Raw genomic sequence first — 228,857 nt, 5'->3', positions numbered from 1 at the left:
AACTTTGACCGTGCCGGGACGTCCGGCCAGGATGGTGTCGACCACGGCCAGGGTCACGGGCGTGTCGCCACCGAGGTCGGCCCCGTGCAGCGCATAGCCATCCATGGCGGAATTGTCGTGCGCGGGCACGCTGATGGGCGAAATGATGTCGGCCGCCAGGATGCGCTCGAACGCTTGCGGCAGCGGCAGTTCCTCGCTCTCGGCCACGGGCGCGACGGTGTCGGCCAGGATGGCTTGCGCCATCGGTACGCTCAATCCCTGCGCCTGCAGTGCGGCCAGCTCGTCCGGGGTATTGATGTTGCCGAATGCGGCATTATCGTCGAAGAGCACTTCGGCCAGTTTCAAGGGGCCGTGCCAGGTGCGCATGCGGCGTTCTCCGCTGCGCAGATACGCATCGAGCTGGGGCAGGGCGGCAGTCTTGACGAGACAGAAGACGGGATGAAGGCGGCGTACGGCCGATCCCGTCGCCGCATCGATTTCCTCGGTGACGGCGATGGCCAGGTCGGCATTGTCCTGCGTCAAACCGGCCCCCAGGCGCGTGGCCAGGTCGGGCGGCAGCAGTGGGGAATCGCACGGCACGCTGAGCAGGTACGGCGTGGTGGCGTGCTGCATGCCGCTATGCAAGCCGGCCAGCGGGCCCAGCTGACCCGGCAGCGCGTCCGGCCACACGGGCAGGCCGAAGCGGGCGTAGTCGCCGGCATCCGCGTGGACACTGAGGGCCAGCTGGCCTACTTGCGGCGCCAGACGCTGCAGCACGTGGCGCGCCAGGGGCTGGCCATGCAGGGGCAGCATGCCCTTGTCGCGTTGGCCCATGCGCGTGCCGAGGCCGCCGGCCAGGATCAGGCCGGTAATGTCGTGTTTGTTGATCATGAGAAGCGAAAATGTGGATGCATGCGCCATGGTAGCAGCGGCGGGCGTACGCTGCGCCCGATTCAGCCGCCGATGTAGGACATTTCCACTTTCTTTTTACCGTGCTCAAGCGCGCCGCCCGTCAAATCCGTCTGGCTGGTGCGCAATTGCGAATAGCGATCGCCGCGGCTGCGCCACAATTGCGCCACGGCCGAGGAAATTTCGGCATCGCTGTGGCCGCCGCGCACCAGACTGCGCAAATCGTGGCCGCTGCTGGCGAACAGACAGGTGTACAGCTTGCCCTCGGTCGAGAGGCGGGCGCGGCTGCAGTCGGCGCAGAACGCTTGCGTGACGCTGGAAATGAGGCCGATTTCACCGCCGCCATCCGCATAGCGCCAGCGCGCCGCCGTCTCGCCCGTGTAATTGGGGTCGATGGGCAGCAAGGGCATATGCGCGCCGATACGGCGCACGACTTCGGCCGAAGGGATGACTTCCTGCAAGTTCCAGCCGTTCGACGCGCCCACGTCCATGTATTCGATGAAGCGCAGGATGTAGGGCGTGCCCTTGAAGTGGCGCGCCATGGGCACGATTTCCTGCTCGTTCATGCCGGCCTTGACGACCATGTTGATCTTGATGGGGCCGAGTCCTGCCTGGTGCGCCGCATCGATGCCGTGCAGCACGTCAGCCACGGCAAAGTCGACATCGTTCATGCGCTTGAAGGTGGCGTCGTCAAGCGAGTCGAGCGAGACGGTGACCCGATTCAGGCCCGCATCCTTCAAGGTTTGCGCTTTTTTTGCCAGCAAGGAGCCGTTGGTCGTCAGGGTCAGGTCCAGCGGTTGACCCGAGGGCGTGCGCAGTTCGGCCAGCATGGCGATGAGCTTTTCGATATTCTTGCGCAGCAGCGGTTCGCCGCCCGTCAGGCGGATCTTTTCCACGCCGTGCGCCACGAACAGGCGCGCGATGCGCGTGATTTCTTCAAAGGATAGCAAATCCGTGTGCGGCAGATACACGTGGTTCTTGTCGAACACGTCCTTCGGCATGCAATACACGCAACGGAAATTGCAGCGGTCGGTAATCGAGATGCGCAGGTCGTGCAGGGGCCGGCCCAGGCTGTCGGCCACGTTGCCGCTGGGACTTTCCAGCCGAGCGGGGATCACCAAAGCCCCGTTGCGGGCCTCGGCGAGGTAGATAATCTTGTCAGCCATGAAGGTGATGCCACTTACGTAAAATCGGTCAAGGCAGATACGATAGCACGAGGCCGAAGATGGCACAGGCGAGCAGCAATTTGATGGTGCCCACTTGAAACCTGATCAGCGCCACGCCGGCCGCCAGCGCGATGGCGATGGCCAGCCAGTCCCAGTGCGGCAGCGGGTTTTCTTGCCAGAATACATGGCGGCCAAAGAACATGGCCAGGCTGGCGATGACGCCCACCACGGCCGCCGAGATGGCCGTCAACGGCGCGCTCAGGCACAAATTGCCGCGCGACGCTTCCACCAGCGGCGCGCCGGCCAGGATGAAGATGAAGGACGGCAGGAAGGTGAACCAGCTGGCGACGAGCGCGCCGCACACGCCCGCCAGCCACAGATGTTCACCTGCCACAGCATGGCTCCAGCCGCCCACAAAACCGATGAAGGCGACGATCATGATCAGGGGGCCGGGCGTCGTTTCGCCCAGCGCCAGGCCATCCATCATTTGCGCGCTGGTGATCCAGTGGTAGTGGTCGGCGGCGCCCTGCACCAGATAGGGCAACACGGCATACGCGCCGCCAAAAGTCAGCAGGGCCGCCTTGCTGAAAAACACGCCCATCTGCGCCAGCGGCCGGTCCGCCCCGCCCGCCAGTGCCAGGCCCAGCCAGGCGAGGAAGGCCAGGGCCAGGCCCAGCGCGCAGGTGGCCAGCAGGCGTGGCCAGTGGAAGTGCGCGTGGTCTGGCGTGGGCGTGTCGTCATCGATCAGGGCGGCGCCGTAGTGGGCTGCGCCACCATGCGAGGTGGCGCCGGCATGAAAGTGGGCCGGCAACCAGCGGCCGCCCGCCATGCCCAGCAGGGCGGCGGCGAGCACGATCAGCGGAAATGGCAGCTGTAGGGCGGCGATGGCGCCAAATGCACCCGCCGCGATGGCGATCAGGGCGGGACTGCGCAAGGTGCGCCGGCCCAGGCGCCAGGCGGCCGCCAGCACAATGGCGACGACGGCCGGCTTGATGCCGTACAGGATGGCGGCGATGGCGCCCACGTGGCCATACGCCATGTAGAGCCAGGACAGGATGATCAGCACCAGCAGCGAGGGCAGCAGGAACAGCAGGCCCGCCACCAGGGCGCCGCGCGTGCGGTGCATCAGCCAGCCGATATAGATGGCCAGCTGGGTCGCTTCCGGCCCCGGCAGCAGCATGCAGTAGTTCAAGGCGTGCAAGAAACGCTGCTCGGAAATCCAGCGCCGCTTTTCCACCAGTTCCGCATGCATCATGGCGATTTGCCCGGCCGGGCCGCCAAAGCTGATGCAGCCCAGCTTGAGCCAGTACCAGAAGGCGCTGCGCAGGCTGACGGGGGCGGGGCGGGGAAGGTTGGCGTTCTCGTGCATGGCGGCTGGCTGGCAAAAGTGGGGACGAAAAAAAGGGGAAGCCTGAGCTTCCCCTTTCATCATTGGCGGCTGGGCGAACCCGGCACGCTTATGGACGTTGCGTGTTGACCTGGATCAACGGCTCATCCGATTGCGGCGGCAATGGCTTGCGTTCGCGCGGCTTGCGTACCGGAGCAACTGCCTTGGCAGCGGCTTCCTGCGCCAGGCGCAGTTTTTCCGGATCGGTGGCAGCCAGGGTCAGGCCGGCCGAACCGAGCACTGCGCTCAAGTCCAGTGGCGCGGCCACTGCTGCGGCAGGTGCGGGAGCAGGAGCAACGACAGGTGCTGGCGCTGGTGCAGGAGCAGGAGCAGGAGCAGCTTCGGCAACCACCGGGGCGGCTTCGACCACGGCAGGCGCAGCTTCGACGACTGGAGCTACTTCAGCCACGGCGACGGTTTCCACGACAGCAACGGTTTCCACGACTGGCGCCGCTTCGACGATGACTTCCGCTGGCGCAGGCGCTGGTGCAGCTTCCGCTTTCTCTGCAAAGCTGTACTCGGCAGCTGGTGCTGGTTCGGCAGCGGCTGGTTCAGCTTGCGCTGCTGGCGCTTCGACAGGGGCTGCCGGCACGATCACTTCAGCAACTGGTGCAGCTTCTGCGACAGGAGCGGCTTCTTCGACCTTGGCGATGTCCACGACCTTGGCCACTTCCACCACTTCGACCACTTCCACGACTGCAGCTTCCACTGGCGCGGCAGCGACGGCGGCAGCAGCCACGACGGCGACTGGCGCGGTATCGGCAACAACAGCAGCGTCAGATTCCGGCGCCGGAGCGACCGTAAAGCTGATCACTGGCGCGTCCTGGCCTTCGTTCTCGCCGTTTGCCGATTCGATCAGCTCGCCCGTTTCGCGGTCGCGGCGGTTGCGGTTGCGGCCACCACGACGACGACGGCGGCGCGGTTCTTCGCCTTCCACGTCGTTTTCCGTCTCTTCGCCTTCAGGACCGGCATTTGCCGGTGCTTTCAGCAGGTTCGCCGGTGCGGCGTCGGATTCAGGGCCTGCCGAGGGCACGACCACGTTGATGGCGCTGGCGGTCGCGCCAACCAGGGCCAGCTCTTCAGCTTTCACTTCAGCAACAACAGCCTTGTCGGCGCGTGGTTCGCGGCCTTCGCGTGGCTGGCGTGGCGGACGCTCGGCGCGTTCCGGGCGTTCTGCGCGCTCGGGACGTTCCGCACGTTCCGGACGTTCGCCGCGTTCGCGTGGCGCCGTCGTTGCATCGCCGGCTTCGCGCGCTTCACGCGGTTCGCGTGGCGGACGCGGTGGGCGTGGCGGACGTGCTGCTTTTTCCAGTGCTTCCGCTTCTTTCGCTGCATCGTCCTGGGCTGGACGGCCCTGGCCTGGTTCGCGTTCTTCGCGGCCAGGCTTGCCGTTGCGGCCACGGCCACGCGGGCCACGGCTGTTGCGGTCGCCACGGTCGGTACCGGCCGGCTTGGCTGGTGCGACAGGGGCGGGCGCTGGCGCCACCGGTGCCGGGGCGCCGGTGAAGAAGCTGATGATCTTGGCGATCAGGCCCTGTGGTGCGGCAGGCGCGGCCACTGGAGCCGGTTTCGCTTCGACAGGCTTGCGCTCGACCAGCGGTGCCGGCTGGTCAGGGGTGATCGTCTTGACGACGGCTTCCTGGCGCGGCTTGGCTTCTTCCTTCTGGCGCTTGCTGTAAGCCATGTCGGTTTCAGCGCTTTCCGCCAGGTTGTAGCTGGCCTGGCTGTCTTCCAGACGCGGATCGTCGTGCTTGATGCGTTCCAGTTTGTAGTGCGGCGTTTCCAGATGCTTGTTCGGGATCAGGATCACGGCGATGCGGTGGCGGTTCTCGATCTTCAGTACTTCGCCGCGCTTTTCGTTCAGCAGGAAGGCGCCCACGTCGACGGGCACTTGCACGTGGATGGTGGCCGAGTTTTCCTTCATCGCCTCTTCCTGGATGATGCGCAGCACCTGCAGGGCGGACGATTCGGTATCGCGGATGTGGCCGGTGCCGGAGCAGCGCGGGCACGTCACGTGCGAGCCTTCTGACAGCGAAGGGCGCAGGCGTTGGCGCGACAGTTCCATCAGGCCGAAGCGGGAAATCTTGCCCATTTGTACACGGGCACGGTCATGGTGCAGCGCATCTTTCAGGCGCTGTTCCACTTCGCGTTGATTTTTTGCCACTTCCATGTCGATGAAGTCGATAACGATCAAGCCGCCCAGATCGCGCAGACGCAGCTGGCGGGCCACTTCTTCGGCCGCTTCGCAGTTGGTGTTGAAGGCGGTCGTTTCGATGTCCGAGCCGCGCGTGGCGCGGGCCGAGTTGACGTCGACGGAAACCAGCGCTTCGGTATGGTCGATCACGATGGCGCCGCCCGATGGCAGCGGCACGGTGCGGCTGTACGCCGTTTCAATCTGGTGTTCGATCTGGAAGCGCGAGAACAGCGGCACGTCGTCGCTGTAGCGTTTTACGCGGTGCACCATGTCGGGCATCACGTGGCTCATGAACTGGTGTGCCTGGTCGTAGATCTCGTCGGTATCGATCAGGATCTCGCCGATGTCGGGCTGGAAGTAGTCGCGGATGGCGCGGATGACCAAGGACGATTCCTGGTAGATCAGGAAAGCGCCGTTGGCCGACTTGCCGGCGCCTTCGATGGCGCGCCACAGTTGCATCAGGTAATTCAAGTCCCACTGCAGTTCATCGACGTTGCGGCCGATGCCGGCGGTGCGGGCAATGACGGACATGCCAGCAGGCAAGTCCAGTTTATCCATGGTTTCGCGCAATTCCTGGCGCTCTTCACCTTCCACGCGGCGCGATACGCCACCGCCACGCGGGTTGTTCGGCATCAATACCAGATAACGGCCGGCCAGCGACACGAAGGAGGTCAGGGCCGCGCCCTTGTTGCCGCGCTCTTCCTTTTCCACCTGGACCATGATTTCCTGGCCTTCGCGCAGCGCTTCCTTGACGGAGGCGTTACGCACGTCCACGCCTTCACGGAAGTACGTGCGGGCAACTTCCTTGAAAGGCAGGAAGCCGTGGCGGTCTTCGCCATAGCTGACGAAGCACGCTTCGAGCGATGGCTCGATGCGCGTGATCACGCCCTTGTAGATGTTGGATTTGCGCTGTTCGCGCCCGGCTGTCTCGATATCGATGTCGATCAGTTTTTGTCCGTCGACAATCGCTACGCGCAGTTCTTCTTGCTGCGTGGCATTAAACAACATGCGTTTCATTTTTATAACTCCGCGACCCGTAGGCCATCTCAAAGCCGCTTCCGGAGAAGCGGCAAAGTACAGGGATATATGCGAGAACGGGAGTGCTGGCGGGGGAAATGCCCAGGCGTGCGGAGCAACAACGCGTACGAGGTATACGTTACGGCCGCAACAGGCGCGGTGAGGTCGATCGTCATGCCGAGTGCACGGGACACCTGCAACTCATCTGAAACAGCCCGAACGAGAATGAACTACATCGGGGGCAGAGAATGCAAGTGGTCAGCAAATTCAGAGCCAAATCGTCAGCCGGCTCATTACAGGGATCGCGATGGCGAGGCTTGGCCTCAGCCTATTCATCGACAACCCTCAGTATTGTGGCCGCATACGGGGTTTGGCGAAAACGGCAAGCGTTATCAACTTCATCAACCCGCGAGCCCGACTCGATAAGTCGCGCTAACGGGTACTTATCCTTATAATCCCACACTCACTTCAGCATCTCCACGCCTTATCCGATTACAACTACGGTGCAACCTTGATTCGCGCAGGGATGGTGCATATACATTTTTTCCACCGAATTTGCAATTTGGCGAGGCCGGTGGAGACGCCCCTGTGTAAAATGTGCTTTTATTCTTACACTCGCAGCAGCCAGGGCCGCAGCAAAAACAATTATATATTCAAAATGAAGGACTTAGAGAGATTTCTGGGAAGACATAGTAAATGAAGAGTCAAAATGATGTTGTTCCCCCTTCAACACCCCCGGTTCAGCCGCAAGCCCAATTCGTAACGATCGCCGAGGAAGAAGCAGGCCAGCGCATCGACAACTACTTATTAAGAGTGTGCAAGGGAGTGCCTAAAAGCCACATCTACCGGATCTTGCGATCGGGAGAAGTGCGGGTTAATAAAGGCCGTATCGATCAGCTGTACCGTCTCGCCGCCGGCGACGTGGTGCGCATTCCACCCGTGCGCGTGGCCGAAAAGGCGCCCACGGGCGCGCCGGCCGCCGAATTCAAGATCATCTTCGAAGATGCGCAGCTGCTCGTCATCGACAAGCCGGCCGGCGTAGCCGTGCATGGCGGCTCGGGCGTCTCGTTCGGCGTGATCGAGCAATTGCGCGCCTCGCGCCCCGACGCCAAGTTCCTGGAACTGGTGCACCGCCTGGACCGCGACACGTCCGGCTTGCTGTTGCTGGCAAAAAAACGTACGGCGTTGACGAATTTGCACGAACAGATGCGCGACGGCGTCACCGACAAGCGCTATCTGGTGCTGGTGGCCGGCGACTGGAAGAATGCGCGCCAGCATATCAAGTTGCCGCTGCATAAATATACGACGGCCGAAGGCGAGCGCAGGGTGGCCGTGCAGGCCGATGGCCTGGCGTCGCACACGGTGTTTTCACTGTTGCATAAATATCACAACTTCGCCTTGCTGGAAGCGGAATTGAAGACGGGACGCACGCACCAGATCCGCGTGCACCTGTCCTCGTCCGGTTTCCCCATCGCCGGCGACGATAAATATGGCGACTTTGCCCTCAACCGTGCCCTGTTGAAAGCCGACAGCACGCGCGGCGCCCTGAAACGCATGTTCCTGCACGCGCACCAGATCACGTTTACGCATCCGGAGACGGGCAAGAGCATGACCCTGAACGCGCCGCTGGCTGCCGAATGCGAGCGTTTCTTGGTAAGCTTGGGCAAACCCTTGGCCGTTGCCGCACGATAAATATCTACCGTGCGCGCGACACTACCCATAAGGTAGTCAGTCGCCATCATTCATTCTCAAGGAGCCGGCGGCTATGCCGTCGGGAAACATGGCAAGAAAGCAATTTGATCTGATCGTCTTCGATTGGGACGGTACCTTGATAGACAGTACCTCGACCATCGTCAAGTGCATCCAGGCCTCGGCCAAAGACCTGGGCTTGCCTGTTCCCACCGAGTTGCTGGCCTCGCATGTGATTGGCCTGGGCTTGCAGGAAGCCATGCAACTGGTGATGCCCGATGTGGAACCGAAATACCATGCGCGCATGGCGGAACGCTACCGTTATCACTATCTGTCGCGCGATCATGAGCTGGCGCTGTTTCCCGGCGTACACGAAATGCTGCTGGAATTGTCGCAGCAAGCGTACTTTCTGGCCGTCGCCACAGGCAAGAGCCGCGTCGGCCTGAACCGCTCGCTGAATGCCGTCAAGCTGCTGTCGTTGTTCGATGCGACACGTTGCGCCGATGAAACGTTTTCCAAACCCCATCCGGCCATGCTGCAGGAGCTGACGCGCGAACTGGGGCAGGATATGCGCCGTACCGTGATGATCGGCGATACCAGTCATGATTTGTTGATGGCAAGAAATGCAGGCGCGGCCAGTATTGCCGTAGAGTATGGTGCGCATCCGGTGGAACAGTTGCAGGCTTGCAATCCCCTGTATTCGGCCGCCACGGTAGCCGATCTGCATCAATGGCTGAGCGAGCACGCATGATGGGCGAGCTCGTCGACGTTTTTATTTGCGCCGCCGACGCGGTGGCCGATGGCGGCAAGGGTGTGCGCTTTCCCGTCTCGGCCGGTGGCGAAGCGACCACCGGCTTCGTCGTGCGCCATGGCGGCAAGGCCTACGGTTACCTGAACCGCTGCGCCCACGTGCCCATCGAACTGGACTGGGCGGAGGGCGAGTTTTTCGAGTCCAGCGGCTTGTACCTGATGTGTTCGACGCATGGCGCCATCTATGTGCCGGAAAGCGGCTTGTGCGCTGGCGGTCCCTGCAAGGGCGGGCGTTTGCGCCCGATTGCCGTGGCCGAGCGCGATGGTCATCTGTACTGGCAACCCGATGAGTACGTCCAGCCGCTGCCGGCCTGAAGCCGGGGCAGGCCTTCTGTAATTTAAGCAAAGTGAACCATGAGCGATAACACGAATGACAAGCTGGACAGCAGTGCGCCAGCGGCCGGCCACGGCGCCCCTGCGGGGAACTGGGAGCGCGACGTGCTGGAAAAGCTGGTATTTGCCACTTTACAAGAGCAACGCGCGCACCGTCGCTGGAGCATCTTTTTCAAGATCTTTGGCCTGCTGATCGTGTTGTTCGCCCTGTGGGTGTTTTATGACTACAACACGGCCGACGACAGCGAGACCCTGGGCCGCCACACGGCCCTGATCGATATCAGCGGCGCCATCGAGTCCGAAGGCAGCGGCTCGGCCGCCGTCGTCATCCCCGCGCTGGACAAGGCGTTTTCCGACAGCGGTTCGGTGGCCGTAGTGCTGCACATTAATAGTCCGGGCGGCAGTCCCGTGCAGGCCGGCATGATCGTTGACGAGATGCAGCGCCTGCGCAAGGGCTATCCGGACAAGCCTTTATATGTGGTGGTCGATGAAATGTGCGCTTCGGGCGGCTATTACATCGCCGCCGCTGCCGACCGCATCTACGTCAACAAGGCTAGCGTGGTCGGCTCGATCGGCGTGCTGATGGATGGCTTCGGCTTCACGGGCGTGATGGAAAAGGTTGGCGTCGAGCGCCGTTTGCTGACGGCGGGCGAGAACAAGGGCTTCATGGACCCGTTCAGCCCCCTGACGGAAAAACACAAGGCATATGCGCAAGGCATGCTCAATGAAATCCACCAGCAATTCATCGACGTCGTGCGCACGGGACGGGGCAAGCGCCTGAAGGAAACGGCCGATACCTTCTCCGGCCTGTACTGGACGGGTGCGAAAGCCGTGGAAATGGGTCTGGCCGACGATTTTGGCACGGTCGACAGCGTGGCGCGCGACGTCGTCAAGGCGGAAGACATCGTCGACTACACGCAGCATGAAGGCTTGCCGGAACGGGTGCTGAAGAAGTTTGGCGCAGCCATGGGCGCGGGGGCGATGAAGGCGGCCGTGCAGCAGTCACAACCGGCGTTGCGCTGAGGACATCACTCTTGGCTGGCAGGCAAGCCAGTCGAGAATGATTTTCAATAAGGTGGTATTTTGGCTTGAAAATGGGGCTGCTTGGGCTATAGTGAAAGCGTAGTTCTTTTCAAGGAGGGGCGATATATCAATTATGTTGTCAGTACTAACTTGATTGGCAGGTCTTGGAACTACTCGCCGCATCGCAGATGTGGTTTTGAGTGAATTTACATTCCTCACTAAAGTCCCGATGGGGCTTGGGAACGGCGGCGCAATGCCGCCGTTTCCTTTTGTGCGTCGTCCGTCATGGATGTGCTGGCGTCACGGGTGCTTGCTGCGTTGTCTGGGCGGGCTGGCAAGATAGGCATGCGAGGGCGGGGCATGGCTGGTCCGATGGCGGCGCGCTCAGGCGGCGCAGCCGTTGCAGTGCGCGGGCAGGGGGGTAGCGCTTGCCTGCCGGGCCGGCGCCGTTGCTGTGCTGGTACCGTATTGTAAGTTCGTTGTCACGGGCGCGGCCACGTTTTCGCTTGCCGCATCCGCGTGCGCAAAGCCACCCAGTTCCAGCCAGCACATGAAATGGCATTGCGTCTCGGCATGCCAGTGCGTTTGGCTGGCTGGCAATGGCGACGCAACTGCGTCCTGCGGTGCAGGGGCATTGCGCCAGCGCGCCACACCGAGTCTGACCTTGTGCATGGCCGCCTGTTCTGCGGCGATGCGCTGGCGCATGTCGGTGATGCTGCCTTCTAAGGCGATGGTGTCGGTATGCTTCATACGATGTCCTTATGATGGCGTGGCGACTGCCACAATTCCTAAAGTACATTAGGCGGATTCCTAACGAAATTTCAGTCTATCAATGCGATATTCCGAGCGCTTGACATATCTCAAAGGAATTGGCCATTTATATCGAAATCTCACCTTGTACTTCGGCGTATCTGTGCGTGCGCAAGGCTGGTGCGCGGTCCGTGGCCTGGCGCAGGCGGCGCGCGGCGCCGCTTCACGCTGCCAGCCGCTTCTGGTAAAGTCACGCCCATGAGTAAATTATCCCTAGACCGCATCCTGCAATCGCAGGGTTTTGGCACCCGTAAATATTGTCGTTCCCTCATCGAAGATGGCGATGTCGTCATCGATGGCGTCACCCAGACCAATTACCGCACCACCGTCGAAACCGAAGGCCTGGTGCTGCACGTTTTTGACGAAGAGTGGGTGTACCGCGCGCACCTGTACCTGGCGCTGAACAAGCCCGCCAACTTCGAATGCTCGCGCAAGCCCAGCCATCACCCTGGCGTGCTGACCCTGCTGCCGGAACAGTTCACCTGGCGCGAAGTCCAGCCCGTCGGCCGGCTCGACCACGACACGACCGGCATGCTGCTGATGTCCGACGATGGCCCATTTATCCATGCACAATCGTCGCCGAAGCGTCATGTTCCAAAGATTTACCAGGCCACCACGCAAGAGCCCGTGACCGATGAACTGGTGGCGCAGCTACTGGCTGGCGTACAATTGCACGATGAGCCCGCCCCGCTGGCAGCCCTGGTCTGCGTCAAGCGCGGAGAATTCCAGCTGGAAATCGTGCTCGAGCAAGGCAAGTACCACCAGGTCAAGCGCATGCTGGCCGCCGCCGGCAACCATTGCAGCGCGCTGCACCGTTCCGCCATCGGCAGCCTGACCCTGGAGTCGCTGGGCATCGACGAAGGCGAGTGGTGCTACCTCACGCCAGAGCAGATCGCGCTGCTGGCGTAAATCCCTCCTGATTGCCAAAGCCGGGAATGTCCCGGCTTTTTGGCGTCTTTAGTCCCTAATTGCCTGCATCTGACGAAGTTTCCTCCACATGAAATTAGCTACCCTGAAAGATGGCACGCGCGACGGCCAGCTGGCTGTCGTCTCGCGCGACTTGAAAACGGCCCATCTGGCCGATGGTATTGCCTCGACTTTGCAAAAGGCGCTCGACGACTGGAGTTTCATCGCGCCCCAGCTGGATTTGCTGTACCAGACCATCAATAGCGGCCGCGGCCATCGCGCCTTCGAGTTCGACCCCGCCAACTGCATGGCGCCCTTGCCGCGCAGCAGCCTGCGCGTGGCCGGCGCATCCTACCTGCAGCAGATCGAGCGGGCTTGCAAGGCAGCGGGAACCGAGGCGCCCGCCAATCTGCGCGACTCTCCGCGGATGTACCAGGGCGCCAGCGACGATTTCCTCGGCGCCCACGATGACATCACCTTGGCGCACGAGCAGTGGGGCATCGATTACGAAGCCGGCATCGCCGCCATCACGGACGACGTGGCCATGGGCTCGACGCCGGACCAGGCGCACCTGAACATCAAGCTGTTGATGCTGGTCAACGACATTACCCTGCGCAACCTGGCGCCCGACGAACAAGCGGGCGGCTACGGTTTCCTGCAAGCGAAGCCGGCCATGGCCTGCTCACCCGTGGTCATCACGCCCGATGAGCTGGGCGACGCCTGGCGTGGCGGCAAGGTGCATTACGCCCTGCGCTGCAGCCTGAACGGCAAGTTGACGGGCCAGCCCCACGCGGGCGCCGACATGGCGTTTAATTATCCGCAATTGCTGGCCCATCTGTGCCAGACGCGCAACGCGCGCGCCGGCAGCGTGGTCAGCGCGGGCGGGGTCGCCAACAAGGAAGTCAAAAAGGGTTTTTCTAGTATCGTTGAGCGACGTAACCAGGAGATGATCGCCGATGGCGTCGCCAGTACGCCTTATTTGCTGTTTGGCGATGTTGTTCGTCTGGAAATGCTGGGTGACGATGGCAAGTCGCTGTTTGGCGCGATAGAACAGACGGTGAAACAGGCTGAAGCGCGCAAGTCCCGCTAAGGTTACTGGGGAGCAAAGGAAAAGCAGGGGATTCGCCCTCCTTTTCCCTTGATGGTGTTGCGCTAATTGAACCGATAATGCGTCATGCCCAGTCCGTATTGCGCCTAACCAGGCTGCAGGACTTCACCGGAGTTGATTGATGTCGGAAGACAGCGACGCAGAAAAGACCGAAGCCGCGTCACCGAAGCGCCTCGAGCAGGCGCGTGAGGAAGGCGACGTTCCGCGATCGCGTGAAGTGGCAACGTTTACGGTGTTGATGGCGTCCGGCTGCTGCCTGTGGTTTGCCGGCGACGCCATCGTGCGGCGGCTGACGGCCGTCATGGTTTCCGGGCTGACCCTGGACCGGGAGCAGATACTCAATCCCGACGCGATGATGTTGCGCATCGGCTACGACGTGGGCTCGGTCTTGCTGACTTGCCTGCCGTACGCGCTGGCCATCATGCTCGTCGCCCTGGCCTCGCCCGTGCTGGTGGGCGGCTGGCTGTTCAGTTCCAAGGCGTTCACCCCCAATTTTGGCAAGCTCAACCCGATTCGCGGCCTGGGCAATATGTTTTCGAAGAATGCGCTGGTGGAATTGCTCAAGGCCATCGCCAAGACCCTCGTCGTCGGCGTCGTCGCCTGGATGGTGATGCAGCATCAAAAGGACGCCGTGCTGGGCTTGTCGGTCGAGTCCTTGCGCTCCGGCTCGGCGCATGTGATCAGCCTGCTGATCACGGCCTTCCTGCTGATCGTCGGCGCGCTGGGCCTGATCGCCGCCATCGACGGTCCCTACCAGATGTGGCACTACGCCAACAAGATGAAGATGTCCTTACAGGAAGTCAAGCAAGAGTCGAAGGAGTCGGACGGCAATCCGCAGATCAAGGCGAAGATACGCCAGATGCAACATGAAATGTCGCGCCGCCGCATGATGGCCGACGTGCCGACGGCTGACGTGGTGGTGACCAATCCTACCCACTACGCGGTGGCGCTGAAGTATGGCGAGAATTCGCGCGGTGCGCCGCAGGTGGTGGCCAAGGGTATCGACGAGGTGGCGGCGAAGATCCGCGAACTGGCGGGCGAGCACAAGGTTGCCATCCTGGAAGCGCCGGCCCTGGCGCGCGCGCTGTACAAGCACACGGACATCGGCGACGAGATTCCCGAGGCGCTGTACGGCGCCGTGGCCGAAGTGCTGGCGTATGTGTTCCAGCTGCGCAGCTATGGCAACGGCCATGGCGATCGCCCCGACAAGCCGAAGAAACTGGACGTGCCGCCCGAGCTCGATCCGCAGAACCCCGCATCGCAGACCCCGCCCGCAGCCGGCGCGGCAGACAAGAATAAAGGAAGTACACCATGAACGGCCTGAGATTGCCAGCCTGGCTCAGCGGAATGAGCAACAACGCCAGCAAGGGCCTCGCCGCGCCGATCATCATCATCATGCTGCTGGCGATGATGGTGTTGCCGCTGCCCGCCTTCATCCTCGATATTTTCTTCAGTTTCAATATTGCGCTGTCCATCATCGTGCTGCTGACGGCGCTGTACACGGTCAAGCCACTCGACTTCATGGCGTTCCCGACCATCCTGCTGGTGTCGACCATGCTGCGCCTGTCGCTGAACGTGGCGTCCACGCGCGTGGTGCTGACGGAAGGCCATACGGGCGCCGACGCGGCCGGTAAAGTGATTGAAGCGTTCGGTCACTTCCTGATCGGCGGCAACTACACGGTCGGTATCGTGGTCTTCATTATTTTGACGATCATCAACTTTACCGTCGTGACCAAGGGTGCGGGCCGTATCGCCGAGGTGGGCGCCCGTTTCGCGCTGGACGCGATGCCCGGTAAACAGATGGCCATCGATGCCGACCTGAACGCCGGCTTGATCGGCGAAGACGAAGCGCGCCGCCGCCGCACGGAAGTGGCGCAGGAAGCGGAATTCTATGGCGCCATGGACGGCGCCAGCAAATACGTGCGCGGCGACGCCATCGCCGGCATCATGGTTACCGTCATCAACATCGTCGGCGGCTTGCTGGTGGGCTTGCTGCAGCATGACATGGGCTTTGCCGATGCGCTCAAGAACTACACCTTGCTGGCCATCGGTGATGGCCTGGTGGCGCAGATTCCTTCGCTGATCATTTCCACGGCGGCCGGTATCGTCGTCTCGCGCGTGGCCAGCGAGCAGGACATCGGCACCCAGCTGGTGGGGCAGCTGTTTGCGAAACCGCAAGTACTGTATATTACCGCCGGCATCATCGGCGGCATGGGCCTGATTCCCGGCATGCCGAACATGGTCTTCATCCTGCTGGCCTCGCTGCTGGCCGGGTCCGCCTATTTGATCAGCAAGAAACGCACGCAGGAAAAAGAGGCGGCCGAAAAGCCGGCCGAAGTGCCGCAAGCGACCGTGGCACCCGAGCAGGAAGAAGCCAGCTGGCAAGACATCATGCCCGTCGATACGCTGGGCCTGGAAGTGGGCTACCGCTTGATCCCGCTGGTCGACAAGACGCAGGGTGGGGAATTGCTCAAGCGCATCAAGGGCATCCGCAAGAAATTCGCCCAGGAAGTGGGTTTCCTGGCGCCGCCCGTGCATATCCGCGACAACCTGGAACTCAAGCCGTCCGCCTACCGCATCACCCTCAAGGGCGTGGAAGTGGGCGTGGGCGAAGCGTTCAACGGCCAGTTCCTGGCCATCAATCCGGGCATGGCCAGTGGCACCTTGCCGGGCCTGGCCACGAACGACCCCGCCTTCGGCTTGCCCGCCACCTGGATCGACGCCAGCTTGCGCGACCAGGCGCAATCGATGGGTTACACGGTGGTCGATGCGGGCACCGTGGTCGCCACGCACTTGAACCACCTGATCACTTCGCACGCTTCCGAGCTGCTGGGCCGCGCGGAAGTGCAGTCCCTGCTCGACCACCTGGGCAAGGATGCGCCGCGCCTGGTGGAAGACCTGGTGCCGAAGATGCTGTCCCTGTCGACCCTGCAAAAGGTGTTGCAGAACCTGCTGGCCGAGGGCGTGCATATCCGCGACATGCGCACCATCATCGAAACCCTGGCCGAGCATACGGTCAGCACGCAAGACCCCAACGACCTGACGGCGCTGGTGCGCGTGGCCCTGGGCCGCGCCATCGTGCAGCAATTGTTCCCCGGCGCGGCCGAACTGTCCGTGATGACGCTCGACAGCCGCCTGGAACGCCTGCTGATGCAAGCCATGGGCAATGGCGGCGATGGCGCGGGCATCGAGCCGGGCCTGGCCGACACCATCGCGCACCAGGCAGGCCTGGCTGCTCAGCAGCAGGAAGCGCTGGGCCTGACGCCGGTGCTGCTGGTGCCGGCGCCGCTGCGCGCCTTGCTGTCGCGTTTCCTGCGCCGCGCCTTGCCGCAGCTCAAAGTGCTGTCGCATGCGGAAGTGCCGGAAACCAAGACGATTCGCGTCACCAGTCTGGTGGGCGCGCAGTAGTTGGCATTGTTAGCATCGGGGTCAGACCCCCGCCAGCGTTAGCGCCGAGCTTTGCGTTAGCGTCGGTGGGGGTCTGACCCCAGCCTCCCGGCCCTTGCTTTTGGTCAAATAAACATCAATTTCCTCCCGGCAAACTGAATAACGGGTACTTTCCCGTCCTGTTCCTTCGATCGTTTCCTGCAAGCATCGCTAATAATGGAAACTGTCCGGGTGATCTGTGTCCATGTGGAAGACAGCATCCAAGCAACAGGAGTCGACGATGGTCACACAGTTCAGCCAATATTGCGCCACCCCCGCCTTGGGAGGCCGGTCATGAATGTGAAGAAATTTACGGGCGCCTCGTCGCGCGATGCGCTGCGCAAGGTGCGCGAGGCGCTGGGCCCCGATGCCGTGATCCTGTCGAACCGCCAGGCCGATGGCGTGGTGGAAATCCTCGCGCTGGCCAATGACGATGCCGCTTCGCTGGCCTCGCCGCCGGCCGCGTCCGAAATGGCCCAGCCCCGTCCCCAGTTGCAGACCCAGTTCGCCACGCCGCAGCGTCCGGCCGTCCCGGCCCAGCGCCCGGCTGCGCCACGTCCTGCCGCACCGCGCCAGGCAGCCGGCGAGCCAGTGGACATGGCCCGCATGCAGCAGATGATGGCCAGCGCGCTGGCGCACGTCAAAGAGAACGCCGCCGCCGAGATGAGCGGCATGATGAATGAAATCCGTGCCATGCGCGGCATGATGGAAACCCAGCTGGCGGAAATCTCCTGGGGTTCGACGCAGCAGCGCGAGCCGCAAAAAGCCGTCGTGCTGCGCGAAATGCTGGCGGCCGGTTTTTCCGCCAGCCTGGCGCGCTACCTGATCGACAAGCTGCCGGCCGGCCTCGATGGCGCGCAAAGCATGCGCTGGATCAAGACTGTCCTGAGCCGCAACCTGAATACGGTGGCCAATGAAGACGCCATGCTGGAGCAGGGCGGCGTGTTTGCCCTGGTCGGCCCGACCGGCGTCGGCAAGACCACCAGCACGGCCAAGCTGGCGGCCCGCTGCGTGATGCGCCACGGTCCGGAAAAGCTGGCCCTGATCACCACGGATGCCTATCGTATCGGCGCGCACGAACAGCTGCGCATCTATGGCAAGATCCTCGGCGTGATGGTGCATTCGGTGAAGGATGAAGCGGATTTGCGCATCGCCCTGAAGGAATTGAAGAACAAGCATACGGTGCTGATCGATACGGTGGGCGTGAGCCAGCGCGACCAGATGGTGACGGAACAGGTAGCCATGCTGTCGGGCGCCGGCGCCGATGTGAAACGCCTGCTGTGCCTGAATTCCACGGCGACCCAGGAAACCCTCAACGAAGTGGTGCGCGCCTATCAGGGCAGCGGCCTGGCCGGCTGCATCATGACCAAGCTCGATGAAGCGGCGTCGATCGGCAATGTGCTCGACGTGGTGATCCGCCAGAAACTGAACCTGTTTTATGTGTCGAATGGCCAGCGCGTGCCGGAAGACCTGTACCTGGCCGACCGCGGCTACCTGATCGACCGCGCCTTCAAGCTCAAGCGCGATGCGGCGGCCACGCAGTTTTCCGATGCCGAACTGCCGCTCCTGATGGCGCAGGCGGCCGCCCGCAACAATGAAGCGCGCGGGGTGCGCCTTGGCTAATTTCGATTTCGACCAGGCCGAAGGCTTGCGCCGCATGCTGGCCGGCCCGCAGCCGCGCGTCATGACATTTTTATCCGCCACGCCGCAGGACGACAAGGGCGCCATGCTGGTCAACCTGGGCGCCTCGCTGGTCTACGGCGGCAATGACGTGCTGCTGCTCGACGCCAGCGGCGGCAGCGATGGCGTGGCTGCGCGCCTGGGACTGGCGCACGGCGCCAGCCTGCGCGACGTGGCGCGCCAGCAGTGCGGCTTGAACCAGGTCATCCACCAGGTACCGCAAGGTTTTGGTGTGGCCAGCCTGGGCGCGCGCAACCACCTGATGGACAGCATGGACTATGCGGGCGAGGACGAACTGCGTCGCCTGGGCAAGACCTTCGAAGTGCTGGCGCGCCAGAGCGGCATCGTGCTGGTCGACGGCGTCGTGGCAGACGAGGGCGATTGCTTCCCCGTGCCGCTGATGGCTTCGTCCGATATCGTCGTGCAGGTCTCGACCAGCGCCACCTCGATCAAGGCGGCGTACTGCCTGATCAAGCGCCTGAGCCAGGAACTGGGACGCCGTCCCTTCGGCATTCTCGTCACGGGCGCTTCCGAATCTGAAGCAAAAGTGGTATACGATAATATGGCGCAGGCGGCAAGCCGCTATCTGGCCGTGAAGCTGACCTCGATGGGGTCGGTGCCTGCAGATGAGTATCTGCACCGCGCAGCGCGGTTGGGCCGCAGCGTGGTCGATGCCTTTCCGCTGGCGGGAGCCTCGGTGGCGTTTCGCGGACTGGCCGAGCGGCTGGCCCGTTCGGCGCCGCCGGTGCTCGGCGGCACCTTGTACCAGACGGGGAGCCTGCATCAGTTCAGCGCCTGAAACCAACCGTAGCACCAGATAAAAGACGAGAAAACAATAAGCAGCCTATGTACACGGTCAAAGGGAAATCGAACAAGGACTATTTGCTGACGGAGCACATTCCGCTGGTGAAGCGTCTGGCGCACCATATGAAGGCGAAATTGCCGCCTTCGGTCGAGGTCGATGACCTGATCCAGGCCGGCATGATCGGCCTGCTCGATGCCATTAGCCGCTATGAAGAGACGCATGGCGCGCAGTTCGAGACGTATGCCGTGCTGCGCATCCGCGGCGCCATGCTCGATGAATTGCGCACCAGCGACTGGCTGCCGCGCAGCATGCGCCAGAACATGCGCAAGATCGAGGAGGCGATGAGCACCTTGCAGCAGCGCCTGGGCCATCCGCCGACGGAGTCGGAAGTGGCGAAGCTGCTGAAAATGTCGCTGGTCGACTACCAGGAAATGCTGGGCGATGGCGGCGGCCACCAACTGCTGTACTACGAAGACTTTCATGACCCGGACGGCAATGACAGCTTCCTCGACCGCCATTGCGTGGACGAGGACAGCGACCCCTTGCGTTCCCTGCTCGATACCGATTTCCGGCAATCCGTGATCGATGCCATCGACGCGCTGCCGCCACGCGAGAAAATACTCATGGGCCTGTATTACGAAGAAGAGCTGAACCTGAAGGAGATCGGCGCGGTGATGGGCGTGTCCGAATCGCGCGTCTCGCAGCTGCATACCCAGGCCGTCGCGCGCCTGCGCGCAACCTTGAGGGAGCTGGCGTGGACTGGTCCAGCGTAATCGGGCTGGCGCTGGCGCTGGCGGGCCTGCTGGTCGGCCAGGCACTGGAAGGCGGCAAGATGGCCTCCCTGCTGCAGCCGGCCGCCTTTGCCATCGTCATCGTCGGCACCTTCGGCGCCGTGCTGCTGCAAACGCGGCTGCGCACCTTCGTGCGCGGCCTGGAAATGCTGCGCTGGGTCTTCCTGCCTCCAGCCGATACGCGTGCCGCGCTGGCGCGCGACATCGGGCAATGGAGTTTGACGGCGCGCCGCGACGGCCCGCTGGCGCTCGAGCGCCTGATGGAAAACACGGCCGACCGCTTCAATGCCAAGGGCTTGAGGATGATCGTCGACGGCATCGCGCCCGACAAGCTGCGCCAGCTGCTCGACGTGGAAATTTCCGCCTACGAAATGGCCGAGCGCCAGGCTGTCAAGGTGTGGGAATCGGCGGCCGGCTATTCGCCCACCATCGGTATTCTGGGCGCCGTGCTGGGCCTGATCCATGTGATGGAAAACCTCACCGACCCAAGTAAATTAGGCAGCGGCATCGCCGTGGCGTTTGTCTCCACCATCTACGGCGTGGGCCTGGCCAATCTGCTGTTCCTGCCGGTAGCGAACAAACTTAAGGCCATCGTCACGCGCAGGGTGCTGCAGTACGAAATCACGGCCGCCGTACTGTACGACATCGCCACGGGCGACCATACGCGCATCATCGAAGAGCGCGTTTCCAGCCTGCTGCACGAGCATTGACCATGATGCGGCGCGCGCGCAGGAAGTATGACGAGGAACCGGACAACCAGGACCGCTGGCTGATCTCGTATGCCGACTTCATTACCTTGCTGTTCGCCTTCTTTGTCGTGATGTATGCGATTTCGCAAGTCAACGAGGGTAAATACCGCGTCTTCCAGAACGCCATCGGCCAGGCCTTCAGCCTGGAAAAGGGCGCGCCGCCCATCATCATGGAAGCGCCGCAGGCGATTCCTTTGCCGAACCCCGCACTGAAACGCCGCACGGAAGCCATCCGCCGCGAGCGCGAGCATATGACGCGTCTGGCGCAAGACCTCACGTCGACCCTGGCGCCGCTGGTCAAGGAAGGCAAAGTGCGGGTCACGCAGACGAGCCGCGGCGTGAGCGTGGAAATCAATGCCAGCGTGCTGTTCGACCCGGGCGCGGCGCGCCTGACGGCCGAATCGGACCAGGCCCTGCGCGCCGTGGCCGTGCTGCTCAAGGATGACACGCACGACGTGCAGGTGGAAGGGCATACGGATGTGCAGCCGATCAGCAATTCCAATTTTGCCTCGAACTGGGAATTGTCGGCCGCGCGCGCGAGCGCCGTGGTGCGCCTGTTCATCGCCAGCGGCGTCAAGGCGTCGCGCCTGACGGCCGTGGGCCACGCCGACAACATCCCCGTGGCGCCGAACGCCACGCCGGAAGGGCGCGCGCGCAACCGCCGGGTCGCCGTGACGATTTTGTCCGGCATCCCCGAAACGGTGACGGAAGTGCCGACGGCACCGCCGGCCAACTAGGCGCGTTTCCAGGGCGGCGCCAGTGCGCCTGCGCCTTGGCGCGTGTCATTCGCTGGTCATACTGGAATGCTAGGCTGTCGCACTTCTTTTCAGCTTCCAGGTTTATCCCATGTCTTACTCCAGAATGTTGCTTCCTTCGGCTATCGCCATCCTGTTGAGCGTCGCCGCTTGCGGCGGCGATAGCGACCCGTCCAGCAGCGTGCCACCGCTCCCCACTGGCCGCTGGATCGCCGGCGACCTGCATACCCACACCACCCAATCGGCCGACGCCGATGTCAGCCAGACGCTGGACAAGGTACTGGCCAAGGCCTTCGGCAGCTACGGCCTCGACTGGATGGCGCTGTCCAACCATTTGCGCGTCTCCACGCGCGACGCACTGGGCGCGCCGCTGCCGGCGCCCATCCCGATGTCCATCGGCGCCGAGCGCTATGAAATTCCACGCGTGCAGGCCTTGCAGGCGGCCGGTACCTACGCCGACAAGCTGATCTTTTCCGGCTTCGAGTGGGACATGCCGACCCACGATCACATCGGCGTAGGCATGTTCGAGGGCGCGGACAAGCTCAGTGCCAGCACCAGGGGCATGAAGGAGTTCGAGTACCTGTTCACCACGCGCGACGCCAGCATGTTTGACGCTGCCGATGTGGCGGCATGGAAAGCCAAACATGGCGAAACCCGCTATAACAAGACGGCTGCCGATGCGCTGCAAGCCATCAACTGGCTCAAGCAGAACTATCCGGAGACCAGCTACGCCGTCATCAACCATCCGTCGCGCAACAAGGGCAGTTACAGCATCGCCGACTTGCGTGCCTTTAACGATGCCGCCCCCAACATCATGTTCGCCATCGAAGGCATGGTCGGCAACCAGATGGAACCGGACCGCGGCGGCTACACGGCAGCCTATACGGACGACAATGCGCTGCTGCGCGTGTATGGGGGCGTCGATTACGTCGTCGCCAAGCTGGGCGGGCCATGGGATGCGTTGCTGGGCGAGGGGCGCCGCATCTGGAACCTGACCGATTCGGATACCCACTTCAAGATCGTCGGCGGCAACAGCAGCGGCTATTTCCCCGGCGAGTATGCAAAGAACTATGTGTTCAACAGTGCGCAAGGCGCGCCGCTGGCGAAAGATTTGTTGGCCGGTTTGCGTTCGGGCAAGATGTTTTCCACTTACGGCGACCTGATCAACGCGCTGGACTTCAACCTGGCCAGCAAGGACGACCGCAAGGAGATGGGTGGGGAGCTGAAAGTCGGCAACGGCGATAAAGTCACCATTACCATCCGCTTCAGGAGCCCGGCCAAAAACAACTACGAAAAGCCCGTCGATAGCGGCGTGGCCGCCAACGTCAAGCCCGTGGTCGACCATGTCGATCTGATCGTCGGCGATGTGGGCGCGAAGGCGGCGGCGGGTACGCCGGCCTACAACGTTGCCGCCAATGCCAGCACGCGGGTGCTCAAGCGCTTCACCAGCGCGGACTGGAAAGCCGGGGCCGATGGCTACTACAGCGTGAGCTACGAAACGACGGCGACGAAGAACCAGTATTTCCGCCTGCGCGGCACCAATCTGGGGACCGATGTCGCCGGCCTGACGCAGGGCGGCGAGCCGCTGGCCGACCAGCGTACGGGCACGACGGACAGCACCCAGCGTTTCAATGACATCAACGACCGCAATTACCGCAGCCTGTGGTTCTATTCGAATCCCGTATTCGTCACCTTGCGTTAATACGGCGCCTGGCGCGCTGCCGGATGGGGCGGGGGATTGATTCCCGTCCCGCTTGGTACAATCGCGCCTTCTCCCTTTTTATCTCTCCATCATGAAAAGCAGTTCCCTGGGCGGTCTCGTCTACTCCACCGAAACGGGCCGCATGTGTCCCGCCTGCCGCCAGCCGCTGGCGCAATGCGCGTGCAAGGCGCAAGCCAAGGCGGCAACCGCGGGCGATGGCGTGGTGCGCGTATCGCGCCAGACCAAGGGCCGCGGCGGCAAGAGCGTCACCGTGGTCAATGGCTTGCCGCTGGACGCCATCGCGCTGGCCTTGCTGGGCAAGCAGTTGCGCACGCAGTGCGGTTCGGGCGGCACGGTCAAGGATGGTGTGATCGAAGTGCAGGGCGACCATGTCGAGACGGTGATGGCCGCGCTGCTCAAGCTGGGCCACCAGCCGAAAAAAGCCGGCGGCTGAGAGTGTGGAGGCGTGCGGCGCGCTGCCGTGCGCCTGTGGTAACGTGCGTTTCCCATCCATGCGCGGCACCTGATGATGAATAGCAAACTGACCGGTATCGCCCTTGCCGCCGCCATCGCGGCAGTGCTGGCGCTCGCGTACTGGTCCGCGCCCGACGGCGGCGCGCCGCAAGCGGGTGTCCCTGCCGCCGGCGCGCCGGCGGGACGCAGCCTGGCGTCGTATTTGACTATCGATGCCACCCCCGTCGCCGATGCCGTACCCATTCCCGTGACCCTCGCGCAGCGGCTCGAACGCCTGGGGGCCAGCGGCAAGCCGGAAGATGCGTATGCGGCCTTCAACCTGCTCGACGACTGCATCGTCTTCCAGCGCGAAAGCCGCTTGCCGGGGATGGAGTTCGAGCTGGGACGCGAGATGACGGTGGAAGAAAAAGCCGCCCAGCAGCAGCTGTGTGCGGGCCTGACGCAGCGCCAGCGCGAGGATCGCATCGGTTACCTGGCCGCCGCCGCGAAGGCGGGCGTGCCGGGCGCCGCCACCCTGTTCTTGTCGGAAGGGCCGTTCGGTGACCGCAGTGCGCTGCGCAACCGTCCCGACGATCCGCTGGTGCAGGCATGGAAGCGGCAAGCCATCGACCAGCTGACGGCGCAGGCGGACGCAGCGGAACTAACCAGCGTGTCTACCCTGATGATGGCGTATCTGCGCGATGGCGACGTGGTGCAGAAAGACGCGCCGCAAGCGTATGGCTACCTGCTGGCCCTGCGCCAGGTCTACGACGATATGCTGGCGCCCGGCGTCACCAATCCGTATCAGGATGAATACTGGCACTGGCTGCAGGCGGAACTGACGCCGGCGCAGCAAGCTGCCGCCAGCGCCAGGGCGCAAGCCATCGTGGCGAAATATCGCCAGCATGCGGGGCGTCCCGCGCACGGTTGAGCAGGCAAGGCCGCTGCGCCTTGCCGGGGATTGCTGTTAACTCAGGGGAATTTAGCCGATGACGACGCGCCGGCTGGCCGTGTTTGTCGTCGCTTGGCCGCTGGGGCCGTAGAAATTGCCGCTTTGTGCCGGAGGGCGCATGGCGTTCAGGGCGCCTTGCGTGTGCAGCATGTGCTTGTTGACGAGCAGGCTGTTCAGCCGGTTTTGTTCCTTGGCTTCGCGCGTCGTCTCGAGCAGGGCTTTCCACAGGGACGCCGCTTCCGCTTCGCCGGCGCCGACCAGCCAGTCTTCCATGCCTGCTTCGGCGGCCATGAAGCCCGCTGCCGCCAGCGCCTGGTGACGTTGCGCCGCCAGCTGGCTCAATTGTCCTACCAGTGCCGTCTTGCGCGCCGTGAGCTCCGTGATTGCATCGATGTCAGCCGCAACCAGATGCCGCTGTTCTTCTTTCATCAATGCCAGCAATGTGGTCATGAGCTGTTGCTCGTCGCGCAGGCTGGAAAACGGAGTCACTGATTGCATGAGGGAACCTATCTATTTCGTGAGTGCAGCAAGTCCTTGACCGTGTCGAGGAGACCGTCCGCCACTTTTTCTGAGTTGACCTGGAACTGGCCGTCGGCGATCGCGAGCTTGATGCGTTCGACTTTTTTCGTGTCGAACACGGCGCCGCTGCCGGCAGTTGCACTGGCCGCTAATGCCTGTCCTTGCGGCGACAGGCGTACATTGTCCGACGTCGTCGGTGTTGCCTGGGCTTTCTCGGCATTCCGGGCGCCGGAGGTGTTCGCGGGCGCCACCGGCAGGCCGGGATTGCTTTTAATGGTGTTGTCGGTAATTTTCACAGCGTGATCCTCGTCTGGTCGAAGTCAAAAAACTCCGGGATATGTGTCATTATCGGCACCTTCTGCCGAAACTTTAGTGCGCCAGACCACAATATCGCTGTCCATCCGTGTTTAAAACGCCACCTCCACCAAGCCGCCTGCGCGCGCCACGCCGCTGATCTGCTGGCCGCTCTGCGTGCGTACATGTACCGTCTGGCCATCGCCGGCGCTGCCGATGGCGCGTCCTTCTGATGCCACCTGGAAACCGTTGCCACTGGAGACGACGCGCACCAGCTGGCCTTGCATCACCACCGGCTTGCGGCGCAGGGTGTCGAGGCGCATCGGCGTGCCGGGTGGCAAGGAAATATTCGTGCTGGCGCCCACCACCTGGGCCATGTCGGTGGCGATGCCTGCCGGCAATGCGGCCAAGTCGCCCTGCATCGTCACCAGCTGGCTGGCGTCGATGGCTTGCCCTTGCGCCAGCGGCACGGCGCTGGCCACGTAGTCGCCGACGACGGCCACGTTGGCCTGCAAATAAATAGTCCAGTTGCTTGGCGCCGTGCAGCGCACGCCCACGGTGGTCTTGCCCCAGGCCCGCGCGCCTGGCGCCATGAACGCCTGCGGCGCGGGACAGGCTGCCAGGTTCAGGCGCGGATCGACGGCGCCGACGGTGACGGTGACCTTGCCCGGTAAGCCGTTGCTTTGGACTTGCAGGAATTGTTCCACGCTGTTGCGCAGCGCTTCCGGCGTCTGCCGGCCGGCGTTTTGCGCCTGGGCCAGCAGTGGCAGGGCGGCAAAAGCGAAGAAGAAAGCGAGCGGTGTTTTCATGGTGATAGGCCTCTGGAATAGTGCCATGATAGTGCGCGCCGCCCCGTTCGAAGCGCCGATTAAGGGGTAAAAGTATGGTCTGATCCGGCGATGGTCTTGCTGGTGGGCACCTTACTATGTTTCCTGTCATCACTAATCCGCCATCCTTCCGCCATCTCGGGCGCCAGTGGCAGATCTTTCCGGAGCCTGACATGATAGGGAAACTCGACGATTACATGCGCTTCAACGAGACGGCGCTGAGCCTGCGCTCGACGCGCCAGGAATTGCTCGCCTCGAATATCGCCAATGCCGACACGCCTAACTACAAGGCGCGCGATGTCGATTTTGCCGCCGCCCTGAAAGGCGCTATGGCGCGCAAGGACGGTGTGCCGCCGGCCCTGAAAGGCACGGCGCCGCAACATATGCCGGGCAAGGGCGTGGCCGCAGCCGCAGGGAGTAGCACGGGCGGCAAGGTCGAGACCCTGGCCGACGGCACGCCGCTGCTGTACCGCGCGCCGGCCCAGGGCGCCGTCGATGGCAATACGGTGGACATGGATCTCGAGCGCAACGCCTTTGCCGACAATGCCATCCGCTACGAGGCGGCCGTGACCTTCCTCAACTCGCAGATCAAGGGCATGCTGACGGCCATCCAGGGAGGACAATAATCATGTCGCTATTTAATATCTTCAATGTTTCCGGTTCAGCCATGAGCGCCCAGGCGCAGCGCCTGAACACGGTGGCCAGCAACCTGGCCAATGCCGACAGCGCCACCAGCGCCACGGGCGAAGCCTACCGCGCCAAGCAGGTGGTATTTGAAGCCGTGCCCATGGCCAACGGCGCCACGGCCGTCAAGGTGCAGAAGGTGATCGAAGACCCGTCGCCGATGAAGCTGGTCTACGACCCGAAGAATCCGCTGGCCGACGAGAAGGGCTACGTCACCATGCCCAACGTGAATACGGTCGACGAGATGGTCAACATGCTGTCGGCCTCGCGCTCGTACCAGACCAACGTGGAAACCATGAACGCGGCCAAGTCGCTGCTCCTGAAAACCCTTACCCTCGGCCAATAAGGCTGACTGATCATTATGGCAACCATCGACACGAACACCTCCGTCACCACCGACCTGATGGCGACGATGAATCCGAAGAAGACGACGGCCGCTGCAGGCAGCGTCGAAGCGGAAACGAACAAATTTCTCACCCTGCTGGTCACGCAGCTGAAAAACCAGGATCCGATGAATCCGCTGGACAATGCGCAATTGACGAGCCAGCTGGCGCAACTGTCCACGGTAACCGGCGTCAACAAGCTCAATACCACCGTGGAAAGCTTGAAAGCCAGCTACCAGCAAGCCGAATCCATGCAGGCGGCCAACATCATCGGCCACGGCGTATTAACGGCGGGCAAGGACATCAACCTGAGCAAGAGCGCCGCGCTGCTGGGCGTGGACCTGGCCACGCCAGCTGACAAGGTCAAGGTCATCATCTACAAGGATGGCAAGGAAGTCCATTCCATCGACCTGGGCGCACAGGCGGCGGGCACCTTGCCGCTGGGTTGGAACGGTTCCACCACCGATCTCGACAAGGACGGCAAGCCGGTCGTGCTGGCCGACGGAGCCTACACCTTCGCGGTGGAAGCGACGCGCGGCGGTACCAAGCTCACGGATGCGACGGCGCTGATGTTCGGTTCGGTCGCCAGCGTGTCGACGGGCGCGAATGGCGTGAAATTGAATGTCCCGGGCGTGGGCAGCATCACCATGGCCGACGTGAAACAGATTTTGTAAGCCGCTTCCCCTTAGCGTGACCCTCTACCCCTAATATCTACCAGGAGAACACAATGTCTTTCCAACAAGGCCTGAGCGGCTTGAATGGCGCCGCCAAATCGCTGGACGTCATCGGCAACAACATCGCCAACTCGTCGACGGTGGGTTTCAAGCAGTCGCAGGCCCAGTTCGCCGACATTTATGCCAACTCGCTGTATGGCGTGGGCGGCAACCAGGCGGGGATCGGCGTGTCGGTCTCGCAAATCGCCCAGCAATTTAACCAGGGTAATCTGGAATCGTCGTCGAATCCCCTCGACATCGCCATCAATGGCGGCGGCTTCTTCCGTACCAGCGTCAACGGCGCCATCCAGTATTCGCGCAATGGCCAGTTCCAGGTCGACAAGAGCGGTTTCATCGTCAACGCCCAGCTGGCGCAACTGACCGGCTATCCTGCTGACGTCAACGGCAAGATCGTTGCCGGCGCCGTCGTGCCCCTGCAGATCGACCAGTCGGACATGAAGCCCCAGGCAACGACCAAGATCGACACGCAAGTCAACCTCAATTCGAATACGGCCATGCCGACCACGGTGCCGTTCAAGTCCACTGACGACACCTCGTACCACAAACAGTTTCCCGTCGAAGTCTTCGATTCGCTGGGCAATTCCCACAACATGGCGAATTTCTATGTGAAGACGGGCACCAACACCTGGGATGTCTACTCGGCCATTGACGGCACGGAAGTGACCAGCATGAAGGTCGCGGCCGCCCTGCAGACGGACCCTGCTTCGCTGGCCGCGCGCGCCGCCTACCAGGCCGCCGCCACGGCCGTGCCGCTGGTGCCGGCCAATGTGACGACGGCCGCCGTTGCCTATGGCAATGCGGTCGGTGCCGCCGTCTCGGCTGCCGCCGCTGCGGCGGGCGCCACGCCGGCGCAACTGGCCGCCATCGCCGCCACCTACGGCAGTGCAGTGCCGAATGGCGTCAACTCGAGCCGCACGCCCGACCAGATCGACGCGGCCATCCGCGCCGTGACCGTGGTGCCAGCCGTCAAGACCGGTTCGCTGGTCTTCAACACGGTCGGCAGCCTGGACCGGGCCGCCATGCTGGCCCTGACGCCGCCGCAAACCTTGCCCGTCACCGTCAACCTGCCGATCTTCCCGGCCACGGGCGCGAATGCGACCCTGTCGGTCCAGGTCGACTTCACCAAGTCCACCCAGCTGGGCACCGCCACGGCGGAAAAGAAAACGGAAGCGGACGGCTACAAGGCGGGCCAGCTGAGCCAATTCATCGTGGGCGACGACGGCGTCATCCAGGGCCAGTACAACAATGGCAAGACGCGCAGCCTGGGCCAGGTGGTGTTGAGCAACTTTACCAACCCGAACGGCCTGGAGCCGCTGGGCAACAACGCCTGGGTGGAAAGCTCGGCCTCGGGTAAGCCGATCACGGGCGAACCGAAGACGGGCACCCTGGGCAACTTGCGCGCCTCGGCCGTGGAAGTGTCGAACGTCGACTTGACGGCGGAACTGGTCAATATGATCACGGCCCAGCGCGCCTACCAGGCGAATGCGCAGACCATCAAGACGCAGGATTCCGTCCTGCAAACACTCGTCAACCTCCGCTAATAAGTTGACCGGGGGCATATGCCCCCGATTTTATTGTTGGTTTGGGAGAAAGAAAAAATGGACCGTCTCATCTACACCGCCGGCTCGGGCGCCAAGCACATCCTGGACAAGCAGGCGACCACCGCGAATAACCTGGCGAACGCCACCAGCACGGGTTTTCGTGCCCAGCTCGACTCGTTCCGCGCCGTGCCCGTGGTGGCCGACGGCATGATGCCGACGCGCGCCTTCGTCGTCGATTCGACGGTCGGTTCCGATTTCACGCAAGGTCCCATGCAGCACACGGGCCGCGCGCTCGACGTGGCCGTGGAAAACGGGGGCTGGATCGCAGTGCAGTCGGCCGACGGTTCCGAAGCCTATACGCGCAACGGCGCCTTCAAGCTCAATGAAAACGGCATGCTGCAGACGCAATCGGGCCTGATGGTGCAGGGCGACACGGGCCCGCTGGCCATTCCGCCGGGCGTGACGGTGGCCATCGCCGGCGATGGCACGGTGGGCACGATTTCCACCGATGTGCCGCCGGGGCCGTCGACGGTGCTGGGGCGCATCAAGCTGGTCAACCCACCCGAGCAGCAACTGGTGCGTGGCGACGACGGCCTGTTTCGCCTGAAGGATGGCACGGTGGCGCAAGCCGACCAGGCCGTCAAACTGACCACGGGCGCGCTCGAGGGCAGCAATGTCAGCCCCGTCGACTCGATGGTCAGCATGATCGCCCTGGCGCGCCAGTTCGAAACGCAAATGAGCCTGTTGAAGAATGCCGAGAATAACGCGGCGAAAGCCACCCAGATCCTCGCTTTGAATTGATAGAGCCAGTCGCATAATGGTCACATAGAAATAGTCTACAGGGCTGGCAAGCGCTGTTATTGGAGAAAAAACATGATTCGTTCCCTTTGGATAGCCAAGACGGGCCTGGAAGCGCAGCAGACGCAGATGGACGTGATCGCCAATAATCTGGCCAACGTCAGCACCACTGGCTTCAAGAAGTCGCGCGCCGTGTTTGAAGACTTGCTGTATCAAAATGTGCGCCAGCCGGGTGCGCAATCGTCGCAGCAAACTCAGTTGCCGTCGGGCTTGCAGATCGGCACAGGCGTGCGCACCGTGGCTACCGAACGCATTCATACGCAGGGCAATCCCCAGTCGTCGGGCAATTCGCGCGACGTGATGGTCAACGGCACCGGTTTCTTCCAGGTGCTGCTGCCCGATGGCGCCACCGCCTACACGCGCGACGGCTCCTTCCAGACGGATGCCAACGGCCAGCTGGTGACGTCCGAAGGTTTTGTGATCCAGCCCGCCATCACCGTGCCGACCAATGCGCTGAGCCTGACCGTGGCGCGCGACGGCACCGTTTCCGTCACCCTGCCCGACACCGTTGCGCCATCGCAAATCGGCTCCCTGCAGCTGACCACTTTCGTCAATCCGGCAGGCCTGGAATCGAAGGGCGAAAACCTGTACATGGAAACGGGCGCCTCCGGCGTAGCGCAAACCAACACCCCGGGCACGAACGGCGCCGGCGTGCTGATGCAGGGCTATATCGAGACGTCGAACGTCAACGTGGCCGAGGAAATGGTCAACATGATCCAGACCCAGCGCGCCTACGAGATCAACAGCAAGGCCATCACCACATCCGATCAAATGCTGCAGAAATTGTCGCAACTTTAATTTTCATAGTCGTCATGCCATCCGCCGCCGGATGGCAGCGGAGGTTCGCCATGCAATACCCCATCATCGCCCTGTTGTCCGCAGTCCTGCTGTCCGGCTGCGCCATCACGCCCACCTCGATCGTGCAATACCCCACCACCACGCGCGCGCCGATGCCGGAACCGGTGGTCGTCAGCAACGGTTCCATCTACCAGCCGTCGACCTACCGTCCCGCCTTCGAAGACCGCCGCGCGCGCCACGTGGGCGACACCATGACGATCGCCATCACCGAGCGCACGAATGCCGTCAAGGCGGGCGCCAGTTCCGGCAACAAGTCGGGCAGCGTGGGCTTCAGTACGCCTGGCATGCTGCAGGGCCGCCTGGGCGGCACCGTGGCGGCGAATGGCGCGACAAAATTTGCCGATGGCGACAACCAGTCCGCCAGCAACACGTTTAGCGGCACGATCGGCGTGACGGTGATCGAGGTATTGCCAAACGGAAATCTCATCGTCGCCGGCGAAAAACAGATCGCCATGAACAAGGGCACGGAATTCATCCGCTTCTCGGGCATGGTCAATCCGGATACCATCGGCATCGGTAACGTCGTGCCATCGACCCAGGTGGCCGAAGCGCGCGTCGAATACCGCACCAACAGCCAGATCGACCGCGCCGAAATGGCCTCGATGGCGTCGCGCTTCTTCCTCAGCCTGTTGCCATTCTGATCATGGCAACTTTTACCTTTCCCCGCTGTGTAGCCATTGTCGGTCTGGCCATCTCTCTGCTGGCGCCCGTGGCGCAGGCCGAGCGCATCAAGGACCTAGCCAGCATCGCCGGCGTGCGCCAGAATCAGCTGATGGGCTATGGCCTCGTCGTCGGTCTCGACGGCAGCGGCGACCAGACCACGCAAACCCCCTTTACCATCCAGAGCGTGGCGGCGATGCTGCAGCAGCAGGGTATCAACTTGCCGCAAGGCACCAGCTTGCAGCTGAAAAACGTGGCCGCCGTGATGGTGACGACGGCCTTGCCCGCGTTTGCCCAGCCGGGCCAGTTGCTCGACGTGACGGTATCGTCGATGGGCAATGCGAAAAGCTTGCGCGGCGGTACCTTGCTGATGACCCCATTGAAGGGCGCCGATGGCCAGGTGTATGGCATGGCGCAGGGCAACGTACTGGTAGGCGGCGTGGGCGCGCAGGCGGCCGGCAGCTCTGTCGTCATCAATCACTTGAGCGTGGGACGCATCTCGGGCGGCGCGACGGTCGAGCGCACCGTGCCTTCGGTGCTGGGCGCCAACAACACCATCCGCCTGGAATTGAATGCCACAGATTTCGCCACCGCCAGCCGCGTGGTCGATGCCATCAACAGCCGCTACGGCGCCGGCACGGCCGCCGCGCTCGATGGCCGCGTGATCCAGGTGCAGTCGCCGAGCGGCAGCGACCAGCGCGTGTCTTTCCTGGGCCAGCTGGAAAGCATTGAGGTCAATCCGGCCCGCCTGGCGGCCAAGGTCATCATGAATGCGCGTACCGGTTCCGTCGTGATGAACCAGTCCGTGACCCTGGAAACGTGCGCCATTTCGCACGGCAACCTGTCCGTCACCATCAATGTCGAGCCGCAAGTGAGCCAGCCGGCCCCCCTGTCGGGCGGGCGTACGGTGGTCACGCAGACGGCGCAGATCGATATCAAGAAGGAACCGGGCAAGGTCATGCTGGTCAAGGGCGGCGCCTCGCTGTCCGAGGTGGTCAAGGCTCTCAACGCCATCGGCGCCTCGCCGCAAGACTTGCTGGCCATCCTGCAGGCGATGAAGGCGGCCGGTTCGCTGCGCGCCGAACTTGAAATCATTTGATGGGCACGCCATGATCAGCCAAACCGACCTCAGCAATACCGCCGCCTATGACGTCAAGGGCATGGATGGCTTGCGCCAGTCCGCCAAGGCGAAGGACCCCGCCGCCCTGAAAGAGGCAGCCACGCAATTTGAAGCCATGTTCATCAACATGATGATGAAAAGCATGCGCGAAGCCACGCCGCAGGACGGCATCATGGATAGCCAACAAAGCAAGATGTATACCTCAATGCTGGACCAGCAGACGAGCCAGAACCTGGCCAAGCGGGGCACGGGCCTAGCGGACGTGCTGATCCGCCAGCTGTCGTCGTCGAACCAGGCGCTGGCCGCCGATGGCGCCGAAGCGCCGTCGCCCCGTTCCTCGAGCATGGCGCAGGCGCTTGCCGCCTTCCGCCAGCAGCAGGGCGCCCTCACCGAGGGTACAGGCAGCGCCAGCGGCACCGGCAAGACTCTGAGCGACAAGGCCAACGCCACGCAGGCGCCGCACGTGCGCGCCTTCCAGGAAAAGCTGGGCGTGCATGCGGAAGAAGCCAGCCGCACCACCGGCATCCCGGCCAAGTTCATGCTGGGCCAGGCGGCGCTGGAAACGGGCTGGGGCAAGCGCGAAATCATCAGCCGCGACGGCAGCAGCAGCCACAACCTGTTCGGCATCAAGGCATCCAGTGACTGGAAGGGCAAGGTCGCGGAAGCCGTCACCACGGAGTATGTGAATGGCAAGGCGCAGCGCAAGGTGGAAAAATTCCGCGCCTACGACAGCTATGCGGACAGCTTCAAGGATTATGCGCAGTTGATTACCAACAACAAACGCTACGAGAAAGTGCTGGCCAGCGCGGGCGACGCCAGCACGTTCGCCCAGGGCTTGCAAAAGGCTGGCTACGCGACGGACCCGAATTACGCTGCCAAATTGACAAAAATCATCAAGCATTCGCTGGTCGGCTAACGCGCCGCCTAGCCCCTGTGCAGGCCGCGCGCTTCAAGTTTTCGCCGCGGCTGCCGTAAATACATTTGACGGTAACCAATAAGACACCATGACTTCGAATCTACTCAGCATCGGTAAGAGCGGTTTGCTTGCAGCGCAGGTGGGCCTGTCGACGACCGGGCATAACATCACCAATGCCAACGTGGACGGTTACAACCGCCAGGTGGTGCTGCAGCAGACGGCGCAGTTCAACAATGCCGGCTATGGCTTTGTTGGCAATGGTACCGAGGTATCGCAAGTCAAGCGCCAGTACGACGGTTTCATGGCGGCCCAGGTGAATGGCGCGCAGTCGGCCACCAGTTCGCTCGACGCGTATTACACGCAGATCAGCCAGATCGACAATATGCTGGCCGACCCCACGGCCGGGCTGTCGCCGGCGATGGCCGATTTCTTCAAGGGCGTGCAGGAGTTCAGCTCGAATCCCTCGTCCGTTTCGTCACGCCAGGCATTGCTGTCGAGCGCCAACTCGCTGACCGCGCGCTTCCAGGGCCTCAGCGCGCGCCTGACGGAAATCGGCGACGGCGTCAATTCGCAGATCACTTCGAACGTGAAGGTGATCAACTCTTACGCCAAGCAGATCGCGGAACTCAATACCTCGATTACCAACCTGACCGTGAATGAAAGCAATCAGCCCAACGATTTGCTGGACAAGCGCGACCAGTTGATCACGGAGCTGAACAAATACGTCAAGGCAACGGTACAGCCGGGCGCTGGCAACTCGATTACCGTCTCGATCGGCTCGGGCCAGCCGCTGGTGGTGGGTGACAAGAACTTTGAACTGGCCACCACGCCGTCGCCGACGGATCCGAACCGCCTGGACATCGGTTATGTGACGGGCTCGAGCGTCACCAAGCTGTCGGAAAGTTCCCTCAGTGGCGGTGCGCTGGGCGGCTTGCTGGAATTCCGTAGCGGCAGCCTGGACCGTATCCAGAATTCGCTGGGCAAGGTCGCCATCGCGCTGGCCTCCACCTTCAATGAACAGCACAAGCTGGGCCAGGACTTGAATGGCGACATGGGGGCCGACTTCTTCAAGTTGCCCGATCCCGTCATCGGTGCCGACTACCGCAACAACGCGACCAGCACGACCGCGCTGTCGGCCAAGGTCAGCGATCCGACCAAGCTGACGGCCAGCGACTACGCCGTCAAGTATGACGGCGCCAATTATGTGGTGACGCGCCAGAGCGACGGCGCGAAAACGACCATCAATCCGTATCCGCAAACCGTGCCGCAAACCATCGACGGCGTGGATTTCTCGATCACGGGCACGGCTGCCGAAGGCGATAACTTCATGGTCAGGCCGACCGCGCACGGTGCTTCCGACCTGGCCGTGGCGATTACCGACCGCAACAAGCTGGCCGCCGGCGCGCCGATCGCCACGGGTGCGCCCGTCAGCAACACGGGTAGTGGCAAGCTCGGCGCAGGTAGCGTGGACAAAGCGTATTTAACGCCAGGTAATGCCTTGACGAGCACTGTCACCTTGACCTACGACAAGGCGACCACTTCGCTGTCGGGTTTCCCTGCGGGCCAGGCCGTGACGGTGAAAGGCTTGAACGGCGCTACCACCACGTATCCGGCCGGCACGGCAAGTATCCCGTACACGGAAGGCGACAGCTTCAGCTTTGGCGGCATCAACGTCAACATGACTGGCGCGCCGGCGCAGGGCGATAAATTCACCATCGCGCCGAACTCGGGCGGCGTGGGCGACAACCGCAACGCGTCCTTGCTGGCGGGTTTGCAGACGAAGAACATTCTCGATGGCGGCAAGGCCACGTTTCAGGGCTCGTACGCGGAAACCGTCAGCTATGTCGGCAACAAGACGCGCGAAGTGCAAGTCAGCGGCCTGGCCAGTCTTGCGTTGTTGCAACAGACCAGCACGCAGCAGCAGGCCGTTTCCGGCGTCAATCTCGATGAAGAGGCGGCCAACCTACTGCGCTACAACCAAGCCTACCAGGCTTGCGGCAAGGTCATGCAGATCGCCAGCACCCTGTTCGACGTGGTCATCGGCCTCGGACGTTAATTATTCAAGCGGCGGCGCATAGCGCCCCGCCGCCATCAGGAAGGGCAGCATCATGCGCATCAGTACCAAAATGATCTATGACGCGGGCAGCACGCAGTTGAACAATCTGCAGGGCGCGTTGAACCGTACCCAGATGCAGCTGTCGGCGAATCGCCGCAACTTGACGCCGGCCGACGATCCGATCGCCTCGGCGCGCGCGCTGGAAGTGACGCAGTCGCAAACGATCAACACGCAATTCGTGACGAACCGCTCGAACGCCAAGAATTTCCTTTCGCAGGAAGAGCTGGCCCTGGCCAGCACCACCTCGCTGATCGCCGACGTGCAGGACCTGGTGCTGAAGGCTGGTAATCCGGCCTTGAAGGATATTGACCGCCAGAGCCTGGCCACGGAGCTGAAGGGGCGCTTGACCGACCTGTTGGGTATCGCCAACACGTCCGACAACGCGGGCGGCTATCTGTTTTCCGGCTACAAGTCGACGACGCAACCGTTCAGCCAGACGCCGGGCGGCGCCACCTACGTGGGCGACCAGGGCCAGCGCGAGCTGCAAGTGGGCTCGGCCCGCTACCTGGCCACCAGCGACTCTGGCGCGACCGTGTTCGAGAACAATTTGACGGGCAACGGTAAGTTCACCACGGCGGCCGATCCGGGCAACTTCACGCGCGGCGGCGCCGGCATCATTTCCGGCGGCACCGTCACTGATCCCACCAAGTTGACAGGGCACAAGTACTCGATCGACTTCCAGGTGACGGGCACTGGCACCGCTGCCGTTACGACCTATACCGTGACGGACGTGACCCTGGGCCAGACCATCCCGAATCCCGCCGTGCCGGTGGCGTACAAATCGGGCGACGCCATCAACTTTGACGGCCAGCAAGTCAATGTCGCGGGCAAGCCGGCCGACCTGGACAAGTTCACCCTGGAGCCCAGCGGCAAGGAATCGATCTTTACGACGATTACCAACCTGATCGGCGCACTGGGCCAGCCGGCCTCGGGCGACGCGGGGCAGGCGCGCCTGACGGCCAGCCTGAACGCGGCGCACGATATCTTCGACACGGCTTACGACAACGTGCTGTCGGTGCGCGCCGAAGTCGGTTCGCGCCTGAAGGAACTCGACACGCTCGACAGCGCCGGCGACGACCTCGACCTGCAATATGCGAGCACCCTGTCGGACCTGCAGGACCTGGACATGGTGAAGGCGATTTCCCTGTTCAGCCAGCAGCAGATCACCCTGCAGGCGGCGCAGAAGTCATTCACTTCCATCTCGGGCCTGTCGCTGTTCAATTACATCAGCTAAGCGGCCAGCATCGGCAGGAAGACCGGAAAGCCGGGGCAGGGAGCATCTCTCCCGCCCCGGCTTTTTTGCGTCCGCAAGATGGCCGTCTTGATAAGATATACAGGAAAACTGTGCAGTCTAGCTGCATATCTGTTATAGTGGAGTCCGTTGATCCACCACACGGCTACCATGAGCACCCCGCAAGAAGAACACGAAGATCACGAACAGGTGCTGCAACTGGCCGGCGAATTGCGCATTCTCATCGGCAAGTTGCGCCGCCGCCTGCGCGAAGAGGCGCACCTGGGTGATGTCAGCATGTCGCAGGCATCCGTGCTGAGCCGCCTCGAGCGCGACGGCCCGGCCACGGCCAGCAGTCTGGCGCGCGCCGAAGGCATGCGGCCCCAGTCGATGGCCGCCACGGTACAAGCATTGACCGAGGCACAGATGGTGACGGGTTCGCCCGATCCGGCTGACGGACGGCAAACGATATTGACCCTGACGGACAGCTGCCGCGCCTGGATCGCGGCCAGCCGCGCCGCGCGCGAAGACTGGCTGGCGCGCACCATTGAAACCCGGCTCACGCCGGACGAAGTCACCGAACTGAACCATGCGGTGGCCCTACTCAAACGCTTGGCGGAGTGATCCGCTGACATATTCCACAACCCGGCAAGGAGCCCGCACGCCCAGATGAACAACACATTCCGTTCGCTACGCATTCCCAATTACCGTATCTGGGCCGGCGGCGCCCTCGTGTCGAATGTCGGCACCTGGATGCAGCGCACGGCGCAGGATTGGCTGGTGCTGAGCGAATTGACGCAGCACAATGCCAGCGCCGTCGGCATCGTCATGGCCTTGCAATTCGGCCCGCAATTGCTGTTGCTGCCCCTGACGGGCATGGCGGCCGACTTGCTGGATCGCAGGAAATTGTTGTTGTGTACGCAGGCGGCCATGGGTGTGCTGGCGCTGGGCCTGGGCTTGCTGTGCATCAGCGGCCTTGTGCAACTGTGGCATGTGTATGTGTTTGCGTTCCTGCTGGGCTGCGTGACGGCTTTCGATTCGCCCGTGCGCCAGACTTTTGTTGCCGAAATCGTCGGCGAGGAAGACCTGACGAACGCTGTGGCGCTCAATTCCACTTCCTTCAATGCGGCGCGCATGCTGGGCCCTGCCGTGGCGGGGCTGCTGATCAGCAGCGTCGGCAGCGGCTGGGTCTTCATCATCAACGCCGTCTCGTTTGCCGCAGTGATCGGTTCGCTGTTGCTGCTGCGCGTGGAATTGCTGCGTCGCGCGCCGCGTATCAAGGCCACGCGCGCCAGCCTGGGTGAGGGTTTCCGCTACGTGCGCCAGCGGCCCGACTTGATGGCCATCCTGCTGATGCTGTTCCTGATCGGCACCTTTGGCTTGAATTTCCCCATCTTCCTGTCGACCATGTCGGTGACGGCCTTCCATGCGGGCGCCGGCCAGTATGGCGTGCTCAGTTCCGTGATGGCTTGCGGCTCCGTGGCCGGCGCCCTGCTGGCGGCGGGGCGCGGCCAGCCCACCTTGGCCTTGCTGCTGGGCGCCGCTGCGCTGTTTGGCCTGGCTTGCGCGCTGGCCGCCGTGATGCCCAATTACTGGCTGTTCGGCATGATGCTGGTGGTGATCGGCATCGCCGCGCAAACGTTTACCACCAGCGTCAACAGCAGCGTGCAACTGTCGACGGCGCCCGCCATGCGGGGCCGCGTGATGGCGATACTCCTGGCCATCTCGGCGGGCGGCACGCCGCTGGGCGCGCCCATCGTGGGCTGGGTGGCCGACACCTTCGGCCCGCGCTGGGCACTGGGCATAGGCGCCTTGTCGGGCCTGGCGGCGGCCCTGGTCGGCGTGCGCTACTTGGTCAAGTATCACCAGTTGCGCCTGAATGTCGATATGCGGCGCTGGCGCCTGGCGTTCAGCAGCGACCAGCCCTGACGCTACCCGTCAGGGCGGCAGCAAGCCCGTGCGGGCGGCAGCCAGGATGGCCCCGCTCAAGCCGTCGAGCAGGCCGGACGCGGCGCGTGCCGTATGCCAGTGCAGGGCCACATCCAGGGGCGTATCGGGCAGCAGTTCGACCAGGCTGCCATTCTCGAGACAGGGCTGTATCAGCGCCTGCGGATGCAAGCCCCAGCCCATGCCGGCCAGGCCCGCCGTGACGAAGGCATGCGAGGAAGGCAGGGCATGGCGCGGCAGCTCCACGTGCCGGTGGCACAGGCGCCGCACCCAGCGCGATTGCAGCTCGTCCTTGGCATTGAATACGAGGCTGGGCGCCAGTGCCAGACTGGCGGCGCCCACGCCGTGGGAAAAATATCGGTGCATGAAGGCGGGACTGGCGGCCGCCAGGTAGCGCATGGCGCCCAGCGGGCGGCTGTTGCAGCCCGATGCGGGCCGGGCCGTGGCGCTGACGGCCGCCAGCACGGCGCCGCTGCGCAGCCATTCGGCCGTATGGTCCTGGTCGTCGACGGCCACTTGCAGCAGCACCGGGTGCTCGGCCGCGAAGGCGGCGATGGCGGGCGCCAGCCAGGTGGCCAGGCTGTCGGCATTCACGGCGACGGGCACAGTGGCGCGCGATACGCCCTGCGCTGCCAGCGCCGGCAAGGTCCCTTGCAAATCCTGTTCGAGCAACTGCACCTGGTCCACATGCTGGCACAAGCGCCGGCCCGTTTCCGTGGCGCGGCAGGGCTGGTCGCGTATCACCAGCGCGCAACCGACGCGCTCTTCCAGCAGGCGGATGCGCTGCGAAATGGCCGATGGTGTCACGTGCAAGGCGCGCGCTGCGCGCTCGAAACTGCCTTCGCGGATCACGGCGGCCAAGGCAGCGAGGGCGGCATAGTCGAGCATGAATGAAGTTTTCCTTAACTCGGTGTAGAAAAGGTAGTTTGCCTTCATTTCATGCGGCTGGCAAGATCGCCGCATGACACTCTCCGCCACCACCTCACACACCTCTTCCGTCTTTCTCCAGGGCATGACCCTGGGCCTGGGACTCATCGTTGCCATCGGCTCGCAAAATGCCTTTGTCTTGCGGCAAGGTCTGCGCCGCGAACACGTGGGCGCCATCGTGCTGTTTTGCGCGCTGGCCGACGCGGTACTGATTGCCGCCGGCGTGCTGGGCATGGCCAGTGCGCTGGGGCAGCGTCCCTTGCTGGCCAGCGCGCTGGCGCTGGGCGGCGCCGTTTTCCTGGCCGTGTATGGTTGGCAAGCGCTGCGGCGCGCCCGCCGGCCACAGCAGCTGCGCGCCGCCGAGGGTGGGGCAGGACTGGGCCTGGGCGCCATCCTGGCGCAGGCGGCGGCCTTTACCTTGCTCAACCCGCATGTGTATCTGGATACGGTATTGCTGGTGGGCAGTATTGGCGCCCAGCAGCCCGGCGCGCTGCGCGGCTGGTTTATCGCCGGCGCCAGCGCGGCCAGTCTGCTGTGGTTTGCTGCCCTGGGATTTGGCGCGCGCTGGCTGGCGCCGTGGTTTGCGCGGCCCCGGGCCTGGCAAGTGCTCGATGGCTTGATCGGCGTGACCATGTTCGTGCTGTCCGCGCTGTTGCTGCGCCACGCGCTCGATGGCTGGTGAACGGCGCAGGGAACGTCAGCGCGCGGGCGGCAGCGGCGCCGGGGATGCCGGACGCAAGGGATTTGGCGGCGCGGGCGGCGCTGGCCGGTCGCGCGTGGCAAAGCCGCGCGGCAGCAGGCGCGCCGTTTCTATGCCGCGCAGGAACATGTTCTGGAAGGGCGTGGCCAGGTAGGGCAGGACCATGCTGATCACCAGCAAGCCCACGCCCAGGGTGACGGGGAAGCCGATACCGAAAATGTTCAGCTGCGGCGCGGCCCGCGTCAAAATGCCCAGCGCCACGTTGGTCAGCAGCAAGGCGGCGATGATGGGCAGCGAAATTTGCAGGCCGGAACGGAAGATTTCCCCGCCCCAGGCCGCCAATTGCTGGAAACCGCCGCCGCTGATGGGACTCGATGAAATCGGCAGGCTGACAAAGCTTTCCGCCAGCGCCGCCAGCAAGACCAGGTGGCCGTTGACTGTCAAAAACATCAAGGTGGCCAGCATGACGAGGAACTGGCTGATGGCGGAAGACCTGCCCTTGGTTTGCGGGTCGAAGAACGAGGCGAAGCCCAGGCCCATGGTGAGGCTGCTGAGTTCACCGGCCATTTCGATGGCGGAAAACACGATGCGGATGGAAAAGCCCATGGCCAGGCCCACCAGCATCTCTTGCGTGAGGATCAGCAAGCCGGGCAAGGACATCGGGTTGATGGCAGGCAAGGCCGGCACGGTGGGGGCGATGATCATGGCCAGCAGCGCGCCCAGGGTCACCTTCACGGTGGCCGGCACGGCCGCGTTGCCGAACAGGGGGGCGGCCGCAATCAGGCCGAGGATGCGGCTAAGCGGCCACAGCAGTGCTGCGATCCAGGTATTGAGTTCGATGCTGGACAGGGTCAGCATGGCAATGGTGCTTGCACTAACCCACCAGGTTCGGAATGCCCGTGAAGACCTGGCGCATGTAGTCGAGCATGACGGACAGCATCCAGGGGCCCGCCACGACGAGGGCGACAAAGATGCCGACCAGCTTGGGGATGAAGGACAGGGTCGCCTCGTTGATCTGCGTGGCCGCCTGGAAGATACTCACGATCAAGCCGATGATGAGGGCGACGAGCAGCATGGGCGCGGCCACCATCAGGGTGATTTCCATCGCATGGCGGCCCAGGGTCATGACGCTTTCGGGTGTCATTTATTTCCCCTAGTAAAAACTCTGGGACAAGGAACCCAGCAGCAACTGCCAGCCATCGACCAGCACGAACAGCATCAGCTTGAATGGCAGCGAGATCGTCGCCGGCGACATCATCATCATACCCATCGACATCAGCACGCTGGCGACCACCATGTCGATGATCAGAAACGGGATGAAGATGGCAAAGCCGATCTGGAACGCCGTCTTCAGTTCGCTGGTGACGAAGGCGGGCACGAGGATGCGCAGCGGCACGTCTTCCGGGCCTTGCAGGGCCGGCGAGCGCGACATCTTGGCAAACAGGGCCAGGTCGGCCTGGCGCGTCTGCTTGAGCATGAAGGTTTTCAGGGGATCGACGCCCTTGTCCATCGCCTGCTGCATGGTGATCCTGTTTTCCTGGTACGGCAGATAGGCATCCGTATAAATCTTGTCGAACACGGGGCCCATGACGAACAGGGTCAGGAACAGGGCGAGCCCCACCAGCACCTGGTTCGGCGGCGCCGATTGCGTGCCGATGGCCTGGCGCAGCAGGGACAGCACGATGATGATGCGCGTAAAGCAGGTCATCATCAAGAGCGCCGCTGGCAGGAAGGTGAGCGACGTCATCAGGATGAGCGTCTGCACCGGCAGCGAGTAATTCTGGCCGCCGCCCGGCGCCGGCGTGCTGTTGAAGGCCGGGATGCCCGGCTGGGCCATGGCCCACAGCGGCAAGGCCAGGGCGGCCGCCGCCAGTAGCCAGGTCAGGGGAGTCTTCAAGGTGGACCACGCCATCTGCTGCTTATTTCCCATTGCGTTTTTCGATGGTCTGTTTCAGCCACTCGGAAAAATTGGCGGCCGCGGGGCCGTTTTGCGCCGTGGCCAGTTGCGGCAACTCGCCTTCCTGGCGCGGCATGGTGGCCAGCGCGTTGATCCTGCCGGGCGAGGCGCCGACGACGATCCACTGGTCGGCCACTTCGACGAGGACGATGCGTTCGCGTCCGCCCAGGTTGAGCGAACTGACGACGCGCATCTTGTTGTTGCCGCCCATGACCTTGGGGCCATAGCGCTTCATGAACCATGCCAGGCCGATCAGCAGGGCCAGCACGAACACGAGTGCGAAGATGGTTTGCAGCAAGCTGCCGGCCGAGCTTGTCGGCGCCATCGTCATGGGCGCGCCGGGCGGCATGGCGGGCAGGACGGCGGCCGGCGCGGCGGCTGGGGAGGCGACCGGCACCGCTGCGGCGGCTGGCGGTGTCTCGCTTGCCACCGCGACAGAAGCGCTGGCGGCGCTGGCAGCCGGCACCGACGCGGCTGCCGGTTCAGCGTGGGCAATGCTGCATGCCGCCAGGAGCGGCAGCAAAGTGGAAATCAACAGGCCAGGCTTCATTTATTCAATTTTCGGATGCGTTCGGAAGGCGTGATGATGTCGGTCAGGCGGATGCCGAACTTGTCATTCACCACCACCACTTCGCCCTGGGCGATCAGGCAGCCGTTCACCAGCACGTCCATCGGTTCGCCGGCCAGGCCGTCGAGCTCGACCACGGAACCCTGTGCCAGTTGCAGCAGGTTCTTGATGGCGATCTTGGTGCGGCCCAGTTCGACCGTCAATTGCACGGGGATATCGAGGATGAAATCGATATCGTTGTGCGTTTCCGACTTCGATGCCTGCTTGGAAAAGTCCTTGAATACGGCGGCGCTGGCCGCGCTGGCCGTATTGGCGGCCTGGTTTTGCAGCGCTTCGGCTTCCGCCTTGGCCTGCTCGGCAATGGCCGCGCCCCAATCGTCTTCCGCGCTTTGGTCGTCTTGGTTGTCAGACATGTGTTTCTCCTGTTGTACAGATGCGGACCGCAGCGGCCCGGGTATTTTTTAGTGATTGTTCATGTTATCGGTGTTTGCCAGCAACTTTTCAACCTTCAGCGCATATTGTCCGTTCAACACGCCGTAGGTGCAATCCATCACGGGCACGCCATCGACGGTGGCGGCGATCAGTTCGGGAATATTCAGCGGAATGATGTCGCCCACCTTCATGTTCAGGATTTCGTCGAACGACACGCGCGCCGTGCCCAGCGAGGCCACCAGCTCGACTTCGGCGATCTGGATCTGCTGCGTCATCAGGCGGATCCAGCGCTTGTCCACTTCCAGCGCCTCGCCCTGCAGGCTCGAGGTCAGCGAATCGCGGATCGGCTCGATCATCGAGTACGGCATGCAGAAGTGGATTTGTCCGGAAACGGAGCCCAATTCCACCGTAAACGTGGATGCCACCACCACCTCGTTCGGCGTGGCGATGTTGGCGAACTGCGTGTTCATTTCTGAACGGATATATTCGAACTCGACGGGGAAGACCGGTTCCCACGACTTGGTGTAGGCCTCGAAGACGATGTCGAGGATGCGCAAGATGATGCGCTGTTCCGTCTGCGTAAAGTCGCGCCCTTCGACGCGCGTGTGGAAGCGTCCGTCGCCGCCGAACAGATTGTCGACCAGCAGGAAGACCAGGCCCGGATCGAAGACCATCAGGGCCGTGCCGCGCAGCGGCTTCATGTGCACCAGGTTCAAATTGGTCGGCACCACCAGATTGCGGATGAACTCGCTGTATTTCGACACGCGCACGGAGCCGACGGACACTTCGGCGCTGCGGCGCAGGAAGTTGAACAGGCCCACGCGCAGCAGCCGGGCGAAACGCTCGTTGATAATTTCCAACGTTGGCATCCGGCCGCGCACGATGCGCTCCTGGGTTGCCAGGTTGTAGGTACGAACTCCCGTGACATCTTCCGGCGTCTGTGCGTCGTCCTGGTCTCCGTTGACGCCCTTCAGAAGGGCATCGACTTCTTCCTGGGAGAGGAAATTATCGGCCATGGCTGCTTATTGAATGATGAATGCGGTAAATAATACGTCCGTCACGTCCTGCTCCGGCCCTTTGTCCTCGAACGGCTGGTTCACCTGATTGATGATTTCGGCCGCCAGTTGCTGCTTGCCTTCCACGGTATTGAGTTCGGATGCCTTCTTGCCGGACAGCAGCAACAGCAAGCGGCTGCGCACTTTCGGCATGTTGACCTTGATCAAGTCCATTTCTTCCGGGCTGCTGGCCTGCAAGGTAAACGCGATTTGCAGGTATTGCTCGCCATTTTCCGGTTGCAAGTTGACGGTGAAGGCATCGATGGGCACGAAGACGGGCGGACCTGCCTTGGAAGCGGCATGTTTTTTCTTGCTGGGCGCCGATTCTTCTTTATCGGCCTTGCCATGCAGGAAGAACCAGGCGGCACCGCCACCGATAGCGCCAGCCACCAGCACCGAGGCCAGCACGATGATCAGAAGCTTCTTTTTCGAGGCGCCGGCGGGAGCCAGGCCTGCATCTGCTTTCGGATCTGCTTTCATTTTTGGATTTGCTTTCAATGGTACTCGAGTGCATGGAAGTGGATCACGACGCCATTATGTCATTATCGGCAAATTCTGCGCAGAAGGATGCAGTGAAAAGAGGGCGGAAGCGCCCTCAACTCGCTGTTTTTATACGAAAAGTTACGCCGCGGGGCGCGCCAGTGGCGTGTAGACGACGAATTGGCCTCAGGCAAAGGTATCCACGGCACTCAGGCTGGGCCGGCTGCGTCCGCCAACTGCCGGCGCGATGGCAATCTCGCCACCCGATGCGCCGCCGCCCTGGCCATTGCCACGGCGTCCGCCAGATGCTTCCCGGTTACCCTGCTCCTGCTGTTCCGGCGTGCCGGCCGAGACGGTGGCGCTGCCAAAGGCGATGCCCGCTTCGCTCATCATCTCGCGCAGGCGCGGCATGGCCGCTTCCAGCGCCTGGCGCACTTCCGGCTGGGCCGACATGAAGGCAGCATCGGCCTGGTCATTGGTAACCGTCAGTACCACTTGCACAGGTCCCAGGTCGGGCGGATTCAGCGTCAGAGTGGCGCTCTGGTCGCCGCCGGCCGCCATCCACACGACTTTCTGTCCCAGTTGCTGGTCCCAGGCTGGCGTGCCGACCCGGCCCGTCAGTTTGTCGGCCGGGACGGCTACAGCGGCGGCCGCCTGCTGCAGCGCGCCCGGCTGCAACTGGGCCGCCAGGCGGCTCAGGTCGGCAGGCGTTTCCTTGAGGATCGGTTCGGCCACGGCGGTGCCCGCCTTGGCGCTCGCTGCCAGTTGCGCGTCGATGGCCAGCTTGCCAGGTTCGGCCTTGCCGGCCGGCACGCTGCTGCCTTGTGTGGCGGCTGTCTTGCCCTGGGCCTGGCCCAGGCTGTCGGCAAAGTCGCCGCTGTCGGTCTGTGCGATGACGGTGGCGGCGGCCTTGCCGCTGCCCTGGCCGGCTGCCAGCAAGGGCCCTGTTGCCGGGTTCTTGCCCTCGGCCTTGACGCTGGCGCGCGCGGGCAGTTCTGGCACGGCCTTGGCCGCTGGCGGCTGGATGGCCAGCTGGATGCTGCCTACCAGGGCCAGCATTTCGGCGGCCGGATCGGCTGGCGGCGTGACTGTTTCGGTGGGGACGGCGGGCACGCTGGCCTCGGCCGTGGCGCTGTCGGCAGTAGCGGGCGTGGCCGCCTCGGCAACTGGCGCGGGCGGCTGTTCGCTGCTGGCTGCCGGTTCGGCGCCCGCTTGCGCCGGTTTCGCTTCGCTTGCTGGCGCCTGGGCGGGGGCCTGTGTGGCCGCAGGGCTGGCGGGGCGGGGCGCCGGCGCAGGCGCTTGTATTTGCGCTTGCGCCTGCGCCATATTGCGGCTGGCCTGGCGTTGCTCGATCTGGCGGTTCAGGGTGCGCTGGAAGTCGCCCGCCGTGCCGCTGGTGGACGGCTGGCTGCGGTTGGCGGCGCCCGGCGTGGCGTTGGGCGAGATAATCTGGGAAATCGGGGTTGGCTGGGTTTGCATGATGCTGCCTTAGTGTTGCTTAGCGTTTGTAATAGGCTTGTCGCGCCGCGTGCTCATCCATTGCTTTCTGGTCGCGCTTGTTTTCCAGCTTCAGCGCCTGTTCCTGCGCCCGGTTGTTCAGGGTGGTGTACGACATGCGCTTGCGTTCGGCCAACTGCCAGCGCATCTTTTCATTGTCGCTGCGCGCTTGCGCATGCTCGACCACTTGCTGCTGGCCCAGGATGGCGCTGTCGAGCTTGACCATGAAGGCCTGGAAGTTGCGGTAAGCCATGGGCGTAATGCCGCTGCTCATGCTCGCTTCGAAGCGCTTGGCATAGTCGTCGCGGTAGCCGGACAGCATGTCGAGCTTCTGGCGGCAATCATCGAGCGCTTTCAAGGCCGCGCCCAGGCGCTTGGCGCAGTCATCCGTTTCGCGCTGGGCAAGGTCGATCAGGGTTGCAAGTTGGGAAGGAGAAGCCATGGCTGATTATATTCCCGCTATGCAAGCCCTAATCAGTCGAATAGAGCGGTAAGTTGCCCCAAGCTCTCGTCCATGCTGACCCGCTCCGTAATTTGCTGTTGCAAAAACGCTTCGATCTTTTCATGCAGGGCGATGGCCTGGTCCAGCACGGGATCGGTGCCGGCGCTGTAGGCGCCCACGCTGATCAGGTCGCGGCTGCGTTCATAGCGCGAATACAGCTGTTTCAGCTTGCGCGCCTGCTGCTGATGTTCATGCGTGGTGATCGAGTGGGCGGCGCGCGAGATCGATTGCTCGATGTCGATGGCCGGATAGTGTCCCGCTTCGGCCAGGCGGCGGTTCAGCACGATATGTCCGTCGAGAATCGCGCGCGCCGAATCGGCGATCGGGTCCTGCTGGTCGTCGCCCTCGGTCAGCACGGTATAGAAGGCCGTGATCGAGCCGCCGCCTTCCTCGCCATTGCCGGCCCGCTCCACCAGCACGGGCAGCTTGGCGAAGACGGACGGCGGATAGCCCTTGGTGGCGGGCGGTTCGCCAATGGCCAGGGCGATTTCGCGCTGCGCCATGGCGTAGCGGGTCAGCGAATCCATGATCAACAGCACGTTTTGCCCCTGGTCGCGGAAATACTCGGCAATGGCCGTCGCATACGCGGCCCCTTGCAAACGCATCAGGGGGGGCGTGTCGGCCGGCGCGGCCACGACGACGGAACGGGCCAGGCCTTCGGCGCCGAGGATTTGCTCGATGAATTCCTTCACCTCGCGGCCCCGTTCACCGATCAGGCCGACGACGATCACGTCCGCTTCCGTGTAGCGGGCCATCATGCCCAGCAGCACGCTCTTGCCCACGCCGGAACCAGCGAACAGGCCCATGCGCTGGCCACGGCCCACGGTCAGCATGGCATTGATCGAGCGCACGCCCACGTCGAGCGTATCGACGATGGGCGCGCGGCCCAGGGGATTGGCGGGGCGTACATTGATGGGAGCGCTATCGGTCGTATGCAGCGGGCCCAGCTGATCAAGCGGCCGTCCCGCGCCATCGAGCACGCGGCCCAGCAGTTGCGGTCCCACGGGCAGGTGGCGCGCGCGGTCGCTGGGGCGGCGGCGCGGGTGCGCCACGCTGCCGGGGCGGGGGATGGCCGGTTCGACGGAAAACACGCGCGTGCCGGGCACGATGCCCTCGACGTCGCTTTGCGGCATCAAAAACAGGCGTTCGCCTTCAAAACCCACCACTTCCGCCTCGACCCGGCCGCCATTCGGCAGCGGCACGGTACAGGCGGCGCCGACGGCCAGGCGCAGGCCCACGGCTTCCATCACCAGGCCGGCCACGCGTGTGACCCGGCCCGAAATTTGCATCGGTTCGACAAAGCCGACCACGGCCGAACAGTCGTTCAGGTAGGCGCGCCAGCGCGCCGCATGGGCAGTGGGGCCTTTGACGGGCTCGCTCACGGCGCCAGCCAGTCCAGGTCCTTGCCCAGCGCATGCGTCAGGCGGTGCCAGCGGGTGGACGTCTGCGCGTCGATCTGGTTGCTGGCCGTGTCGATCTTGCAACCGCCGCGTTCCACGCTGGGGTCTTCGATGACACGCCAGCCACCCTTGTCGAGTTCGTCACCGATGCCGTCGCGCACCACTTGCGCGTCTTCCGGGTTGAGCATCAGCAAGGCCGGCTGTTGCAGCACAGGCAAGTATTCGATGGCTTCGCGCACCATCGGCAGCATCAGCTCGGGGCGCACGGGCAAGGCCGTCTTCAGCATGCCCTTGGCCAGTTGCAGGGCCAGTTCCATCACGTCATTGGCGATCAGTTCATCGGCCTGGTGCACGGCCGTGCCGAAGTCGACGGCGATGGTTTGCAGATGCGCCAGTTCCACAGCAGAGGCCGCCTTGCCTTCCGCATACGATTGCGCATGACCATCGGCATGCCCGGCCGCGTGGCCTTCCGCATAGCCGGCGGCGCGGCCTTCGTCGAAGGCCGTGGCGCGTGCTTCCTCGCGGATGGCGTCGAGTTCTTCCTGCGTCGGGTATTCGAGCGGCGGGGCCAGCTCTTCCTCGTGCAATTCGCCGTACGGATCAACTTCCGGGTCGAGCTCGGGTTCGGGGTCCGGTTCGAGCAGCTTGCGCGCCGCCACCACGCTGGGGCGCTCGTCGCCAAACGAGGTCATTTCCCAGCGCTGGTACGCGGTTTGCTGCTCTTTGGGTATTAAATTAGACAAACGAATCCTCGCCTTTTCCACCCAGTACTATCTGCCCTTCGTCCGCCAGGCGGCGCACGATTTGCAGGATCTGCTTCTGCTGCGATTCCACTTCCGACAGGCGCACGGGGCCTTTCGATTCCAGGTCTTCGCGCATCATCTCGCCGGCGCGCTGCGACATGTTCTTGAAGATCTTGTCGCGCAGCTCTTGCGAGGCGCCTTTCAGGGCGATGATCAGCATTTCCGACTGTACTTCGCGCAGCAGCAACTGGATGCCACGGTCGTCGATATCGATCACGTTGTCGAACACGAACATTTCGTCCATGATCTTTTGCGCCATGTCGTTGTCGTAATTCTTGATATTGTCCATGACGGAGCCTTCTTGCTCGCCGCTCATGAAGTTCAAGATCTCGGCCGCCGCACGCACGCCGCCCAGCGACGATTTTTTGATGTTTTCGTTACCCGACAGCAGTTTCGTCAGCACATCGTTGAGTTCGCGCAAGGCCGCCGGCTGCACGCCGTCCAGGGTGGCGATGCGCAAGACCACGTCGTTGCGTAGGCGGTCCGTGAAATGGCCGAGGATTTCGCAAGCCTGGTCGCGTTCCAGGTGGACCAGGATGGTGGCGATGATCTGCGGGTGTTCGTTGCGGATCAGCTCGGACACGGATTGCGAATCCATCCATTTCAGCGATTCGATGCCGGACGCATCCTTGCCGCCCAGGATGCGCGACAGCAGCACGGAAGCCTTGTCGTCGCCCAGCGCCTTGGTGAGAACTTGCCGGATGTATTCGTCCGAATCGAGGCCGACGGTGGAATTGAGTTCCGTCTGCGCGCGGAAGTCGCCGAGCACCTCGACCACCTGTTCGTGCGCGATGCCCTTCATGGTGGCCATGGCGGCGCCCAGTTTCAGCACTTCGCGCGGGCCGAGGAATTTCATGACCTCGGCCGCTTCGCTCTCGCCCAGTGCCAGCATCAGGATCGATGCTTTTTGCAGTCCCGTTGTCTCAGTCATTATTGCCTATCCATGCTTTGATTACGTTGGCTACCACGCGCGGGTCTTCCTGCGCCAGTTTTCGGGCCATCGCCAGGTTTTCGCGATAACCGCGGGCCGTGTCTTCTTCCAGTTCTTCCAGTTCCGCTTCGCTGAGCAGGACTTCGTTTTCTTCGCCGTCCTTGACCAGTTCCGGCTCGATGACGGGCGGCGGCGCGCCGAAATCGTCGATCTTGCGCATCACGGGGCGCAGCATCGGACGCACGATCTTGATGAAGATATACAGCAGGATCAGGGCCGTGATGAGGAATTTCGCCAGTTCCTTGGCCAGCGGCAAGTTGGCCGGGTCACGCCACCACTCCAGCTTGCCTTCCGGCGCGCGGTCGATGCCGTCGAAGGGCGAGTTGGCCACGCTGAAGCTGTCGCCGCGTTCCTTGTTGTAGCCCATCGCTTCCTTGACCAGATTATTGATCTGGACCATTTCGGCAGGGGAAATCGGCTTGACCGTGACCTTGCCATCCTTGTCGAAGCTGCGGCGGTAGTTGACGACGACGGCTACCGACAGGCGGCGCAAGCCGCCCATGGATTTCTGCTCGTAGCGCACGGTCTTGTCAACTTCATAATTCGTCGTCGATTCCTTTTGCGTTGGCGCCGTCGGCGCGCCGCCCGGGGCGCCTGGCGCCTCGGCCGTCAATGGCGCCGTCGCCACGCCTGGCGGCTGGTTCGACAGCGCGCCCGGCACGCCGGACGGGTTGGCATTGCCGGCGCCCGTCGATTCGCTCGTTTGCTGGCTGCGGATGGTGGACGCTTCCGGCGGCGAATTCGGCTTGTAGGTTTCGGCGGCCTGCTCGCTTTGCGAGAAATCCACGTCAGCCGTCGCTTCGGCGCGCACATTGCCTTCGCCGACGATGGGCAGCAAGATCGATTCGACCTGCTTGATTACGCTTTGCTGCAATTGCTGCACGTACTTTAACTGGTTCGGGTCCAGGCTCTTGATGCCGTTGGCGCGGTCCTTGTCTTTTTCCTGGTTCGACAGCAAGGTGCCGGCCTGGTCGACCACGGTGACATTGATCGGCAGCAATTCCGGCACGCTCGACGCCACCAGATGCACGATGGCGCTCACCTGCAACTGGTCCAGGCCGCGGCCTGGATGCAGGTTCAGCAGCACGGACGCCGTCGGTTTTTGCTGCTCGCGCACGAAGACGGACGGCTTGGGCAGGGCCAGGTGGACGCGCGCCGTGTCGACGGCGGACACCGATTCGATCGATTTCGCCAGTTCGCCTTCCAGCGCGCGCTGGAAATTGACCTGTTCAAGGAATTGCGACACGCCCAGTTTCTGGTTTTCCATCAGCTCGAAACCCACGTTGCCGCCCTTCGGCAAGCCTTGCGCGGCCAGTTTCAGGCGTGCATCGTGGACTTGCTCGGACGGCACGAGAATGGCGCCGCCGCCTTCGGAAAACTTGTGCTTGATGCCCAGCTGGTCCAGCGACGCGGTGATGGCGCCGCCGTCGCGGTCCGTGTAGTTGGAGAACAGGACTTTGTATTCGGGCGGCTGGTTCCACATGTACAGGGCCACGCCGATGGCGACGAGCGCCGCCACGCCCAGGCCGCGCAGGAAATTCTTGCCCATCGGCGTCTTGGCGAACGCTTGCACGGACTCCACGGGCGAGCGGGCAGGCGCCGGTTCAGGCGGTATGCGGTTTACATCGATTTCTTCGGCTACAGCCATGATTGCCTTCCAGGGCGCGTATGTTTGGTAATGAGTGGGGGCCGCTTCCTCAGGAGGAGGGGGCGATATGCAGAATTATCCGCCACTGTCACGCACTTCAATCGTCCAAATAGAAGGCGCTTTTGCCGCCTGCTCGGCCGAGCGGCTGGCGTTGGCGCTGTTATTGTGGAACCCTGGCAACATGTGACGGAAGTTATTGTACCCGTCGTTGCCTTGCAAGCCAGGGTTTTGTTCTCTGGGTGCAACAGGCAAGGAACAGTTATGCAGCAGACCAGAATCGGGAGGCAAAGTGAAAACAGGCGGTATCGATAGCAGCAGGATCGAGGCGATGATCGCGCAACTGAAGTCGGCGGCCACGCGGCCGGAGGCGAAAATACCGGCGATCCAGACCGAGATGCCGGCGGCGAAGGTGAATTTTGCCGATGCCTTCAAGAGCGCGCTGGACTCCGTGAGCGGCGCGCAAAAGGCGTCGTCGGCACTGGGCCAGCGCTTTACCATGGGCGACGAAAAGGTCAGCCTGTCGGACGTGATGGTGTCGATGCAAAAGTCGAGCATCGAATTCCAGGCGACGGTGCAGGTGCGAAATAAATTAGTCTCGGCATATCATGAGATCATGAACATGCAGGTGTAAACGTCGCACCAAAGCTACTGCGCGGCGCCCTTTGCGGCCTGCGATGCTCGCTGTACTTCAGTACAGCTGCGCGTCTCGGCCGCAAATCATCGCCGCTCGCTACGCTTTGGCGGGACGTTTTGTGGCCTTAAGTACTTCCTTAGCCTAACCCCGCCATCCGCGCATTACGTTCACGTTCCAGTCGCGTGATATAGCGCTGCACGTGCGCCAGCATGCTGCGCGGCAGGTCGACGAACTGGCAGCCGAGTCGGCGGTTCAGTTTGTTGTTCAGCAAGGTCATGTCCAGCGAATTGCGAATTTGCAAAGTTGCGGTGACGATGCCGACGTCGGGCAAGTCGATGCGGCAGCCGGGATAGTCCCTGCCGATGGTCTCGCCCAGCATCAATTTATTGTCGAGGATGGCGATGCCGCCGCAGCTGATGTCGGCCAGCGGGAACAGCGTGTCGGCGCCGCCCAGCGAGGGAGGCAGGGGAATCGAGACACGCACGGGATTGCTCACGGGCGTCGTCATGCGGTAATACTCGCGCCGCTGCAAGCGGATCAGTGTTTCTGGGATGGCAATTTTCAAGGCGGGCGTGCCGCCGTAATTGCACTCTTCCACCAGGGCGCTGGCAAACAGGATGCGGATCTTGTCGAGCGAGGTTTCAAACGAGATGCCCTTGGCGGCCACCATGCGCCGGTTCTGGTCGGCGTTCACGGAACGGTCGAGGATGACGGTATTGTGTTCCGCGTCGACGTCCAGGATGGAAGTGACGCACACATCGGATTCACCGTGGATCAGCATGCGGATCAGCTGGTTCTTTTCGCCGATGCTACGCAGCAAGGCGATGATTTCCCGCCGCGATTCCACTTCAAAATCATGCCAGTTTTCGAGGCCGGAATCCATAATATGTGCTTGCATTGATGCCTGTCTATGTATCGGTGAGGTTGACGCTGGTGTCGGGCGGGGGCGGGATGGGCCCGCCATTCGCAGATTCAATATGATATAACCAGGCCAGCAGTTCCGCAATCGCCCGATACAGGCCGGGTGGAATCTGGCGGTCCAGGTCGACATCCATCAGCAGTGCCACCAATTCCTTCGATTCATGCACGAAGACGCCGTGTTCGCGCGCCGTGCTGATGATCTGGTCCGCGATCAGGCCGCTGCCCTTGGCCACCACCTTGGGCGCCGGCGTGCCGCTCTGGTAGGCCAGCGCGACGGCCGTCTGCGGCACCTTGCGCTTGGTGTCGTCAAGCATCATCTTCTCCAGCCGCCTCCGGCTTGCCGGCGATCGTCAACGACGACAAGGGCCAGCCGGCTGCGGCTAGCGACGCTTCCAGCCGCGCCGCATGCTGGCGCAATGTGTCGGCGCTGCCTTCGCTGCCCGCTTGCAGCTGGATGTGCACGCGGCCGCCCTGCAAGACCACGTGCGCGGCCAGGTCGCCCAGCAGGGGGAACTGGAAGCGCACATTGCTGCGCCAGGCCGTCGCTTCCTCGTCGCCGTCGCGCCCTTCGTGCTGTTGTCCTTCCGGCGCATCCTTGCTGATATCCCACTGCATCTTCTGGCCGGGCCAGGCTTCGCCCTGCCACTGCACGCGCGCCTGTTCGTGCGTATGCAGCTGCAAATTGATCAGTTGCGCCGAAGCCAGGTCGGTCCCCGTTCTGGCCACGTCGCCCTGTGCCGCCTTCTGCATTTGCGGCTCCAGCAGCAGTGACGCCAGCGGCCGCTTGCCTTCGGCCCATTCCGCCACATGCGATTCATAGAACAGGCCGCTGCTGCCAACCGCATCCTGCAGTTTCTGGGCCACTTGCGCCGGGGCGGCGCCAGGCGTGGCCATCAGCGGCGTCTTGCCGACCAGGGACAGGGGCGCGCCGGGCACGCTTTCCGCCTGGCTGAGCACCGTGCTGATGGCGCGCGCGGTGGTGCTCAGCTCGGGCGCAGGCGTGTCGCCGGCCAGGGCGGGCAGCAAATTGGCTGGCGTCAGGGGCGCGCGGCTGAGCAGGGTGGCGGCCGTGCTGCTGGCGCGCGTGCCCGCCTGGGCGGCGCCTGGCTGGGGACCGCGCAGGTCGGCAGCCTCGGGCTCGGCATCCGCGTCCGCATACGTCAGCAGGGCGTTGGCGGGCTGGTCGCGGTTATTGCCGATTTGAAAAGAGGGGCGGGGATTGATGCCGATCAAGGTCAGCGGGATTTCCGTGCCCGGCTGGGCGCCGGCGGGCAGCTGCATGCGGGCCGGCGTACCGGCCACGCGCACCAGGAAGCTGCCGTCACCCATGCGGGCCAGCACCTGTCCTTGCATGGATTTGCCGATCAGTCCCTGCAGCGAGCGCTGGAACTCGGCCTGGCGCGGGTCGGCGACGGCATCGCCCGCCCGCGTGGCCTTGACCGGGGTCAGGGGCGTCATGCCGATCACATCCATCTTCGGCAACATGATAGGTAACCTTGCCCCGTGGGCGTTTAGACGCCGTAGGCGTTGGCCAGGCGCCGCTCAGTGCCGGTGCTGCTGATCAGCTTGGACAATTGCGCCATCCACGGCATGGTGAGGTCGCGGATCTTGCGGTCGTCTTCCAGGATCTGCTTGATCAGGGCGACCTTGCGCTGGCGGCCAGCGCTTTCCAGCACGACTTTTTCTTCATTCGCCTTCAGCGCGGCCACATGCGCGCTGATACGCTGTTCCAGCGCTTCCAGTTCATCCCAGTCGGCGTTGGTGGCGGCGGTCACCATCTGGCCCGTCAGGGTCTGCACGGCTTCGTAAGTGGTCAGGACTTCTTGATTCGTCATCATGGCTCAGGCGCTCGCAAGGCTGGGTATACGTTTCAGATCGGCGCCAGGCACGGCGGCGGGCGTGGCGCCTATGGCGTTCCAGGTTTCGCGCAGGTCGGTCAGCAGGCGCTGCACTTCTTCCAGCATGCCAAGGTCGTTGCGGATGTTGGCCGCCAGCAGGCGCGCGCTCATGTATTCATACAGGGCGTCGAGGCCTTCGGCGATCTGGCCGCCCGCTTCCTTGTCCAGGCTGGCGCGCAAGCCATTGTCGATGATCTGGATGGCTTTCGAGATCGACTTGCCCTTTTCCGGGATGTTGCCTGAATTCATGTGCATCTGCGCGCTGAGCACGGCCACCAGGGCGCCGTCGTACAGCATCACGATCAGCTTGTGCGGCGAGGCCGCGCCGATACCCGTTTCCAGACCGACCTTGGCATAGGCGTTGACGCCGCGTTGTTGGGTTCCAAACATTTAATTCTCCTGATGATTGGGCTTAACGGTTGGCGGCGATGGCGGCCAGCTGCTGGGTCAAATAATTTTGCGTGGACGTCAATTTGCTCAGCGTCACGTCGAGGCGCGAGTACTGGGCGCGGTAGCGCGTTTCGATGTCGTTCAGTTTGTTACTGAACTTGTCGCGTTGCGTCGCGATGTTCTTGATCGTTTCGTTGAGGCCCTTGGAACGGTTGGTGATCATGCCGTCCGTGCCGAGGAAGGAGGTGGCCAGGTTATTCAACTGATACGCATAGCCTTGCGAGAAGCTGACGGTGCCGCGCGAACCGGTGATGCCGCCCGTGACTTCAATCTTCAAGCCCTCGGCCGGCGAGCCGGCGGCGCCCGTCAGGGTCTGGCCCGAACCGATCACCGGTTGTCCGCCCAGGGTGCCAGCCACGTCTGCGCCCTTGACGGGCGCGGATGCGCCGAACAGGTCGGTTGGCGCCGTGCCGGTGCCGCTGCTGATGGCGATATTCGAGACGGAACCATAGCGGCTCGATGCCAGTACCATTTTGCCCGTACCGTCGATGGAAGCGGACACGGTGGAGCCGGTGTCGGAAAAGGACTTCACGCCGTTGATCGATGACTGGATGATAGAAGCCATCTGGGCCGGAGTGTACGTCCCGGCAGGAATGACGACCTGGGCCGTATTCTTGGCAGCGCTGGGCTCGGTATCGTTGAGCGTGATGCTCCACGTGGTATCGCTGCCTATCGTCGTGGTGGCCGGCATGACCGCGGCCGAGGTGATCGAGCCCTGGCTGGCCATCGTGGTGATCGTCAATTCATAGCTGCCTGGCTTGGTTGCGGCAGTCGAGCTGGTAAAGGCGACGTTGCTGTCGGTGGCCTTGCCGAGTGCGGAAAACAGGCCGGCGATGTCGGTGAAGTTGGCGCTGATGGCTTTGTCGAGCTTGCTGGAGTCCAGGGTCAGGCTGCCATCTTTTTGAAAGGAGATGCCGACCTGGCTCAAGGTGCTCAAACTGCTGTTCAAACCGGTAATGGGTGCACCCAGCTGCTTGCGCAACTGGCTCTGGATCGATTGCGCGGTGGAGTCCCCCAGCAGGACGCCGCCCTTCTTGGTTTCCGGATCATAGGCCGTCATCTTGGCCATCGCCGTATTCAGGTCGTTATAGGCCTTGACGAAGGTATTGATGCTGGTCTTGACGGTGGAGGTATCTTTCTGCACCGACAAGCTGGTGCTGCCGACCTTGGCAATGCCCAGGGTCACGCCTTCGATGGCCGTATCGACACTGTTGGACGCGCTGGTGATGGCGATGCCGTTGACGCTGAAGTTTGTGTTTTGCGCGGCGCTGTTCTGTTTCAGGTTCTGGGTGCCGCCCGCATCGTAGGACAGCAAGTCGTTCAGGGCGCTGTCCGGCGGCAGGCCGTCGCTGCCGCTCAGCGAGATTTTCATGGACGAGTTGGCGCCCGTCTTCGACGAGCTCAAGACCAGATGGTAGGGCTTGTCCGTGCCGTCCGAGACGATGCTGGCGGTCACGCCCAAGCCCGCGTTATTGATGGCGTCGCGGATGCCTTGCAAGCTGTTGTTGGTGGCGTCGATCACCACCGTGCCCGTCGCCTGCGTGCCGTCCTGGGTAAAGTTGGTGTTCATGTAGGCGCCACCGGAGCCTGCCGTCAGTCCGGCGGCGGCCGGATTGCTGCCGGCGATGGTGATCGGGCTGGCATTGCTCGAGGCCAGGTTGATGGTGCTGGTGACCGTTACGTTCGACCCGTCATTGACCGAGTTCGAGGCATGGCCGATGCCGCCCTTGACCGAGCCCGTCACCACTTCTTCGATGTTGAGGTTGGAACCGTCGGCGCGCGTAAATTTCAGTGTGCCGTCGGCGGCCTTGCCGGTGACGGTGATGTTGGCCGCGGCCAGCGCATTCGAGACGGCATTCGGGCCCTCGAGCGTCGTGTCGAGCGAGGCGGCAGTAATGCCGGTGCCTGCGGTGACGCCGTTACCCTGGGTAACGATCTCGATACCGCCCACCGACAGCGAGTAGGTACCGTCCGCGCCCGTTTCGACGCTGCCGAAGCCGCTGAACATGGTCGCGCTGCTCGATGTCGGCTGAGCGGTGGCCGTTACGCCCGTGGTGCTGCTCTTGGCGTTGATGGCATCGGCCAGGGCGCGCGCGCTCTTGGTGCTGGCGTCCGTGGGGATGGCGGTGCCGTTGAGTATCAATGAGCCGTTGCTGATGCCCGTCTGCGCCGTGGTGGCGCCCAGGGCGGTGCCGTTCAAGCCGAAGGTGCCGCCGGTAAGCGAGCCTAGCTGGAAGGAAATCGTCGTCTTGCTGCCCAGCCCGATGGTCGACAGCTTGCTGGCCATGCCGCCCGACATCAGGGTCTGCGACTGGGCCAGCTGCGTGACATTGATGTTGTAGTTGCCGGCCACGGCCTTGGCGCCAGCACTGGCTGATAGCACCAGGGGATCGGCGGGTGTGGCGCTGACGGCGCGGAAATTATTTGTATTGGACAACGCCGACAGCGAATTCTGGAAGGTGCTGACGGCGCCACTCAGCGTGCCCATCGCGCTGAGCTTGGCCTGGTAAGAGGCCGTTTTCTTGTCAAAAGTACCCAGTGGGGCCGCTTCGGCCGTCATCAGCTTGTCGATGAGGGCATTCACATCCAGGCCGCTGGCGCCGGCGCCGATGCCGATGGATGATACTGTAGGGGTGATGGCCACTGAATACTCCTAGGAAAACGCTAATATAAGCTGTTATCGGCAGAATCAATCAGGACTTGAGAGGGGGATTTACCGCGCTGTTTTCAGCGGGAGTAAAAAAACGGGGAAGAGACAGGGGAGTGTTGCTTGAGCTGCAATAAAGACGGGGCCGGATAGCTAGGCTATCGGGCCCCGTGGTCACGCTGATGCCTGCAGCCACGATGTCGCATGTCCATATGCCATGCCATCATTAGGCGCTTTGACTGATCAACGAACCTTTGGATGAGTCAAAGGTCTTGGCCAGTTCCAGCGCTTCGCGAGTAGGAATCTGGCGCAGTACTTCCTTGGTTTCCTGGTCGATGACCTTGACGACCGTACGCTGGCTGTCTTCGTCGATGGAAAATTCCAGGCCTTGCGTCTTCATCTGCGACGACTGGTTCAGCTCCGATACTGCCTTGTTCAACTGCTCGCGGCTGGGTTCCTTGCTCGCTTGCTGTGGTGCAACCGTGTCGTTTTCCGTGGCCGTGCGTGGCGCTGCCGGGCGTGCTGCCGGCGTGTCCGCAGACACATAATTCTTGTCTATCCGGGCCGCGGAGGCGGCCGCTATCGTGTCGATAGTCATGGTGCTCTCCTAGTGAAAATTCCCCTGCCGAAAAAATCCGGCAGGGGAATCAGAGTCCTGCGCTGTTGCCTGACTAATCGGAGATTAGCCGCGCAGCAGGCTCAGGACGCCGTTTGGCAGCGAGTTCGCTTGCGCCAGCATGGCTGTACCAGCTTGTTGCAGGATCTGGCCGCGGGTCATGTTGGCCGTTTCCGCTGCAAAGTCGGTATCGACGATGCGGCTGCGCGATGCGGACAGGTTTTCCGTGGTCGATTGCAGGTTGGAAATCGCCGACGAGAAGCGCGATTGCAAAGCGCCGTACTGTGCGCGTTGGCCGTTCACCGTTGCCAGTGCTGCATCGGCAATTTTCAGTGCCAGCTGCGCGCCGTCAAACGTCGTCACGTCCAGGGTCGATACGGAGTTCAGGGTCGAACCTTGCGCCGTCCCTTTACCAATCGCCAGACCGGTGGTGGTGGTTTCCGTTACCGAGAAGCTGTTTTGCGAGTCGAAGGTCACGCGGCCGTTGATGGTGGCGGCTGCGGCTGCGGCCTTGTTGTCAACCATATTTGCGGCGGCTTGAACGTTTCCGTCGGCCTTGTAGCCAAGCACTTCGAACTTGTTGTTGGCCGTCGTGCCTTGCGTCAGGGCGATGTTTTCACCCGATGCATTGGTCAGCTTCATGCCCTTGTTGACGCTGTCGTACTGGGCGGTCACGCCGGTCTTGGCCGTTTGGGCATTGATGGCGTTGATGCCTGCAGCATAGTCAGCTGCGGTCGACGCCGTGCCGCTGACGGCGAATGACACGGTGACTGGCGCGGCGTTATCCGAACCGATGGCGAACGAATACGATTCGGCGCCCAAGTTCAAGTTCACGTCCGTTTGTGCCGAAGCGGTCACGCCTGTTTTTCCCGTTTGGCTGTTGATGTCAGCGGCGACGGATTTGGCCGTGCTGCCTTTGACACCGGCTGCTGCCGCCGTCGTGTCGACGGTCGTGGTGCCGATGGAGCCGGAAATCGTCAGCTTGCCGACGACAGCATTGCCCAGAGCATCATTCTTGACAGCCGATGCATCGTTGGCGATACGGTTGTTGCCGTAGGTATTGGTCAGGAAGTTCGCGCCGCTGGCCGAAATCAGCTGATTGGCATCTGCGCCGACCTGGAAGTTGGCCGTACCCATGGTGCCGTCCAGCAGCGCCTGGCCGTTGAACGAGGTGGTTTGGGCGATACGGTTCAATTCCGAACCCAGTTGACCTACCTCGGTTTGCAGCGCCTGGCGGTCGCTCGACGAGTTCGTCGAGTTCGACGATTGCACGGCCAGTTCGCGAATGCGTTGCAGAATGTCGCCCGAGCTTGCCAACGCGCCTTCAGCCGTCTGAGCCAGCGAGACGCCGTCGTTGGCATTGCGGGTGGCTTGGGTCATGCCGCGGATTTGCGACGTCATGCGGTCGGAAATCGCGAGACCAGCAGCATCATCCTTGGCGCTGTTGATGCGGAAGCCGGAGGACAGGCGTTGCAGCGAGGTGCTCAGGGCCGACTGCGAGGTCGACAGGTTGCGTTGCGAATTCAGGGACGAGATGTTGGTATTAATTACTGCAGCCATGATAATTCTCCAAACAGGTACTACATTGCGCTATGTGCTAGTCACTTTGGCCTGCCCCGCTGTTCCGGGACAATCAAGCCGCTGTTGTTTAGGGTAACGGTTGCTCTGCAGGAAAATTTATGGCGAAAAGAGCTTTAAATTTTAATTTTTAGCCCTTCAGTTTGCCGCCGGCCGCGCGCTAGACGACATGATTTAAAGAAACTTGAGGGTGAAAATAATTTTATTTGCAGGGGTTTTCTTGCCGGGTGGGCGAGAAAAAAAGATTTCCATTGCGTTTTTGGAATCATTCTGCCGTCGCGGCCTTGCAGAGACAATTTTTTCTGGGAAAATTCGCTGGCAATGCGGGGATGCCATCCGGAGAAAAGGGGCCGCTGCGCTGCGCAGGATACCGGCCTGGATCTGGCGGTGATAGTGGTGCCTTGAGGCGCCGGAGGCTTGGAGGCCAGGCGATGAAATTTTTCTTTCGCTCCATCATGAGCGGTCGCTACAGCGACCGTTCCTGATGCTAGCTGTTGCGCTGTTTCAGGCGCGTTTGCGGCGCGTTGCGACGCCAATCAGACCCAAGCCTATCAGTAACATGGCATAGGTTTCCGGTTCCGGGATCGACGGCGTGAAAGTCAGGTTAAGGGACTGGGCAGAAGCGAATCGAGCGACATCGGTGAAGTTTTTATCTTCCACTGATGAACGTATGAGAAAACCGGCTGTATTTCCAGTTTTATAAGCATTATTAATGAAGTCGGTGACGTCAATTTGCCCGCTCGTCCATGCATCGTTTTTTTGTATCAGGCCAAGTACGCCCGTTGTTGTTGCCGGCTGTTTATACCAGTCGAAACTGGCCGCGTTCCCGGCAGTTCCAAACAGCTGAAGGGGATTCGAGTACAGCTTCTCATATGAGAAATTCAGGGTTGCCGAGCTTAACGTGGAACCCGGGATGTATTCAGGGAGCGTGAAGTTCTGAAAGAAACGATGAAAACCCACTTGATCGATATTGCCGGAGAATGGAGTGTAGTATGGAGAGGTGGTGAAATTTCGGGTGTTATAAAACAGGGTCACTTCATTGCTATTCTTTACTGTGATTTCTTGGACTGCCGCTGCCGCATGGCTTTGCAGGAAAAGCATAATGAGAGAAAATGCTATGCTGCTTAATATTGAAGACTTCATTCCATGCCATCCTTTTTCTATTTGGTGTTAATGTTGCCAAAAAATAATTTTCGCATATATTTTTATATTCATGCAAGTCTTTTGGAGTGGGGTTTTAATTAAATTTAAACCAATCCCCGCATGCGAGAATGTTATTTGTCGCGCCTGACTTTTGCGTGACTGCTTGCATGTCATTCTGCGGAAAATAAAAAAGCCCGGATATCCGGGCTTTTTCAACGGAGCAACGATACGTCAATCCGCCACCACCACGCGGTTCTTGCCCGTTTGCTTGGCCTGGTACATGGCGCGGTCGGCGCGCTTGACCAGCTCGGCCTGGTCTTCGTTGGGCAGGCGCAGGGCCACGCCGGCGGAGAAGGTGATCAAGACTTTTTCGTTGTCGTGCAGGAAAAAATGCCGGGTCAGTTCGCGCTGCAATCGGGTCATCGTGGACGAAGCCGCTTCGACCGTCGTTTCCGGCAGCAGGATGAGGAATTCCTCGCCGCCGAAGCGGGCGATGACGTCCATCGAGCGCAGGGTTTCCTTGACGATCTTCACCAGGTGTTTCAGCGCCGCATCGCCGGCCAGGTGGCCGTAGGTGTCGTTCAGGCGCTTGAAGTCATCCAGGTCCAGCATGGCGATGCACAGCGGCGTGCCGCGGCGGTCGGAACGGGCCGTCTCGCGTTCGAACACGTCGTCCAGGCCGCGGCGGTTCAGGCTGCCTGTCAGCTGGTCTTCGCGCACCAGTTCGCTCATATGCTGGAGCTTCGCTTCCAAGGTGTGGATGCGCTGTTCCGCATCCTGCACTTCCTGGCGCGCCAGCACCATTTTGTCGCGTGCGCGCAAGGCCTCGTTCTGCACCATGCGCGTTTCGCGCAAGACTTCGTCGAGAACGCTGTTCAGTTCGCTGATATTTTCCGCCTGGCTGATCTTTTCTGAATAGCCGCCGATCTTTTCATGGAAGTCGCCCGTGCTGGCCGCCACTTGTCCCAGGCGGTCGATGAAGGTCATCATCATGTTCTTGACCGTCAGCTTGACGTCGGACAGGCTGTGCTTGAGCTGGCCTTGTTTGTAGATGACTTCCTTCAGGCTGCGCGTGGCGTCTTCCAGCGCGCGCTGGTCGAGCGGGCCGGCGATCAGGTTTTGCACGGCATCGACCTGGCCGCGCAGCCAGCTGTCGTCGTCGAGCAACTGGCTGACGTTATCGAGCAGCAACTTGAACAGGCGCAGCAGCAACTCTTGCTGCTCGGCCGTGTCGCCGCTTTTCAATTCGATCTGGTAACACAGCTGCTTCAGGCGCAGCGCCGCTTCGTTCAGCGCTTCTTCCGTGTGGGCCAGCTTGATGGCCGTACCCAGCGATTCGGCTTCTTCCACCAAGGCGGGTGTGCCCGTCAGCAAGGTGGCGACGGCAAAGCCCAGGGTGCGGCTGAGCAATTCGCGCAGGGTGCGCGTCTGTTCGCCGTCCGGCAGAGGGGGCAATTCGATGCCGCCGCCTTTCTTGACCTGTTTTTCCGCCAGTTGCGCCAGGGTGCGCGCGTAGCTGTCCCAGTCGCGCGCTTTCAGGGCGCGCTGGAAGCGCCGGCCAAAGTCGCCCAGTTCGCCCGCCGATTCGCTCATCTTGGCGGCGAACTGCGTCAGGACGTTTTCCGCGCCACTCTCTTCAACATTGGCGCTGGCGGCCAGCACGGCTCCCGGCGCGGCAGGGTTGTCCGCCGGTTCGCTGATGCCGGCGATTTCATTGTAGATATCGCGGTAGGCGCTCGGCGTCGGGGCGATGCGGCGCGTCGCCAGGCGGCGAAACGCTTCACGGGCGATATCGGCCGGATTCATCGCCGCAGCGGCGGCGGTATTCGTGGTGCCAGCGGGCGCGCTTGCTGGTGGAGATGGCAATTTACTGGACATGTAGACACAGCCTTTTTAGATATTTCTCATTATCCTCATGATATGCGAGTTGGCAAAGAACTTATTGTGCGAGAAGCAAGGAGAAGTCCTGTCAATTCGCTCGATGCCAGCGGGCATGCCGCCTTGCCGTCAATCCACCAGCTGGTTGCGGATCGCGTAATGCGTCAGTTCGGCGCTGTTTTTGAGTTTCATCTTGACCAGCAAGCGGGCGCGGTATTCGCTGACGGTTTTTACGGACAATTTCAGCTCTTCGGCGATGGCGCCCACTGCCTTGCCCGAGGCGATCATGACCAGGGTCTGGTATTCGCGGTCCGACAAGGTGTCGTGCAAGGCCGTTTCGTGGTCTTCGCCCACCGTGTTGGCCAGTTCCTGCGCCAGCGAGGCGCTGATGTATTTTAATCCCTGCGCCACCTGGCGGATGGCCGTGACCAGTTCGCGCGGCGCGCTCTGTTTCGTCAGGTAACCGGCAGCGCCTGCCTTGAGTGAACGGATGGCGTACTGGTCCTCGCGGTGCATGGAGAGCATCAGCACGGCCAGTTCCGGCTTTTCCTTCTTGATCTGCTTGAGCACCTCGATGCCGCTGCGGTCGGGCAGGGAGATGTCGAGCAGCAACACCTGGCATTTCGAGCCGCGGAACAGTTTGATGGCGTCGTGGCCATTTTCGGCCTCGCCGGCGACGATGATGTCCTTCGTATCGGCGAGGATTTGCTTCAAGCCCTCGCGCACGATCGCGTGATCGTCGGCGATGAATACCCGGATGGTGGCTTTTTCTTTCATGACTGCGTTGTTTCCTATCTGAATCCCTGCGCCCTGCGGCGGCCCTGTGGCCTTATGGCAATCCGCTCTGCGCTGGTGCGCCGGCTGCAGCCGCTATTATCGCCTCTCGCGGCGTGGTCAGCCGGATTTTTATGCTCAGGATGGTGCCGCCATCCGGCCCGTCCATCAGGCTCAGGGTGCCGCCCAGCGCGCTGGCGCGTTCGGCCATGCCGCGGATGCCGAACGATTGCGGCTTGGCGCGGTCGGACAGGCGCATGCCGACGCCATTGTCGGCGATGGTCAAGCGCAGATGCTGGCGCTGCCGGGCCAGGCGCACGCTGACCTTGCTCGCCTGCGCATGCTTGGCGATATTCGTCAGCGCCTCCTGGGCGATGCGGAACAGGCTGGTTGCCTGGTCCAGCTCCAGTTCGATGTGCTGGCGGTTCGAAATGAACTGGCATGCGATGCCGGCCTGGCGGGCGAATTCCTTCACTTGCCAGTCCAGTGCGGCAACCAGGCCCAAGTCCAGCATGGAAGGGCGCAAGTCCAGCGAAATGCGGTGCACGGCGTCGATGCTGCGGTCGACCAGGGCATCGACATAGTCGGCCTTTTCCTGCAGCAGCGGGTCGTCCGGCGGCAGGCGGCGCGCCAGCATGGCCAGCGCCATCTTGATTGCCGTCAAGTTGCCGCCCAGGTCATCGTGCAGTTCGCGCGCCAGGCGCGTGCGTTCATGTTCCTTGACCTTGTCGATATGCGCAGTCAGCTCGGCCAGGCGGGCGCGCGACTGGCGCACTTCGATCTGTTCGAGCCGGCTTTCCGTGATATTCGTCATGATGCCTTCCCACTGCACCGTGCCGTCGGCCAGCGCGCGCGGCGTGGAACGCAGGTTGATCCATTTGACGTCCTTCCAGGCATCGATCCAGATGCGGCCTTCCCAGTTCCAGCTCCACAAGGCCGCCTTCGATGCCTGCATCGACTCCAGATACGAGGCGCGGTCGTCGGCCAGGATCAGCTGATAGAACAGTTCCGGGCGCGCGTGCAGCTGTGCCGGGCTCAGGCCCAGCAGAGCCTGGCAGCCATCGCTCAAGTAGGGGAAGGCAGCGCGGCCATCCGCATGCAGGCAGAACTGGTACACCAGGCCTGGCGTATTCGAGACGATGGCGTTGAAGCGCGACTGTACTTGCGCCAGGGCGGCGGCCGTCGCCTGCGGCGTGCGCAAGTCTTCGCCTTCGGCCAAGAGCAGGGCGCGCCCCTGGTGGCTGGCGCGCGACAGGTGCAGGCTGAGCGAATACAGGCTGCCGTCGCGGCGGCGTTGCTGCACGTGGAGCTGGGCTTGCGCGCCTATGCTGTCGTCCAATGTCGCCAGCACCGCGGCCAGTTGCTGCGCGTCGAGCTGCGGTGCGAGGGTGAAGGGCGTCATCGCCAGCAACTGCTCGCGTGCATACTGCAAGTTGTCGCAGGCAGCATCGTTGGCATCGAGCAATTGCAAGCTGGACGCGTCGTACAGGTAGATTTCCGGCGCCGCCGCGCGCATGGCGGGCGCCAGCCGGGGAGTGTCGTGCATGGCGTGGTCTTTCTTCATCAGCGGCGGGCGCGCCAGAAGGCGGCGAAGCGGCGCAGCACCCTGGCCGGGCGGGAATTATGGCGCCCCGGCGTGCCCTTGCGCAAGCGCTGCCACCAGGCGCGGCGGGCGCGGCCCAGCGCGGCCGACAGGCGGCTGACACGGCGCCATGGACGCGTGGCGCGCAGGCGGGCAATCCAGCGGTCCTTGGTTTCCATGAACAGGCCGTGCCAGCGCGCAAACCAAGGCAAGCTGAGCAGTGTGGGACGCGTCAGGCTGTACAGGCGGGCCACGGCGGCCGCGCCGCCCAGCTTGGCGATGACGATCACGCCGATGCCGGAAAATGCATGGCCGCGCGCGATCGCCAGCAGGGCCAGCAGCTTGACGGGAAACAGCAGCACGGCCGGCAGCACGAAGATGGCCAGCGCCCAGTATGGCGGCAAACGCTTGATCCACGCTTCCAGCGCATGCAGGGGCGGAAATTGCGCGATCACCTGCATGATGCGCGCCCCGGTCGCCCACAGCCATTCCTCGATCAGCAGGAAGATGGCGGCCAGGTAGACCAGCGGCGCGAACAGCCAGCGCCTGACTCTGTAGAATTTTTTCATCCGTCTCCGTGTGCGGCGCAGGTTTGCCGCGATTGCCACGATGATACGTCAAAAAAGCCCGTTTGCTCCCGCATCCCGTGTGCCTGTGCCTCCCTGGCGGGGCTACAATAGGCAGATGAATAAAGCCTTTGTAAAAGAATCCGACAGCGACGACGATGAAGAGGCGGCCGCGCTGGCGCTGGCCATTCCCGCCGGCGCCAAGAACTACATCACGCCGGCCGGTTACCAGCGCATCAAGGAAGAGCTGCTGCAGCTGATCGACGTCGACCGTCCGGAAGTGGTGCGCATCGTCCATTGGGCGGCGTCGAATGGCGACCGTTCGGAAAATGGCGACTATATCTACGGCAAGCGGCGCCTGCGTGAAATCGACCGCCGCATCCGCTTCCTCACCAAGCGCATGGACCTGGCCGCCATCGTTGACCCCAGCGTGCACCATGGCAACGACCAGGTGTTTTTCGGCGCCACGGTGACCTACCGCACCAGCGACGGCGAAACGCACACCATCACCATCGTCGGCATCGATGAATTCGACCCCCTGAACGGCAAGATCAGCTGGGTCTCGCCCATGGCCCGCACCATCACCAAGGCGCGCGAAGGCGACGTGATCACCCTCAACACGCCGCTGGGCGAGCAGGAACTGGAATTGCTGGAAGTGACGTATCCGGCGCCGGGGGAGAGGTAGTTTGCGTTGACGCAGAGTGTCTTAGGCGCGCGCAGGGATACTGATCATTTAGTCGGTATCAGGAGTTGTCATGCCCCGCCGCCTTCGGCTTGTCTTGCCCGGCGTTCCACTGCATGTAGTGCAGCGTGGAGTGAATCGCCAAGTATGCTTTCTTGATGGGAAGGATAAACAGCGTTATCTTGACTATCTGCGCAGTTGTTTAGCGCTTGTGCCATGTTATCTGCATGCGTATGTGGTGATGAGCAATCATGTGCATCTCTTGCTCTCCACACAAAGCGCAGCCTCCCTGTCGTCGTTGATGAAAATGCTGAGCCAGCGTTATGGGCAGTATTTCAACTGGCGTTATGGTCGCACCGGCAGCTTGTGGGAAGGTCGCTACAAATCTTGTCTGGTGCAGGGCGAGCGGTATTTATTGATTTGCCAGCGTTATATCGAACTCAATCCCGTTAGGGCCGGTATCGTGGCATTGCCTGGGCAATACTGCTGGTCCAGTTATCGGAGCAATGCGCAGGGTATGCATGATGATCTGCTGTCTCCGCATTCCTTGTATTTGATACTTGGAAGTGATGAGCTTGAACGGCAAAAAACATACCAATCATTATTTCAGGATAAATTTGGGGAGCGTTGCATCGGACAACTGCGAGAAGCAGTCAATGCTGAATTTGCGGTAGGCGATCAGGCGTTTTTACGGCGAGTTGCAGAACTGAGCCGGTAGTCAGCAGCGGAAAACTGGGGTCAGACCCGACGGGTCTGACCCCGGCTCTATGCCAACAATTTTAGTTGCGTTCGCGCAGTATGCGGTTGACCCCGGCGACCCGGCGCACATTGCGCAGCAGGGCGGCCAGGTGGACGCGATCCTTGACTTGCACGGTGAAGCGCAGCTGGTCGAGGACGTTGTCCTTGTCTTCGTCCATGCCCACATAGATGATGTTGGCGTCGGACTCGCCGATTTCGGCGGCCACGCGGGCCAGGATGCCCCGTTCGCTGTTGATCAGGACCTTGATGCGGCAGTCGAAGCGGCGGTTCAGTTCGGTTCCCCAGCGTACGGCGATCCAGCGGTCCGGTTCCTTGGCGCGCTGGCGCTTGGCTTGCGTGCAGTCGCTGGTGTGCACCAGCAAGCCCTGGTCGCGGCGCAGCTGGCCGATGATCTGGTCGCCGGGAATCGGCAAACAGCATGGCGCCAGTTGCACGGAGACACCTTCGCTGCCGCAGATGGTGACGGGGTCGAGCTCGCTGCCGCTATTGTGTTCCACCGGCATGCTGGCCGCTTCGCCGCCGATCAGGCCGAAGATGTGGCGCGCCACCAGGGTGGCCATGCGCTTGCCGATGCCGATGTCCGCGTACAGCTCGTCCATGGAATTGGCGCTCGATTCGTTGAGCAGGCGTTCTACCAGCGGCGCCGGCAGGTCGGCGTCGATGTTCAGGGTGTGCAGCGCCTGCGACAGCAATTGCTGGCCCAGGGCGATCGATTCGGGCAGGTTGATCGTGCGCAAATGGTGGCGGATGGCCGAACGGGCCTTGCCGGTGCGCACGAACGACAGCCACGTCGGGCTGGGGCGCGACGAGGAATCGGTGATGATTTCCACGATGTCGCCATTGTGCAGCTCGGTGCGCAGGGGCGAGGTTTCGTTGTTGATCTTGACGGCCACGGTCTGGTCGCCGATGCCCGTGTGGATCGAATAGGCGAAGTCGATGGCGGTGGCGCCGCGCGGCAGGGCGATGATCTTCGATTTCGGCGTAAATACGTAGACGGAATCGGGGAACAGGTCGACCTTGACGTGTTCGAGGAATTCGGCCGAGTCACCCGTCTGCTGCTGGATGTCGAGCAAGGATTGCAGCCACGCATGCGTGCGCTGCTGCAAGTCGGACGGGTTCGATTCGCCGCTCTTGTACAGCCAATGCGCCGCCACGCCGGATTCGGCCGTGCGGTGCATTTCCTGCGTGCGGATCTGGAATTCGACGGGTGTGCCGTAGGGGCCGATGACGGTCGTGTGCAGCGACTGGTAGCCGTTCAGCTTGCGGATCGCGATGTAATCCTTGAACTTGCCCGGCATGGGCTTGTACAGGCTGTGCAGGGTGCCCAGGGTCACGTAACAGTCGGCAAAACTGCCCACCACCACGCGGAAGCCGTACACGTCCAGCACTTGCGAGAACGACAAATGCTTGCTGCGCATCTTTTTATAGATGTCGTACAGGGTCTTTTCGCGGCCAGTGACGTCGGCCTCCAGTTCGGCCATGGACAGGGTGCTTTTCACCGCTTCCATGATCTTGTTGACCACTTCGCGCCGGTTGCCGCGCGCCGCCTTGACGGCTTTCGCCAGGGTGCGGTAGCGCATCGGATACAGGTGCGAGAACGACAGGTCCTGCAGCTCGTGGTAAATATTGTTCAGGCCGAGGCGGTGCGCGATCGGCACGTACACTTCCATGGTCTCGCTGGCGATGCGGCGCTTTTTCGCCGCCGTCATGAAGTCCAGCGTGCGCATATTGTGCAGGCGGTCGGCCAGCTTGATCAGGATCACGCGCACGTCCGACGCCATGGCCAGCAGCATCTTGCGGAAGTTTTCCGCCTGCGCTTCGATCTGGCTCTGGAATTCGATCTTTTCCAGCTTCGACAGGCCGTCGACCAGGTGCGCCACGGGCGCGCCGAAACGCTCGATCAACTCGTCCTTCTTGACGTCCTGGTCTTCCATGACGTCGTGCAGCAGGGCGGCCATGATGGCTTGCGCGTCGAGTTTCCAGTCGGCGCAGATTTCTGCGACGGCGATCGGGTGCGAGATATACGGCTCGCCCGAGCGGCGCATCTGGCCCAGGTGCATTTCGTCGGAGAAGCGGTAGGCTTCCTTGACTTTTTTCAGGTCGGCGGGAGACAGGTATTCGGCCAGCTTGTCGGCCAGGTGGCTGACGGAGGCCACACCCAGGGCGGGCGCTGGCGGTACTGCGGGGATATTGCTGCCGGACGTGCCGGTGCCGGACGCGGAAGCGCCCTGCGATTTTGCCGCCTGGCGCGAGGCCAGGGGCGGCAGTGCTGCGGAAGTCGTGTCGGCTGGGGTCAGACTCATAAAACGTCGCGTTGCTTCACAGTGTGAATAAAAGATACGGTAGAACCAGGGGTCAGCACTGTTCCGGCACGCGGGTTCCCACTTACATCGGGACCTTTTTCAGCATTTCGATGCCGACTTTACCGGCAGCGATTTCACGCAGTGCGACAACGGTAGGCTTGTCCTTGGCTTCCACCTTAGGCGTGTGGCCTTGCAACAACTGACGTGCGCGATAAGTCGCAGCCAGGGTCAGCTGGAAACGGTTAGGGATCTGCTTCAGGCAATCTTCGATTGTGATACGGGCCATAGTAACTCCTAAATTTTATGCGTGGTGCGTGGCGCTGTGTGAACTGGCGTGCAGACTAATTACTCTGCGTGCAGGCCCAGCTGGGCGAATAGCGATGCGTTGCGGGCCGCTTGTTGCGCAAACCGGCAACGGGCCGCTCTCACGATCGCGCTCAGTTCGGACAAAGCGACCGTAAACTCTTCATTGATAATAACATACTCGAACTCGGGAGCGTGTGCGATTTCGCCGCCGGCCGCCAGCAGGCGGCGCGTGATCACGTGCGGCTCGTCCTGGCCACGCTTGTTCAGCCGTTCTTCCAGCGCATCGATCGATGGCGGCAGGATGAAAATGCCGGCCGCGCGGGGGAATTGCTTGCGCACCTGGCGCGCGCCTTGCCAGTCGATTTCCAGCAGGATATCGGTGCCGGCCAGCATTTGCTGTTCCACCATGATGCGCGATGTGCCGTAGTAATTGCCATGCACTTCCGCCCATTCCAGGAATTCGCCCTGGTCGGCGCGCGCGACAAAGTCTTCCGCCGTCGTGAAGTAATACTCGCGGCCATGCTGCTCGCCCGGACGGGGCGCGCGCGTGGTGGTCGAGATCGATAATTTGATGCCGGGCTCTTGCGCCAGCAATGCATTGACCAGTGTCGATTTGCCGGCGCCCGATGGCGCGGCGACCACGAACAGGCTGCCGGAGAAGGCGGTAGGGTGGCTCATGCGGATCTTTCCATATGCGTGTGATGGCGGCGTTTGCGCTTGCATGGACGCCGCCCAATTCGGTATTTTACCAAGAGGCAAGGCGGCGAGCCAGCCCCGCGATGCGCCTTGCCGCCAGGCTTGCGCATATTTTGCTTGTTATCTTGAGGAAATAGTTATCTAATTTAGAATGGTTTTTTCTTGATAATTATTCTGTCGACAGGATGCGCGCATGAAAAATTTCCCCTTCCTCAGTGCTGCCCAGGCCATGCTCTTGCTGCGCGTGGCCATCGCCGTGATGTTCATGGCGCACGCCATCACGCGCATCGCCAATGGCACCATTCCCCGCTTTGCCGGTTTCCTGGAAGACAAGGGATTTATTTACGGCCTGGCCGTGGTGTGGGCGATTACCGTCGTCGAGATCGTTTGCGGCAGTTTGCTCATCGTCGGAAAATACACGCGCTGGGCGGCGGCCGGGCTGATGGTGATCTGCGTCGGCGGCATCGTCATCGTGCATGCGGCCAAGGGCTGGTTCGTGGGCGAGCATGGCGCCGGCGGCGTGGAATACAGCATCGTGCTGTTTGTCGCCTGCGTCGTCATCGCCGCCGGCGACAGGGGGCGCGCCGGAGCGCGCCTGGCCTGAAGGAGCGCTTACTCCAGGTTCTGCACCTGTTCGCGCATCTGCTCGATCAGCAGCTTCAAGTCCATCGAGGCGTCGGCCAGTTCCTTGACGGACGCCTTGGCGCCCAGCGTGTTGGCTTCGCGATTCAGTTCCTGCATCATGAAGTCGAGGCGTTTGCCCACTTGCCCGCCCTTGGTGAGGATGTGGCGCGTTTCGCCCAGGTGGGCCGACAGGCGCGCCAGTTCTTCCGACACGTCGATGCGGATGCCGTACAAGATGACTTCCTGGCGGATGCGCTCCATGGCGTCCTGGCGCGACAGGGCTGAATTCGAGCCCTGGCTGGCCAGGCCCAGCGCATCCTGCATGCGCTCGATGGCTTTTTGCTGGAAGGCCGCCACCACTTGCGGAATCAAAGGGGTGATGCGCTTGACGATGGCTTCCATCGCTTCGATGCGCGATACCAGCACCGCTTCGAGCGCCGCGCCTTCGCGTTTGCGGCTGTCGACGAAGGCGGCCACGGTGCGTTTGGTCAGCGCGCCCACGTCCGCCTGCAAGGACTCTTGTCCCACTTGCGCTTCTTCGATGATGCCAGGCCAGCGCAGCAGTTCGGCCACCGTCATGACGGGGGCGGAGACAAAATGCTGGCCCACTTCGTTTTGCAGGCGCGCCAGTTCGGCCAGCAGGGGCAGGTTCAGCGCCTGCGTGCCGGCCGTCGCGGCCTTGCGGCCAAAGCTCAGACGTACCTCGACTTTGCCGCGCGTGATGGCGGACATGACGGCGGCGCGCAAGTCTGGCTCCAGGGCCCGCAGATCGTCGTTGATCCGGAATTGCAGGTCGAGAAAGCGTGAGTTGACGCTCTTGATTTCAATTGTCAGTGTGCCTGCAGCACCTTCGCTGGTGGCAACCGCGTAGCCTGTCATGCTTGAAATGCTCAAAGGATTCCCCGATTTGGTCTTGTATACAGTCACTTATACACTTAATCAGCCAGCGCAGGCAATACCGCCCGCGCCGCAAAAACAGAACCGCATGGTCTGATGGCCTGAAAATTGCTGAATAGTGTGCGTTTTACGGCATTGTAAAGAAAATTGTGTTTGGCGGGGCAGGATTGTAGGGATCATGTGTGCGCCGCCCGCCATTGCGTCTTGCGCTGTTGCATGGCTGCAAATAGACGGGCGCACGGTGGTAAAATCGCTGCCGCAACCCCAATCACACAGGACAATCCCATGACATTTGAATCCCGCCCGAGCGGCCGCGCCGTCGACGCGCTGCGCGCCATCCGCATCACCCGCCAGTACACCAAGCATGCCGAAGGCTCGGTGCTGATCGAGTGCGGCGATACCAAGGTTATCTGCACCGCCAGCATCGAAGACAAGGTGCCGGGTTTCCTGAAAGGCAAGGGACAGGGCTGGTTGACGGCCGAGTACGGCATGCTGCCACGCTCGACGCACACGCGCATGGACCGTGAAGCGGCGCGCGGCAAGCAGTCCGGCCGCACGCAGGAAATCCAGCGCCTGATCGGCCGCTCGCTGCGCGCCGCCTTTGATTTGCAAGCGTTCGGCGAACGCACCCTGCACCTCGATTGCGACGTCATCCAGGCCGATGGCGGCACGCGCACGGCCTCGATCACGGGCGCCATGGTGGCCGCGTATGACGCGTTTTCCCAGTTGCAGGCGCGCGGTGCGATCGCCGCCATCCCCGTCAAAAGCTTTGTCGCCGCCATCTCGGTGGGCGTCTACCAGGGCATGCCGGTGCTGGACCTGGATTACGTGGAAGACTCCGGCTGCGACACGGACATGAACGTCGTGATGACGGAAGCGGGCCACTTTATCGAAGTGCAGGGCACGGCCGAAGGCGCCGCGTTTGACCGCGCAGGCATGAACCGCTTGCTGGACCTGGCGCAGGGCGGCATTGCCGACTTGATCGCCCTGCAGAAGCAGGCGCTCGACCTTTAATCTTTACATGGATTTACATCCTGTCGCCCGCCGCGCCGGGCAAAAAGCCCACACCTGCCGCCGTTGAGCGCGGCGGCGGGCCAAGGTGAGGGTAGCGCAAAAGGTTTACAATGTCGGCACTTCAACCGGACTACTGACATGACCCAACGCCTCATCCTCGCCTCGAATAACGCCGGCAAGCTCAAGGAATTCAACGAGCTGCTCTCGACCATCGGCTTCTCCGTCCACGCCCAGGGCGAGTATGCCGTGCCGGAAAGCGACGAACCGTTCCACACCTTCGTTGAAAACGCCTTGCAAAAGGCGCGCCACGCGTCGCGCCTGACGGGCTTGCCGGCGCTGGCTGACGATTCCGGCGTGTGCGTCAATGCGCTCGGCGGCGCACCGGGCGTGTATTCGGCCCGCTATGCGGGCGAGCCGAAATCGGATGCCGCCAACAGCGCCAAACTGATCGCCGACCTCGAGGCGCATGCCGACAAGTCCGCGTATTACTACTGCGTGCTGGTGTATGTGCGCCATGCGGATGACCCGCAGCCGGTGATCGCCGACGGCCGCTGGAATGGCGAAATGATCGCCACGCCGCGCGGCAACGGCGGCTTTGGCTACGATCCGCATTTCTTTATTCCCGCGCTGGGCAAGTGCGCGGCCGAACTGACGTCCGACGAAAAGAACGCGCTGTCGCACCGTGGCCAGGCCCTGCGCGCGCTGCTCGACAAGCTGCGGACCCTGCGATGATTCCGATCAAACTGGTGGGCGCCGTTGCCAAATCTGCAGCGAAGCCGGGACCCTCGCCCGCGCCGCAGGAAGGCATTTCCGGCGCGGCCGGGGCGGCCCTGAAATACCTGCAGCCGGGCGCGCTGAACCTGACGGCCCTGCCGCCGCTGTCGCTGTACATCCATTTCCCGTGGTGCGTGAAGAAATGCCCGTATTGCGATTTCAATTCGCATGAGGTGCGCGGCGACTTGCCGGAAGAGGAATACCTGGCCGCCCTGCGGCTGGACCTGGAAATGGCGCTGCCGCTGATCTGGGGCCGCAAGATCCACACCATCTTCATCGGCGGCGGCACGCCCAGCCTGATGTCGGCGGCGGGGCTGGACCGGCTGATGTCGGATGTGCGCACCTTGCTGCCCCTGGAGCCTGATTGCGAAATCACCATGGAAGCCAATCCGGGCACCTTTGAAGCGGAAAAATTCAAGTCTTACCGGGCCAGCGGCATCAACCGCCTGTCGATTGGCATCCAGAGTTTCAATGGCCGCCACCTGCAGGCGCTGGGGCGCATCCATGACGACAAGGAAGCGCGCCGCGCGGTGGACATCGCGCACGCGAATTTCGATAACTTCAATCTCGACCTGATGTACGCGCTGCCCACGCAAACCCTGGCCGAGGCGCAGCAGGACCTGGAAACGGCGCTCTCGTTCGCGCCGCCACACCTGTCGCTGTACCACCTGACGCTCGAACCGAACACCCTGTTCGCCAAGTATCCGCCCGTGCTGCCGGACGACGACGAGAGCGCCGATATCGCCGACATGGTGGCCGCGCGCGCGGCGCAGGCCGGCTATGGCCGCTACGAAGTGTCGGCCTATGCGCAGCCGGGCCGCCAAGCGAAGCACAACCGCAATTACTGGGAATTCGGCGACTACCTGGGTATCGGCGCGGGCGCCCACTCGAAGATTTCGTTCCCGCACCGCGTGCTGCGCCAGGCCCGCTACAAGCAGCCGCGCGCCTATATGGACGCGGTGCTGGCCGGTAATCCGGTGCAGGAAGAGCGCGAACTGGCGCGCGAGGAAATGGGTTTTGAATTCATGCTCAATACCCTGCGCCTGACGCAGGGCTTTTCGCCGAACCTGTTCGCCGAGCGCACGGGCCTGGCCCTCAACGCCATCGAGCAGCCGCTGAACGCGGCCGAAGCGAAAGGCTTGCTGTACCGCGACCACCAGGTCATCCGCCCGACGGAGCTGGGATTGTGCTTCCTGAATGACCTGCAGCAGATGTTCCTGGAAGACTGACGCTGCTTATCCTAATGCGCGGTGGCGGCGCGCAGGCGCTGCAGCTTGGCCGCGTACAGCCCGTGCTCGCTGCGCGTGGTGCTGTTGTCCATCGCCAGTTCCAGCTGCCTGTCCGCCTGCGCCAGCTGGCCCATGCGCGCATAGGCCTGCGCCAGCCAGAAGTGAAATTCATGGTAATAGGGGTCGCGCGCGATCTCGCGCTTGAACAGGCGCGCCGCCTCCTGGTAGTTGGCGCTTTCCATGGCGCGCTGGCCCAGGTTGAAAAAGTGGAAGGGCGGCTCTGGCTGCAGGGCCAGCAATTTGCGTCGCAGCAGTTGCGCTTCGTCCGTGCGTCCCAGGCCGTCGAGTGCCTGCGCCAGGTTGGACAGCAGCACGGTGTTTGATGGCGAGCGCTCCAGTGCGTAAGCGAGCGTGCGCCGCGCCGGCTCGATGTCGCCATGGCGCAGCTGGATGATGCCCAGCGTATTGAAGGCGCCCGCAAACGTGGGGTCTTTCAGGATGGCGGCGCGGGCATACCAGTAGGCTTGATCGAGCTCGCCGCTGGCCATGGTTTCGGCAGCGCGATTGTTGAGGTACATGGCCAGGATGGTCGCCTCGCCGACTTGCAGCGTGCGCTGACCGGTGAGGTCTTCGCCAGGCAGGAAGTCGATGAGCAGGATGGCATCGGCGTCGTAGCCGACGGTATTGCTGGCGGCACGGCGTTCCAGCGCGAGATTGACGTGGCCGGCGACGAAATACATGCCACCGCTGCGGCTCCAGCTTTCTTCTCCCAATACCACCTGGTAGTGCACATCGAGCCCCATTTCCTTGGCCAGCGCGGCCGTCATCAGCACGAGGGACAGGCAATTGCCGCTGCGCGCATCAAACGCCTGTGCCGCCGTGCGCGTCATGGCGGCATCATATTCCAGCTGCAGTCCGGCCCTGTTGCCCAGGGCAGCGGCGAGGGCGCGGCGGGGATTCTTGCTGCGCGCCTCGCGCGCGATATCGACACGCACATAGAGCCGCATGGCGTCGCTCACGGCAAACGCCTGCTGCGGGTCGACCGGCACGGCCGGCGCGGCAAAGCTGGCATCGTTGAACAGGTCGGGCGGAGGTGGGGTGGTGGGCGCCGTGGCGCAGCCGGCAAGGGCTGCACACAGCAGCAAGGGGCATAAGAGGCCCAGGCACAGCTGTTCGCTGATGCCGCAGATACTTTTCATGTTCGTGCTCCCGCAGAACAATGTCAGGCGCAATATGTATTGCTGCCGGTGGAGCGCCACGCCACCTGAAGCAAGTATCCTCGCGCGCCACGGCGCTGTCAAACCCTTTTAACTGGCGGCGCTGCCAGCCTTAAAACTCTTCCCAGTCCTGCTCGCCAGCCATGTGCGCCTGGGGCTTGCGCGCAGGAGGCGCGCTCCTGGCCGCGATGCCAGGCTGCCTGGCGGCGGTGCTCCTGGCCACCGGCTTGGCCAGCTGGGTGGGCGCCGGCCGCGCGGTGCGTACCGGCGCCGCCGTGACCACGTGTTCGAGCTGGAAGCCGGCTGCCACTTGCGCCAGTCGCGCGGCCTGGTCCTGCATGCTTTCGGCCGCGGCCGCCGCTTCTTCCACCAGGGCCGCATTTTGCTGCGTCACCTGGTCCATCTGCGCGATGGCCTGGTTGACCTGGTCGATGCCCATGCTTTGCTCGGCGCTGGCGGCAGTGATCTCGGCCATGATGTCGGTGACTCTGCGCACGCTGTCGACCACTTCGCCCATGGTGCTGCCGGCTTGCTGCACCAGCCGCGTGCCGTTGTTGACCTGCTCCACCGAGTCGCCGATCAGGGTCTTGATTTCGCGCGCGGCCGCGGCCGAGCGTTGCGCCAGGCTGCGCACTTCCGTGGCGACGACGGCAAAGCCGCGCCCCTGTTCGCCGGCCCTGGCCGCCTCGACGGCCGCGTTCAAGGCCAGGATATTCGTCTGGAAAGCGATGCCGTCGATGACGCCGATGATGTCGACGATTTTCGTCGATGCCGTGTCGATGGCGCCCATGGTGTCGACCACCTGGCTGACGATGCTGCCGCCCCGTTCGGCCACGCCGGAGGCGGCCACCGCCATCTGGTTGGCCTGGCGCGCATTGTCCGCATTCTGCTTCACGGTGCTGGTCAGTTCTTCCATCGACGACGCTGTCTCTTCCAGCGAACTGGCCTGCTGTTCCGTGCGCGCCGACAAGTCCTGGTTGCCGGCGGCGATTTCGCCCGACGCCGTGGCAATCGCCTTGGTACCCGTCTGCACTTCCGATACCACCTTGCGCAGTGCCTCGTTCATGCCGTGCAAGGCGCGCATCAGGTCGCCGATTTCATCGCTGGCAGGCGTGCCGAAATGCGTGCGCAAATCGCCGTCGGCCACCGTTTCGGCCACTTTCACGGCGGCCTTCAAGGGCTGCGTGATCGAACGCGTGATCAGCCAGGCGCAGACGCTGCCCAGCGCCACCACCAGCGCGCACAAGGTCAGCAGCAGGGTGAAGCTGCGCCCGTTGGCCGCCTCGATCGCTTGCGCCGTGGCGTCGATGGCCTGGCGTTGCTGCGACAGCAGAGCCTTGACGTTGTTCTGGTACCTGGCGGCGGCTGGCGCAAAGCTGTCGCGGTAGGTGCTTTCCGCCTGCGCCGCGTTGCCGGCCTTGCGCGCATTCATCACCAGGGTCTTGGCATCCTGGTATTTGACGCGCTCGGCAATGGACGCCTTGAAAATGCTTTTTTCCTCGTCGCTGTCGAGCAGCGCTTCGATCTTCTTCAGCAGTTCGCTGCCCTGTTTCGTGCTGTCGGCGATGGTGTCGGCAAATACGCTCGACAGGGTTTCATCGGTGCTCCTGGCGATCATCGAGGTGCGCGCGATGGCCGAGTAAATCAGCACGTACCAGTCCGATACCAGGCGTTCCTTGGCCAGCGGTTTTTCCATCATTTGCCGCGTTGCTTCGGCATTCACGCGGGCGCTGTACAGCGCGTATGAGGTGGAGATCACGGACAGCAGCAGCACCAGCGCGAAGCCTGCAGCCAGGCGCGTGCCGATACGAAGTTGGGAGAGGGCGTGCATGGTTTGAATTCCTGTCGCAGAGGGATTGAAGGTTGCCTGTGCGACATAGTATGCACTGATAAGTGACCAATAGGCGAGGGAAAAGCGCGCTTGTTGCTGCCCCTGTTGCAGTCTTGCCCGTGCTACAGATCGCCCGCCTGGCGCAGGTCCGGCTGCTCGGCCCAGCGGGCGAAGGCGGCCGCCATGCGTTCGCTCTCCGCGATGGCGCGGCGCCAGTCGCGCATGCGCGCCGCGTGGCCTTGCCCGTAATAGGGGAAGTCGCGCCGGTCCGGCAGTTTGCCGTTGGGCAGGCTGGCCACGAAGGCGGGCGAGGGCGAGACGAGGATCATGTTGTCGAGTGCGCTATCGCCGCTGCGCGCGCGGCGCCAGGGCATGGCCTTGTCCAGCCAGCCCGGCACGATGTGGTCGGCAAAATGCGGGTATAGCACCAGGTCCGGTTCGCGCTGGTAAGGCAGGTGCAGATGATAGTCGACCAGGCCGCCGTCCCAGTAGCGCCCGGACGGCGCGCCGGGGATGTCCGTCACGGCATCGAGCACCAGCGGGATGGAGCCGGAGGCCAGCAGCGCGTCGCGCAGGTTGTCTTGCGCCAGCGGCACGAAATGGGAATGAAAGGCGTCGAAGCGCGAGCGCAGCCAGCTGGCGCCGTCCGGCCCGGCATGGAACACCGCGCGTTCCAGTGATGCGGCCAGGCGCGCGCGCGCCACGGCATTGCCGGCGGCCGCCAGCAGGAAGCCGCGCCGGTCGCGCCATTTGCCCGGCTGCGCCAGCGCGCCGATGCCGCGCACGGCCAGCACCGACAGGCTGTGGTCCTTGTGCCGCAGCAGCTGCGCATCCTGGCCATCGAGGACGGCATCGAGCAGGGCGCGGCAGGTGCGGCTGACGTGCGCCGCCTCGGGCTTGTCGGGATAGCGCTGGCCCACGTATTCGCGCACCAGGCGGCGCTGCGCGGCCACCGGGTCGGAAAACACGGCAGCGGCCATGCGTCAGGCGCCGATCGAGGCACCGACAAAGTGGCGCGGGCGCGGCCCCTGCGCCAGGAAGTCGCCGCACTGCCAGCGACCGGCACGTTCACCTGCGATGCAGGCACGTTCACGGCGCCAAGCTATACGGGTGGCAGCAGCGTCTCGTCGACCGCTAACTTCGGTACCGCCAGCGGCAATGCCAGCATGTCCTTCGATGCCTCCGGCGCCAAAATAGCGCTGACCATCGACGCCAGCGCAGGTGGCAGCACGGGTAAAGTAGCGGCTTCGACGACCATGGCTTCGGCCGCGTCGAGCAGCATCACCGGCGGCTACTTGTCGAATGGCACGGGCGCGCAGTTGATGCTGGGCGACGGCGGTGCTGGCCGCTATCTGCTGATCGCCGCTTACAGGGCGCAACTGGCAAATGGCGCCAATTACCAGGGCGTGGCCACATTCCGTTGTTCCTGATCACGCGGGCATGAAAAAAGCGGCGCCGTGCATTGCACGGACGCCGCTTTTTTTACGCACGTCGTGATTAGCGCAGTGCCGAGATCATCTGTTTCAGCTTGCCGGAATCGACGCAGAAGGCGCGGATGCCTTCGGCCAGTTTTTCCGTCGCCATCGCGTCTTCATTCATCATGAAGCGGAAGGCTTCTTCGTTCAGCGACATTTGCACGATGTTGGTCGATGGCGCCACTTCGGCGCTCAGCTTGCGTTCCACCGGCGCATCGCTGTCGGCCAGCTTTTGCAGCAGGTCGGGACTGATGGTGAGCAGGTCGCAGCCGGCCAGTTCGAGGATTTGCGACGTGTTGCGGAAGCTCGCGCCCATCACCTCGGTCTTGTAGCCGAACTTGCGATAGTAATTGTAGATGCGGCGTACCGATTGCACGCCCGGGTCTTCCGCGCCCACGTAGTCGATACCCGTCGATTTCTTGTACCAGTCGTAGATGCGGCCGACGAACGGAGAAATGAGCTGCGCGCCCGCTTCGGCGCAAGCGATGGCCTGGGCCAGCGAGAACAGCAGGGTCATATTGCAGCGGATGCCTTCCTTTTCAAGGATAGCGGCGGCGCGGATGCCTTCCCAGGTGGAGGCGATCTTGATCAGCACGCGCTCGCGGGCAATGCCGGCGTTCGAATACAGGGCGATCAGGTCGCGGCCCTTGGCCACCGTGCCTTCCGTGTCGAACGACAGGCGCGCATCGACTTCGGTGGAGACGCGGCCCGGGATGGTTTGCAGGATTTCCACGCCAAACGCGATCAGCAGGCGGTCGATGATTTCGGCGGTGGAGGCATGCGGATGGTCGCGCACGGCTTTTTCCAGCAGCGGCTTGTATTCATCCTTTTGCACGGCCTTCAGGATCAGCGACGGATTCGTCGTCGCATCGCGCGGCGTGTAAGCCTGGATCGATTGGAAGTCGCCGGTGTCGGCCACCACGGTAGTAAATTGCTTCAGTTGTTCGAGTTGGTTCATGGCTGCACGGGAAAGAGTGAATGGGCTTGCCGGGGTATTGTACCGAATCCCTTGCATGAAGCCTCGACTATTGTCTTCCCGCGCACTACTTGTTCAATTGAATCTTGCTTTTTTGAGAACTCGCGCATAATTGCCTGGACTTGTTTATTTTGCACATTGTTTTGATAAGTAATGTGCGATGCCATTTTCCAGATGAAGAGCATCCTTTGACACAAGATATCGTTAGCGCGGTAGCCGCCTTCAATGGCGCGACACGCCTGTATGCATTGTCCATTGGCGACGACGGCCAGGACGGCGGCTTGCTGGTCGAAGCCTTTGCCGCCGATGAACGGCTGCAGGAGGTTGGCGCGCGCGAGATTATCGCCTTGTCCACCAACGCCCATGTTGCGCTGGCGTCCCTGCTGGGCCAGCCGGCCAGCCTGCATATCAGCCTGGCCGACGGCACGCGCACGCAGTTTTCCGGCTATATCAGCGTAGCGGCCATGCTGGGCAGCAATGGCGGCCTGGCGCGCTACCGGCTGCGCATTACGCCTTGGCTGTGGCTGCTGACGCAAGTGCGTAACAGCCGCGTCTGGCAAGATCGGAGCGTGACGGCCATCGTCGACGAGGTATTGCAAGCCTATGCGCCGCATGCCCTGTGGCAATGGAGCGACGAAGTGGCGCAGTGCATGCAGCAGGCGGGCGAGCGCAGCTATTGCTGCCAATACCGGGAAACGGACTACGATTTCGTGCGCCGGCTGCTGACGGAAGAGGGCATCGCCTGGCGCTTCGACGCGCACACATTGATTTTGTTCGCCGACAGCAGCCAGCCGTGCGCCACGCCCGAGGACGCCAGCAGCGCGCAAGGCGGTGGCTTGCGCTTTCATGGCGCCAGGGCCGGCGAAGCGAGCGACAGCGTGCAGGCGCTGTGCGCGCGGCGCAGCCTGCACGTCGGGCTGAGTAGCGTGCTGAGCTACGATTACAAGGCCAAGAAGGCGGTCGCCGCCAGCGTGCCGACGAATATGGCCATCGGCGGCAAGCATGCCCCCGTGCTGGAAAGTTACGATACGCCGGGCCAGTACTGGTATGCGAATGGCGCGCAGGCACAGCACTATGCCGCCTTGCAGATGCAGGCCCACGAAGCGCGCGCCCAGTTGTGGCAGGCGCGCTCGACAGTACGCACCTTGCGCGCCGGCACGCGGTTTACCCTGACGCAGGGACCGTTGCCGCAGGCCGACGGTGCCGCGTCCGACTATGTCGTGCTCCGGGTGGCCAGCATCGGCATCAACAACCTGCCGGCGCCCGCGTCGCAGGCGCTGGCTGAACTGTTCGGCCCGGTGCCCGAACTGCTGGACGAAGCCATGTCCGGGTTGGGCGATGGTTTTTCCGACTTTGCCGCCGCGATCGCCCAGGCGCAAGCCAGCGGTTACGCCAACTGCATCGAGATGATTGCCGCCGCAACGCCATGGCGGCCTGTGCATGACGGCAACGACGCGCGCCACCATCCGAAGCCGACGGCCTGCGGCAGCCAGAGCGCCATCGTGGTCGGTGCCGACGGCGGCGCCAGCGGCGGCAGCGAGATCCATTGCGACAAGCTGGGCCGGGTGCGCATCCGTTTCCACTGGCAGCAGGAGGGTAGCGCCACCTGCTGGGTGCGCGTGGCGCAGCGCTCGGCCGGCGGCGGCATGGGCAGCCAGTTTCTGCCGCGCATCGGCCAGGAAGTGCTGGTGCAATTCCTGGAAAACGATATCGACCGGCCCCTCATCGTCGGCGCCCTGTACAACGGGCAGGGCGAGGGCGGTGTCGCACCCACGCCGGGCGGCATCACGGACAAGCCCGCGGACGCCAGCGTATTCGACCCGGCGCGTGACCATGCGCCGTCGGCGCAGGGCAACGTGGCGGGCGGCAACAGCCCGGTCTGGCATGGCGCGGCTGGGGGCAGCGCCGGCCACCGCAACGGCGCGGCGCAATGGGGTATCCGCAGCAAGGAGTTCGGCTCCACCGGTTACAACCAGCTGCTGTTCGACGATACCGATCAGCAGGGGCGCATCCAGCTCAAGAGCAGCCATGCGGCAAGCGAACTCAATCTTGGCCACCTGATCCATGCGGCCGACAATTACCGGGGCAGCCTGCGCGGCACGGGCGCCGAGCTACGCACCGACGCTTATGGCGCCGTGCGGGCTGGTGCCGGACTCCTGATTTCCAGCTACCTCGTCAACCATGACGCGCAGGCGCGCGATCCGGCCGGCGACAATGCGCCGGGCATGGTCTTGCTCAAGCAGGCCGCCAAGCTGGGCGAAACCTTCAGCGCCGCCGCCGTCACGCATAAGACGGTCGCGTACGCCAGCCACCTGGGCCCGGCCAAGGCGAATGCCAGCGTGCTGGACGAAAAGGCGGCGCCCTTGCCAGCGTTTCTGACCAGCGTCTCCGGCATGCTGAGCCAGGACGATACGGCCGCCGCCAGGCGCGACGCGGCGGGCAAGCCGACCAGCCCCGGCGACGACAAGCTGCCGCACAGCAGCGACGCCATCATCGCCATCGCCGCCCGCGCCGGTCTGGGCGTGCTGGCGAGCCAGGATATCCAGCTGGCGAATGGCGAAACCACCTCCCTGATGAGCGGGCTGGACACCCAGTTCGTCGGCGGCGGCCAGCTGCGCGTGCACAGCGGCCAGGCCATCGGCGCCCTGGCCGGCGTGGTCAAGGCGGGCGAGAACAATATCGGCCTGCAGCTGATCGCAGCCAAGCAGGCCATCGACCTGCAGGCGCAGGCCGACGTGCTCAACGTGCAGGCGCGCGAGGAAGTCAATATCGTCAGCGCCGCCGCGCACATCGACTGGGCGGCGGCCAAGAGCATCCGTCTGTCGACGGCGGGCGGCGCGAATATCACGATCGAGGGCGGCAACATCACCGTTCAATGTCCCGGCAAGATCACGGTACATGCCGGCAAGAAGAGTTTTATCGGGCCGGAACGGTTGGCTTATCCATTGCCCAGATTTTCCCGTTCCATATGCAAACGATGCAGGCTTAATGCCGCCAAATCAGGTTCGCCTTTTTCTATGGTGAATGAGTGATCAGCCAAAAATATCCGTTAAAGGAGTATGAATAGGTGAGTATTAATATGTTTCCCGCTGATTGGAAAGCATCATTGCATACGCGCTTGCAGGCGTTTCGCTGCCAATTTCCCGACGCGCATACATATGCGCTGGTCGATGGCGTTTTTGACGAGTCGTGTTATCCATTGCTTAAGCGTGCGCAGCACCTGCAATATGAGTTGCTGTTTGCCGGTACGCCATGTGCTGATGAAGAAACTTTGACAGTTTCTCCGCTGCTGGTTGAGTTTCGCGATGCAGGTCGTTTTACTTGGGAACGACTGCTTGAGAAAGCCAATGGTCATCCGGCGCTCAGTTTGATCGTCACGCCGGAGCCGTTGAGCCAACTGGCGGCCCGCTTGGCAGCATGGTGCATTGTTGACGCCGCCGACTATACGGTGGCATTGTCGTTTGCCGATACCCGCATTTTGCCGCAGCTTTTCAAGATATTGACGGCGCAGCAGTTGGGCCAGCTTTGTGGGCCGGCACACCATTGGCAATATGTCACGCGTAACGGCGACTGGGGTGACTTGACCTTGCCTGGTGAGGCGCTTCCGGCGGCGGTTGGCATATCGTTAAGCGAGCAGCAATGCGCTCAACTGATGCGCGCGGCGGAAGGCGACGGTATCCTGTTCCAAGTGCGCGCGACCAGTCCTCACTTGTTAGAGCCCCATACTGCGGAACACGCCCATGCCCTGGTCGAATATTGGCTGGATTGTGCCGATCATGCACGGCTCGAAGCACCGCCAGATCGATTTGACGTATGTATATTTGGCCTCGAAAATCCAGGCCTGCAAGCACAGCCGCAACTTGTGTCCTGGCTAGCTGAACCTGCACAGGCACAAGTGCCAGCTGCATTGTTTGAACTATGGCTGGCAGAGCGATCCTCTGTCGATGTGTCGACGTTATCGGTGGAGACAAAGTCATGATTGTCTTGTTCAGACAGTGGCTGTGGCGAGGCCTCTTGCTGGCCGCATGTTTACCCGGCGTCGCCATGGCCGCGAGCATTCAGGCGCTGAATTATTCTTCGCGCGAAGTCGATTACATCGCGGTTGAAAATCCTGGCAATACCAACAGCGGCGGCGGTGGTGATTCGATCCGTCCATACGGGCAGGGCGGATCGATATGCTGTTTCAGCGTGCCGGAAAAGTGGCATGCGGATTTGAAGGTCGTGGTGGTTTATCAGTTGTCCCCGGACCCGACCTTTCATCGCGAGACGGTCAGTGTTCCACCGTATCCGGATGGGAAGGGAGGTGATATCTGGCTGATCGTCTATGAAGATGGCAGCGTGGGAGCCGTGGTGTCGCTTTACGGACCGAGCCGACCGGAGTGGCCGGGAAAAATCAAGGGGTATCCGGTGCCGACGAAGGAGTATCGGAATGAGCGTCGTAAGGATAAACTAAAGAGAGAGAAATACGCTCGTTTTTTTGGAAAAAAGATTGCAGCGTGATTTTTATACTCTGTCAGACGAAAAGATAAAAGAAAAAAAAGAAATTATTGAATTTCAAAAAAAAGTTGTCCAAAGTTTAGAAGGGAATGTGCGATGACAGATTTTTTGGTCGATAGCTATTCTGTGGATAAAAATTATCCATCTGGCAAGGACCGTTTTTTTGACGGAATTAATGAAATGGATGAAATTATAGAATTTATGAAGAAGCGTGAGTGCCCACTTCCCGGCATCCCGCCCCCATGTGATGTCAATCTGTTTTTCGGCTTCTTCTTCGATGGCACCAACAATAATATGGAGTGGGATGTGCCGTTTCACTCGCACAGCAATGTGGCGCGCTTGTATCGTGCATTTCCTAGCGGTAAAGATACGCATGGCAGTGACGTTTGGCTATGCAAACTGGATACGCAACTGAACGTTAGTAAGGGCGTCAAGGCACGCGCGCTGAGTCTTGGCCATTTATGCATAGGGATGTAACCATGAATACGTTACTCAAGAGCCAACTATGGCGAGGTCTTTTGCTGGCCGTAAGCTTACCCGGCGTCGCCATGGCCGCGAGCATTCAGGCGCTGAATTATTCTTCGCGCGAAGTCGATTACATCGCGGTTGAAAATCCTGGCAATACCAACAGCGGCGGCGGTGGCGATTCGATCCGTCCATACGGGCAGGGCGGGTCGATATGCTGTTTCAGCGTGCCGGAAAAGTGGCATGCGGATTTGAAGGTGGTGGTGGTCTATCAGTTGTCCCCGGACCCAACCTTTCATCGCGAGACGGTCAGTGTGCCACCGTATCCGGATGGGAAGGGAGGTGATATCTGGCTGATCGTCTATTAAGATGGCAGCGTGGGAGCCGTAGTGTCGCTTTACGGACCGAGCCGACCGGAGTGGCCGGGAAAAATCAAGGGGTATCCGGTACCGACGAAGGAGTATCGGGATGAACGCCGCAAGGAAAAAATAAAAAGAGAAAAGGCTGTTCTACATTCTATGGAGAATGCATTAGATGGCGATGTGAGTGACCTAACTCCTGTAGAGTTGATGAGATTGAAGGGGGCAATTGAATATAGTAAAAAGCTTATTAATCTTCTTGAGGAAAATGATAAATGACTGCTTTTTTAGTTGATATTTATCCAGCTATAAAAAATGATCCTTCTGATTTCATTGTTTTTTTTGACGCGAAAAATGAAAAACCAATTCTTAGTGATTTTGCAAGGGAACGTGAATGCCCACTTCCAGGTTTCCCTCCGCCATGTGATGTCAATCTGTTTTTCGGCTTTTTTTTCGACGGTACCAATAATAATATGAAACGGGATCTGGCATTTCATTCGCATAGTAATGTGGCACGTTTGTATCACGCATTTCCCGGTGGTAAAGACACGCATGGCAGCGATGCCTGGCCGGACTTGGAAAAAAAATACCACAAGAGTTATTTCCGCACCTACGTCCCCGGGGTCGGCACACGCTTCGACGAGGTTGGCGATACGGGCGAGGGATTTAGCATCCTCACCAGCGACCGGGCGCGCGGTCTGGCTTTTGCCTACAAGGGCGAGAATCGCATCATCTGGGCATTGGTGGAAGCACTCAATAATGTGCACAGATATTATACCGATGCCCCCTTGGTGGACGATAAATCGTTTAAAGAGGGCTTCAATACGCTCAGTTTGCCCAGCAAAGTGCAGCCTTCACCTGCATTGGAGAACGCTTTTACGCAAGCTTTGCAAAAGTTGCACAGCAATTTGCGGCCATTTGTACCGGTTCGGGCGCCGGGGAAAGATGCCAAGAAAGGCAGGGTGATCAATATTTTCGTGTCGATGTTCGGTTTTTCGCGCGGCGCGGCCGAAGCGCGCGCGTTTGCCAACTGGTTTATCTGGTTATGCCAGCTGGATGCGCAACTATGCAACCAGGCTGCGCAACTGGCCGTTATCGAGGACTTCGAGACGCGCAAGTTAAGTATTGGCACCATTGAGGTGACGTTTGATTTTATGGGCCTGTTCGATACCGTCGCTTCGGTTGGCTTGGCGGCTTCAGTGCCTCTCCCGAACAGGATGGTGGACGGACATGGCGGCTGGGCCGACACTGAAGTGTCGCTCAAAATACCCACGGCACCGGGGCCAACCAAGTGCCTGCACCTGGTGTCGGCGCATGAAGTGCGCCGGTCTTTTCCCTTGGACTCCGTTGCTCATCTGGGCAATATTCCCCCTAATTGCACGGAAATTGTTTTTCCTGGCGTTCATTCGGACATCGGAGGCGGCTATTTGCCGCGAGAGCAAGGGCGCGGCACAGATCCAAGCGGAGGCGACTTGATGTCGCGCATTACGTTGGCCACGATGTACCGGGCGGCGCGCGTGGCTGGGGTGCCGCTGAAGCTGGAAGAGGCCAGTGAAAAGACGAAGCGGGCCTTTCGCATCGATCCGCGCACAATAGCCACCTTCAATGCGTATATCGGCTTTTGCCATGCGCAGCAAGGCGCTGAACCCTCATTGCGGCTGCATACGATCATGGAATTCCAGCACATGCTGTACATACAGTGGCGCAAGAAAATGCTAGGCAAGATGGGAGACTTACCGAATGTCAAGAATCTGGCAACAAGCTATAAAAGCGGGAAATTTGATTTTACTGATCTCACGATGGCGGACAAAGAGCTGGAGGAAGAGGTTGCGAGCTTTGAGAAGTGGCGCATCGATCAGCGTACGACCAATAGTAGAGGGCAGCCCCGTAATCCTGAATGGAAACCTATCGCCGAATTTTGGGACAAGCCGTTACCACCCGCCGAAGTAAATAACTTTTTTGAGCAGTTCGTGCATGACTCGCGCGCATGGTTCAAACCGTTGGGGAAAGACATTCCCGACTTGTGGTATGCGCTGGAATTGCTTGTGGCTCAGGAAGAGCGAGCCCGTGAATGGGAGAGCGGTCCGGAGGCAGACCCTGGGAAGCCTAATCCCTATCGCTTGAGCACAAAGGAAAAAGAGCAATTGCTGCGATACAAAGCTGTTAAAGGCACCGAAAATGAAATGGATGCGATTGAGCCGGACAAGGGCGGACGCGAAAACAGACTCCTGGGAGGTGGCTATTTGCGTTTCCGTTCAATTTATATGGGATCGGATACCTTCAAGCCGTCGGGCGCTCAGTATGCGGGCATGCTGCCTGTTTTGCACAAGGAACAGCGCGGTATCGCGATGGCCCATCACAGATCTGCCGATGCGGTGGAGCAGGCGAAGACGGCGTAAGTCAAGCCAAGTCCTTGAGCTACCCGTGCGCTGTGCCGATAGCCGCACATTGCCGGCCTTGCTGGCAGCTTTGACTCAAACGCAGTCTGCGCAGATCTACCGCTGGTGGTCGCTGTGGCGCGATGGTTCCCTGGTCAGTTGACAGGGCGCAGACCAGGCCCATCCCGGCGGAGTTTGACAAATTCCCCCTAGGTGCCGCCGCCTTTGCCGCCCTGGTGGATATCGCCGAGGCCGACGCCATCCTGGCCAAGCTGCATGATGTGCAGCCGGACCTGTTTCATTCCGGCACTCCGGCCGAGTGTCACGCGCGCGTGGCGCGTCATTTGCTTGTGGCAAACGCCAGCGGCATCGAGGCGGCGGGCCAGCGTCAGCATTTCAGCGCCCTGGCCTTGATGCTGGCCGATGATTTTACCTTGCATCCTGCGATGGCCAGCCTGTTGCGGCGGAAGCGTCAGGGTGCGAATTACCTGTCCGAACTCGACACGCTGCCTGACGATTTCTGGCCGGCGCGCTCGGTTGCATAGGCTTGTTCCTTCAACTGCCTACTTTGATAAAAGGAAAAATGATGAAATGGATTATTTATCTTGGTAGTGCCTTGTTTAGTGTCTTGCTGCTGAGTGGTTGCGCCCTCAAGGCCAGGCAGTTTAAGGAAGCAGGCCCAAGTCCTACGGCAGGAGCGCAGGTAGGTATTGTGAACCATACGGGGGAATATATTTACTCCGCATCGGTGGATGGGGCGGGAGGAGCCAATATGGCCAGATGGGGAGCGGGGGGAGCCGATGTTTGTTGTACTTCTATCCCGCGAGTGTGGTATCCGGGAATGATGGTTCTGGTGCGGTGGGACATGCCAGATGGACTAAAGCATATTGTTAAAGAAAAAATGGTGGAAGTGGAAAAATACGATGAGCCGGGTGATATCTATATGCATTTTTTTTCCAATGACGAGGTGAGAGTGGTTGTGTCAAATGCTGGAGGGGGTGCAAAAACTCATCCTATTCTTCATTCCGGAAAACCTGCCAATCTTCCTTTATAGGATGATTGATAAAATTTTTATTTCTGGACCGCTCCCCATCAATTTCTTCTTGAAGCATCCACGTGTGGACAGTCCCTTATTTTCTATTGCCGTATATGGCAGTAAAGTAGAAAAACTACGTGGCATTTTTTTGCAAGGTAAAAATGATGAAATGGATTATTTATCTTGGCACTGCCTTGCTGCTGAGCGGCTGTGCCCTCAAGGCAGGCAGGTTAAGGAAGCCGGCCCAAGTCCTACCGCGACAGCACAGGTGGGTATTGTGAACCATACGGGGAAGTAAATTTACTCCGCATCGGTTGATGGCGCGGGAGGGGGGAATATGGCCAGATGGGGAGCGGGGGGGGCTGATGTTTGTTGTGCTTCTATTCCGCGCGTATGGTATTCGGGAATGAAAGTCTTGGTGCGTTGGAATATGCCTGAAGGGCGTACCGACGTTATCAAAGAAAAAATGGTGGAAGTGGAAAAATACGATGAGCCCGGGGATATCTATATGCATTTCTTCCCCAATGATGAGGTGAGAGTTGTTGTATCAAATGCTGGAGGGGGTGCAAAAACTCATCCTATTCTTCATTCCGGAAAACCTGCCAATCTTCCTTGATAGGATGATTGATAAAATTTTCATTTCTGGACCGCTTCCCATCAATTTTTTCTTGAAGCATCCACGTGTGGACAGTCCCTTATTTTCTATTGCCGTATATGGCAGTAAAGTAGAAAAACTACGTGGCATTTTTTTGCAAGGTAAAAATGATGAAATGGATTATTTATCTTGGCACTGCCTTGCTGCTGAGCGGCTGTGCGTTCAAGGCCAGGCAGGTTGAGGAAGCCGGCCCAAGTCCTACCGCAACGGCCCAGGTGGGCATCGTGAATCATACGGGCGAATTTATTTACTCCGCATCGGTGGATGGGGCAGGAGGGGGAAATATGGCCAGATGGGGGGCGGGACTTGCCAATATTTGCTGCACATCCATTCCTCGAGTGTGGTATCCGGGAATGAAAGTCCTGGTGCGGTGGGATATGCCAGAAGAACATACACATATTGTCAAAGAAAAAATGGTGGAAGTGGAAAAATACGATGAACCTGGAGATATCTATATGCACTTTTTCCCCAATGACGAGGTGAGAGTTGTTGTGTCAAATGCCGGAGGTCGTGGAAAAACTCATCCTATTCTTCATTCCGGAAAACCTGCCAATCTTCCTTGATAGGATGATTGATAAAATTTCCATTCCAGGAGCGTTTCCCAGTACTTTTTTCTCTAGCCGTCGACGCTTGATCAATCCAATTGGCCATTAGTTTTATAAAAGGAAAATTATGAAATGGATTATTTTTTTTGGTGGTGTCTTGTTGCTGAGTGGCTGCGCCCTGAAGGCAAGACAGGCTGAGGAAGCCGGCCCAAGTCCTACCGCGACGGCTCAGGTGGGAATTGTGAATCATACAGGGAAATATATTTACTCCGCATCGGTGGATGGGGCGGGAGGCGCCAATATGGCCAGGTGGGGAGCGGGAGGGGCAGAAATTTGCTGTGCCTCTATCCCGAGGGTGTGGTATCCGGGGATGATGGTTCTGGTGCGGTGGAATATGCCTGAGGGGCATACCGACGTAATCAAAAAAAAGATGGTGGAAGTGGAAAAATATGATAGGCCAGGAGATATCTATATGCATTTTTTTGAGAATGACAAGGTGAGAGTTGTTGTGTCAAATATAGATGGCGAAAGTAAAAATCATCCTATTCTTCATTCCGGAAAACCTGCCAATCTTCCTTGATAGGATGATCGATAAAATTTTTTTTCTGGACCGCTTCCCATCACTTTTTCTTGAAGCGTCCGCGCGTGGGCAGTCCCCTATTTTCTATTGCCGTATGTGGCAGTGAAGTAGAAAAACTACGTGGCATTTTTTTGCAAGGTAAAAATGATGAAATGGATTATTTATCTTGGCACTGCCTTGCTGCTGAGCGGCTGTGCGTTCAAGGCTAGGCAGGTTGAGGAAGCCGGCCCAAGTCCTACCGCGACGGCCCAGGTGGGCATCGTGAATCATACGGGAAAATATATTTATTCCGCGTCGGTGGATGGGGCAGGAGGGGGAAATATGGCCAGATGGGGGGCGGGACTTGCCAATATTTGCTGCACATCCATTCCTCGAGTGTGGTATCCGGGAATGAAAGTCTTGGTGCGTTGGAATATGCCTGAGGGGCATACCGACGTTGTCAAAGAAAGGATGGTGGAAGTGGAAAAATATGATAGGCCAGGAGATATTTATATGCATTTTTTTCCCAATGACGAGGTGAGAGTGGTTGTATCAAATGCCGGAGGGCCTAGCAAAATTCATCCTATTCTTCATTCCGGGAAGCCTGACAATCTTCCTTGATAGGATGATTGATAAAATTTTCATTTCTGGACCGCTTCCCAGCACTTTTTCTTGAAGCATCCACGCATGGGCAGTCCACTATTTTTTATTGCCGTATATGGCAGTAAAGTAGAAAAACTAAGTGGCATTTTTTGCAAGGTGAAAATCATGAAATGGATTATTTATCTTGGTACTGCCTTGCTGCTGAGCGGCTGTGCGTTCAAGGCCAGGCAGGTTGGGGAAGCCGGCCCAAGTCCTACCGCGACGGCGCAGGTGGGTATTGTGAACCATACGGGAAAATATATTTATTCCGCATCGGTGGATGGAGCGGGAGGGGGAAATATGGCCAGATGGGGGGCGGGACTTGCCAATATTTGCTGCACATCCATTCCTCGAGTGTGGTATCCGGGAATGAATGTCTTGGTGCGTTGGAATATGCCGGAGGGGCATACCGACGTTGTCAAAGAAAAAATAGTGGAAGTGGAAAGATACGATGAACCTGGAGATATCTATATGCACTTTTTCCCCAATGACGAGGTGAGAGTTGTTGTGTCAAATGCCGGAGGTCGTGGAAAAACTCATCCTATTCTTCATTTCGGGAAACCTGCCAATCTTCCTTGATAGGATGATCGATAAAATTTCCATTTCTGGACCGCTTCCCATCACTTCTTTCTTGAAGCATCCACACGTGGCATTTCCCCATTTTCTATTGCCGTATGTAGCGGTGAAGTGAAAATTACGTAGCATTTTCTGCAAGGTGAAAATCATGAAATGGATTATTTATCTTGGCGCTGCATTGCTGCTGAGCGGCTGTGCGTTCAAGGCCAGGCAGGTCGAGGAAGCCCGCCCAAGTCCTACCGCGACGGCGCAGGTGGGTATTGTGAACCATACCGGGAATTTTATTTACTCCGCGTCGGTGGATGGAGCCGGAGGCGCGGATATGGCCAGATGGGGGGCGGGGGGAGCAGAAATCTGTTGCACCTCTATCCCGAGAGTGTGGTATCCCGGAATAATGGTTCTGGTGCGGTGGGATATGCCGGATGGACTAGAACATATTATTAAAGAAAAAATGGTGGAAGTGGAAAAATACGATGAAACAGGAAGTATCTATATCCATTTTTTTCCAAATGACGAAGTTCGGGTTGTGGTTTCAATTTATCCCGGATATAGCACTGCTCATCCGATACGCCACACTGGGAAATCAAAGGATCCCAATTCTTAGACACGGATGGTGGGCTGATCTTTCGATGCAAAGGCTGCGCGTGTATCGGTTCCTCATGTGACATCAAGGAATGGACCTCCTGGTCCAATGGAGACGTTCGGATAAGGAACGGCACCAGCGAGGCTGGCGCCGATGGGGGATCAGCCGATGAAGGAGTCGAACTGCATGTCGAATTCCTGCAGCGCTTTCTGCGCATTTTGCATCTTCTTGCGGAACTCCGGGCCCCGTTGCAGGGCCAGGCCCACGGCCAGCACGTCGATCACCACCAGGTAGGCCAGGCGGGCGGAAATCGGGGTGTAGGGGTCGGTGTTGAAGACCAGGTCGATCGGGATCAGCACGGTCGCCAGGTCGGCCAGCGGCGTGCCCGATGGGGCCAGCACGACGACGTCGGCGCCGCCGCGGCGCGCCAGTTTTACGGAGCGCACGAGGGCGGGGCTGTTGCCGCGCTGCGAGATGGCCACCAGGCAGTCGCCGCCGCGCAGCAGGGCTGCGGCGATGCTGTGGATGTTCGGATCGCTGTAGGCCACCGTCGGTACGCCCGAACGGAAGAACTTGTGCTGCGCGTCGGCCGCCACGATGCCCGAGGTGCCCTGGCCATAGAATTCGATCTTGCTGGCGCGCGACAGGATGTCGAGCGCGCGCTGGATCGCTTCCGGGTTCAGGTTGTTGCGCAGGTCGAGCAGGGTGTTGATCGAACGGCTGCAGATTTTATTCACCAGGTCGGCCGCCAAGTCGTCCTGCGCCGGCTGCTCGTTCGCGCCCGGCATGGCCAGGGCCAGGCCCTGGGCCAGCTTCAGCTTGAATTCATGCCAGCCGTCGTAGCCCAGCGTGCGGCAAAAGCGCACCACGGTCGGTTCCGACACCTGTGCGCTTTTCGCCAGCGCCGTGATGTTCTGGCTGACCGTCTGGTTCGGCTGGTCAAGCACGGCCAGCGCGACCTTCTTCTCCGACTTGGAGAGCGAATCGAGCTGGGTGCGGATGGAGTCAAGCAGCATTAAATTAGTCTTCTGTTTTCGGGAAGCGGTGAAGCAGGGGTTTCGTGGAGCACCGCTCCACGCCTGCGTAACGGTCTGGCTTTACAAGGCCAGACTCCTTGCGCTTCCAAACTAGTATACTGGCAGGGGTGAAGCAGGGATTTCGCGGAGCACAGCTCCGTGCCTGCGTAACGGCCTGGCCTTGCAAGGCCAGACTCCTTGCGCTTCCAAACTAGTCTTCAGGAAGCGCTTCTTCACGCCACTGCAAGCCATCGCGGCCGATCAGGGCGCTGGCCGCGGCCGGGCCCCAGGTGCCGGCCGTGTACGGAATCGGCGCACTGTCGTTTTGTTCCCAGTTGTCGAGAATCGGTTCGACCCATTCCCAGGCCGCTTCCAGTTCGTCGCCGCGCATGAACAGGGTCAGCTGGCCGCGCAGGACGTCGAGCAGCAGGCGCTCGTAGGCGTCCATGCGCGGGGTCTTGAACGATTCGCGGAAATCGAGTTCCAGTTCCGCCGGTTTCAAACGCATGCCGTCGCCCGGGGTTTTTGCCATCAGGTTCATGCGCAAGCCTTCGTCCGGCTGCAAACGGATCACCAGGCAGTTCGGCTGGAAGCTGGACGTCGGCTGGTTGAAGATCGAATGCGGAATCTGCTTGAAGCGCACGACGATCTCGGCCAGGCTGTCGGCCATGCGCTTGCCCGTGCGCAGGTAGAACGGCACGCCGGCCCAGCGCCAGGTGTCGATTTCCGCCTTCAGCGCCACGAAGGTCTCGGTGCGCGAATGTTCCGGCGCATCCGGCTCGTCGCGGTAGCTCGGCACGGTGGCGCCGTCGACGTGGCCGGCGCGGTACTGGCCGCGCACGATGTTTTGCGCCAGGGTGGTGGGCGTGAATTTTTTCAGCGAGCGCAACACTTGCAGTTTTTCATCGCGCACGGCGTCCGGTGCGATCGACGTTGGCGGTTCCATGGCGACGATGCACAGCAGTTGCAGCAAATGATTCTGCAGCATGTCGCGCAGCGCGCCCGAGGTGTCGTAGTAACCCATGCGGTTGCCTACGCCCAGCTTTTCGGCGATGGTGATCTGCACGTCGGAAATCCATTCACGGCGCCACAGCGGTTCGAACAGGATATTGCCGAAGCGCAGGGCCAGCAAGTTCTGCACGGTTTCCTTGCCCAGGTAATGGTCGATACGGTAGATCTGCGATTCCTGGAAGACCTTGCCCACTTCGGCATTGATCTGCTTGGCGCTGGCCAGGTCGCGGCCCAGCGGTTTTTCCAGGACCACGCGCGAGTTCGGCGTGACCAGGCCGTTGTCTTCCAGGTTGTCGCAGATGAGGGCGAACAAATGCGGCGGCGTCGCCAGGTAGTACACACGCGTCAGGTCGGCATCGCCGCGCAGCGCTTCGACCAGCGGCGCGTACGTGGCCGCATCGCTGGCGTTGAGCGACACGTACACGATGCGCGCGCAGAATTTGCTCCAGGTGGCGGCATTCAGGGTGCTGGCCTTGATGTGGGGGCGCGAGTTGGTCTCCACCATCTTCAGGAAGGCATCCTGGCCGCTGTCCTGGCGGCCTACACAGATGATGCGCGCCGTCGGCGGCAAATCGTTCGCGACGTCGCGCGCATACATTGCAGGCAGCAACTTGCGCATTGCTAAATCGCCGCTGCCGCCAAACAGGACCAGGTCAAAATCGGTAAGTGCCATAAGTGAGTGTCGTCGCAAAAGTAAAAGGGCCGGAGCGGGGAGGAAGCCGACCGGAAGTGCCAGTCTGTCGCTACTATAATCGGTGGTGTAAATTTACTACGTAGAACAGGCAATTGCAAGAAATTTTACTACATTTCATCCCCTGCCGTCGCAGTTTTGCCCCGTATGCATGCCAGCGGCGCCGGCATGGCCATTATATGCGGTTCGCTGGCGCCGGCGCAGCGTCATGCTTTTCATAGCCTTTTCAAAGCAACCATGGTTGCCAGGGAAAATTCGATTCCCTACGTCATCATTTGCGCTGTAGCAACAAGCAAATCAAGAAATGCTCCCAGGATCGCCGTTGGCAGCGTAAAGTAGCTTTGAGGAAAGTAAAAAAACGTATAATTCAATCTCGAATCGATAGCAACTATTGGTTGTAAGAAATTGTACGATAGACACTGCACCGCTAGCGCCGGCCATGCCCCGAACCCGCCGTCCGACGTCCATGCGACGTGCAGTCCGCATTGCCCGCAGCATCAGTGGCAGGCGACTTAACTTTACAAGACGGCTCAAGGGGACACAATGAATTCAATGCAGCAAGACGTCGATGAACGCACCAGCCTGACAGGCAATAACAAATTCGAACTGTTCCTGTTCAAACTGGGCACCAGTGATCACTCGACCAGCCGCGAACTCTTCGGCATCAATGTGTTCAAAGTTCGTGAAATCATGGAAATGCCGGCCATTACGGCGGTGGCCGGTTCGCACCCGCACATGCTGGGCGTAGTCAATATCCGTGGCCAGATCGTGCCCGTGATCGACTTGCCGATGGCGGTCGGCTGCAAGAGCAATGGCTTGAAGATTCTGATGGTGACCGAATTTGCCCGCTCGACGCAGGCGTTTGCCGTGGAAGAGGTCGATGAAATCGTGCGCCTGGAATGGAATCAGGTGCTGTCGGCCGAATCGAGCGTCGGTGGCGGCCTCGTCACCAGTATCGCGCGCCTCGATGGCGACACGGACAAGACACGTTTGGCGCAAGTGCTGGACGTGGAGCAAATCCTGCGCAACGTGCTGCCGTCGGGCGACCCCGACGTGGACGAGAACAGCATCGGCCCGCAAGTGCGCTTGCCGGCCGGCGCCGTAATCCTCGCGGCCGACGATTCCTCGCTGGCCCGCTCGCTGATCGAAAAGGGCCTCGAAGCGATGGGCGTGCCTTTCATCATGACCAAGACGGGCAAGGAAGCGTGGGAGCGCCTGCAGGCGATCTCGGCCCAGGCGGCCACGGAAGGCAAGACGGCGAAAGACAAGGTCGCGCTGGTGCTGACCGACCTGGAAATGCCGGAAATGGATGGCTTTACCTTGACGCGCAACATCAAGAACGATGGCCGCTTCTCCAACATTCCCGTGGTGATCCACTCGTCGCTGACGGGCTCGACCAACGAAGACCACGTCAAGGGCGTGGGCGCCGATGGTTATGTGGCCAAGTTTGTGGCGGCTGAACTGGCCGAGACGATACGCAAGGTGCTGGCCCGCTAATTTGCGCGGCCGCATGTGAAAAAGCGCCGGTACCCGCAAGGGTCCGGCGCTTTTTCATGCTGGCAAACGATTACGCCTGATACAGGTGTTCGGGCTGCCCTGCCACGTCCACGCGCACGGACAGTACGTGGCCGCTCAACGGGTAGTTGGCGATCTCGGCGGCTGAGCGATTGTGGCTGGCGCTGGTGATGTACAGGGTGCGCAGGTCCGGGCCGCCGAACGTCACCATGGTGGGGCAGCGCACGGGCACGGTAATTTCGCCCAGCAGATGGCCATCGGGGGCGAAGCGTAAAATCTTGCCGCCTTCAAACATGGCCGACCAGTAATTGCCTTCGCTGTCGACGGCCGCGCCATCGGGGCGCCCGCCGTAGTCGGCCGCTTTCTTGTCCATGGAAAAGCGCTGGAATGGTTGCGGCGCGGAAATGGCCCCCGTGGCCGCGTCGAAATCGAAGCGGTCGATGCGGTGCGTGGTGGTATCCGAGTGGTACATGGTGCGCTTGTCCGGGGAAAAGCCCAGGCCGTTCGATACCGTCATGCCACCGGACCAGACCTTGCGCACTTGTCCCTTTTCCAGCACGAACATTTCGGCCGCATCGGCGCTGCGCGGCTCGAAAATCGTGCCGACCCAGAAACGGCCGGCTGGGTCGACCTTGCCATCGTTGAAGCGCGTGGTGGCCATGTCGAATGGCGCCGGGGCGATTTCCGCCAGGCTGCCCGTCTTCGTGTCGAGGTGGGCAAAGCCGCTGCGCAAGGCCACGATCAGGCCGCCGCCCGCATTGATGGCCAGTGCCGACGGTTCCGTCGGCATGCTCCACTGCTCATGCTTGCCGCTGGCCGAGTGCAAGCGGTGCACGGCGCGGCCATCGATATCGACCCAGTACAGGGCCGCTTCCTTGCCATGCCATAACGGGCATTCGCCCACTTGCATGGCTTTGTCACTGACTACCTTGATTTCGTAAATATTCATCTATCTCTTTTAGTATGCGGCTTTTGCGGCCTTGGCCAGCGCAATCAAGCCATTGGTCGAGCTGTCGTGGTGGTCGGGACGGGCTTCGCCCGTCAGTTCGGCCTGGATTTTCTTGGCCAGCACCTTGCCCAGTTCCACGCCCCACTGATCAAAACTGTTGACGTTCCACAAGACGCCCTGCACGAAGGTCTTGTGTTCGTACAGCGCGATCAGGGCGCCCAGGGTAGTCGGGGTCAGCTGGTCCATCAAAATGGTATTGCTGGGGCGGTTGCCCGGGAAAGTCTTGTGCGGCACCAGCGCTTCGATCTCGTTTTCCGGCAAGCCCTGCGCCTGCAAGTCAAGGCGTACTTCTTCGCCCGTCTTGCCCGTCATGAAAGCTTCCGACTGGGCAAAGCAGTTCGCCAGCAGGGCGTCGTGGTGGCCCGGCAAATCGTGCGTGGCGCGCAGGGCGGCGATGAAGTCGATGGGTGTAATATCGGTTCCCTGGTGCAGCAGCTGGAAATACGCATGCTGCGCATTCGTGCCGCAATCGCCCCAGATGACGGGACCGGTCGGCACGTCGACGGGCACGCCATCTTTGGTGACGCGTTTGCCATTGCTTTCCATGTCCAGTTGTTGCAAATAGGCGGCAAAGCGGCTCAAGTCCTGGTGATACGGCGCGATGGAAACGGAGCCGCAATCGAGGAACTGGCGGTTCCAGAAACCCACCATGGCCAGCACCACGGGCATGTTCTGTTCCAGCGGGGCCTGGCGGAAATGCTGATCCATCGCATGCGCGCCGGCGAGGAAATCGCTGAAGTATTCAAAGCCGACGGACAGCGCCACAGCCAGGCCGATCGAGGACCAGACGGAATAGCGTCCGCCGACCCAGTCCCAGAACGGGAACATGTTTTCCGGCGAAATGCCGAAGTCGACGATGGCTTGTGTGTTGGTCGAAACGGCCACAAAATGTTGGGCCAGATCCTTTTCTTCACCTTCCAGCAAGAACCAGGCGCGCGCCGTGTTGGCGTTGAGCATGGTTTCAGCCGTAACGAAGGTTTTCGAGGCCACGATGAACAGGGTGGTTTCCGGATCGACCTTGGACAGGGTCGCTTCCATGTCGTGGCCGTCGACGTTGGAAACAAAATGCATTTCCAGGCCCGGGTTGGCGTAGGAGCGCAGGGCCAGGCAAGCCATTTTCGGGCCCAGGTCCGAACCGCCGATGCCGATGTTGACGATGTCGCAAATCGGCTTGCCCGTGTAGCCGAGCCAGCTGCCATTGCGGACCTTGTCCGTAAACGCTTTCACGCGTTGCAGCACATCTTGCACGTCAGCATCGATATCCTGGCCATCGACTACCAGCCTGGTGCCGCGTGGCGCGCGCAAGGCGGTATGCAGAACGGCCCGATGTTCGGTAAGATTGATTTTCTCGCCAGTGAACATGGCTTCGCGCTGCGCTTCCACGCCGCGCTCGCGGGCCAGTTCCATCAGCAGGCGCATGGCGGTGGCGTCGACCCCGTTCTTCGAGTAATCGAGCAGCAGTCCTGCCGCATCGACCGTCATGCTGGAAAAGCGCGCGGGGTCGGCCGCAAACAGCTGGCGCAGATGCACGTCGTGCAGGCTGGCGCTGTGCGCTTGCAGGGACTGGAAACTGGCGGTGGCGGTGATGGCAGGAGTAGGTGCTGGCTGGCGCATGGCGGTCGGCTTGGGTGCTTGTCTCGGTTGAAGGGAGCGCGGCGCGTTCGTGGTGGCGAACAGCGGATCCGGCGTTGGTATGAGAATAATACATCAGAAAAACGTAATTTCACTACAGTTTGTGCAGGCGCATAGCATTTTCAGCGTTTTTTCAGCGTTTTATCCGCGCTGCAATAGATAGGCAAGCAAGACGAGTGGACGTGGCACGCTGTTGTTTTGCCTTGAAAAGTCGTGGAAATATGGATTATTTCTGCCACTGGCCACTGCAAGAGTGCTTCTGCGCGACCATTTTGTAGTAAAATTTCACGAAATACTCATTTTTAAGGAAATCCATATGGCGCTGCATCCAGTAGTCGAATCCGTAACAGCGCGCATCATCGCGCGCAGCCGGCCATCGCGCGGCGCCTACCTGGCGCATCTGGATGCGGCCCGCATCCAGGGCGTGCAGCGCGGCGCCCTGTCGTGCACCAACCTGGCGCACGGCTTTGCCGCCTTTCCTGCCAACGACAAGCTGTCGCTGAAGGAATACAAGAAACCGTCCGTGGCCATCGTTTCCTCGTACAACGACATGCTGTCGGCGCACCAGCCCTTCGAAGGCTTCCCGCAGATCATCAAGCAAGCCGTGCGCGAAGTGGGCGCCGTCGCCCAGTTCGCCGGCGGCGTGCCCGCCATGTGCGATGGCGTGACGCAAGGCCAGCCGGGCATGGAACTGTCGCTGTTCTCGCGCGACACCATCGCCATGTCGACGGCCGTGGCGCTGTCGCACAATATGTTCGACTCGGCCCTGTACCTGGGCGTGTGCGACAAGATCGTGCCGGGCCTGCTGATCGGCGCGCTGCACTTCGGCCACTTGCCCGCCGTCTTCGTGCCGGCCGGTCCGATGACGTCGGGCTTGTCGAACCAGGAAAAAGCCAAGGTGCGCCAGCTGTATGCGCAAGGCAAGGCCACGCGCGAAGACTTGCTCGAAGGCGAGTCGAAAGCCTACCACGGCGCCGGCACCTGTACCTTCTACGGCACCGCGAACAGCAACCAGATGCTGATGGAAGTGATGGGCCTGCACTTGCCGGGCGCCGCCTTCATCACACCGAACACCCCGTTGCGCGATGCGCTGACGGCCGCCGCCGCCCAGCGCGCCGCTGTCATCACGGCGCAAAGCGGCAGCTACTTGCCAGTCGGCCATATCGTCGACGAGAAATGTATCGTCAACGCCGTCGTGGGCTTGCTGGCCACGGGCGGTTCGACCAACCATACCTTGCACCTGGTGGCAATCGCCAAGGCGGCTGGCATCGTCATCGACTGGAACGATTTCAACGAACTGTCGGCCATCGTGCCGATGCTCACGCGCATCTACCCGAACGGCGACGCCGACGTGAACCATTTCCACGCGGCCGGCGGCACCGGTTACCTGATCCGCGAACTGCTGGATGCGGGCTTGTTGCACGAAGACGTCAACACCATCCTGGGCCACGGCTTGCGCGCGCACTGCATGGAACCGTTCCTCGGTGAAGACGGCAAGGTCTTCTGGAAAGATGCTCCGGCCACCAGCGCCGACGAAAACGTGCTGCGCCCCGCTTCGAACCCGTTCGCGCCGGACGGTGGCATGGTATTGGTCGCGGGTAACCTGGGCCGCGCCGTGATGAAGGTCTCGGCCGTCAAGCCGCAGCACCGCACGGTCGAAGCACCGGCGCTGGTGTTCAATTCGCAGGAAGAGTTCATGGCCGCCTACAAGGCGGGATCGCTGGACCGCGATTTCGTTGCCGTGCTGCGCTTCCAGGGTCCGCGCGCCAACGGCATGCCGGAACTGCATGCGCTGACGCCCGCGCTGGCCAACCTGCAGGATGCGGGCCGCCACGTGGCGCTGGTCACCGATGGCCGCATGTCGGGCGCATCGGGCAAGGTGCCGGCCGCCATCCACGTATCGCCTGAAATTCTCGCCGGTGGCCCGCTGGGTCTCGTGCGCGACGGCGACATCATCCGTCTCGATGCCTTCACTGGCGTGCTCGAGGCGCTGGTGCCGACCGATGTCTGGCACGCCCGTTCGCTGGTCACGGCCGACCTGTCGCCGAACCACGTCGGCATGGGTCGCGAGCTGTTTTCCATGTTCCGTTCCACCGTCAGCGCGGCGGAAGAGGGTGCCACCACCTTCGGCCTGCCGTCGCCGATTCCCACCACCGTCGCCTTGCACGACGCCGACAATGTCGGTGATACCGTACCGGGTTCCGATGAAGACTTTTTGGCTAGGAAATAAGAGATGACCATGACACTACTGGAAATTATGCGCACGTCGAGCGTGATCCCCGTGATTGCGATCGACGATCCTGAACATGCCGTACCGCTGGCGCGCGCGCTGGTGGCGGGCGGCATCCGCGTGCTGGAAGTGACCCTGCGCACGAAACACGGCCTGGAAGCGATTCGCGCCATGTCGGCCGTGCCGGGCGCCATCGTCGGCGTGGGTACGCTCACCCGTCCCGAGGAATTCGCACAGGCGCGCGACGCGGGCGCCGTCTTCGGCGTCTCGCCAGGCCTGACGTCGGCCCTGGTGGCGGCGGCGAAAAGCAGCGGCCTGCCATTGCTGCCAGGCGTGATGACGCCAGGCGAAGTGATGGCGGCGCGTGAAAACGGCTTCCAGCAGCTGAAACTGTTCCCGGCCGTGCCGGCGGGCGGCATCGGCATGCTCAACGCCATCTACGGCCCGCTGCCGGACATCACGTTCTGCCCGACGGGCGGCATCTCGCAAGAGACGGCGTCGCAGTTCCTGGCGTGCAAGAACGTCGCCTGCGTGGGCGGCTCGTGGCTGACGCCGAAAGACGCGATCGCGGCCGGCAACTGGGACCGCATCACGGAAATCGCGAAAGCTGCCAGCGGTTTACGGTCGGCCTAAGCGGTACCGGCGCGGCAGGCTTGCATGCCTGCCGCGCTTTCTTCCCTCGCTTCCTTCCCTACTTCTCATGCGAGTCTTGCGCCGCCCCCTGACCATCGGCGAAACCGCCATGGCCCGCAGCGTCTTTCGGGGCGCCATCGACTACGCGCGCGTGTGCGTCGTGCGCGGCTCCTTCCTACCGTTTGGCTTGCAGGACCAGAACACGGCCATGACGCCGCGCGGCAGCCTGCATTTCATGCCGGCCCAGTATCGCGACGATTTTTCCCGCGAAGGCAACAGCGGCAAGCTGTTCTTCATTCACGAAATGGTGCACGTGTGGCAGTACCAGCTCGGTTACAGCGTGCTGCTGCATGGCGTGCTGCTGGCGCTGTGCGGTGGCTATATCCGGCAGCGGGCCTACCGCTATGATGCGCAGGCCGGCGGCGTCCTGTCCGACTTCAACATGGAGCAGCAGGGCGACATCATCGCCCACTACTTCGGCGCGCGCCAGCTGGGCATTCCCGCCCACGTGGCCAAGCTGCCACAGCTGCAGGAGATCCTGCAAGGCTTCCTGCTCGACCCCGCCGACCGCCGCTTGCTTCCGCGCTAATTTCGTTTCCTATCGTTATTTGGTGTACACGTATATTTGTATGTAATTTGCATGTATTCGGGCCTTGACTTTCGTCTCAGTATTACCTAAATTACATTATACAAAGAGCAATTTATTTGTTGTATTTGCAACCTCAGCGCGAGACTGAGGGCAACCTGTCCAAGCGAGTAAATCATGCAGACTAGAAACAGCTGTAGGGGAATGTTGCGCCTGAAAAAACCAACACGCGGGGCAGCGCTAGTGGAATTTGCCTTGATCGCCCCCATCCTCTTTTTCCTTATCGCCATGATCATGGAACTGGGCGTCATGTTCTGGGTCAACCTGACGATGCAGTACGCGGTGCGCGAAGGGGCGCGCTACTCCATCACGGGGCAAAACAACCTCGATCCCGCCAGCGCCAACAAGCAGCGTTACGAAGCGGTGCTGAAAAAGATCAACGACAGCTCGCTGGGCCTGTATGCCATGGTCAGTCCCGTGGTGGTGGTCAATGGCGTCTCGCAAGCGCCCTCCGCGTACAACAACAATATGTTTGGCGCGGCCGGCGATATCGTTGTGCTACAGGTGAACTGCACCTGGCCCGTCATCACCCCCGCATGGCGGTTGATGGCCCTGCTCAATCCCAAAACTTCCACCAGTGCGCCCGGCCAGTATGCCTTCAGCGTCGCGGCCACCATGCGCAACGAGGCCTTCTGATGACACCATCCAAACAATTGATATTGGCACGCGCGCGCAGCCAGCAGGGTGTGGCCGCCGTCGAGTTCGCCCTGGTGCTGCCCTTCCTGCTGATGATGGCCGTCCCCGTCTTCGACCTGGCGCGCATCGTGCAGGGCGACATGATATTGACCAATCTGAGCCGCGAGGGCGCCAACCTGGCGTCGCGCTCGTCGCAGGATCCGCAAACCATCATGACGGCGCTGGCGATGACGACGCCGCCGCTGGACATGGCCAGCAATGGCAGCATGTACATCAGCAAGATCATGGGCAATGGCCCCGGCAAGCAGAACGTCATCCTCGAGCATTACCGCTGGACCCAGGGGCCGCAGCAGGCCAGCAAGGTGTGGAGCTGCAGCAGCTGGGCCAGCGACGGTACGGGCAAGTGCACCAGCATTCCCAGCGCGGGTTCGCCCATCAACGATGCCATGAGCAACCAGCTGGCCAATGGCGAAGTCATTTATGTCGTCGAGGGACTGTATCGCGCCAACATCCTGTTTGCCGGCATGAGCCTGGGCTTTGGTGCGCAAACGCCTCAGCTGAGCGGCAACTTGTACGCCAAAACCATTTTTTAGACACGCTGTCATCATTGCGCAGGCGCACGTGCAGGCGCCGGGAGAACAACATGAAAAGCATACGCAGGCAGACTGGAAAACAAAAGGGGCAAGTGCTGATCGTCATCGGCCTGTCGATGGTGGTGCTGATTGGCTCAGTAGGGCTGGCCATCGATTCCGGCCTGGGCTTCATCATCCGCTCCAAGCTCAATGCGGCCGTCGATGCGGCCAGCATCGCCGCCGCGCGCGCCGTCACGCAAGGCGTGGGCGAAGCGGCGCAGCGAGCCAGCGCCCAGGCGGCGGCGCAAAAGTTTTTTGCCGCGAATTTCCCCACTGGCTACCTGGGTGCCACGCCCACCTTCAATGATCCCACCGTGACCTTTGACGCTGGCAAGGTGACGATCGATGCTGCGGCCACGGCCGCCGTGCCCGTGACCCTGATGCGCGTGCTGGGGTTCAATTTGCTGACGGTCAGCGCCGCGGCGCAAACTATACGCAAGGACCTGGACCTGGCCTTCGTGATGGATACCTCGGGCTCGCTGGCGCCCGTCGGCTCCACCGTCATCAGCAGCGCGCAGCTGTTTCTCAGCAAATTCAATCCGGCGCTGGACCGCATGGCCCTGATCCATTTTTCCTACGGCGCCGAAGTCGATACGCCGATCAGCAAGGTGGCGCGCGGTTTCGACCAGGCGGGCATGAAGACCACCATTGGCAACTTTTCGTTTGACGGCTTGACGAATTCGGCCGAAGGCATGTGGAATGGCCGCGACCAGCTCAACAGCATTGCCCTTGCCAACCGCTCCAGCCTGCGCGTCATCGTGTTTTTTTCCGATGGCTCGCCGAATACCATTTCCTCCGTCTTCAAGTTCAAGAAGCCGGCCGACTGCACCACGCCTGGATCGCTGGTGACGGGCGACGGCACCAGCACCGGCACGCCGGCCGGCCTGTGGCGGATCGACAAGCAAGGCACGACGACGGCCGGCAAGTGCAACCAGGATACGAACATCGTCAAGAACCTCGATGCGGCCGCCTTGCCGCAGTGGTATAACGCGCACAATCCGACCAACCTGCCGGCCTTGCAGGAGTTCCCCATCATCACGGCCACGCCGCGTTCGGTCACCAACGACACGAGCAGCAATTCAGCCACCTGGATCAATGTCAACCGGGCTTCGCGCAACCTGCTCGAAGCGGTCGCCGCCAAGGCCCGCAGCGAGGGCACGTACGTGTTCACCCTCGGCCTGGGCAGCGAGTTGACGGCGGCAAATGGCCCTGCGCCCAGCGACAAGGGCGAAGATATCCTCAAATGCATGGCCAACACGCCCGATGCCCTGTCGCGCTGCGTGAATGCGGGCGCCGGCCAACCCGTCGGCATTTATTGCCACGCCGCTAACTCCAACGAGTTGAAACCCTGCTTCGAGAAACTCGCCTCGGCCATTTTGCGCATCAGCATGTAGGGCAGGCAAGGCAGGAGAAGGGCCGGACATCGCGTCCGGCCTTTTTTATGCCCTTGCATGGTGGCGCGCAGCAAGCCGCGATGGCATGTGCCCCAGCTTGTCGCGCCCGCGAGCCTGATCCACGCAGATGGTTGCGTTTGCCGCGGCTGCGCCGCTACGTTCCTCTAGGGCTGGGCAAGCAGGACAGGCAGCGGGCGTCGGCACGCCAACGAGAGTAAAGGGGGCGGGGGAAGCTGCAACGGTAGCAATCAATGGCAGGCAGGAAGATGGTGGGACGAAGGCGCGGTGGCCTGGTGAGGCAGGGGCTGGCTGGATTGGATGCATGGCTCCCGGCAGCGGTGAGCGCCGGGAGCGGGCTGGTCGCCGTGTCAATTGCCGCCAGCCATGCCGGGCAGCAGCACGCGGTAGATTTGCAGGAAGGCTGGTCCCATGAGCACCACCAGCAGGGAAGGGAAGATGAAGAAGATCAGCGGAAACAGCAGCTTCAGGGCAATTTTCGCCGCCTGCTCTTCTGCCAGCTGGCGCCGCTTGGTGCGCAACTGCTCCGATTGCACGCGCAGGGAGGCGGCGATGCTGGTGCCGAAGCGTTCGGCCTGGATCAGCATGGCAACGAGGGCATCGACATCCTCTACGCCCGTGCGCAGGGCCAGGTTGCGCAAGGCCCGTTCCTTGGAGTTGCCGGCGCGCAGTTCCAGCGTCAGCAGGTGCAGTTCCTCGGCCAGCACGGCGCTTTTCAGCGTGATTTCGGAGGCCACCCGCGCCAGCGCCGCATCCATGGCCAGGCCCGCTTCCACGCAGACCGTCATCAGATCCAGCGCATCGGGAAAACTTTCAAAAATGTCGCGCTGGCGCACGCGGATGCGGCGGTTCAGCCAGCCGTTCGGCAGGTAGTAGCCGAAACCGGCGGCCAGAAGCAGCCACAGCAGTAATGCCGTGCCGCTGTAATGCACGCCAGCGATGCTCAGGCCCAGGAACAGCAGCACGGGCAGGCCCACGGCGAGGGCCGTCTTGGCGCCAAAATACAGCAGCGGCGCGGAGGGATGGCGCAGGCCCGCATGCATGAAACGCAGGCGTATTTTCGAAGTCTCCCAGCCTTCTTCTGGCAGGGACAGGCGGGCCAGCGGTCTGCTCAGCTTGACGAAATGCGTCAGCCAGTGGCGGGCGCCGCCCGTCCCGGCCGCGCCCACGCTGTCGAGGCGCTGGCGCAGCGGGTCGGGTACGGCCAGCAGCAGCACGAACATGGCACCGGCGAAGACGGCGATGAACAGCAAGCCGAGAAAGCCCATTTGCATGGTAGTCATGATGTCGTTCCCCTCAAAAAATCACACCCGGATATGGATGATCTTGCGCATGATGATGACGCCGAGCAGCATCAGCAACATGGCGCCGCCCAGCATTTTCTGTCCGCCGGGATCGCGGTACAGCAGCTCCAGGAAGGTGGGGTTGGTCAGCTGGATCATGGCCGCGGCGCCGAACGGCAACAGCGCCAGGATCCACGCCGACAGGCGCGCCTCGGCTGACAGCACGCGTACCTGCCCCAGCAGCTTGATGCGTTCGCGGATGATATGGCTGATGCTGTCGAGTAATTCCGACAGGTTGCCGCCCGTCTCGCGCTGGATCAGTACGGCGATGACGAAATAGCGCACGTCCGTGCTGGGCACGCGCGTGGCCAGGTTCATCAGCGCGTCCGGCATGGCGATGCCGAAGTTGACTTCGTCGAAGGCGATGCGAAATTCGTCGGCCAGCGGTGCGTTCATTTCCTCGCCGACCATTTTCAGGGCCGTGGGAAAGGCATGGCCGGCGCGCAGGGCGCGGCTCATGAGTTCCAGCGCGTCCGGCAATTGCTGGCCGATGCGCTGCAGGCGGCGCGCCTTGGCGCGCTCGATGTAGTAAAAGGGCAGCAGCGCGCAGGCGGCCGCTACCAGCAGGCGCAGCAGCCAGGGCAGGTCGATCAGGCTGGCGCCAACCAGGCCGACGAGGAAGGCCAGCAACACCAGCATGGCCCACTGCGCCACGCTCCACATCAACCCTGACTGTTCCAGCAGGCGGTCGAGTGCATGCACGCGCGGCACTTCCAATAATAATTTCTGCAGCGCCGGCGTTTCACTGAGCAGGCGCTGCTTGATCATCGAAGTGCTCTGCTCGCCCGCGTGGGCGCCGGCCGACATCACGCGCAGGCGCCGCGCCACCCGTTCCGATTCCGGCCCGCGCACATTGTTCCAGCTCTGGTACAGGCCCGTGACGAGCAGTACCACGGCGATGAAGATCAGGGCCCCGAAGACGTAATAACTGTAGTCCATGGCGCGCTCCTCAATGGTATTGGCGGTTGGGATCGAACAGGCTTTCCGGCACGACGACGCCGAAGGCGCGCAGGCGGTCGAGGAAGCGGGGACGCACGCCGCTGGCCTGGAAATGGCCGCTGACGGCACCGTCCTGGGCCACGCCCGTCTGGCGGAAGGTGAAGATTTCCTGCATGGTGATCATCTCGCCTTCCATGCCCGTGATTTCCTGGATCGACACCACCTTGCGCTTGCCATCCGTCAGGCGCGCCACCTGCACCACCACGCCGATGGCTGCGCTGATCTGCTGGCGCATGGCCTTGCCCGGCAACATGGAGGCGGCCATGCTGATCATGTTTTCCAGCCGCGTCAGGGCGTCGCGCGGCGTATTGGCGTGGATGGTGGCCATCGAGCCCTCATGGCCCGTATTCATTGCCTGCAGCATGTCGAGCGCTTCGGCACCGCGCACCTCGCCTAGGATGATGCGGTCGGGCCGCATGCGCAGGGCATTGCGCACCAGCGCGCGCTGTGTCACTTCGCCCTTGCCTTCGATGTTCGGGGGCCGCGTTTCCAGGCGTACCACGTGCGGTTGCTGCATTTGCAGTTCCGCCGCATCCTCGATGGTGACGATGCGCTCGGTGCCGCTGATGAAGCCCGATATCGCGTTCAGCATGGTGGTCTTGCCGCTGCCCGTGCCGCCCGAGATCAGGATATTGATCTTGGCCTTGCCCAGGCCCTGCAGGATTTGCGCCATTTCGACCGTCAGGCTGTGATGTTCGACCAGGTCGGAAAGCCGCAGCGGCTGGGCCGAAAAGCGCCGTATCGACATCACGGGTCCGTCGATGGCCAGCGGCGGGATGATGGCGTTGACGCGCGAACCGTCGGGCAGGCGGGCATCGACCATGGGGCTCGATTCATCGATGCGCCGCCCCACGCGCGAGACGATCTTGTCGATGATCTTCATCAGGTGCGCATCGTCGGTGAAGCGGACGTTGCTCAGCTCGAGCTGGCCATGGCGTTCGACATACACCTGGCGGTGCGTGTTGACGAGGATGTCCGATACCGTCGGGTCGTTCAGCAGTGGTTCGAGCGGGCCGAAGCCCAGTACCTCGTCCTGGATGTCGCGCACCAGGGTACGCCGTTCCAGGTCGTTGATGACGACGCTGTCTTCGTCCAGCAAGCGCCCCACCAGGACCTTCAGGTCGTCGCGTATCTGCTCCTGGGACAGGCGCTGCATGCCTTCCAGGTCGATGCGGTCGAGCAGGGACTGGTGCACGTGCTGCTTGAGTTCCTGGTAGGCGGGATTGTCGATGCTGCCGCCGCGCACGGCACCGAAGGCCGTATTGCTGTTCGCGCCCGGGGCGCTGCCGAGGCGTTCGCGCAGGCTGGGGCTGGCGCCATTGATGTCGATGCTCATGCTGTTTCCCCTCGAAGATGGATGGGCCGGCTACGCTGGAACAGGCGTGAAAACAGGCCGGGCGTGCTGGCCGCGCGCGTGCCGCCCAACTTGTGCGCGCACTCCTGCAGTGATTTTGCCAGCGCACTGCCGGGCGCCAGCTTCAGCACGGGCACGCCCTGGTTGACCGAGGCTGCCGCCACCGCGTAGTGATTCGGCATGGCATGGAAGATGCGCTGGCCATAGGCCGCCTCCAGGTCGCGTCCGCGGATTTCATCGGCGCCTGCATGGCGGTTCAGGATCAGGTGGATCTTGCCGGCCGGGTATTCCAGCGACTGGAACACCTGCAGCAGCCGCTTGCCATCGCGGATGTAGGGCAGGGTTGCCTGCACCACGGGACAGATCATGTCGGCGTGATCGAGCGCGCGCACGCTGATGGCATCGAGGCCGCGGCCCGTGTCGAGCACGATGAAGTCATATTCGTGGCGCGCCAGATGCAGCAACTGGTCGATGTGCTCGGGCTTGATGTCGCTTGCGTGGCCCGGATCTTCGGGAGCGGCCAGGATGCTGAAGTTCGGCGTCACCTGCACCATGCTGGCGGCGAGGAAGGAGGGATCGAGGCGGTGGATCTGCTGCGCCACGTGTGACAGCGTGGCGGCCGGCTTCTGATCCGAGACAAACAGCGCCGCATCGCCAAACTGCAGGTTCAGGTCGAACAGCGCCACGCGCTGGTTGGCCTGCGCCAGCGCATACGCCAGGTTGGCAGCGAGGAAGGTCGCGCCGCTGCCGCCCTTGCACGAAACGAAGGCGATGATCTTGCCATCGCGCCGCACGTGGCGCGCGCTCTTGTCCTCGATGCGTTGCAGCGCTGTATTCAGGGCCACACCGTGGTCGGCTTGCGGCAGCACTTCGCGTACCCCCGCGCGCATGGCTTGCAGCAGGAAGTCGCTGCCCTGGTGCTGGCACTGCAAGATGATGGCCATGGCGGGCTGGCGGCTGGCCAGGCGTTCGATGCGCACCAGGTCGGCATCGTCGATGACGGGTTGCGCCAGCAACAGCACGTCTGGCGCGGCCATTTCAGCCGTGCCGGCCAGCCGTTCCAGGCTGCCGACGGCGCTGTCGATATCGTCGCCCGCGTGGCGCTCGCGCAACAGCGCCGTCATCGCGGCCAGTTGTTTTTCGTTACTGGAGATAATGAAGATTTTCACGGCAAGCTCCGGCAGTGGCTGGGTGGATGGGGGACGGGTCAGCGTTTGCTTACGCCGATCGTCAACACGTCGGGAATCGGATCGGGCGCGCTGTAGGATTTCTGGTACAGCTTGTAGCCGCTGACGGCGGCCTTGCCATCGAGGCCCAGCACGGGATCGCGGTTGTAGACGGCGTCCGGATACAGGATTTGCTGCTGCTTGAGCAAGGTCACCGACTCGCCGAAATGGCTGTCGAGTATGGGGGTGGTGGTGGCGGCACAGCCGGCCAGCGCGCTGATCGCCGCAGCGCACAGCAGGCAGCGGGGCAGGGTGGTTGCGAAGGTTTTCATGAAGATGCTCCTATTTGAGATCATCGATAATGCTGGCCGATGACGTGGCCACATCGGCTTTCGGCACGGCGCGGTATAGCGGCAGGTCATTGCTGGTCACCGTGGGCGTGGCGACCGGCATGGCGGGTGGCACGGGCGCGGCCATGGCGGCAGGCGGCGGGGCGGAAGCGGGCGCGGGCAGCGGTGCCGGCTGCGGCATCGGGGCTGGTGCCGGCGCCGCGCCTTCCATCTTGCCTTGCATGAACATGTCGCCACGCGTGGGCTGCACATACGGATCGGTGGGCAGCTTGTAGTCGGGCGGCAGCGGCTTGACCAGGTGCGGCGTGATGATGAAGACCAGTTCCGAGCGGTCCGTCTGGAAGTCCGTGCTGCGGAACAGGGCGCCCAGCACGGGCACTTCGCCCAAGCCCGGCAAGGCCTTGATATTGCTGGTCACATTATTCTTGATCAAGCCGCCGATGGCGAAGCTCTGGCCATCGAACAGTTGCACCGTGGTAGTGGCGCGCCGCGTTGTAAACGAGGGCAGGATGGCGGTCGTCGAAATGCCGGTGGCCGTGATGCCGATGCCTTCCTTGTTCAGGTCGGACACTTCCGGCGACACTTTCAGGTTGATGCGCCCCCCTTCGAGCACGGTGGGGGTGAATTTGACGGCCACGCCAAACTCTTTTTCTTCCAGCGTGATGGTGGGCGTGCCGCCATTGTTGGTCTGGCTGACGGGGATGAAGATCTTGCCGCCAGCGAGGAAACTGGCTTCCTGGCCACTGATGGCCATGATGTTCGGTTCGGCCAGTACCTTGATCAAGCCATCGCGCTTCTGCGCATCGAGACCCAGGAAATTGCCATTGCGGCTATTGCTGGCGCTGATGCCGCTGGGATTGTTGCTGAGCAAGTTCGACAGCAGCGAATAGGTCCAGCCGCCGATGGTCTTGCTCAAGCCCAGGTTGGCGCCCAGCTGGTCGACCAGGGTTTTCGACACTTCCGCCACTTTGACTTCCAGCATCACCTGCTGTGGCGCGGCGATCGCCATCAGGTTGATCACGCGCGGCGAGGCAGACGGTCCGCCGGAAGGGTCGGGTGCGGCGCCGGCGACGGCAGGTGGCGCACCGGCCGCTGCGGCGCCCGCGGCGGGGCGCGAACCGCGCTGTGCATAGGCGTTGGCCAGCGACATCGCCTGGTCGGCCTTGACGGTGTCGCTGACGACGCCCGACAGTATCAGGGTGTCGCCGGCCACCGTCACGCGCAGCTCTTTTTCATTCGGCAGCAGTTCGGCCAGGCGCGCCTGCAGCAGGCTGGCGTCGATGCTGACGGACAGGTCGATGATGCTCGCTTCATTATTGCGGTTCCACACGATCAGGTTGGTCGTGCCCACGGATTTGCCCAGCAGATAAACATCGGTGGTATTGAGCAGGATCACGTCGGCAATGCGCGGATCGCCCACCGAGACGCGGGCAACGGGAAACGGCAGGTGCATCAGCGTGGACTTGCCTTCGGCCAGGGCCATGTTGCGGCTCACGTCGGCCCGCCCGCCCGCCGTATCGAGCATGGCTTGCTGCGCCACCGGTTTCATGCGCGGCGTGCGGTGCACGACCTTGGGCGGCGGCGTGGTGGCCGCAGCCGCAGCCGACGCCGGGGCCGGGGTGCCAGGCGGCGTGGTCGACAGGCCCGGCGACGTGGCAGGCGCGCCCGCTTCGCCATGGGCGGCCGGGATCAGGGCGCCGATGGCGGCGATGGCGAGTGCCATGCGCAGGATGCGGCCTCCGTTTGCTGTGCTCAGTTTGCTCATGGTGCTCATGGCATGCTCCTCGTGGTGCGGATCGGATGACGATCAGCGTGGCGTTGTTCAGAATTGTTGGGAGCTGCGTTCCAGCCCCTTGATGACATCGACTTGCGGCCCGGTTGGCCCTTGCACCACGTGGCGGCGCACGACCGGCCGGGGGGCGGGGGTGGCCACCTGGGCGGCGACCTTGGCATCCAGCAGGCTGGTCTTGGTGGCGCCGTCCGTGTTGACGGGCTTGTCTTCGATCTGGTTGCGCAGCACCAGCGACAGGGTGCCCACGCTGCGCGCCAGGTCGAGTTTTTCCGTCTGGTCGGGCGTCAGTTCCAGGGTCACGGCATTGACCACCTTGGGCTTGGTGTCGTCTCGGTTCGATTCTTGCGCGATGGCCAGCACGAGTATGCGTTCGAGCACGATTTTTGAAATGCTGGGGTCGCGTCCGGAGCCCGTCTTGGCCGCATCATCCTGCGTGTTGACGAGAATGTCGACGTAGTTGCCTGGCAGGGCGAAGCCGGCCACGCCGACCACGTCATTGACCCGCACCGTCATGGCGCGCTTGCCTTCGCCCACCACGGCCGACAGGCCGCCCTGGGTGCCGGGGGGCGCCAGCTTGCTTTCCATGATCGGTTCGCCATGCTGGATGCTGGTGCGCGTGACGCGCGCATCGAGCAGTTTCGGGTCGTTGATGGCGCCCGGCGGTAGCGCGCTGCTGGGCCAGTCGACCATGCGCACCATTTCCGGCGCGATGCGCGCGCCCAGGCTGATGTCGATCAGGGCGACAGCGACCTTGTTGGTATTGCCCGAAGCCTGGGCATTGATCCAGCGTGCGGCCACGATGACCGCCACGAACGCCAGGATGACCGCGAAGGCCATCATCGTCAGAGCGCGTGCGTTTCTCATTTTGATACTCCTTTATGCAGGACCGCAGCCGGTCCGTTCTGTATGCCGGCGGAGCCGTCGGCGGCGCCGAAATAATTGTTCCAGGCCCAGTGCAGCGCGTCGGCTTCGAGCCGTGGCGGTCGGCCTTCATAGCGCGCCATGTCGTACAGCTGGGCCAGGATGTCGCGTGGATAGCAGGCCAGCAGGGGTCGCGCGTGCTGGTCGTGCAGCTGCAGCAGGCAGTGGTAGGCGGCATGGTTGAAGGTCATGCTGAATTGTTCGCAGACGTGGCGGAACACGGCTTCGTAGTGGTAGCCGCTCAATTGGCCGATATGGATCTTGTAGCCGATGCGGCGCAGGAAGGAGTCGTCGGCCAGCTGCTGCGGCGCCAGGTTCGAGGAGAAGACCACGATGACGTCGAAGGGCACGGGAAATTTGTAGCCCGTGTGCAGCGACATGTAATCGACGCGGCGCGCCATCGGCACGATCCAGCGGTTCATCAGTTCCACGGGCGAGCAGCGCTGGCGGCCCAGGTCATCGATGATGAAGATGCCGTTGTTCGCCTTCAGGTGCGGTGGCGCCTGGTACAGGCGGGCACCGGGATCGAATTGCAGGTCGAGCATGTCGAGCGTCAGTTCGCCGCCCGTCAGCACGGTGGGGCGCCAGGCGCGCACCCAGCGCGGGTCGGCCGGCGGCGCCACGTCGGCGGCCAGTGTGTGCAGCATGGGATCGAGGAAGGGCAGCACCTCGCCATCGACCATCACTGCGTGCGGCAGGGCGATGGTACCGCTGAGCAAACCGTGCAGGCGTTCGGCCAGATACGTCTTGCCGCTGCCGGCGGGGCCGTGCAGGAACAGGGCGCGGCCTGAATTCATGGCCGCACCCAGCTGGTCGAGCACCGATGTGCAAGCCACCACGTCGTGAAACTGTTGCATCATGGTTTCCCGCGTGACGTGCATGTGCGCCACGCTTTGGGCCAGTACCTGCGCGCTGTAGTGGGCCAGGGTGACAGGCGCAGGACCGCTGTAGGCATTGCGCCGCAAATAGTCGGCGGCGCGCAGGCGGCCCTGGTCGCCCAGGTGATAGTGCTGGTCGGCGTCCGTGCCGCTGTAGCCGTTGCGCTGCACTTCGCAGAGTTTTTCGGCGCGCATGAAGGCCAGCAGCGGTTCGAGCACGCCGGCGCCCAGTTTCACATGGGATGACAGGGCCGGCAAACCGATCTGGCCGCGCAGGAACATGACCTTCACCAGCAGTTCCACCAGGAACAGGAAGGGCAAACCCGTTTCGGCCACGTTGCGCGGTGCGCGCTGCATGGCCGGCATGATGCTGCCGTCGGCAGGCGCTTCTGGGTAGGTATCGGGCATGATGATCGCTCCTTTTGCCGGATGGTGAGGTCAGAAGATGAAGGGCAGCAGCCGATATTTCACTTGCCGCATGTACACGCGGTAGCGTACGTCGGTGGACAGGAAGCGTTCTTCGCGCAGCAGGCGCAGCACCAGCAGCAGCATGGCGGCCGCATAGACGGCCGTGTTGCCGGGCGATGCATTGCTGAGCAGATATGCCGTCGACGACACCACATAGCTGGCGTACACGGGATGGCGCACGAAGCGGTACATGCCGTGCGTCTTGATGTTGCGCTGCGCCACCACCAGGCCGAAGCTGCGGTTCAGCGACAGCAGGCCAGCGATCTGCAGGACACAGCCGAATACCAGCAGGTAGCGCGCAGCGGGCCATATGGTCATCTCGGATGGCGAAAAAAAGAATGGCGCGAAGGTGGCGCCGATGGCCAGCAGCCAGTCGCCCGCATCGGTCGAGACACTGACGGGCGCGGTGCGCACGATGAACAGCAGGGCCGAGACGGTTTCGGCGCCGCAGAACAGCAGGTAGCTCCAGTCGCCGCTGTGCTGGTAGGCCAGCACATGGGACCAGGCAAATATGCTCCACAAGCACGCCATGAAGATGCTGCAAGCCTGGCTGGCGCGGCGCGAACTGAACAGAGTGTCGATGTTTTCCATGGTCGTAGTCCTGGTTGGGGGCGCGCCGTTCAGCGCAAACTCCACAGTTGCGTGTAATGGAGGAAAAGTTGTAATCCCGTGCCGCTGGCGATGGCGAAGGCATACGCCAGCCTGCCGCTGGCGGCCGGCGGTTCGGCGATGCTGGCAACGCCTCCGGCAAGGCTGTGCAGCAAGGCGCCCAGCAGCATGTCGTAGGTATTTTTCAGGACCAGGCGCAGTCGCCGCCCTGCCAGCGCGGCGGCCAGCGCCAGCACGCCGCCGGCCAGGAAGGTCAGCAGTACCGCCTCGAGCACGCCTTGCGGCCCCAGAAAGGCGCCGCACATGGCCATCAGCTTGACGTCGCCGGCGCCCAGGGCGCGCAGCAGATACATGGGCAGCAGCAGGGCCAGTCCGGCACCGGCGCCGGCCAGTGCCGGCAGCAGGCCCAGGCCGCCGAAGGTGGGGTCGAACAGGCCGCTGCCTGCAGGCATGGCAGCGTTCAGCAGCAGCCCAAGCAGCGTGCCGCACAGCACCAGGCGGTTGGGGATGCGGCGGCTGCGCAGGTCGTGCCACAGGGCGGCGGCCAGCAGGCCGGCCAGAGTGGCCAGGCACAGCAGCATGCCAAGATGGGCGTTCATGGCGTCAGCCCTTTCTTGTTGAGGCAGGGCGCGATGTCCAACTGCGGGCTGGCTGCTGCGGCGCTGCGGCGCAGGGCCAGGCCCACCGCTTGCCAGATCACGATGGCCCCTGCCGTCCCCACGTAACCGTCCAGCGCGTAGTGCCAGCCCAGGTGGACCGAGCCGAGCATGATCAGCACGGCAAAGGCGGCCAGGGCGATGCCGGCGGCGCGGCGGATGGGCCAGGCGACCAGGGCCATCAGTACGGAGGTGGCAACGTGCATGCTGGGCATGGCGGAAATGCCCAGTTCGCCAACGGTGCCGCCGCTCTGGTAGCCCTGCCACAGCATGTCCTGCACCTTCAGGGCCCAGACGGGAATGCGATGGTTGCTTTCCTGCAGGTAGGCCATCAGCGGCGCATACGGATCGTTGGCATGCAAGTGGCCGTAATAGCAGGGTCCGGCGGAGGAAAACAGCATGGCTACCACGCTGCCCAGAACGATCCACGCGATGGTAAAGCTGAGCAGGAACTGCATGCGCAGCAGGCGGTGCCGGGTATCGAGGATGAGCCAGTACAGCAGCGCGTAAAACAGCAGGAACCAGAAGTGATATGCGACGTTCAGCAGGCCCGTCAGCAGGGGATGGCCCAGCAGAGGCTGCAGCCAAGCCCACGGCGCCGTGCCACCATGCAGGGCGATGTCGATGGCCGACAGGCGGACATCCCAGTCAAACGGGTGCAGGCGGGGAATGGCGGCTTTGAACGTGGTAAAGCTGAGGGCGAACAGGGGCACGAGCAGCAGCGCAGGCAGCGCATGCAGCAGGCGCTCGCGGTGCAGGTGGCGGCGCAGTTCGTGGTACAGGAAATGGCACAGGCGTGCGGGACGCAGCATGCACATCACGTAGCCTGTCCAGGCGCACAGCAGGAAGACGGGGCCGGTCAGCGCGGCCAGTGCAAAGCTGGCCAGCAGGGGGGCGATCTCGTGGCGTGTCGGCTTGCTGCCGGCCAGCAGCAGGACCATGGCCGTGTAGGCCAGCACCAGCAGCAGCAGCGCACGGTGGTTGTGCAGCGAGGCGCGCAGGCTCGAGGGGATAGTCATGACAGCGCCAGGACGACCTGGTCCTTGATGGTGGTAAACAGCAGGGCCAGGCTGTCACCGGCCAGGGTGACGGCAGCCAGAATGACCACGGCCAGCAGTCCGGCCAGCAGCGCATATTCGAGTGCGGTGACGGCAGTTTCCTCGTACAGGCAGGACAGCAGAGAGTTCACGATGGGCCTCGCAGTCGATGGATGGCAATGCGGGTGGGTAGTCAAGGCGGCGTGCTGGCTGTGCCGCCTGCTGCACTCCGGACAAGGCGGCAGCCTTGCCCGGAGTGCGGCGCTTAGGCATTGGCGTTGGTCAAGGCCGTACCGATCTTCGTGAACGTGGCTTTCAGTTGCGTGCCCACGATGGTGACGGAGGCGATGATGACGACGGCGATCAAGGCGGCGATCAGGCCATATTCAATCGCGGTCACGCCGTCTTCTTCGCGGATGAAATTTTTGATGAAGTTCATGATGACTCCTAGAGTAAGAGAGAACTGCAGGGAACGACAAAGGTTGGACAACATGGTTGCCGTGAACGGCGGCATCATGGACTTTGCCCCAATGCCAGCAGTCCGATGATGCAGACCACCACCACCAGCGCCGCCATCAGCGCATAGCGGTAAAACGCCGCTTTTTCCTTGCCTTGCAAATACGTGGCCAGGCGTGAGGGGAGGTACTTGTCAAAACGCATGCTGTACTCCGTCTCGGTGGACTGCGACTGGTGGCGGAATGGACACTGGTACGTTCACTATAGAAGGCGACGTATTGATCTACATCAGAAGAATCTCCCGTTTATAGCGGGAGGATTTGCTCGATTTTTTCGTGACAATTGTCCTGCCCGAGGCCGCCACGCGCAGGGCGAGGCCAGCCGCTGGCGGCAGGGCCAAAGCGATGTGGGAGAGGCAGGAAATGGCCCGAGCGACCTGCGCTCAGGCGGGGTGGTCAGGCGGCGGCCGGCAGTTCGCCCAGGCGGTGCTTGGTCGCGTAGGCGTACAGTTCCAGGCGGTTGTAGACGCCCAGCTTGCGGTAGATCGAGGTCAGGTGATTGCGCAAGGTATGTTCGGAGATGAACAATTGGTCGGCCAGCAGCTTGGCAGGCGTGCCGCTGCCATGCACCAGGGCGGCGATGATTTTTCTTTCCTTCGTCGTCAGGCTGGCCACGGCGAGCGCCTGCGCCGAGGCGCCGCCTGGCTGCGTCAGCTGCGTCATCATGCGGCCCAGCATGGCTTGCTCCAGCCACAGCTCGCCATGACTGACCTTTTCGATGGCCTTGAGCACCAGTTCCGGCGGCGCATCCTTGCTGATGATGCCGCGCGCGCCATTCATCATGGCTTGCTCCATGACGGCCTGGTCGTGGCTGCCCGTCAGTACGAGGATGCGCGCGTTGCCGCCTTGTAGCAACTGCGGAATGATGGCCAGCGAGCTGACGCCGCCCAGGTCCAGGTCCAGCACGATCACGCCGGGACAGGTGATGGCGGCCTGGGTCAGCGTGCTGGCACTGTCGCACGCCGTGGCGACCACCTGCATGCCGGAGTGTTCGCCGCCGATCAGCCGTTCCAGGCCCCACAGCATGGTTTTGTGGTCATCCACCAGCATGACGCGGATGGCGGAGTGGGATGGGGGTTGGCGGTCATTCATATCGGAATCTCGATCTGGACGGAGGTGTTGCCCAAGGTGTTGTGCGTGACCCTGGCGCTGCCACCGAGGGCGGCGGCGCGTTCGGCCAGTGAGTCGGGCAGGAAATCGGGCACGTGCGCGGCCGCGCATTCATTGTCGATGCTGATGTGCAGCGACCCTTGCACGCAGGTCAGCTTGACGGCGCCGTGGCGCGCCGACGTATGCTTGCGGATATTGCTCATGCCTTCGTTGACGATCTGGAATACCTCGGCCGCCAGGCGGTCGTTGATATGCAGGTCGCCCTCGATATGCAGGGTGATGTCGATGCCATAGAATTCGTGGATCTGCGTGGCCTGGCGGCGCAGCGCCACCAGCAGTTCCGGCTCGCTTTGCACCTGGCCGTTCTTGAAGGTGCGCGCGTAGCTGCGCAGGTCGGCGATCACCTGGCCCGACATGAGGATCAGTTTTTCCAGTTCCGGCAGCAGGGGATTGCCTGGCAGAGCCTCGTTGCGCAGGGCTGCCAGGCCGTGGCGCAGGCCGATATACGGCTGGATGGCCGTATCGTGCAGGTCACGCGCGATCTTTTCACGCTCGCGCGAGGCTGCTTGCGAGGCGAGACGGTCGAGCAGGTCGATGTTTTCAATGACGGGAAATGCCTGCGCACCGATGTGGCTGAGGAAAAGGGCGTCGGTCTTGCTCAGACTGGTCGTGGAAACGATGTAGAGGCGGCCCGATCCATTGCGCAGAGGCAAGGGGGCGCTGATGAAGGAGTGCGCTTCGAGCAGCTCGGCCAGGCTGGCGCCGGCCGTATCGTCATGCCGTAGCCAGCGCCCGCTGTCGGCGTCCAGCATGCGCACGCCGCCTGTCCACGGCAGCCAGCTGGACAGTGGGTGGTTGTAGAGCACGATCTTGTCGGCTGGGAAGGCCAGCAAGGGGTTGGCCGCCTCATCGCTGAGGATGGCGCTGGTCGTGACCACCTCCATCCCCGTATGCACGGCGCTGCGCAGCGACCAGTCCGGCATCCCCTTGTCCCGCATCGCCAGCAGGCAGCTGCGGGCGTGAAAATAGCTGCGGGTTTTTTCCAGCACCGAGGTGATGGTCTGGTCGACGCCGAAGCGGGGATTCGACAGCTGGCTGACATCGCGCAGCAGCGCCAGGTGGCTGCGCTGCGTGATGGCCGAGCCGCCCCAGTAAGCGATCATGTAGCCCAGTGCCAGCAGGAAGGTGGTGCGCAGCAGCAGGCGCGACAGTTCCGCGTTCGTTTCGCCGAACAGGGCGGTGGCGGCGAACAGGCCGGCCGAAGCCAGGGTGATGCGCGCCCCTTCCTCGAAGCCCCGCTGGAACGACGAGGTCAGGATGGCAAAGAAGAAAAACAGGAAAAACAGGTTGTTGTGGCTGCTGGTGGAAAAGACGATCAGCGCATACCAGGCCACGTCCAGCCAGTACAACAAGATGTCCTGGGGCAGGCTGAAGCCCAGCAGCGCCAGCACGTAGAGCAGCAGGCTGTGCATGGTGTAGGCGGAAAAGATCAGCCAGGTGATCTTGCTCAGTTTGCCGGCGCTTTCGGGATCGATGAACAGGGTCAGCAAGGTGGCGCTGGACAACAGCAGGCGCATGCCATTGACCATGGTCGTATCCAGGCCGGCGCCCGGAAGACGGGATTTGAGGGGCAGGTCGAGGTTCACAAGCACTCCTGGCCGTATCCGCGCAGGAACGGCGCATGCGCTTGAATGGATACCGCAGATAAATTCTTGTTGTTTTTGCTGCAATCACATACGAGTCTACGCATCCGCCGTAAAGTTGTCTACTGGAATTGTGTAGCGGGCGTTGCTTTCCTACAGCGCTTGCACCATGACCCTGTTGCGCCCGGCGCCCTTGGCCAGGTACAGGGCGCGGTCGGCGGCGCCGATCAGGGCGGAGATGGCCAACTGCTGCTGCGGCTGCTGCGTGGCGATGCCGATGCTGACCGTGACGTGCTTGACCTCATTGCCCGTCTTGGCATGCGGAATGCGCAGGTCGGCCGCGTGCTGGCGGATCGCCTCGGCCATGCGCAGCGCCTGTGCCGCATCCGTATCAGGCAGGATGGCGGCAAACTCTTCGCCGCCATAGCGGGCCAGCAGGTCGGTGGGGCGCTGCAGCATGGCGGCCAGCTCGGCCGCCACGCGGATCAGGCAATCATCGCCCTGTTGGTGGCCATAATGGTCGTTGTAATCCTTGAAATGGTCGATATCGATCATCAGCAGCGACAGCGGGCTGCTGATGCGCATGGCGCGCCGCATTTCCTTCTCGATTGCCACGTCGAAGTGGCGACGGTTGGCGATGCCCGTCAAGCCGTCGGAAAAGGTTTGCGAGCGCAAGACCATGGTCTGTTCACGCAGCAGCTTTTCGCGCCCCACGGCGATGGTGACGTCATTGATCTGGATCAGGCAGTGGCGCGGCGAGCCGGGCAGGTTGATCGGCGTAACGGCAACGGCTTGCTGCATGCGTTCCTCGCCGTTGTTGCCGCCCGTGGCCGCGCCATGCGTGTATAGCGGAAACGGCGCCTTGTGCAGGGTTTGCGACAGCAGCGACTGGAAATTGTCGCGCAGGGCCTGGGTGATGGCCGAATCGATGCGCTTGTGCCTCATTTCCGGAAAGACGGCGAAGAAATCGTGGCCCAGCACGGCGTCGGCCTGGCGGGCCGAGTGGCGCGCCATCCAGTGGTTCCACAGCACGATGCGGTGCTGCTCATCAAGCACGATGGCGCCCAGGTTCACGGCACCGAGTATGCTTTCGAGCAGGGCGAGTCGGTGTAAGGCATCTGGCATGATAGTCACGCCTGTCCCAGCACCTTGGCCAGGTAGCGGCTGACCTGTTGTTTCAGGTCGTGCAAGGCGGACAGGTCGAGCACGAATGCCACATAACCATGGATCTGGTGCTTGGACAGCACGAAATCGATATGCAGCATCAGCACGACGGCCTCGTCATCGTGGCCGCCGAACGAGGACAGGATTTCCGCGCTGGTGCCCACGTGGTACAGGGGCAGCGAGCCATGCAGTTCGCTGTCGAACAGGTTGGCCAAAGTCCCGACGCAGGAATTGAGGATGATGTTGCCGATTTCGCTCATCGCCTCCTGTTCCATTTCCGTCAGTTCCTGCAGCGGCATGGCGTCGCCCACCATCAGACGCACGATTTCCAGGCTCTTATCCTCGGGAAACATCAGTATGGCTTCGGTGGCGAAAGCGCCATCGTAATGCTGGCTGACGCCGCAGATGCGTTCGCCATCCTTCTTGCTGCCCAGTAAGGCGGCCGCGTCGGCACGGTTCAGAAAGGTGATCGAGGGCACCGACATGGTGACTTCTTCATTCACGATCTCGCTCATGGCCGCCGCCGCATGGCCCACCCCGATGTTGAATATCTCTACCAGGGCGTCGTTCTCGAGTTCGGAAAGATTGACCATGCTCATAGTCCCAGTGATTCGATCAGCTGGTGGATGCGCGTTTCTGTGATCGGTTTTTCCATGAAGCCCACACCCAGTTCGCTGGCGCGGTTGCGGGTGGCGTTTTGCACATTGGCCGTGACGAGAATGATGTGCGTCTGCGGGCACAGCGTGCGCAATTGTTCTGCCGCCGCCATGCCGCCCATGCCGGGCATGTTGACATCCAGTAGTATCAGCACAGGGTTGACGGTCTTGACTTTTTCCAGGGCTTCCTCTCCCGTCGCCGCCTCGATCACTTGCCAGTCGGCATGTTTGCTGAGGATGAACTGATGCGACATCAAACGTGAAACCCGGCTGTCATCGACAACAAGTACCTGTTTACTGTGATTCATGTGCTATTCCTGAAACGTCATATCGGGCTATCGTCCCATTTTCGCATATTTTAAAGGGCATAGAGTGTAAATGGGTGCGCAATTGCCTTGGGGCAAGGTTTTTCCACTAGTCTGTTGTATCCGCTCGCATCGTGGGTCATGATGGCCGGCTGGCCGGGCTGGCAATCCGTTAAAATAGCGCCATTCCTCACTTTAGCCTGAATGCCATGACCCAAGACGAATTGAAGCAAGCCGTAGCCCGCGCCGCCATAGCCCATGTGGTCGACGGTGAAATCATCGGTGTCGGCACCGGTTCCACCGCCAACTTTTTCATCGATGAGCTGGCCAAGATCAAGGACCGCATCAAGGGGACGGTCGCGTCGTCCGAAGCGACGGCCGCGCGCCTGGCAGGCCATGGCATTCCTGTCTTCGACTTGAACGACGTCGAGTCGATCGCCGTCTACATCGACGGCGCCGATGAAATCACGGCCAGCGGCGCCATGATCAAGGGCGGTGGCGCGGCATTGACGCGTGAAAAGATTGTTGCTTCCGTATCGAAACAGTTCGTCTGCATCGCCGACGGCTCCAAGCTGGTGGAAACCCTGGGCGCCTTCCCGCTGCCGGTGGAAGTGGTGCCGATGGCCCGCGCCGCCGTATCGCGCCAGCTGGCCGCGCTGGGCGGTACGCCCCGCTTGCGCCTGAAGGCTGGCAGCACGGAAGCGTTCATTACCGACAACGGTGGCGAGATCATCGACGTGCTGGGCTTGAAAATTGCCGATCCGGTGGCGCTGGAACAGCAGATCAACCAGATCGTCGGCGTCATCGCCGTCGGCCTGTTCGCGGTGCGCGGCGCCAATGTCTGCCTGCTGGGCATGCCGGAAGGCGTGCGTACCCTGGCGTACTAAGGTGATCGCCGGCTTGCCGGCAACCACACCTCTCTTACACGGCGGCCCCTTGCGGGCCGCTTGTCATTTGCGCCTGGCGGTACACGGCCACGGTGCGCAGCAGGCCACCGAGGAAAATGCCACTGAAGCAACCATAGGCGAGGCAGACAGGCACGCTGAAGCCGGGTGCCTGGGCAGTCGCTGGCGCGATGGCCAGGGTCACGGCGACCGCATATTTCATGCAGAAGATGCTCATCATCAAGATCAACGGTACCCAGCTGCCGGGGCGCTGCACGCTGCTGCGCGCGGGAATGGCGACTATCTTGCATGGATTGGCCAGCCTCCACGCCAGCGCCGCACCGGCCAGTGCGCCGGCTCCCCAGGCGAACGGCGCTACGCCGTCGAAGCCGAAACTGCCATGCACGCCGCTCAGTGACAGCGCCAGCATGACCAGGGGAATGATGCACAGCTTGCGCAAGGTCACTTCACGCGCGCGGCTGGCCAGTACGCCGCGGTAGACGAGAAAGCCCAGGATGACCCAGACGTAGAGGGGAGTGTGGCTGAAGATTTGCTGCAACATGGTGTCCGCCCTGAAATGAAGTTGTCGATGGACGTACTGTGCCAGCCACAGGCAGGGGCGGCGAGCGGACTGCGACGAAACGGGGAAGGTCAGCCGTGAAACGGCGAGGGAGGGCGTGAAACGAGGGTGAAACTGCCCGTGACGTGGTCACGGGCAAGCGATAAAACTTATTCCGTTGGAGGAACGTAACCCATGGCCGCATCGGCGCCATCGCCGAAGAAATGCTTTTCCATCTGCGTGGCCAGGTATTTGCGGGCGCGCGCGTCGGCCAGGTTCAAACGGTTTTCATTGACCAGCATGGTCTGATGCTTGAGCCAGGCGGCCCACGCTTCTTTCGACACCGATTCATAAATCTTCTTGCCCAGTTCGCCCGGGTACGGCGGGAAATCCAATCCTTCGGCTTCCTTGTTGAGTTTGATGCAGTGGATCGTGCGGGCCATCTGTGCTCCTGAATCAGTGTAGAGATAAAGTGTGATTATAAGGCACTTTGCGCCAGCCCTCGCGGGGCCGTCGCGGCCTGGCGACACGCCGTTTGCCGTGCCCTTGTGCTGGATCAAATTTGATCTGCGCCGCCCTAGCTAGTAAGATGCCTTATCGCGCCAGCCGCTGGCTGCGCCTCTGCCAACCAAGTAGTAACAATTAACCAATATGGAATCCCTATGACCTCAGTGAAAGTCCATGGCATCGATGTCAGCAATACAGGCAGCTTCGCGCTGTTTGGCGGCATTAACGTGCTCGAGTCGCGCGATCTCGCCATGCGCGCTTGCGAAGAATATGTGCGCGTGACGCAAAAACTGGGTATTCCATATGTGTTCAAGGCCAGTTTCGACAAGGCCAACCGTTCGTCGATCCATTCCTACCGCGGTCCGGGCCTGGAAGAAGGCATGCGTATCTTCCAGGACGTGAAGGCGGCGTTCGGCGTGCCCGTGATTACCGACGTGCATGAGCCATGGCAGGCGCAGCAGGTGGCCGAAGTGGTCGACGTGCTGCAATTGCCCGCCTTCCTGGCGCGCCAGACGGACCTCGTCGTGGCCCTGGCGAAAACCGGCAAAGTCATCAACATCAAGAAGCCGCAATTCCTCAGCCCTGGCCAGATGGCCAATATCGTCGAAAAATTCAAGGAAGCGGGCAACGATCAACTGATCCTGTGCGACCGCGGCACTTGCCTCGGCTACGACAACCTGGTGGTCGACATGCTGGGCTTTGGCGTGATGAAGAAAACCTGCGACGACCTGCCCATCATCTTTGATGTCACGCATGCGCTGCAGCAACGCGATCCCGGTGGCGCCGCTTCGGGCGGCCGCCGCCAGCAAGTGGCGGACCTGGCCCGCGCCGGTCTGGCCGTCGGCATCGCAGGCCTGTTCCTCGAAGCTCATCCTGATCCCGACAACGCCCGCTGCGACGGCCCCAGCGCCTTGCCGCTGGATCAGCTGGAGCCATTCCTGGCGCAATTGAAGGCGCTCGATGACCTGGTCAAATCGTTTGCGCCGCTGAACATCAAGTAATACTGTTTAAGTAAAGAAAAAGCCCGGCATGCCGGGCTTTTTCTTTACAAGGTTTTAATTAACACCTGCGATTTGCGTTGCCAGTTATACATATGCTGGCGATCCTTCGGCAAATCGTCGACGGTGGCCGGCACGAAGCCCCGCTTCTTGAACCAGTGCGAGGTGCGCGTGGTCAGCACGAACAGTTTGTTCAGGCCGGCGGCGCGGGCGCGGTTTTCCATGTGTTTCAGGATGCGTTCGCCGTCGCCCTGGGCTTGCACTTCCGGGTTGACCGTCAAACATGCCATTTCCGCCATTTTTTGCGCGGGGAAGGGGTACAGGGCGGCGCAGCCGAAGATCACGCCATCATGCTCGATGACGGAGAAATAATCGATTTCCCGCTCGATCAGCTCGCGGCCCCGCTTGACGAGGGTGCCGTCCGCTTCCAGTGGCTCGATCAGCTTGATGATGCCGCCCACGTCTTCGATGGTGGCCTGGCGCAGGCTTTCCAGGTTTTCATGGCTGATCATGGTACCCACGCCATCATGGGTAAACAATTCCAGCAGGGCCGAACCATCCATCGAAAAGGGCACGATGTGCGAGCGTTCGACGCCGTTGTGACATGCCTTGACGCAATGCTTCAAATAAAACGCAGTGGCGTCCGGCAAGAAACCGGCCATCAGCACGGCTTCGGCCTGGTGCGACGACAGTTCGCGGATTTCCACGCCCGTGGCGTCTTCCATCATCGGCGTTTCGGTAATAAAAATCAGTTTGTCCGCATGCAGGGCGATGGCGGCGCTGCACGCCACGTCTTCCATGGTGAGATTGAACGCTTCGCCCGTGGGCGAGAAGCCCAGCGGCGAGAGCAGCACCAGGCCGTCCGAACCGAGGATGGAGTGGATGGTTTCGGCGTCGACCTTGCGCGTGATGCCCGTCAGTTCCAGGTCCACGCCATCGATCACGCCCAGCGGGCGCGCCGTGATGAAGTTGCCTGAAATGATACGGATGGCCGCATGCGACATGGGCGTATTCGGCAAGCCCTGGCTGAATGCGGCCTCGATATCGAGACGCAGTTCGCCGGCCGCTTCTTTCGCGCATTCCAGCGCGGCGATGTCCGTGATGCGCACGCCATTGTGGAAGCGGCCTTCGACGTTACGCAAGGCCAGTTGTTCCGCTACCTGCGGCCGCGAGCCGTAGACAACGGTGACATTGATGTCCAGCGCATGCAGCAGGGACAAATCATGGGCCAGCACCTGCAGCGCCCCGGCGCTGACGAGTTCACCGGGGAAGGCGACCACGAAGGTCTTGCCGCGAAAGGCGTGGATGTAGGGCGCGACTGAGCGCAGCCATTGGACGAATTGGGTAGGGTTTTCCATTAAGCGCATTATAATTCGCTGCGCGATGTGCGCGCTTAAAATACCTGTAAAAAAACAATGTCTTCAGCCAGCAATAAGTCTTCCCCTCCTTCCAACGTTGCAAATGTGCCCGCCAGCGGGGATGTTGCCGCGCCTGCCGCCACGCCTGCGCAGGGCCGCCAGCGCCCGCCCGTGAGCCAGCAAAGGCAGCAGCCGCCGCGCACGGAGCAGCAGAAACAGCAACAGCAGCAGCGCGCGCCGCGCCCGCCGCGCGAGGGGCAGGAAAGCCGCGAAAGCCGTGATGCGGCTCGCGCCGCGCGCGAGGCGGAAAAGGCGTTCCGCAATCCGCTGCCACCGATTACGTATCCGGAAGACTTGCCCGTCTCGGGCCGGCGCGCCGAAATCGCCAAGGCCCTGATGGAAAACCAGGTGATCATCGTCTCGGGCGAAACGGGTTCCGGCAAGACGACGCAGCTGCCGAAGATTTGCCTGGAGCTGGGACGCGGACAGAAGGGCTTGATCGGCCACACGCAGCCGCGCCGTATCGCCGCTTCCTCGACGGCCAAGCGCATCGCGCAGGAACTGGGCACGCCGCTGGGCGAGACGGTGGGCTTCAAGGTCCGCTTTGCCGACACCCTGACCAAGGGCGCTTCCGTCAAGCTGATGACGGACGGTATCTTGCTGGCCGAGACGCAGACCGACCCGTTGTTGAAAAATTACGACACGATCATCATCGATGAGGCGCACGAACGCAGCCTGAACATCGATTTCCTGCTCGGTTATCTGAAACAGCTGCTGCCGCGCCGGCCCGATCTGAAAATCATCATCACCTCGGCCACCATCGACGCGGAACGCTTCGCGCGCCATTTCGGCACGCCGGAAAAGCCGGCGCCCGTGATCGAAGTGTCGGGCCGTCTGTACCAGGTGGAAGTGCGCTACCGTCCAGTGGAACGCGAACAGGTGGCCATGCCCGGTTCGGGCGCGGGTAGCAACAGCGCCGACAAACCGGGACAGAGGACTGCCGCCGCGCGCGAAAAGCGCGACTTGATGGATGCCGTCGTCGATGGCGTGGAAGAACTGTGCCGCATCGGCTCGGGCGACGTGCTGGTGTTCTTGCCGGGCGAGCGCGAAATCCGCGACTGCGCCGAAGCGCTGCGCAAGCACCACCCGCCGCACGTGGAGATTTTGCCCCTGTTCGCCCGTTTGTCGGCCGAGGAGCAGGAACGCGTCTTTAAAACCAGCAATGCGCGCCGCATCGTGCTGGCCACCAACGTGGCGGAAACCTCGCTGACCGTGCCCGGCATCCGTTACGTGGTCGACGCGGGCCTGGCGCGCGTAAAACGCTACAGCTACCGCAACAAGGTCGAGCAATTGCAGGTCGAGCCGATCGCCCAGTCGGCCGCCAACCAGCGCGCCGGCCGTTGCGGCCGCGTGGCTGATGGCGTCTGCATCCGTTTGTACGAAGAGCAGGATTACCTGCTGCGGCCGAAGTTCACGGAGCCGGAAATCCTGCGTTCATCCTTGGCCGCCGTCATCCTGCGCATGAAATCCCTGCACCTGACGGACGTGGAGACCTTTCCCTTCATCGAGCCGCCGCTGGCGCGCGCGGTGGCCGACGGTTATCAATTGCTGCAGGAACTCGGCGCCGTCGATGAAGTCAATAAACTGACGCCGCTGGGCAACAAGCTGGCCAAGCTGCCGCTGGACCCACGCGTGGGCCGCATGATCCTGGCCGCGCTCGATAACGCCTGCCTGACGGAAGTGCTGATCGTCGCCTCGGCCCTGTCCGTGCAAGATCCGCGCGACCGGCCGATGGAACACCAGCAGGCGGCCGACGAGGCGCACAAGAAATTCGCCGATGAAAAATCGGAATTCCTCAGTTACCTGAAAATCTGGCGCTGGTTCGAATCGGCCATCGAGCACAAGAAAACCAACCGCCAGTTGCAGGACAATTGCCGCACGAATTTCCTGTCGCAGATGCGCTTGCGCGAATGGCGCGACGTGCATTCGCAGCTGTTGACCATCGTCAAGGAGCAGGGCTGGCGATTGAATGAGGCACCGGCCACCTACGACAACCTGCACATGGCCTTGCTGACCGGACTGCTGGGCAATATCGGCTTTAAGGGCGAGGACGAGCCGGGCGCGGGCTATCTGGGCGCGCGCGGCATCAAGTTCCACATCTGGCCCGGTTCCTCGCTGTTGAAAAAGCCGGGCAAGTGGATCATGGCGGCCGAGCTGGTCGACACGACGCGTTTGTACGCGCGCTGCGTGGCGCAGATTCAGCCCGAATGGCTGGAAAAAGTCGGTGAGCATTTGCTGAAGAAATCCTGGGGCGAACCGCGCTGGGAAAAACGCTCGGCGCAAGTGACGGCGTCCGAACGGGCGACGTTATATGGCCTGGTGGTGTACAGCCAGCGCCGCATCAATTACGGCAATTTCAATTTGCCGGAAGCGCGCGAAATCTTCATCCGCGACGCCCTAGTGGGCGGCGACTTCGACACGCGCGCGCCGTTCTTTGCACACAACCACAAGCTGATCAAGGATATCGAAAACCTGGAGCACAAATCGCGCCGCCTGGACGTGCTGGTCGACGATGAACTGATCGCCGCCTTCTACGACAAGCTGTTGCCGGCGGACGTGTGCAATGGCGCCGGTTTCGAGAAATGGCACAAGGAAGCCACGCGCGAAAACCCGAAGCTGCTGTATTTGAACCGCGAAGAGCTGATGCGCCACGAGGCGGCTGGCGTGACGACGGATTTGTTCCCGAAGACCATGTCCGTGACGGGCCTGGAAATGGGCCTGACCTACCACTTCGAACCGGGCAGCGTGCGCGATGGCGTGACCTTGAGCGTGCCGCTGTATGCCTTGAACCAGTTGCCGCGCGAGCGCTGCGAATGGCTGGTGCCGGGCATGCTGAAGGAAAAAGTGCATCTGCTGCTCAAATCCCTGCCGCAAAAGCTGCGCCGCCACTGCGTGCCGCTGCCCGACTATGCGGCCAAGTTTTGCGAGCGCGTGCACGAAGCGGGCGTGTTTGGCCGCGGTGACCTGATCGACGCCATCATCGCAGACATCCGCACGCAAATCACCATCAATGTGCTGACGACGGACTTCAAGCCGGAAACCCTGCCTGCCCATCACTTCATGAATTTCAAGGTGATCGACGAGCATGGCCGCCAGCTGGACATGGGCCGCAACCTGGCCACCCTGCAAGCGGAATTCGGCGGCCAGGCGCGCCAGAGTTTCCAGAAGCTGGCCGAAGTGTCGGGCGTGTCCGGCGCGGGTACGCCTGCTGCCCGCGTGGCGGGCGCGCAAGTGGCGTCGCGGCTGCAGGCGCAAGCCCAGGGCGCCGCCGCCAACGCGGCAACAGGCAAGGGCGGCGCGCCGGCCAAGGGAGCGGCTGCCGCTGCGGCGCCGGCGTCCCCGAATGCCACCGTCTCGCAGCACATGGGCTTGACGGGCTGGACCTTCGGCGAATTGCCGGAGTTGCTAGAAATCGTGCAGGGCAAGCTGACCCTGATCGGCTTCCCCGCCCTGGTCGACAAGGGCACGCATTGCGACCTGGAAGTGTTCGATGACCCGACCTTAGCCGCCCGCACGCACAAGGTCGGTTTGCGCCGATTGTTCGCGCTGCAAATGAAAGAACAGATCAAGTACGTCGAGAAAAGCATCCCTGGTTTACAGCAGATGGGCATGCAATTCATGGCCCTCGGTTCGCAGGAGGAGCTGCGCGAGCAAATCATCAACAAGGCGCTCGACATCGCCTGCCTGCAAGAGCCGCTGCCGCTGGACGCTGCCTCGTTTGCCAAGCGCCAGGCGGAGGGCAAGTCGCGCCTCGTTTTGCTGGTGAATGAAATCGCCCGTTTGCTGTCGCAAGTGCTGACGGAATTCCACGGCTTGCCCAAGCGCTTGCAGAATATTCCTACAGCGGCCGCATCCGATATCCAGTCGCAGCTTCAGGGACTCGTGCATAAGCGCTTCCTGACGGAAAACGAGTACACGCAGCTGGCACATTTCCCCCGCTATCTGAAGGCGATCAACGTGCGCCTGGAAAAGCTGCGCGCCGACCCCGCGCGCGATACCAAGTTGATGGCCGAATGGCAATCGGCGGCCGCGCCGTACTTGCGCCAGGCCAAGGACCGCCAGGCCGGCAAGAACACGGACCCGAAACTCGTCGATTTCCGCTGGATGCTGGAAGAGCTGCGCGTGTCGCTGTTTGCGCAGGAATTGCGCACGCCGATGCCTGTTTCTGCCAAGCGTTTACAGAAAGTATGGGAGTCGATGCAGCGGTGATGGCGCCTCTATAAATCTCGCTTAGCTCACTATCGTGTCGGCGTTGCTCACCGTACGGCCTACGTTCTACGTTTATCGAGCTCATCATCGCCGAGCGGTGAAGGCACGCCGTTCTGGCTGCTGCGCGTGCCGGCGCGGCTGCCGCTCATCGAGGTGCCCGACATGCTGCCTTCGCTGCCCGATTGCAGGCTGGCGCCGCCGCGCAGGTCGCTGCCGGATGGCCTGCGGCCCGCTGCCATGACGCTGCTGCCATAGAACGCTTCCATTTGCTGGTTCCAGGCATCGCTGCCCATGTCGGGCCAGTTGTTCTTGTCGAAGCCGGGCGCGTCTTTCAGCTGGTTTTTTTCTACGTCGAGCAGGAAGCGCTTGTTGACGGGGTCCAGGGTCAGGCGTTCCCAGGGGACGGCAAACAGCTTGTCGCCCATGCCCAGGATGCCGCCGAAGGACAGTACGGCATAGGCGATCTGGCCCGTGCGCATGTCGAGCATGATTTCCTTGATGTCGCCCAGTTCCTCGTCGCTGTGATTGTAGACATCGTCGCCGAGCAGGGTATCGGCCCCCATCAGGGCCGGCCCCGGGCCGTCGTGGTTGCTGTACATGCCCAGGATGTCGCGGTCCAGATAGCTCATGGTGTTCTCTCCTCGTGAAGTGCTGATCGAACATCCAGATTACGCATGCGTACAAGGTCGCGCTTGATTTGCGTCAATGGTGCCAGCGGCACTTTATCGGTGTGCAAACGTACGGTGTTGTTCGCCAATTGCGGTACCCTATGCGTTCTACGGAGGAGGCCGCACATGCTGACGATGCAACGATGCAGAGGGATGAACTTGCGGTACGCTCCACCACGGCGTGCGCGCCGCTTGCCATGGTAAAGCCCGCCACCAAATGGCTGCGCGGGCTATTGCGCGCCGGTAAGGCGCAGCAGCGCACGGCGAGCAAGCTGGCCAAGGTGCTGTTCGGGCCCGTGCCGGCCAAGCCCAAGCCCCGCAAGACGGTGAGCAAGTCCGGGGTCAAGACCGTGGTCAAGACCACGAAGGCGAGTCCAAAGCCGCGCGCCAGGCCCGCCAGCAACGTCGTGCCCGCCCTGGCGCCCTTTGCCACGCCCCTGTCGCCGCCACGCGTGCGCAAGCGAACGGCGCCGCCGCCGGGCAAGTGGCTGGCCGCCCACTATGCGCCCCTGCCGGAACTGGGGCAGTTGCCGGGCCGGCGCCTGCCGTATTTCCTGTACTTGCCCGAGAAGGCGCCGAGCGCCGCCGTGCGCAGCCGGGGCCGGCCGCTGCTGGTGATGCTGCACGGCTGTGAACAGAGCGCCACGCAGTTTGCCGAAGGCACGCGCATGAACCGCTTGGCCGAACGCAAGGGCTACGCCGTGCTGTATCCGCAGCAATCGTTGCGCTCGCATGCGCGCCGTTGCTGGAAGTGGTACGACAAGCTGACGCAGGAGGGCGGCGGCGACGTGCGCCTGATCGTCGGCGCCATCGAGCAGGTGGCGGCCCGCTATGCGATCGACCGCGCGCGCATCTATATCTGCGGTATTTCCGCCGGCGCCGGCATGGCGCATATCGTGGCTCTGAATCACCCGCAGCTGTTTGCAGCGCTGGGCCTGCATTCGGGGCCCGTGTTTGGCGCCGGGCATAACCTGATCGGCGCGCTGGGCGTGATGCAGCATGGCGCGAGCGCCCGCGCCGATGCGGCCATCGATGAAGTGCTGGCGCGCCAGCCCGCGTTTCCCCGCCTGCCCACCATCCTGCTGCAAGGGCTGTCCGACAAGGTGGTGCGGCCCATTAACCAGACGCAGCTGGTGCGCCAGAGCGTGCGCGTCAACCGCCTGCCAGCCGATACCGTTGTGACGGCGCAGCGCCTGCCTGGCGGCGCGGCGGGCGGGCGCAATCCGGCCCATGCGTACGCGCTGCACGACTATCAGCTGGGCAAGGAGGTGCTGCTGCGCGTGGCCCAGGTCGAGCACCTCGAGCACGCGTGGAGCGGCGGCGACGCCAGCCTGCCGTTCAACGACAAGGCCAAACCCGACGCCAGCAAGATGCTGCTCGATTTCTTCGCCAGCCACCGCCGCCGATAAGCCAGCGTGCCGCGCGCCGCAACGGCGCGGCAGGCACTGGTACGCATCGTTCTTCCCTTCCTCGCAGAGCCGCGGCAGCGCGCCGGCGCGCTGGCCGCGCCCTTTTCAGCGCATATTTCCAATGCCGCAGCACCATGGGTTTTGCTTGAGTGGTATTGCTGCGGTATTTAAAAATCACAAAAAAAGGCGCTAAAAATAGTAACTGGTATACAATTGGTACACGTTTTCAGTGACGAGCCGTGTCGACCGTCCCATGCCCCGACGACCGACATGCACTGACGGCAGCCACCCACGTTACGGAATGCGCCATGTCCATCAAGTCCAAGCAGTTGCTGTGGTTTTTTGCGTTTTTCCTCGTCTTTGAACTGAATATCTATCTGTCCAATGACATGATCATGCCGGCGATGCTGGGCATCGTCGGGGAGTTCCAGGCAGAGGAGAAATTCGTTCCCTTGTCCCTGAGCCTGTATTTGCTGGGCGGCAGTTCCCTGCAGATTTTCCTGGGGCCCCTGGCCGACACCATCGGCAAGCGCAAGCTGGTATTGACCGGCAATACCTTGTTCCTGCTGGCCACGCTGGCCGTGCCATTTACCACCTCGATCGAGCAATTTCTCGCTGCGCGTTTCATCCAGGGCATGGGCTGCTGCTTCATCTTTGTCGGCTATGCCATGATCCATGAACTGTTCGACGACATGGCGGCCGTCAAGCTGAGCAGTATTCTGTCGAGCACCACCATCCTCGCGCCCCTGGCCGGCCCCATCCTCGGCAGCGCCATCATCAGCCGGCTGGACTGGCGCTACGTCTTTTTCCTCTCGGGCCTGCTGGCGCTGCTGTCCTTGCTGGGCCTGTTCAAGACCATGCCGCGCACGGCGCCGACGGTCACGCGCCCGGACCTTGCCGCCATCGTGCGCAGCTACGCGGCCATTTTCAGCAACAAGCGCTTCATGTTCGGCATGTTCACGGCCGGGCTGGCCACCGTGCCCCTGACGGCCTGGATCGGTTTTTCGCCCCTCTTCGTGCTGCAGGAGATGGGCGCTTCCTACGCCACGTATATCGCCTTGCAATGCGTGATTTTGTCCGGTTTTGTCCTCAGCAGCATCGCCATCCAGCGCCTGCGCCAGGATTTCCCTCTCGTATCCCTGCTTCGCTTGGGCGGGCTGATCGCGGCCGCCGGCATGCTGGGCGCCGGTGCGGGCCGCCACCACGTCGACGTGTTTGCGGCCTGCATGTTTGTCTATTCCATCGGCTTCGGCCTGTTCAATGGCGCCCTGATCCGCAGCGCGATCACGGCCAGCAAGGAATCGATGACCTTGACGACGGCCGCCATGAGCTTGCTCTATTGCATTTATCTATCCGCCTGGCTGCAGCTGTACAACGTGCTGTGCCAGCGCTTCGGCTATGCGCTGGAAACGTATGCGCTGCTCAATATCCCCGTCATCGTGGTCATCGCCGCCTGCCTGCTGCTGTTTACGCGGGGCATGGCGGGGCGCCGGGAAAGCGAGGTGCTGCTCGCCCGGCACTGATGGCGCAACGATGCGCATGTTGTCGACCTTGTTTTACCTCCTGCGAAGTTTATTGACACTCTCCTGCGGAAAATGGTGCGCCCATGAAAATAGATGACCTGGCCTCGAAACACGATCAAGCAAAGATTTTCAACCTGGAATACGAGTTTCGCATCAACCGGCTGAAACTCGATTACATCACCCTGGCCGATGTCCGGCCGGCCGGCAGCGACCTGGAACAACTGGCCGGGGAGCACCAGGCGGGCATCGCCGCCCTGCGCAGCTTTGTCGCCGGCAATTTTACGCATTTCAATGCCGCAAGCTGTTCCTCGCTCAGTTGCATCCCCACGCGGGCGCTCGGCGACGACGAGCGCTACCTGCACCGCATCTGGATGGGCGGGCCGTTGCCAGCCATCGCCTGTGAGGCGATCCAGCAGTGGGGCGCGGCGCTGGATGAGGTGCTGCATAATGGCGGCGCGCCGTATGTCTCCATCCTTTGGGTCTGGGATGCGCAGCAGCTGCGCGATGACGAGCGCTTCAGCCCCACGGGCGGCGCCGGGCGCTACACGATAGGCCGCTACGCCATCGGCGGCACGACCCTGCATATCAACTCGCTGCGGGCGCTGGCGCTGGACTTCGCGCCGGCACGCTTCGATATCCTCGATACCCTGCATACGCAGCGCTACTTCGCCACCTTGTCCGATTATTTCCGCATCCTCATCATGTGCGAATACGGCGGCATGTATATGGATGTCGATACGATCCCGCATAATCCCGCGACGATTTTCCTGATGAAGCCGGAAGTGCCCGATTATTTCCAGCGCAGGGAAGGCGACGGCGAAGAGCGCCAGCATGTCAGCTGGATGAATCTGTTTCTCGATGAAACGGGCATGCTGATCGCCAAGAAGAACGACGCCGCGCTGCGTGTGATCCAGCGCAATGTGAACCTCGCCTATGCGGGTATCGATGCGCAGATTCCCCGTTCCTGCCCGCAATTCGAGGCGCAGCTGTTTGGCCAGTTCTATGCCGAATGGAAGAAAAACCTGGGCGTGACCCTGCTCAGTCATGCCGAGTTTTACCAGCGCTACTGCGTGCTGTATGACGGCGCGCGAGAAGCGGTGGTGGGCGGCATCCGCGGCATGCGCTTGCTGGACGATATCATTACCGATATACACATCCCGCTCAGCGACGAGGAACGGCGCGCGTATGCCCGCTGCGTCGCCAGGCTAGCCGAGATCGACTGGCAACTCGACGATCCTTTGAGCCTGCCCAACATCGTCGACGTGTTCGACATCGAGGAAGTGCCGCGCATGGCGTATGCGGCCCAGCTGCGGGCGGACATCGATCATTTTCACTACTACTCGGTGCTGTCGGACGACCCGCAGCTGGACCGCGTGAATGCCGTCTTTTGTCGCTACCTGCTGGCCCACCGTTCGCAGCATATTGCCGTTGGCAATTTCTGGCGTCCTACCGTGGGCCGCTACGGCAGCCGCATGCCGGCCGCCGGCGATGCCGCCCCGTCCGGCGACGAGGCGCAGGCGGGCTTGCTGTCGCATGCGCCGCTCAAGCTGGTGGCGGGCGAACGGCTGGGCGACGAGGCGAAGAACCGCATGGCGAAACTGCTGTTTGCCACCAGCTACCTTGAATACTGCTCGTTTGGCAATAAACTCAATCTGCAGTTCGTCGAATTGCAGCGGCGGCAAAACATCGACCCGTATCTGGCGCACATCCACGGCCTGCATGACGAGGACGAGCGTTTCATCGGCTTTTTCACGGCCGCGACGATGGCCGAGTTCCAGGCCTGCGGCGCCGTGTCCTATTACCGCGATGACATGAAGGCGCTCGATGATGCGTATGACGCCTTCGTGCTCGCGCATGCGCGCGCCGACGACTGTTTCGTCAGCAGCCTGGCCATCGACGAGAAATACCGGGGCCAGGGCCTGTTCCGGCAGATGTTCCATGAAATCCGCGACCTGGCCAGCCGCAAGGGCTGTGCGCGCATCACCCTGACGGTGTGGGAAAAGAGCGAAGCGCTGCAAGTGTATCTGCACAAGGGTTTTCGCAGCGTGGGCACGTTCGACTATGCCTACAGCCTGTTCTATGACCGCCTGCACTTCCTCGTGTATGAAGGTAACTGAAGGGGAAATCGAGGGGTAACAGGGGGCGGCCGGCAGCCGCCCCGTGCAGCGTCTTACAGGGCCAGGAAGGCCAGGCCCGCCACGGCCGTCGGCAGCAGGGCGCCCGCCAGCAGGCCGACGGCGCCGATCGATTCATCCTTGAAGCCGCGGCGCAGCAGGGCCACGCCGGCCGGGTTCGGCGCATTGGCGATGACGGTCAGGCCGCCGCCGGCCACGGCGCCTGCCATCAGCATGTATTTCGCTTCGTCCGTCATGCCGACGATCAAGGAGCCCAGGTAAGTGAGGGCCGCATTGTCGGTAATCGCCGTCAAGCCCAGGGCGCCGAAGAACAGGGCCAGCGGTTTCAGGCTGGAGACGATGGGCTGCAGCCACCATTGCTGCATGCCGCCCAGTACCACCAGGCCGCCGAGGAAGAAGCCGACCAATAAACCTTCCTTCAGGATCAGGGGGCTTTGATAGCGCTCATACGCCTGCACGAAGCCGAGGAAGAACAGGAACAGGCCGATGAACAGCACGGGATGGTGCGCCAGGGTGACCACGCCTGCCAGCACGATCATGTGCACCAGGCTGACGGCCAGCGGCACTTTTGGCGCTTCCACTTCGCCGGCCTTCGGCTTGATATCGGACGTGTTGCTGTGCAGGTATTTGCGCAGCAGGATGCTCACGCCGGTGGCGTTGATCAGCACGGCGATGGCCGCCTTCCAGCCGAAATGGCTGGCCATGTAGGCGCTATCCCAGTTCCACGTGGTGGCCACCATCAGCACGGGTGGCGCCGCGTACGAAGTGAGGGTGCCGCCGATGGAGACGTTGACGAAGAGCACGCCCAGGGCGCCGTATTTCAGCCATTCAGGGATGCCGGGGCGGAAGATTTGCGGCGCCAGCATCAGCGCGGCCAGGGTCATGGCGGCCGGTTCCGTGATCAAGGAGCCCGTCAGGGGCACGAGCGCCAGGCCCAGCCAGACGAGGGCCAGTTCCGTACGCAGCGGCATGACGCGCGCCACGCCTTTGAGCAGGCGCTGCACGGCGTCAAGCACGGGGCGCGAGGCGGCCACGACCATGACGACAAAGACGAACAGCGGCTCCGTGTACTGGCGCGACTCGGCATACTCGATGGCCGCATCGCCGCCCGAGACAAAGGCCATGATGATGATCAAAATGAAGGCCCAGAAGCCGAACACGACTTCCACTTCGCCCAGCAAGTGCAGCAGGCCAGCATGGCGGGGATGGCGCCGCGATAATGTTTCAAACGACTTGGCGGCAAAGGTGTGGATGAGCGCAAGGCCGAAGACGATGGCGCTGATGATGTGGATGGTGGTCAAATGCGTTTCCTTATGGACGGAGGAGGCCGACTGGTACGTTGCCAGGCGGTAAGGAGAGTGCTTATGGTACAGCAATCGATGCCCAAAACGGGGTTTTTCGGACATGGCGGAACGGCCCCTGCGCTGGTAACAGGCAGATAAACCTTGCCAAAAGACGGAGTGGATAGTACTGTATATGCATACAGTATTCATCTCCATATCCAATGATGCAACATTCCAAATTGATGGCCTCGCCGGAAGCCTTGCACCCGTCTTTATGGCGCGCATCGCAGCTGGGGCAGGGCGCCATGCGCTGCCTGGACACGGGCTTTGCCGCCCTGTCCGCGCAGTTGCCCGGCGGCGGTTGGCCCAGCGGCAGCCTCATCGATCTGCTGGTGCAGCAGCCGGGCAGCGGCGAATTGCGTTTGCTGGCGCCCACGCTGGCGCAGTTGCCGGGCTTGCCCATCGTGCTGCTGCAACCACCGCACCCGCCGCAGGCGCTGGCCCTGGCCGCGCAGGGTCTGGCGCCGTCGCAACTGCTGTGGATAAAGAGCGCCGGCAGCAAGGATGCCTTGTGGGCGGCGGAAAACATCTTGCGTAGTGGCACGTGCGGCGCCTTGCTGTTCTGGCAATCGCATGTGCGCGCCGACAGCCTGCGCCGCCTGCACCTGGCCGCGCAAAGCGGCAACACCCTGTTCTGCATGCTGCGCCCCTTGCATGGCGCGCAGGATGCGTCGCCTGCGCCGTTGCGCCTGTCCGTGCGCCCGGCCGCCGGCGGCATCGAGATCGGCTTCATCAAGCGCCGGGGACCGCAGCGCGACGCGCCCCTGTTCCTGCCCCTGCAACCTCCTTCTTTACTGCTGCGTCATGCGACTCTGGATCGGCCTGTGCCTGCCCCGGCTCCCGCTCGAAGTGTTTTGCCCGCGCTGGTCGGCTGACCACCTGGGCGTGGTGCTGGAGCAGGAGCAAGTGATGGCCCTGTCGCCGCTGGCGCGGGCGGCCGGCATCCGGCCGGGCATGCGCCGCGCGGGTGCGCTGATGCTGGCGCCGCAGGCGCGCCTGCACGAACGTTCCCTGGAGCTGGAAGCGCAGGCCCTGCAAGCGGTGGCGCTGGCGCTGCTGCAATATTCTCCGCTGGTGGCGCAGGGTGAGGAAGCGACCCTGCTGGTCGATGCGGGCGCCAGCCTGCGCCTGTTTGGCGGCGTGCGCGCCCTGTGCCGGCAGATCGCGGCCAGCTTGCGCGCGCTTGGCTACACGGCCCAGCTGTCGTGCGCCCCCACGGCGCGCGGCGCCTGGCTGCTGGCGCGCGCCGGTACGCGCCAGGGGCGCGTGCTGCGCATGGATAGTCTGGTGCGCCGTCTCGACCGCCTGCCGTGCGCCTTGCTGCCGCCCGCGCGCCCCTGGCTCGACTGGTTTGAGGGTATCGGCTGCCTCACCTTGGGGCAGTTGCGCCACTTGCCCCGGCCCGGCTTGCAGCGCCGCTGCGGCGGGGCCTTGCTGGACATGCTCGACGAGGCGCATGGCCACAGCACGGAATTGTTCGTGTGGCTCGAAGCGCCGCCCACGTTCCGCGCCAGCCTGGAATTGTTCGACCGCGTGGAGCACGCCGACGCGCTGCTGTTCGGCGCGCGCCGGCTGCTGCAGCAAATGACGGGCTGGCTGTGCGCGCGGCAATTCGCCGTCGAGCGCATTCAGCTGCTGCTGGCGCACGAGCGGGGCAGGGTGGCGCGCCCACCCACCGTCATCGACCTGGCGCTGGGAGAAGCCGTCTGGCGCGACGAGCACCTGGTGCGCTTGCTCAAGGAGCGCCTGGCGCAGCTGGCGCTGGACGCACCCGTGATCGGCCTGACCCTGGAAGCGCTGCAGGTGCAGCCCATGGCGCCGCCCAGCGATACCTTGTTTCCCGAGCCGGGCGGCACGCCGCAGGAGCGCCAGCGCTTGCTGGAATTGCTGGTGGCGCGCCTGGGCGCCGAGAATGTCTTGCAGGCCGCGCCGCGCGCCGATTACCGGCCCGAGACGGCCAACCAGTGGCTGCCGCTGCCTGCCAAGCCGGGCGGCAAGAACGCGTTGCCGGACTTGCCGCCCGGCTTGCCCGGCATGCCCCGTCCCGGCTGGCTGCTGGCCCAGCCTATCGCCCTGCTGATGCGCGAGCACCGGCCCTTCTATGGCTCGCCTTTGAAAATGGTCTCCGTCGCCGAGCGCATCGAGGCGGGCTGGTGGGGCCAGTCGCAGGCGCGCGATTATTTCATCGCCGAAGGCCTCGACCACGCCCACTACTGGGTCTATCGCGAACGCATCGCCGGCAGCGGGGAAGAGGCCGCGCCGCGCTGGTTTTTGCATGGCCTGTTTGGCTGAAGGGAGGCGGCCAAACAGGCGCTGTCCTGCTGAAACTGCCATGCTTGGCTATACTGGCTTTCTTGCGCCGCGTCATACACCTCAATAAGGATTTTCATGTCCCAACTTTCCGACTTTCCCATCACCGAGAAATGGCCTGCCCGGCATCCCGAGCGCCTGCAGCTGTACTCGCTGCCGACGCCGAACGGCATCAAGGTCTCCATCCTGCTGGAAGAGCTGGGCCAGGCGTACGAGCCGCACCTGGTCAGCTTCGAGCAGAACGATCAGCTGTCGCCCGCCTTCCTGTCCCTCAATCCGAACAACAAGATTCCCGCCATCCTCGACCCGAACGGTCCCGATGGCAAGCCACTGGCCCTGTTCGAATCGGGCGCCATCCTGCTGTACCTGGCCGAGAAGACGGGCAAGTTCATCCCCCAGGACGCGGGCCTGCGCTATGAAGCAATACAGTGGCTGATGTTCCAGATGGGCGGTATCGGCCCCATGTTTGGCCAGGTGGGATTCTTCCACAAGTTCGCTGGCAAGGACTACGAGGACAAGCGTCCGCTGGAACGCTATCTCGGCGAGGCCAGGCGCTTGTTGGGCGTGCTTGAGCAGCGCCTGCAGGGCCGCGACTGGATCATGGGCGGACAGTACACGATTGCCGACATCGCCATCTTCCCGTGGGTGCGCTGCCTGGTGGGCTTCTATGGCGCCGGCGATCTCGTCGGGTTCCACAACTTCCCCAACGTGCAGCGCGTACTGGAAGCGTTTCTTGCCCGTCCTGCAGTCGTCAAAGGATTGGACATACCGAAGCGCGGTTAAGGTTGACCAACTGCGGCGACGGCCTGGCGGCGCTACAATGCGCCATCGGCCGCGCTGCGCGGCAGCTTTGATCTGAGACAATGAAATCCACCCGGCAAGATTTTCCCGGCGCGCACGGCCATGTGTTGGCGGCGCGGCTCGATGCGCCCGACGGCGCCATCCGCACGTACGCGCTGTTCGCTCACTGTTTTACCTGCGGCAAGGATGTGCTGGCCGCGCGGCGCATCGCACAAGGCTTGACGGAACACGGCATCGCCGTGCTGCGTTTTGATTTTGCGGGGCTGGGCGCCAGCGAAGGCGAGTTCGCCGCCACCAATTTTTCGTCGAACGTGGACGACCTGGTCGCCGCCGCCGACTTTTTGCGGGCCAGGCACGCTGCACCGCAATTGCTGATCGGCCATAGCCTGGGCGGCGCCGCCGTGCTGGCCGCTGCCGAGCAGGTGCCGGAAGCCACCGCCATTGCCACCCTGGCCGCCCCCAGCACGCCCGCGTATGTGACGCGCATGTTCAGCGACCACCTCGAGAAAATCGCCGCCGAAGGCGAAGCGCTGGTGCAGCTGGAAGGGCGGCCCTTCCGCATCCGGCAGCAATTCGTCGACGACGCGGGCAGCCACAGCTTAAAAGAGCACATCGCCGGCCTGCGCCGCGCCCTGCTGGTGATGCACGCGCCGAACGACACGACAGTGAGCTTGTCGAATGCGATGGAGATCTTTACGGCAGCCAAGCACCCGAAAAGTTTCGTTTCGCTCGACGATGCCGATCATCTGTTGACGGGGCGCGATGACGCGGCCTACGTTGCCAACGTGATCGCCGCGTGGAGCGCGCGTTACATCAACTAAGCTCAATTAAACGGTCGCCCATGAAAAACGCCGCGGCAGCAGAAGCTGGCGCGGCGCAGATGGTGTTGATCTAGTCGAATAAACTGAGTGCCTGAAAAATGCCCAGGGCTAGGCGCCTTGCCGAAGGCAGTACGAATGTACGACGAGGCACGGCAACAACGCCATGGTTTTTTTGCATGCGCTCAGTCCTCGTCAAACTCTGCTGATAAGTCTTTCCAGCCCTTGCTCACGGCAAAGGCGGAAAACTCCTCAGGCGCTTCCAGAACGATCAGTTTCTTGTCTTGCAAGCCCAGGTCGCCATGGCCGAAGTCGGGGCCCACGTAGCCGAGGCTGCGCAGGCGGGCCAGGATGTGGCCGACCAGGGTCTTGTCCTTGCAGGCGCCCGCTTCGAGCGGGGCGGCGAAGTCGACGTAGACGTCGATGATGCCGTAGCCTTCGTCGAAGATGCGGATGGCCTTGATGTCGTGGGCACGGCCGGAGCCGTCGGTGGCCTTGAATGGGCCGCTGAGCTGGATGTCGGTGTCATTGTTCATGCCGCCAGCATACACCAAAAGCCGGCCCCGCATAGGGAGCGCCATGCAAATCCCCCTGGATGGGGCATGTAAAAATTTCTTACAAATTTAGTGGCGTCTGGGGCGGTTTTCGCCAATTTCAAGGCCTTGAAGGCCGCTTGATCGTCCTTAGATTGGTAGCAGGCGGATGCTCATGGTGAGGTCCGCCCCTCTTATCGCTTCATTTGAAAAGGATATTTATCATGCGTACTTTTGACCTTGCTCCCCTGTACCGTTCCGCCATTGGCTTTGACCGCCTGGCACACCTGCTCAACGAACAGCGCGCCGATGCACAGCCCAGCTATCCACCGTACAACATCGAACTGGTGTCGGAAGACAAATACCGCATCGTGATGGCATTGGCCGGCTTCTCGCGCGAAGAGATCGACATCATCACGGAACGCGATTCGCTGCACGTCACGGGCCGCAAGCAGAAAGATGGCGTCGAGCGCACGTTCTTGCACCGCGGCATCGCTGCCCGTGATTTCGAACAACGCTTCCAGCTGGCCAACCACGTGAAGGTCACGGGCGCCACGTTTGAAAACGGCATGCTGACCATCGACCTGGTGCGTGAAGTGCCGGAAGCGCTGAAACCGCGCAAGATCGAGATCGGCACCGGCAGCGACACCATCGCTACCGCCGCTAACGTGAATGCGCTGGAACAGCGTCAGGCAGCCTGAGCTGAGCTGATTTCGGCGCCACGCGTTGGCATAGTCGGGAGGGGGTAGCCCCTCCCCATGCAGTAAAATACTGGCCGGTTGATCCGGCCAGTGTCACGTCTGGAGCCCGTTCGGCTCCTTCATGGCGCGCCATGCGAGGTGCGCGCGGCGCGCAATATTAAACCATGCTTAAGGGCGCAAATGCCTGTTTCCAAAAGGAAAAATGTTAAGCACCGCCTAAGACTCGTGGCCCACTATTGCATACATCAAAATCTCATTGAATGAGGAGCAATTCATGGAACAGCAAACGAATACCGCATCCCTGAAAATCAAACGCACCGTAGCCGCGCTGGCCGCGATCGGTGTGCTGGGCGCCGGCGGCGCCATGGTGATGCATCAGAACAATGCCGGCGCGAATGCCGCCGCCGCCGGCACTCCCGCCGCTCCCGTGGCTGCAGCCGTGGCACCCGCAGCAAGCGCGCCGTTGGTGGCCTTGCCCGACTTTAGCCAGATCGCCGCGCGCAACAGCCCGGCCGTGGTCAACATCAGCGTCACGGGCAGCACCAAGGTGGCGTACGACCCCTCGGCCCAGGCTGGCAATGACGATTTCGGCAACGACCCGTTCTTTGAATTTTTCCGCCGCTTCCAGGGGCCGCAAGGCGGGCAGCGCGGTGGCCGCGACGTGCCCACGCACGGCCTCGGTTCCGGCTTCATCGTCAGCCCGGACGGCATTATCATGACGAATGCCCACGTGGTGCGCGATGCGCGCGAAGTGACCGTCAAGCTCAACGACCGCCGCGAATTCCGCGCCAAGGTGCTGGGCACGGATCCGAAGACCGATATCGCCGTGCTGAAGATCGACGCCAATAACCTGCCCATCGTGCCGCTCGGCCATTCGAGCGACCTGAAAGTGGGCGAGTGGGTGCTGGCCATCGGTTCTCCTTATGGATTCGACAGCACGGTGACGGCCGGCGTCGTCAGCGCCAAGGGGCGTTCCCTGCCTGACGACAGCAATGTGCCGTTCATCCAGACGGACGTGGCAGTGAACCCCGGCAACTCGGGTGGTCCGCTCTTCAATACGCGCGGCGAAGTGGTCGGCATCAATTCGCAAATCTACAGCCAGACGGGCGGCTTCCAGGGCCTGTCGTTCGCCATCCCCATCGACCTGGCCGGCCGTATCAAGGACCAGATCGTCGCCACGGGCAAGGCCAGCCATGCCAAGCTGGGCGTGACGGTGCAGGAAGTCAACCAGGGCTTTGCCGACTCGTTCAAGCTGGCCACGCCGGAAGGCGCCTTGGTCGCCAACGTGGAGCGGGGCAGCCCGGCCGACAAGGCCGGCCTGAAATCGGGCGACGTGGTGCGCAAGGTCAATGGCCAGCGCATCATCGGCTCGGCCGACTTGCCGGCCCTGGTGGGTACGTCCTTGCCAGGCGACAAGATCAGCATGGATGTCTGGCGTGACGGCAAGATCGTCAGCCTGACGGCAACCCTGGGCAATGCGGCCGACAAGGTGGCTGAAGTGGCGAAGAGCGACGGCGCCGCCGGCAAGGTAAAGCTGGGCCTGGCTCTGCGTCCGTTACAATCGGATGAAAAACGCGAGGCGGGCATCAGCGCCGGTCTGCTGGTGGAAGACGCGGGCGGTGCTGCCGCGAATGCCGGAGTGCAGCCGGGCGACGTGCTATTGTCGGTGAATGGCCATCCCGTCAACACCGTCGAGCAGGTGCGCGATGTGGTGGAAAAATCGGCCAAGTCGGTGGCCTTGCTGATACAGCGCGGTCCCGACAAAATCTTCATCCCCGTGCGTTTGGGTTGAAAACAAGAGTAACGAGATAGAGAGGCAAGCCATGCGCTTATTGCTGGTAGAAGACGATACGATGATCGGCGAGGTGGTGCTCGATTTGCTGCGCGCCGAGCATTACGCGGTGGACTGGGTCAAGGATGGCGACATGGCCGACACGGCCCTGCAGACGCAGACCTATGATTTGGTGCTGCTGGACCTGGGCTTGCCGCGCAAGGATGGCCTCGACGTGCTGCGCTCGATGCGCCTGCGCAAACTGGACACGCCGGTGCTGGTGGCCACGGCGCGCGACGCCGTCGAGCAGCGCATCGCCGGCCTCGATGCGGGCGCCGACGATTACGTCCTGAAACCGTATGACCTCGATGAATTGCTGGCGCGCATACGCGCCCTGCTGCGGCGCGCCTCGGGGCGGCCGGAACCGATTTTCGAACACCAGGGCGTCTCCATCAATCCGCTGACGCGCGAAGTGATCGCCGAGGGCCACCCGGTCAACCTGTCGGCGCGCGAATGGGCCGTGCTGGAAGCCTTGATCGCGCGTCCCGGCATCGTGCTGTCGCGCGCGCAGCTGGAAGAAAAACTGTACAGCTGGAAGGATGAAGTCAACAGCAATGCCGTGGAAGTGTATATCCATGGCTTGCGCAAGAAGCTGGGCAGTGACTTGATCCAGAACGTGCGCGGCCTCGGCTACATGGTGCCCAAGGCATGAGGATGAAGGTCACGGTGACGCACTCGCTGCGCGGCCGCCTGCTGTGGTTTTTGCTGGCGGCCATCATCATGGCGGCCCTGGCGCAGGCCTCGATCGCCTACCGCAGCGCCCTGTATGACGCCGACCAGATCTTCGACTATCACATGCAGCAGATGGCCCTGTCGCTGCGCTCCGGCGCGCCGCTGGCCAACCATGCGCAAGCCTTGCCGGCCGACCCTGTCAACAACGACATGGTGGTGCAGGTGTGGACGCCGGATGGCGTGCAGGTGTTCCGCTCGATCACGCGCGCGGAACTGCCGCAGCGCGCCGTGCTGGGCTTTTCCAACGTGAAAGCCAACGGCACCACCTATCGCATCTTCTCCGTGCAAACCAGTTCCCAGACCGTGCAGATCGCCCAGGATATGGCCGTGCGCAAGCGCATGGCCGGCAGCCTGGCGCTGCGCACGGTAGGACCCATTGCCCTGATGGCGCCGATATTGATGCTGGTCGTCTGGTGGGTCGTCAGCGGTTCGCTGGCGCCCGTTTCGCGCGTGCGCAAGCAGGTGGCGGCGCGCCAGGCCGATGATCTGTCGCCCGTCTCGGAAGCGGGCTTGCCCGATGAAGTGCGCCCTCTGGTGCATGAACTCAATCTCTTGTTCGGGCGCGTAAAAACGGCGTTCGACGCGCAGCAGCATTTTGTCGCCGACGCCGCGCATGAATTGCGCACGCCGCTGGCCGCCCTGAAACTGCAGGTACTCAGCCTGGAACGGGCCGAATCGGAAGAAAAGCGCAGCCTGGCGATTTCCCGCGTCAGCGCCGGCATCGAGCGGGCCACGCGCCTGGTCGAGCAGCTGCTGGTACTGGCGCGCCAGGAAGCGAGCGCCGCCAGCGGCGACCAGCTGCAGGCGGTGGACTTGAACGATGTCGTCAAGCGCGCATTGGGCGATATGGCCGGCATCGCGCAGGCGCGCAAGATCGACCTGGGCCTGCACCACATGGACCCGGCCAAGGTGGCGGGGCAGGCCGATGCGCTCAACATCATGCTGCGCAACCTGGTCGACAACGCCATCAAGTACACGCCGCAGGGCGGCACGGTCGATATCGACCTGCGCGCCAGCCCCGTCGGCGTGACCTTGTCCGTGGAAGACAGCGGCCCCGGCATCCCGCCCGAAGAGCGCGAGCGCGTCTTCAGCCGCTTCTACCGCGTGCCCGGCACGGACGCCAACGGCAGCGGCCTGGGGCTGGCCATCATCAAGGCCATCGCCGAGCGCCATGGCGCGCGCCTGGTGCTGGACAAATCCGAGCGCCTGGGCGGCCTGTGCGTGCGCGTGGAATTCCCGCAAGCTGTAAAAAGAGCGTTTTGACCATGATCTTTGGCATGTTGCATTGACGCGCGCGCCGCTGGCATATATTGTCTGCGCAATAAGCAATCAAGCAAACGGAGCGCAGCATGCAGAAGATCGGCTTTTCAGGAACCCTCGACCCCATCACCAACGGCCATATGTGGGTGATCGGCGAAGCGCGCTCGCTTGCCGACGAGGTGATCGTGTTCCTGTCGCAAAACCCCGCCAAGAAGCCGCAATTTCCCGCCGAAGACCGCAAGCGCATCATCGAGCAGAGCGCGCGCGAGTGTGGCTGGGATAATGTGCAGGTGGTCATCGTCAAGGGCGATTACACGGCGCGCGCGGCGAAAAAGCATGGCTGCGACTATTTGATCCGCGGTATCCGCACGACGGCCGATTTTGACTATGAAAACCTGATCCAGCAAACCAATGTAGATGTGCTGCAGGGTGCCAAGACGATTTTCGTCATGCCGCCACGCGACCTTGGTTCCGTCAGTTCCAGCTTCGTCAAGGCGCTGGAAGGACCCGTGGGCTGGAACTGGACCATGAAGAAATTCGTCCCCGGCCCGGCCTACCAGGCATGGATACTTGACTGCCTGCGCAAGGAGTGGGAAGCGCTGTGGAATTACGCCGCCGCCTCGCAAGCGGACATCGCGCTGGCGGATCACTGGTTCGCGCACCTGACGGGGCCGCAGGCCTATGGCGGCGCGGATCGCCACTATCACAACCTCGACCACCTGGTGCACGGCCTGTCCGAGATCCGCGTGTGGGCCGACAATACCTATGCGCCCAAGCGCGACAGCGCACTGGTAAAGAAGGCGTTCTGGTTCCATGACGCCGTCTACAGCCACGACGAAGACGCCCTGTATTCCAGCGAAGAGGCCAGCGCCCAGCTATGGCTGGCCAGCGGCCTCGATGCGGGCGACAACCTCGATGTGGCGCAATTGATACGCGCCACCGACCATTTCCAGGGACCCGGCATCAGCCACGCGTTGAAGGACGCCATGCTCAGCGCCGACCTGGCCATCCTCGGCCAGGATGAAGAGGTGTATCACGCCTACACGCAAGCCATCGGCCGCGAATATGCGCATGTGGACCCCGTGCGCTTTAACGAGCAACGTGGACTGGCCCTGCAGCACCTGTGCGCCAAGGCGCAGGCGGGCCAGCTGTTTGGCGATGCGTACTTTGCCGACCAGTACAACGAGCGGGCCATTGAAAACATGCAGAGGGAGATCGCGGCGCTGGCCGGCTGACTCTCGTCAGCCGGTTGTTGCCAGCCCTGGCTTGCGGTCCTAGCGGGCCGCAGCCTTGGCGCGCGCCGCGTGCAATTTCTTGAAGCTGTCGATCAGGCGCTGGTGCCGGTCGAGGCCTTCCAGTTGCATGCTGGTCGGGGTCAGGCCGAAGAAGCGCACGCTGCCGTCCACCGAGCCCAGCACCGCGTCCATGCGGGCGTCGCCAAACATGCGGCGGAAATTGACCACGTAATCGTCCAGCTCCAGCTCGTCATCGAGTTCCACTTCCAGCACCACGTTCAAGGCTTGATAGAACAGCTTGCGCTCGAGCGTGTTGTCGTTGTACTGCAGGAAGGTTTCCACCAGCTCTTTCGCTTCCTCGAATTGCTGCAGGACGAGATGAATCAGCAGCTTCAATTCCAGGGTCGTCAGCTGGCCCCAGACCGTATTTTCGTCAAACTCGATGCCGATCAGGGTGGCGATGTCGCCGTACTCGTCGAGCTCGCTGTTTTCCAGGCGGTCGAGCAGGTCTTCCAGACTGGCATCGTCCAGGCCATGCAAGTTCAGGATGTCGGCGCGGAACAGCAGCGCCTTGTTGGTGTTGTCCCAGATTAAATCTTCGACCGGATACACCTCGGAATAACCGGGCACGAGGATACGGCAGGCGGTGGCGCCCAGCTGGTCATACTCGGCCGTATACACTTCCTTGCCCATGTCGGCGAGGATGCCGAACAGGGTCGCCGCTTCCTCGGCATTCGAGTTCTCGCCGTGGCCGGAAAAATCCCACTCGACAAAATCGTAATCGGCCTTCGCGCTGAAGAAGCGCCACGAGACGATGCCGCTGGAATCGATGAAGTGTTCGACGAAGTTATTCGGCTCGGTGACGGCTTCGCTGGCAAACGTCGGCTGCGGCAAGTCGTTCAAGCCTTCAAAACTGCGGCCCTGCAGCAATTCCGTCAGGCTGCGCTCTAGCGCCACTTCCAGGCTCGGGTGCGCGCCGAACGAGGCAAACACGCCGCCCGTGCGCGGGTTCATCAGGGTGACGCACATCACCGGATACACGCCGCCCAGCGACGCATCTTTTACCAGCACGGGGAAGCCTTGTTCTTCCAAACCCTGGATGCCGGCCAGGATGCCCGGGTATTTCGCCAGCACGTCCTGCGGCACGTCGGGCAGGGCGATTTCGCCTTCGAGGATTTCGCGCTTGACGGCCCGCTCAAAAATTTCCGACAGACACTGCACCTGCGCTTCGACCAGGGTATTGCCGGCGCTCATGCCATTGCTGACGTACAGGTTTTCGATCAGGTTCGATGGGAAATACACGACCTCGCCGTCGGACTGCCGCACATACGGCAGCGAGCAGATGCCGCGCTCGGCATTGCCGGAGTTGGTGTCGATCAGGTGCGAGCCACGCAGCTCGCCATCGGGATTGTAGATATCCAGGCAGTAGGCATCGAGAATCTCCTTCGGCAGCGCATCCTTGCGGCCCGGCTTGAACCAGCGCTCGTTCGGGTAATGGACAAAATCCGCGTTGGCGATGTCGTTCCCCCAGAACGAACCGGCGTAGAAATGGTTGTTGCTGAGGCGCTCGATATACTCGCCCAGGGCCGACGCCAGCGCGCTTTCCTTGGTCGCACCCTTGCCGTTGGTAAAACACATGGGCGAATGTGCATCGCGGATATGCAGCGACCACACATTCGGAATGATGTTGCGCCACGAGGCGATTTCAATCTTGATGCCCAGGCCTGCCAGGAGGCCCGACATATTGGCGATGGTCTGTTCCAGCGGCAAATCCTTGCCGACGATATAGGTATTCGCGCCAGGAGCCGGATTCAGGGCCAGCAAGGCCTGGGCATCGGCGTCCAGGTTCTCCACCTCTTCAATGACGAACTCGGGGCCCGTTTGCACCACTTTTTTGACCGTGCAACGGTCGATCGAGCGCAGGATGCCCTGGCGGTCCTTGGCCGAGATATCGGCCGGCAATTCGACCTGGATCTTGAAAATCTGCTGGTAACGGTTTTCCGGATCAACAATATTGTTTTGCGACAGGCGGATATTTTCGGTGGAAATATTGCGCGTATCGCAATACAACTTCACGAAGTACGCTGCACATAGTGCCGATGATGCCAAAAAGTAATCGAACGGGCCAGGCGCCGAACCATCGCCTTTATAACGGATCGGCTGGTCGGCGATGACCGTAAAATCGTCGAACTTGGCTTCAAGACGCAACTTATCGAGAAAGTTGACTTTAATTTCCATGAGGTAATCCAATACTGTGCTTAAGTGAGTTAGGCGCTATTATCCGTTCTTTCCGCCGCAGGGCAAAGATTGTTCACTGCGGCCGTGCCCGCCGGGAGCCGGGGGGCACGGCCGGCAGGGCAGGCAAGGGACACATTCCCCCATGAAGCGGACTGATAAATGTGCGAGGCGATCTGACTGAAATGCGAATAACACTGATGCGTCACGGCGAGCCCCGACTCGCCAAGGGGCGCTGGATAGCGCCCATGCAAATGGGACAGTGGATTGATCTCTACAATCAATCGCTCATCAAAGAGAATGACATACCGGCCGAGTGCCCTGTGGCAGCGCTTTCCGCGTCGACCATTGTGGCAAGCACGGCACCCAGGGCATGCTCGTCGGCCAGGGCACTGGGCGACTTGCCGTTCATGCAAGAGGCGATTTTCACTGAGGCCGAGCTTCCCTTTGCCCTCTGGAGGGCACCCTGGCTACCGCCTGAAGCCTGGGCAGTGATTTTTCGCATACTCTGGCTGTTCGGTTATGCGCGCGGATCGGATTCGCTGACGATCACCCGGCTGCGCGCCAGGGCCGCCGCCGAGCGGCTGGTTGCGCTTGCCGCCAGGGGGCCTGTGCTGCTTGTCGGACATGGCATCATGAATCGCCTGATCGGCAAGGAACTGCAGGCATTGGGTTGGCTTGCCCGCAACAGGCAGGGAAGCAAGTACTGGAGCATGGGAATGTATGAGTTGTGAAAATGGGCTGTGAAGGTGAGCTGTGAAAACCTGTGACGAATGTGGCAGCGAATACCGTGATGACGCCGAGGGCATGGCCAGCCTGTGCCCCGAATGCGCCTCGGTCATTTATGGCTTGCCAGGGTGCGAGCACGTATTTGACGCAGGTCGATGCCGGAAATGCCTGTGGGATGGCCGGAAAAGTGACTTTGTGCGCAAACTGGAGAAACAGGAACGTTGATCGATACAATAACCGGTGATGTTGTCGAAACGCTTGCTCCTTCCCATAGCGAAGGTCAGCGTCGTCAATAAGAGAAGGTCGTGCCGATGGCGCAAGGACTAGGCGTCGGCAGACGGATGATGGCGGCAATGCTGGAAAAATACGCGGGGTTTCACCAGCAAATGCTGACAGCGGACGGCAAGGCCATCGAGTTCTACGAATCCGTGGGTTTCGTTCGTGCAGGGAAAACAGAGCCCATGTGGATCTATGCTGGCGATGAGCACTGAATTGTGATGCCGACATAAAAAACAGCGGCTGCCCATGCTGGCGCAGCCGCTGTTTTCTTATGTGGACAGGGCGATCAGAACTTTACCCACAGCCGGCCAAAGTACGAGGCGCCATTCAGACCGAACTGCACGCTGTCGTACTTGAAGCCGTTGTCCGTCTCGTCCGCGTTTTGCGTGGTGGGCTTGACGTTGAAGATGTTGTTGCCGCCAAAGGTCAGCTTGGTATTTTTATTGATGCTGTAGGTGAAGCTCAGGTCGGCCGAGGTCTTGGCCGCGTAGCGGGCGTTTGGTACGCCTTCAGCCGTGCCGCTGAAGGTGCCCAGGGTTTGCGGGCCAAAGTAGATGATGCGCAAGTCCGATTCCAGCTTGCCCGTGATGTAGTCGAAGCCCAGGGTGGCTTTCGCGCGGGGGCCGCCCTGTTCGATGAACAGGCGTTCACGTTCGGACAGCAAGACATCTTCGAAGCCCGTCAGTGAGGCGGGCGTCTTGACTTTCGTCACTTCCGTTTTGCTCAAATTCAAGGCCAGGAAGGTGTTCAGGCGGTTGCCGGCCAGCTCGCCCTTGTGCGAGGCCGTCAGGTCCAGTCCCCGCGTGCGCGTGTCGATGGAGTTGACGAAGAATTGCGCCTCGCCCACGCCCAAGAGGGCCAGGCGCGCCGCCAGGTCCGGATAGTTGTCGGCATTGAAGCGGCCCGACAGCACGATGCGGTCCTTGATCTTGATGTTGTACAAGTCGGCCGTCACGGAAATGGCTTGCGTCGGCGTCCAGGTGGTGCCCAGCGTAAAACTGGTGGATTTTTCCTCTTTCAACTTGGGAATGCCGGCCGCGTTGGCGACGGCGCCGCCGTTCGGCGCCAGCACCACGTCGGTGGGCACGCCGCCGATGAAATCGGTGAAGGTGGACGAGAAATACACTTGCTGTAACGATGGCGCGCGGAAACCCGTGCTGGCCGAGCCGCGCAGCAGCACCTTGGGCGCCACTTTATAGCTGGCGGCCAGCTTGCCCGTCACGGTGGAGCCGAAGTCGCTGAATTTTTCATAGCGCAGGGCCGCCTGGGTTTTCAGGCGCTCCGTCCAGTCCAGTTCCACGTCGCCATACGCGGCGATGCTGTGACGCTTGGCCTTGGTGGCGTCGCCGGGCTGGAAGCCGGGGAAGCCCTGGCTGCCCGCATTGCCGCCCACGCCCACGCCATCGGCGTCGCTGTAGGAGCCCGGTTCGCCGGCCATGATCTTGTATTCCTCGCTGCGGTACTCGGCGCCGAAGGCCACGTTCATGCCGTGCATGACGGTATCGTAGTAGCGGCTGAAGTCGGCGTTGCTGGTCAGTTGCTGGAATGAGAAGCCGCCCGCATCATAGCTGCTGGCGCTCACGCCCTTGCCGCCGTTCATCAAGTCGAGATTGGCAATCGAGGCGTTCAAGGTGTGGCTGATGTCGTAGCGCATCTTGTTGTAGCCATAGGTTTGCGAAAAGTCAGCATACCATTCGCCGATCTGACTGCGGTGGCCGATGGTGGCGTACTGGTCGTCGATCTTGCCGTTAATGAAAGGCACGAAACCATTCGGATACATGGCGGCCGAATTGCGCGATGGGATGTCGTCGCTGCCGATGCCGCCGCGGCCAAACGCGGCGCTGGACGCGTCGCGCGTCTGTGCGCCGGCCGTGAAGTACAGTTTGCCCGTGCCGCTGGTGGCGTAGTCGCCATTCAGATACAGCGTCTTGTTCTTGGACTTGGTGTCACCGATGATGCGCAGGCTGTCCGCATCGGCCCGGTTCGAGCGGCCCCGGTCCAGGTATTCGCCCGTGATGGCCAGGGTGCCCTTGTCGCCCAGCGCGATGCCGCAATAGGCGGAGGTCATGTAATTCTTGCCGTCGCCTTCGGAATACTGGCTGTAGCCGGCCACCGCTTCGCAGCCCAGGCTTTTCTTCAGTTCGATGTCGATCACGCCGGCAATGGCGTCCGAGCCGTACTGGGCGGCGGCACCGTCGCGCAGCACTTGCACGTTCTTGATCGCCAGCAAAGGAATCGCATTCATGTCCGTGCCCGTGTTGCCGCGGTTGCGCGCGCCGAACAGGTTGACCAGGGCCGTCGTGTGGCGCCGCTTGCCGTTCACCAGCACGAGAGTCTGATCGGAGCCCAGGCCGCGCAGGGCGGCTGAATCGATCAGGTCGGCTCCATCGGCGCCCGTCTGGCGCGTGGAGTTGAACGAGGGCGAGATGTATTGCAGCGACTGCGCCAGGTCGAATTGTCCGCCTTGCTCGGCCACCTTGGAAATCGGAATGATATCGACCGGCACCATGGTATCGGTGGCGGAACTGGCGACCCGGCGCGAGCCGACCACGCTGACCGTTTGCACGGGGCCGTCCGTGGCGCCCGCTTCCGTGTTTTGGGCCATGGCGGCGGGACTGAAGGTGGCCATGGCGGCGCTGCCGTACAGGCTGATGAGGACTGCTTTACGCAAGGTGGTGAGGGTCGGCACGCAGTATCTCCAAGTGGTATTGTGACTTGATTCTAGTGCCATCATTTCAGCATTCACCAGCGATACTTTGTTTTGTTATTACAAATTTGTTGTAACTGTTGTTTCCTGGTTGATTATCTTTTGGCCGCTGCCTGGCTTGCCTTGTACTGGTGCAGCATGCCCCGTTCAGGTGCTGCGTTGCACCATGCCGCCCACCCAGATTGCCTGCGCGCTGTATTGCACCTGGATCAAACAGGGCTGCTGCGTCACGTGGCCCTGATGCAAATCCAGCGACTGTTGCAAGTGCGCTGCCAGCGCACCCGCCGCCACGCCCGTGGCGCTGTCTTCCAGCGCCGGGTCGAGGTGGTTGAAGTTGCGCCCTTCGTATGCGTGCTCGCCCGTGCGGCAATATGCATAGCAGCCGCTGACCTTGTGCAAGGCGCTCCAGTCGGCGATCAGTTCCAGGTTCGGCCGCAGCGCGCGCAGGGTGGTGCGGTCGGCCACTTCCAGCAGCAGCTTCGGGCTGCCGACGGAGGCGATCACGGGCGGCGACAGCAAGTGCATGTGCTGGCCCATGAGTTCCGACGGAATATACTTTTCCACCACGACGGCAGGCGCGGACTGCGGCGCCAGTCCAATGAATAACCCCTCCGCGCGGCGTACCAGCTGCAAGGCTTGCCCGCGCATGGACGTGGACACCGTCAAGGTTGCCGGGGCGCCAGGCGCCGTCAGCAGCACGTGCGCGGCCGCCAGGGTGGCGTGCAGGCACAGGGGGCTGCGCGTGTGCGGATAAAAATAGTCGAGCACGATGCCGCCGTCCGCTTGCCGGTCGAGGAAGACGCAGGCGCTGACCTGGCGTTCGCGGGCGAAGGCCTGGCGCGCCGTTACGCTGCCGTGCTCGTTTTCCACGACCAGCGCCGCATTGCCGCCACCGGGTGCGGCGCCGAAACATTTCAAGAGATGGACGATCATGGCGGTCGATGTGGAGGTAAAACACCAGCATAAACGATAAGCCCGATTCCAGATAAGTATAATATACTGTGTTTATATACAGTATTGAGGTAGATCATGTGGGGCGCAGTCTTACCCGAGTATGCTGAGTTGTATTGCCTGAGCAATTTCAGCTTCCTGCATGGGGCCTCGCATGCGGAAGAGCTGGTGGCGCGCGCAGTCCAGCTTGGTTATCATGCGCTGGCCATTACCGACGAGTGCTCGCTGGCGGGCGTCGTGCGCGCCCATGCGACGGCTAAGCGGGCCGGTTTTCCCCTGATTATCGGCGCGCACTTTCATTTGACGCAGGCCGATGGCAGCCCAGGGCTGTCCTTGCTGGCGCTGGTGCAGGACCGCGATGGTTACGGCAACTTGTCGGAACTGATCACCATGGCGCGCACGCGGGCGGCCAAGGGCCGTTATTTGCTGACGCCCGATGATTTCGCCGCGCCGTCGCCCGAGTTTGCCCATTTGCAGGGCTTGCCTGGCTGCCTGATGATCTTGTTGCCCGGCTATCCGGCCCAGCCCGAGACGCTGCACGCGCAGGGAGCGTGGATGGCGTCCACCTTTGGCAGCGAGCGCAGCTGGGTGGGCCTGAATTTGCTGCAGCGGGCGCAGGATGACGCCCACCGCCTTGTTGTGCAGGCGGTGGCGCAGGCGCAGGGCTTGCCCGTGGTGGCCGTCGGCCATGTGTGCATGCACGTGCGTTCGCGCAAGCCCTTGCTCGATACCCTGTGCGCGATACGCGTGGGCAAACCCGTGGGCGAGTGCGGCTATGCGCTGGCGCAAAACGCGGAACAGCATTTGCGCGCGCGGCTGCGCCTGGCCAATGTGTATCCGCCGCAGGCACTGGCGGAAACTGTGCGCATCGCGGGCCTGTGCACGTTCTCTCTCGACAGCTTGCGCTATGACTATCCCGACGAACTGGTGCCGCACGGCCACACGCCGGCGACGTATTTGCGCGAGGAAACGTATGCGGGCGCGCGCATCCGCTTTCCGCTGGGTATTCCGGCCAATGTGCAGGAACAGATCGAGCAGGAGCTGGCACTGATTGCGGAGCTTTCTTACGAAGCGTATTTCCTGACCGTCTATGACATCGTGCGTTTTGCCCGCTCGCAAAATATCCTGTGCCAGGGCCGGGGCTCGGCCGCCAATTCGGCCGTTTGCTATTGCCTGCACATCACGGAAGTGGACCCGGCGCGCGGCAATTCGCTGGTCGGGCGCTTCATGTCGCGTGAGCGCAACGAGCCGCCTGACATCGACGTCGATTTCGAGCATCAGCGGCGCGAAGAAGTCATTCAATATATCTACAGCAAATATGGCCGCGAGCGGGCCGCGCTGGCGGCCGTGGTGATCAGCTACCGGCCGAAGAGCGCCTTGCGCGACAGCGGCCGGGCGCTGGGAATCGACCTGGCCATCGTGGAAAAAGTGTCCAAGGCGCATCGCTGGTTCGATGGCAAGCGCGATCTGCTGGAGCGCCTGGCCGAATGCGGGCTCGACCCGGAAGCGGCATTGTCGCAGCAGTGGGCCGGCCTGGCGCAGCAGCTGCTGGGCTTTCCCCGCCATCTGTCGCAACATCCGGGCGGCTTTGTGATTGCGCAAGGCAAGTTGTCGCGCCTGGTGCCGATTGAAAACGCGACCATGGCCGCGCGCAGCGTCATCGAGTGGGACAAGAACGACCTCGAGGAGCTGGGCTTGATGAAGGTCGACGTGCTGGCGCTGGGCATGCTGTCGGCCCTGCGGCGCACCCTGGAACTGGTGAGTGCGCGGCGCGGCGAGGAGTTCCGCCTGCAGGATATTCCCCGCGAAGACCCCGCCACCTACGACATGATGTGCCAGGCCGACACCATCGGCGTGTTCCAGATCGAGTCGCGCGCCCAGATGAGCATGCTGCCTCGGCTGCGTCCGCGTGAATTCTACGACCTCGTCATCGAAGTGGCGCTGGTGCGCCCCGGCCCCATCCAGGGCGGCATGGTGCATCCGTATTTGCAGCGGCGCCAGCAGAAAGAACCTATCGACTATCCGAAGGGCCTGGAAAAGGCGCTGGGACGCACCCTGGGCATCCCGATTTTCCAGGAGCAGGTGATGCAGGTGGCCATCATCGCGGCCGATTTCACGCCCGGCGAAGCGGATCAGTTGCGGCGCGCCATGGCGGCCTGGAAACGCAAGGGCGGCATGAACAATTACAAGAAACGCATCGTCGAGACGATGGTCAAAAATGAGTATGACAGGAAGTTCGCGGAGGCCATCTTTAGCCAGATCGAGGGCTTTGGCGAATATGGTTTTCCCGAGTCGCACGCGGCCAGTTTCGCGTTGCTGACGTACGCCAGTTCCTGGCTGAAATGCCATGAGCCGGCCGCCTTTCTGTGCGCCTTGCTCAATAGCCAGCCCATGGGCTTTTACAGTCCCTCGCAACTGGTGCAGGATGCGCGCCGGCATGGCGTGCAAGTGCTGCCCGTCGACGTGGCCGTCAGCGCTTGGGCCGCGGAATTGGAAGAAGGGAAGGGTGAGGGGCCGGCCGTGCGCCTGGGCTTGAACAGCCTGTTTGGCATGCGCGCCGAGGCGGCCCAGCGCATCGAGGATGCGCGCGCCATCGCCGCCTTTGCCGACGTGGCCGACCTGGCCCTGCGTGGCGGCCTGGACCGTCATGACTTGCAGGTGCTCGCCGCCGGCAATGCCCTGCACGCGCTGGCGGGCCACCGGCGCGAGGCGCTGTGGCAGGCGGCTGGCGCCGTGCCCGACAGGGACTTGCTGCGCGCCACCACGCAAGAGGAAGACTTGCCCGTGCTGGCCGCCCCGACGGAAGGTGAGAGCATCGTCAGCGATTACCGCGCGCAAGGCCTGACCCTGGGTCGCCACCCGCTGGCGCTGCTGCGCAAGCAATTGCTGGAACAGCGTTTCCTGCCCGCCGCCACGCTTGCCAGCTACACGGATGGCCAGCTGGCGCGTGCCTGCGGCATCGTCACCGTGCGCCAGCGTCCGGGCACGGCCAAGGGCGTCATCTTCATGACCCTGGAAGACGAGACGGGCACGGTCAACGTCATCGTCTGGCCCGATCTGGTGGAAAGCCAGCGGCGCGAAGTGCTGAGCGCGCCGCTGCTGGGCGTGTACGGCGTGTGGCAGCGCGAAGGCATCGTGCGCAACCTGGTGGCCAAGCGTCTGGTCGACATGTCGCATCTGCTGGGGCGCTTGAGGACCAGCAGCCGTGATTTCTGTTGAGAGTTGCCGACGGGGAGGAAGGCATGGCATTATTTGAAGATGACAACCTTGCCCGAACCGACACTGCGTCCCGCCCTGGTCGCCGACGCGCCCGCCATCGTCGCCCTGATCGATGACCTGATGCCCTTTTTGACCTTGCATCCCGATGGTGCGGGGGCGGAAAAGTTCATCGAACATTGCCGCCAGCCGGCCATCGAAGGCTATCTGTCGCAGTCGCGCTACGCGTATCAGCTGGCGCATATCGACGGCGAACTGGCCGGCGTGGTGGCCATGCGCGACAACACGCATCTGTTCCACATGTTCGTGCCGCGCGCCCTGCACCGGCGCGGCATGGCGCGCCGCCTGTGGCAGGCAGCCCGTGATGCGTCGCTGGCCAAAGGCGATGTGACGGCCTTTACCGTCAATTCCTCGGCGTATGCCTTGCCTTTGTACGCAAGCCTGGGCTTTGTCGCCACGGGGCCGAGGGTGGAAATGGATGGCATCGCCTTCGTGCCGATGCGCATGGAATTATAGTTACCAGCGCACGATCTTCCCCGGATTCATGATGTTTTTCGGGTCCAGCGCATGCTTGAGGGCGCGCATGGTGTCGATGGCGCCCTCGCCATGTTCTTCCACGAGGAAGGCCATCTTGTGCATGCCCACGCCATGCTCGCCCGTGCACGTGCCGTCCATGCCGATGGCGCGCGTGACCATGTCGCTGTTGACCTTTTCCGCGCGCGCGATGTCGGCCGGATCATCGGGATCGACCAGCATCTGCACGTGGAAATTGCCGTCGCCGACGTGGCCGATGATGGCGTAGACCAGGCCCTGCGCTTCGCAATCGGCCTTGGTGGCCAGGATGCATTCGGCCAGGCGCGAAATCGGCACGCAGCAGTCGGTGGAAATGGCGCGGCTGCCGGGACGCATCTGCAGCAGGGCGAAATACGCGTTATGACGGGCGGCCCACAAACGCGAACGGTCTTCGGGGCGGCTGGCCCACTCGAAATCGCTGGCGCCGTGTTCCGCCGTGATGGCTTGCACCAGCTGTGCCTGCTCGGCCACGCTGGCCGGCGTGCCGTGGAATTCAAACAATAATAATGGTTTTTGCGGCAGCGCCATCTTGTCGTAGGCGTTGATGGCTTTGACGCCATTTTCATCGAGAAACTCGACCCGCGCCACGGGCACGCCCATCTGGATGGTCTGGATCACGGCGTTGACGGCTTCGCCCGTGCCGGGGAATGAGCACACGGCGGCCGAGATCGCTTCGGGCAGCGGGTACAGTTTCACCGTCACTTCCGTGATGATGCCTAACGTCCCCTCGCTGCCGACGAACAGGCGCGTCAGGTCGTAGCCGGCCGAGGATTTTTTCGCCCTGGTCCCCGTCTTGATGATGCGGCCATCGGCCGTCACCACCGTCAGGGCCAGCACGTTTTCGCGCATGGTGCCGTAGCGTACGGCGTTCGTGCCCGAGGCGCGCGTGGCCGCCATGCCGCCGAGGGATGCATTGGCGCCCGGGTCGATGGGGAAGAACAGGCCCGTGTCGCGGATTTCCTCGTTCAGTTGCTTGCGCGTCACGCCCGCCTGCACGGTGGCCGTCAAGTCTTCATTATGCACGGCGACCATTTGATTCATTTGCGACAGATCAATCGTCACCCCGCCGTGCAGGGCCAATACGTGGCCTTCGAGCGAGGTGCCGCTGCCATAGGCGATGACGGGCACGTCGTGCGCGCTGCACAGCTTGACGGCGGCCGCCACTTCCTCGGTGGAATGCGCGAAGATGACAGCGTCCGGTAACATGGGGGGATAGCTCGACTCGTCGCGCCCATGGTGGGCGCGCATGGCTTGCGTCATGGAAAAGCGGTCGGCAAAGATCAGGGAAAGTACGGCAGCAAGAGATTCTGGCAGCGGTTTTTTCAGTACCGCCAACTGGTCAGTTTGATTCACGCGAGTCCTCCGTTTTTTTTATTCTACTCCGCGCCCGGGGATTTCACCGAAGCACCATATTGATTTTTTGCCAGTTGTAAAAAAATCTGCATGGTTCGCCGTGCATTGGTTGTAAATGAGAATCATTTCCATTAAAATGCCCGCCTGAGTGTTTTTACAACAGCGTTGACCCGAAAGGCCATGCCATGAAATTCCCCCTGTCCCTCACCGCCGTCCTGCCCGCCTGCGTGCTGGCGTTGAGCGCCTGCAGCAGTGTCGCACCCGTGAGCGGCGCGGCCGCCGGCGCCGCCGCGAACTCCGCTGCGCAGGACGTGCGCCAGTTGGGCGAGATCGTCGACCTGCGCAGCGGCCAGCGCGTGACTGCCGAGCAATTGCTGGCTCAGCTGGCCGCCGCGCCCCGTGTCATCGTGGGCGAGCAGCATGACCAGCTCAGCCATCACCAGATCGAGCAATGGCTGCTGCTGCAGTTGCAGGGCCAGCGTCCGCAAGGCAGTGTGCTGCTGGAAATGCTGAACCCGGACCAGCAAGCCAAGGTGGACAAAGTCAAGCCATGGCTGCAGACGGATCCCGTCGTGCGCCCCGAACACGTGGCTGAGCTGGTGGCGTGGCAGCCTAGCTGGAAGTGGGAACAATATGGCGACCTGGTCATGACCGTGATGCGCGCGCCATACCCCGTCTGGTCGGCCAACCTGGACCGCAGCGAAATCAAGCAACTGTTTATCGATAAACCGGCCGTGCAGGGCAAGTATTCCAACCTGGCCAACGATGCCAAGGTGCATGATAAATTGAAAGACATCATCCGCGTCATGCACGACAACCAGATCGACGCGCCGCGCCTGGCCGCCATGCTGTCGGTGCAGCAGCAGCGCGACCGCCGCATGGCCGAGCGCCTGCTGGCCGCGCCCGCGCCGGCCATGCTGATCGCCGGCGCCTACCATGCGCACAAGGACCTGGGCGTGCCGCTGCACGTGCAGGACTTGACGGGCGGCCCCGCGCCGCTGGTGCTGGTGCTGGCGCAGCGCGGCGCCACGGTGCTGGCGCCGCAGGCGGATTTCGTCTGGTTCACGCCTGTTGTGGCACCCGCCGTCGCCAGCGCCAAGTAATTCCTTGTATCTCCGCCGGGCGTTCAGCCCGGCACTCTCCCCCCCAGCAAGCTCCTCCATAGCAGCCAGGTAGTCCGTCCGATTTTTTGCATGCGCGTGCGCGCCGTCGGCGCAGCCATGCCTGTTACCTGTTGAAGCTTCCATGCGTATCCTCTGTATCAAAGCCGCCGCTGGCGGCGTGTTTCTTTCCCTGTTCCATGCCACCGCGCAAGCATCCGCCTTGCCGCACGACATGTCGCCGTTGGGGATGTTTTTCGCCGCTGACCAGGTCGTCAAAAGCGTGCTCATCGGCTTGCTGGTTGCCGCACTGGCCACCTGGGTGGTCTTGCTGGTGAAGGGCGCCAGCTTGCTGCAAGCCCGGCGCGCGGCGGCGCAAGCCGTCGCCTTGCTGAAGACGGCGACCTCCTTGCCGGACGCAGCCGCCAAAGTGGAGGGCGCAGGCCAACTCTCGCTGGCGCAGCTGCTGCTGGCCGAGGTACAGCAGGAGCTGAGCCTGACACCCGCCAGCGCACCGGCGGCGGGCCTGAAGGAGCGGGCTGGTTTTCGCCAGGAGCAGTTGATTGCGCAGCAGGTGCGCAGCATGACGCAAGGCATCGGCCTGCTTGCCAGCATCGGCGCCGTGGCGCCGTTCGTCGGCCTGTTCGGCACCGTGTGGGGCATCATGAACAGTTTTATCGGTATCGCCGTCAGCCAGAGCACGAATCTGGCCACCGTCGCGCCGGGCATCGCGGAAGCCTTGCTGGCGACAGCCCTGGGCCTGGTGGCGGCGATTCCCGCCGTCGTCATCTATAACGTCTTGAGCCGTGGCATCAACCAGTACAAGGCGCAACTGCGCGCCGCGTCGGCGCAAGTGTTGCTGATGCTCAGCCGCGACCTCGACACGCGCAAGCAGGCCTGAGCCATGGCTTCCCTGTTTCCTTCGTCGGACGACGACACGGCCGACATGCCGGAGTTGAGCGAGATCAATGTCACCCCCTTCATCGACGTGATGCTGGTGCTGTTGATCATCTTCATGGTGGTCTCGCCGCTGGCGACCGTCGACCTGAAAATCGACTTGCCGGCCGCCACGGCCAAGCCCGAACCGCGTCCCGAGCAACCGTTGTTCGTCTCTCTGAAAGCGGATCACAGCCTGTACCTGGGGGAAGCTCCCGTGGCGCGCGAGCAACTGGGCCGCCTGCTCGACGCACAGACGGGCGGCGACCGCCAGCGCACGCTGTTTTTCCAGGCCGACAAGCAAGCCGCGTATGAAGACGTGCTGGGCGTGATGGATGCCCTGCGCCAGGCCGGCTATTTGAAAGTGGGTCTGGTTGGCCGGGAGGGCGGGTGAAAGGGGCCACCACGCTGGCGCTGCGTCCCGTCTTGAGCTGGGGCATCGCCACTTCGCTGGTGGTGGCCACGGCGCTGACGCTGCTGCTGTGGGCCGGCTGGCAGCCCGTCGCCGTGGCGCCCGCCAACCCGGCGGCCAGCGTGATGGTGGTCTTTGCCGCGCAAGCCATGTCGCCCGAGACACAACAGGCGGCAGCGGTAGGCGCGCGCCAGTCGGCCGCCTCCAGCGATTCCCGGCCGCCACGGAGCACCGTTCGGCAAGAGGCGGTGCCGGTGCTGGCGCGCGCCGCAGCGCCGGAGATCATCGCGGCGGAAAAAGAGGAAAAGGCGGCGTCCAGTCCATCGGCGGATCCGGGCAAGGATGCCGCCAAGGAAGCGTCATTACCCGCGCAGGCCAGCAGCAGCGCCACGCCGGCGCCCGCCGCTGTGCACGGTCCGCAGGCAGCGCCCTTCAATAACGACACGCCGTCCGCCAGCGCGGCGCCGGCCAGCTGGCAAAGCCGGGTGCTCAGCCACCTGGCCCACTTCAAGCGCTATCCGGGCGACGCGCGCCAGCGCAAGCGGGCCGGCGCCGCCTGGGTGCGCTTCCAGGTGGATCGCGACGGCAAGCTGCTGGCGAGTGAGTTGATCACTTCATCGGGCACGGTGCTGCTCGACCGCGAAGCGCTGCAAGTGCTGCAGCGCGCGCAACCGTTGCCGGCGCCTCCCGACAACGTCTTACACCAGGGCACGGTGACGGTCACCTTGCCCGTGTCTTTCAAGCTGGAAACGGATGGCAGCCACGGCGCCACCTGAATCGCTTTAGCAGTTTTTCCAATCAAATAAGAAATCGAGGGTGTATGAATATCAAGATAATGGCGCATGCCGTGGGCGTGTGCATGGCCATGCTCGCGCAACACGCGTGGGCGCAAGAAAATACCGGCGGCAAGGTCGAACTTTCGCCGCTAAATGTGTCGGGCGAGGCGGTCCCTGCGGAACGCCAGGCGCTGGAAAAGCCGGGCGCCGTCAGTGCGCGCGGGCCTGACACGCGCTTGCAGCCAGTGGACCAGATCGTGCGCAGCATGCCAGGCACGTTTACTCAGATCGATCCGGCGCAGGGCGCCGTCAGCGTGAATATTCGCGGCCTGTCGGGCCTGGGCCGCGTCAATATGATGGTCGATGGCGTGAGCCAGAATTATTATGGCAGCGCGCCCTCGTCGGTCTCGCATGGCGGCGTGCCAAGCAGCCAGTTCGGCGCCCTGATCGACCCGAATTTCATCATCGGCGTGGACGTGTCGCGCGGCAATGTCATCGGCGGCGACGGCGTCAATGCGCTGGCCGGCAGCGCCAATTTCCGCACCATCGGCGTCGATGACGTGGTCTTCGCCGGTGAAAAAACGGGGGCGCGCACGAAGATGTCCGCCGGTAATAATGGCGTGGGGCGCAGCGCCATGCTGGCTGTGGCCATGAAAAACCCCGCCTTCGATGGCGGCAGCGTGGGCTTCATGGCCGCCACCAGCGCGAGCGTGATCGGCAACAACTACAAGAATGCCAAGGGCGTCAACAGCGAGGAATTCGGCTTCGGCTATAACCGCTATTACAAGCAAAAGCCCAAGTCGCAGTTGCTCAAGCTGGACCTGAAGCTGAACGACTTCCACGCGCTGGAATTGTCAGCCCGCGATTACCGCAGCACCTTTACGCGCCGCGACATCCAGAGCGACGATTACTACGTAAAATATCACTACACGCCGTTTTCGGAATTGATCGACCTCAATGTGGTTGCCAGCAGCAGCCGTGGCAATCAGAAATACATGCCCGAGGCGCTGACCAATTTCATCAATACGAATGCGGCCAACCGCGCCGATGCCTTTGACATCAACAACACCAGCAGCTTCAAGCTGGCGGGTGGCGACGCCCTGGTGACATTGGGCGGAAAGATGATGCGTAACAGATACAGCAAACACGTGGAAAGCCTGGTCGACGATCCCGACAACCCCGAGGCTAACCAGCAATCGATTGAAAACAATACTTTCGGGCCGGAAGGACGGCAAAAAATCGACAGCGTATATGCTGGCCTGCAATACAACCGTGGCATCTACCAAGTTAATGCCGGCCTCAACTATACGAGCTTCGAGCTGACGGGCTACAAGCCGGCCTGCGATCTGCGCGTGCAGTGCTTCCCGCAAGGTGCATCGCGCATTGCGCTGAAAGAACATGGTGTGAATCCTTCGCTGATGCTGTCGGCCCAGGTCGCGCCATGGTTCCAGCCGTTTGCCAGCGCCGAGCGCACCATGCGCGGCCCGAATCCGCAGGAAGTGTTTTTCTCCAACGATGGTGGCGCCTCGATGAATCCTTTCCTGAAGGGCGAGAAAGCGACGACTTACCAGTTGGGCTTCAATTCCAGCCTGCATGGTTTGCTGAGCGCGAGTGACGCGCTGAACTTCAAGGCCCTGTATTTCAAGAGCAAGATCGACGGCTATATCACCAGCCAGTCCTTCCTCGTGTGCGACAGCGGCCGCAAGTGCAATATCGCGGAAGTGATTGCCAAGGATTGGCAGAATGTGGATGAGTACGTGACCAATATGTATATCTACATTAACTCGGCCACGCCCGTGTATACACGTGGATGGGAACTGGAAGCGCAATATCAGCTGGGGCCGGCCTATGCGCGCCTGTCGTACACGCGTGAGACGACGCGTCAGCCCACCTCGATCGCCAGCGCGTGGTTTGGCGCGGCCGACATCAGCGAGCTGCCCAGTGTGTATTACAACCTCGACGTGGGCACGCGCTTGCTGGACAACAAGCTGGAAGTGGGCGCCATCCTCAAGCACACGGGTTCGAACCGCCGCCTGTCGCCGGACAATGAGGCCGATGAAGTAACGGGTGTAGTGACGAAGGTGGACAATCCGAAGATCCCGGCCGTGGTGGACCTGTATGCCAGCTACCAGGTCAGCAAGAATCTGTTCCTGCGCCTGTCGGTGCAGAACGCCATGAACAAGGATTTTTCGGAAGCGCTGAACCGCCTGAACTCAATGCCGTCGCAGTCGCAAGAGAATACGCCGCTGAGCACGGCACGGGGCAGGACGTATGTGGCGGGGCTGGAGTACCGGTTCTAGTTTTTTTACTAAAGCTGCGACGCCTGACAAAACTGTAGCGAGCGGATGTGATTTGTGGCCGAGAAGCGCAGCTGTGCTATAGCACCGTGAGCATCGCCGGCCGCAAAGCGCACCGCGCAGTAAGTTTTGTCAGGTGTTATCAACGCGGCGTCGTGCCGTAGTAACTATGGATGGAATTGGCCCACGTGGTATCGGCCATGTTCGGCCAGTTATCCGTGTCGAAGCCGGGCGCGTTTTCGATGCGTTCCTTGTCGACGTTGAGGGTGAAGCGCTTGTTGACGGTGTCGAGCAGCAGCGCTTCCCAGGGCACGGCGAACAGCTTCTCTCCGATGGTGAAGACACCGCCGTGCGACATGACGGCGTAGGCGATCTTGCCGCTGCGCATGTCGATCATGATTTCCTTGATTTCACCCAGATGCTCATCCTTGGCGTTGTGCACATGGTCGCCGATCAGGGTGTCGGCACCCATCAATTCAGGGCCGGGACCTTTGTGGCCGCGGTTGACATACATGCCGTAGGCGTCGCGTTCTTCGTAGCTCATGATGTACCTCCGTTGAAAAATCCCAGTCTGCGGCCGGAGCGTGTCAGGGTCTGTTCGCTCGCCCACACAAGGTATGGAATTGGAAATATTTCAATTATTGCTATCGCGCAATTATGTTGTGCGTAGACAGCAGGAGGGGGAGGGATAGTCGGTATTTGGCGCAAATTTCCGTGCGCGGGGAGCGACGCAGGCGGGCTTTAGTGTATAATTTCAATTTCCCGCACGTGCCGTTCGGCACCATCTGCAATGACCAAATTTGTCTTCGTCACTGGTGGCGTTGTGTCTTCCCTTGGAAAAGGGATTGCCGCCGCCTCCCTCGCCGCGATCCTCGAATCGCGCGGCCTTAAAGTCACCATGCTCAAGCTCGACCCGTATATCAACGTCGATCCTGGCACGATGAGCCCTATGCAACACGGTGAAGTATTCGTCACCGATGACGGGGCCGAAACCGACCTCGACCTCGGTCACTACGAGCGCTTCATCTCTACCCGCATGAAAAAGGTGAATAACTTCACCACTGGCCAGATCTATGAATCGGTGATCCGCAAGGAACGCCGGGGCGAATATCTGGGCAAGACCGTGCAGGTGATTCCGCATATCACCAATGAAATCCAGGATTACATCCGCCGTGGCGCCGAAGGCTACGACGTGGCCCTGTGCGAAATCGGCGGCACCGTCGGCGATATCGAATCGCTGCCATTCCTGGAAGCGGCACGTCAGCTGAGCCTGCGCGCCGGCCGCAAGAACACGGCCTTCGTCCACCTGACCCTGGTGCCTTACATCGCCTCGGCCGGTGAACTGAAGACCAAGCCGACCCAGCACTCGGTGCAAAAGCTGCGCGAAATCGGCATCATGCCAAATGCACTGCTGTGCCGCGCCGACCGCGCCATTCCGGAAGACGAGCGCGCGAAAATCTCGCTGTTCTCGAATATCGAAGAGCAGGCCGTCATTTCCGTATGGGACGTCGACACCATCTACAAAGTGCCGCAAATGCTGCACGACCAGGGCCTCGACAAGATCATCTGCGACGCGCTGGACCTCGATCCGGCACCGGCCGACCTGTCCATCTGGAGCAAGCTGATCTACACGATGGAGCACCCGAAGGCGGAAGTGACCGTCGGCATGGTCGGCAAGTATGTCGAGCTGACCGAGTCGTACAAGTCGCTGATCGAAGCGCTGCGCCACGCTGGCATCCACACGGAAAGCCGCGTCAACATCGAGTACATCGATTCGGAAGAAATCGAAACGACGGGTTGCGACAACCTGGCCAAGTACGATGCCATCCTGGTACCGGGCGGCTTCGGCAAGCGCGGCGTGGAAGGCAAGATCAAGGCCGCCCAGTTCGCCCGTGAAAACAAGATCCCGTACCTGGGCATCTGCCTGGGCATGCAAGTGGCCCTGATCGAATACGCGCGCAACAAGGCAGGCATGCCGAACGCGAATTCGACCGAGTTCGACCTTGATACGGATCAACCTGTCGTTGCACTGATCAATGAGTGGCAAAACCACGATGGTAAAGTCGAGTTGCGCGATGAAAACTCGGACCTGGGCGGTACCATGCGCCTGGGCGCGCAGACCTGCGCCGTCAATCCGGGCACCCTCGCCGCCGAGATCTACGGCAGCGTGGTGACCGAGCGTCACCGTCATCGCTACGAAGCCAATAATCACTACCTGGCCCGTGTCGAAACGGCTGGCCTGATCGTCTCGGCCCGCACGCCGAGCGAAGATTTGTGCGAAATCATGGAATTGCCACGCACGGGTGAAAATTCCCACCCATGGTATATGGGCGTGCAATACCATCCTGAGTTCAAGTCGACGCCACGCACCGGCCATCCGTTGTTTACCTCGTTCATCAAGGCAGCGCTGGCGCACAAAGAAGCCAACGCCGCTGCGGAATAACGCGGTCGATCGCGACAGTATTACCTGTAAGACAGCTCCCGGCCAGATCGTTCCCGCCGGGAGTTTCTTTGCCCCCTTTGTGCTATTGCGCATCAGAACGCAGTGTGCAGCCCCTGTTACGCTTAACTTTGGAGAATGACATGAGTGCTATTGTTGATATTATCGGTCGCGAAATCCTGGACTCGCGCGGTAACCCTACCGTCGAATGCGATGTGTTGCTGGAATCGGGCGTAATGGGCCGTGCGGCCGTGCCGTCGGGTGCCTCGACGGGTTCGCGCGAAGCCGTGGAATTGCGCGATGGCGACGCCAAGCGCTACTTCGGCAAGGGCGTGCTGCAAGCATGCGAAAACATCAATACCGAAATCTCCGAAGCCATCATGGGCCTGGACGCCAATGAACAGGCTTTCCTGGACCGTACCCTGATCGACCTGGACGGCACGGAAAACAAATCGCGCCTGGGCGCCAACGCCATCCTGGCCGTCTCGATGGCCGTGGCCAAGGCTGCCGCCGAAGAAGCCGGCTTGCCGCTGTACCGCTATTTCGGCGGTTCGGGCGCCATGCAGATGCCAGTGCCGATGATGAATGTCATCAACGGCGGCGCGCACGCCGACAACAACCTGGACATCCAGGAATTCATGATCATTCCCGTGGGCGCCCCGTCGTTCAAGGAAGCCGTCCGTTACGGCTCGGAAGTATTTCACACGCTGAAAAAGATCCTGCACAAGAAGGGCCTGAATACCAACGTGGGCGACGAAGGCGGTTTCGCACCATCGCTGGCCAACCATGAAGAAGCCATCAAGCTGATCATCCAGGCCATCGAAGAAGCGGGCTACGAGCCAGGCACGCAGATCGCCATCGGCCTCGATTGCGCCGCGTCCGAGTTCTACAAGGACGGCAAGTACGAAATGGAAGGCGAAGGCCTGAGCCTGACGGCCACCGAGTTCACCAACCTGCTGGCGACCTGGTGCGACAAGTACCCGATCATCTCGATCGAAGACGCGATGCACGAAGGCGACTGGGATGGCTGGGCGATCCTGACGGCGGAACTGGGCAAGAAAGTGCAACTGGTCGGCGACGACCTGTATGTCACCAACACCAAGATCCTGAAAGAAGGCATCTCGAAAGGCATCGCCAACTCGATCCTGATCAAGATCAATCAGATCGGTACCCTGACGGAAACCTTCGCCGCCATCGAAATGGCCAAGCGCGCCGGTTACACGGCCGTCATTTCGCACCGCTCGGGCGAAACGGAAGATTCGACCATCGCCGATATTGCCGTTGCCACGAACGCCCTGCAGATCAAGACCGGCTCGATGTCGCGTTCGGATCGCATGGCCAAGTACAACCAGCTGCTGCGTATCGAGGAAGACCTGGGCGACATCGCCAGCTACCCTGGCCGCGATGCGTTCTATAATCTGAAGTAAGCTGATGTAAAACCCACTGGCCGGCCGGAGATATCCGGCCGGTTTTTTAACTGAATGCCCCATGCGCCTGATTACGCTCGCCCTGGCAGCCCTGCTGCTGTTGATTCAATTTCCCCTCTGGCTGGGTAAAGGCGGCTGGCTGCGTGTTGCCGACATGGAAGCCCAAGTGGCGGTGGCCAATAAAAAGAATATGGAATTGAAGGCGCGAAACGCCAAGCTCGAATCCGAAGTGCGCGACCTGAAGGATGGTACGGGCGCCGTCGAAGAGCGTGCCCGCTATGAGCTGGGCATGGTCAAACAGAATGAGATTTTCGTGCAGATCGTGCGCAAAGGCCAGACCCCGCCACTGCTGGAAACGCCGGTGGACGCTGCTGCGCCCCACTGAGTACGGATTACTTCCCATTTGCCAGCCTGGACCGATTGCCAGGCTGACATATCACCTTACTACCTTGTATTGCTACTCTGTACTGCTACACACGACTGGCCGCATAGTGCGGCGTGGTGCTATTGCCTTGCTGCTTGTCGATCAGAAACGGGCTTTGCCGGTCGTGATCAGGTAGAAATGGATGCCGGTGACCACGACGGCAACAGCGATCAGTGCGGTTTCGAGAAACATCATAAAAATTCCTTGTCAATAAATAGTGAAGTAAAAAACGTCCAGGGCCAGGCGCCAAGCCGAAGACAGTACGAACGTACGGCGAGGCGCAGGCAACGCCGGCATGGGCGTTTTTTTATCCGCGCGAGGCCAGGAAGCGCAGTTCCGAAGCCAGATTCGGCATCAGCTTTTCGTAGCGGTTCGCTTCCGAGTTCAGCAGGGCGAAATCGCTCTTGCTTGGGCGCACATAGCGCTCGTCATCGGCGCTGGTCGTCGTGGTGGCGATGACTTCCTTCTGTGCCAGTTCGCTGTACGGCTTGGAAGCGAGCAGGGCGCCCAGGAAGGCGCGCGTGGCGCGGCCCAGGTTGCTGAAATAGTTATCGTTGTCGTTGCTGTAGGTGTTGGTAAAAGTGGACATATGCCCTCCATGAATGGTCTGTTGTTGCATTGCACAATAATAGAGTTTGCGATATGCGTCCAATTCGAAATTCCAATTTCAGAAATTCAAGAAACGAATAATAAGGGCGTAGCCATTGGCCACGCCCTGAAAATGAATTTGTTACGAAATGTTTATCCGGCGGCGATGCGTCCCAAACCCGGATCGTCGCTGAAAAAACCGTCCAGTCCCGTTTCGATGTAGCGGCGCATTTCCGCTACGGAACCGGCTTCGTTGCGCGCATTTTCGCCATTGCCGTCGCGGAAGTCGGCCGCCAGGAAACGGTTTTCCGGACGGAAGGTCCAGGTGTGCAACAGCAAGCCCGCCTGGTGCGCATCGTCGACGATGGACGTGGGCTTGGCCAGGCGCTGGTCGGCGCCCAGCGGGATGACGCCTCGCGTGGGCGGCGCCACCACGTCCGCGTAGGCGGCGATGTCGCGCAGGCCGGCCGGCGTCGTCATCTGGCCGAACGTCAGCTTGCCGCCCGCCTTGGCCACGTCGATCGGGCGGATATCGCCGCCCACCACCAGCTGCATCAGGCGCACGTTGGCGCGCCGTCCCAGCTTCTCGCGCAGGTATTTCAAATTCGCCACTTCGAAGGACTGGATCTCGATCGGCGCGCGGCGCGTGTATTCGTGCGCCAGCATGGTCGACAGGAAACGGTCTTCCAGCGCCAGGCCCGCATCGCGGAAGTACGTCGAGCTTTTCAGCTCGGGCACGAGGCCGATGATGCGGCCGCTGGCGGCCGATTGCGCTGCAACAAAATCGATGATTTCTTCCCAGGTCGGGATCTGGAATTGTCCATCGTATAAGGTGTTGCCGGTGCGTACTTTCGGCAGCCGTTCGATGGCGCGCAGGGTTTTCAGTTCCGCCAGGGTGAAGTCGTCGACAAACCAGCCTTCGTGCCATTCGCCGTCGACCAGCTTCTTGCCGCGCCGGCTGGCAAATTCAGGCCGGCGCGCCACGTCGGTGGTGTCGATCAGATTGCTTTCATGGCGCGCCACGAGGATGCCGTCGCGCGTGGCGACCAGGTCCGGCTCGACGTAGTCGGCGCCGTCGAGGATGGCCTTGGCGTACGACGCCAGCGTATGCTCGGGGCGCAGGGCGCTGGCGCCCCGGTGGGCGAACACGAGAGGACGCGCGGGAGGCGGGGCCAGCAGGCCGGCGGCAAAGCCGGGCGCGGCGGCCAGGGCCAGGCCGCCGGCGGCCGCGCGGACGAAGCTGCGGCGTGAAAAATGCCGTTGCGGCAAGACAGGGGCGAGATGCGGAGCGCGCATCAGAAATCTGCCGTCAAGGTCAAAAAGCCCTGGCGCGGGGCGATCGGGAAGGTGTTGTACGTCTTGTCGGCCGCGCCCACCACCACGTTCAGCGATCCTTCGCGGTTGGCCAGGTTGCTGACGTTGACTCTCCAGCGCGGGTTTTTCAGCCAGCTGGCCATGGCTGGCAGCTTGCCCGACACGCCCAGGCCCATCAGGAAATAGCTGGGGACGGACAAATCGTTGGTGTACGTCGCGTAGCGCTTGCCCACATAGTCTCCCGTCAGCTGTACTTCGATATCGCCCAAGGTGGCCGAGGCCACGAACTTGTTCAGCCATTCCGGCGAGCCTGGCACGTTCTTGCCTGCCGTCAGCACCAGCGCGGCGCCATTGTTGTAATTGTCCGCGTACTGCGAGCGGTTGTACGACAGGGCATTGTAGAACGAAAAATTATTGCCGAAGTGAACGGTGCCGGCGATATCGATGCCGTCCGTGCGCACGCTGCCCACGTTGGCCAGCACGGGGTTGCCACCGATGATGGAGGAAATCACGGGTGTCGGGCTGATCTGCAGCAAACGGTTGCTGAAATCGACGTGGTAGACGTTGACCTGGCCATCGATGGCCGTGATGGCACCCAGGTTCAGTGCATGGCTGCCGCGCACGCCCACTTCATAGGTGAGGGCCGTTTCCGGCTTGGCATCGCGCTTGAACAGGTCGAAGGCCGCCTGGCTCGACAAGCTCCATGGCGAGGCGCCGCCGCCGCCATAGGTGACGAACTGGCGCATGTTTTTCTGGATATTGAAGTACAGCTGGTCTTGCGGCGTGAAATCCCAGCGCGCGCCCACTTGCGGCAAGAACCATTTTTTCGTGTTGATGGTGCCGACCGGCAAGGCCGTCGAGCCACCGGAAATGGCGCCCTTGGCCGGCTGCACGGGGAATTGGCCATCGGCAAACTGCAGGCTGGACTTGAAGCCCGCTTGCAGGGCGATATCGGGACGGATGCGCCATTCATCCTGCAAGTGCAGCTGCACCACCTTGTTGTCGATCTCGCTGCCGTACTGCGTGATCAGGGGATTGCTGGGGCGGTCATACGGCGAGGTCGGGTTGTTGACGTCCAGCGCATACCAGCGGCGGTAGGCGGACGAGCGGTTCTGTTCCAGCCACAGGCCCGCTTCCAGCTGATGCTCGCCGATTTCCTTGCGCAGGGTGGAAATGAAGCCGCCCCGCTTGATGTCGTATTCCGTCGTGCGCACGGCGTAACCCGAGTTGCCGAACACCTGTTTCAGGTTCTGTTTCGGGTAGTACACGCTGAACAGGCCAGGCAAGCCGGCCACGCCGATGGGGCCGGCCACCACGCCCGCGCCGTCATCCTTGTGGTAATACACCTGGTTCGACCACGTCGTGCCTTCGGACAAGTTGGCGTCGAACTTGGCGTAGGCCAGGTAATCGGTGCGCTGCGCATCGCTGTAGTAATTGCGGTAATTGTTGCCGTCGGCGGCAGGCGTGGCGCCCGTCGGCGACAAATAGTTCAGGGCCGCCTTGAAGTCCGGATACAGGAAGGGCCGCGTGTACGGCGCGCTCGTCTCGCCCGCCACGTGCACGGTGCTGTCTTCGTTCGGCTCGATCTTGTCCGAGTAGTTGAAGAACAGGGTCAGCTTGCCTGCGTCGCTGCGGTTGACGTACTTGGCGTTGAACTGGTCGCCGCCCTGGCGCGCATCGAAGTCCCAGGCGCGCGCTTCGTGGTGCAGGATGGAAAAATAGGCGCTGCTGCCGTCGCCGAAGGCGCCCGTGTCGTAGCGGGCGAACGTGCGCGAGGTGCGGTGGCTGCCCACGGTTTGCTGCACGCTGGCGCCTTGCGTGGCCAGCGTGTCGCTGGAATAGGTTTCGATGGTGCCGCCCAGGTTGCTGGTCGACGCCGTGGCCAGGTCGCCGGCGCCCGAAGACAGCACGACGCTGCGCACGTTTTCGCTGATCACGGCGCGCTGCGGCGACAGGCCGTTGTAGTTGCCGTACTGCTGGTCACCGAGCGGCACGCCATCCATGGTGTAGCCCAGTTGTTGGCCGGAAAAACCATGCACGAACAGCGACAGGTTTTGCTCGTTATTGCCCCAAGGATCAGCCGTCTGGAAGCTGACGCCGGGCAAGGTTTGCAAGGCTTTCAGGGGATTCGTGCCGGGCAGGATTTTCTGGATTTCATTCTTGCTCAGGGCAACCGAGGAACGCGTCTTGCGCGAGGAAATCTCCACGGTGGTCATAGTCGCATTGTCGTCGGCCGCCGGGGCAGCAGCCATGTCGGTGGCGGCGGACGCCACGGCGGCGGCGACGGCCGTTTGCGCCAGCGCCGGCAGGGAGAGGCCTGCGGCGCAGGCGCCCAGCAAAACATGGAAGGAATGGCGGCGCAGGGCCAGCGTCAAGTGGGTGGTCATCATCAGCCTGTGGGAAGTGGGAAGTAATACAAGCTGCGCAGCGTAACGGCGGCGCGTGACGGGCTGATGACGAACTGATGACGGAACGATGACAGTGGAAACAACTGCGCCGCCTGAGGGGCGGCGCGGGGATTATGGCGAAACTGTAATGCTTAGTTAATGCTCGCTGCGGGAGGAATCAAGACTTCCGCTGGCGCATCCGTGATGAACAGCTGCGCGCAATCGACCTTGTCGAATTCGTAGTGCTGGCCGCAGAAATCGCAGTTCACGCCCACTTGTCCCACTTCATCGAGGGTGCTGTTGACTTCTTCCTCGCCCAGCATCTTGAGCATATTGCCCACTTTTTCGCGTGTGCAGCTGCAATGGAAGCTCGGGTGTAACGGATCGAAGACGCGGATCGTTTCTTCCCAGAACAAGCGCTGCATCAGGGTCTCGATGTCGGTGGCGAGGATTTCTTCCTCTTTCAGGGTCGACGCCAGCATCACGGCGCGGTGCCACGTGTCCAGCGCATCTTCTTCCGACACTGGCGTCGCTTCAGCCTTGCCGCCATGGTGCGGCAGCTTTTGCAGCAGCAGGCCGCGCGAGACGGTGTCATCCGTGGCCAGCCACAGACGCGTGTCGAGCTGTTCCGAGCGCAACATGTAGTTTTCGATCACGGTCGCCATGTCGTCGCCGTCCAGCGGCACGATGCCCTGGTACGGTTGCTGGCCTGGCACCTTGTCGGCCGGGTCCAGGGTGATGATGAAGCGGCCCTTGCCCGTGGCGTTGAGCAATTGCGGTACGGTGGCGATGTCGGCAATGGTGGCGTCCGGGTCCAGCTTGGCCGTGGCGCGCAGGCGCAGGTCGGAGTCGCACTCGACTACCATCAGGCGCACGGGGCCGTCACCATGGATTTGCATGATGATGGAGCCGTTGAATTTCAGGTTGGCCGACAGCAGGGCGGCGGCAGCCACCATTTCGCCCAGCACTTTTTTCACGGCCGTCGGGTAGGCGTGGCGCGACACCACTTCCTGCCAGGTGTGGGAAACATCGATGAACTGGCCGCGCACGGCGGCGTTGTCGAAAATAAATTTTTGCAGGGTATCCTGGCCGGTAAGGGCTGCGCTGACTGCGCCCGTGGTTTCAGTCGTCATTCTCTTATCCAATCTTCTTGAGTTGCGTATTAAATAGCAGGCCGCGTTGCACATAGTTCACGGCGTTGCCTTGTAGCTTGGTGATATCGTCTGCCGTCAGGGCGCGCACGGCTTTCGCCGGTGAGCCGATGATCAGCATATTGTCGGGAAATTCCTTGCCTTCCGTGACCAGTGCGCCCGCGCCGACCAGGCACCCTTTGCCGATCTTCGCGCCGTTCAGGATCACGGCCTGGATGCCGATCAGGGCGCCATCGCCAATTGTGCAGCCATGCAACATCGCCTGGTGGCCGATGGTGACGTTCTGGCCGATGTCCAGCGGGTAGCCCGGGTCCGTATGCAGCACGGCGCCCTCCTGCACATTGCTGTTGGCGCCCACGGTGATGCGTTCGTTGTCGCCGCGAATGGTGGCGCCGAACCATACGGAGGTATTCGCTTCCAGGGTCACCTTGCCGATCACATTGGCCGTGTCGGCAACAAAAGCGGAAGCATCAATCTGCGGCGCATCGGCGCCCAATTGGTAGAGTGTCATCGTTAGCCTGTGGCGGTGGTGGAAGCGCCGGGCACGGCCGGACGCTGAAGTTTTACTGTGCTGCGTACGCTATTTTACGCTGTTGCAGCACAAGTCCTGATGCCGAGCGCCAATCCGGTATAATTATCGAACGGTCGTACTTTTATATCCGCACTATCTACAGACACAGCATGTGGCGCCATCTGCGCCACTTTCAAGGCAGGCAATGAGATGAAACCCATGAAACTTTCCCGTTCCGAATTCATCAACATCCGCGGCGCACGCACGCATGTGCGCCACTGGGGCCGCGAAGGGGCGCCCATCCTGTTCATGGTGCACGGCTGGATGGACGTGGCCGCTTCGTTCCAGTTCGTCGTCGACGAGTTAGCTGGCGACTGGCACGTGATCGCGCCCGACTGGCGCGGCTTTGGCCTCAGCGACTACACGCAATCGGACACCTACTGGTTCCCCGACTATCTGGCGGACCTGGATGCCATGCTGCTGCATTATTCGCCGGACTCTCCCGTCAACCTGCTGGGCCACAGCATGGGCGCCAACGTGGCCGGCCTGTACGCGGGCGTGCGGCCCGAGCGCATCAGCCGTTTCATCAACCTGGAAGGCTTCGGCATGATGGCGACCAAACCGGAGCAGGCGCCGGGCCGCTACGCCAAGTGGCTCGATGAATTGCGCGAGCCGCCCGCCATGCGCAGCTATCCTTCGCAGCGCGCCGTGGCTGAGCGCCTGCAAAAGACCAATCCGCGCTTGCCGGACGACCGCGCGGCGTTTCTGGCCGAACACTGGTCGGCGCAGAACGAGGCGGGCGAGTGGGACATCATGGGCGACCCGCAGCACAAGAGGGTCAATCCCATCCTGTACCAGGTGGAAGAAGTGATGGCGTGCTGGCGCCGCATCACGGCGCCCGTGCTGTGGGTGGAAGCCGATGACACGAATATGTGGCAATGGATGGGGCCAAAGGAAGAGGCAAGGATTGAAATCGACCGGCGTTTGGCCTGCATCAAGGATGTGCGCTGCGAAATGATGCTGGACGCGGGCCACATGTTGCATCATGACCAGCCGCAAGCACTGGCACGGCTGGTGGAAGCATTTTTGGCCTGATGTGTGTCGGGAACGCTGCAGCGCTATTTGACAAGCAGCGTACAATGAAAACTTCTTCCATGCTGAGCCCGTGCAGGGTATTGTTTTCACATGCTTAAAGTCGACCTGCATTGTCATTCGAATATTTCCGACGGCGTCCTCGCGCCTGCCGCCGTGGCTGCGTACGCTCACCGCGCTGGCGTCGACGTGTGGGCGCTGACGGACCACGATGAAGTGTCCGGTGTCGCCGCCGCGCGCGCGGCCGCGCTGGATCTGGGCATGCGTTTCGTGGCCGGCGTGGAAATTTCCATCACCTGGGCCGGCGAAACCGTGCACATCGTGGGCTTGCAAGTCGATGAAAACAATCCGGGTCTCGTGCAGGGCTTGCACCAGACGCGCTCCGGGCGCGACGCGCGCGGCCGCGAAATCGCCCGTCAGCTGGACCTGGCCGGCATCCCCGATGCCTATGAAGGGGCCTTGAAATTCGTCGGCAACCCGGACCTGATGTCGCGCACGCACTTTGCCCGCTACATCGTGGAAACGGGGAAGTGCGCGAATATCCCCGACGTGTTCAAGAAATACCTGTCGGAAGGCAAGCCGGGCTATGTCGAGCACCGCTGGGCCACCCTGGCCGAAGCTGTGGGCTGGATACGCGGCGCGGGCGGCGTGGCCGTCATCGCCCATCCGGGCCGCTACCGCTTCAGCGACATGGCGCAAGGCGTGCTGTTCGATGAATTCAAGCAGCTCGGCGGCGTGGCCATCGAAGTCGTCACGGGCAGCCACAGTCCGGACCAGTATCCCGAATACGCGCAGCTGGCCAACGCCTACGGCTTCCTCGCCTCGCGCGGCACGGATTTCCATGCGCCGGGCGAATCGCGCGTGGATTTTGCCAAGCTGCCGCCCTTACCAGCCAACGTAACACCCATCTGGCACGACTGGTTTTAATGCCGTCGAAAATCTACTGCGCGGCGCGACTTGCGGCCTGCGATGCTCACTGTGCTTTAGCACAGCTCCGCTTCTCGGCCACAATTCACATCCGCTCGCGACGATTTTCTTAGGCATTAAGTGCAGGATGTGCGCAGGGCTTGAAAAGTCGCGACCGCATACTTATCTTTTAGTTATTATTGTTTTTCGGAGCCATCGCCCATGAAACGTATCGTCCTTTTTATTGCAACCAATCTGGCCGTGATGCTGGTGCTGTCGCTCGTGCTCAGTTTGCTGGGCGTGGGCAATCCGGCGCGCGGCAGCACGCTGAACCTGGGCAGCCTGCTGGTGTTTTCGCTGGTGGTGGGTTTCACGGGTTCGATCTTTTCCCTGTTGATCAGCAAGCCTATGGCCAAGTGGAGCACGGGCGCGCGCGTCATCGATAATCCTACTTCCTCGACCGAATTGTGGCTGGTCAATACCGTGCGCGCGCTGTCCGAGCGGGCCGGCATCGGCATGCCGGAAGTGGCTGTCTACGACGGTGACGCGAATGCGTTTGCCACGGGCGCGTTCAAAAATTCGGCGTTGGTGGCCGTCTCCACGGGCTTGCTGCAAAGCATGAACCGCGATGAAGTCGAAGCCGTGCTGGGCCACGAGATCGCCCACGTCGCGAATGGCGACATGGTCACCTTGACCCTGATCCAGGGCGTGGTGAATACCTTCGTCGTCTTCATGGCCAGGGTGGTGGGTTTCTTTGTCGACAATGTACTGCTGAAAAATAACAACCGCGAAGGCGGCGGACGCGGCATCGGCTATTTCGTCACCGTCATGGTGTGCGAAGTGATCTTCGGCCTGCTCGCCTCCATCATCGTGGCCTGGTTCTCGCGTCAGCGCGAATTCCGTGCCGACGCCGGTTCGGCCAAGCTCTTGGGCAGCCCGACGCCGATGATGCATGCGCTGGCCCGCCTGGGCGGCGTGCAGCCGGGCGAACTGCCACAATCGATGCAGGCGCTGGGCATCAGCGGCGGCAATGGCGGCTGGGGCGCACTGTTCGCCACCCATCCGCCGCTCGAACAACGTATTGCCGCGCTGCGCGGCGTACAATAATGCTAACTTAACAAGCTGGTTCGCCAGAACGCTTACACATGAGTCAATTTTTTCATATACACCCAGAGAATCCGCAATTGCGCCTGATCAAGCAGGCGGCGCAAATCATCCAGTCCGGCGGCGTCGTGGCCTTGCCCACCGACTCCTGCTACGCGCTGGTGTGCCAGCTCGACGACAAGGGCGCCGTCGAGCGCCTGCGCCGCATCCGTGGCGTGGATGAAAAGCATCACCTGACCCTGCTGTGCCGCGACTTGAGCGAGCTGGGCGTTTACGCCAGGGTCGACAACCGCCAGTTCCGCCTGCTCAAGGCGGCCACGCCGGGTGCCTACACCTTCATCCTGGAAGCGACCAAGGAAGTGCCGCGCCGTCTCAGTCATCCATCGCGCAAGACCATCGGCCTGCGTGTGCCGCAGCACCGCATCGTGCAATGCCTGCTGGAAGAGCTGGGCCAGCCACTGCTGGGCGCGACATTGACCCTGCCCGGCGACGAAGACAGCCTGACGGATGCCGACACCATCCGTGAACGCCTGGAAAAACTGGTCGACCTGATCATCGATGGCGGCGTCTGCGCACATGGCCCCAGTACCGTGATCGACCTGACGGGGCCGGAGCCGGAGGTGGTGCGCGTGGGACGCGGTGACCCGGCCGTGCTGGGCTTGTAGAGGGGCATCGGGTGCCCGTTATGGCGCCGATCTTCACCTGTTCTTAATGACAACGTAAGAAAGGGCCTGGTTCGCCTCTGGTAGAATCGCGGTCATGAGCGATTTCAATACGATAGTCCAGACCGTTGCGGTGTACCTGGTGCCGGTGCTGTTTGCCATTTCCCTGCATGAGGCGGCGCACGGCTACGCCGCCCGCTATTTCGGCGACCCCACGGCTTCGAACGAGGGCAGGCTGAGCCTCAATCCCATCCGGCATATCGATCCTTTCGGTACGATCTTGCTGCCCTTGATACTGTATTTCACGATCCAGGTACCGTTTGGCTATGCCAAGCCGGTGCCCGTCGATTTCAGCCGCCTGCGCAATCCGAAGAAGCAGATGGCCTGGGTGGCGTTTGCCGGCCCTGGTGCCAATTTCGTCATGGGCCTGGGCTGGATGATCGCCTTTGTCGTCCTTAGCATCCTGCCGCCGACGGAAATGGGCATGTTTTTCCGCAAGATGGCGGGCGCCGGCGTCAGCGTCAATGCGGCCATGTTTGTCTTTAACCTGATTCCCGTGCCGCCACTCGATGGCGGACGCATCATGACGGGCTTGCTGCCGATGCAGCTGGCGCGTCCTTATGCCAGCATCGAGCGCTACAGCCTGTATGTGTTCGGCGCCCTGGTGCTGCTGATGTACACGGGCATCTTGAACCGCGCCTTGCTGGCGGCGATCGAATTTGTCATAGGCATTTTTGTCACCCTGGTCACGCCCCTGACGGCCCTGTTGACTTGATGCACGCAACTGGAAGTACGCAAATAATTGATGGAAGTACCGATGCAAGTAATTGAACCAACAATAGAAACTGAAGCGATTTCGGGCTGGGTGCGCCGCTGGGCGCCCCTGATCCCGGGCGGCGAAGTGCTGGACCTTGCGTGCGGCGCAGGCCGCCATGCGCGCCACCTGGTGAGCCTGGGCCACCCCGTGATCGCGCTCGACCATGATCCGGAAATGCTGGAAAAGGCGGCCGGCACGGGCATCACCACCTCGCTGGTGGACCTGGAAGCGCCGGGCGCCGTGTGGCCGTTCGCCCCCGGCCGCTTTGCCGGCATCGTCGTCACCAATTACCTGCACCGGCCGCTGCTGGAAGCCATGATTGCCAGCCTGGCGCCCGATGGCGTGCTGCTGTACGAAACGTTCGCTGAAGGCAATGAGCAATTCGGCAAACCGTCGAACCCGAAATTCCTGCTGAAGGAAGGCGAAATGCTGACCTGGGCGGTGCAGCACGGCTTGCGTGTGGTAGCGTATGAGGATGGGCGCGTGGAACAGCCAAAAGCTGCTCTGGTGCAACGAATTTGTGCCGTCCGGCCGGATTTTCCACGGTTGGCAGCCCTGCTGCCGACGTTTTGAGCGGCCATACTATGTCAGAATGCACCACAGGCGCGGGCTATCCGCTACAATCGTTGTTTTATTTATCGGCGCTATAAACTTACTATGATCAAGGGCAGCATTGTAGCAATCGTCACCCCGATGCACGCAGACGGCAGTCTGGACTTTCCAGGTCTGCGCAAGCTGATCGACTGGCATATCGCCGAGGGTACGGACGGCATCGTCATCGTTGGCACGACGGGCGAATCGGCAACAGTCAGCGTGGAAGAGCACTGCGAACTGATCCAGTTGACCGTCGAACATGCCAAGGGACGCATTCCTATCATCGCCGGCGCCGGAGGCAACTCCACGGCCGAGGCCATCAAACTGACGCGCTACGCGAAAGAAGCGGGCGCCGATGCTGTCCTGCAAGTGGTGCCGTACTACAACCGTCCTACCCAGGAAGGCATGTACCAGCACTTCAAGGCCATCGCCGAAGCCGTCGACATTCCCGTCATCCTGTACAACGTGCCTGGCCGCACGGTTGCCGACATGAGCAACGAGACCATCGTGCGCCTGTCCGCCATCCCGAATATCGTCGGCGTGAAAGATGCGACCGGCAATATCGGCCGTGGCATCGACCTGCTGCGCCTCGTGCCGGCCGACTTCGCCGTGTACTCGGGCGATGATCCGACGGCCATGGCGCTGATGTTCTGCGGCGGCCACGGCAACATCTCCGTGACGGCCAACGTCGCGCCGCGCGCCATGCACGAACTGTGCGTCGCAGCCATGGCGGGCGAGCGCGCCACGGCGATTGCCATCAATAACAAAGTTTTTCCTCTGCACCAGAAATTGTTTGTCGAGCCCAACCCGGTGCCCGTCAAATGGGCGCTGGCCGAAATGGGCCTGATGCCAGCCGGCATACGCTTGCCACTGGTACCGCTGGCTGAAAATTGCCATGCCACCGTGCGCGATGCCTTGCGCGACGCTGGCATCCTGTCTTAAGCCGAACTTTAAGCCCGGGCTTGACCAGTCCGGACCTTCCCTGATTCCAGCTGCTACTTAGCTTCTTATCCAGTTACGACATGACTAATTGCAAGAAAACCCAATCGGCGCCTGCCACCATCGCCGTCCGCGGCATCGTCATCGGCGCCGTCGCAGCCAGCCTCGCGGGCTGTGGCATGATCAGTTCGGTAGTCGGTGGCGACAAGGTCGACTACAAGTCGGTCAAGAAAGCCAGCACCCTGGACGTGCCGCCTGACCTGACGCAATTGCAGCAGGACAACCGTTACTCCTTGCCGGATGCAAAAAATGGCGTGGCCACGGCTTCCGGCTACAACGCGCAGCGCAATGCCACGGCCGGCGCGCCCGTCATCGTGGGCGCCGACGGCGTGGTGGGTGTCGTGCCTGTCACGGCAGGTGGCGTGAAGGTCGAGCGCGCGGGCAACCAGCGCTGGCTGGTCGTCAAGCAGTCGCCTGAAGTGCTGTGGCCGCAACTCAAGCAATTCTGGGAAGATTCGGGCTTTACCGTCGCCATCGACCAGCCCACGGCTGGCATCATGGAAACCGAGTGGAACGAAAACCGCGCCAAGTTGCCGCAAGACTTTATCCGCAACACCATCGGCAAGGCTTTCGATTCGATGTACTCGACCGGTGAAAAAGACAAGTTCCGCACCCGCGTGGAACGTCTGGCCGATGGTTCGACCGAGATCTACATCAGCCACCGTGGCGTGGAAGAGGTTGTCACGGGGCGCGACAAGGAAACCACCACCTGGACCGCGCGTCCGAACGATCCTGGCCTGGAAGCGCAATTCCTGGCCAAGCTGATGACGCGCCTGGGTGCGGCCAGCGACGATGCGCAAGCGAAGACAGCCGTCGATGGCGCCATCGTGCAGCCGCTGCACGCCAAGCTGGTGGGCGACGCCGCCACGCCGGCGCGCGGCATCGAAGTCGATGAAGGTTTCGACCGCGCCTGGCGCCGTGTCGGCCTGGCGCTGGACCGCGTTGGCTTCACCGTGGAAGACCGCGACCGTACGCAAGGCACGTATTTCGTGCGTTACGTCGATCCGGACGCGGTCAAGAAAGATGGTTTCTTCTCGAAACTGTTCAGCTGGGGTTCGTCGTCCGACAAGGATAAGGAAGCGCAGCGCTACCGCGTCCTCGTCAAGGCCGGCAATGGTTCGACCAGCCTGGTCAGCATCCTCAGCAACGAAGGCCAGCCGGACGTCTCGCCAGTGGCCGAGAAGATCCTGGGCTTGCTGAACGAGCAGCTGAAATAAGCAGGGTGATAGCGGCAGGTCGTAAAACCTGCCGCGCATTAAAAAGGCTGGCCCGGGAAACGGGGCCAGCCTTTTTTATTGCCTGCGTCCGGCGTTATATCCTACGGATAAAACGCCGGACGCAAAAAAGCCGACCCGAAGGTCGGCTTTCTCTAGTGCAGGGTGCTAAATTACTTAGCAGCCGATGCAGCAGCCGAAGCAGCCGAAGCAGCGTCGGTAGCGGCCGAAGCGGCAGCCGAAGCAGCAGCAGCAGCGTCGGTAGCGGCCGAAGCAGCAGCGTCAGCAGCAGCAGCTGGAGCAGCTTCAACTGCTGGTGCTGGTGCTGGGGTTTCAACTACTGGTGCTGGTGCAGGAGCTTCTTCTTTTTTGCTGCAAGCAGCCAGAGCAACAACCATCAGGGAGGCGATCAGCAGGGATTTTTTCATTTGTTTTCCTTAATTATTTCAAAAAATAAATCAATATTGTTGCGATGAATAATTACCGGTAATTATCGCTCGTTAGGTCGTCTTCGAAGGCTTTTCGTACCAGGTGGTGCCTGCCAGACAACGGAAACTTCCTAACCGAATATTATAGCGATTTTTGGTGCGTCGCAATAGGAGCAAGAGGCAAATTCGCAACTATTTTGTGATATCGCAATATTTGCCGAAGCAAATTGCAAGCAAGTGTAAGCGATTTGCGAAAGCGCGACAAAACGATATAGAAATAATATGTTTTATTGCGCCAACACAGATGCTGATATTTCACCTGCTGTAATACCACTTTGCTACGCCCCATTCATTCAGGCCAGTTCGATCCAGCCATCCTGATACCAAGTATATAAGGCATCCATCACGTCATCGGAAGCCTGGGCCACGGCGGCGCCATCGAGGGCGCGTTCGTTGGCCAGGGTTTCCAGGGCCGTTTTATCGGCCTTGCCAATGGCAAACGATTCGCCATTGATGAAGACATTCTTGCCACGATACAGCATCAGGGTCTTGCGCGACAACACGACGCCCTTTTTCTGTGCGGCGTCCGCGAAGCGGCCCACCGTCAGCGGCTTGGATAGCGGCGTGAAAAACACATTGTGCTTCGGTTCGGACAGGTGCTCGCCCAGGAAGATGGTCACGTCTTCTTCCGTGAAGCGCACCTTGTTCATTTCTTCCGTGATGGTGCTGAGCATTTCACGGGGGATTTCCGCCGGCTTGCCCGATGCTTTCAAGTCGGGATCGCTGTAGATGCCTGGCAAGTCGATCGAGTCGGCCATGAATTGCAGGAAAGCTTCGCCCAGTTCCTGGAACGTGGGCGAGCGGAAACCGATCGAATACGTCTGGCAATCGCCGATGGCCACGCCGTCGTGCGCGTAGTGGGGCGGCAGATACAGCATGTCGCCCGGTTCCAGGGTGAATTCTTCGTCGGGCGTGAAGTTGCTGAGGATTTTCAGCGGCAAACCGTCGATCAGGCTCAGGTCCTTCTGCGCGCCGATGCGCCAGTGGCGCTTGCCCTGACCTTGCAGCAGGAACACGTCGTAGGAATCGAAATGCGGGCCCACGCCGCCGCCATCGGTGGCAAAGCTGACCATCAGGTCGTCCAGGCGCGCGTCCGGCAGGAAGCGGAACTGGCGCAGCAGGGCGTCGGCCTTGGCGCTGTGCAGGTTGGCGCCCTGTACCAGCAGGGTCCATTCCTTCTGTTTCAGCGAGGGCAGGCTGGTCAGCGGACCTTGCTGCATGTTCCAGTGGCCATCGGCATGGCTGACCAGGCGCGATTCGACGTGGTCCAGGGTGGCCAGCTCGGCCAGGGCCTTGAAATCGAACAGCGCCTTGAAGCCGGGTACGGCTTGACGGATCAACAAGGGTTTTTTATGCCAGTAGTCGCGCAGGAATTGCGCCGGCGTGATATCGCCAAGGAGAGTTAATTTTTTCATGCGCCCATTATAACAACCGGAAATGCAGGAATGCGCCTGCCGTTGGCGGCGTGAAGGTATAATTTGCCAGCTTATACAATGAAAGGAAGCATAATGAAGATTGCCAAAAATACGGTCGTGACTGTCAACTACAAACTGTCAGACGCGCAAGACAATCTGATCGAAGACGGCCGTCAGCCGATGGTCTACCTGCACGGTGATTATGAAAACACCCTGCCGAAGATCGAAGAAGAGCTCGACGGCAAGGAAGTTGGCTATTCCAACACGATCCAGATCGAACCGGATGATGCTTTCGGTGAATACGATCCAGCCCTTGTCAAGGTCGAGCCGCGCAATCGCCTGCCTGAGCCGCTGGAAGTGGGCATGCAGTTCGAAGGCATGCCGGAAAGCGATTCGCCGGACGAAGAAGCGATGATCTTCACGGTCACCGATATCGCCGACGACAAGGTCGTGCTGGACGGTAATCATCCACTGGCCGGCATCGCGCTGCGCTTCTCGCTGACCGTCGCTGACGTGCGCGCAGCCACCGACGAAGAAATCGCCCATGGCCACGTGCATGGCGCACACGGCCATGACCATGGCGATGAAGATGATGAAGGCGAAGAAGGCGACCACTTCCGCACCCACCCGATTCATTAATACTGCTTCTTCCAGGCCGGCTACATGCCGGCCTGTTCGTTTGTGCCCCTGTTATTAACGGTGCACAGTCGACGCCTTGGCTCTTGCTTGCGCCGATGGCCGCGTAGCCCGTTGACGTACCTCAAAGAATGGCGTCTTGCCGGGGCGTACGGCGATGGCGGACCAGTCGTTGTCGATGCTGACATGGCCCAGGTTGCCTTTCCAGCTGATTTTCGGACCGCCTGCCTTGGCTGCGGCCTTTTTACTTTTCCCCTCCTTGCCGTCCGCGTCGCCATCGCGCTGCGTATCGACCAATAAGACCTTGCCGCTGAACTTCTTCGCCAGGGTGCGGATCTGCTTGCGCGGTCCGGCAAAGCCGTCCTGTTTCGAACTAAAGCTGGGCAGCAGCGAATTGTCGTCTTCATCGAGCACGCCCACGTCACCATCGGAGAACAGCACAATGCCGTCGAGCTGCTTGCGCTGCGCCATGGCGAACAGGCGCTGCAGCCAGGAGCGGTTGGCAACCAGGCGGTCTTCGAACTCGCTGTTGCGTCCCGCTTCCGGCAAGAAATGGTTGTTGTTCGCGGGCAGGTTGACGGTAGCAAACAGCACGCCACCGTATTCCCAGTGGGCGTTTTCCGCATAGCTGCGGAATTTCGCCGTCGATGACAGCCGCGACAGGGTCAGCTTGCGCTGGCCCAGGCTCTGGTCGTCTGCGAAATACACGTCGCGCAAGCGGTTCAGGCGTTCGATGGCGTTGACCCTGCCGCGCGAATTGCGGCAGTTGGCCCAGTCGCTGGCCGACAGCGAGACGATCAGCGGCGGGCCGCTGGCGTCCAGCAAATCCTTGCGCTGGCCATACAGTTTGTCGCTGCAGGACTCGCTGGCGGCCTTGATACCGGTGGCCACCACGAACGAGGCATTGAAGGCGCTGGTGTCGGCGATGGCTTTTTTCAGGGGGCCATCGTCGGGCCCGGCGTTGAAGGAATGGCCCAGCACGGCAAACTCGAAGCCGGCCTGGTCGACCTGGGCGGCCAGCGCCGCTTGCCACGGCAGGCTGGCGGCCAGCAAGCCGGCGGCCAGCAGGCACAGGCTAGCGATGCTGCGCCGCGTGGTCATGCGGCGGCCAGCCGTTTCAACTGGTACAGCTGTTCCAGCGCATCGCGCGGCGTGAGCGCGTCGGGATCGAGGTCGGCGATGGCGTCGAGCAAGGCTTGCTGTGCCGCGTTCAGTGCGGCCAGCGGCGCTGCCGCTTCCTCTTCTTCCTCTTGCGCATACGGATCGGCGGAGGGCAGCGCGAACAGGTCGCGCTGCGGCGTGGCGTCGAGCGCTTGCGCTTCCAGTCGCGCCAGGTGCTTGCGCGCGGCCTTGATCACGGGCTGCGGCACGCCGGCCAGTTGCGCCACTTGCAAGCCGTAGCTTTGCGAAGCGGGACCGGCCTGCACGGCGTGCAGGAAGACGATGCTGTCCTTGTGCTCGACGGCGGACAGATGCACGTTGGCGGCGCTAGGGTGGCTGTCCGGCAATTGCGTCAGCTCAAAGTAGTGGGTGGCAAACAGGGTGAAACTGCGGCTGCTGTCGATCAGATGGCGCGCGATGGCCCACGCCAGGGCCAGGCCGTCGAAGGTCGAGGTGCCGCGGCCCACTTCATCCATCAGCACCAGCGAGTGCTCGGTGGCGCCGTTCAGGATCGCCGCCGATTCCGTCATTTCCACCATGAAGGTCGAGCGTCCGCCCGCCAGGTCGTCGGTGGCGCCGATGCGCGTGAAGATGCGGTCGATGGGGCCGATGGTGGCGGAAGCGGCCGGCACGTAGCTGCCCACGTAGGCCAGCAGGGTGATCAGGGCCACCTGGCGCATGAAGGTCGATTTACCGCCCATGTTCGGGCCGGTAATCAGCAGCAGGCGGCGCTCGTTGACGAAGCGGCAGTCGTTGGCGATGAAGCGTTCGATCTGCTTTTCCACCACCGGGTGGCGGCCTTCGACGATGTTGATGCACGGCTCGTCGACCAGTTGCGGCGCGGCCCAGTTGTGCTGCTGCGCATGTTCCGTCAGCGCATTCAGGGTGTCGAGCTGGGCCAGGCCTTGCGAGATGGTCTGCAAGGTCCCAATGTGCGGCGCCAGCTCGGCCAGCAGCAGGTCGTACAGCAGTTTTTCGCGCACCAGGGCCTTGTCTTGCGCCGACAGGGCCTTGTCCTCGAATACTTTCAGTTCCGGCGTGATGTAGCGCTCGGCGTTCTTCAGGGTCTGGCGGCGGCGGTAGTCGTCCGGCACCTTGTCCGTCTGGCCGTGCGTGACTTCAATATAGAAGCCGTGCACCTTGTTGTATTCGACGCGCAGGTTGGCGATGCCCGTGCGCGCCCGTTCGCGCGTTTCCAGGTCGAGCAGGAACTGGCCCGCGTTTTCCGACAGCGCGCGCAATTCATCGAGTTCGGCGTCGAAACCGGTGGCGAAGACGCCGCCGTCGCGCACCATGGCGGCCGGCTCCTGCGCCACGGCGCGCACCAGCAAGTCCAGGCAGGCAACGGGCGTTGCCAGCGCCGTGTGGATGGCAGCCAGCAAACCGGTTTCGCCGCCCTGGCCAGGACCATAGCAGCGCACGACGTCGCCGCGCAGGGCCGGCAATTGCAGCAAGCCGTCGCGCAGGGCGGCCAAGTCGCGCGGACGCGCCGACAGCAGCGCGATGCGCGTGGTGATGCGTTCGATGTCGGGCACTTGCGCCAGGGTGGCGGCCAGTGGCCCCGCCGCTTCGCTTTGCGCCAGCGCGGCGATGGCTTCATGGCGCGCGCGCGCCACGTTCTGGTCGCGCCGCGCATGGTGCAGCCAATGACGCAGCATGCGCGAACCCATGGCCGTGCGGCAATGGTCGAGCAGCGAGAACAGCGTAGGCGATTCCTGGCCGCGGATGGTTTCCGTCAGCTCCAGGTTGCGGCGCGTGGCCGCGTCCAGGCCGATGAATTCGCTTTCCGTTTCCGTCGTCAAAGAGCGCACGTGCTGCAGTCCGCGTCCCTGCGTCGATTGCGCATAGCGCAGCAGCGCGCCGGCCGCGCCGAACGCGGCGCCCAGGCCATCCGCGCCGAAGCCCGTCAAGGTTGCCACGCCCAGTTGATCGAGCAGGGCCTTGTGGCCGCCGACCACGTCGAAATGCCAGTCCGGCACGCGGTTGATGTGCGTGCCCGCGTAGTCGTCGAACAGGTTGCCATTGTCGCCGCTCAAGATTTCGGCCGGCACGATGCGTTCCAGTTCCTGCTGCAATCGCACGGCCACGGTGGCGCTGTCGCCGGAAAACTCCATCAGCTTCAAAGCACCGCTAGCCAGCGACAGCCAGGCCAGGCCCGTCGTCACCGTCTTGCGCTGCGTGATGCTGCACATGGCCAGCAGCGGACGCTCGGCCTTCTCTGGCAGCAAGTCCGCATCCGTCAGGGTGCCGGGCGTGACCACGCGCATGACCTTGCGCTCGACGGGACCCTTGCTGGTGGCCGGGTCGCCGATCTGCTCGCAAATGGCCACCGACTCGCCCAGCTTGACCAGCTTGGCCAAATAGCCATCGAGCGAATGAAACGGCACGCCGCACATCTTGATCGGATTGCCGCTGGCCACGCCGCGTGCCGTCAGGGTAATGCCCAGCAGGCGCGACGCTTTTTCCGCATCCTCGAAAAACAGCTCGTAGAAATCGCCCATGCGGTAGAAGACCAGCATCGTCGGGTGGTTTTCCTTGATGCCTAAATATTGCTGCATCATGGGAGTAAGCTTTTCAGCCGAATTTTTCTTTGCCGCGGCGGCGTTGATTTCTTTTGGGACGGTGGTCATGTGTTCTTTGTCGTTGGTCCGGCGGCAGGGAAAGGCGTGCCTGCCGGGCTGTGGGTGGTGCTGTGTGCATTCAAGGCCGAGCCATGTGGCGGAGCTTGGGTTCAAGGCCGTCATTTTACCGCTTTCGGCGGGCGAGGCGGCGTATTGCGTACGGATGTGAAAAAGCCGCGCCGGTGGAGGTGGCGCGGCTAGGATATCCGGTATTGCTAATTGTTGGTCGAAAAGTATCTGTCGGTGGTGTACGGATTACATCTCGACGTGGCCACCCACCGATGCTTCTGGATCAAAACTGAAGACACGTAATTCCGGCAAGTCTTGCTCGCCGCGAATGATGCGTACAGTCAGCACAAACGAGAGTTCCCATCGGCCTTTGCTTTGGCCTACATCAAGATTGTGTTTCCATTCCTGGCGAATGCGGCGCAGATCGGGCAGGGCAGGGTCTGGCGGCAGTACATGGGACTCGAAATCCAGGGGCACCTGATACGTGGCGCCAGCGGCTTGCAGGAAGGGCGATGGCAGTGAGTAGCGAGTGGGTACATCGGGGCCGATCTGGGTCAGCTGGGGTACGCTGATGAGGCAGCAATCGACGATCTGAAATGCGGTGAATCCACTCTCCTTTGTGCCACAGCAATTGACTTCCAGGTAGACGTGTTGGCCTTGCTGGAAGTGCACACCGCCCATGTAGGGGCCGTGGCGTGGGTCGGCGCTGCCATCGCAGGAAGTAAATGCATAGTCGAGCTGATTGGTGATTTGGTCCGCATCAAAGTGAACCGATAACTTCATCCAGGGTTTTTCATACGTCATGTTTTCTGATTTCTTTCCATGTCAATAAGTAGCTTCTGGTAGCGAGCATCTCGCCGTAGTGTCAACAGATCGGGTGCGGATTCGATCAGGTTGATGGGGTAGCCGCGCTCTATGGCCTGTCGCAAAGCCGCCATCGCTTCGTCGCGCCTGCCTATCAGCTCATAGGTCAGCGCTGCCCTGAAATGGATGTCTGGCAAAGTTGGAGCAAGCTGGACGGCTTGCGCCACGTGCTTCAGCGCATCGTCTTGCGAGCCGGTGTACGCTGAGTACAGTGCCAGCCGCGAGTTGGCCTTGGGGTCGTTCGGGGAGCGCCGCAGAATGACTTGAATTAGAGTGATTGCACGTTGGTAGGAGTCACGTGATAGTTCGACCTGGCCGGGGATCCAGCGCTGAGAGTCGCCTAGATTGGCCCATAGCAGGTAATTACCCGGATTGCCTTTACCTTCCGAGACGGCATTTTTAAACGCCTGCATTGCTCCTAGATAGTCCCCCCGGTTAAACAGGGCGTTGCCCAGGTTGGTATACAGTTCCCAGTCGGGATGCACCTGTAATCCTTGTTGCAGGACTTCCAGGGCTTCATCACTGCGATTCAGGCGTTCAAGCGTGGCGCTGAGCTGAGCGTACGCATTGGCAACGTGCGGATCCATCTGTATGGCTTTTCGAAAGAGTTTTTCCGCTTCCGTGTAATTGCCTTGGTTGTAGTGCATCCGGCCCTTCATTGAAATGAAGGGCCGATCGTGCGGATATAGCGCGATGGCTTTGTCAAGTAACTGCTGCGCCAGGTCAAATTGCTGTGCATGGACGAGTAGACGGGTCTTGCCGTACATGCCCAACGGATTGTTTGGTTCAAGGTTCAATGCCGCAGTGATTGCCTGCATTGCTTGTGGATATTTTCCCTGCTGTTCAAGAACCCAGGCTTGCGCCACATGGGCAAGTGCCAGTTGATCGTCGGCTACCAATGCTTGTTTTGCCGCGATATCCGCGCGTTGCAGCCAGGTTTCATCGCGGCCGCCACCGATATAGCGCAAGGTGAAAGCCAGCGACAGGCCGGCATTTGCAGCAGCATGCTCTGGATGGTGTTTAAGCACCGCGCTGAAATGTTCAATGGCCAGTGTTTTACTGCTGTCCTGATCGAGCATGCGCAACGCCTCCATCCCCGCCGCCATGCTGGCCATTTCCGAATACGGCGCGGGCGCTTTTTCTCCCGTGACGAACGATTTGACGGCAGGAACGATATTGGGTAGCTGCCATCCCGCCAGTACGGCCAGCAGCGCCACGCCCGCGCCCCATTTCAGGGTGCGCTTGCGGGGCAGGCGGATGGAGACGGTGGCGGGCGTCTCTTCCTCCGCAGGCGTCTCGTCAGCAAGGGGCGTGGCCAACGTGAGCGGTTCCCCGCGCTGCGCCCCAATCGCCTCGCGCACATCGGGCATGGTGCGTGGCCGTTCGGCCGGGTCGTGCGCCGTCATCGCGCGCACGAGGGCGTTGATGGTGGGCGGGACGGTTTCCGGCAGGTCGGGCCAGGCTTCCGTCGCCTGCATGTGGGCGGCGGCCAGGGCCAGGCCGTTCAGGTGGGCGAAGTGGCGCTGGCCAGCCAGCATTTCGTACAGCATGGCGCCCAGCGCGTAGACATCGCCGCGCGTGTCGGGCAGGCGGCCCATCAGGCGTTCGGGCGCCATATAGGCGATCGTGCCCTGCAAGTCGCACAGGGTGGTCGTCTGCGTCGCTTGCGGGTCGATGTGGCGGGCCAGGCCGAAGTCGAGGATGCGTACCTTGCCGTTTGCTTCCAGCATCAGGTTCGACGGTTTCAGGTCGCCGTGCACGAGGTCCATGGCGTGCGCCTCGTCCATGGCGTCGGCGATCTGGTAGGCGATGTCGAGCGCCGCTTGCAGGTCAGCCTTGCCGCTGTGCATGAACTGGCCCAGGGTCTGGCCTTCGACCAGTTCCATGACGATGGACTGGCTCGTGCCCTGGCCCTCGATGGCGAAAATGCGCACGAAGGCCGCATGCTTGAGCGAGGCGGCCAGGCGCGCTTCATTGATGAGTTTTTCCGGATGCAGCACGTCGGCTTGCGGTTTCAAACGTTTCAGCGCCACGCTGCGGCACAGCTTGGCATCCCAGGCTTCGAATACATGACCGAAACCGCCTTCACCCAGCAAGCGGCGCACTTCATAGTGCCCGCTCATCGTGTCGTCTTGCAGTGGGGTCTGACGCAGGGAGTCGAGCAGTTCCATATACCTTGGCTTCAGAGTGCATCTACGTGGGCGTCCAGCATCGAAAAGGGCAATGCGATGTTTGAATGCTTAAGATGATTGATTATGAGTAACTTCCTGATTTAAAACGATTGTTTAGAATAAGTCAATTAATATTGGCAAGGAGTGAACAAAAGTTACTGGCAGAGTCCTTAGCGCGATTCTGCCGCAGGCATGCGTGGCTACATCACGCAGGCATCGATGGCCGTGCCCAGCTTGTCGACGAGCTCATCGACGTGGCTGGCGTCGATGATGTAGGGCGGTGCCAGCAGGATGTGGTCGCCGTGCAGGCCGTCGATGGTGCCGCCCATGGGATAGCACATCAGTCCGTTTTGCATGGCTTGCGCCTTGATGCGCGCATGCAGGCGGCGGGCCGGGTCGAACGGCTGCTTGCTGGCGCGGTCCTGCACCAGTTCCAGGCCCAGGAACAGGCCGCGGCCGCGGATGTCGCCCACGTGCGGATGGCTGTCGAAACGCGCATGCAGCCGCTCCTGCAGCAAGCCGCCCATGTCGCGCACATTGGCCAGCAAATCGCGTTCCTCGATCTGCCGCTGCACGGCCAGGGCGGCGGCGCAGGCCGTGGCGTGGCCAATATACGTGTGGCCGTGCTGGAAGAAGCCTGTACCGGCGCGGAGGGTGTCGCGGATGTCTTTGGATACCATGACGGCGCCGATGGGCTGGTAGCCGGCGCCCAGGCCCTTCGCGATGCAGATCAGGTCGGCCGTGATGCCTTCCTGCTCGCAGGCGAACAGGCTGCCCGTGCGTCCCATGCCGCACATGACTTCGTCGAGGATCAAGAGGATGCCGTGGCGCTGGCAGATCTCGCGCATGCGCTGGAAGTAGCCGGTGACGGCGGGCAGGGCGCCGGCCGTGGCGCCGACGATGGGTTCGGCGATGAAGGCCATGACCTTGTCCGCGCCCAGTGCGGCGATATTGTCTTCCAGTTCCTGGCCCAGGCGCGCCACGTAGTCGCCATCCGTTTCATGCGCCTGCTGCTCGCGCCAGGCGTAACACGGGGAAACATGGGTGACGTCTATCAGCAGCGGCTCGAACTGCTGGCGGCGCCAGGCGTTGCCGCCCGTGGCCAGCGCGCCCAGGGTGTTGCCGTGGTAGCTCTGGCGGCGCGCGATGACGTGGCGGCGCTGCGGCTGGCCCCGTTCGACGAAATACTGGCGCGCCAGCTTGAGCGCGCTTTCCACCGCTTCCGAGCCGCCCGAGACGAAATACACGCTGTCGATGCCGCTTGGCGCCCTGGCGACGAGGAAATCGGCCAGTTGTTCCATCGGTTCGCTGCTGAAGAAGGAGCTGTGCGCGTACGCCATCGTGGCAATCTGCTGCTGCACGGCGGCGATCACGGCGGCATCCGAATGGCCGAGGCAGGAGACGGCCGCGCCGCCGCAGGCATCCAGGTAGCGCTTGCCACCCGCATCGATCAGGTATGGGCCATCGCCACCGGCGGCGACGGGATAGCTGGTACTCAGGCTGCGGTGGAAGACATGGCTCATGGCATCGCTTTCTTATCGGCAAGGGGGGGATGGCCGATTATAGGATGCGGTGCACGCTATTGCAACGTTTGATGTATTTGTTTTTATTTTGCATCATTTGATGTTTCTGCGTAGGCACCCAGCGCCCGCAATTGCTTTTCCGCCGCGCCGATGGCTTGCACGGCGTCCGGCCCCGCGCGCGCCACCAGCAATTCCACCAGGCTTTCCACGGCGGCCACGCCGGCCACGATGGAGGGGAAGAACGAGGGGCTGTCGACGGCGATGACGATGCTGGCGTCAGCCTGCAGGGCCAGCGGCGACATGGCGCTGTCGCTGATGGCGACCACCTGGCAGCCGGCCTGGCGCGCCGTCTGCGCCACCAGCAGCGCTTCGTTCGAATACGGCGCGAAGCTGACGACGACGACGGCTTCGCCCGCCTGCAGGGCGCGCAAGTCCATTTCCAGGGTACCGCCCTGGCCGCTCAGCAGCTGCACGCTGGGGCGCAGCAGCCGGTACAGATAATGCAGGGTGTAGGCGATGGGGTGGGCGGCGCGAAAGCCGGCCACATGCACGCGGGGCGCCGCCTGCAGCAGGCTGGCAGCTGCCTCCAGGGCGGCGTGGTTGGCGCCTTCCGTGGCGGCCAGGTTGCGCTGCTGCACCGTGAACACTTCGGTGACCAGGTCTCCGTCCTTGCCGGCCAGCGCGCCCGCCTTCGCCGCGTAGCCGGCCGGTCCGGCGCGCAGGCGTTCGACAAAGATGGCTTTGAGTTCCGGCCAGCCGGCAAAGCCCAGCTGTTGCGCCAGGCGCACCAGGGCGGCCGACTGCACCTGCGCGCGCGTGGCGATGCTGCGCATCGAGGACACTGCCACCTCGTCCGGGTGGTCGACCAGGTAGCGCGCGCCGGCCTGGAATTGCGGGCTCAGGTCTGCATGGCGCGCCTTGATCAGGTCCATCAGTGCCGCATAGGAGTCGTGGGGTGTCGCTGCCTGCATCGCCGTGCCTCAGTTAATAGGTTGCGGCGATGGTACAGGATTCGTCAGCGCGCCGGTAGCGGCGCGCCTCGCGCCAGCGCGGCCGTGCGTGGACGCAGGCGGGAAAACAGATGCGGCCCGGTCGGTTTGCGGCGCGGTCCCGTTGTCAGCACGCGCAAGGCGGTGGGCAGCGGCACGTCGTGGCAGTGCAAAAACAGGGCGGCGGCGCCCGTACCGGCCATTTCCTGCAAGGCCAGCGCATGTTCCACCAGCGCCGCCGTGCGCATGTCGAGCCGCACCGGGATGTCGGGTTGAAATAATTGTCTGTCGACTTGCCGTGCCTCGCGCATGCTGTCCCCGCCGGGTTCGCTAGTCAAGCTGCCAGCATAAAAGCGCCCCGGCGGCGCCACTTTGCGCCAGATCACTCCACTGTCGGATAGATTCCTCAGTGCAAAAAAAACGCCAACCGTTGCCGGCTGGCGCTGAAACCCTCGCAAGGAAGAAAGGGTGGGGGACTGGTTAGTAGCTCCAGCGGACTGAGATACCGACAACCTTGTCATAGCGCCGCACATCGCGCACATAGTCCGGCGTGTCGTGGTAGTCGCGGTAGGTCGAGTCGAGCAGGTTGTTGGCGTCCAAAGTCACCGTGGTGTTCGGGTTGAGCTTGTACGAGACCGACGCGTCCAGGGTCTTGGTGGGTGCCACGGTCAGGTGGATGCCCTTGCCACGGTAGTTGTAGTCGTCGACGTACTTGTCGCGCCAGCTGTAGGCCAGGCGCGCCGACCACGGTCCCTGTTCGTACAGGCCGACGATATTGGCCGACCACTTCGACATGCCCGTGAACGGATGCACGCCGCCATTCAGTTCTTCCAGCTCGCCCGTCATGTAGGTGGCGTTCGCCTGCAGGCCCAGGCTGCTCATCCAGCCGGGCAGCTTGTCGTAGAACTGCTGGTAGGCCATTTCCACGCCTTGCAGATGGCCCTTCGAGGTGTTGCGCGGGCGCGTGATGTCGTACTCGATGCCGCCATACGTTTCCTTGGCTGAACCGGACAGGATGTAATTCTTGAAGTTGTGGCGGAACACGGTGGCCGTGACGGAACCCGTCTGCGCGAAATACCATTCCAGCGCCGCATCGAGGTTCTTGCCTTCCACGGGTTTCAGGTCGGGATTGCCGCCGCTGCCTGTCGGGCGCACCATCTCCAGGCTTTGACCCAGGGTCACGCCGGGATTGAAGTCGGCGAAGTTCGGGCGCTGCACGGCCTTGCCGGCCGTCAGGCGGGCGATCAAGTCCTGGCGCAACATGGCTTTCAGGGTCAGGCTGGGCAGCACGTCCGTATCCGAAGTCTTCACGCGCACCGGCGTGACGATGCCGTTTTGCGAGGAATTGCCTTGCAAGTCCTGCTTGGTCTGCACCACGCGCACGCCCAAGGTACCGTCGACTGGCACTTGCGCCAGGTCAAAGCCGATGCGCGCCTTACCGTAGATGGCATTGGTTTTTTCCACATCCTTGAAGTGAGTCATTGGATCGTCCGGGCTGCGCTCGCTGCTGCCCGTAAACAGCTGGCGCAGCGTGTCCGTGTTGTTGAGCATGAAATCGCGGCACGGCGTGAGCCAGCTTTGCAGGCCGAAGTTGCCCGTGTTTTTGTGCGAGGTGCAGGCCAGGCCGGGCAGGGCATCGGCAGTCATGATCGACGTCAGCCCGCCTTGCACGTTCTTTTCGCGGATTGATTCGGCCTTGCGCTTGGCCAGGCGCACGCCGCCCGAGAATTCGCGGAAGAAGCCCGTGCTGTCCATGTCGTAGGTGACGTCGCCACGCCAGTCGGTTGAACTGCCTTCGTCGTGGCTGTGGTTATCGTAGAAGCCGAGCAGGGTGTAGTTCTTCGGATCCGTCATGTTGTAGCCGGGGTAGCTGATCTGCGCGCCGCCGTTCACGTTCGTGCTGCCGATGATGCTGGTCGGATGGGCGAGGAAGTCGAGGATGGGAAATTCGCGCTCGAAATTGCTGACCGTGCGCGCCAGTTCCGTCGTGGCGCGCAGCTGCGGCGTGATATCCCAGCGCGCGCCGATGGCGCCCTGCGAGCCGATCGAGCGGTCGCGCCGCGCTTGGGTCGAACCGAGCGTGAATGGCGACCATGGGCCGTCGATCTTGCCCACCGTGGCTGCCTGATTGGTGCCGGGGATCAGTGTGATGTCCGGGTTCTGGCCCCACGGCAGCGAACCGACGAAGAACTGGCTGTCGAACGCGTGCTTGATCAGGGTCGACATGCCTTCCGCATACACTTCCACCTGCGAGTTCGGGCGCCACTGGAAGGCGGCGTTCGCCGCATAGCGCTTGCGGTCGCCCACGGTCGGGATCATGCCGACGGAATCGGGACCCGTGATATTGCCCGCCTCCGGGCGCTTGACGGGTTCGGCGTTCCAGATCGTCTCGTCATAGTATTTGCTGCGCTGGTAGGACAGGCCGAGCAGGGCGCCGAATTCGCCGTACTGCGTCTTCCAGCGGTTCGAGATCATGCCGCTGACGTTCGGGTCCGTCGAGCCGGACTTGTCGCGGTGCTCGGCACGCACGTTGCCCGATGCCGTAAAACCCTTGAAGTCGAACGGACGGTTGGTGCGCACGTCGACCACGCCGGCCGTGCCGCCTTCGACCATGTCGGCGCCCTGCGATTTGTACACGTCCACGCGCTGCAGCATGGCCGTCGGAATGTCGGCCAGGTACAGGCTGCGGCCCACGGACGTAAACATCTCGCGGCCATTGAGCAGGGTCACCACGCCGGGCAAGCCGCGGATGATGACGGAACCCGCCTCGCCGCCTTCGCGGCGGATCTGCACGCCCGTTACGCGGCCGAGGATCTCGGCCACGTTCTTGTCGGGGAATTTGCCGATTTCATCGGCGACGATGGAGTCGACCACCTGGTCGTTGTTTTTCTTGATCGTCTGTGCGCTTTGTGCTGCCCTGCGCACGCCCGTGACGGCCACCACGGCGATGCCGGCATTGTCGGCTGATGCCGCCGGTGCTGTCGCTACCGTTTCTACCGCTTCTACCGCCTCCGCCGCCGGCGTGTCCACGGCAGGCGCCTGTTGCGCCCAGACGGAAGCGCTGCTCAGCAGGCCGGCGCCGGCCAGGGCGGCCACCGTGGCCTTCAAGGTCAATCGTGTGTTTTGCCTGGGCGTGCGGGTGCCCGTTGCCATCAATTGCTTCATCTTGTCTCCACCTGTATTTTAGTTATGTTGAGAACGCTGCGGCAGTCGCCGCCAGAGCTGGAACTTGCTCAGAAACATGGTAGGTTGGAATGACTTTTCCCCACAAATGACTTCTTTTGCGATGTCAATACCAATTCCGGTATCCCTGCTGAGTTCATGCGCCCTGGCGGCGCACCGCGCGTTGTCGAATCCGGCGCGCACGCGTTGCAGGCGCTCCACAGGAGGTGTCAGGCGGCGCAGGGCGTGGCGCTTTGCGCCAGCCAGGCCATGAAGTGCGCCTGCGGCATGGGGCGGGCAAAATAGTAGCCTTGCAATTCATCGCAGCCGGCGTGGCGCAGCACGTCGGCATCGGCCGCGCTTTCCACGCCCTCGGCGGTGACCGTCAAGCCCAGGGTGTGGCCAAGGCCGATGATGGCTTTCGTCACCGCCAGGTTTTGCGGCGAACCGTGGATGTCCTGCACGAAGCTCATGTCGATTTTCAGCTTGTCGAGCGGGAAGCGGCACAGGTAGTTCAGGCTCGAATAGCCGGTGCCGAAATCGTCGATCGACAGCGCAAAACCCAGTTCCTTGATGGCGTGCAGGGTGGCGATGGTATCGTCCACGTTGTCCATCAGGATAGACTCGGTCAGTTCGAATTCGATCTGTCCTGGCGTGACGGGAAACTCGCGCAGCACTTCGCGCAAGGTCGCCACCAGGCCGCCGCTTTTCAACTGGATGGCCGACAGGTTGATCGACACGGCGATGTCGCCTGCGCCCGCCTCGCGCCAGACCACCTGTTGGCGGCACGCTTCGCGGATGACCCACGCGCCGATGGAGACGATCAGGCCCGATTCCTCGGCGGCGGGTATGAAACTGTCGGGCGCGATCAGGCCGTGCTGCGGGTGCTGCCAGCGGATCAGGCTTTCCACGCCATTCAGGCGCTTGCTCTTCGCATCGATGCGCGGCTGGTAATGCAGCACCAGCTCCTGCCGTTCGATGGCGTGGCGCAGATCGCTTTCCAGGTGCAACTGCTGCAACTGCTGCTCCTGCATCTGCGGCGTGAACATGCGCGCGTGATCGCGCCCGCCACTCTTGGCCTGGTACATGGCCGCATCGGCGTGGCGCATCAGGGTATCCATGTCGTCGCCGTGGTCCGGGTAGATGGCCACGCCCACGCTGCACGAGACATACAGCTCGCTGCCTTCCACCAGGTGCGGCTGGCGCATGGCCGGTATCAGCCGCGTGTCGAGCAGGGCGCCGATGGATGCTGTATCGCCGATGCTATTGAGGATGACAACGAATTCATCGCCGCCCAGGCGGCTGACGGTATCGCCTTCGCGCACCAGCTGCAGCAGGCGCGCCGACACCGATTGCAGCAGCGCGTCGCCCACGTGGTGGCCCAGCGCGTCGTTGACATGCTTGAAGCGGTCCAGGTCGACGAACAGCACGGCCACTTTTTCGCCGCTGCGGCGAGCTTGCGTGATGGCTGCCGCCAGGCGCAGTTTTGACACGTGGCGGTTCGCCAGCCCCGTCAGCGCGTCGTGGTGGGCCATGTGCTCGATCTGCCGCTCGCTGGCCTTGCGTTCGCTGATGTCGAGCGAGCTGGCGATGAAATGCGTAGTGACGCCATCGAGGTCGCGCACGGCGTTCATCACCAGCCAGGCCGGATAGCTTTCCATCGACTTGCGCTGCACGCGGATCTCGCCCTGCCAGTAGCCGCGCCGCGCCAGGGTCCGGCGCAGGCTGTCGAGCTGCTCGGGACTGTTGTCGGGCGCGAGCAAAAAGGCCGGGCGCTTGCCGATCAGCTCCACCATGTCGTACAGCGAATGGCGGCGGAAGGCCTGGTTGACGGTGATGATGCGCATGCCGGCGTCCATCACGATTAGGCTTTCGGCCGATGCCTCGAATACCTTGGCCCACAGTTCCAGGCGCGACTCCATCAACTTCATCTTGTTGATCGGCGTGAAGGTCGACAGCACGGCGCGCTGGCCCTGATAGTCGATCAGGCGCGCGGAAATCAAGGCCCAGGTGGGCGTGCCGCCGCCGCTCCAGCACACCTCGAATTCATCGACGGCGCCCAGGTCGCTCAAGCGCTGGAAGAAGCGCGAACGGGCCTGCGGACGCATGCCGTCCACCCACGGATCCAGTTCCAGGCCGCCCTGCCACGCGTGCGCGGCCTGATTCGCGTGCAGCACCTGGTGATGCGGGATCGAGGTGACCATCAGCGGGATGGGAATGGCGTCGACCAGCTGGCGCTGCGCATCGGCCGCGCTGGCGCGCGCCACCAGTTCCTGCTGCGCCATGCGCTGGAAGTCGAGCTGCTGCAGCATGGTATTGAAGGCGCTGACCAGGCGCCCCGTTTCGTCCTCGCTGTCCCAGACGGCGCGCAGGCTATGGTCGCCCGTTTCGCGCACCTCCTGCGCCACGCGCGCCAGGCGGCGGATGGGCAGGGCGATCTGGCGCGCGACGAAAAACACCAGGCCCAGTATCATCACCAGCAGCAGCACGGCCGTGCCCAGGTGCAGCCACATGCGCATAAAAAAGCCGTCCACGCGCAGCTGGATCAAGCGGTGCAATTCGTTCTCCGCCTCGCGCCAGGCACGCTGCAGGGCTGCGACGGCCGCCGCATCATGCTTTGCCAGGGCGGCCCTGACGGCCGCATGGGAAGGCGCGCTGGCCAGCGCCTGGGTACTGGCGCGTAACTGCGCCACGGCTTGCTGCAGGGCCGCGCGCGAGCCGTCCAGGTGTTGGCGCAGCAGCGGCGTGCTGGCCGCGAACGCTTCCGTATAGTCGCTGCCGATGCCGCCCATGGTGGCGTCCATGCGCCCTTCCAGAATCAGGAACTGGGTCTGCAGGCGCTGGCGCTGCGCGCCTTCGGCCGTGGCCAGTTGCAGGGCCAGGGCGCGCGTGCTGTTGATCACTTCCAGCAGTTCCGGAAAGCGCAGGATCACCAGCGACATCGTGTAATAGCTGTCCAGGTCAGGGTCGAGGATCAGGTTGGATTGGTTGCCCACGCGCGTGAGCAGTGCGCGCCCGGCGACGAAGGCGGGCGAGGGCGCGATGCTGTCGTCCGGCGCAGCCGGAGTACTAGCTGCCTGGCGCAGCAGGGTGGCAAATTGCGCATTCAGTTCGGCGCTGCGCATGCCCGCGCCGAAGCTGCGTTCGGCCTGCTCCACGGCTGCCGCTTGCGCGCCCGGTTGCGCCGTGCTGCGCGTCAGGGGCAGCAGCGCATCGCGGACCGCGGCGATGTAGTCATTGCCCGCCATTTCCTTGCGCGAGAAATCGATGGCGATGTATTTTTCGTTGATGAGGATGCCGGAAATGAAGATGACGGCGGACAGATCGAGCAAATAGATCAGCGCCAGTTTGCGCCCCACCGTCAATTTCCCGATCATGCGCGAGATTCTGCCCACCATGCGTGCCCCACCTTCTCGTCAGCCCATTTTATGTTTTCTTATGAGCAATTTTCATGCCTGAATTTACAAGCTTGCAAGGGGACTTTTGCACCATGCCGGTGCGCGGAGGGAGGCGGCGCGCGCCCATAAAAAAGGCGGCCCGCAGGCCGCCCTTGTATGCCGTCAGGCTGCGCTTACGCTTCGGCGACGCGCTTGGCGATGTGTGCCAGCGCTTCTTCCACCTGGTCGATCAGGATCAGGCACAGATCGCCTTCGTTCAAGCGCGCCAGGGCCTTGTCGATGGCGACGAATTCGCCGTTGATTTCATCGATATGGCTGGTGCGCTTGGCGCCGTTCAAGCCTTGGCGCAGCAGTGCCACCACTTCGCCGTCGGCGCGGCCGCGCTGGCACTGGTCCTGGTACAGCAGCACGTCGTCGAAGGCGGCGCCGAGGATTTCCGTCTGCTGGCGAATGTCTTCGTCGCGGCGGTCGCCGGCGCCGCTGATGACCACCGAACGGCGCTTGGCCGGCATGCTTTCCACGGCCTGCACCAGCGCCAGGATGGCGTCCGGATTGTGGCCGTAGTCGGCGATCAAGGTGGCGCCCTTGTAGTCAAACACATTGAAGCGGCCCGGCGCATTGTCGGCTTCATTGGCAAAGGTTTTCAGGCCCAGCGCGATGGTTTTCCAGTCCAGGCCCACGGCCCAGGCGGCGGCCAGCGATGCCATGACGTTGTCGACCTGGAAGCCGATGGCGCCGTTGCGCGTGATCGGCACTTGCGACAGGGCGATTTCATGGCGTTCCTTGCCCTGTGCGGCGACCAGCTTGCCGTCTTCCACGTACACCACGCGGTTGCCCTGCGCGCGGTGCGTGGCCATCACGGGATGCGTCTTGTCGGCGGCGAAGAAGGTCACCGTGCCGCTGCAATTCTTTGCCATGCGCGCCACGGCAGGGTCGGTGGCGTTCAGGACGGCCACGCCGCTGTCAGCCACGTTCTGCACGATCACGCGTTTCAATACCGCCAGGTCTTCCACGGTGGTGATGTAGTTCAGTCCCAGGTGGTCGCCCGCGCCGATGTTGGTCACCACGGCGACCTGGCAGCGGTCGAAAGCCAGGCCTTCGCGCAGCATGCCGCCGCGCGCCGTTTCGAACACGGCCGCGTCCACGTCAGGGTGCAGCAGCACGTTGCGCGCGCTGCGCGGGCCGCTGCAGTCGCCGCTGTCGATCTGGCGCCCTTCGATGTACACGCCATCGGTATTCGTCATGCCCGTGCGCAGTCCGGAGGTCGTCAGCAGGTGGGCGATCAGGCGCACGGTGGTGGTCTTGCCGTTGGTGCCCGTAACGGCGACGACGGGAATGCGGCCATCGTCGCCCTCGGCGAACATGGCGGCGATGATGGCTTCGCCCACGGGACGCGGCTTGCCGAACGACGGCGCCAGGTGCATGCGCAGGCCCGGTGCGGCGTTCACTTCGACGATGCCGGCGTTCTGTTCTTCCAGCGGTTTCAAGATGCTCTCGGAAACGACGTCCACGCCGCAGATGTCCAGGCCCACCATGTGCGCGGCCGCGACGGCGCGCGCCGCCACTTCCGGGTGCACATCGACGGTGACGTCGGTGGCCGAGCCGCCAGTCGACAGATTGGCGTTATTGCGCAAAATCACGCGCTGGCCCACGGGCGGCACGGATTCGGCCACATAGCCTTGCTTGGCCAGGCTGGCCAGGGCGATGTCGTCGAAGCGGATTTTCGTCAGCGAGGTGGCGTGGCCGCTGCCGCGGCGCGGGTCCAGGTTGACCTGGTCGACCAGTTCGCGCACCGTGTGCTGGCCGTCGCCCACCACTTGCGGCGGGTCGCGGCGGGCCGCTGCCACCATCTTGTTGCCGATGACGAGCAAACGGAAATCGTGGCCCGGCAGATAGCGCTCGACGAGAATGTCGTCGCGGAATTCCTGCGCCGCGAGGAAGCCGGCCGTCAGCTGTTCGCGCGTGGTGACATTGACGGTGACGCCCTTGCCCTGGTTGCCATCTTTCGGCTTGACGACGACGGGCAGGCCGATCTCGCAGGCGGCGGCCCAGGCGTCATCCGCGTCGATGGCGACACGGCCTCGTGGCACCGGCACGCCGGCCGAGTCCAGCAGCTTCTTGGTCAGTTCCTTGTCTTGCGCGATGGCTTCGGCAATGGCGCTGGTGCCGTCCATTTCGGCGGCCTGGATCTTGCGCTGCTTGCTGCCCCAGCCGAACGTCACCAGGCTGCCTTCGGTCAGGCGGCGGAACGGGATGTTGCGGGCCACGGCGGCGTTGACGATGGCGCCCGTCGAAGGGCCCAGGCGCACGTCTTCATCGAGTTCCTGCAACTGGTGCAGGGCGCCGGCCAGGTCGAACGGCGCATCGTCGAGCGCGGCGCGGCATAGCTGCTGCGCCAGTTCCAGGGCCAGGCGGCCGACGGCTTCTTCCGAGTATTCGACGACGACCTGGAAGATACCCGTTTCCAGGGTCGATGTGGTGCGGCTGAAGGTGACGGGGCAGCCGGCTTGCGCCTGCAGGCCCAGCGCCGCCAGTTCCAGCACCTGCGCCATTGGCGCGGCGTTGTAGTTGCCCAGCGGTTGCAGAGGGCTCAGTTGCGGAAAGCGCGCGCGCAGGCGGGCTTCGAAGCCGGGCAACTGGGCGATGTCGAGTTCCTGCGTGGTGCAGGAAACAATGGCTTCCACGGCGGTGTCGTGGCTCCAGAGGTTAGGGCCACGCAAGGCCCGTACGCGAGATACTTCCATAATTAAACCGTAATCCTGTTGTGTTCTTGTGGGCCCGGCCGAAGCCGGGCTCGAGTCTTAGTTGCCGATGCAGCCAGGGGCAGCGTCGAAGGTGCGCAGTCCGGCGCAAATCAGATCGACGGGCAGGTTCAGGGCCCAGGCGGCGGCGGCGACTGCCAGCACGCTGTCGACATTGCCGGCCGTGGCCGGTTTCAGCAGGTCCAGGCACAGCAACACCGTTTCGATGCCGCCTTCGGCCAGCACGATATGGTTGCCGCGCACGAACACGGCGCGCTGGCCGGCGGCCAGTTGCGCCGCGATGGCGGCCAGGCTGCCATCCTGCGCATACAGGGTCACGCTGCCGTCGCACAGCTCGGCCAGTTCCAGCACGTGCGCGTTGGCGGCGTTCAGCACGGCCACGCCCGTCGGCACCACCACGTCGACCTGGCTGCGCACAGCCTTGTACAGGCCGGCTTCGTCCAGCACGTCGAAATCCTTGACGCTATCGAGGCTGCCCATGTCGGTGACGATGCCGATCTGGCACTTGTCGTAGGCCAGGCCTTCGGCCAGGATCATGCGCGGATTGCTCTCGAACAGGGCCGTCTGCACGGTGCGGTTGAGCAGCAGGCGCTGGCCCGCGTCCCAGTTCACGCAATCGTTGCTGACGACGCGGCGCTGGTCCAGGTACATGCCTTCGCTGCAGACGGCGCCCGTATGCAGGCCCGACAGGTTGAGCAGTTTGCACAGCATGCGCACGATCAGGCTGGCGCCGCGCGTGCCCGTCACGCCGATCAACGGAATGCGGCCCGTTTCCTCGGGCGCGAACAGGTGGTCGACGATGGCCGCGCCGACAGGGCGGGGCTGGCCCACGCCTGGCTTGATGTGCGCCAGCAGGCCGGGGCTGGCATTGACTTCGATGATGGCGCCACGCTGCTCTTCCAGCGGACGCGTGATGTCGGTGGTGACCAGGTCGATGCCGGCGATATCCAGGCCGACGACTCTGGCGGCCAGCAGGGCCGCATGCACGACAGACGGATGCACGTCGTCCGTGACGTCGATCGCCACATTGCCGTTCGGCTGGATCAGCACTTTCTGGCCGGCCTGCGGCACGGACAGGGCGGTCATGCCCTGGCGCTGCAGTTCCAGCACGATTTCGCCCGATTCATGCGGCTTGACGGTACCCAGCGGGAAGTCCTCGCCTTCGCCGCGGCGCGGGTCGGTATTGATCTGCGCGTTCACCAGTTCCAGCACGGTGGAGACGCCGTCGCCGTCGACCCACAACGATTCGCCCTTGGCGGCCGCGATCAGCTTGTTGCCGACCACGAGCAAGCGGTGTTCGTCGCCCGTGATGAAGCTCTCCACCAGCACGGCCGAGCTGTCGCCCTTGCGCGCGGCCAGTTCGTAGGCCGCTTTCACGTCGGCTTCCGTCATCAGGTTCAGCGATACGCCGCGGCCATGGTTGCCATCATACGGTTTGACGACGACGGGCACGCCGATGTCCTGTGCTTCTTCCCAGGCCGCTTCGGCGCTGCGCACCAGGCTGCCCTCAGGGACGCGCACGCCGCACGATTTGAGCAGGAATTTGGTCAGGTCCTTGTCGCTGGCGATGCCTTCGGCAATCGCGCTGGTGCGGTCCGTTTCGGCCGTCCAGATGCGGCGCTGCGCGGCGCCGTGGCCCAGCTGCACCAGGTTGCCGTCATTCAGGCGCAGCGAAGGGATGCGGCGCTCGGTGGCCGCATCGACGATGCTGGCCGTGCTCGGGCCCAGGCAGCGCGAATCGACCATGTCGCGCAGGGGCGCCAGGGCCGCTTCCAGATCGTAGGCTTCATCGTTGATGGCGGCCATCAGCAGTTCGCGCGCGGCGGCCAGGGCGGCGCGGCCCACGTGCTCTTCACGCGTGCGGAAGGCCATCTTGTAGACGCCGCGCTGGCTGGTCGAGCGCGTTTGGCCGAAGCCCGTGCGCATGCCTGCCAGGTTTTGCAGTTCCAGCACCACGTGCTCGAGGATGTGGGCCGACCAGGTGCCTTCGCGCAGGCGCTCGAAAAAGCCGCCCCGTTCGCCCACGCCGCAGCGGTGCTCGATCATGCCGGGCAGCCACGCCACCAGGCGCTCGTACAGTCCGCGCAGGGTATTGGATGGGTAATCTTCCAGTTCGCCGATGTCGACCCAGGCTTCAATCACCGGGCGATAAGTCCAGATGTTGGGGCCGCGCAAGTGGGTGACGCGGGAAAATTCGATGTTCTTCTTCTTGATCATGTAAGTGGTTTCTTGATAACAAGCCAGGCGTCTGGGCGCCAGATACTTTATGTTGGCTCTACAGAGTCTTTTCAGGCTCGTGCTTGGTTCTTTATCCCGGGTATGCGCAGTGTGCCACTTTTAGCGGTCTCTTGTCGCGTTTGCTTCTCGTATTCTGCTGGTGTTGTCATTCTAATTGTTACTAATTGTTGCCATACTTGTTATAAAGATACCGACTCCGGGCCAAGCTGGAGCATTTGTGCAACAGTGGGCTGTTGTATACTTGTCTCCGCACGATGGCCGCTCATTTTTTTGCGCCGTTTTGCCATCATTCCTTACCGGCAGGCATCCATTCGATACAATACAGGAAATTGCCACTGGTGCATCTACCTCGCCATCGCGCAGTACACAAACATTGATCGGGCGTCTGCCCCATCCCCCAAATCCCGCCCTGAAGGGCTTGGCCTCGAGCCGGAGTATGCTTTACGATGACAACTGAACTGAGTGTTCCTGCAACAACTATTCCCCTCACTTCGCTGCCGGAACACTGGCTGGCGGAAGTGGAGAGCAACCTTTCTCCAGGGGAGAACGTTTTAAGTAGCGTTGAGGTTGACCTCGATGCGCGATTACGTTTCACAAAAGGCATAATTGTTGTCACCGAGAAGCGTTTGCTGGCCCGTTCGCCGGGCGATACCGTCTGGAAAAGCTGGTCTTTCCGCCCTGGACTGCGCCTGACGCACCATGACCACGCCGGTGTCGGCCACCTGGAACTGTTCGACGACCATGGTCGCCTGGCCTCGTGGCGCTTCACCCTGGGACAGAACCTGCACGCCATCCGCGTGCTGGAGCAGTTCGTCGAGCGCCTCGACAGCCACCTGACGGGCCAGCCCGTGCTGGAAGCAGAGCAGGAAGTGTGTCCCAGCTGCAAGGCACCGCTGGAGCCCGAGCAGGAAGAATGCCCGATCTGCGCCAAGGTCCTGTACACGCCGCCATCGACCTGGACCCTGTTCCGCCTGTGGCGCTTTGCCCATCCCTACCGCGGCCAGCTGGCGCTGGGCTTCATGCTGATGCTGCTGAGTACGGCCGCGCACATGATTCCGCCCTACCTGACGGCGCCGCTGATGGACAATGTGCTGATTCCGTATCAGAACGGCAAGCATATCGATCCGTGGCTGGTGGTGTACTACATGAGCGGCTTGCTCGGCTCGGCCTTGCTGGCCTGGCTGCTGGGCTGGGGCAAGACCTATGTGCTGGCCCTGGTGTCCGAACGCATGGGCGCCGATTTGCGCTCGGCCACGTATGAACACCTGATGAAACTGTCGCTGGAATTCTTTGGCGGCAAGCGCACGGGCGACCTGATGGCGCGCATCGGCAGCGGCAGCGACCGCATCTGCGTCTTCCTGTCGCTGCATTTGCTCGATTTCGCTTCCGACGTGCTGATGATCATCATGACGGGCGTGATCCTGTGGTCGATGAACCCATGGCTGGCCATCATGACCCTGGCGCCGCTGCCCTTCATCGCCTGGATGATCCACCTGGTGCGCGACCGTTTGCGCACGGGCTTTGAAAAGATCGACCGCGTGTGGAGCGAAGTGACCAACGTGCTGGCCGATACGATACCCGGCATCCGCGTGGTGAAGGCGTTTGCGCAGGAAAAACGCGAAGCGGCCCGCTTCCGCGACGCCAACGCGCACAACCTGGCCGTCAACGACAAGTTGAACAAGGTCTGGTCGCTGTTCTCGCCTACTGTTTCCTTCCTGACGGAGATGGGTTTGCTGGTCATCTGGTGCTTCGGCATCTGGCAACTGTCGCGCGGCGAAATCACCGTCGGCGTGCTGACCGCCTTCATCGCCTACAGCACGCGTTTCTATGGCCGCCTCGACTCGATGAGCCGCATCGTCTCCGTGACGCAGAAATCGGCTTCCGCCGCCAAGCGCATCTTCGATATCCTCGACCACGTGTCGAGCGTGCCGGAACCGGCGCAACCCGTCAAACTGGACAAAATCGAAGGCAGGATCGATTTGCGCGAAGTCGGTTTCCGCTACGGCAACCGGGCCGTCAACCGCGGCATCACGCTGAACATCAAGGCGGGCGAGATGATCGGCCTGGTGGGCCACAGCGGTTCGGGCAAGAGCACCCTGGTCAACCTGATCTGCCGTTTCTATGACGTGTCGGAAGGCGCGATTTTGCTCGACGGCGTCGACATCCGCTCGTTCGCCGTGTCCGACTATCGCCGCAATATTGGCCTGGTGCTGCAGGAACCGTTCCTGTTCTTCGGCACCATCGCGGAAAATATCGCTTACGGCAAGCCGCACGCGACACGCCAGGAGATTATCGCCGCCGCGCGCGCCGCGCATGCGCACGAATTCATCCTGCGCCTGCCGCAAGGCTACGATTCGATGGTGGGCGAGCGTGGCCAGGGCCTGTCCGGCGGTGAACGCCAGCGCATCTCGATTGCCCGCGCTTTGCTGATCGACCCACGCATCCTGATCATGGATGAAGCGACATCGTCGGTCGACTCGGAAACGGAAAAAGAAATCCAGAAGGCGCTGGACAACCTGGTGCAAGGCCGCACGACGATCGCCATCGCGCACAGGCTGTCGACCTTGCACCGGGCCGACCGCCTGGTGGTGCTGGACCGCGGCCAAGTCGTCGAAGTGGGCAGTCACGATGAACTGATGGCGAAAGAGGGCGCCTATTTCCGCCTCTACGAAGCACAGGCGCGCAACAACGAACTCGCCCTGGATGACAAGGAATAAGCATGGCCAGTACAACTTTTACATTAAGCCGCGACACCTTCGGCAAGCTGGTGATGACGGACGCGGACGGCCAGGTCTTTGAAGGCGTGGCGCCCGTGCGCGCCTTCCCCATCCAGTCGCCCGACGAAGGCATTTCTCTGGTGCTGGGCAATGGCAAGGAAGTGGCGTGGATCGACCGCCTCGACGCCCTGGCGGAGCCGGCGCGCAGCCTGCTGCAGGAAGAGCTGGAAGGGCGCGAATTCATGCCGGAAATCGCGCGCGTGAAAAGCGTCTCCAGCTTTGCCACGCCGTGCACCTGGCATGTGGACACGGACCGGGGCGAGACGCAATTCGTGCTGAAAGGCGAGGAAGACATCCGCCGCATCGGCGCCACGTCACTGCTGATCGCCGACAACCACGGCATTCATTTCTTGATCCGCGATATGTTCAATATCGACAAGACGACGCGGAAGATACTCGACCGCTTCCTGTAAGCGATGCAACAATAAAAAACGGCGCCTTCACGGCGCCGTTTTTTATTGTTGCAGCATATCTTTGTGTTTTTCGCGCATCGTCTCAAGTTGCCCTTGCAAGCATGCCAATAAATCGGTGCGTGCAGGCAGCGGCAGCTTGTCCGAAAAACTGATGGCGTACTGGGGCTGGTCGGCCGCATATTCGATGCCGAACTGCATTTTTTTACCGGCGACGAAGTGCTCCAGCTGGTCGATGGCGGCAGGCAGGGGCACGGCGCCGGTCAGGTAGCCGGGATCATCTGGCCGTGTTGCCTGCGTGCGCATGGCCTTGCCCTGGTCTGCTGCTGCCAGCCAGAATCCCGTGGGGCCCGGCAGTTTCGGCTGGTGTTGTATCGGCCGCACATCGAGCTGGCTGATTGGCAGGCTGTTCCTTCCCGCCTTGACACTGCCCCGCAATGTCGACGCTGAAGTGAGCAACAAGAACTCGTGTCTTTCCAGATTTTCCCCGACCATCACCGTCGCGGTCAGCTTGATGCCGCATACGTCAAAGCCCTCTTTGGCGCGCTCGATGATCGGATGCATGGTGACCTGCCTGGGTGTGACTAGCATTGCTGACAGCGCGGGCGCCGACAGGAAAAGTGGCGCGGCAGCGCGCACCATCGAACAAAATGCATGGATGTCCTTTTTTAGTACCGGGCGGATCGGTTGATCCGCCCGGTGTCGTTGCGTTGATGGCTTACTGAAATGCCACCTCGGCAAAGCTGCGCAATTTGCGGCTGTGCAGCCGGTCCACGCCCTGGCGGCGCAGCAGTTCCACGGCGCGGATGCCGATGCGCAGGTGCTGGTCGACCCGTTCGCGGTAGAAGTGGTTGGCCATGCCGGGCAGCTTGATTTCGCCGTGCAGCGGCTTGTCGCTGACGCACAGCAGGGTGCCGTACGGGACGCGGAAGCGGAAGCCGTTGGCGGCGATCGTCGCGCTTTCCATGTCCAGCGCGATGGCGCGGCTCTGGCTGAAACGGCGCTCCGGCGTGCGTTGCGGCAGCAGTTCCCAGTTGCGGTTGTCCGTGCTGGCCACGGTTCCCGTGCGCATGATGTGTTTCAAGTCATGCCCCGTCAGCTGGGTAATTTCCGCCACCGCCGTTTGCAGCGCCTGCTGGATTTCGGCCAGCGGAGGGATCGGCACCCACAGCGGCAAGTCTTCGTCGAGCACGTGGTCTTCGCGCACATACGCATGCGCCAGCACGTAGTCGCCCAGGCTTTGCGTGGTGCGCAAGCCGGCGCAATGGCCCAGCATCAGCCAGGCGTGCGGGCGCAGCACGGCGATATGGTCGGTGATGGTTTTCGCGTTGGCGGGACCGACGCCGATATTGACCATGGTGATGCCGCTGCCATCCGCGCGCAGCAGGTGGTAGGCGGGCATCTGCGGCAGGCGCGGCGGTGCGGCGCCCAGCGCATCTTCGCTTTCGACCGTCTGGCCGACCCGGCGCGTGACCACGTTGCCCGGTTCGACAAAGGCGATGTAGCCGTCGTCGTCCGAGGGTGCGGCCGCATCGGGCGCGCGGTCCATCATGGCGTGGCCCAGGCGAATGAATTCGTCGATGTAGAACTGGTAGTTGGTGAACAGGACGAAGTTCTGGAAATGCTGCGGCGAGGTGCCGCTGTAGTGGCGCAGGCGCTGCAGCGAGTAATCGACGCGCGGGCCCGTGAACAGGGCCAGCGGCTGCGCTTCGCCATGCGCCGGTTCGTGCGTGCCGTTGGCGATGCCGTCGTCCATGGCCGACAGGTCGGGCAGGTCGAACAGGTCGCGCATGGCCAGGCGGCGGCCCGCATCCATATTGCCTTCGATATGGTCATGTTCGGCGAACGAGAAATGCACGGGGATCGGCTGGGCGCTCACGCCCACTTCCAGGTGCACCTTCTGGCCACTGTTATGGTTTTTCAGCAGCAGGGTGAACTGGTCGAGGTAATAGTCGCCGAACAGGTCGGGGCGCGTCAGGGTGGTTTCAAACACGCCGGGACCGGCGACAAAGCCGTAAGCCAGCGGCGAGTCGGCGCGCGCCACGGTGTCCGTCTGGATGCGCACGAAGGGGTAGCAGGCGCGCACACGTTCGTGCATGTCTTCGCCGGCGACAAAGCGCTGCAGCGCATCGCGCAAGTGTTCGATGCTGCTGCGGTAAATGGCTTGCACTTGTTCCAACGCCAGGCGTGGATCGTCGAAGCGGGAGGAGGCGATGAAAGGGGGCGTAAGCAAGCGGATTCTCCTTGTAGCGGTTCGTGCATATCATTGTAAGGCAGCGGGGCAACTCTTGTCGGTGCATCTCGGACCGCTTGACGAATTCAAATAGAATCTGTATTCTATTTGAATGGTCAGACTCGCAAAATTCAACGAAAACAACTTCATCGACAGCGCGATCGCCGTCGCCGCCCAGTGCGGCGTGGGCGCCGTCTCGATGGCCGCCATCGCCGTCAAGGCCGGTGCGCCCATCGGCTCCGTGTATCACCGCTTCGATTCGCGCAACGCCATCCTGGCGCGCGCCTGGCTGCGCGTGAAGAGCGACTTCCGCGAGGAAGTGGCCAGCCGCTGGCTCGGCGGCGATACCTGGGCCGGCGTGCACGGCTTGCTGGACTGGTGCCGGCGCAAGCCCGTGTATGCGCGCTTCCTGCTGCAATGCGCGGACAGCCCCGATTTCAGCAGTGGCCTCAGCGAGGAATTGCTGGCCGCCGTCGAAGAGGAACAGGCGGCGCTCGACGCCTGCTTTGTGCGCTGTGCCGAAGCCATGCCCGTCACCACGGAGCTGGACCTGGACCACATGCTGCTCAAGTTCGTGCTGATCGACGCGCCCGTGGCCGTCGTCAAGCCTTACCTGACCCAGGAGCGGCCGATACCGGCCAGTGTCGACGCCATGCTGCGCGCTTCGCACGACGCCGTGCGGGGCTGGGCCTTACACACCACATCACACTAACAAAGAAGAAAACCATGCGCTATTCCACCCAGCTTGAACACGGCAAGAAAATCCCCCTGCACGATGAAGAAGGTTTCATCGGCATGCGCGCGGCTGGCCGCATCGCCGCCGACACGCTCGACTACATCACGCCTTTCGTGAAACCGGGCGTCTCGACGGCCAAGCTCGACGCCCTGTGCGAAGAATTCATGCGCGCCGCCGGCGCCATCCCCGGCACCATCGACTACCACGGCTACAAGCATGCCAGCTGCATCTCCGTCAATCACGTGGTCACGCACGGCATCCCGTCCGAGACCAAGATCCTGAAAGTGGGCGACATCCTGAACATCGACGTGACGCCGAAGTTCCAGGGCTGGTTTGGCGACACCAGCCGCACCTTTAAGGTGGGCGCCGTCTCCATCCTCGCCAACCGCCTCGTCAACACGGCGTATGAAGCGATGATGGCCGGCATCCACACCGTGCGTCCGGGCGCCACCCTGGGCGACGTGGGCGCCGCCATCGAAGCGGTGGCCAAGGCGCAGGGCTTTTCCTCCGTACGCGACTTCTGCGGCCATGGCGTGGGTCAGGTCTTCCACGACACGCCGCAAGTGCTGCACTATGGCCGCGCCGGCACTGGCATCGTGCTCGAACCGGGCATGATCTTTACCATCGAGCCGATGCTCAACGTGGGCAGCTACCAGGTCAAGGTCTTGCCGGATAAATGGACGACGGTGACGAAAGACCGTTCGCTGTCGGCGCAGTTCGAGCACTCGCTGGCCGTGACGGAAACGGGCTTTGAAATCTTCACCCTGACCGGTTTGAGCGACCCGCTGGTGTAAGCATGGATGATGCGCGCCGGCAGCAGCTCACCGATATCGTCGCCGCGAAAGCCGGCGTGGACGCGGCTTGCGCGGTGCGCCACCTGGCGCTGCATGACTACGACGTGGCAGCCGCCTTGCGCGGCATCGACGCCGAACGCTACACGCTGACGCAGCGCTTGCTGAACAAATACCGGCGCGACCCGGAAGACGCGCTACAGCACGTGGCGCTGGCCGTGCAGCAGCAGGAGCAGATCGGCACGGACAGTGTGCTGCGCGCCGGGCGCATCGCCGCCCTGGCGCCGCCCGTCGCCGGCGTGGTGATGCTGGCCGAGTGGCTGGCCTATGTGGACTGGGAAGGCTTCGACAGCGCCCTGTACGTGAACGTCGACGCGGTGGCGGCGTTCATCGCCGGTGCATTGGACCTGCCCGAGGTGGCCGCCAACCTGCTGCAAACGCGCGATGCAGCCGTGTTTGAAGCGCAGCGTCCCGCGCTGGCCGCTGCGGCCCTGCTGTTCATCGAGCGCCACAATACGCAGTTTCCCTGACGGCTGGCGCTTTGCCGCCGGCGGCGCGCGTCTTACAATGGCGGCAAGCACTGTTGCCCCATTTTGAAGACTTCCGCATGAGCGATTTTCCCGAAGATATCTACACCGAGCCGTCCGCCGACGTGCACACCCTGAACAACCTGGGCCCATTGACCGGCATGGCCGGCATCTGGACGGGCACGCGCGGCCTGGACGTCAAGCCGAAAGCCGACGGCCCGCGCAAGCAGGCGTTTGTCGAGCGCATCGAACTGCAGCCGATCGACCCCGTCACCAACGGCCCGCAACTGTTCTACGGCTTGCGCTACTACATCCACATCACCAAGCCGGATCAAGTGAAAACCTACCATGAGCAGGTGGGCTATTGGCTGTGGGAGCCGGCCACGGGTACCGTGATCCAGACCCTGGCCATTCCGCGCGGCCAGATCGCCATGGCGTCCGGTACGACGACGGCTGACGCCACCAGTTTCGAACTGGTGGCCAAGCGCGACTCGACAGCCTACGGCATCTGCTCGAACCCCTTCCTCGAACACGCGTTCACCACCGTCGAATACCGCATCAAGGTCGACATCCACGCCGACGGCACCTGGGGCTACGATGAAGACACGGTCATGCTCATTCGCGGCAAGGACGAACCGTTCCACCACACGGACCGCAACCTGCTGACGAAAGTCGGCGAGCCGACGCCGAACCCGATGGCCTTGCAGGCGCTGGCGGCAGCCGCTTAAGGTTGTCCCTGGGCTACCGCCTTGATCGCGCGTTCCTCGCCCATGGCGGCGGCGATCTTCCAGCGCTGCATGGCGCTGGCGCGGTCGGGGCGCTTCAAGCCCGCGCCTTCCCAGTCCATCAGGCCCAGGTTGTAGATATCGCCCGCGCTGCCTTTGTCGGCGGCCAGGGTGAACCATTTGCGCGCTTCCTTGTGATTGACGGGGATCTGGTAGCCGCGCACGTGGTACAGGCCCAGCAAATGCATGGCTTGCGTATTGCCCTTGTTCGCGGCCTGTTTCAGCAGGTCCAGCCCGCGCGCCATGTTGCGTGCTTCCTGCCAGCCTTCGGCCAGCATCACGCCTTTCGCCGTCAGCGCATAGCTGTCGTTCTTCACCAGGCCCTTGCCGATCAGGGGCTTGGCGGCTACCTGGCGCGCTTCGCGTTGCTGCGCCGTCGGCGCGGTGACGGGGCCGGGCTTGCCTTCGCCCATCAGCAGCATCCAGCCATATAAACCATACGCGCCAGCGTCGCCCTTGCCGACCAGGCTTTCCAGCATGGCTAGCGCCTGCGCCTTGTCGCCATTTTCGTACAGCTTGACGGCTTTGGCGCTACTGGCGTCCTGCGGCACGGTGGCCGGCGCATGGGGCGCGACGGGCACCGACGCCATGGCCGCCTGCGCCGGCGCGGCAACCGGGCGCATGCGCACGGGCAAGCCATAGCTGGCGGCCAGCACGGCCAGGCTGGCGGGCGCGAGGATCAGCACGTGCGCCAGCTGGTTGCGGCGGCCCTTGCCGGCGATGCGCATGGCCCTTTCGGCTTGCTGCTGGCCGCCCAGCGCCTCGCTCAGCACGGCCTTGACCTTGCGGTTGAACAGCCAGTAGCCGGCGCCCGTGACGAGTAAACCTGCGACGGCGGCGGCGCCGCGGCCCGCGAAGAACCAGGTGGCGATGGCGGCGGCCAGCGCGACCAGCGCGCTTTTCCACCAGAACTGCTTGGCCAGCCGCGTGTAGACCTGGCGCAAGGCGCCGAGCACGCAGGTGCGCACATTGTTGGCATAGTCGGCGGAGACGACATCGACGTGCGCGTGGTCCGCTTCGCCGCTGAGGATAGGCTCGATCACGTCCGCATTCAGTTCCGAGGCGGCCACGTCGCGCAGTGGCGTGAGCAAGCCCTGTACGTGGGCCGAGAACAGGCCGTCGTCTGCGCTGCCGGCCAGCGCGTCGCTGAGCGCCTTGAGGTCGCCGCGCAGCAGCTTTTCCACGATGTCGTCCAGCGTCAGCCAGCGCAAGTCGGTGCCGTACGCCACCAGGTGATGCTTTTCTGCGTTGCAAGATGCATCCAGGCGCACGATGCGCAGCTTGGCGCCATACAGGGCGTCGACTTCCTGCGGCTGGTCTTCATTGTAAATGCTCACTTTCGCCAGGGCCACGCTGCTGGCAATGGCAGCCAGTGAGTGCACGCTCTCCTTGTCGCGGATGCGGCGCGCGTCGTCGGGCGCCTGCTTGGGCAGGCTGACGCTGTAGCCGGGCGTCACATGCACATCGACCCAGGCCGCCTTACCCACCTTGCCGGAGCCGTCGCACGGGTTGCAGCGCAAGTCGCCCACGCCGCTGCAGGTACGGCAGGTGACGCTGCCACTGGCGCGGCAGGTGCCGCAATTGATGTTGCCGGAACCGTGGCAGCTGTTGCAACTGACCTTGCCGAAGCTGCAATGGTAGCAATTGCGATGCTCGGTGCGGTACTGCGTGCGCGTTTCGCTATGGTAGCTGGTGTGCGAACTGCCGTTGCTGTAGGTGGTAGTGGGCACTTGCACCGTGACGTAGTCGGTGACTTGCTCGGACACCGTGCCGCTGCCGCTGCAATACGAGCACGACACCTTGCCGCTGCCGTAACAGCCATACGCGTCGCAGCTGACGGTGCGCCCGCCATGGCAGCTCCAGCAGGTTTCCGTGGTCGAACCGTGGCAGGTGTGGCAGCCGATGCGGCCTTTGCCGGAACAGGCGCTGCAGGTATCGAGGTGCCAGTACTTGACGGCGTGTGGCAGGTAGACGCCTGCCTCGACGCCGTTGTAGGCCTGGCCCGCCAGGCGCAAGGCATTGTCGAGCTTTGCCGCCGCGCGGCGCAGGCGTTCCTTCTCCTGCGCGTGAGCGAGTGCTCCCACCTCGTGCAGGCCACCCTGGCAGCGGCAGTCGTTGCCCGAGGGCGCGAAGTAGCCATTGATGACGCGCTGCTCGAAGCGCGCCTCGAGCGCGTAATTGGCCTGCAGGGAAAAATCCTGCAGCATGTCTTCCTCGCCCAGCGGCGTGATGTCGTGCGGCTCGAAACGCGTCTTGTCCTGCACCAGGGTGCGCAGCTTGCCCAGTACGGTGGGGGCTTCCTCCTTGTCGAGCTTGAGGGGAGCAGGCGCCGTCACGGCCGATGCTGATGCCTGGGGCACGTCCTCGCTGCCTTGGGTATCGGTGGCCGTTTCGGTGCTGGGGTTCATGCGCGTCCTTTTGCTCTCTGGAAAGATGTTTGAATTTTAGCATCCTCATATGACAAAGCGGACGGCGCCGGTCCGCTTTGTCAGCGCAGGCCGCGGCGGAACTGGTCCGGCGTGCCGCCGCTTTGCCGGCGAAACATGGCGATGAAGGCGGAGGCCGTGCTATAGCCCAGTTCCAGTGCGATCGCCTGCACGGTTTCTCCCTTTTCCAGCAGGGGCAGGGCCGCCAGGAAACGCTGGCGCTGGCGCCATTCGCCAAACGGCATGCCCAGTTCGCGCTGGCAGCGGCGCGCCAGGGTGCGCTCGGTAACGTGCAATTGCGCGGCCCACTCGGCCAGTGAGCGGTTACTGCCGGGATCCGCCTGCAGGGCGGCTAGCAGCGCCGCGATGACGGGCTCGTCGCTGCCCGGCAGGTAGTTGCGGCTGCACGGCGCCAGCTGCAACTGGTCGACCAGCACCTGCGCCAGGCGCTGGTCGGCCTGGGTGGCGGGCGTGGTGACGCCCCGTTCGGCAAAGTCGCCGAGGATGGCTTTGAGCAGGGGACTCAGGACGAGTGCGCACGGCTGCGCCGGCAGTTGCGCGCACAGGCTGGCATCGATATAGGCCGAGTGAAATACGACATCCTGGCGGATATAGCCGTCGTGCAAGGTCTCGGGCGGTATCCACACGGCGTACTGGGGCGGCGACAGATAGCGCTGGCCCGCCACCATGATTTCCATCACGCCCGTGGAGCAATACGTGAGCTGTCCCCACGGATGGCTCTGGTAATCGAACTGCTGGTGCGCGTGATAATCGTCGAGGCGAAAATACACGGGGTAGGGCAGGGCGTCGGAAACGGCGGGGAAATGCTGGTTGCTGGCCATCGTGTCTCCTGTTTTGTCCTGTTCTTCGCATCGTTTGTCCGGTATGCATTATATCCATGGAATCGGACCATGCGAAAATGGCGCTCATTGAATAATGGAGTTCTTGCATGAAAGCCAAGCATTATCTGTTTCCCGTGATCGCCGTGCTGATCTGGGCCATCAATACCATCGTCAGCAAGATGGCCGTGGGCGTGATCGATCCGGCAGCCATCTCGTTTTACCGCTGGCTGCTGGCCGGCGTGCTGCTGGCGCTCGTGTTTGGCCGGGCCGTGTGGAAGCAGCGGGCCGTTGTGAAACCGTATCTGGGCAAACTGTTTGTGCTGGGCATGTTGGGCATGGTCATGTACCAATGCCTCGCGTACATCGCGGCGCAAACGACGACGGCCACCAACATGGGCATCCTCGCATCGCTGATGCCGCTGCTGGCCGTGGGCCTGTCCGTATTGCTGCTGGGCGAAGCGCCTACCGTGGGCGGCGTGTTTGGCGGCCTCGTGTCGCTGCTGGGACTCGGCTACTTGCTCAGCCATGGCGACCCGGCCGCGCTGATCGCCCATGGCGCGGCCTTGGGCGACGCCCTGATGCTGCTGGCGTGTTTGTCGTACGCGGGCTATGGCGTGCTGCTCAAGCGCTGGAAGATTCCCCTGAATAACTGGCACTCCCTGCTGATCCAGGTCTGGTGCGCCGTGCCCGTGCTGTTCGTGTATTACCTGAGCCAGTCCGCGCCGCCCGTCACCAGCGCCGGCTTGCCGCTGGTGCTGTTTGCCGGCATCCCCGCGTCCATCATCGCGCCATTCTTGTGGATGCATGGCCTGGCCAAGCTGGGTCCCAGCCGCGTGACGACATTGATGAATCTGTTGCCCGTGTTCACGGTGACCATCGCCATGCTGTTCCTCGGTGAAACCTTGCACAGCTACGACGTGATAGGCGGCGGCGTGACCCTGCTGGGCGTGGTGATGGTGCAGTACCTGAAGCGCCCCCTGCGCCGCCGCGCCAGCGCTTAAGTAACCCCCAATAAATTATTGTGATTTCTGACTTCCATAACCGGCGTTCTGCAGCGTTGCCCGCTGCTAGCAGTGCTTGCACTGCGTCGCAACAGGCGCCTTGCATAGCATCCGGTTCTGTTCGTCATAATTTCACAATAATTTCCCGAGGATTACTTGGTTTTTTTGCTATGCTGATGTTTTGAACAAGGAGACATCATGCCTGACATTGATACCCTGTTGAGCGAACTTGAAGCATTTGGCAGCAGCAACGATGCGGCGCACGCGGAGCGCGCCAGCCGCATGCTCAACATTACGCGCGACACGGGCGAATTGCTGGCCGTGCTGGTGCACGCGCGCGGTGCGCGCCGGGTACTGGAAATCGGCACCTCGAACGGCTACTCGACCCTGTGGCTGGCGCGCGCGGCGCAGGCGCTGGGCGGCAGCGTGGTGACGGTGGAAAAGGCGCAGGACAAGTTCGACATGGCGCATGCCAACTTTGTACGTGCGCAATTGCAGGGCGTGATCAAGCAGTTGCTGGCGGACGCGGGCGACGTGCTGCGCGATGCGGCTGACGGCGCCTACGACTTCATCTTTCTCGATTCCGCGCGCCAGCAATACGTACAGTGGTGGCCACAGCTGGACCGGGCGCTGGCGGACGGCGGCGTGCTGGTGGTTGACAACGCCAGTTCGCACTACGCGGACATGGCGGGGTTCCTTGACGCCATCCGTGCCGACAGCCGCTACGCGGCTTGCCTGGCGACCGTCGGCAAGGGCGAATTCATCGCCGTCAAGTCCGGCAACTGACTACGCTGCAACGATAGCCGCTTCCAGCACGCGCACCAGCGATTCGACGCCCTGCGCGTCGACCTCGTCGAAACGCCCGGTCAAAGGGCTGTCGAGGTCGAACACGCCGATGATCTGGCCGTTCGCAAACACCGGCACCACCAGTTCCGAGCGGGAATTGACGTCACAGGCGATGTGGCCGGGAAACGCATGCACATCCTGCACGACGATGGACTTGCCTTCGACCACGGTGGTGCCGCACACGCCGCGCCCTTTCTTGATGCGGATGCAGGCCGGCTTACCCTGGAACGGTCCCAGCACCAGTTCATCACCCTTGATGAAATAAAAACCGGCCCAGTTCAAGCCCGGCATGGTGTTGAAGACCAGCGAGCTGAAGTTGGCCGTATTGGCGATGAAATCGCTCTCGCCCGACAGCAAGCCTTGCAGCTGCGAGCGCAGGTCCGCATACATGGCGTGCTTGGCTGCGGGGGTATCGGTGCCGTAGGCGGCGTCGCTGATGGTAAACGTCATGGTCGTGGTGGCGCGCAAAATGGGGAAGGCGCCATGGTAGCGCGTCTGGCGCATCCGCGTGCGGCCGCTCACTTCGTCAGATGTTCGGCCGCCAGCCTGCGCAGCAGGGGCAGGCTCGCATGGCCGTGCTCTTGCCGCCAGGCCAGTCCAATGCCGGCCGCCAATTCCTCACCCTCCACCAATGGCCGGTAGGCCACGCCAGCGAGGCGCAGCGCGCGGAACGAGTCGGCCAGCAGCGCCATGCCCTTGCCGGCCGCCACATCGCCGAGCAGTACATGGTGGTCCACCGCTTCGCGCAGGAAAGCGGGCGCGAAGCCATGCCGGCGAAATACCTGTTGGCAATGGTCGAAGAAGGCGGGCTGGCGCGCCCGTTCGAACCAGTAGACGGATTCCTGGGCGATATCAACCAGGCTGAGCTTGCGCCTCTTCGCCAGCCGGTGGCCGGCGGGCAGGGCCAGCATCATGGGCTGGCGCGCCAGCGGCTGCACGGCCAGTTCGAACGTGGCGCTGGGCAGGGCAAGCAGGGCCGCATCGAGCTGCCCCTTGCGCACGGCCGCGACCAGGCGCGGCGAGGGCGCCGCCGTCAGTTCCAGGCGGACATTGCCCAGTTGCCCTTCCAGCGCCGCCAGCAGCGGACGGAACAGGCCGGCTGCCACGGAACTCGTCAGGCCCAGGCGCAGGCGCGCGGGCGCGCTGTCTTGCCGCAGCGACGCTTGCGCCGCATCGAGCAAAGCGAGGATGTGCAAGGCCTGCGGCAGCAGGGTGCGGCCCGCTTGCGTCAAGGCCACACCCTGCGTGTCGCGCTCGAACAGGCGCGCGCCCAGCCGCTCTTCCAGCGCCTTGATGGCGCGCGACAGGGGCGGCTGGGTCATGTGCAATTGCTCCGCCGCCTGGCGGAAGTTCAGGCAGCGGGCGACGGCGCAAAACAGGCTCAGGGCATGGGTGTCGAGGGCTCTCATACCAGAAAGGTATCACGAAATTGCGCATTCCCTCGCCCGCCGGCGCGGCCTAGACTGGCTGCATTGAGTCACCACATGAGGAGAGCAGCATGCAACAACGACGCATCGGCAATAGCGGCTTGAGCAGCTCGGCACTGGGCCTGGGCTGCATGGGTATGTCGGAATTCTACGGCGCCACCGACGAGGCGCAATCCCTCGCCACACAGGAAGCGGCCCTGGCGGCGGGCGTGACCCTGTTCGACACGGCCGACGCGTATGGCTTTGGTCACAACGAACAATTGCTGGGGCGTTTCCTCGCGCGCCACCCAGGCCAGGCCCTGGTCGCCACCAAGTGCGGCCTGGCGCGCGAGGCGGGCAGTTATGCGCGCCGCGTCGACAATTCCCCCGCCTATATCCGCCAGGCGTGTGTCGCGTCGCTGACGCGCCTGGGGCTCGACACTATCGACCTGTTCTACCTGCACCGCCTGAACCTCGAGACGCCGTTGGAAGACTCGATGGGGGCGCTGGCGCAGCTGCGGCAAGAGGGCAAGATCCGCGCCGTGGGTCTGTGCGAAGTGAGCGCCGCCACCTTGCGGCGCGCGGCGGCGATCTGCCCCGTGGCGGCCGTGCAGAGCGAATACTCGCTGTGGACGCGCGAACCGGAGCAGGGCGTGCTGGCCGCCTGCCGCGACGTGGGCGCCAGTTTTTTTGCCTACAGCCCGCTGGGCCGCGGCTTCCTGACTGGCACCATCGCCGATGCGGCCAGTCTCGAGGCGGGGGATTTCCGCCAGTTCAATCCCCGCTTCGCCGCCGGCAACCTGGCGCGCAACCAGGCCATCGTCGCGCAGGTCAAGGACCTCGCGCGCGCAAAAGGCTGCACGCCGGCCCAGCTGGCGCTGGCCTGGCTGCTGGCGCAAGGCGACGACATCATCCCGATTCCCGGCACCAAGCGCATCGCCTACCTGCACGACAACCTCGGCGCGCTGGCCGTGCAGCTGGACGGGGCCGAACTGGTGGCGATGAACGCTGCCTTTCCCTTGGGCATGGCGGCGGGCGCGCGTTATACGGACGAGGGCATGAAGGGCGTGGATGCCTGAAAAAAGACGCGCGAGCGTACGCCAGCGTACCTAACTGGCACTTTCCCTGCGCGATAATCGCCGGCGATCTGCTAGCATTTCAGCTGGCCTCCTGCACCCGTGTAGCGGTGCGGGGCCGGGGATGCAGCATGGATAGAAGGGTGGATGTCAAATTGCTAGATGACGATATTTTCGACATAGAACTGAAGTTATTGCTTGAGGGAATACTGCTGCGGTATCAGCACGATTTCCGCGATTATTCGGTGGCCTCACTGCGCCGGCGCATGCGCCAGGCCATGGAGCGCTTCGGCTGCGCCAGCCTGTCGCAATTGCAGGACCGCATCTTGCACGAGCCGGCCATGTTCGCGCAGATGCTGCAGTTTTTCACGGTGCAAGTGAGCGAGATGTTCCGCGATCCCGCGTATTTCCGCGCCTTGCGCGAAAAAGTCGTGCCCATGCTGCATACCTATCCCTCCATCAAGATCTGGGTGGCCGGCTGCAGCAGCGGCGAAGAGGTGTGGTCGCTGGCCATCTTGCTGGAAGAAGAGGGGTTGCTTGAGCGCAGCATGATTTATGCGACCGACATCAATGTGGAAGCGCTGGCCGCCGCCGAAGCGGGCATCTATCCGATCGAGCGCATCGCCCAGTTCAGCGAGAATTATCAGTTGGCGGGCGGCAAGCGCTCGCTGTCCGACTATTACACGGCCGCCTACAAGGGCGCCATCTTTGAGCGGCGCTTGCGGCGCCAGTTTGTCTTCGCCGACCACAGCCTGGCGACGGATAGCGTGTTTTCGGAGGTGCACATGGTTTCCTGCCGTAACGTCATGATTTACTTCAATAAAGACTTGCAAGACCGCAGCCTTGGCCTGTTCCACGAAGCGCTGGTAAACCGGGGCTTCCTGGGCCTGGGCATGAAGGAAAGCCTGCATTTCAGCCGCCATGCGGCCAGCTTCAACGAGCTGAGCCCGGCTGAGCGCATCTTCCAGCGTGCCTGACATGCTGCCGACCTGCGACGTGGCGCCACCGCCCGCCGGCCTGCGCCTGATCGCCATCGGTGCCTCGGCCGGCGGCGTGGAAGCGCTGGGCATCGTGCTGCGCGCCTTGCCCGCCAGCTGTCGCGCAAGCGTGGTGGTGGTGCTGCACCTGGCGCCGGGCCGATCGAGCCAGCTGCCGCAGCTGTACGCGGAGCGTTGCCAGTTGCCCTTGCGCGAGGCGCAGGACAAGGAGCCGCTGGCGGCGGGCGTCGTGTATTTCGCGCCACCCGACTACCACCTGCAAGTTGAACCCGATGGCTGTTTTTCCCTGTCGCAGGAAGCGCCCGTGTATTTTTCGCGCCCGTCCATCGATGTCTTGCTGGAAACGGCCGCGTATGCCTACCGGCGCGCCATGCTGGCCATCATCCTGACGGGCGCCTCGGCCGACGGCGCGGCGGGCCTGGCGCGCGTGCGGCAGCTGGGCGGCAGTGCCTGGGTGCAAGACCCGCAGCGGGCCAGTTATGGCATCATGCCGGCCGCCGCGCTGAAGCGGGCTGGGGCCGACCGCGTGCTCGATTTGCCGCAGATGGCTGCCAGCCTGGCCTTGCTCGGTGATGGCGAACACAAGTGAGTGGGAGTAGAGCAGTGCGTGTAATATATGTGAGAATTGAAACAATGTTTATATCCATATCGAAACACGATGGCATCTTGCCGTTGCGATGCCTGAAGATGATTCCGTGACCGATCCTATCCATATCCTCGTCGTTGACGACATCGCGCAAAACCTGGTCGCCGCCGAAGCCGTGCTGGCACGCCCCGGTATTGTCATCCTCAAGGCAAGCTCGGGCGCCGAGGCGCTGGAATTACTGTTGACACATGAAGTGGCACTGGCCCTGATCGACGTGCAAATGCCGCAGATGGATGGCTTCGAACTGGCCGAGCTGATACGTGGCAGCGAGCGCACGCGCAGCATTCCCCTGATTTTCCTCACGGCCGCGTCGCGCGAACCCAGCTACAGCTTCCGTGGCTACGAAGCGGGCGCCGTCGATTTCCTGTACAAGCCCATCGATGTGAAAGCCTTGCAAAGCAAGGTGGCGGTGCTGGTGCAGTTGTACCAGCAGAAACGCGAATTGTCGGCCCAGCTTGACGAGCTCAAGCATGCACTGCACCTCAATGAACTGTTTACGGCCGTGCTGGGCCACGACTTGCGCACGCCCTTGTCTGTGGTGATGAATGGCGCCATGCTGCTGCCGATGATGAGCGACCACCCGAAGGTGATCGTCACGGCGCAGCGCATCGAAAGCAGCGCCAAGCGGATGGCGCGGATGGTCGACCAGTTGCTGGACCTGGCGCGCATCCGTTCCGGTACGATGGAGTTGCGCAGCAGCACGCACGACTACCTGGCGCTGGTGCGCGCCATCGTCGAGGAATTCGAGACGGCCGGCCAGGCCCCGCTTGTCGAGCTCAGCAGTGTCGGCGAGCTGCACGGGCAATGCGATGCAGGCTTGCTGTCGCAAGTCATCTCGAATCTGTTATGCAATGCCCTCACGCATGGCGAGGCGGGCACGCCGGTGCAACTGGCTCTCGATGGACGGGCCGCCGACAGCATTGAATTGCGCATCGCCAATCGTGGCGTCATCCCTGCCGCCTTGCTGCCCACCCTGTTCGAACCGTTCCAGCAGGCGGGCGAGAAGCGCAGGACGGGGCAGGGCCTGGGACTGGGCCTGTACACGGTCAACATGTTCGTCAAGGCCCACGGCGGCACGGTCGAGCTCAGTTCGACGGCTGCGCAGGGTACGGTGGTAACGGTGCGCATCCCGCGCCAGTGCCAGGTGCGCGTGCAAGCGGAAATGGCGACATGAGCGCGCCATCCTGGCCGCGCGGCGGCGGTAGCATGGGCGAGCTGGTGCGCCGGCACGACTGGTCCGCCACCAGCCTGGGCGCACTCGATGCCTGGCCCGCCAATTTGCGCACCAGCGTCGATATCGTGCTCAATTCGCCGATGGCGATGGTGCTGATGTGGGGCCCGCAGCACGTGATGATTTACAACGATGACTACATCCAGATCGCCGGGGAGCGCCATCCGGCGGCGCTGGGCGGCACGGTGCCGGTCGTCTGGCCCGAAATCTGGAACTGGAACGCGCGCATCCTCGAAGCGGGATTGCGCGGCGAGACGCAGGTGCACCGCGAGTGCTGTTTGCCGCTGTTGCGCGACGGACAGCGTGCGGATGTCTGTTTCGACCTGTTTTACACGCCCGTGCATGGTGCCGACGGCCAGGTGGACGGCGTGCTGTGCACGGCGCTCGAATTGACGGCGCGCATGGAAGAGGGGCGCCAGCTGAAGCTGGCCACGGCCGAGCTGGGCGAACTCAACACCACCTTGCAGATGGAGAGCGAGGCCGTGCGCGCGGCCAACCGCCGCCTGGGTGAGGAACGCGCGCTGCTGCGCGCCCTGTTCCAGCAGGCGCCAAGCTTCATGGCCCTGTTGCGCGGGCCGCAGCACGTGTTCGAATTGGCGAATGAACATTATCTGCGCCTGGTGGGTCACCGCGATTTACTGGGCAAGACAGTCGAAGTGGCCTTGCCTGAAATCAAGGCGCAGGGTTTCATCGAACTGCTCGACCAGGTCTACCGCACGGGCGAACCTTTCGAGGGGCGCCAGGTGAAGGTAGATTTGCAGACGGCGGACGGAAAGACGGGCCAGCGCCAGATCGACTTCGTCTACCAGCCCATCAAGGATGACGAGGGCGTGGTCACGGGCATACTCGTCGAGGGCATCGACGTCACCGAGCGCATGGAAGGCGAGGAGCGCCTGCGCATGGCCCAGCAGGCGGGCGGCATCGGCACCTTCGAATGGTTCCCCGAGACGGGCGCGATGCTGGTGTCGCCTACCTTCCGCCGCCTGTGGGGCATTGCCGACGAGGAGGAAGTGACGGAAGGCCTGCTGGTGAGCCTGGTCGATGCGCGCGACCAGCAAAAGGTCGGACCGAGCAAGCTTGCTCTGGCGACCAATCCTCTCGAATACGTGGAATACCGTATCCGCCGTCCTGCCGATGGCGCGCTGCGCTGGATCGCGCGCCAGGGCGAGGTGGTGGCCGGCCGCGTGCCGGGCCAGCGCCGCTACGTGGGCGTCTCGTTCGATGTGACGGAGCGACGTCAGATCGAGGATGAACTCATCGGCAGCCAGGAGCGCATGGCCGCCATTTTCGGCCAGGCCTCGGTGGGCTTGTGCGAGCTGGGTCTCGATGGCCGTTTCCTGCGCGTCAACGGCGCCCTGTGCGGCATGCTGGGGCGTTCCGCCGAGGAACTGCTGAGCCTAAACATGAACGACATCATGCATCCGGCGGACGTGCCTGGCAACAGCGTGCTGTTCCAGCGCCTGGTGGAAACGGGCGAGTCGTTCTCGCTGGAAAAGCGCTACCTGAAGCCCGATGGCTCGCAAGTGTGGGTGTCG

At 62.3% G+C, this 228,857-nt stretch carries 211 protein-coding genes (2 of these 211 only partly in view); 110 read left to right on the top strand and 101 right to left on the bottom strand.

The genetic code is table 11. The features are described 5' to 3' along the window. The 4 genes from moeA to ACQ4WY_RS08675 form a co-directional block, all read right to left on the bottom strand. On the bottom strand, positions 1–870 hold the 5' portion of the coding sequence (gene moeA, locus ACQ4WY_RS08690; RefSeq protein WP_436503646.1) for a molybdopterin molybdotransferase MoeA. 978 nt of this gene lie to the left of the window's left edge; the window shows 870 of its 1,848 coding nt (coding positions 1–870); it begins with the start codon at positions 868–870; its stop codon lies off the left edge, out of view. Positions 871–932: 62 nt separating this feature from the next. Beyond that, positions 933–2,054 (bottom strand): GTP 3',8-cyclase MoaA, encoded by a 1,122-nt coding sequence (moaA, locus tag ACQ4WY_RS08685; RefSeq protein WP_436503645.1) that lies wholly within the window; start codon positions 2,052–2,054, stop codon positions 933–935. A gap of 28 nt (positions 2,055–2,082) precedes the next feature. After that, positions 2,083–3,423, bottom strand: a complete 1,341-nt coding sequence (gene chrA / locus ACQ4WY_RS08680; protein WP_436503644.1) for a chromate efflux transporter — start codon at positions 3,421–3,423, stop codon at positions 2,083–2,085. Between the two features lie 88 nt (positions 3,424–3,511). Next, a complete protein-coding gene (locus ACQ4WY_RS08675; protein ID WP_436503643.1) occupies positions 3,512–6,652 on the bottom strand; it encodes an Rne/Rng family ribonuclease in 3,141 nt (1,046 codons plus the stop codon). A 696-nt stretch (positions 6,653–7,348) separates the two neighbouring features. Between ACQ4WY_RS08675 and ACQ4WY_RS08670 the strand changes: the two genes are divergently transcribed. From ACQ4WY_RS08670 to ACQ4WY_RS08655, 4 genes are all read left to right on the top strand, one after another. Continuing rightward, entirely contained in the window at positions 7,349–8,344 is a 996-nt protein-coding gene (locus tag ACQ4WY_RS08670; protein ID WP_436503642.1) for an RluA family pseudouridine synthase, read from the top strand. Positions 8,345–8,432: 88 nt separating this feature from the next. Then, a complete protein-coding gene (locus tag ACQ4WY_RS08665) occupies positions 8,433–9,092 on the top strand; it encodes an HAD-IA family hydrolase (RefSeq protein WP_436503641.1) in 660 nt (219 codons plus the stop codon). After that, on the top strand, positions 9,089–9,466 hold the full coding sequence (locus ACQ4WY_RS08660; protein WP_353660349.1) for a Rieske (2Fe-2S) protein: 378 nt from the start codon (positions 9,089–9,091) through the stop codon (positions 9,464–9,466). Before ACQ4WY_RS08665 ends, ACQ4WY_RS08660 begins: the two co-directional genes overlap by 4 nt. Positions 9,467–9,505: 39 nt before the next feature. Beyond that, positions 9,506–10,507, top strand: coding sequence for a S49 family peptidase (locus ACQ4WY_RS08655; RefSeq protein WP_436503640.1), 1,002 nt, complete (start codon positions 9,506–9,508; stop codon positions 10,505–10,507). Positions 10,508–10,891: 384 nt separating this feature from the next. Here ACQ4WY_RS08655 and ACQ4WY_RS08650 read toward each other — a convergent pair whose 3' ends face one another. Continuing rightward, positions 10,892–11,257, bottom strand: a complete 366-nt coding sequence (locus tag ACQ4WY_RS08650) for a hypothetical protein (protein ID WP_436503639.1) — start codon at positions 11,255–11,257, stop codon at positions 10,892–10,894. Positions 11,258–11,515: 258 nt separating this feature from the next. Between ACQ4WY_RS08650 and ACQ4WY_RS08645 the strand changes: the two genes are divergently transcribed. The 12 genes from ACQ4WY_RS08645 to ACQ4WY_RS08590 all read left to right on the top strand — a co-directional run bounded on the left by ACQ4WY_RS08645 (position 11,516) and on the right by ACQ4WY_RS08590 (position 24,623). Then, positions 11,516–12,226, top strand: a complete 711-nt coding sequence (locus ACQ4WY_RS08645; RefSeq protein ID WP_436503638.1) for a pseudouridine synthase — start codon at positions 11,516–11,518, stop codon at positions 12,224–12,226. Between the two features lie 88 nt (positions 12,227–12,314). After that, a complete protein-coding gene (locus ACQ4WY_RS08640) occupies positions 12,315–13,313 on the top strand; it encodes a fumarylacetoacetate hydrolase family protein (RefSeq protein WP_436503637.1) in 999 nt (332 codons plus the stop codon). A gap of 139 nt (positions 13,314–13,452) precedes the next feature. Next, positions 13,453–14,646 carry a flagellar biosynthesis protein FlhB gene (gene flhB / locus ACQ4WY_RS08635; protein ID WP_436503636.1) on the top strand — a complete coding sequence of 398 codons (1,194 nt, stop codon included), beginning with the start codon at positions 13,453–13,455 and terminating at the stop codon, positions 14,644–14,646. Continuing rightward, positions 14,643–16,739: a flagellar biosynthesis protein FlhA gene (flhA, locus tag ACQ4WY_RS08630; protein ID WP_353660355.1), complete on the top strand. Its 2,097-nt coding sequence runs from the start codon at positions 14,643–14,645 to the stop codon at positions 16,737–16,739. The genes flhB and flhA overlap by 4 nt, the downstream gene beginning before the upstream one ends. Before the next feature lie 312 nt (positions 16,740–17,051). After that, the gene (flhF, locus tag ACQ4WY_RS08625; RefSeq protein ID WP_436503635.1) at positions 17,052–18,380 is read left to right on the top strand and encodes a flagellar biosynthesis GTPase FlhF; all 1,329 of its coding nucleotides are present in this window, start codon (positions 17,052–17,054) and stop codon (positions 18,378–18,380) included. Next, on the top strand, positions 18,373–19,236 hold the full coding sequence (locus tag ACQ4WY_RS08620; protein ID WP_436503634.1) for a MinD/ParA family ATP-binding protein: 864 nt from the start codon (positions 18,373–18,375) through the stop codon (positions 19,234–19,236). The genes flhF and ACQ4WY_RS08620 overlap by 8 nt, the downstream gene beginning before the upstream one ends. Before the next feature lie 47 nt (positions 19,237–19,283). Beyond that, complete coding sequence (locus tag ACQ4WY_RS08615) at positions 19,284–20,015, top strand: RNA polymerase sigma factor FliA (RefSeq protein ID WP_219135995.1); 732 nt, start codon at positions 19,284–19,286, stop codon at positions 20,013–20,015. Next, on the top strand, positions 19,997–20,743 hold the full coding sequence (locus ACQ4WY_RS08610) for a flagellar motor protein (RefSeq protein ID WP_353660358.1): 747 nt from the start codon (positions 19,997–19,999) through the stop codon (positions 20,741–20,743). Before ACQ4WY_RS08615 ends, ACQ4WY_RS08610 begins: the two co-directional genes overlap by 19 nt. A gap of 5 nt (positions 20,744–20,748) precedes the next feature. Continuing rightward, positions 20,749–21,519: a flagellar motor protein MotD gene (gene motD / locus ACQ4WY_RS08605; protein ID WP_436504417.1), complete on the top strand. Its 771-nt coding sequence runs from the start codon at positions 20,749–20,751 to the stop codon at positions 21,517–21,519. A 109-nt stretch (positions 21,520–21,628) separates the two neighbouring features. Continuing rightward, positions 21,629–23,239: a CehA/McbA family metallohydrolase domain-containing protein gene (locus tag ACQ4WY_RS08600; RefSeq protein WP_436503633.1), complete on the top strand. Its 1,611-nt coding sequence runs from the start codon at positions 21,629–21,631 to the stop codon at positions 23,237–23,239. Between the two features lie 91 nt (positions 23,240–23,330). Next, on the top strand, positions 23,331–23,693 hold the full coding sequence (locus tag ACQ4WY_RS08595; protein WP_436503632.1) for a translation initiation factor Sui1: 363 nt from the start codon (positions 23,331–23,333) through the stop codon (positions 23,691–23,693). Positions 23,694–23,765: 72 nt separating this feature from the next. Next, complete coding sequence (locus ACQ4WY_RS08590) at positions 23,766–24,623, top strand: hypothetical protein (RefSeq protein ID WP_436503631.1); 858 nt, start codon at positions 23,766–23,768, stop codon at positions 24,621–24,623. 51 nt (positions 24,624–24,674) lie between these two features. On the opposite strand, the gene ACQ4WY_RS08585 is transcribed toward ACQ4WY_RS08590, so the two are convergent. The 3 genes from ACQ4WY_RS08585 to flgA form a co-directional block, all read right to left on the bottom strand. Next, positions 24,675–25,142: a flagella synthesis protein FlgN gene (locus ACQ4WY_RS08585; RefSeq protein ID WP_436503630.1), complete on the bottom strand. Its 468-nt coding sequence runs from the start codon at positions 25,140–25,142 to the stop codon at positions 24,675–24,677. Positions 25,143–25,150: 8 nt separating this feature from the next. After that, on the bottom strand, positions 25,151–25,459 hold the full coding sequence (gene flgM / locus ACQ4WY_RS08580) for a flagellar biosynthesis anti-sigma factor FlgM (RefSeq protein ID WP_034754089.1): 309 nt from the start codon (positions 25,457–25,459) through the stop codon (positions 25,151–25,153). Between the two features lie 111 nt (positions 25,460–25,570). After that, complete coding sequence (gene flgA / locus ACQ4WY_RS08575) at positions 25,571–26,266, bottom strand: flagellar basal body P-ring formation chaperone FlgA (protein ID WP_436503629.1); 696 nt, start codon at positions 26,264–26,266, stop codon at positions 25,571–25,573. 191 nt (positions 26,267–26,457) lie between these two features. On the opposite strand from flgA, the gene flgB reads away from it, so the two are divergent. The 13 genes from flgB (at position 26,458) to ACQ4WY_RS08510 (ending at position 39,314) form a co-directional block, all read left to right on the top strand. Then, on the top strand, positions 26,458–26,910 hold the full coding sequence (gene flgB, locus ACQ4WY_RS08570) for a flagellar basal body rod protein FlgB (RefSeq protein ID WP_436503628.1): 453 nt from the start codon (positions 26,458–26,460) through the stop codon (positions 26,908–26,910). A 2-nt stretch (positions 26,911–26,912) separates the two neighbouring features. After that, complete coding sequence (gene flgC / locus ACQ4WY_RS08565; RefSeq protein WP_071075845.1) at positions 26,913–27,314, top strand: flagellar basal body rod protein FlgC; 402 nt, start codon at positions 26,913–26,915, stop codon at positions 27,312–27,314. Between the two features lie 15 nt (positions 27,315–27,329). Next, positions 27,330–28,025, top strand: a complete 696-nt coding sequence (locus ACQ4WY_RS08560) for a flagellar hook assembly protein FlgD (protein ID WP_436503627.1) — start codon at positions 27,330–27,332, stop codon at positions 28,023–28,025. A gap of 53 nt (positions 28,026–28,078) precedes the next feature. After that, complete coding sequence (locus tag ACQ4WY_RS08555; protein WP_436503626.1) at positions 28,079–29,626, top strand: flagellar hook protein FlgE; 1,548 nt, start codon at positions 28,079–28,081, stop codon at positions 29,624–29,626. A 57-nt stretch (positions 29,627–29,683) separates the two neighbouring features. After that, positions 29,684–30,427: a flagellar basal body rod protein FlgF gene (locus ACQ4WY_RS08550; RefSeq protein WP_353660366.1), complete on the top strand. Its 744-nt coding sequence runs from the start codon at positions 29,684–29,686 to the stop codon at positions 30,425–30,427. A gap of 72 nt (positions 30,428–30,499) precedes the next feature. Continuing rightward, the gene (gene flgG / locus ACQ4WY_RS08545; RefSeq protein WP_436503625.1) at positions 30,500–31,282 is read left to right on the top strand and encodes a flagellar basal-body rod protein FlgG; all 783 of its coding nucleotides are present in this window, start codon (positions 30,500–30,502) and stop codon (positions 31,280–31,282) included. A 50-nt stretch (positions 31,283–31,332) separates the two neighbouring features. Further along, the gene (locus ACQ4WY_RS08540; protein ID WP_436503624.1) at positions 31,333–31,983 is read left to right on the top strand and encodes a flagellar basal body L-ring protein FlgH; all 651 of its coding nucleotides are present in this window, start codon (positions 31,333–31,335) and stop codon (positions 31,981–31,983) included. A 2-nt stretch (positions 31,984–31,985) separates the two neighbouring features. Next, positions 31,986–33,101 carry a flagellar basal body P-ring protein FlgI gene (locus ACQ4WY_RS08535; RefSeq protein WP_436503623.1) on the top strand — a complete coding sequence of 372 codons (1,116 nt, stop codon included), beginning with the start codon at positions 31,986–31,988 and terminating at the stop codon, positions 33,099–33,101. 10 nt (positions 33,102–33,111) lie between these two features. Beyond that, positions 33,112–34,038, top strand: a complete 927-nt coding sequence (gene flgJ, locus ACQ4WY_RS08530; RefSeq protein WP_436503621.1) for a flagellar assembly peptidoglycan hydrolase FlgJ — start codon at positions 33,112–33,114, stop codon at positions 34,036–34,038. Between the two features lie 88 nt (positions 34,039–34,126). Then, positions 34,127–36,094 carry a flagellar hook-associated protein FlgK gene (gene flgK / locus ACQ4WY_RS08525; RefSeq protein WP_436503620.1) on the top strand — a complete coding sequence of 656 codons (1,968 nt, stop codon included), beginning with the start codon at positions 34,127–34,129 and terminating at the stop codon, positions 36,092–36,094. Between the two features lie 52 nt (positions 36,095–36,146). Beyond that, the gene (flgL, locus tag ACQ4WY_RS08520) at positions 36,147–37,388 is read left to right on the top strand and encodes a flagellar hook-associated protein FlgL (RefSeq protein WP_436503619.1); all 1,242 of its coding nucleotides are present in this window, start codon (positions 36,147–36,149) and stop codon (positions 37,386–37,388) included. A gap of 168 nt (positions 37,389–37,556) precedes the next feature. Further along, the gene (locus tag ACQ4WY_RS08515; RefSeq protein WP_436503618.1) at positions 37,557–38,009 is read left to right on the top strand and encodes a MarR family winged helix-turn-helix transcriptional regulator; all 453 of its coding nucleotides are present in this window, start codon (positions 37,557–37,559) and stop codon (positions 38,007–38,009) included. A 45-nt stretch (positions 38,010–38,054) separates the two neighbouring features. After that, on the top strand, positions 38,055–39,314 hold the full coding sequence (locus ACQ4WY_RS08510; protein ID WP_436503617.1) for an MFS transporter: 1,260 nt from the start codon (positions 38,055–38,057) through the stop codon (positions 39,312–39,314). 9 nt (positions 39,315–39,323) lie between these two features. Here the strand turns inward: ACQ4WY_RS08510 and ACQ4WY_RS08505 are convergent, their stop codons facing one another. Then, positions 39,324–40,220 (bottom strand): LysR family transcriptional regulator ArgP, encoded by an 897-nt coding sequence (locus ACQ4WY_RS08505; RefSeq protein ID WP_436503616.1) that lies wholly within the window; start codon positions 40,218–40,220, stop codon positions 39,324–39,326. Positions 40,221–40,293: 73 nt separating this feature from the next. On the opposite strand from ACQ4WY_RS08505, the gene ACQ4WY_RS08500 reads away from it, so the two are divergent. After that, the gene (locus tag ACQ4WY_RS08500; RefSeq protein WP_436503615.1) at positions 40,294–40,941 is read left to right on the top strand and encodes a LysE/ArgO family amino acid transporter; all 648 of its coding nucleotides are present in this window, start codon (positions 40,294–40,296) and stop codon (positions 40,939–40,941) included. 15 nt (positions 40,942–40,956) lie between these two features. Here ACQ4WY_RS08500 and fliR read toward each other — a convergent pair whose 3' ends face one another. The 13 genes from fliR to fliF form a co-directional block, all read right to left on the bottom strand. Next, on the bottom strand, positions 40,957–41,817 hold the full coding sequence (gene fliR / locus ACQ4WY_RS08495) for a flagellar biosynthetic protein FliR (RefSeq protein WP_436503614.1): 861 nt from the start codon (positions 41,815–41,817) through the stop codon (positions 40,957–40,959). Positions 41,818–41,833: 16 nt separating this feature from the next. Further along, positions 41,834–42,103, bottom strand: coding sequence for a flagellar biosynthesis protein FliQ (gene fliQ, locus ACQ4WY_RS08490; RefSeq protein ID WP_035821365.1), 270 nt, complete (start codon positions 42,101–42,103; stop codon positions 41,834–41,836). 9 nt (positions 42,104–42,112) lie between these two features. After that, the gene (fliP, locus tag ACQ4WY_RS08485; RefSeq protein ID WP_436503613.1) at positions 42,113–42,889 is read right to left on the bottom strand and encodes a flagellar type III secretion system pore protein FliP; all 777 of its coding nucleotides are present in this window, start codon (positions 42,887–42,889) and stop codon (positions 42,113–42,115) included. Then, a complete protein-coding gene (gene fliO / locus ACQ4WY_RS08480; protein ID WP_436503612.1) occupies positions 42,879–43,466 on the bottom strand; it encodes a flagellar biosynthetic protein FliO in 588 nt (195 codons plus the stop codon). The genes fliP and fliO overlap by 11 nt, the downstream gene beginning before the upstream one ends. Next, positions 43,463–43,897, bottom strand: coding sequence for a flagellar motor switch protein FliN (gene fliN / locus ACQ4WY_RS08475; RefSeq protein ID WP_034754038.1), 435 nt, complete (start codon positions 43,895–43,897; stop codon positions 43,463–43,465). Before fliN ends, fliO begins: the two co-directional genes overlap by 4 nt. A 48-nt stretch (positions 43,898–43,945) precedes the next feature. Then, positions 43,946–44,932 (bottom strand): flagellar motor switch protein FliM, encoded by a 987-nt coding sequence (gene fliM, locus ACQ4WY_RS08470; protein WP_353660378.1) that lies wholly within the window; start codon positions 44,930–44,932, stop codon positions 43,946–43,948. Positions 44,933–44,938: 6 nt separating this feature from the next. After that, positions 44,939–45,451, bottom strand: coding sequence for a flagellar basal body-associated protein FliL (gene fliL, locus ACQ4WY_RS08465; protein WP_353660379.1), 513 nt, complete (start codon positions 45,449–45,451; stop codon positions 44,939–44,941). 186 nt (positions 45,452–45,637) lie between these two features. After that, positions 45,638–46,930 carry a flagellar hook-length control protein FliK gene (locus tag ACQ4WY_RS08460; protein ID WP_436503611.1) on the bottom strand — a complete coding sequence of 431 codons (1,293 nt, stop codon included), beginning with the start codon at positions 46,928–46,930 and terminating at the stop codon, positions 45,638–45,640. Positions 46,931–46,949: 19 nt separating this feature from the next. Then, entirely contained in the window at positions 46,950–47,390 is a 441-nt protein-coding gene (fliJ, locus tag ACQ4WY_RS08455) for a flagellar export protein FliJ (protein ID WP_035821358.1), read from the bottom strand. 32 nt (positions 47,391–47,422) lie between these two features. Next, positions 47,423–48,739, bottom strand: a complete 1,317-nt coding sequence (fliI, locus tag ACQ4WY_RS08450) for a flagellar protein export ATPase FliI (RefSeq protein ID WP_226939863.1) — start codon at positions 48,737–48,739, stop codon at positions 47,423–47,425. Between the two features lie 89 nt (positions 48,740–48,828). Beyond that, entirely contained in the window at positions 48,829–49,542 is a 714-nt protein-coding gene (locus ACQ4WY_RS08445; RefSeq protein WP_353660961.1) for a flagellar assembly protein FliH, read from the bottom strand. Between the two features lie 43 nt (positions 49,543–49,585). After that, a complete protein-coding gene (gene fliG, locus ACQ4WY_RS08440) occupies positions 49,586–50,584 on the bottom strand; it encodes a flagellar motor switch protein FliG (RefSeq protein ID WP_034754023.1) in 999 nt (332 codons plus the stop codon). Continuing rightward, positions 50,577–52,292, bottom strand: coding sequence for a flagellar basal-body MS-ring/collar protein FliF (gene fliF / locus ACQ4WY_RS08435; protein WP_353660381.1), 1,716 nt, complete (start codon positions 52,290–52,292; stop codon positions 50,577–50,579). Before fliF ends, fliG begins: the two co-directional genes overlap by 8 nt. Before the next feature lie 289 nt (positions 52,293–52,581). Between fliF and fliE the strand changes: the two genes are divergently transcribed. Further along, complete coding sequence (fliE, locus tag ACQ4WY_RS08430) at positions 52,582–52,923, top strand: flagellar hook-basal body complex protein FliE (protein ID WP_034787105.1); 342 nt, start codon at positions 52,582–52,584, stop codon at positions 52,921–52,923. 139 nt (positions 52,924–53,062) lie between these two features. Here fliE and ACQ4WY_RS08425 read toward each other — a convergent pair whose 3' ends face one another. From ACQ4WY_RS08425 to ACQ4WY_RS08365, 13 genes are all read right to left on the bottom strand, one after another. Next, the gene (locus tag ACQ4WY_RS08425) at positions 53,063–53,809 is read right to left on the bottom strand and encodes a flagellar brake protein (RefSeq protein ID WP_436503610.1); all 747 of its coding nucleotides are present in this window, start codon (positions 53,807–53,809) and stop codon (positions 53,063–53,065) included. A 25-nt stretch (positions 53,810–53,834) separates the two neighbouring features. Then, a complete protein-coding gene (locus ACQ4WY_RS08420; protein ID WP_035821344.1) occupies positions 53,835–54,161 on the bottom strand; it encodes an EscU/YscU/HrcU family type III secretion system export apparatus switch protein in 327 nt (108 codons plus the stop codon). After that, positions 54,154–55,332, bottom strand: a complete 1,179-nt coding sequence (fliK, locus tag ACQ4WY_RS08415) for a flagellar hook-length control protein FliK (protein ID WP_436503609.1) — start codon at positions 55,330–55,332, stop codon at positions 54,154–54,156. The genes ACQ4WY_RS08420 and fliK overlap by 8 nt, the downstream gene beginning before the upstream one ends. Before the next feature lie 26 nt (positions 55,333–55,358). Continuing rightward, positions 55,359–55,685, bottom strand: coding sequence for a flagellar protein FliT (locus ACQ4WY_RS08410; RefSeq protein ID WP_436503608.1), 327 nt, complete (start codon positions 55,683–55,685; stop codon positions 55,359–55,361). A gap of 3 nt (positions 55,686–55,688) precedes the next feature. Next, on the bottom strand, positions 55,689–56,135 hold the full coding sequence (gene fliS, locus ACQ4WY_RS08405) for a flagellar export chaperone FliS (RefSeq protein WP_436503607.1): 447 nt from the start codon (positions 56,133–56,135) through the stop codon (positions 55,689–55,691). 22 nt (positions 56,136–56,157) lie between these two features. Further along, complete coding sequence (fliD, locus tag ACQ4WY_RS08400; protein WP_436503606.1) at positions 56,158–58,839, bottom strand: flagellar filament capping protein FliD; 2,682 nt, start codon at positions 58,837–58,839, stop codon at positions 56,158–56,160. 229 nt (positions 58,840–59,068) lie between these two features. After that, positions 59,069–59,440: a flagellar protein FlaG gene (locus tag ACQ4WY_RS08395; RefSeq protein ID WP_436503605.1), complete on the bottom strand. Its 372-nt coding sequence runs from the start codon at positions 59,438–59,440 to the stop codon at positions 59,069–59,071. Between the two features lie 84 nt (positions 59,441–59,524). Next, positions 59,525–61,018 (bottom strand): flagellin N-terminal helical domain-containing protein, encoded by a 1,494-nt coding sequence (locus ACQ4WY_RS08390; RefSeq protein ID WP_436503604.1) that lies wholly within the window; start codon positions 61,016–61,018, stop codon positions 59,525–59,527. A 522-nt stretch (positions 61,019–61,540) separates the two neighbouring features. Continuing rightward, positions 61,541–62,179 (bottom strand): DNRLRE domain-containing protein, encoded by a 639-nt coding sequence (locus ACQ4WY_RS08385; protein ID WP_436503603.1) that lies wholly within the window; start codon positions 62,177–62,179, stop codon positions 61,541–61,543. A 231-nt stretch (positions 62,180–62,410) separates the two neighbouring features. Further along, positions 62,411–63,985, bottom strand: a complete 1,575-nt coding sequence (locus tag ACQ4WY_RS08380) for a diguanylate cyclase (RefSeq protein ID WP_436504416.1) — start codon at positions 63,983–63,985, stop codon at positions 62,411–62,413. 201 nt (positions 63,986–64,186) lie between these two features. Then, the gene (locus tag ACQ4WY_RS08375; RefSeq protein ID WP_034753998.1) at positions 64,187–64,834 is read right to left on the bottom strand and encodes a response regulator; all 648 of its coding nucleotides are present in this window, start codon (positions 64,832–64,834) and stop codon (positions 64,187–64,189) included. Between the two features lie 52 nt (positions 64,835–64,886). Then, positions 64,887–66,377 carry a sensor histidine kinase gene (locus ACQ4WY_RS08370; RefSeq protein ID WP_436503602.1) on the bottom strand — a complete coding sequence of 497 codons (1,491 nt, stop codon included), beginning with the start codon at positions 66,375–66,377 and terminating at the stop codon, positions 64,887–64,889. A 17-nt stretch (positions 66,378–66,394) separates the two neighbouring features. Continuing rightward, positions 66,395–66,982 carry a membrane protein gene (locus ACQ4WY_RS08365; protein WP_034753995.1) on the bottom strand — a complete coding sequence of 196 codons (588 nt, stop codon included), beginning with the start codon at positions 66,980–66,982 and terminating at the stop codon, positions 66,395–66,397. A gap of 115 nt (positions 66,983–67,097) precedes the next feature. On the opposite strand from ACQ4WY_RS08365, the gene greB reads away from it, so the two are divergent. Together greB and ACQ4WY_RS08355 are read left to right on the top strand one after the other, a co-directional pair. Then, positions 67,098–67,664 (top strand): transcription elongation factor GreB, encoded by a 567-nt coding sequence (greB, locus tag ACQ4WY_RS08360; RefSeq protein ID WP_436503601.1) that lies wholly within the window; start codon positions 67,098–67,100, stop codon positions 67,662–67,664. A 70-nt stretch (positions 67,665–67,734) separates the two neighbouring features. After that, positions 67,735–68,379, top strand: coding sequence for a transposase (locus tag ACQ4WY_RS08355; RefSeq protein ID WP_436503600.1), 645 nt, complete (start codon positions 67,735–67,737; stop codon positions 68,377–68,379). A gap of 61 nt (positions 68,380–68,440) precedes the next feature. Here ACQ4WY_RS08355 and ACQ4WY_RS08350 read toward each other — a convergent pair whose 3' ends face one another. The 3 genes from ACQ4WY_RS08350 to gmk form a co-directional block, all read right to left on the bottom strand. Then, positions 68,441–70,723 (bottom strand): RelA/SpoT family protein, encoded by a 2,283-nt coding sequence (locus ACQ4WY_RS08350; RefSeq protein ID WP_436503599.1) that lies wholly within the window; start codon positions 70,721–70,723, stop codon positions 68,441–68,443. A gap of 82 nt (positions 70,724–70,805) precedes the next feature. After that, a complete protein-coding gene (gene rpoZ, locus ACQ4WY_RS08345; protein ID WP_010400723.1) occupies positions 70,806–71,009 on the bottom strand; it encodes a DNA-directed RNA polymerase subunit omega in 204 nt (67 codons plus the stop codon). A 59-nt stretch (positions 71,010–71,068) separates the two neighbouring features. Further along, positions 71,069–71,707, bottom strand: coding sequence for a guanylate kinase (gene gmk / locus ACQ4WY_RS08340; RefSeq protein WP_077407781.1), 639 nt, complete (start codon positions 71,705–71,707; stop codon positions 71,069–71,071). Between the two features lie 211 nt (positions 71,708–71,918). On the opposite strand from gmk, the gene ACQ4WY_RS08335 reads away from it, so the two are divergent. Further along, positions 71,919–72,329 (top strand): DoxX family protein, encoded by a 411-nt coding sequence (locus ACQ4WY_RS08335; RefSeq protein WP_436503598.1) that lies wholly within the window; start codon positions 71,919–71,921, stop codon positions 72,327–72,329. An 8-nt stretch (positions 72,330–72,337) separates the two neighbouring features. On the opposite strand, the gene ACQ4WY_RS08330 is transcribed toward ACQ4WY_RS08335, so the two are convergent. Next, on the bottom strand, positions 72,338–73,228 hold the full coding sequence (locus tag ACQ4WY_RS08330) for a YicC/YloC family endoribonuclease (RefSeq protein WP_034787070.1): 891 nt from the start codon (positions 73,226–73,228) through the stop codon (positions 72,338–72,340). A gap of 303 nt (positions 73,229–73,531) precedes the next feature. On the opposite strand from ACQ4WY_RS08330, the gene rph reads away from it, so the two are divergent. The 3 genes from rph (at position 73,532) to hemW (ending at position 76,263) form a co-directional block, all read left to right on the top strand. Then, positions 73,532–74,260, top strand: a complete 729-nt coding sequence (gene rph / locus ACQ4WY_RS08325; protein ID WP_436503597.1) for a ribonuclease PH — start codon at positions 73,532–73,534, stop codon at positions 74,258–74,260. Between the two features lie 138 nt (positions 74,261–74,398). After that, entirely contained in the window at positions 74,399–74,992 is a 594-nt protein-coding gene (gene rdgB / locus ACQ4WY_RS08320; RefSeq protein WP_436503596.1) for an RdgB/HAM1 family non-canonical purine NTP pyrophosphatase, read from the top strand. Next, a complete protein-coding gene (gene hemW, locus ACQ4WY_RS08315) occupies positions 74,989–76,263 on the top strand; it encodes a radical SAM family heme chaperone HemW (RefSeq protein ID WP_436503595.1) in 1,275 nt (424 codons plus the stop codon). The genes rdgB and hemW overlap by 4 nt, the downstream gene beginning before the upstream one ends. Positions 76,264–76,274: 11 nt before the next feature. Here the strand turns inward: hemW and ACQ4WY_RS08310 are convergent, their stop codons facing one another. The 3 genes from ACQ4WY_RS08310 to ACQ4WY_RS08300 form a co-directional block, all read right to left on the bottom strand. Then, positions 76,275–77,462 carry a tetratricopeptide repeat protein gene (locus ACQ4WY_RS08310; RefSeq protein ID WP_436503594.1) on the bottom strand — a complete coding sequence of 396 codons (1,188 nt, stop codon included), beginning with the start codon at positions 77,460–77,462 and terminating at the stop codon, positions 76,275–76,277. A 130-nt stretch (positions 77,463–77,592) separates the two neighbouring features. Further along, positions 77,593–79,311, bottom strand: coding sequence for a methyl-accepting chemotaxis protein (locus ACQ4WY_RS08305; RefSeq protein ID WP_436503592.1), 1,719 nt, complete (start codon positions 79,309–79,311; stop codon positions 77,593–77,595). A 122-nt stretch (positions 79,312–79,433) separates the two neighbouring features. Beyond that, positions 79,434–80,291 carry a patatin-like phospholipase family protein gene (locus tag ACQ4WY_RS08300; protein WP_436503591.1) on the bottom strand — a complete coding sequence of 286 codons (858 nt, stop codon included), beginning with the start codon at positions 80,289–80,291 and terminating at the stop codon, positions 79,434–79,436. 30 nt (positions 80,292–80,321) lie between these two features. On the opposite strand from ACQ4WY_RS08300, the gene ACQ4WY_RS08295 reads away from it, so the two are divergent. Next, the gene (locus ACQ4WY_RS08295; protein WP_436503590.1) at positions 80,322–80,741 is read left to right on the top strand and encodes a hypothetical protein; all 420 of its coding nucleotides are present in this window, start codon (positions 80,322–80,324) and stop codon (positions 80,739–80,741) included. Between the two features lie 67 nt (positions 80,742–80,808). Here ACQ4WY_RS08295 and tal read toward each other — a convergent pair whose 3' ends face one another. Continuing rightward, entirely contained in the window at positions 80,809–81,744 is a 936-nt protein-coding gene (tal, locus tag ACQ4WY_RS08290) for a transaldolase (RefSeq protein WP_436503589.1), read from the bottom strand. Positions 81,745–81,950: 206 nt separating this feature from the next. Between tal and ACQ4WY_RS08285 the strand changes: the two genes are divergently transcribed. From ACQ4WY_RS08285 to ACQ4WY_RS08210, 16 genes are all read left to right on the top strand, one after another. Continuing rightward, positions 81,951–84,794 (top strand): type VI secretion system Vgr family protein, encoded by a 2,844-nt coding sequence (locus tag ACQ4WY_RS08285; RefSeq protein ID WP_436503588.1) that lies wholly within the window; start codon positions 81,951–81,953, stop codon positions 84,792–84,794. 35 nt (positions 84,795–84,829) lie between these two features. Further along, a complete protein-coding gene (locus ACQ4WY_RS08280; protein WP_436503587.1) occupies positions 84,830–85,741 on the top strand; it encodes a DUF4123 domain-containing protein in 912 nt (303 codons plus the stop codon). After that, the gene (locus ACQ4WY_RS08275) at positions 85,738–86,262 is read left to right on the top strand and encodes a DUF3304 domain-containing protein (RefSeq protein ID WP_436503586.1); all 525 of its coding nucleotides are present in this window, start codon (positions 85,738–85,740) and stop codon (positions 86,260–86,262) included. The genes ACQ4WY_RS08280 and ACQ4WY_RS08275 overlap by 4 nt, the downstream gene beginning before the upstream one ends. A gap of 93 nt (positions 86,263–86,355) precedes the next feature. Further along, on the top strand, positions 86,356–86,736 hold the full coding sequence (locus ACQ4WY_RS08270; RefSeq protein ID WP_436503585.1) for a hypothetical protein: 381 nt from the start codon (positions 86,356–86,358) through the stop codon (positions 86,734–86,736). A 2-nt stretch (positions 86,737–86,738) separates the two neighbouring features. Further along, on the top strand, positions 86,739–87,092 hold the full coding sequence (locus ACQ4WY_RS08265; protein ID WP_436503584.1) for a DUF3304 domain-containing protein: 354 nt from the start codon (positions 86,739–86,741) through the stop codon (positions 87,090–87,092). A 21-nt stretch (positions 87,093–87,113) separates the two neighbouring features. Further along, positions 87,114–87,362 (top strand): hypothetical protein, encoded by a 249-nt coding sequence (locus tag ACQ4WY_RS08260; protein WP_436503583.1) that lies wholly within the window; start codon positions 87,114–87,116, stop codon positions 87,360–87,362. Continuing rightward, on the top strand, positions 87,359–89,482 hold the full coding sequence (locus ACQ4WY_RS08255; RefSeq protein ID WP_436503582.1) for a T6SS phospholipase effector Tle1-like catalytic domain-containing protein: 2,124 nt from the start codon (positions 87,359–87,361) through the stop codon (positions 89,480–89,482). Before ACQ4WY_RS08260 ends, ACQ4WY_RS08255 begins: the two co-directional genes overlap by 4 nt. A 215-nt stretch (positions 89,483–89,697) precedes the next feature. Further along, positions 89,698–90,006 carry a hypothetical protein gene (locus ACQ4WY_RS08250; protein WP_436503581.1) on the top strand — a complete coding sequence of 103 codons (309 nt, stop codon included), beginning with the start codon at positions 89,698–89,700 and terminating at the stop codon, positions 90,004–90,006. 38 nt (positions 90,007–90,044) lie between these two features. Next, entirely contained in the window at positions 90,045–90,515 is a 471-nt protein-coding gene (locus ACQ4WY_RS08245; RefSeq protein WP_436503580.1) for a DUF3304 domain-containing protein, read from the top strand. Beyond that, positions 90,460–90,795 carry a hypothetical protein gene (locus tag ACQ4WY_RS08240; protein WP_436504452.1) on the top strand — a complete coding sequence of 112 codons (336 nt, stop codon included), beginning with the start codon at positions 90,460–90,462 and terminating at the stop codon, positions 90,793–90,795. Before ACQ4WY_RS08245 ends, ACQ4WY_RS08240 begins: the two co-directional genes overlap by 56 nt. Further along, positions 90,796–91,113, top strand: a complete 318-nt coding sequence (locus tag ACQ4WY_RS08235; protein ID WP_436504415.1) for a DUF3304 domain-containing protein — start codon at positions 90,796–90,798, stop codon at positions 91,111–91,113. It abuts the gene before it with no gap. A 146-nt stretch (positions 91,114–91,259) separates the two neighbouring features. Then, positions 91,260–91,715: a DUF3304 domain-containing protein gene (locus tag ACQ4WY_RS08230; protein ID WP_436503579.1), complete on the top strand. Its 456-nt coding sequence runs from the start codon at positions 91,260–91,262 to the stop codon at positions 91,713–91,715. Positions 91,716–91,824: 109 nt separating this feature from the next. Beyond that, positions 91,825–92,277, top strand: a complete 453-nt coding sequence (locus ACQ4WY_RS08225; RefSeq protein WP_436503578.1) for a DUF3304 domain-containing protein — start codon at positions 91,825–91,827, stop codon at positions 92,275–92,277. Positions 92,278–92,421: 144 nt separating this feature from the next. Further along, positions 92,422–92,877, top strand: coding sequence for a DUF3304 domain-containing protein (locus tag ACQ4WY_RS08220; protein ID WP_436503576.1), 456 nt, complete (start codon positions 92,422–92,424; stop codon positions 92,875–92,877). A 66-nt stretch (positions 92,878–92,943) separates the two neighbouring features. After that, positions 92,944–93,477: a DUF3304 domain-containing protein gene (locus ACQ4WY_RS08215; protein WP_436503575.1), complete on the top strand. Its 534-nt coding sequence runs from the start codon at positions 92,944–92,946 to the stop codon at positions 93,475–93,477. A 145-nt stretch (positions 93,478–93,622) separates the two neighbouring features. Next, positions 93,623–94,078, top strand: a complete 456-nt coding sequence (locus tag ACQ4WY_RS08210; RefSeq protein WP_436503574.1) for a DUF3304 domain-containing protein — start codon at positions 93,623–93,625, stop codon at positions 94,076–94,078. Positions 94,079–94,218: 140 nt separating this feature from the next. Here the strand turns inward: ACQ4WY_RS08210 and ACQ4WY_RS08205 are convergent, their stop codons facing one another. Both ACQ4WY_RS08205 and zwf read right to left on the bottom strand, forming a co-directional pair. Then, complete coding sequence (locus ACQ4WY_RS08205) at positions 94,219–95,073, bottom strand: SIS domain-containing protein (RefSeq protein ID WP_034750862.1); 855 nt, start codon at positions 95,071–95,073, stop codon at positions 94,219–94,221. A gap of 211 nt (positions 95,074–95,284) precedes the next feature. Then, the gene (zwf, locus tag ACQ4WY_RS08200; protein WP_034750861.1) at positions 95,285–96,757 is read right to left on the bottom strand and encodes a glucose-6-phosphate dehydrogenase; all 1,473 of its coding nucleotides are present in this window, start codon (positions 96,755–96,757) and stop codon (positions 95,285–95,287) included. A gap of 561 nt (positions 96,758–97,318) precedes the next feature. On the opposite strand from zwf, the gene ACQ4WY_RS08195 reads away from it, so the two are divergent. After that, positions 97,319–98,272, top strand: a complete 954-nt coding sequence (locus tag ACQ4WY_RS08195; protein ID WP_099379036.1) for a chemotaxis protein — start codon at positions 97,319–97,321, stop codon at positions 98,270–98,272. A gap of 70 nt (positions 98,273–98,342) precedes the next feature. Here the strand turns inward: ACQ4WY_RS08195 and ACQ4WY_RS08190 are convergent, their stop codons facing one another. Further along, positions 98,343–99,239 carry an SMP-30/gluconolactonase/LRE family protein gene (locus tag ACQ4WY_RS08190; RefSeq protein WP_436503573.1) on the bottom strand — a complete coding sequence of 299 codons (897 nt, stop codon included), beginning with the start codon at positions 99,237–99,239 and terminating at the stop codon, positions 98,343–98,345. A gap of 9 nt (positions 99,240–99,248) precedes the next feature. Next, entirely contained in the window at positions 99,249–100,913 is a 1,665-nt protein-coding gene (gene pgi, locus ACQ4WY_RS08185) for a glucose-6-phosphate isomerase (protein ID WP_436503572.1), read from the bottom strand. 334 nt (positions 100,914–101,247) lie between these two features. On the opposite strand from pgi, the gene edd reads away from it, so the two are divergent. The 6 genes from edd to ACQ4WY_RS08155 all read left to right on the top strand — a co-directional run bounded on the left by edd (position 101,248) and on the right by ACQ4WY_RS08155 (position 107,102). Continuing rightward, positions 101,248–103,161: a phosphogluconate dehydratase gene (gene edd / locus ACQ4WY_RS08180; protein ID WP_436503571.1), complete on the top strand. Its 1,914-nt coding sequence runs from the start codon at positions 101,248–101,250 to the stop codon at positions 103,159–103,161. A gap of 3 nt (positions 103,162–103,164) precedes the next feature. Further along, positions 103,165–103,794, top strand: a complete 630-nt coding sequence (eda, locus tag ACQ4WY_RS08175; RefSeq protein ID WP_070260457.1) for a bifunctional 4-hydroxy-2-oxoglutarate aldolase/2-dehydro-3-deoxy-phosphogluconate aldolase — start codon at positions 103,165–103,167, stop codon at positions 103,792–103,794. A 76-nt stretch (positions 103,795–103,870) separates the two neighbouring features. Further along, complete coding sequence (locus tag ACQ4WY_RS08170) at positions 103,871–104,383, top strand: Rhs element Vgr protein (RefSeq protein WP_436503570.1); 513 nt, start codon at positions 103,871–103,873, stop codon at positions 104,381–104,383. Positions 104,384–104,557: 174 nt separating this feature from the next. Further along, positions 104,558–105,076, top strand: coding sequence for a TadE/TadG family type IV pilus assembly protein (locus ACQ4WY_RS08165; RefSeq protein WP_436503569.1), 519 nt, complete (start codon positions 104,558–104,560; stop codon positions 105,074–105,076). Beyond that, positions 105,076–105,669 (top strand): TadE/TadG family type IV pilus assembly protein, encoded by a 594-nt coding sequence (locus ACQ4WY_RS08160; protein ID WP_436503568.1) that lies wholly within the window; start codon positions 105,076–105,078, stop codon positions 105,667–105,669. The genes ACQ4WY_RS08165 and ACQ4WY_RS08160 overlap by 1 nt, the downstream gene beginning before the upstream one ends. 50 nt (positions 105,670–105,719) lie before the next feature. Then, a complete protein-coding gene (locus ACQ4WY_RS08155) occupies positions 105,720–107,102 on the top strand; it encodes a vWA domain-containing protein (RefSeq protein WP_436503567.1) in 1,383 nt (460 codons plus the stop codon). 368 nt (positions 107,103–107,470) lie between these two features. On the opposite strand, the gene ACQ4WY_RS08150 is transcribed toward ACQ4WY_RS08155, so the two are convergent. The 19 genes from ACQ4WY_RS08150 to ACQ4WY_RS08060 form a co-directional block, all read right to left on the bottom strand. Beyond that, positions 107,471–108,403 (bottom strand): type II secretion system F family protein, encoded by a 933-nt coding sequence (locus ACQ4WY_RS08150; RefSeq protein ID WP_353660420.1) that lies wholly within the window; start codon positions 108,401–108,403, stop codon positions 107,471–107,473. Positions 108,404–108,424: 21 nt separating this feature from the next. Then, entirely contained in the window at positions 108,425–109,402 is a 978-nt protein-coding gene (locus ACQ4WY_RS08145; protein WP_436503566.1) for a type II secretion system F family protein, read from the bottom strand. 10 nt (positions 109,403–109,412) lie between these two features. Continuing rightward, positions 109,413–110,798, bottom strand: a complete 1,386-nt coding sequence (locus tag ACQ4WY_RS08140) for a TadA family conjugal transfer-associated ATPase (RefSeq protein ID WP_436503565.1) — start codon at positions 110,796–110,798, stop codon at positions 109,413–109,415. Further along, the gene (locus ACQ4WY_RS08135) at positions 110,795–111,985 is read right to left on the bottom strand and encodes a CpaE/TadZ family protein (protein WP_436503564.1); all 1,191 of its coding nucleotides are present in this window, start codon (positions 111,983–111,985) and stop codon (positions 110,795–110,797) included. The genes ACQ4WY_RS08140 and ACQ4WY_RS08135 overlap by 4 nt, the downstream gene beginning before the upstream one ends. Positions 111,986–112,023: 38 nt before the next feature. Further along, entirely contained in the window at positions 112,024–112,314 is a 291-nt protein-coding gene (locus ACQ4WY_RS08130) for a pilus assembly protein (RefSeq protein WP_436503563.1), read from the bottom strand. 10 nt (positions 112,315–112,324) lie between these two features. Then, positions 112,325–114,106: a type II and III secretion system protein family protein gene (locus ACQ4WY_RS08125; protein ID WP_436503562.1), complete on the bottom strand. Its 1,782-nt coding sequence runs from the start codon at positions 114,104–114,106 to the stop codon at positions 112,325–112,327. Between the two features lie 48 nt (positions 114,107–114,154). After that, entirely contained in the window at positions 114,155–114,988 is an 834-nt protein-coding gene (gene cpaB / locus ACQ4WY_RS08120) for a Flp pilus assembly protein CpaB (RefSeq protein ID WP_353660424.1), read from the bottom strand. Beyond that, positions 114,985–116,331 carry an ATP-binding protein gene (locus ACQ4WY_RS08115; protein WP_436503561.1) on the bottom strand — a complete coding sequence of 449 codons (1,347 nt, stop codon included), beginning with the start codon at positions 116,329–116,331 and terminating at the stop codon, positions 114,985–114,987. The genes cpaB and ACQ4WY_RS08115 overlap by 4 nt, the downstream gene beginning before the upstream one ends. A 30-nt stretch (positions 116,332–116,361) precedes the next feature. After that, positions 116,362–116,982, bottom strand: coding sequence for a methyltransferase family protein (locus ACQ4WY_RS08110; protein ID WP_436503560.1), 621 nt, complete (start codon positions 116,980–116,982; stop codon positions 116,362–116,364). A 29-nt stretch (positions 116,983–117,011) separates the two neighbouring features. After that, positions 117,012–117,599: a prepilin peptidase gene (locus ACQ4WY_RS08105; protein WP_353660428.1), complete on the bottom strand. Its 588-nt coding sequence runs from the start codon at positions 117,597–117,599 to the stop codon at positions 117,012–117,014. Beyond that, a complete protein-coding gene (locus tag ACQ4WY_RS08100; RefSeq protein ID WP_436503559.1) occupies positions 117,596–118,675 on the bottom strand; it encodes a phosphatase PAP2 family protein in 1,080 nt (359 codons plus the stop codon). The genes ACQ4WY_RS08105 and ACQ4WY_RS08100 overlap by 4 nt, the downstream gene beginning before the upstream one ends. Further along, positions 118,672–118,845: a Flp family type IVb pilin gene (locus ACQ4WY_RS08095; protein WP_353660430.1), complete on the bottom strand. Its 174-nt coding sequence runs from the start codon at positions 118,843–118,845 to the stop codon at positions 118,672–118,674. Before ACQ4WY_RS08095 ends, ACQ4WY_RS08100 begins: the two co-directional genes overlap by 4 nt. A gap of 113 nt (positions 118,846–118,958) precedes the next feature. Further along, the gene (locus ACQ4WY_RS08090) at positions 118,959–119,132 is read right to left on the bottom strand and encodes a Flp family type IVb pilin (RefSeq protein WP_353660431.1); all 174 of its coding nucleotides are present in this window, start codon (positions 119,130–119,132) and stop codon (positions 118,959–118,961) included. Positions 119,133–119,206: 74 nt separating this feature from the next. Then, complete coding sequence (locus tag ACQ4WY_RS08085) at positions 119,207–119,353, bottom strand: hypothetical protein (protein WP_353660432.1); 147 nt, start codon at positions 119,351–119,353, stop codon at positions 119,207–119,209. A gap of 251 nt (positions 119,354–119,604) precedes the next feature. After that, positions 119,605–120,300: a response regulator gene (locus tag ACQ4WY_RS08080; RefSeq protein ID WP_436503558.1), complete on the bottom strand. Its 696-nt coding sequence runs from the start codon at positions 120,298–120,300 to the stop codon at positions 119,605–119,607. Further along, the gene (locus ACQ4WY_RS08075) at positions 120,297–121,964 is read right to left on the bottom strand and encodes a sensor histidine kinase (protein ID WP_436503556.1); all 1,668 of its coding nucleotides are present in this window, start codon (positions 121,962–121,964) and stop codon (positions 120,297–120,299) included. The genes ACQ4WY_RS08080 and ACQ4WY_RS08075 overlap by 4 nt, the downstream gene beginning before the upstream one ends. A 150-nt stretch (positions 121,965–122,114) precedes the next feature. Then, entirely contained in the window at positions 122,115–123,086 is a 972-nt protein-coding gene (locus tag ACQ4WY_RS08070) for a diguanylate cyclase (RefSeq protein WP_436503554.1), read from the bottom strand. 5 nt (positions 123,087–123,091) lie between these two features. Continuing rightward, on the bottom strand, positions 123,092–123,718 hold the full coding sequence (locus tag ACQ4WY_RS08065; protein ID WP_353660436.1) for a chemotaxis protein CheC: 627 nt from the start codon (positions 123,716–123,718) through the stop codon (positions 123,092–123,094). Between the two features lie 2 nt (positions 123,719–123,720). Further along, entirely contained in the window at positions 123,721–124,089 is a 369-nt protein-coding gene (locus tag ACQ4WY_RS08060; protein WP_152250232.1) for a response regulator, read from the bottom strand. A gap of 206 nt (positions 124,090–124,295) precedes the next feature. Between ACQ4WY_RS08060 and rpiA the strand changes: the two genes are divergently transcribed. Continuing rightward, positions 124,296–124,973 carry a ribose-5-phosphate isomerase RpiA gene (gene rpiA / locus ACQ4WY_RS08055; protein WP_353660438.1) on the top strand — a complete coding sequence of 226 codons (678 nt, stop codon included), beginning with the start codon at positions 124,296–124,298 and terminating at the stop codon, positions 124,971–124,973. Positions 124,974–125,007: 34 nt separating this feature from the next. Here the strand turns inward: rpiA and ACQ4WY_RS08050 are convergent, their stop codons facing one another. Further along, positions 125,008–125,532: a DUF6622 family protein gene (locus ACQ4WY_RS08050; protein ID WP_436503553.1), complete on the bottom strand. Its 525-nt coding sequence runs from the start codon at positions 125,530–125,532 to the stop codon at positions 125,008–125,010. Positions 125,533–125,699: 167 nt separating this feature from the next. Beyond that, entirely contained in the window at positions 125,700–125,972 is a 273-nt protein-coding gene (locus ACQ4WY_RS08045) for an oxidative damage protection protein (RefSeq protein ID WP_034750797.1), read from the bottom strand. A 219-nt stretch (positions 125,973–126,191) separates the two neighbouring features. On the opposite strand from ACQ4WY_RS08045, the gene kdsA reads away from it, so the two are divergent. Beyond that, positions 126,192–127,037 (top strand): 3-deoxy-8-phosphooctulonate synthase, encoded by an 846-nt coding sequence (gene kdsA / locus ACQ4WY_RS08040; RefSeq protein WP_034750794.1) that lies wholly within the window; start codon positions 126,192–126,194, stop codon positions 127,035–127,037. Between the two features lie 44 nt (positions 127,038–127,081). On the opposite strand, the gene argA is transcribed toward kdsA, so the two are convergent. After that, entirely contained in the window at positions 127,082–128,392 is a 1,311-nt protein-coding gene (argA, locus tag ACQ4WY_RS08035; protein WP_046685875.1) for an amino-acid N-acetyltransferase, read from the bottom strand. Between the two features lie 57 nt (positions 128,393–128,449). On the opposite strand from argA, the gene hrpA reads away from it, so the two are divergent. After that, a complete protein-coding gene (hrpA, locus tag ACQ4WY_RS08030; RefSeq protein WP_436503552.1) occupies positions 128,450–132,661 on the top strand; it encodes an ATP-dependent RNA helicase HrpA in 4,212 nt (1,403 codons plus the stop codon). Positions 132,662–132,720: 59 nt separating this feature from the next. Here the strand turns inward: hrpA and ACQ4WY_RS08025 are convergent, their stop codons facing one another. After that, a complete protein-coding gene (locus tag ACQ4WY_RS08025; RefSeq protein WP_436503551.1) occupies positions 132,721–133,290 on the bottom strand; it encodes a PRC-barrel domain-containing protein in 570 nt (189 codons plus the stop codon). A gap of 236 nt (positions 133,291–133,526) precedes the next feature. Here ACQ4WY_RS08025 and ACQ4WY_RS08020 point away from each other — a divergent pair, with 236 nt between their 5' ends. From ACQ4WY_RS08020 to ACQ4WY_RS08010, 3 genes are all read left to right on the top strand, one after another. After that, positions 133,527–134,738 (top strand): extracellular catalytic domain type 1 short-chain-length polyhydroxyalkanoate depolymerase, encoded by a 1,212-nt coding sequence (locus ACQ4WY_RS08020; RefSeq protein ID WP_436503550.1) that lies wholly within the window; start codon positions 133,527–133,529, stop codon positions 134,736–134,738. 308 nt (positions 134,739–135,046) lie between these two features. Continuing rightward, positions 135,047–136,261, top strand: coding sequence for an MFS transporter (locus ACQ4WY_RS08015; RefSeq protein ID WP_353660443.1), 1,215 nt, complete (start codon positions 135,047–135,049; stop codon positions 136,259–136,261). Between the two features lie 83 nt (positions 136,262–136,344). After that, positions 136,345–138,378, top strand: coding sequence for a GNAT family N-acetyltransferase (locus ACQ4WY_RS08010; RefSeq protein WP_436503549.1), 2,034 nt, complete (start codon positions 136,345–136,347; stop codon positions 138,376–138,378). Positions 138,379–138,431: 53 nt separating this feature from the next. On the opposite strand, the gene ACQ4WY_RS08005 is transcribed toward ACQ4WY_RS08010, so the two are convergent. Further along, positions 138,432–139,697, bottom strand: a complete 1,266-nt coding sequence (locus ACQ4WY_RS08005; RefSeq protein WP_436503548.1) for a putative Na+/H+ antiporter — start codon at positions 139,695–139,697, stop codon at positions 138,432–138,434. 206 nt (positions 139,698–139,903) lie between these two features. Here ACQ4WY_RS08005 and imuA point away from each other — a divergent pair, with 206 nt between their 5' ends. The 4 genes from imuA (at position 139,904) to ACQ4WY_RS07985 (ending at position 143,671) form a co-directional block, all read left to right on the top strand. Beyond that, a complete protein-coding gene (gene imuA / locus ACQ4WY_RS08000; protein ID WP_436504414.1) occupies positions 139,904–140,614 on the top strand; it encodes a translesion DNA synthesis-associated protein ImuA in 711 nt (236 codons plus the stop codon). Then, positions 140,544–142,031, top strand: a complete 1,488-nt coding sequence (locus ACQ4WY_RS07995) for a Y-family DNA polymerase (RefSeq protein ID WP_436503547.1) — start codon at positions 140,544–140,546, stop codon at positions 142,029–142,031. The genes imuA and ACQ4WY_RS07995 overlap by 71 nt, the downstream gene beginning before the upstream one ends. Before the next feature lie 96 nt (positions 142,032–142,127). Then, positions 142,128–142,832 carry a glutathione binding-like protein gene (locus ACQ4WY_RS07990; protein WP_436503546.1) on the top strand — a complete coding sequence of 235 codons (705 nt, stop codon included), beginning with the start codon at positions 142,128–142,130 and terminating at the stop codon, positions 142,830–142,832. Positions 142,833–142,912: 80 nt separating this feature from the next. Next, positions 142,913–143,671, top strand: coding sequence for an alpha/beta hydrolase family protein (locus tag ACQ4WY_RS07985; protein ID WP_436503545.1), 759 nt, complete (start codon positions 142,913–142,915; stop codon positions 143,669–143,671). 182 nt (positions 143,672–143,853) lie between these two features. Here ACQ4WY_RS07985 and ACQ4WY_RS07980 read toward each other — a convergent pair whose 3' ends face one another. Beyond that, positions 143,854–144,204 carry a hypothetical protein gene (locus ACQ4WY_RS07980; protein ID WP_099668403.1) on the bottom strand — a complete coding sequence of 117 codons (351 nt, stop codon included), beginning with the start codon at positions 144,202–144,204 and terminating at the stop codon, positions 143,854–143,856. 221 nt (positions 144,205–144,425) lie between these two features. Between ACQ4WY_RS07980 and ACQ4WY_RS07975 the strand changes: the two genes are divergently transcribed. The 5 genes from ACQ4WY_RS07975 (at position 144,426) to coaD (ending at position 149,960) form a co-directional block, all read left to right on the top strand. Further along, complete coding sequence (locus ACQ4WY_RS07975) at positions 144,426–144,902, top strand: Hsp20 family protein (protein WP_436503544.1); 477 nt, start codon at positions 144,426–144,428, stop codon at positions 144,900–144,902. 274 nt (positions 144,903–145,176) lie between these two features. Continuing rightward, positions 145,177–146,694, top strand: coding sequence for a Do family serine endopeptidase (locus tag ACQ4WY_RS07970; protein WP_436503543.1), 1,518 nt, complete (start codon positions 145,177–145,179; stop codon positions 146,692–146,694). Between the two features lie 31 nt (positions 146,695–146,725). Next, positions 146,726–147,385, top strand: coding sequence for a response regulator (locus ACQ4WY_RS07965; RefSeq protein ID WP_010400558.1), 660 nt, complete (start codon positions 146,726–146,728; stop codon positions 147,383–147,385). Positions 147,386–147,387: 2 nt separating this feature from the next. Further along, complete coding sequence (locus ACQ4WY_RS07960) at positions 147,388–148,728, top strand: ATP-binding protein (RefSeq protein ID WP_289904817.1); 1,341 nt, start codon at positions 147,388–147,390, stop codon at positions 148,726–148,728. Positions 148,729–148,814: 86 nt separating this feature from the next. Then, positions 148,815–149,960, top strand: a complete 1,146-nt coding sequence (coaD, locus tag ACQ4WY_RS07955) for a pantetheine-phosphate adenylyltransferase (protein WP_436503541.1) — start codon at positions 148,815–148,817, stop codon at positions 149,958–149,960. Positions 149,961–149,999: 39 nt separating this feature from the next. Here coaD and ACQ4WY_RS07950 read toward each other — a convergent pair whose 3' ends face one another. Continuing rightward, positions 150,000–152,198 carry an OsmC domain/YcaO domain-containing protein gene (locus ACQ4WY_RS07950; RefSeq protein ID WP_436503540.1) on the bottom strand — a complete coding sequence of 733 codons (2,199 nt, stop codon included), beginning with the start codon at positions 152,196–152,198 and terminating at the stop codon, positions 150,000–150,002. 245 nt (positions 152,199–152,443) lie between these two features. Between ACQ4WY_RS07950 and ACQ4WY_RS07945 the strand changes: the two genes are divergently transcribed. Together ACQ4WY_RS07945 and ACQ4WY_RS07940 are read left to right on the top strand one after the other, a co-directional pair. After that, positions 152,444–152,929 carry a hypothetical protein gene (locus ACQ4WY_RS07945; protein WP_436503538.1) on the top strand — a complete coding sequence of 162 codons (486 nt, stop codon included), beginning with the start codon at positions 152,444–152,446 and terminating at the stop codon, positions 152,927–152,929. Positions 152,930–153,235: 306 nt separating this feature from the next. Further along, the gene (locus ACQ4WY_RS07940) at positions 153,236–153,415 is read left to right on the top strand and encodes a GNAT family N-acetyltransferase (protein ID WP_436504413.1); all 180 of its coding nucleotides are present in this window, start codon (positions 153,236–153,238) and stop codon (positions 153,413–153,415) included. Positions 153,416–153,489: 74 nt separating this feature from the next. Here ACQ4WY_RS07940 and ACQ4WY_RS07935 read toward each other — a convergent pair whose 3' ends face one another. Then, positions 153,490–155,892 carry a TonB-dependent receptor plug domain-containing protein gene (locus ACQ4WY_RS07935; RefSeq protein ID WP_436503536.1) on the bottom strand — a complete coding sequence of 801 codons (2,403 nt, stop codon included), beginning with the start codon at positions 155,890–155,892 and terminating at the stop codon, positions 153,490–153,492. A 165-nt stretch (positions 155,893–156,057) separates the two neighbouring features. After that, positions 156,058–156,843, bottom strand: a complete 786-nt coding sequence (locus ACQ4WY_RS07930; RefSeq protein ID WP_436503534.1) for a PhzF family phenazine biosynthesis protein — start codon at positions 156,841–156,843, stop codon at positions 156,058–156,060. Positions 156,844–156,939: 96 nt separating this feature from the next. On the opposite strand from ACQ4WY_RS07930, the gene ACQ4WY_RS07925 reads away from it, so the two are divergent. Next, entirely contained in the window at positions 156,940–160,080 is a 3,141-nt protein-coding gene (locus ACQ4WY_RS07925) for an error-prone DNA polymerase (RefSeq protein WP_436503532.1), read from the top strand. Positions 160,081–160,119: 39 nt separating this feature from the next. After that, positions 160,120–160,593 carry a GNAT family N-acetyltransferase gene (locus ACQ4WY_RS07920; RefSeq protein WP_436503531.1) on the top strand — a complete coding sequence of 158 codons (474 nt, stop codon included), beginning with the start codon at positions 160,120–160,122 and terminating at the stop codon, positions 160,591–160,593. On the opposite strand, the gene ACQ4WY_RS07915 is transcribed toward ACQ4WY_RS07920, so the two are convergent. Continuing rightward, the gene (locus ACQ4WY_RS07915) at positions 160,594–162,003 is read right to left on the bottom strand and encodes an FAD-binding oxidoreductase (RefSeq protein ID WP_436503530.1); all 1,410 of its coding nucleotides are present in this window, start codon (positions 162,001–162,003) and stop codon (positions 160,594–160,596) included. It abuts the gene before it with no gap. 185 nt (positions 162,004–162,188) lie between these two features. Here ACQ4WY_RS07915 and ACQ4WY_RS07910 point away from each other — a divergent pair, with 185 nt between their 5' ends. The 5 genes from ACQ4WY_RS07910 (at position 162,189) to ACQ4WY_RS07890 (ending at position 167,527) form a co-directional block, all read left to right on the top strand. Then, the gene (locus ACQ4WY_RS07910; protein ID WP_436503529.1) at positions 162,189–163,106 is read left to right on the top strand and encodes a ChaN family lipoprotein; all 918 of its coding nucleotides are present in this window, start codon (positions 162,189–162,191) and stop codon (positions 163,104–163,106) included. A gap of 142 nt (positions 163,107–163,248) precedes the next feature. Beyond that, the gene (exbB, locus tag ACQ4WY_RS07905) at positions 163,249–164,004 is read left to right on the top strand and encodes a tonB-system energizer ExbB (RefSeq protein WP_436503528.1); all 756 of its coding nucleotides are present in this window, start codon (positions 163,249–163,251) and stop codon (positions 164,002–164,004) included. A gap of 3 nt (positions 164,005–164,007) precedes the next feature. Beyond that, entirely contained in the window at positions 164,008–164,433 is a 426-nt protein-coding gene (gene exbD / locus ACQ4WY_RS07900) for a TonB system transport protein ExbD (protein WP_436503527.1), read from the top strand. Then, positions 164,430–165,227: an energy transducer TonB family protein gene (locus ACQ4WY_RS07895; protein WP_436503526.1), complete on the top strand. Its 798-nt coding sequence runs from the start codon at positions 164,430–164,432 to the stop codon at positions 165,225–165,227. The genes exbD and ACQ4WY_RS07895 overlap by 4 nt, the downstream gene beginning before the upstream one ends. 44 nt (positions 165,228–165,271) lie before the next feature. Further along, entirely contained in the window at positions 165,272–167,527 is a 2,256-nt protein-coding gene (locus ACQ4WY_RS07890; protein ID WP_436503525.1) for a TonB-dependent receptor domain-containing protein, read from the top strand. A gap of 139 nt (positions 167,528–167,666) precedes the next feature. Here the strand turns inward: ACQ4WY_RS07890 and ACQ4WY_RS07885 are convergent, their stop codons facing one another. After that, entirely contained in the window at positions 167,667–168,068 is a 402-nt protein-coding gene (locus tag ACQ4WY_RS07885; protein ID WP_353660464.1) for a PRC-barrel domain-containing protein, read from the bottom strand. 246 nt (positions 168,069–168,314) lie between these two features. Here ACQ4WY_RS07885 and pyrG point away from each other — a divergent pair, with 246 nt between their 5' ends. From pyrG to ftsB, 3 genes are all read left to right on the top strand, one after another. Then, on the top strand, positions 168,315–169,967 hold the full coding sequence (gene pyrG, locus ACQ4WY_RS07880) for a CTP synthase (protein WP_353660465.1): 1,653 nt from the start codon (positions 168,315–168,317) through the stop codon (positions 169,965–169,967). A 140-nt stretch (positions 169,968–170,107) separates the two neighbouring features. After that, entirely contained in the window at positions 170,108–171,391 is a 1,284-nt protein-coding gene (eno, locus tag ACQ4WY_RS07875; protein WP_436503523.1) for a phosphopyruvate hydratase, read from the top strand. 61 nt (positions 171,392–171,452) lie between these two features. Further along, positions 171,453–171,776, top strand: a complete 324-nt coding sequence (ftsB, locus tag ACQ4WY_RS07870; protein WP_035821182.1) for a cell division protein FtsB — start codon at positions 171,453–171,455, stop codon at positions 171,774–171,776. Between the two features lie 346 nt (positions 171,777–172,122). Here the strand turns inward: ftsB and ACQ4WY_RS07865 are convergent, their stop codons facing one another. The 5 genes from ACQ4WY_RS07865 to ACQ4WY_RS07845 form a co-directional block, all read right to left on the bottom strand. Further along, entirely contained in the window at positions 172,123–172,404 is a 282-nt protein-coding gene (locus tag ACQ4WY_RS07865) for a hypothetical protein (protein ID WP_436503522.1), read from the bottom strand. A gap of 152 nt (positions 172,405–172,556) precedes the next feature. Next, positions 172,557–173,699 carry a glycerophosphodiester phosphodiesterase gene (locus ACQ4WY_RS07860; RefSeq protein WP_436503521.1) on the bottom strand — a complete coding sequence of 381 codons (1,143 nt, stop codon included), beginning with the start codon at positions 173,697–173,699 and terminating at the stop codon, positions 172,557–172,559. After that, entirely contained in the window at positions 173,699–176,107 is a 2,409-nt protein-coding gene (locus tag ACQ4WY_RS07855; RefSeq protein ID WP_436503520.1) for a TonB-dependent receptor, read from the bottom strand. The genes ACQ4WY_RS07860 and ACQ4WY_RS07855 overlap by 1 nt, the downstream gene beginning before the upstream one ends. A 149-nt stretch (positions 176,108–176,256) precedes the next feature. Then, entirely contained in the window at positions 176,257–177,237 is a 981-nt protein-coding gene (hslO, locus tag ACQ4WY_RS07850; RefSeq protein WP_436503519.1) for an Hsp33 family molecular chaperone HslO, read from the bottom strand. Positions 177,238–177,241: 4 nt separating this feature from the next. Next, on the bottom strand, positions 177,242–177,766 hold the full coding sequence (locus ACQ4WY_RS07845) for a gamma carbonic anhydrase family protein (protein WP_436503518.1): 525 nt from the start codon (positions 177,764–177,766) through the stop codon (positions 177,242–177,244). A gap of 219 nt (positions 177,767–177,985) precedes the next feature. Here ACQ4WY_RS07845 and ACQ4WY_RS07840 point away from each other — a divergent pair, with 219 nt between their 5' ends. The 8 genes from ACQ4WY_RS07840 (at position 177,986) to bamC (ending at position 185,157) form a co-directional block, all read left to right on the top strand. Next, on the top strand, positions 177,986–178,861 hold the full coding sequence (locus ACQ4WY_RS07840; RefSeq protein ID WP_436503517.1) for an alpha/beta fold hydrolase: 876 nt from the start codon (positions 177,986–177,988) through the stop codon (positions 178,859–178,861). Positions 178,862–178,951: 90 nt separating this feature from the next. After that, positions 178,952–179,785, top strand: coding sequence for a 3',5'-nucleoside bisphosphate phosphatase (locus ACQ4WY_RS07835; protein ID WP_436503516.1), 834 nt, complete (start codon positions 178,952–178,954; stop codon positions 179,783–179,785). A 201-nt stretch (positions 179,786–179,986) separates the two neighbouring features. After that, the gene (htpX, locus tag ACQ4WY_RS07830) at positions 179,987–180,871 is read left to right on the top strand and encodes a protease HtpX (RefSeq protein WP_436503515.1); all 885 of its coding nucleotides are present in this window, start codon (positions 179,987–179,989) and stop codon (positions 180,869–180,871) included. A 38-nt stretch (positions 180,872–180,909) separates the two neighbouring features. Continuing rightward, the gene (locus ACQ4WY_RS07825) at positions 180,910–181,533 is read left to right on the top strand and encodes an L-threonylcarbamoyladenylate synthase (protein WP_436503514.1); all 624 of its coding nucleotides are present in this window, start codon (positions 180,910–180,912) and stop codon (positions 181,531–181,533) included. Between the two features lie 94 nt (positions 181,534–181,627). Beyond that, complete coding sequence (locus ACQ4WY_RS07820; RefSeq protein WP_353660475.1) at positions 181,628–182,305, top strand: site-2 protease family protein; 678 nt, start codon at positions 181,628–181,630, stop codon at positions 182,303–182,305. Positions 182,306–182,347: 42 nt separating this feature from the next. Continuing rightward, positions 182,348–182,920, top strand: coding sequence for a class I SAM-dependent methyltransferase (locus ACQ4WY_RS07815; RefSeq protein WP_436503513.1), 573 nt, complete (start codon positions 182,348–182,350; stop codon positions 182,918–182,920). A gap of 84 nt (positions 182,921–183,004) precedes the next feature. After that, on the top strand, positions 183,005–183,883 hold the full coding sequence (gene dapA / locus ACQ4WY_RS07810) for a 4-hydroxy-tetrahydrodipicolinate synthase (protein WP_099666950.1): 879 nt from the start codon (positions 183,005–183,007) through the stop codon (positions 183,881–183,883). A gap of 80 nt (positions 183,884–183,963) precedes the next feature. After that, positions 183,964–185,157: an NlpB/DapX family lipoprotein gene (gene bamC / locus ACQ4WY_RS07805; RefSeq protein WP_353660477.1), complete on the top strand. Its 1,194-nt coding sequence runs from the start codon at positions 183,964–183,966 to the stop codon at positions 185,155–185,157. A gap of 170 nt (positions 185,158–185,327) precedes the next feature. Here bamC and ACQ4WY_RS07800 read toward each other — a convergent pair whose 3' ends face one another. After that, a complete protein-coding gene (locus tag ACQ4WY_RS07800) occupies positions 185,328–185,582 on the bottom strand; it encodes a hypothetical protein (RefSeq protein WP_034783358.1) in 255 nt (84 codons plus the stop codon). Positions 185,583–185,935: 353 nt separating this feature from the next. After that, entirely contained in the window at positions 185,936–187,057 is a 1,122-nt protein-coding gene (locus ACQ4WY_RS07795; protein WP_219114829.1) for a cupin domain-containing protein, read from the bottom strand. A gap of 93 nt (positions 187,058–187,150) precedes the next feature. Here ACQ4WY_RS07795 and ACQ4WY_RS07790 point away from each other — a divergent pair, with 93 nt between their 5' ends. After that, positions 187,151–187,696, top strand: a complete 546-nt coding sequence (locus ACQ4WY_RS07790) for an FKBP-type peptidyl-prolyl cis-trans isomerase (protein WP_034783360.1) — start codon at positions 187,151–187,153, stop codon at positions 187,694–187,696. Positions 187,697–187,750: 54 nt separating this feature from the next. Here the strand turns inward: ACQ4WY_RS07790 and ACQ4WY_RS07785 are convergent, their stop codons facing one another. From ACQ4WY_RS07785 to ACQ4WY_RS07735, 11 genes are all read right to left on the bottom strand, one after another. Beyond that, a complete protein-coding gene (locus ACQ4WY_RS07785; RefSeq protein WP_436503512.1) occupies positions 187,751–188,794 on the bottom strand; it encodes a hypothetical protein in 1,044 nt (347 codons plus the stop codon). Next, a complete protein-coding gene (gene mutS, locus ACQ4WY_RS07780) occupies positions 188,791–191,484 on the bottom strand; it encodes a DNA mismatch repair protein MutS (protein ID WP_436503511.1) in 2,694 nt (897 codons plus the stop codon). The genes ACQ4WY_RS07785 and mutS overlap by 4 nt, the downstream gene beginning before the upstream one ends. Before the next feature lie 246 nt (positions 191,485–191,730). Further along, positions 191,731–192,288 carry a hypothetical protein gene (locus ACQ4WY_RS07775; protein WP_436503510.1) on the bottom strand — a complete coding sequence of 186 codons (558 nt, stop codon included), beginning with the start codon at positions 192,286–192,288 and terminating at the stop codon, positions 191,731–191,733. Further along, the gene (locus ACQ4WY_RS07770) at positions 192,285–194,519 is read right to left on the bottom strand and encodes a protein kinase domain-containing protein (protein ID WP_436503509.1); all 2,235 of its coding nucleotides are present in this window, start codon (positions 194,517–194,519) and stop codon (positions 192,285–192,287) included. The genes ACQ4WY_RS07775 and ACQ4WY_RS07770 overlap by 4 nt, the downstream gene beginning before the upstream one ends. Positions 194,520–194,719: 200 nt before the next feature. Then, positions 194,720–196,042: an aspartate aminotransferase family protein gene (locus ACQ4WY_RS07765; RefSeq protein WP_436503508.1), complete on the bottom strand. Its 1,323-nt coding sequence runs from the start codon at positions 196,040–196,042 to the stop codon at positions 194,720–194,722. Positions 196,043–196,125: 83 nt separating this feature from the next. After that, complete coding sequence (locus ACQ4WY_RS07760) at positions 196,126–197,013, bottom strand: MurR/RpiR family transcriptional regulator (protein WP_353660485.1); 888 nt, start codon at positions 197,011–197,013, stop codon at positions 196,126–196,128. Positions 197,014–197,057: 44 nt separating this feature from the next. Then, positions 197,058–197,369: a hypothetical protein gene (locus tag ACQ4WY_RS07755; protein ID WP_353660486.1), complete on the bottom strand. Its 312-nt coding sequence runs from the start codon at positions 197,367–197,369 to the stop codon at positions 197,058–197,060. Between the two features lie 142 nt (positions 197,370–197,511). Continuing rightward, on the bottom strand, positions 197,512–200,196 hold the full coding sequence (locus ACQ4WY_RS07750; protein WP_436503507.1) for a TonB-dependent receptor: 2,685 nt from the start codon (positions 200,194–200,196) through the stop codon (positions 197,512–197,514). A 227-nt stretch (positions 200,197–200,423) separates the two neighbouring features. Then, positions 200,424–203,570 carry an EAL domain-containing protein gene (locus ACQ4WY_RS07745; protein WP_436503506.1) on the bottom strand — a complete coding sequence of 1,049 codons (3,147 nt, stop codon included), beginning with the start codon at positions 203,568–203,570 and terminating at the stop codon, positions 200,424–200,426. A gap of 194 nt (positions 203,571–203,764) precedes the next feature. Beyond that, positions 203,765–206,335, bottom strand: a complete 2,571-nt coding sequence (gene cphA, locus ACQ4WY_RS07740) for a cyanophycin synthetase (protein WP_436503505.1) — start codon at positions 206,333–206,335, stop codon at positions 203,765–203,767. A gap of 57 nt (positions 206,336–206,392) precedes the next feature. Then, positions 206,393–208,570, bottom strand: a complete 2,178-nt coding sequence (locus tag ACQ4WY_RS07735; RefSeq protein ID WP_436503504.1) for a cyanophycin synthetase — start codon at positions 208,568–208,570, stop codon at positions 206,393–206,395. A 467-nt stretch (positions 208,571–209,037) separates the two neighbouring features. Between ACQ4WY_RS07735 and ACQ4WY_RS07730 the strand changes: the two genes are divergently transcribed. After that, positions 209,038–211,308 (top strand): cyanophycin metabolism-associated ABC transporter, encoded by a 2,271-nt coding sequence (locus ACQ4WY_RS07730; RefSeq protein ID WP_353660491.1) that lies wholly within the window; start codon positions 209,038–209,040, stop codon positions 211,306–211,308. A 2-nt stretch (positions 211,309–211,310) separates the two neighbouring features. Beyond that, positions 211,311–211,781: a cyanophycin metabolism-associated DUF1854 family protein gene (locus tag ACQ4WY_RS07725; RefSeq protein ID WP_353660492.1), complete on the top strand. Its 471-nt coding sequence runs from the start codon at positions 211,311–211,313 to the stop codon at positions 211,779–211,781. Positions 211,782–211,823: 42 nt separating this feature from the next. On the opposite strand, the gene ACQ4WY_RS07720 is transcribed toward ACQ4WY_RS07725, so the two are convergent. Further along, the gene (locus ACQ4WY_RS07720) at positions 211,824–212,342 is read right to left on the bottom strand and encodes a hypothetical protein (protein WP_436503503.1); all 519 of its coding nucleotides are present in this window, start codon (positions 212,340–212,342) and stop codon (positions 211,824–211,826) included. A gap of 154 nt (positions 212,343–212,496) precedes the next feature. Continuing rightward, positions 212,497–214,011: an AMP nucleosidase gene (locus tag ACQ4WY_RS07715; protein ID WP_353660494.1), complete on the bottom strand. Its 1,515-nt coding sequence runs from the start codon at positions 214,009–214,011 to the stop codon at positions 212,497–212,499. 112 nt (positions 214,012–214,123) lie between these two features. Here ACQ4WY_RS07715 and ACQ4WY_RS07710 point away from each other — a divergent pair, with 112 nt between their 5' ends. From ACQ4WY_RS07710 to ACQ4WY_RS07695, 4 genes are all read left to right on the top strand, one after another. After that, a complete protein-coding gene (locus ACQ4WY_RS07710; RefSeq protein WP_436503502.1) occupies positions 214,124–214,723 on the top strand; it encodes a TetR/AcrR family transcriptional regulator in 600 nt (199 codons plus the stop codon). A gap of 14 nt (positions 214,724–214,737) precedes the next feature. Further along, the gene (gene map / locus ACQ4WY_RS07705) at positions 214,738–215,541 is read left to right on the top strand and encodes a type I methionyl aminopeptidase (protein ID WP_436503501.1); all 804 of its coding nucleotides are present in this window, start codon (positions 214,738–214,740) and stop codon (positions 215,539–215,541) included. A 2-nt stretch (positions 215,542–215,543) separates the two neighbouring features. Continuing rightward, a complete protein-coding gene (locus tag ACQ4WY_RS07700; RefSeq protein WP_436503500.1) occupies positions 215,544–216,068 on the top strand; it encodes a hypothetical protein in 525 nt (174 codons plus the stop codon). Between the two features lie 77 nt (positions 216,069–216,145). Then, positions 216,146–216,793: an FABP family protein gene (locus ACQ4WY_RS07695; RefSeq protein ID WP_436503498.1), complete on the top strand. Its 648-nt coding sequence runs from the start codon at positions 216,146–216,148 to the stop codon at positions 216,791–216,793. Here the strand turns inward: ACQ4WY_RS07695 and ACQ4WY_RS07690 are convergent. Both ACQ4WY_RS07690 and ACQ4WY_RS07685 read right to left on the bottom strand, forming a co-directional pair. Continuing rightward, positions 216,790–219,258 carry a tetratricopeptide repeat protein gene (locus tag ACQ4WY_RS07690; protein WP_436503496.1) on the bottom strand — a complete coding sequence of 823 codons (2,469 nt, stop codon included), beginning with the start codon at positions 219,256–219,258 and terminating at the stop codon, positions 216,790–216,792. The genes ACQ4WY_RS07695 and ACQ4WY_RS07690 overlap by 4 nt on opposite strands. Before the next feature lie 80 nt (positions 219,259–219,338). After that, positions 219,339–220,118 (bottom strand): AraC family transcriptional regulator, encoded by a 780-nt coding sequence (locus ACQ4WY_RS07685; protein ID WP_436503494.1) that lies wholly within the window; start codon positions 220,116–220,118, stop codon positions 219,339–219,341. Between the two features lie 107 nt (positions 220,119–220,225). Here ACQ4WY_RS07685 and ACQ4WY_RS07680 point away from each other — a divergent pair, with 107 nt between their 5' ends. Further along, positions 220,226–221,119 (top strand): DMT family transporter, encoded by an 894-nt coding sequence (locus ACQ4WY_RS07680; RefSeq protein ID WP_436503493.1) that lies wholly within the window; start codon positions 220,226–220,228, stop codon positions 221,117–221,119. A gap of 198 nt (positions 221,120–221,317) precedes the next feature. After that, entirely contained in the window at positions 221,318–221,905 is a 588-nt protein-coding gene (locus tag ACQ4WY_RS07675) for an O-methyltransferase (RefSeq protein WP_436503492.1), read from the top strand. Here the strand turns inward: ACQ4WY_RS07675 and ACQ4WY_RS07670 are convergent, their stop codons facing one another. Together ACQ4WY_RS07670 and ACQ4WY_RS07665 are read right to left on the bottom strand one after the other, a co-directional pair. Continuing rightward, a complete protein-coding gene (locus tag ACQ4WY_RS07670) occupies positions 221,906–222,415 on the bottom strand; it encodes a GAF domain-containing protein (RefSeq protein WP_436504412.1) in 510 nt (169 codons plus the stop codon). It abuts the gene before it with no gap. Positions 222,416–222,483: 68 nt separating this feature from the next. After that, a complete protein-coding gene (locus ACQ4WY_RS07665; RefSeq protein WP_436503491.1) occupies positions 222,484–223,374 on the bottom strand; it encodes a LysR family transcriptional regulator in 891 nt (296 codons plus the stop codon). An 89-nt stretch (positions 223,375–223,463) separates the two neighbouring features. Between ACQ4WY_RS07665 and ACQ4WY_RS07660 the strand changes: the two genes are divergently transcribed. From ACQ4WY_RS07660 to ACQ4WY_RS07640, 5 genes are all read left to right on the top strand, one after another. Then, positions 223,464–224,450 carry an aldo/keto reductase gene (locus tag ACQ4WY_RS07660; RefSeq protein WP_436503490.1) on the top strand — a complete coding sequence of 329 codons (987 nt, stop codon included), beginning with the start codon at positions 223,464–223,466 and terminating at the stop codon, positions 224,448–224,450. Positions 224,451–224,578: 128 nt separating this feature from the next. Then, positions 224,579–225,424: a CheR family methyltransferase gene (locus ACQ4WY_RS07655; RefSeq protein WP_353660504.1), complete on the top strand. Its 846-nt coding sequence runs from the start codon at positions 224,579–224,581 to the stop codon at positions 225,422–225,424. Between the two features lies 1 nt (position 225,425). Next, positions 225,426–226,034, top strand: a complete 609-nt coding sequence (locus ACQ4WY_RS07650; RefSeq protein WP_353660505.1) for a chemotaxis protein CheB — start codon at positions 225,426–225,428, stop codon at positions 226,032–226,034. Positions 226,035–226,140: 106 nt separating this feature from the next. Continuing rightward, positions 226,141–227,265: a hybrid sensor histidine kinase/response regulator gene (locus ACQ4WY_RS07645; RefSeq protein WP_436503489.1), complete on the top strand. Its 1,125-nt coding sequence runs from the start codon at positions 226,141–226,143 to the stop codon at positions 227,263–227,265. Beyond that, positions 227,262–228,857: the 5' portion of a hybrid sensor histidine kinase/response regulator gene (locus tag ACQ4WY_RS07640; protein ID WP_436503488.1), read on the top strand. The gene runs 1,788 nt beyond the window's last position; only the first 1,596 of its 3,384 coding nucleotides appear in the window; it begins with the start codon at positions 227,262–227,264; the stop codon falls past the right edge of the window. The genes ACQ4WY_RS07645 and ACQ4WY_RS07640 overlap by 4 nt, the downstream gene beginning before the upstream one ends.

The organism is Janthinobacterium salmonicoloratum (assembly GCF_051380845.1).
Classification (GTDB): domain Bacteria; phylum Pseudomonadota; class Gammaproteobacteria; order Burkholderiales; family Burkholderiaceae_D; genus Janthinobacterium; species Janthinobacterium lividum_F.
The sequence above is the reverse complement of the archived record's forward strand: the minus strand, read 5'-3'. Positions and strand labels throughout refer to the sequence as shown.

Coding starts and splice junctions, on each gene's coding strand:
- moaA (WP_436503645.1), bottom strand. CDS start 2,054: ATGGCTGACAAGATTATCTACCTCGCCGAGGCCCGCAACGGGGCTTTG.
- chrA (WP_436503644.1), bottom strand. CDS start 3,423: ATGCACGAGAACGCCAACCTTCCCCGCCCCGCCCCCGTCAGCCTGCGC.
- ACQ4WY_RS08675 (WP_436503643.1), bottom strand. CDS start 6,652: ATGAAACGCATGTTGTTTAATGCCACGCAGCAAGAAGAACTGCGCGTA.
- ACQ4WY_RS08670 (WP_436503642.1), top strand. CDS start 7,349: ATGAAGAGTCAAAATGATGTTGTTCCCCCTTCAACACCCCCGGTTCAG.
- ACQ4WY_RS08665 (WP_436503641.1), top strand. CDS start 8,433: ATGGCAAGAAAGCAATTTGATCTGATCGTCTTCGATTGGGACGGTACC.
- ACQ4WY_RS08660 (WP_353660349.1), top strand. CDS start 9,089: ATGATGGGCGAGCTCGTCGACGTTTTTATTTGCGCCGCCGACGCGGTG.
- ACQ4WY_RS08655 (WP_436503640.1), top strand. CDS start 9,506: ATGAGCGATAACACGAATGACAAGCTGGACAGCAGTGCGCCAGCGGCC.
- ACQ4WY_RS08650 (WP_436503639.1), bottom strand. CDS start 11,257: ATGAAGCATACCGACACCATCGCCTTAGAAGGCAGCATCACCGACATG.
- ACQ4WY_RS08645 (WP_436503638.1), top strand. CDS start 11,516: ATGAGTAAATTATCCCTAGACCGCATCCTGCAATCGCAGGGTTTTGGC.
- ACQ4WY_RS08640 (WP_436503637.1), top strand. CDS start 12,315: ATGAAATTAGCTACCCTGAAAGATGGCACGCGCGACGGCCAGCTGGCT.
- flhB (WP_436503636.1), top strand. CDS start 13,453: ATGTCGGAAGACAGCGACGCAGAAAAGACCGAAGCCGCGTCACCGAAG.
- flhA (WP_353660355.1), top strand. CDS start 14,643: ATGAACGGCCTGAGATTGCCAGCCTGGCTCAGCGGAATGAGCAACAAC.
- flhF (WP_436503635.1), top strand. CDS start 17,052: ATGAATGTGAAGAAATTTACGGGCGCCTCGTCGCGCGATGCGCTGCGC.
- ACQ4WY_RS08615 (WP_219135995.1), top strand. CDS start 19,284: ATGTACACGGTCAAAGGGAAATCGAACAAGGACTATTTGCTGACGGAG.
- motD (WP_436504417.1), top strand. CDS start 20,749: ATGCGGCGCGCGCGCAGGAAGTATGACGAGGAACCGGACAACCAGGAC.
- ACQ4WY_RS08600 (WP_436503633.1), top strand. CDS start 21,629: ATGTCTTACTCCAGAATGTTGCTTCCTTCGGCTATCGCCATCCTGTTG.
- ACQ4WY_RS08595 (WP_436503632.1), top strand. CDS start 23,331: ATGAAAAGCAGTTCCCTGGGCGGTCTCGTCTACTCCACCGAAACGGGC.
- ACQ4WY_RS08590 (WP_436503631.1), top strand. CDS start 23,766: ATGATGAATAGCAAACTGACCGGTATCGCCCTTGCCGCCGCCATCGCG.
- ACQ4WY_RS08585 (WP_436503630.1), bottom strand. CDS start 25,142: ATGCAATCAGTGACTCCGTTTTCCAGCCTGCGCGACGAGCAACAGCTC.
- flgA (WP_436503629.1), bottom strand. CDS start 26,266: ATGAAAACACCGCTCGCTTTCTTCTTCGCTTTTGCCGCCCTGCCACTG.
- flgB (WP_436503628.1), top strand. CDS start 26,458: ATGATAGGGAAACTCGACGATTACATGCGCTTCAACGAGACGGCGCTG.
- flgC (WP_071075845.1), top strand. CDS start 26,913: ATGTCGCTATTTAATATCTTCAATGTTTCCGGTTCAGCCATGAGCGCC.
- ACQ4WY_RS08560 (WP_436503627.1), top strand. CDS start 27,330: ATGGCAACCATCGACACGAACACCTCCGTCACCACCGACCTGATGGCG.
- ACQ4WY_RS08555 (WP_436503626.1), top strand. CDS start 28,079: ATGTCTTTCCAACAAGGCCTGAGCGGCTTGAATGGCGCCGCCAAATCG.
- ACQ4WY_RS08550 (WP_353660366.1), top strand. CDS start 29,684: ATGGACCGTCTCATCTACACCGCCGGCTCGGGCGCCAAGCACATCCTG.
- flgG (WP_436503625.1), top strand. CDS start 30,500: ATGATTCGTTCCCTTTGGATAGCCAAGACGGGCCTGGAAGCGCAGCAG.
- ACQ4WY_RS08540 (WP_436503624.1), top strand. CDS start 31,333: ATGCAATACCCCATCATCGCCCTGTTGTCCGCAGTCCTGCTGTCCGGC.
- ACQ4WY_RS08535 (WP_436503623.1), top strand. CDS start 31,986: ATGGCAACTTTTACCTTTCCCCGCTGTGTAGCCATTGTCGGTCTGGCC.
- flgJ (WP_436503621.1), top strand. CDS start 33,112: ATGATCAGCCAAACCGACCTCAGCAATACCGCCGCCTATGACGTCAAG.
- flgK (WP_436503620.1), top strand. CDS start 34,127: ATGACTTCGAATCTACTCAGCATCGGTAAGAGCGGTTTGCTTGCAGCG.
- flgL (WP_436503619.1), top strand. CDS start 36,147: ATGCGCATCAGTACCAAAATGATCTATGACGCGGGCAGCACGCAGTTG.
- ACQ4WY_RS08515 (WP_436503618.1), top strand. CDS start 37,557: ATGAGCACCCCGCAAGAAGAACACGAAGATCACGAACAGGTGCTGCAA.
- ACQ4WY_RS08510 (WP_436503617.1), top strand. CDS start 38,055: ATGAACAACACATTCCGTTCGCTACGCATTCCCAATTACCGTATCTGG.
- ACQ4WY_RS08505 (WP_436503616.1), bottom strand. CDS start 40,220: ATGCTCGACTATGCCGCCCTCGCTGCCTTGGCCGCCGTGATCCGCGAA.
- ACQ4WY_RS08500 (WP_436503615.1), top strand. CDS start 40,294: ATGACACTCTCCGCCACCACCTCACACACCTCTTCCGTCTTTCTCCAG.
- fliR (WP_436503614.1), bottom strand. CDS start 41,817: ATGCTGACCCTGTCCAGCATCGAACTCAATACCTGGATCGCAGCACTG.
- fliQ (WP_035821365.1), bottom strand. CDS start 42,103: ATGACACCCGAAAGCGTCATGACCCTGGGCCGCCATGCGATGGAAATC.
- fliP (WP_436503613.1), bottom strand. CDS start 42,889: ATGGGAAATAAGCAGCAGATGGCGTGGTCCACCTTGAAGACTCCCCTG.
- fliO (WP_436503612.1), bottom strand. CDS start 43,466: ATGAAGCCTGGCCTGTTGATTTCCACTTTGCTGCCGCTCCTGGCGGCA.
- fliN (WP_034754038.1), bottom strand. CDS start 43,897: ATGTCTGACAACCAAGACGACCAAAGCGCGGAAGACGATTGGGGCGCG.
- fliM (WP_353660378.1), bottom strand. CDS start 44,932: ATGGCCGATAATTTCCTCTCCCAGGAAGAAGTCGATGCCCTTCTGAAG.
- fliL (WP_353660379.1), bottom strand. CDS start 45,451: ATGAAAGCAGATCCGAAAGCAGATGCAGGCCTGGCTCCCGCCGGCGCC.
- ACQ4WY_RS08460 (WP_436503611.1), bottom strand. CDS start 46,930: ATGCAAACCCAGCCAACCCCGATTTCCCAGATTATCTCGCCCAACGCC.
- fliJ (WP_035821358.1), bottom strand. CDS start 47,390: ATGGCTTCTCCTTCCCAACTTGCAACCCTGATCGACCTTGCCCAGCGC.
- fliI (WP_226939863.1), bottom strand. CDS start 48,739: ATGCAAATTTCGGGCCGGGTCACACGCGTGGCCGGCCTGGTGATGGAA.
- ACQ4WY_RS08445 (WP_353660961.1), bottom strand. CDS start 49,542: ATGACCTCGTTTGGCGACGAGCGCCCCAGCGTGGTGGCGGCGCGCAAG.
- fliG (WP_034754023.1), bottom strand. CDS start 50,584: ATGACTGAGACAACGGGACTGCAAAAAGCATCGATCCTGATGCTGGCA.
- fliF (WP_353660381.1), bottom strand. CDS start 52,292: ATGGCTGTAGCCGAAGAAATCGATGTAAACCGCATACCGCCTGAACCG.
- ACQ4WY_RS08425 (WP_436503610.1), bottom strand. CDS start 53,809: ATGGATTCCGGCCTCGAAAACTGGCATGATTTTGAAGTGGAATCGCGG.
- ACQ4WY_RS08420 (WP_035821344.1), bottom strand. CDS start 54,161: ATGCTTGACGACACCAAGCGCAAGGTGCCGCAGACGGCCGTCGCGCTG.
- fliK (WP_436503609.1), bottom strand. CDS start 55,332: ATGTTGCCGAAGATGGATGTGATCGGCATGACGCCCCTGACCCCGGTC.
- ACQ4WY_RS08410 (WP_436503608.1), bottom strand. CDS start 55,685: ATGATGACGAATCAAGAAGTCCTGACCACTTACGAAGCCGTGCAGACC.
- fliS (WP_436503607.1), bottom strand. CDS start 56,135: ATGTTTGGAACCCAACAACGCGGCGTCAACGCCTATGCCAAGGTCGGT.
- ACQ4WY_RS08395 (WP_436503605.1), bottom strand. CDS start 59,440: ATGACTATCGACACGATAGCGGCCGCCTCCGCGGCCCGGATAGACAAG.
- ACQ4WY_RS08390 (WP_436503604.1), bottom strand. CDS start 61,018: ATGGCTGCAGTAATTAATACCAACATCTCGTCCCTGAATTCGCAACGC.
- ACQ4WY_RS08385 (WP_436503603.1), bottom strand. CDS start 62,179: ATGAAGTCTTCAATATTAAGCAGCATAGCATTTTCTCTCATTATGCTT.
- ACQ4WY_RS08380 (WP_436504416.1), bottom strand. CDS start 63,985: ATGAATCCGGCCGATATCGCCCGTGAAGCGTTTCGCCGCCTGGCGACG.
- ACQ4WY_RS08375 (WP_034753998.1), bottom strand. CDS start 64,834: ATGAAAGAAAAAGCCACCATCCGGGTATTCATCGCCGACGATCACGCG.
- ACQ4WY_RS08370 (WP_436503602.1), bottom strand. CDS start 66,377: ATGCACGACACTCCCCGGCTGGCGCCCGCCATGCGCGCGGCGGCGCCG.
- ACQ4WY_RS08365 (WP_034753995.1), bottom strand. CDS start 66,982: ATGAAAAAATTCTACAGAGTCAGGCGCTGGCTGTTCGCGCCGCTGGTC.
- greB (WP_436503601.1), top strand. CDS start 67,098: ATGAATAAAGCCTTTGTAAAAGAATCCGACAGCGACGACGATGAAGAG.
- ACQ4WY_RS08355 (WP_436503600.1), top strand. CDS start 67,735: ATGCCCCGCCGCCTTCGGCTTGTCTTGCCCGGCGTTCCACTGCATGTA.
- ACQ4WY_RS08350 (WP_436503599.1), bottom strand. CDS start 70,723: ATGAGTCTGACCCCAGCCGACACGACTTCCGCAGCACTGCCGCCCCTG.
- rpoZ (WP_010400723.1), bottom strand. CDS start 71,009: ATGGCCCGTATCACAATCGAAGATTGCCTGAAGCAGATCCCTAACCGT.
- gmk (WP_077407781.1), bottom strand. CDS start 71,707: ATGAGCCACCCTACCGCCTTCTCCGGCAGCCTGTTCGTGGTCGCCGCG.
- ACQ4WY_RS08335 (WP_436503598.1), top strand. CDS start 71,919: ATGAAAAATTTCCCCTTCCTCAGTGCTGCCCAGGCCATGCTCTTGCTG.
- ACQ4WY_RS08330 (WP_034787070.1), bottom strand. CDS start 73,228: ATGACAGGCTACGCGGTTGCCACCAGCGAAGGTGCTGCAGGCACACTG.
- rph (WP_436503597.1), top strand. CDS start 73,532: ATGACATTTGAATCCCGCCCGAGCGGCCGCGCCGTCGACGCGCTGCGC.
- rdgB (WP_436503596.1), top strand. CDS start 74,399: ATGACCCAACGCCTCATCCTCGCCTCGAATAACGCCGGCAAGCTCAAG.
- hemW (WP_436503595.1), top strand. CDS start 74,989: ATGATTCCGATCAAACTGGTGGGCGCCGTTGCCAAATCTGCAGCGAAG.
- ACQ4WY_RS08310 (WP_436503594.1), bottom strand. CDS start 77,462: ATGAAAAGTATCTGCGGCATCAGCGAACAGCTGTGCCTGGGCCTCTTA.
- ACQ4WY_RS08305 (WP_436503592.1), bottom strand. CDS start 79,311: ATGCACGCCCTCTCCCAACTTCGTATCGGCACGCGCCTGGCTGCAGGC.
- ACQ4WY_RS08300 (WP_436503591.1), bottom strand. CDS start 80,291: ATGGCCGCTGCCGTGTTTTCCGACCCGGTGGCCGCGCAGCGCCGCCTG.
- tal (WP_436503589.1), bottom strand. CDS start 81,744: ATGAACCAACTCGAACAACTGAAGCAATTTACTACCGTGGTGGCCGAC.
- ACQ4WY_RS08275 (WP_436503586.1), top strand. CDS start 85,738: ATGATTGTCTTGTTCAGACAGTGGCTGTGGCGAGGCCTCTTGCTGGCC.
- ACQ4WY_RS08270 (WP_436503585.1), top strand. CDS start 86,356: ATGACAGATTTTTTGGTCGATAGCTATTCTGTGGATAAAAATTATCCA.
- ACQ4WY_RS08265 (WP_436503584.1), top strand. CDS start 86,739: ATGAATACGTTACTCAAGAGCCAACTATGGCGAGGTCTTTTGCTGGCC.
- ACQ4WY_RS08255 (WP_436503582.1), top strand. CDS start 87,359: ATGACTGCTTTTTTAGTTGATATTTATCCAGCTATAAAAAATGATCCT.
- ACQ4WY_RS08245 (WP_436503580.1), top strand. CDS start 90,045: ATGATGAAATGGATTATTTATCTTGGTAGTGCCTTGTTTAGTGTCTTG.
- ACQ4WY_RS08230 (WP_436503579.1), top strand. CDS start 91,260: ATGATGAAATGGATTATTTATCTTGGCACTGCCTTGCTGCTGAGCGGC.
- ACQ4WY_RS08225 (WP_436503578.1), top strand. CDS start 91,825: ATGAAATGGATTATTTTTTTTGGTGGTGTCTTGTTGCTGAGTGGCTGC.
- ACQ4WY_RS08220 (WP_436503576.1), top strand. CDS start 92,422: ATGATGAAATGGATTATTTATCTTGGCACTGCCTTGCTGCTGAGCGGC.
- ACQ4WY_RS08215 (WP_436503575.1), top strand. CDS start 92,944: ATGGGCAGTCCACTATTTTTTATTGCCGTATATGGCAGTAAAGTAGAA.
- ACQ4WY_RS08210 (WP_436503574.1), top strand. CDS start 93,623: ATGAAATGGATTATTTATCTTGGCGCTGCATTGCTGCTGAGCGGCTGT.
- ACQ4WY_RS08205 (WP_034750862.1), bottom strand. CDS start 95,073: ATGCTGCTTGACTCCATCCGCACCCAGCTCGATTCGCTCTCCAAGTCG.
- zwf (WP_034750861.1), bottom strand. CDS start 96,757: ATGGCACTTACCGATTTTGACCTGGTCCTGTTTGGCGGCAGCGGCGAT.
- ACQ4WY_RS08195 (WP_099379036.1), top strand. CDS start 97,319: ATGAATTCAATGCAGCAAGACGTCGATGAACGCACCAGCCTGACAGGC.
- ACQ4WY_RS08190 (WP_436503573.1), bottom strand. CDS start 99,239: ATGAATATTTACGAAATCAAGGTAGTCAGTGACAAAGCCATGCAAGTG.
- pgi (WP_436503572.1), bottom strand. CDS start 100,913: ATGCGCCAGCCAGCACCTACTCCTGCCATCACCGCCACCGCCAGTTTC.
- edd (WP_436503571.1), top strand. CDS start 101,248: ATGGCGCTGCATCCAGTAGTCGAATCCGTAACAGCGCGCATCATCGCG.
- eda (WP_070260457.1), top strand. CDS start 103,165: ATGACCATGACACTACTGGAAATTATGCGCACGTCGAGCGTGATCCCC.
- ACQ4WY_RS08165 (WP_436503569.1), top strand. CDS start 104,558: ATGCAGACTAGAAACAGCTGTAGGGGAATGTTGCGCCTGAAAAAACCA.
- ACQ4WY_RS08160 (WP_436503568.1), top strand. CDS start 105,076: ATGACACCATCCAAACAATTGATATTGGCACGCGCGCGCAGCCAGCAG.
- ACQ4WY_RS08155 (WP_436503567.1), top strand. CDS start 105,720: ATGAAAAGCATACGCAGGCAGACTGGAAAACAAAAGGGGCAAGTGCTG.
- ACQ4WY_RS08150 (WP_353660420.1), bottom strand. CDS start 108,403: ATGACTACCATGCAAATGGGCTTTCTCGGCTTGCTGTTCATCGCCGTC.
- ACQ4WY_RS08145 (WP_436503566.1), bottom strand. CDS start 109,402: ATGGACTACAGTTATTACGTCTTCGGGGCCCTGATCTTCATCGCCGTG.
- ACQ4WY_RS08140 (WP_436503565.1), bottom strand. CDS start 110,798: ATGAGCATCGACATCAATGGCGCCAGCCCCAGCCTGCGCGAACGCCTC.
- ACQ4WY_RS08130 (WP_436503563.1), bottom strand. CDS start 112,314: ATGAAAACCTTCGCAACCACCCTGCCCCGCTGCCTGCTGTGCGCTGCG.
- ACQ4WY_RS08125 (WP_436503562.1), bottom strand. CDS start 114,106: ATGAGCACCATGAGCAAACTGAGCACAGCAAACGGAGGCCGCATCCTG.
- cpaB (WP_353660424.1), bottom strand. CDS start 114,988: ATGAGAAACGCACGCGCTCTGACGATGATGGCCTTCGCGGTCATCCTG.
- ACQ4WY_RS08115 (WP_436503561.1), bottom strand. CDS start 116,331: ATGCCCGATACCTACCCAGAAGCGCCTGCCGACGGCAGCATCATGCCG.
- ACQ4WY_RS08110 (WP_436503560.1), bottom strand. CDS start 116,982: ATGGAAAACATCGACACTCTGTTCAGTTCGCGCCGCGCCAGCCAGGCT.
- ACQ4WY_RS08105 (WP_353660428.1), bottom strand. CDS start 117,599: ATGAACGCCCATCTTGGCATGCTGCTGTGCCTGGCCACTCTGGCCGGC.
- ACQ4WY_RS08100 (WP_436503559.1), bottom strand. CDS start 118,675: ATGACTATCCCCTCGAGCCTGCGCGCCTCGCTGCACAACCACCGTGCG.
- ACQ4WY_RS08090 (WP_353660431.1), bottom strand. CDS start 119,132: ATGAACTTCATCAAAAATTTCATCCGCGAAGAAGACGGCGTGACCGCG.
- ACQ4WY_RS08085 (WP_353660432.1), bottom strand. CDS start 119,353: ATGCGTTTTGACAAGTACCTCCCCTCACGCCTGGCCACGTATTTGCAA.
- ACQ4WY_RS08080 (WP_436503558.1), bottom strand. CDS start 120,300: ATGAATGACCGCCAACCCCCATCCCACTCCGCCATCCGCGTCATGCTG.
- ACQ4WY_RS08070 (WP_436503554.1), bottom strand. CDS start 123,086: ATGCCAGATGCCTTACACCGACTCGCCCTGCTCGAAAGCATACTCGGT.
- ACQ4WY_RS08065 (WP_353660436.1), bottom strand. CDS start 123,718: ATGGTCAATCTTTCCGAACTCGAGAACGACGCCCTGGTAGAGATATTC.
- ACQ4WY_RS08060 (WP_152250232.1), bottom strand. CDS start 124,089: ATGAATCACAGTAAACAGGTACTTGTTGTCGATGACAGCCGGGTTTCA.
- rpiA (WP_353660438.1), top strand. CDS start 124,296: ATGACCCAAGACGAATTGAAGCAAGCCGTAGCCCGCGCCGCCATAGCC.
- ACQ4WY_RS08050 (WP_436503553.1), bottom strand. CDS start 125,532: ATGTTGCAGCAAATCTTCAGCCACACTCCCCTCTACGTCTGGGTCATC.
- ACQ4WY_RS08045 (WP_034750797.1), bottom strand. CDS start 125,972: ATGGCCCGCACGATCCACTGCATCAAACTCAACAAGGAAGCCGAAGGA.
- kdsA (WP_034750794.1), top strand. CDS start 126,192: ATGACCTCAGTGAAAGTCCATGGCATCGATGTCAGCAATACAGGCAGC.
- argA (WP_046685875.1), bottom strand. CDS start 128,392: ATGGAAAACCCTACCCAATTCGTCCAATGGCTGCGCTCAGTCGCGCCC.
- hrpA (WP_436503552.1), top strand. CDS start 128,450: ATGTCTTCAGCCAGCAATAAGTCTTCCCCTCCTTCCAACGTTGCAAAT.
- ACQ4WY_RS08025 (WP_436503551.1), bottom strand. CDS start 133,290: ATGAGCTATCTGGACCGCGACATCCTGGGCATGTACAGCAACCACGAC.
- ACQ4WY_RS08020 (WP_436503550.1), top strand. CDS start 133,527: ATGGTAAAGCCCGCCACCAAATGGCTGCGCGGGCTATTGCGCGCCGGT.
- ACQ4WY_RS08015 (WP_353660443.1), top strand. CDS start 135,047: ATGTCCATCAAGTCCAAGCAGTTGCTGTGGTTTTTTGCGTTTTTCCTC.
- ACQ4WY_RS08010 (WP_436503549.1), top strand. CDS start 136,345: ATGAAAATAGATGACCTGGCCTCGAAACACGATCAAGCAAAGATTTTC.
- imuA (WP_436504414.1), top strand. CDS start 139,904: ATGCAACATTCCAAATTGATGGCCTCGCCGGAAGCCTTGCACCCGTCT.
- ACQ4WY_RS07995 (WP_436503547.1), top strand. CDS start 140,544: ATGCGACTCTGGATCGGCCTGTGCCTGCCCCGGCTCCCGCTCGAAGTG.
- ACQ4WY_RS07990 (WP_436503546.1), top strand. CDS start 142,128: ATGTCCCAACTTTCCGACTTTCCCATCACCGAGAAATGGCCTGCCCGG.
- ACQ4WY_RS07985 (WP_436503545.1), top strand. CDS start 142,913: ATGAAATCCACCCGGCAAGATTTTCCCGGCGCGCACGGCCATGTGTTG.
- ACQ4WY_RS07980 (WP_099668403.1), bottom strand. CDS start 144,204: ATGAACAATGACACCGACATCCAGCTCAGCGGCCCATTCAAGGCCACC.
- ACQ4WY_RS07975 (WP_436503544.1), top strand. CDS start 144,426: ATGCGTACTTTTGACCTTGCTCCCCTGTACCGTTCCGCCATTGGCTTT.
- ACQ4WY_RS07970 (WP_436503543.1), top strand. CDS start 145,177: ATGGAACAGCAAACGAATACCGCATCCCTGAAAATCAAACGCACCGTA.
- ACQ4WY_RS07965 (WP_010400558.1), top strand. CDS start 146,726: ATGCGCTTATTGCTGGTAGAAGACGATACGATGATCGGCGAGGTGGTG.
- ACQ4WY_RS07960 (WP_289904817.1), top strand. CDS start 147,388: ATGAAGGTCACGGTGACGCACTCGCTGCGCGGCCGCCTGCTGTGGTTT.
- coaD (WP_436503541.1), top strand. CDS start 148,815: ATGCAGAAGATCGGCTTTTCAGGAACCCTCGACCCCATCACCAACGGC.
- ACQ4WY_RS07950 (WP_436503540.1), bottom strand. CDS start 152,198: ATGGAAATTAAAGTCAACTTTCTCGATAAGTTGCGTCTTGAAGCCAAG.
- ACQ4WY_RS07945 (WP_436503538.1), top strand. CDS start 152,444: ATGCAAATGGGACAGTGGATTGATCTCTACAATCAATCGCTCATCAAA.
- ACQ4WY_RS07940 (WP_436504413.1), top strand. CDS start 153,236: ATGGCGCAAGGACTAGGCGTCGGCAGACGGATGATGGCGGCAATGCTG.
- ACQ4WY_RS07930 (WP_436503534.1), bottom strand. CDS start 156,843: ATGATCGTCCATCTCTTGAAATGTTTCGGCGCCGCACCCGGTGGCGGC.
- ACQ4WY_RS07925 (WP_436503532.1), top strand. CDS start 156,940: ATGTGGGGCGCAGTCTTACCCGAGTATGCTGAGTTGTATTGCCTGAGC.
- ACQ4WY_RS07920 (WP_436503531.1), top strand. CDS start 160,120: ATGACAACCTTGCCCGAACCGACACTGCGTCCCGCCCTGGTCGCCGAC.
- ACQ4WY_RS07910 (WP_436503529.1), top strand. CDS start 162,189: ATGAAATTCCCCCTGTCCCTCACCGCCGTCCTGCCCGCCTGCGTGCTG.
- exbB (WP_436503528.1), top strand. CDS start 163,249: ATGCGTATCCTCTGTATCAAAGCCGCCGCTGGCGGCGTGTTTCTTTCC.
- exbD (WP_436503527.1), top strand. CDS start 164,008: ATGGCTTCCCTGTTTCCTTCGTCGGACGACGACACGGCCGACATGCCG.
- ACQ4WY_RS07890 (WP_436503525.1), top strand. CDS start 165,272: ATGAATATCAAGATAATGGCGCATGCCGTGGGCGTGTGCATGGCCATG.
- ACQ4WY_RS07885 (WP_353660464.1), bottom strand. CDS start 168,068: ATGAGCTACGAAGAACGCGACGCCTACGGCATGTATGTCAACCGCGGC.
- pyrG (WP_353660465.1), top strand. CDS start 168,315: ATGACCAAATTTGTCTTCGTCACTGGTGGCGTTGTGTCTTCCCTTGGA.
- eno (WP_436503523.1), top strand. CDS start 170,108: ATGAGTGCTATTGTTGATATTATCGGTCGCGAAATCCTGGACTCGCGC.
- ftsB (WP_035821182.1), top strand. CDS start 171,453: ATGCGCCTGATTACGCTCGCCCTGGCAGCCCTGCTGCTGTTGATTCAA.
- ACQ4WY_RS07865 (WP_436503522.1), bottom strand. CDS start 172,404: ATGTCCACTTTTACCAACACCTACAGCAACGACAACGATAACTATTTC.
- ACQ4WY_RS07860 (WP_436503521.1), bottom strand. CDS start 173,699: ATGCGCGCTCCGCATCTCGCCCCTGTCTTGCCGCAACGGCATTTTTCA.
- ACQ4WY_RS07855 (WP_436503520.1), bottom strand. CDS start 176,107: ATGATGACCACCCACTTGACGCTGGCCCTGCGCCGCCATTCCTTCCAT.
- hslO (WP_436503519.1), bottom strand. CDS start 177,237: ATGACGACTGAAACCACGGGCGCAGTCAGCGCAGCCCTTACCGGCCAG.
- ACQ4WY_RS07845 (WP_436503518.1), bottom strand. CDS start 177,766: ATGACACTCTACCAATTGGGCGCCGATGCGCCGCAGATTGATGCTTCC.
- ACQ4WY_RS07840 (WP_436503517.1), top strand. CDS start 177,986: ATGAAACTTTCCCGTTCCGAATTCATCAACATCCGCGGCGCACGCACG.
- ACQ4WY_RS07835 (WP_436503516.1), top strand. CDS start 178,952: ATGCTTAAAGTCGACCTGCATTGTCATTCGAATATTTCCGACGGCGTC.
- htpX (WP_436503515.1), top strand. CDS start 179,987: ATGAAACGTATCGTCCTTTTTATTGCAACCAATCTGGCCGTGATGCTG.
- ACQ4WY_RS07825 (WP_436503514.1), top strand. CDS start 180,910: ATGAGTCAATTTTTTCATATACACCCAGAGAATCCGCAATTGCGCCTG.
- ACQ4WY_RS07820 (WP_353660475.1), top strand. CDS start 181,628: ATGAGCGATTTCAATACGATAGTCCAGACCGTTGCGGTGTACCTGGTG.
- ACQ4WY_RS07815 (WP_436503513.1), top strand. CDS start 182,348: ATGCAAGTAATTGAACCAACAATAGAAACTGAAGCGATTTCGGGCTGG.
- dapA (WP_099666950.1), top strand. CDS start 183,005: ATGATCAAGGGCAGCATTGTAGCAATCGTCACCCCGATGCACGCAGAC.
- bamC (WP_353660477.1), top strand. CDS start 183,964: ATGACTAATTGCAAGAAAACCCAATCGGCGCCTGCCACCATCGCCGTC.
- ACQ4WY_RS07800 (WP_034783358.1), bottom strand. CDS start 185,582: ATGAAAAAATCCCTGCTGATCGCCTCCCTGATGGTTGTTGCTCTGGCT.
- ACQ4WY_RS07795 (WP_219114829.1), bottom strand. CDS start 187,057: ATGAAAAAATTAACTCTCCTTGGCGATATCACGCCGGCGCAATTCCTG.
- ACQ4WY_RS07790 (WP_034783360.1), top strand. CDS start 187,151: ATGAAGATTGCCAAAAATACGGTCGTGACTGTCAACTACAAACTGTCA.
- ACQ4WY_RS07785 (WP_436503512.1), bottom strand. CDS start 188,794: ATGACCACGCGGCGCAGCATCGCTAGCCTGTGCCTGCTGGCCGCCGGC.
- mutS (WP_436503511.1), bottom strand. CDS start 191,484: ATGACCACCGTCCCAAAAGAAATCAACGCCGCCGCGGCAAAGAAAAAT.
- ACQ4WY_RS07775 (WP_436503510.1), bottom strand. CDS start 192,288: ATGACGTATGAAAAACCCTGGATGAAGTTATCGGTTCACTTTGATGCG.
- ACQ4WY_RS07770 (WP_436503509.1), bottom strand. CDS start 194,519: ATGGAACTGCTCGACTCCCTGCGTCAGACCCCACTGCAAGACGACACG.
- ACQ4WY_RS07765 (WP_436503508.1), bottom strand. CDS start 196,042: ATGAGCCATGTCTTCCACCGCAGCCTGAGTACCAGCTATCCCGTCGCC.
- ACQ4WY_RS07760 (WP_353660485.1), bottom strand. CDS start 197,013: ATGCAGGCAGCGACACCCCACGACTCCTATGCGGCACTGATGGACCTG.
- ACQ4WY_RS07750 (WP_436503507.1), bottom strand. CDS start 200,196: ATGAAGCAATTGATGGCAACGGGCACCCGCACGCCCAGGCAAAACACA.
- ACQ4WY_RS07745 (WP_436503506.1), bottom strand. CDS start 203,570: ATGATCGGGAAATTGACGGTGGGGCGCAAACTGGCGCTGATCTATTTG.
- cphA (WP_436503505.1), bottom strand. CDS start 206,335: ATGGAAGTATCTCGCGTACGGGCCTTGCGTGGCCCTAACCTCTGGAGC.
- ACQ4WY_RS07735 (WP_436503504.1), bottom strand. CDS start 208,570: ATGATCAAGAAGAAGAACATCGAATTTTCCCGCGTCACCCACTTGCGC.
- ACQ4WY_RS07730 (WP_353660491.1), top strand. CDS start 209,038: ATGACAACTGAACTGAGTGTTCCTGCAACAACTATTCCCCTCACTTCG.
- ACQ4WY_RS07725 (WP_353660492.1), top strand. CDS start 211,311: ATGGCCAGTACAACTTTTACATTAAGCCGCGACACCTTCGGCAAGCTG.
- ACQ4WY_RS07720 (WP_436503503.1), bottom strand. CDS start 212,342: ATGCATCCGATCATCGAGCGCGCCAAAGAGGGCTTTGACGTATGCGGC.
- ACQ4WY_RS07710 (WP_436503502.1), top strand. CDS start 214,124: ATGGTCAGACTCGCAAAATTCAACGAAAACAACTTCATCGACAGCGCG.
- map (WP_436503501.1), top strand. CDS start 214,738: ATGCGCTATTCCACCCAGCTTGAACACGGCAAGAAAATCCCCCTGCAC.
- ACQ4WY_RS07700 (WP_436503500.1), top strand. CDS start 215,544: ATGGATGATGCGCGCCGGCAGCAGCTCACCGATATCGTCGCCGCGAAA.
- ACQ4WY_RS07695 (WP_436503498.1), top strand. CDS start 216,146: ATGAGCGATTTTCCCGAAGATATCTACACCGAGCCGTCCGCCGACGTG.
- ACQ4WY_RS07690 (WP_436503496.1), bottom strand. CDS start 219,258: ATGAACCCCAGCACCGAAACGGCCACCGATACCCAAGGCAGCGAGGAC.
- ACQ4WY_RS07685 (WP_436503494.1), bottom strand. CDS start 220,118: ATGGCCAGCAACCAGCATTTCCCCGCCGTTTCCGACGCCCTGCCCTAC.
- ACQ4WY_RS07680 (WP_436503493.1), top strand. CDS start 220,226: ATGAAAGCCAAGCATTATCTGTTTCCCGTGATCGCCGTGCTGATCTGG.
- ACQ4WY_RS07675 (WP_436503492.1), top strand. CDS start 221,318: ATGCCTGACATTGATACCCTGTTGAGCGAACTTGAAGCATTTGGCAGC.
- ACQ4WY_RS07670 (WP_436504412.1), bottom strand. CDS start 222,415: ATGACGTTTACCATCAGCGACGCCGCCTACGGCACCGATACCCCCGCA.
- ACQ4WY_RS07665 (WP_436503491.1), bottom strand. CDS start 223,374: ATGAGAGCCCTCGACACCCATGCCCTGAGCCTGTTTTGCGCCGTCGCC.
- ACQ4WY_RS07660 (WP_436503490.1), top strand. CDS start 223,464: ATGCAACAACGACGCATCGGCAATAGCGGCTTGAGCAGCTCGGCACTG.
- ACQ4WY_RS07655 (WP_353660504.1), top strand. CDS start 224,579: ATGGATAGAAGGGTGGATGTCAAATTGCTAGATGACGATATTTTCGAC.
- ACQ4WY_RS07650 (WP_353660505.1), top strand. CDS start 225,426: ATGCTGCCGACCTGCGACGTGGCGCCACCGCCCGCCGGCCTGCGCCTG.